This is a genomic window from Parabacteroides faecis (assembly GCF_014647375.1).
GTDB classification, from domain to species: domain Bacteria; phylum Bacteroidota; class Bacteroidia; order Bacteroidales; family Tannerellaceae; genus Parabacteroides; species Parabacteroides faecis.
Window position 1 is genome coordinate 1 of sequence record NZ_BMPB01000014.1, and the last position, 230,686, is coordinate 230,686.

The following is a 230,686-nucleotide window of genomic DNA, read 5'->3' on the forward strand; positions in this document are numbered from 1 at the left end:
GACTTGCATGTGTTAAGCCTGTCGCTAGCGTTCATCCTGAGCCAGGATCAAACTCTTCGTTGTTTAAATTGTTTTATGCTCTTGCTCAGAATCCGTTTTTTATTTCAAGTTTTTGACGGTATTAATTTTTAATACTTGTACTACTTGTTGATATGTAAATCTTTCAAAGAACTATTGCCCATCTTTCGATTGCGGCTGCAAAGGTAAGGACTTTATTTTAACTGCCAAATTTTTCAGAAGAAAAATTCAAAGTTTTTTTTGAGCCACTGCGACGGTTGGAATTTTGCTTAGAATCTCTAACCTCATCCCCTTTCCACAGGTTACCTCTTTCATCATTTCTGGTGTGCCGTTCTCTCTTGAATGCGGGTGCAAAAGTAGTGCTTTACAACATACGCTCCAAATATTTCATCCTTTATTTTTCATTTATTTTTCCACCGGAGAAACTGTTATATAATGTACGAACGAAAAAGCCTGAAAAAATATTCCTCGCTAACCGATACAATCCACATCTTTCGATTCTGACATACGTTTACTTTGGTCGTTTGTCAACTTATTTCAGGACAGGACAACCCATTCACTCATTCGTTCAATATATATCGAATGAATGAAACTCAATCATCAAACGAATGAAGCATATATGTGTTCTTTGCGTTTGATATATATCAAACGAATACTTTATACTGTAGCAAAGCTGAGTTCGATACAAGTCTTAATGATTTTGAATCAGAAGTTTTGACCTTTACTGAAAGTAGTTTACAGATAAACATATTGACATCAGCCATCTTTTACAGAAATATCAAAATAAAAACTCCAAATCCCTGTATTCAAGAATTTGGAGTTTCATCATTAAAAATTCATTTGTTCCATTTACATTACAGGAGCATCCGGAGCCTTACCCGGCTTTGGAGCTTCCCCTTCTTTATAGAAAGGTAACGGCCCCATCTTATATTCTTCCGGCCCATAATAAAGTGTCGATGCCATAATCTCATCCCAGGAAATCGGTTTTCCGGTGTAAGCAGCCTCACGTCCGAGAATTGCGATCTGCGTTGAATAAGCCAACGCTTCCGCCTGATTTATCTTTTTATCCAAACGGATCGATTCAACCAGGTGAACATGTTCCTGGTCATACGGATTTTTCACAGGCTTATTTTTATAATCATATTCCCAAAGCGTATTTCCATTATAATCGACAAGCTTGATCTCTCCTCTGTCGTTCAACAGAGCAACACCCTTGGTGCCATATACCTGCTCGGAAACATTTCCGTCGCAACCGTCGATCTGACGAGCAGTTGCTAACATGCGTTTGTTATTATTATAATAGTAGTCCACACTAAAGAAATCATAAATATCCCCTGTCAAACGTTGCGCACGGCCGCCGAAACCTACCGCACGAACAGGACGATCTTCCATGAACCAGGTAACAACATCTATGTTATGGATAGCCTGATCCAGCAGATGGTCACCACTTAACCATTTAATGTTAAACCAGTTACGAATACAATATTCCATGTCGCTCCATTCCGGACGTTTCCGTTTATTCCACCAGGCACCCTGATCCCAATGTGCTGAAGATGATACGACATCGCCTATCAATCCATTTTTCACTTGAACATAAGCCTCCCAATAGTCCTTACGATGCCGGCGCTGATTACCCGTAACAACAGTCAAACCTTTGGAAGTAGCCACCTTTGCTGCAGCAATCACCGTACGTATACCTGTAGGATCGACAGCACAAGGTTTTTCCATAAAAATATGCTTGCCTGCTTCAACGGCGGCTTTAAACTGTTCCGGACGAAAATGCGTAGGAGTACACAGCAGAACGACATCTATATCATTCATTGCCAAGACTTTTTTATACGCATCAAATCCTAAGAAACAGTTGGCATCAGGAACCTCATTTTTAAACTGTTCTGATAGTACTTTCCGGCAGGTAGCCATTCTATCCGGGAACAGATCGGCCAGCGCTATAATAGATACATTCGGTCCGGATTTAAGAAACTGAGTAGCCGCTCCGGTACCACGGTCGCCACAACCAACCAACGCAGCTTTTAAAGGTTTTCCATCAGGAGCCACTTCTACGAAAGAGAACATTCCCAATTCTTCCGGAGAATAATTCTTCGCAGCCGCACCTGCACCTTGTTTTTCTTGCGTACATGAAGTCATTACAGCCGACGACATACCTAATGGTATTCCGGCACCCAGCAATGCTGTGTTTGTTAAGAAATCTCTTCTTTTCATGGTATTTATTATAAAAATATAGTTATTAGACGCCCAAATATATGAATTCATTATCAACAAAGCAAACTTAAAACACATTTTATACATCACATTATTAAGTAGATAGATATATTTTACATGTATTTAATACAATAAGGTAAATAATATTGTACTAAATACGCCAAGTATCCTATCATACAGCTTTTGTCCTGTTATACAATAACTAAAAATATCAAAACAGACAGAAAAAACACCTGCGAAGCATATTTTTCGTACCTTTGAAGCATAAACAATAACATAAACGAACGATGAAAAGCACAAATTATCTTTTCCTCCTCGGACTAGGGCTTACAACTTTGATCTCCTGCAAAGAGGTAAACGCTCCCGATCCGGTTTATCCTATTCCCACGCCGGAACAGGTAGAATGGCACAAAATGGAAACTTATGCCTTTGTCCATTTTGGTTTGAACACATTTAACGATCTAGAATGGGGATATGGAAATACCCCTGCTTCGACCTTCAATCCTACTGATCTGGATTGCGAACAATGGGTCCGCACGATCCAGGCTGCGGGCTTAAAAGGAGTGATTCTCACAGCCAAACACCATGATGGTTTTTGTCTATGGCAGACTGCTACAACAGAATACAGTGTGAAAAACTCTCCCTGGGAAGGCGGAAAAGGAGATATGGTAAAGGAACTGTCCGATGCTTGTCATAAACACGGACTGAAATTCGGTATCTATCTTTCCCCCTGGGATCGTAACAGCGAAAACTATGGGCAACCGGGGTATGTAGATAAGTTCCATTCCCAATTACATGAACTGGTATGTAACTATGGCCCGTTATTCGAATACTGGTTTGACGGCGCAAACGGTGGCAACGGCTGGTATGGCGGTGCAAATGAAACCCGTTCTATCGACCCGAATACTTATTATAAATACGAACAGGCTGTCGACACAATCAAAAAATATAATCCATCGGTCATGATCTTCGGAGGAACCGAACCGACCATTCGCTGGATCGGAAACGAAGAAGGCTGGGCCGGTGATACACAATGGAGTATGTTTACGAAGAAAGACGGTATACATTACCGTCAGAGCCAATGGGGACTGGAAGATGGCGACCAATGGCTAGGTGGCGAATGCGACGTATCTATCCGCCCGGGTTGGTTCTACCATGCACGCGAAGATCACCAGGTAAAATCATTGTCACATCTGGTCGATCTGTATTACCGCAGTGTCGGACATAATGCGAACTTCCTGTTGAATTTCCCTGTCGCACTGAATGGAAAGATCAGTCCGACAGATTCCATCCGCGCTGTCGAATGGTATCAGACTATACAAAACGATCTTAAAAACAACTTACTGGAGAATGCTTCCGTAAAAGCCAGCAATTCCCGGGGTGGCCAGTTCACAGCGAATAAAGTCAATGACGGGAATTGGGATTCTTACTGGGCTACAGAAGATGGCGTCACAAATGCAACACTAACCTTTACATTCGATAAACCAACGGATGTAAACCGTCTGATGATCCAGGAATATATACCTCTGGGACAGCGCGTAAAAGCATTTACCATCGAAACGGAAAAAGACGGACAATGGACACCGGTCGAAGCTGCCGACTCAACGACTACCGTCGGCTACAAACGTATTGTCCGCTTCCAGACTGTCAATACCGATAAAATACGCATCAACTTCCTGGATGCACGTGGCCCGCTATGTATTAATAATGTAGAAGCTTTTCTTGCTCCGGCTCTGCTGACAGAACCAGCAATCAGTCGTGACCTGAAAAATATCGTTACCATCCGGGTGGAAGATAAAAATTCAGAAATCCACTATACAACCGACGGTTCGGAACCGACAAAGGACTCTCCCCGTTATACCGAACCGTTCGCCTTTGCTCAAAAAGGTACGATCAAGGCTATTTCATACGACCGTACATTCGACAAGGCCAGTCCGGTATCTGTAAAAGAGCTGGATATTCCGGCTTCCGACTACACAGTTGTCTACCCGAAGGATGAAAAAACAATTGTCATGTTCGACGGTAACGGATATACCACTTTCTATCTGCCGAAAGGAAAGCAGGAAGTGGAAATACAACTGGCTAACGAAATGCCGATATCCGGATTCCGGTATGTTCCCAATCAGGGACGCGATGCAGGAGGACATATTTCTAATTATCAACTATTTGTTAATAATAAGAAAGTGGCTGAAGGCGAATTCTCTAATATCAAACATAATCCGATAGAGCAGGAAATCCGTTTCCCGGCCGTAAAAGGAGATAAGATACGGTTCGTAGCAACACGGATTGTCGATAACCAGCCGCAAGCTGGGATTGGAGAGTTTTCAGTAATTACTGAATAAAACCGGTATTACAAAATCAATACGATTCAAATAAAAAAGAGTGTCGGACATATACGTTTCGACACTCTTTTCTTATATATACCACAATGACATTTTATTCAGGACAGCTTTTCTTTGATAAACACAATCTTACTTAGTTCTTGGAGAACTATGTCCATTTGGACTATCTTTATAGTTATAACAGAAACTGTTTTATAAAAATATCTTAGACTTAGGACGATAAACTTATTGGTGCTTGTTGTCGTTTTTTTTTGAGTTATTAGAAAACGTCGGCAAGTTATATAAAAATATTACAACTACAACCTTTTTTTACATAAAAAATCCAACAACACTAAATATTAAGCAGTGAGAGCCACCGAAAACGAACCAATGAAAGCTACTTCTTCACACCTTTTAAATGATAATTAACATCAAGCCCGCATGTTATAACAAATTTCCCCTTTGCCCCACCTGCAAAGAGCATGATACTCAACAAACTAAATTTCAAAGCAAGGGCACAATTCCTGCTATTTAGAACAAGATCATTAAACCTTCCTTATGACCAACAGACATAGTTCTCCAAGGACTCAGATATACCTTATTTAACCTTAGTGAAAATTGTAGTTATATTATATAATTTAATGTGTGTGAAATGAAAAAGTTAACTTTTACTTTACTGTGCCTTGTGATCTGCATGTGTACAGTAGTGGCTCAAAATGTGAAGGTGACAGGTACTGTTACCGCCGCAGATGACGGTCTACCGATTATTGGAGCATCAGTTCTTGTTAAAGGGACAATGATTGGTACAGTAACGGATGCCGAAGGTCGTTTCTCTTTGGATGTACCACCCGAGGGAAAAATTTTACAAATTTCGTATGTCGGTATGAACACGCAGGAAGTAGCTGTAAAGCCAGTTATTAAAGTGCTCCTGCAGTCAGACACCCAGAATTTGGAGGAAGTTGTCGTTACGGCAATGGGTATTACCCGCTCCGAAAAGACCCTGGGATATTCAGCAACGACCGTTAAGGCTGATGAAATTATCAGCTCACGTACGACCAATGTAGCCGATGCCCTTTCCGGTAAGGTAGCCGGATTATCGGTAAGCTCCACCTCTTCCGACCCAGGTTCGGTTAGTAACATTGTAATCCGTGGTTTCAGTTCTATCAACGGAAGTAATCAACCACTTTATGTAGTTGACGGTGTACCTTTACAGAATAATATGGTTTCCGGTGATGGCAAGAACGTAGCAACCGGAGGTATTTCAAGTGTGGCTTCTGAAGATATCGCTTCGATGACTGTATTAAAAGGTGCTGCTGCAACCGCCCTGTATGGTAGCCGTGCCGCTAACGGTGTGATCGTGATTACCACGAAATCAGGAAAGAAAGGCGACGGACGGAATTTCTCGATCAGCTACAGCGGCAATGTACAGGCTCGTATGGTCTCTTTCCTGCCGGAAATGCAGAACTCGTTCGGACAGGGATGGAACGGTGCACAGACATATATTGAGAATGGTTCCTGGGGTCCTCGCTTGGACGGATCAATGCAGGTGTATGGGCCTATCTGGAATAATCAGCAATTGATTCATGAATACAGTGCAAAAGAAAATAATGTAAAGGATTTCTTTGATCCGGGTTGGTCGCAGAACCATACAATTTCCTTGAGCGGTGTTTCTTCCGACACCAAGATGGATTATTATCTGTCTTATTCTTTTACGAAAGATGATGGTATCATGCCGAAAGATTATGATACATACGAACGTAATACGGTAGCTTTCCGTGGCGGCTATGAAGCGACAGACTGGTTGAAAGTGTCTTCTTCCCTTAATTTTGCACGCAGCCAGACAGATGCAGTCGGCAGTTTCCAAGGTACATCCGTAATCGACGGCGTGTTTGAGTTACCTCGCGACATCTCTATCGTGGACATGAAAGATACCAGTTCACCGTTCAATACGCCGGAAGCTTACTTTACTCCTTACGGCATCACCAACCCCTACTGGTCATTGGAAAACAATTACAACCATACGGCTTCGAAGCAAATTTACGGTAAAGTGCAGGTGGATGTCACTCCGATCAAAGAGTTGAAACTGTCCTATCGTATGGGCTTCGACTATACGGACTATGACCGTAAGGTAGGTGCTCCGCAAATTAAGCTGGACGACGCGCTGATCGACGAAGACTATGGATATGCTCCTTCCAACATGAACCAAAGTGGACATGTATATACCCGCTATGGCCGTCATTACGAATTGAATCACGATTTCCTGGCTAATTATTCTAAACGCTTCCTGGATAACAAGCTGGATGTGAGCGTAAATGCCGGTGTAAACATGAACGAACGCGGATATACGCGCACGACCGGCCAGACCGATGACTTGTCGTTCTATTCCGGATTCTGGGATCTGAGTAACGGTTCTACGAAAACAACATTGTCGGAAAGTCAGAATAAACGCCGTTTGGTTGGTCTCTTCGGAGATGTAACCCTTGGTTGGGACGATATGATTTACCTGAACCTGACCGCACGTAACGACTGGTCGTCTACATTGCCTATCGACAACAACAGTTTCTTCTATCCGGGTGCCACATTGAGTTGGATCTTTACCCGCCTAATCCCGGAAAATGAAATTCTTACTTTCGGAAAGGCTCGTTTGGCATATGGTAAGACCGGTAACGATGCAGATCCTTACCAGACAGGTCTGACTTATATACAAGGTACGGCAAATGGCTATTATGGCAGCGACATATCCAAGTTCCCGATGAACGGAGTGAATGCCTTTATAGCTTCCAATACAAAAGGCAGCAACACATTGCGTCCGGAAATGACATCAGAATTTGAAGTCGGCATGAACTTACAATTCTTCAACGGACGTTTCGGGATCGATGCAGCCTATTACAACCGTAAAACGAAAGACCAGATCTTTACTCTTCCGACCGATCCGTCAACAGGTTTCAGCTATATGGTAACCAACTTCGGTGAAGTCAGCAACAAAGGTATCGAATTAGTTATCAACACCACTCCGATACAGATTAAAGATTTTCGTTGGGATTTGAGTTTCAACTTCTCAAAAAACAACAACAAGGTACTTTCATTACCTGAAAGCCTGGAAGGCGGAAAAGTTTCCATCTATAACTTCTCTGCCGGTAACGATGCGATTTATATGTATGCCGAAGAAGGTAAGCCGATGGGGCAGTTCTATACTTACTTACCGAAGAAAACGGCAGATGGAAAGCCGATCGTAGACGCAAACGGTTATCCTGTTTTAGGCACATCTGTCGAAGATACCGGCAAAAACATGAATCACGACTGGACAGGCGGAATCAATACAGCTTTTACCTATAAAGATTTCACATTGAGCGCATCTTTGGATATTCGTAGCGGTGGTTATATGTTCTCACGTACGAAGAACCTGATGCAATTTACAGGTAACGGTGTAGTTACAACTTACAACGACCGTCGTCCGTTCATTATCCCCAATTCAGTCGTTGATAATGGCGATGGCAATTATACCGAAAACACCACCCCGATTTATCTGGGCAACGGCAGCTATCAAACCTATTTCAATGATTACGGATATGGAGATGGCGGAGAAGCTTATCTGCTCGATCGTTCATTCGTTAAATTGCGTAACATCAGCCTGACCTGGAATGTTCCGAGACAGTGGGTACGCAAGATGTCATTGAGCAATTTGGCCATTACGGCATTTTGTAATAATGTATTTACCTGGACCGCATCAGATAACCGCTACGTAGATCCGGAATCAACAACCGTATCACAGTCTTCTTATGGTGACCTGGCAACACAATTCGGTGAACTGTATACCAACCCGTCTTGCCGTATATTCGGATGCAACCTGAGTGTTAAATTCTAAAACGAGGAGAAAATAAAATATGAAAAAGATATTATTGGCATCTGCACTGCTTTTGGGTGTAAGCTTCACTTCTTGCAACAGCTATTTGGATATCAACACAGATCCCAATTCGCCAGCCGAGGAGAACATTGAGACTTCCATGTTAATGCCTGCCATCGAAATGAACACGGCTTCAAGCTATGGTAATTTTTTGCGCATCGCCGGAGGTTTCCATGCCCAGCAGTACGCGCACTTATTCGGAACAAGCAACTATTTGGACTATTCAAAGTTCAATATGTCGGCTACCCGCAGTAGCGGAACCTATACGCAATTCAATCAAAAAGCATTACAGAACCTGAAGACATTACTAACCAAGTCCGCAGAGCAGGAAGACTGGGGAACCTATCTGGCAGGAACGGTTTTGCGCGCGTTTGTTTACGAGGCTTTGGTTGATTGTTATGGCGAAGTGCCTTATACAGAAGCTCTGGATTTAGAAAACTTTCCGACTCCTAAATATGATGAAGGACAGGTGGTTTATGAAGGAGTGATTGCAGAAATCAATGAGGCGCTGGAAAAGGTTTCGGCATCGAATATTGTATGCACCAACTTCCTTTTCCCGTCTTCAACGGCCGACAAATGGATCAAGTTCGCCAATGCATTGAAGTTGAGGATGCTGATGCGTATATCCGGTGTGAAAGACGTACAATCAGAAGTGGCTGCTTTATTGGCAGAAAACAACTTCCCAACCACCGACGTTTCTTATAAAGGATGTTGGAAGAACGAACCAGGGCAGATGAACCCGTTCTATTCGGAAGAATTTGCTACGACCTGGGGATCTACGCAAACCAATATCGCTGCCAACCTGGCGATCATCGGTACGATGCAAGTAAAGAACAGCGAAGGCGCTATCGAATATGAAGATCCTCGTTTGGCTGCTTTCTTTCAAAAAAACAAAAGCAATGAATATATCGGCGGTATTTCAGGAACCAACTATCCGAAGTCTACCAGTAAATTGCAGGATTGGTGCCGTCCGGTGGCCACATTCGATATGCCGGTTTACCTGATCACCGTATCAGAAGTTGAATTCTTCAAGGCTGAATATTATGCACGTTATGGATCTGCAGCCGATGCCGCCACTCATTATGCGGCCGCCATCGAGGCTTCTTTTGCTTCTGCTAACGTAAGTGGAGCTGCCGACTATGTAGCCCGTTATCCGTTCGATGCTTCCAATTATAAAAAGAGTATCGGTATCGCAAAATGGGTCGCTCTTTCCGGTGTCAACCCGTTCGAAGCCTGGTGTGAGATGCGTCGTTTGGATTACCCCACATTCGGTACAGCCAAAGGTAGCGACTTTTATACCGAAGGCGATCAGGAATCATACAATACATCCAAATATGTTCCCGGTACGTTGTACACGCCGATTCAGGTATTTGGCGAAGTGGGTGCAAATAAATTGCTGGAACGTTATCCGTATGCAGAAAGTTCTTCTTCCCGTAATGAGAACACACCGGCATTCCCGGGATATACGTCACCGGTGTTCTGGGGTAAATAATTTAATTTAAAAGAGAGAATTATGAAAAAAGTAATTTATAGTTTATTGCTTTTTTGCGGTCTTTTCGGTTTATGGGGCTGCGAGAAAACGACAGAAGGTCTGACTAAAGTGACCTATTATGTGAACTTCGAACTGAATGGTGATGATCCCATGCTGGTACCGGTGGGCAGTACATTCTCTGATCCCGGTGTTGTTGCCATGGAGGGAGAAGAAGACGTGACCGCTTCGGTAACTGTCAATAGTGATGTGAAAGCTGATCAAATCGGTCTATATTCCGTATCTTATTCAGCGACGAATGCGGATGGATTCTCCAGTTCGGTTAAACGCACGGTGGTTGTTTATGATCCGGAGGTCACAACAGATGCTTCCGGTGATTATACGGTAGACTCAAGCGTCAGTTATCGAAATATGAATGGTCAACAAGCTCCATTCAAAGGAGATTTCAGTGTATCTGTTACTTTGGTAGCACCAGGCATATTTGCCGTATCCGATTTTCTGGGAGGTTGGTATGACCAAGGAGCCGCTTACGGTGCAGCTTATGCCATGAAAGGCTATTTCAAACTGAATGCAGACAATACGATCGAACCGCTCAGTAGTTTGCTTGCTGGTTGGGGCGACTCCATGGACAGCATGAAAGAGGGGAAATATGACCCGGAAACAGGACAGATTTCCTGGTATATCGACTATGCAGGGACGATGACATTCTATGTAATAATGAACAAATAAACGGATAGAAATTATGAATAAACATATTATTTGGCTATTTACCCTGCTGGTATTCGTATTGGCAGGTTGCGAAAAAGACGAAATAGGCAACACAGCAACCGAAGCACTTGCCGGTGAATGGAAAGTGACGGTAGATGCGGTAGATGAAGGAGGTAATGTCATTGCCGAAGATTTCAACGGAATTGGGCATATCCTGATGAATACCTATAACACGGCAGCAAATACACCCACCGAAATGTATGTAGACGATATAGGCCACTTTTGGGAATATAAAGTACGGGTTAAATCGGATGTCAATGCGTTGACATTTGCGACTAATGGTGCTGCTCCCAATGAAGCCTACGAATGTGATGTGACGATTGACGGCGGTAAGATCTTATTAGGAGCTGCTACGACACCTCACGGAACACCGGCGGACAGTATTGTCTATTATATCTCATTCAGCGACGATGAACCCGGTATGAGGTATAAAGTTTCCGGATATCGCTATTCAGGACTTGCCGTTGACGATTAATATATAAGAACTATTTATAAAACATAACACGTTAACCAAAAATCTTGCTAGACACACTCGACCGGAGTTAGTAGTGATACCAGCTCCGGTCTTTATTATACATAATATCAAATTAGTCTAATGTAATTATTTATACTTCGATACCAATTCAAAGGTGATTTTATTCAGACTTGATCACTTCCGACGGGTTCAACCGTGAAATCAACCAAATACGATATGCGACAGTTATAAATACAATTGCTGCAGTAAGAAATAGAATGCCCAGCCACATAAAAGGATAATTCAACCACTGTGGAGAGATGATCATCTCCGATTTTATCAGAGAATGCAAAAACAAATAGACGATCGCCAGCGAGGGAATAGCCGCAACCAGCAGTAAGCGAATATACAATTTTCCGAATAAAAGAGCGATCACCCGCGGACCGGCACCATTGATCTTCCGTATGGCTACTTCTTTTTGACGGCTACGCGTATCGAGTGTAATAGCTGAGTAGATTCCCAAAACAGTTATGATCAAGCTAATCACAGACAACAATGTAAACAGATCACTCATCAACTCCGCTCCCCCATTATACCGGAAACGCTCTTCCTGTTTAGTAGTCAGCTCGAAAGGAATAGACTCCGGCAACCAATTACGAACGATATGGAGTACTTCTTTTCGAATATTTTGTTCCTGACCGGGCGTACATTTTATATAAACGACCCTGTAATCCGTTTTTTCCGGTATTGACAGGAGTGTAAAACGATGATATTGATGTGCCTTTGCTATTTGTTCCCTGTTGTACAACGGTTCAAAAGGTAATTGTTCATACACGCCGGTGATCTGAAACACCCGGTCGCCCAACAATACAGACGAAGGATTCTCCTCCCCTTCTTTCTCCAATTCCCAGATAAGCGAACGCGATACAACTATTTCAGTAGGAGCCTGCGGCATTCTTCCTTCTATCCTCAGGTTCATAAATTCCGGATAGTTGTCACTGACAAAATACTGTATTCCGTGTATATTCTCCTCTTTCTTTGTTTTGTAATCGGGATACCGGCCAATATTATCCAACAAAATATCCTCTACACCGGCAAGTGTACGGATACGGGAAACAATTTCCTCTCCATGTCCCTGCAATTGAGGTTCCCAAAGCTCCATTTTCCAAATACGGGAACATTCCTCTTCGGTCAGCGTATTATTTCTCTTTTCATTTACAAGCCGATATACATGTCCTAATCCAATTGCACCAGCCATAAAGAGAAAACAGATGAACAGTTGCACCCCTAACATAAAATTACGTACACCGTGCTTTTGGGATTTCCCTCCTTTCACCCCTTCAGACAGGGAAAGACGTTTGATACGGAAAATAGCCCAGGCCGCTATCAGCAAACAGATAACAAATAAGATACACAAGTATTCTAATTCTTGCCGGATAAGAACAGAAAGATCAATAATCTCACTTTCGTTTAAAACCGCTTTATTAGCAATATATTGGTAATAAACAGGAATAAGCCATTCAACCATGACAAAACTAACAAATGCCGACGCAATAAAAAGAATGGCAATCTCACTGAAAAGAAGATAAAACAATCCTACCGAATCAGAACCCAGACATTTTCGTAAACTCAGCTCCCGCGTTCGGTTGTAAAACGACTGGATACAGAATTTAAGAAAATTAATCATGGCTGCTATCAATACCAAAGCTCCAATCAATGGAATGAAAAGAATTGCCCCTAAATTATCTGGTTTATATAATTCTTCCTTAAAGGTCATAACACTCAAATAGTTCTCATTTTCATTACCAAATGCTGCTATTTGCTTTTTTAATCGTTGATTCACAACGGCACTCGGTACATCTTTATTAAGCAATGCAACCACATTCAAGTATTTCCGTTCCGGGTTAATCATAGCTGTTTCAGGAAAATAAAGATCGCTCTTTTCCCGTGCACCATCCGGCAGGTCACAAATTACGGCACTTATGGTGGAATACTGTATAGCAGAAGTATCGGTATCTGCCCGACTGAAATAAAGCGTTTTGCCAATAGGATCTTCCTTTCCGAACATCTTCCGGGCAGATGATTCACTAACCCAGACTTCCCCCGGTTTCAAAACAGGAGTTAACCCTTCAAGGGTTTGCATACCGAAAATAAAAGGAAAATCTTTCGTGATATTCTGAAAACTACACTGGAAAGGCTCTTCTTGCTGAGCAGCTTTACAAATAGTAATATTAGCCCTTCCGTAACCGTATGAATAGGCTATTTTCTCCATTCCGGCTACCGGATTGCTCATCAATAGCTGTAATTCTTTCCCGGGAATATAGGGGTCGTCGTAGTTATTTTTTGCCGATTTCACATACATGTTCGCTATCCTGTCGCTATTGCTCCAACCGATAAACTGGTTATTGCTTCTCCTTATATAATAAGAAGTCATACTGAAACATAGTAGTCCGATCGCAATGCCAATGATGGAAAGCAAATATTGAACTTTGTTTTTAAGTATTTGCCGGATAGCAATCTTTAAATAGTGCTTTATCATAATACAATATCTTTTGTTTTCATACAACAAAAGTTATGCCACCGACATAACAATCTGAATAACTGAATATTACAGATATCACTCTTCTATTAAAACTGTGTGGTTCCGCACGAACAACGTTCTTATTCGCACAAAATAGGATCATGAGGAATAGGTCATAAACCAATGCGTAACTTTCTCGCTATATGTCTTCGAGATCGGGATATCCGGGACCATTTCCACACCCAATTCAAGATAAACGCCGTCTTTTTCACGACGGATCACTTTTACCTGGTCGAAATTGACCATGTAAGAACGATGACAACGCAAGACATTCGTTTCTGCCAGACTCTCTTCGATCGCCTTCAACGAATTGCGAAGCATGAACTTCGTCAACACACCTTTATTCAGATACCAGATACAGACATAATTATCTGCAGATTCTATATATAAAAGATTCGTCCGCTTCACTGATAAACGCAACTCATGTTTCTCATCATAAAAAGAGAAGACAGACAATTTGTTCGCAACTTCTGCCCTGTCCTCCTCCAACAACCTCAATTGCCGCTCTTTCTCCTGATAAGAAAAATAAAGATGCAAAGCCGAATAAGGTAATAATAGAACCAGACTTGTATTGATCGCCGATTCTTTGAATACACTTAAATATTCACGTTCCGGATTTAACACCAATGTATAGATCGTATAAAACAGAGACATAAAAAATATCTCCAGAATAATCCATAACGAATATCCTCCGACCGATATATCATGCTTCCTACCCCAATAATACATAACGATCCGGCTGATCACCACTACCAATACGCCAGTAAGGATTATCAGGCTGGAGAACACAAAAAACTTAAATTCCGAAACCGGATACCAATTGGATGAGCTGAACGGCTTATAAATATTGATAAACACCAAAGCGAAAAGTGCTGTCAGCAGAACCAGGCGAACGATGTTCGACTTCTCATAAATATAAGCGGGTATTTTATGACCGAGCATTCCCATATCTTTTGCCTCTTATTTGGTAACAAATGTAATAGTAAATCCCGAAACATTCACCCCGCATATAAAAATTTCACCCCACTATTCGGGTTTATGCCCCTCCCGCAGTTCACCGGAACCATTTATTTGCAAGGATTGTTTTAATAGTGTTTGTTTGCATCAAAAATCGATTGTTATGGATATCTCACTTCGCACACAACAGCTGAACAGCCTTTTCTCGTATGATAAAAAGGCACACCTGGAAGAGAGCCGCCTGGAAATAACTCCCTTTCGTTTTACGCAGACAATAGGTGCCAGCGAAATTAACGAATTCCAGAAAGAGCTCGGAACCGACAAAAGATTCCCCCCGTTATACCGAACCTTTTGCATTTGCTCAAAAAGGAACAATCAAGGCTACCTCGTATGACCGAACTTTCGACAAGAGCAGTCCGGTTCCCGTAAAAGAGTTGGATATTCCGGCATCCAACTACACTGTCATTTATCCAAAAGACGAAAAAACAATAGCGATGTTCGACGGCAACGGATATACGACATTCTATTTACCGAAAGGAAAACAGGAAATCCGTTTCCCGGCTGTAAAAAGAAACAAGATACGGTTTGTAGCAACTCGCATCATCGATAATCAACCTCTGGCAGGGATCGGCGAGTTTTCTGTAATTACAGAATAAATTGTACAGGCACATAATCCTTTGATCCAATTCAAAGATTATGTGCCATACAATACAAAGAGAGTCTTGTGCTGTTACGAATTATACTTATTTTCTATATCCCTTTTCCGTTTTAATGCCTCCAAGAAATAATAATCAGCATAGTTGAGTGGAACATCTATTTCACCATTATGAGGTATACTTCCCACACAATGCATTAATAGAAAATTCCCATTCTTTCCCAATTCCGCACGATATGCCGGAGAAGCCAAGCTCTCCATAATACGGTCAGCATATGCCTTATATATCTGCGGTTCAGAGACTCCCATCGTCGTTATCTCATATAAGGCAGAAGCGATACAAGCCGCAGCCGAAGCATCCCGATAGTCATTTGGTATGTTAGGAGCATCCATATCCCAGTAAAAAATAAAATCATCAGGAGTATTTTTATGAGTAAACATAAAATGGATTGATTTTAACGCCTGGTCTATATATTTTCGGTCTCCCGTTTCACGATAACAAAGCGTTAACCCATAGATACCCCAGGCTTGCCCACGGCTCCATGCCGATTCATGTGCATATCCCTGTGCAGTATGACGGAAACGAACGGAACCATTCTCCATACTGTAATCTACCACATGATAACAGCTGCCATCCGGACGATACTGTTCCTTCATGGTACGATCCACATGGGAAACAGCAATCTTATAGAATGTCGAATCGCCGGACAATTTTGTTGCAGCAAATAATAACTCCAGGTTCATCATATTATCAATAATGACAGGACATTCCCAACCGCGTTCGGAAATCCATCCCCTGTCAACATTCCAGGACTGAATGATACCCGCCACAGGCCGGAAACGGGTCGATAAAGACCGGGCTGCCTCAACAATCACATTTTTATACTCCTCATTTCCTGTTAAACGTAATCCATTGCCGAAACTGCAATAGATCATAAAACCGACGTCATGATTCCATGTAATGTTTTTGGCATCCTTAACCTCCTCTGTATACTTTCGGGCTATAGGTAACAACGTCTTATCTCCCGTCAATTCATACAAATACCATATAGAACCTGGAAAAAAACCGCTTCGCCAGTCGGTCAGATTACAGTAATAAACGGAGCCGTCTGAATTCAATGTAGTCGGATTCATAAACTTACCGCTTTCTTCAATAAGTTTTATCTCATTACCTATCTGTTTATGGGCAAACTCAACATTTTCTTCAATAAACTCCTTCTTCACTTCACTACATGAAATCAACGCAGCACAGAAAGCTATACCCATTAAATACTTCATTTTTACCATATTTATATATTTATTTTTGATGTAATTACATGTCTAATCTCCTGATAATAAAACTTTGATTACCTGTATGGTGCTATTTGAGACCGAAGCTGATAAAACCGTATAACCTTCTATAAGTTTTTCATTTTCCGTCTCTCTTTTTGCCCTTTTTGTTGTAAACGAAGCATTAACCGGCGATTCAATCTTCAAAGAGAATGATTTACCATCTTTTCGTAAAATTGCCGTATTTCCATTACACTCAACATCGGCAGAAGTAATCACAGACCATTGTACCGATTGCTCCGTATTTTTTAACCCTACGCTGTCCGTAATCATTATCCGGGTATCATCCAATAAACAGAAAGTTCGGTAAACAAAGCGGCTCTGTTCCTGATAAGCCGTACTCATATCCATTGTTACAAAAGGGCGAACAGCTTTATCGTCACAATCTTTGATCTCTCCCATCCCAGCTGAATTTTGTAATTGATTATCGATCGACAGAGTATTATGACTAAAATTGGAATTCCTGAAATAAGTCCACCTCCGGCCGTCCGGCTTATAATCCCAGAATCCGGGCAAACTGTAATTATCCGTCCCCAGATCATCAGTCCACCTTATCCCGTTTGTTTCTACAATGAAAGTTCCGATATCCAACTGTTGATGTGCCATATCCGGATCGCCGGTCTTAGCGATCAGATAAATACTGTTGGATACATTCCTGTCTCCATTAAATACAACAATATCATTTATTCCTCTGTAGACGTTTAACTTCGGCAAGGTTTCTGAAGCAGAAAAAGCTGTATCATACCAGGGAATAGACAAAAAATAAAATCTGAAATAATTCCCGCTTTGTACTGTTTCCGAAAGGACCTTCCTATAAAACGATGCAGCTTCCGGCTGATTGAATGCTTTACTGAAATAAAAATAAATAGGTTCTGCTGTCGGCGCCGTACTTCCGGAATTAGCAAAATTAAATATCTTGCCTGAAGGACTTGTGCTATGCATATAATACAAAACACTTTTATCCACACCCTGCATTTCAGAAAGCCCGAAATCCTGTCCGAGATTATCATTCAAAGCTTTTAATAAGAGCGAAAGATACATATTGGTATATCCCCAATAGGCAGGTCCTTCATAACAAACTCCATCCGGTGCCAGATGTTTTAGACAATTAGGTACATACTTTACAGCTTCACCGATAATATGTTGAGTAAGTTCAGGATAATATTCCTCAATGGCTAAAGCTCCTAATACCATCCCTGTATTACAAACCACATTCCAGTTCGTCTCACGTTTGGCCCAAGAATCACTGTTACCGTTTTTATACTCTTCGACAACAAGATCCAATGCTTTCGTTTTAATAGAACTGACAATCAATCGTTTTGTCACAGGAGACAGCACATCATATAACCAGTCATATCCAATAGCAACCGCAGTCGTCATTTCTGCAACATCTAGATAATGGGCTGGATCCCAATCCTGATAATTACAAACATGCACCAATTCCTTTTCTGCCTTCTCAGCAAACCGTTTATCTCCACTGAGCCGGTAAGCCAGGGACAGGTTAACCATTCGGTATACCTGTTCACGACTGACCGACAATATATCTTTCGTCTGTTTAACCTTCATGCGCGGATCCTCCTGTAATGGAACAACCAATAATCGTTCCGCTTCCTTCATCAAACCGGCACGTAAGCTATCCAATAAAGGTTCTCTACCCACTAAAGCCTGAACTCTTTGTTCTTCCTGTTTACTAAACAGTAACCTGGGATGCTGCTGCAACATCCTTTCCCGGAAAAGGACCGATGTTTCTTTACAATTGACTACCAAAGAAAACAAGAAGAATAAGCTCACTAAACCAATAAATCTCATAAATTGATACATTAAAATTACATTTTGAATGGATTTACCATCCCGGATTCTGCTTCAACGCTTCGTTGCGCTCTATCTCCACACCAGGTATAGGCCAAAGCATATCCCGTTCGGAAAATTTATGAGTATAGATAAACTCACCATAAATATTGATTGCATCTACCTCACTCATAGCCTTGCTTGCTATTTCCCATCCCCAACGGCGCAAATCACTGAAACGTAATCCTTCTCCCGCAAACTCAACAGCACGTTCTTTTCGTATACGTTCAGCCATCTGCTCTTTGGATGTAACAAGCATCCAGGCAGGACCAGAGTTTAATCCGGGCATATCCACTCTGGCTCTTACCTTATTGAATTCGGTAACCGCTTTATCCAATTGGTTATTTTCATTATAGGCTTCCGCCAACATCAGCAATACATCCGCATAACGAATCAGAGGAAACTCAAAAGGAGTGTGTAAACGGTCACTAATAGCTCCCCCAAGATCATATTCAGCTACAAATTTGCGATACAAATAAGATATCCAACCTTTATTATTTCGTATGGTTCCCTGATTTTCATTTCCTTGCACATTATGGTCCATCGCAAACAACATATCCCGTGGAGTCGTCTTTCCGATACAACCTTTATAAATAGAATAAGGGACAATCAAAGTAGCCATCATACGAGGATCCCTGCTTTTATATACATTCAATATTTGCGCTGTATCTACATCTCTCAATCCAATAACAGCCCCTGACGCATCCATATCTACACTAAACAATTCTTTACGCTGATCCGGAGTAGCTTCATTGTATCCGGGAAAAACATCATTCCAACTGAAAGGACGGCCATCTTTGAGTTCATACATATCTGCCAATTGGGTGGAAGGAACAGTATTGTTCCAACAACTACCAAACGCACTGCGTGTCCCCATCAATGCTTGCATAGCCATACCATACTCTGTTCCGACACCACTTTTATTCTGTACAGAAAAGATCATCTCAGAACTCTTATCTCCATTATAAAGTTTAAATATATGAGCATAATCAGTGTCTAGGTCATATCCATAATTGTTAGACTTGTTATTGACAATCTCTTCAAAATCCGCAATAGCATTCTGCCATTCTTTATTATAAAGATAAACTTTTCCACGCAAAGCATAGGCTGCCCCTTTCGTCGCACGACCATAATCAGAATCATTATGCCTGACCGGAAGATAAGCGACAGCCTCATTCAAGTCACTGATGATATGTACACGGATCTCTTCCGCGGAGCTTCTGGGTTTCTTCAAGCCAACGTATTCCACATTCAGATTCGTCGTTTCATCATAGTAAGGAACACCGCCGTATAAGTCCAACAGAGTAAAATAAAACATTCCCCGCAGGAATCTGGCTTCAGCCATATACTCCTTTTTTTGTTCCTCGGTAAGAACATCCATAGTCGGTATGACCCGAAGGTAGCTGTTAGCTCTCTGAATCCCATCATACATCGTTTGCCATTTGGATTGAATTTCTGCTGAACGATCAGAATAAGTACCCAGATACATCATATAATAGTCATATCCATAAGCAATATCAGCCAGGTGATCGAATAAAAACTGGTAACCGTAGGCGTGATTATCCCGCAACATGCCATAAATTCCCATCAATCCTTGTTTCGCATGTTCTTCCGTTTGGTAGAAAAGGTTCTCACTTACTTTATCACCGGGATAAGTATTAAGATCATAACATCCGTTGAATGTGGCAGATGTCAATAAAATAGAAATATATATCAGTATTTTTTTCATGGTTCAAAATATTTAAAAGGTAAGATTCAGTCCAAATGTTGTTAATCTCATTGTTGGATACTTAGTACCTGATATTTCCGGGTCAAGCCCTTTATATCCCGTAAATGTCAATGCGTTATCTATACTGACATAGAAACGAAGGTTATCCAGCAACAATTTCTGGGAAAGCTGCTTCGGGATAGTATATCCTAATTGTATATTCTTTACCCTTACATAGGATCTGTCCTGGACCCAAAAGTCGCTGGCTACACTGTTACGTCCATCACTGTAATCCAACAAACGCGGATAAGTAGCATCTGTTCGCCCCGAATACCAGCGTCCGTCAGCAATTGTCTTATTAATCTGATTACCCCGGCGAACTAAAGGCCAAAAGCTAGCTCCATCCTGACCGCTCCAGTACTCTTTCAGTCCAGTTGCCCCCTGAAGAATACATGAGAAGTCCAATCCTTTCCAACTTGCTCCGAAATTGAAGCCAAAAGTGACAGTTGGATTGGTTCCATTACCAACCATGATACGGTCTTTATCCGTAATACACCCGTCACCATCAATATCTTTATAAAGGAAATCACCCATTTCCGGTTTTTTATACTGGGAAAAAGCATCCGGATTTTTCTCTTCCATGGTCCGGACCAATGCCAGATCCTCTTCTGTCTGAATAATACGATCTACGGAAAGGACATACTGAATATTGATTGGTTGTCCTTCCAATATCATATTAGTCCCACTAATAGATGGTTCATCACCTTTAAATTTAGTTACTTCGTTTTTTACGTATGATACATTCCCTCCCACGAAGTAATCTACTTGCCCGATACGGTCAGTCCACGTCAGATTTAATTCAAGACCTCTGTTACGAACCTGAGCCGCATTTGATTTAGGGACAGTTGCATTCCCATGCACTAACGGAGCAGGTAAATCAATCAGGATTCCCTTAGTATTTTTTACAAAGAAATCAACATTTCCACTCAATTTTGAAACACCAAAATCAATTCCCACATTTGTTAAATAGGTCGTCTCCCATGTCAAACCGGCATTAGACAAGGCCCTTTGCGCCATCCCAATCTGTACGGAATTATTCAATGTATAATTTGAGGCAGAATAAAACATCTGATAATCATAATCACCTACCGAATTGTTTCCCAATGAGCCATAAGAAGCACGTATTTTAAACTGGTTGACTAGATCTATATCTTTCATAAATCCTTCTTCACTCATACGCCAACCGGCAGAAAATGAAGGGAAGAAACCTCTTCTGTTTTTTCCTGCAGCAAACCGGGAAGAATTATCCATACGAAGATTGGCTTCAAACAAATATTTCTCATCCCAGTTCAGGTTTACTCTTCCAAAGAAAGAATGCATAGCCCAGTTAGAATAGTTTCCTGTCGCTGTAGCATTGGCCGTTGCGGCATTCAATTCCGTCATTTCCGGAGCGATTAAATCTTCCTTACTGGCCTGGAACCAATTATAACGATACGCTTCCTGGCTACCTCCGACTGTCGCCTGAATATTTAATCGGTCTATATCTGTTTCATAACGAATAATTCCATCCATATGATTCCGTACCCATTTTTCGTCGTGATTGGTCACTTTTGTCTTTCCTGTTCCGGCAGTCTGGACAGTATTACTATACAAATTCCATATATCATGAAACACGGGCTGTTCATAACGGTATCTATTTTGAAAATCATATGTATAAGATCCTTCTATGGTCAATCCTTTAAAAGGTCTGATCTGTGCATAAAAACGCGATACCATTTTATTTGTTGTCCGATTTCCCTTTGTACTGTTTAACTTACGCAATATATTATTGGTACCAGACTGGGCATCATCTTCCGGATTATTGACACCACCATACCGCCCGTCTGGTGCCTGGAAACACATCCCAGGAGTCGTTGCCTGCAAATGTGTATAAAATAAACTGCCTGTACCTTCTGTCTGGATCAATCCCAGATCTTCTTTTCCACGATAACCATAGGCATTAACTCCAATCGTAAACCATTCTTTGACTTCCGCATCCAGGTTCACACGGGCACTATAACGGTCATAACCGGAATTTTCCATAATTCCCGGATTCTTCAGATAATTTCCGGATATGAAATAATGAATTTTATCAGAACCTCCGGTAATGGATATGGTATGATTTTGCAACCATCCTGTTTTGAATGCAGCATCTTGCCAATCCGAATTCGGATATTTTACAAGATCACTATTCCCGGCAGCACGCCACTCGTCTATTTTTTCCTGACTAAACGGTGCCGGCAGATTACTGTTTCTTTCTCCTTCATTAAACAGTTCCATATAATCTGCATAGTTGGTGACAAGGTCCATACGATGAGCAACCTGTTGCATAGTTACATAACCGTTATAAGAAATTCTGGAACCGCCTGTTTTACCTTTACGGGTTGTGATCAGGATAACACCATTAGCAGCACGTGAACCATAAATTGCAGACGAAGCAGCATCTTTCAGCACAGAAATACTTTCCACATCCTGCGGATTAATATCGTTCATACTCCCCGGAACCCCATCAATAACAACTAATGGATCAGAATTATTCAAAGTACCTTGTCCGCGTACCCGTATAGTTGCTCCATCATTGCCAGGCCGCCCTCCACTACCTTGTGTCACAGATACACCGGCAGCCATACCCGAAAGTCCTGCTGACAATGAAGTAATAGGACGGCTATCTACCATCTTACTCATATCAACAGATGATACAGCTCCTGTCAAATTCACTTTTTTCTGTGTTCCATATCCCACAACCACAACTTCATCCAAGGCTTGTGAATCTTCTTTTAATTGGATCATAAAAGAGTTTTTTCCATTTACCGGTATACTTTGTTCAATATAACCGATATAAGAAACCGTCAATACAGCACTAGGAGACACCTGTAAAGAAAAACGTCCTTCCATATCAGTGACCGTTCCGTTAGTAGTTCCTTTTTCTACTACATTCGCTCCGATTACCGGTCCCTGTGCATCTTTTACTGTTCCCGTAACAGTCACTTTCGCTTGTTGGGATAATAGCAACTTTTCCGTTATACCTTCCCCGGCACTAACCGGATTGGCTTGGACTATTCCCACGGACAAGAATAGTGTGGCCATTCCTGCAAACATTGTTTTCCTAAAAAAAGGAATGTTCAAATCATTCGTCATAAATAGGTAGATTTAGATTAATAAATTCAGATAAACTCTGAGGCAAAAATAGCCGGGTACACAAAAAAAGACCTATACATAGCGTCCGTTTTTTATATACACACAGTCCAAATAGAAGATTTAACTATTTGATTATAAATGATTAGCTATTTCACTTCTCTTTTTTCCGAAATTGAGCCGGCGAAACCCCGAATTTTGTCTTAAAACAACGACTGAAATATATGGTAGAAACAAATCCCAGTTGATCCGATATTTCACTCACCAACATATCCGGCCGTTCCTGTAGCAGAACCGATGCACGTTTGATACGCTGATTTTGTATAAATTCACTCGGCGTCATACCTGTAAGATTTTTCATTTTTGCAAAAAAAGAACTACGTCCCATATTCAATTCACGGGCAAGTATATTCACATCGAAATCCTGGTCACCCATATGTTCATCTATAATTTCTACAATACGATTCAGTAATTTCTGGTCCAAGGAAGTAGAGGCCAGCAACTGTACATCAAAATCACCTTGCTGAGTCAATCTGGATTTCAGCAATAAACGATTACGAATTAAATTATTACAACGCATCAGTAAAACTCTTGCATGGAAAGGCTTACTCACATAATCATCAGCTCCCTGCTGGAATCCTTCAATATTATACTCAACAGAATCAAGGGCTGTCAACAAAACGACAGGAATATGGCAAAGATCAATATTATTCTTAATTTTCATACACATTTCCATGCCACTCATCAGAGGCATCATAACATCACTGACCACCAAATCCGGTTTTTCCTCAATAGTCTTTCGTAATCCTTCTTCTCCATTTCCAGCTAATATCACCTGATAAAAAGGACTAAACAAGGTATTTAATATTTGTATCAACTCCTCATTATCTTCCACTATCAGTATCTTATAAGAACCGACCTTCAGATCCGGAAAAGTAGTGTTCATCTCTTTGTATTCTTCCGGTAAAACGGAATCCGGCAACGATCCCCGTTTGATCATAGGCTCTTCCGGAACTTCCAGAAGAATGGTATTTCCATCATTCTCAAAATGGGCTTTACCTTTTAATAAGGTAATCGTAAAAATTGTACCATATCCTAACTGGCTTTGTACCGTAATCTCTCCATGATGAAGGTTGACAATGTTCTTACTCAATGCCAGCCCTAATCCAGTTCCCGGATTGGCCTTAGACAGTTGTTTCCCGTTTTCCGCCTGATAAAAACGGTCAAAAATACGTGACACATCACCAGACGATAGTCCGATACCCGTATCGATCACTTTTATATGAACATTATTCTCATCCGGAGAAATATACAAATCTACCACACCTCCCGGTTTAGTATATTTGAAAGCATTGGACAAAAGATTATAAAAGACCTTTTGCAGTTGATTGGAATCAAACCACAGCAGAACATCATTTTCTTCATGAAGAAGATTAAAGGAAATCGTTCGTTGAGCAGCCAATTCACAATACGAAAGATAAATATCCTTCAAAAAAGGAACCAGATTTTGTTCACAGACACGCAACGAAACATAATTCTGCTCGAGTTTCCTGAATTCCAACAATTCGGAAATCATATTCCTCATGCGAGTAGCATTTTTACTAATCTTAACAATCCTATTATATAAAGTTGGAGGAAGTGATGAACTCTGGAGCAACATATCCACCTGACTGAAAATAAGCGTCAGCGGAGTCCGGAACTCATGGCTGATGTTAGTAAAAAAACGTAGTTTGGCCTGATTAAGTTCTTCATTCCGCTCTTTCTCTTCTCTTTCTTTCTCAAGAGAAAGGGCCAATCTTCTTCTGGCATTTATCGTGCGAATTGTCAGATAAACAATTATAATGGTAGTCAGGGTATACAGAATCCATGCCCAGACCGTATTATACCAAGGTTGTGCAATCAGGATGTTCAGAGAAATTTCACGTCGGTTCATCAAGTGCTGCGGTAAAATCTTTTCACGAACCAACAGTTTATATTCCCCGGGATCCAGATTCGTATAATAAATACTGGAGGAAAAAGAGGATACCCAATCTTCATCAAAACCGACCAGTTTATATTGATATTCATTATTCTTCTGAATATCAATATAATTAGTAGTTGCAAAATTTATGATCAGATTGTTTTGTTTATTATTCAGGTGAATCGACTTATTAAAAGGAAAAGACTCTTTCAAGATCCCGCCCGAAACAACCCCCGGATATATTCTTTTATTATGGATATACAGCTCCGAGAAATATAAAGAATAATTCTTTTCCTTTTGATCCAGATCTTCCCGGAAGAAAGAGGCAAGCCCGTCATTTCCTCCGACAAACAGTTCATTATTTCTGCAAACCAAAATACCACATCCATCCGCAATTGAAGTGATAGGCAAATTTGTTCCCAATGTCACAAACCGGGTATTTTCATTGGAAGGATTCAAAAAAGTAATACCCTTATCGCTGGTAACCAGTAATTCTCCCGAATTTGTTTCCGCAACATTATAACAGTAATTACTTAACAAATGCCCGCTTCCCTGTGAGTAATGGATAAAGGAATCGGATTGTTTATCATACCGGTATAAACCTCCTCCCAAAACAACAAAATAAATATCGCCACTATTGGTCGTAATAATCCGTTTAGGTTCAAATTGAATACCGTATTGAGGCAGAAAATATTTTTTCTGATTTTCCGGATCAGCCAGTCTAATCCTGATAAGGGAAGTTCCGATCATAATCCATATATTCTCTTCCTTATCAATCGTAAAATTCTGTGCATTTCTACATAACCATTTAAACTCACCCGTACCAAGATCCATAACAAAAGTCCCGTTCATTGCACTCACATATAACTTATCATTATGAATCATCGTGTGAAAAATAATACCATCCGGTTTCACATCTTCTTTCTCATAATCATCCAAATAATTATGAAAAATACCGGTTTTTATATCAAACCGAGTCAGTCCTCCATAGTGCGTACCAATATATAACTGATCCCGTTTTTCGTCATACGCAATACATTTCAGATTATTCTGTAAGACAGAATTAGAAGGTCCCGCAGTAAAATATTTGAATGTACGCGTTTTACGGTCCATAAAATTCAACCCGCCTCCTTCGGTACATATCCAGATATTACCATTCTTATCCTCAGCCAAATGGCCGACAAAAGAATAATTCAAACACTCTTTCCGAAAAGGATTATCCGTATAATGAGCAAAAATTTCCTTCTCCGGATTAAAATAGTTCACACCTCCATAATAGGTTCCTACCCATATTGTTGCCTGCATATCTATATAAACAGAAAATACGGAAGAATGAGACAGACTACCCGGTAGATGGTCCTGTCGGTACACAGTAAATTTATCTGTATACGGATTATATTTATGTAATCCTAAAAAGGTTCCGAACCAGATATTCCCAAATCTATCTTCTGCAAAACTCCGTATCTGATTGCTTTCTATATGGTAAGGTTCCGCATTAGAATCCGAATACCAGACGACCTTCTCATCCGGCATTATCCTATACAGTCCTCCGGTACGGCAACCAGCCCATATTTCACCTGAAGTACTTTCAAATAAACGGTAAAATTCCGGTCCGTCAACCAGACAACGTGCTTTTTCTCCTTTTTCAATCACATATAATCCTTCATACGTTCCAACCCAAATTTTATTTCCAGAGACCAGCAAACTGGAAATATCCGGTATATCTTCCTCTGTATAAAGCAATAAACTATCCCCTTTTTCATCATAACGGCAAATCATGCCATCATACCCCGTCCATATATCACCATTTGAGGATATGACCGTTTTTGCCTTATATTTCCCAATCACATGGAACTTTTCTTCCCGGATATCATACCTCACCAAAGAATCACATGTTCTGAAAAAAATATCTCCCTGCCGGTTACCGACCAGATGGTCACATTCATGCCCTAACAAAACATTTATAGAACTCTCCTGGTCCGGATTCTCCCATCCCTTGTATACCCGCATTCGTTCTCCGTCATACACACTAAGCCCTTCACGCGTACCGAACCACATCCGTCCCAGCTGGTCCTGATAAATAGACATAACAGAGACCTGCGATAATCCGTCACTCATACCAAGATGCTTAAAATAAACCGGATAAATAACTTGGTGAATGAACAAAAAACACAACAATATCAGTAGTTTTTTCATCTTATTTACGAAACTAAATAAAAGAGTCTTCTTGTATCCCCGCTTATTCACAATTACATTATGAATTATACAAAGATAGAGATATTTTATTCACTGCAATATCAATTGTTCAGTCTTTCGATAGTTTGTTTGCCGCCTCTGCCCGATCCTCTGCCAGCAATCTCAACAGCCGTTCTTTCTTCTGATAGGAAAAATAGAAACGTAAAACCGAATAAGGTAACAGCAGAACCAGGCGAACGATGTTCGACTTCCCATAAATATAAGCGGGTATTTTATGACCGAGCATTCCCATATCTTTTGCCTCTTATTTGGTAACAAATGTAATAGTAAATCCCGAAACATTCACCCCGCATATAAAAATTTCACCCCACTATTCGGGTTTATGCCCCTGCCGCAGTTCGCCGGAACCATTTATTTGCAAGGATTGTTTTAATAGTGTTTGTTTGCATCAAAAATCGATTGTTATGGATATCTCACTTCGCACACAACAGCTGAACAGCCTTTTCTCGTATGATAAAAAGGCACGCCTGGAAGAGAGCCGCCTGGAAATAACTCCCTTTCGTTTTACGCAGACAATAGGTGCCAGCGAAATTAACGAATTCCAGAAAGAGCTCGCCACGACAGAATTCTGTTCCGTCACCGACGACCATATCCAGGAAAATAAAATATTCAATTATACCGTATTCGCTCCTTCCGGAAAAGAGAAGCGCGACAAAGCCATTATCCTCCTACACGGACTGAACGAACGAACCTGGGAAAAATACCTGACCTGGGCCGAATATCTGACCGAGTCGACCGGAAAGCCGGTCATACTTTTCCCGATCGCTTTCCACATGAACCGGACACCGGGCAGCTGGTGCAATCCGCGAACCGTGTTACCCTGGGTCGGTAAACGGAAACAGGAAATAGACAACCTGGTCAATTCCACTTTCGCCAATATTACGTTGAGTAGCAGACTGTCGATAAATCCGCTGCGTTTCTATGCTTCAGGGCGCGAATCGGTGTATAACCTCTGGCAACTGGTCTATGAGATCAAGAGCGGAAGACATCCTCTATTCAAAGAAGACACCTCCATCAATCTGTTTGCCTATTCCATCGGCGCATTGCTGTCGCAGGTATTATTACTGAGTAATCCGGAGAAAATGTTCAACGATACCCGCCTGTTCATGTTCTGCGGAGGTTCCATTTTCAGCGAGATGGATGGTAACGCACGCGATATTATGGACAAGGATGCATTCGACAGCCTGCAACGCTTTTATCGTCACGACTTTCTGGAAAACCGTTCTTTACCGACTTCGTTCAGGAATGATTTTCTCGAACAGGCATTCAAGGCTATGATACGTCCGGATGTTCTGCAGGAATACCGCGAATCCTTTTTCCAGAAAGCGTGTAACCGGATCAAAGCGATCTCATTGAAGAAAGATGTCGTCATGCCTACAAACGGAGTGATCAAGGCATTGGGTAAAGCATCCGACAAAATACTGGAAGAACTGGATTTTCCTTTCTCTTATTCGCATCAGATACCGTTCCCTTTCCGGGCAAAGATCGACCAGACACTCGTAAACCGGGAGTTCAACAATATATTCAGTAAGGCGGCAGCATTCTTATAAGCTAAAAACAAAAAGCGAACGCAGACTTGTATCATCTACGTTCGCTATTATTTTTAATACTTATTTTATCTTTAATTACTCCAACGTAATCACCTTATATTTCGGAACCAACGCCTTCATAGCCACCCATCCGATCAGATAAGCAACAGAACATACGCAGAAGATAATAAAATATCCGGCCGGTTTTCCTTCAAATCCCATAAACGTCATGTGAGTTTCATCAGCATAGACAAACAGGTTACCTGCCACTTTCTGCAGGATCATCGAACCTACACCGCCTGCCATACCACCGATACCGGTAATACTGGCAATAGCAGATTTCGGGAACATATCGCCTACCGTAGAGAAAATATTGGCAGACCAGGACTGGTGAGCCGCACCGCCGATACCGATCAAAATTACCGGAAACCAGGGAGAAATAGTACCTAACGGCTGCGCCAATAATACGACCAACGGGAAGAAAGCGAAGATCAGCATCGCTTTCATACGGGCAGCATACGGATTCATACCTGTACGGTTGATAAATATAGTCGGAAGTTTACCCCCGTAAATAGAGAGCATCGTAATCGCATATAACGTAAAGATCAATGCCATTCCCAACGGATCGGAAGTCTTGATCCCGAACTGTGTATTCAGATAAGAAGGAGTCCAGAACAGGAAGAACCACCATACACCATCCGTCATGAATTTACCGACAATGAACGACCAGGTCTGCTTATAACTGAAACATTGCCAGAAACCGATCTTTTTCTCCTCTTCTTCTGTTTTTGCAATTCCGCCGTCTTCATCCTTATCCTGTTCGATATAAGCCAATTCGGCTGCATTCACATGTTTACTCTTTTCGGGAGTGGTGTACATGAACACCCACATTCCCATCCAGATAAAACCAAGCGCACCGATCACGATAAAAGCCATTTCCCATCCCAGCCATTTAGCCAACGGCGGAATACTGAGCGGAGCGATCAAGGCACCGATAGAAGCACCGGCGTTGAATATAGAGGTCGCGTAAGCACGGTCTTTCTTCGGGAAATATTCGGCTGTTACCTTAATTGCTGCCGGGAAGTTTCCGGCTTCACCCAAGGCCAGCACACAGCGGGCAACCAGGAAGCAATACATACTGACAGTCGCCAGTACAACAACTACATCACCCGTTGCGCCGATCAGCTCGGCCGCACTGTTCATTCCTACATAATGTTCCGTTACAACACCACATAACGCGTGCATGCAGGCACCCACCGACCAAACACCGATCGACCAGAGGTATCCTTTTTTTGTACCCATCCAGTCTATAAAGCGACCGGCAAAGAGCATACAAATAGCGTATACAATAGAAAATACAGATGTGATCGTACCGTAGTGAGATTCGTTCCAATGAAATTCGGGTTTGATAAATTCATCCCAGGTTAGTGATAAGACCTGACGGTCGAGATAATTTACTGTTGTCGCAAAGAACAACATCGCACAGATCGTCCATCTGTACCGGGTCATTTTCTGACCAACATTGCCTAATGTGCTCATTTCTTACTGGTTTTTCATGATTTGCGGCAAATATATATCATTTTTTTTAATTACAAAGCATATTGTGTGTGCGAATACACGATTATTTACATTTAATTGGAAACATACAGTAATACGAGAATATAATCAGGAAATGATTTCATAGAGAGTTGGGTGCTATGTTTTTTTTCATCATCTTTGTATGAAGAAAACACACAACACATTACAGGCTGTCTTTATGAGAAAATCTATTCTATACCTTCTGCTAATGATTTTCTGTCTGTCCGGGCTATATGCCGCAAACAGAAAGCCATTCAATTATTACTTTTCACATATTTCAAGTGAAGACGGTTTATCAGAAAGTCAGGTAAAAGTAATATTGCAAGACAGTTACGGCTTTATGTGGTTCGGAACGAAGAACGGACTGAACCGCTATGACGGAACCTCTATACGTACGATCAATTGCGACGATTATATTGCAGGGACAAGCAATCACAATATATCCGCCCTTTTCGAAGATGAAAATAAGAAGTTATGGGTGGGCACCGACCGGGGTGTATATATCTATGATCCGGTCCATGACATATTCTCTTTCATTGACATGGAAGCAGAGAATGGAGAGAAAATGTTCAACTGGGTAGCTAAAATCACTTCCGACCACGAAGGGAATATCTGGATACTGATCCCTGACCAGGGTGCATTCCGTTATAAAGACGAGAAATTATATTATTATGCCATCACCAATAAAGACAATATCAAACGGGAAAGCCCCGGAGCCATTTGTGTAAGAGAAAACGGAGAAGTGTGGATCGGGACAACAGGAGTCGGCATCTTCCGTTACGACCCGAAAACGGATTCATTCACCCAATACCATACCGACAAAGAGGGTAATACCCTGATGGGAGAACATATCTTCGCCATGTGCGAATATGGTGACTGGATCGCCCTGGCAGTCCATGACGGCGAACTGAAAAAGTACAATCCGGCTACCAACGTCCTGCAAACAGTGAAAGCACCGGGCGTGCATCATACGATATTACGTGATGTAGTTTGTTTTGATAAGAAAAGACTTTGGGTCTGCTCACACGCCGGCCTGTTCATTGTCGATGAAGAGAACAAAGAGGTGATTCATCTGAAAGAAGACCTGATGCATTCCTACAGCCTCTCTGATAATATCATTTTCTGCATTCATAAAGACAGGGAAGGCGGGATTTGGCTCGGTACTAAGTTCGGGGGTGTCAACTACCTGCCGAATCATAAACTGTTGTTTGAGAAATATGTACCTTCCAGTTCGGAAAAATCGCTCAATACGCGGCGTATCCGTGAGATTGCGGAAGCTCCCGACGGTAATATATGGATCGGAACGGAAGATAACGGCATCAATATTCTGAATCCGGCAACCGGCGAAGTAACGCAGATCGACTATCCGGCTTCCGACAGGAAGAACCATCTCATGACTCAATCCCTGAGCATCCACGACGGGAAAGTATACTGCGGCTTATTCAAATACGGGCTGGACATTATTAACATATCCGACCATTCGATCAAACACTACACCCACCAGCAATTAAATCTCGATGAAGAAAGCGTCTATTCCCAGCTGATCGACAGCAAGGGGCGCCTTTGGGTCGGGAATGCATGGGGACTATCCAGAGCAGAGGCCGGTTCTTCGGTTTTTACCCGGATACCGGAAATAGGGCTCGACTGGATCGTATGTATGAAGGAAGATAAGAAAGGACGGATATGGCTTGCTTCCATGGGAAGCGGCGTATGGAAATACACACCGGAAGACAACTCGTTCAAGAAATACTTTAACGACTCGAAAGATGCAAACAGCCTGAGTTCAAATTCCGTCAGTTCCGTTATGGAGGACAGCAAAGGGCAGATATGGTTCTCTACCGACCGGGGTGGCATCTGCCGGTATAATGAAGCCGACGATAATTTCACCACCTTCTCCAAAGAACAGGGATTACCCGATGATGTAGCTTATAAGATACTGGAAGATAAAAATCACAATTTCTGGTTCGGTACCAACCAAGGGCTTGTGAAATTTAAACCGGAGACCGGTGATATCCGTGTATTTACCGTACAGGACGGACTGATCGGCAACCAGTTCAACTACAATTCGGGGGTGAAGGCTAGCAACGGGAAATTCTACTTCGGGACGATCGACGGGCTGATCGCCTTCAATCCGGACGATGACCAGCAGAGCGATTTCATATCGCCGGTTTATATTACTAAATTCAGCATATATAATAAGGAAGTAACAGTGCATACCCCTCGCTCGCCGTTGAGTAAAAGTATCCTGCATACGAACCGGATCGTATTGCCCTACGACCAGTCGAACATCAGTTTCGACGTGGCTATACCATCCTATTCGTCGGCACGCAGCGAGGAATGCTTCTATAAGATGGAACCGCTGGACCATAATTGGGTAAAGTCGAACAGCAATCAGAATATATCCTATGCCAAACTTCCTCCGGGCAATTATATCTTCCATGTCAAGGCGACGCAGGATGAAGGGGCTGACAGTCAATCGGCCACATCGCTCCGCATCACCATCCTACCCCCCTGGTGGTTATCTACCTGGGCCTATTTTGTCTATACGATACTGGTACTATACCTGGTATACGGATGGTTCCGTTGGTACAAACGGCGTAAGGAACGGCAGATGGAAGAAAAGCAGAAACTTTTCGAAATAGCCAAAGAAAAGGAACTCTACGAAGCCAAAGTGGAGTTTTTTACCGAGATCGCCCATGAGGTACGTACCCCTTTGACACTGATCAACGGTCCGCTGGAGACAATCCTCGATATGAATATCCAGGACAGCAAGATCACACGTAACCTAACCGTAATTGCCCAGAACACCAAACGCCTGCTCGAACTGACCGGGCAGTTGCTGGACTTCCGGAAAGTCGGCGCCAATAAGTTCAAAATGGATTTTGCCTGGGTGAACGTCACGACGTTGCTGAAAGATACGATCTTACGCTTCGAACCGACCATCCTACAACAGGATAAGGAATTATCCGTCGATATTCCCGAAGAAGAAATCACGGCAGCCATCGACCAGGAAGCCGTCACCAAGATATTGAGTAACCTGCTGAACAATGCCCTGAAATATTCAGCCCATACGATCCGGATCGAACTGCGGCAGGAAGAAACGACCTTCAGTATCCGTGTCACCAGCGACGGGAACCGGATACCGGCCGAACTCAGCCAGCAGATATTCGAACCTTTCTATCAGATCAATAAGAAAGAGGGAGCATCGACCGGTGCCGGTATCGGTCTGCCGTTAGCCCGCTCGCTCGCAATGCTCCACTCCGGAAAGCTCTGGCTCGACACCGAAGTTAACGGTAATTCATTTGTACTGACACTACCTCTTGTCCAGGAAAAAGTCCGGCAACAGGAAAGCGCCGTTATTCAGGAAGAATTTATTTTCCCTGAAGAAGGTACCACTGTCAACGCCGAAGGCCGGAACTATACGCTCCTGCTCGTAGAAGACAACGAAACCATGCGTTCGTTCCTTTCCGAAAAGTTACAGGAACTGTTCATCACGGAAACTGCTCCAGACGGAAAGGCGGCACTTGAAATCTTGCGCGAACATCATATAGATATTGTCGTCAGCGACATTATGATGCCCGTCATGAACGGTCTCGAACTGTGCAAAGAGATGAAAGCGGACATTGAACTCAGCCATATCCCGGTCATATTCCTGACAGCCAAGAATGACCTCGACAGCAAGATCACCGGCCTGCGCCTGGGTGCGGAAGCCTATGTAGAGAAACCATTCTCATTCAATTACCTGGCGACACAGATATTCTCCCTCCTGAACAACCGTCAAAAAGAACGCGAGGCTTTCTCCAAACGTCCGTTCTTCCCGGTCAATAATATGCAGATGAACAAGGCCGATAAAGAATTTATGGATCGGATCATCGCTATTATTCACAAAAATATCACGGATGAGAACTTCGGCGTAGAGAAACTGGCAGAAATATTATTCCTGAGCCGTTCCAGCCTGTTGCGTAAGATAAAGGTTCTGTCCGGACTGTCACCCAACGACTTTATCCGCCTCATCCGCCTGAAGAAAGCGGCAGAACTGATACTCGACGGCAAGCACCGGATCGGGGAAATTTGTTATCTGGTCGGCATCAACTCTCCTTCCTATTTCAGTAAGATATTCCTGAAGCAGTTCGGGATGACACCGAAAGACTTTGAGAAGCAGAACCAAGGTGCTTCAAACGAGGGATGAGGGAATACCGACTGTGTTCATATTCTTCCGGGAAGTTTCCCGTACTGATAAATGGGTAGGAACGACAATCTGCCGGGGCTTCTCCCGTTTTTTGATCTGTTTGAGAAGCAGGTTACAGCATTCCTCCCCCATCTTATAGGTCTGATGGGTAACGGCTGTCAGGGCCGGTTCCACATAGTTGGAGTGAAGCTCGTCGGTGTATCCGATCAGGGCAATATCGGCAGGGATACAGAGCTGGTGTTTTTTGATCTCTTTCATGGCAGCAAAAGCCAGTGTGTCATTCATTGCCAGAATAGCATCCGGCGGTTGCGGTAACGAGAGTAACCGGTTACATCCTTCCCGTCCTTCCTCATAAGTCATCTTTTTACAAACAATCAGGTCATCCTCCACCGGTAAGCCATATTCTTTCAAAGCTTCTACATACCCGTCACGGCGTTGTTGGACGATCGCCAAATGATCGGAACCACCCAGGAAAGCCACCCGTTTCGAACCCGACTCCAACAGGTGACAGGTAGCCACCCGCGCCGACTCCTTATTATCGGCAACAACCGAAGGGATCGTATTCGTCAGGCAGACACGGTCGAAAAAGACCAGCGGGATATCCATATCCTCCAAAGAAAGGAAATGAGCGTAATCGGTCGTTTCCTGAGATAGACAGGCCAATATCCCCTCCACCCGCATATTCACCAGGTCCTCCACACAATGCACTTCCTGTTCGTATTGTTCATAGGAGGAAGTAATAATGACGGAATACTCGTTCTTACGCGCCACGTCATTGATGCCGCTGATGATCGATGAATAGAAATGAGTGACAATATCAGGCACGATAATGCCGATAATACGCGGTGTATTTTTCAGCAGGCTAAGGGCAAACGGGTTCGGACGATAATTCCATTCTTCGGCAAGCGCCTTCACACGTTCCCTCATCTCAGGACCGATCTCGTAACTGTCGTTCAACGCACGGGATACGGTAGAAACGGAAACACCCAGTTCTTTCGCCAGGTCTTTCAATGATATGTGTCTTTTCTTAGGCATCACAAATCCGATTAGGTCCGACAAATATATATTTTTTCCGGCAGATACAAGCGATTACCTCCGAGATAGATGCTATCGTATACCGACATCGAGCCGTTTATACCCGATTCTTTATTCGTATCACAGCTGTGATACAAAAGAAATCCATCTGTGAAACAAACGGAATCCAATAGTGAAACAAAAGAAACGCAACTGTGATATGCAATACTCATAGCGGGATAATAACGATCCGACAGGACCTGCCACGCAAACCTTTGCGTAGATTTTTATGTACAAAACGGTTATAATCAATACATAAAAGCTATACTTTTGGACTATTGCAAACTCAATCTATTTAAACCATGAAGTACTCATATTGCGGAAAAACCGGGATGAAAGTTCCCGTACTAAGTTTTGGAGCATCCTCCCTTGGAAGCGTATTTCACGAAACCCGTGAAGCGGAAAGTATCAAAGCTGTATTCACTGCCATTGAAAACGGGATGAACTTTATCGACGTTTCTCCTTATTATGGGCATTACAAGGCGGAGACAGTATTAGGAAAAGCGTTGAAAGATATTCCGCACGACCATTTCCTGCTGTCGACTAAAGTAGGGCGTTACGGTAAAGACGGTGTGAACACCTGGGATTATTCTGCCCGGCGGGCCACCGAAAGCATTTACGAAAGTATGGAACGCCTGCACTTGGACTACATAGACCTGATTAACGTTCACGACATCGAATTTGCCGACCTCAACCAGGTGGTAAACGAAACATTACCCGCATTGGTGGAGCTACGTGAAAAAGGGATAGTGAAACACGTCGGTATCACCGACCTGCAACTGGAAAACCTGCAATGGGTAGTCGACCGTGTGCCGGAAGGAACGGTAGAGACTATACTCAATTTCTGCCACTATTGCCTGAACGACGATAAGTTGGCCGACTATTTCGATTATTTCGAATCGAAACAGATCGGCATCATCAATGCCTCCCCCCTTTCCATGGGATTATTGTCACAACGGGGTGTTCCCGACTGGCATCCGGCACCGGCGGCATTGGTTAAAGCCTGCCAAAAAGCGGTGCAGCACTGCGCTTCAAAAGGTTATCCGATTGAAAAGCTGGCCATGCAATACTCCGTAAGCAATCCGAGAATCGCAACAACCCTGTTCAGTTCGGCAAACCCGGATAACGTCCGGAAAAACATCCAATATATAGAAGAACCGATCGACTGGGAGCTGGTTCACGAAGTACAGGAGATTATCGGCGACCAGAAACGTATAAGCTGGAGTAACTCATGAACAGAAAGATTATAGATGCCCATTCGCATCTTTGGCTTCAACAGGACACTGTAGTCGATGGAATGCCGGTACGGACACTTGCCAACGGACGTTCACTCTTCATGGGCGAAATACGGCAGATGATCCCTCCCTTTATCATCGACGGCAGGAATACGGCGGAAATATTTCTGTCGAACATGGACTATGCACAGGTTTCGGCTGCCGTTATTACACAAGAGTTTATCGACGGCATGCAAAATGATTATTTACTGGAGGTTGCCAATCGGTATCCCGACCGGTTCTTTGTTTGCGGCCTCTGCGAATTTCGTCGCCCCGGCTATGCTGCACAGGCACGTGAACTGGCAGCACGCGGGTTCAGGGCAATCAAGATTCCGGCACAGCGCCTCCTGCTTAAAGAAGGACGAATCTACCTGAATAGTGACGAAATGATGGAAATGTTTCGTTTTATGGAAAACAACGATATGATCCTCTCCATCGACCTGGCTGATGGTGACAGCCAGACCGGTGAACTGGAAGAGGTGATACAGGAATGCCCCGGATTAAAAATTGCGATCGGACATTTCGGTATGGTTACCCGGCCGAACTGGTTGGCGCAGATCAGCCTGGCCCGCTACCCGAACGTCCGTATCGAATCCGGCGGTATTACCTGGTTGTTCAACGACGAATTTTATCCTTTCCCCGGCGCCGTTAAAGCGATACGCGAAGCTGCTGATCGGATAGGTATGGATAAACTGATGTGGGGATCCGACTATCCCCGCACGATCACGGCTATTACTTACAGGATGTCGTACGATTTTATCCTGAAAACCAATGAACTGTCTGAATCGGAGAAAGACCGCTTCCTGGGAGAAAATGCCGCCTCTTTCTACGGATTCAGAGAACTTATCGAATTACCTTATATCAAAAATATGTCCGAATGAACACACCCTAATACGATATATTATGAAACAAAGAAATTACGCATTGCCTCTGGCTCTGATATTCAGCCTTTTCTTCTTGTGGGCGATCAGCAGCAACCTGCTGCCGACCATGATCCGGCAGCTGATGAAAACCTGCGAACTGAACCCGTTCGAGGCGTCATTTACCGAAACGGCTTACTGGCTGGCTTACTTCATCTTCCCGATCCCGATCGCCATGTTCATGAAACGTTACAGCTACAAGGCAGGAATCGTTTTCGGACTGCTTCTGGCTGCTTTCGGAGGATTACTGTTCTTCCCGGCCGCCATATTAAAGGAATACTGGGCCTATCTAAGTATCTTCTTCATCATCGCAACAGGTATGTGTTTTCTGGAAACGGCAGCCAACCCATATGTAACGGTACTGGGAAATCCGGAAACGGCCCCCAGACGGTTAAACCTGGCACAGTCGTTCAATGGATTAGGAGCCTTTATCTCTGCCATGTTCCTCAGCAAACTGGTTTTAAGCGGAAATCATTACACCCGCGAAACCCTCCCTATCGATTATCCCGGCGGTTGGAATGCTTACATTCAATTTGAGACGGACTCGATGAAACAGCCTTACCTTATATTAGCACTTTTATTACTGATCATTGCAGTTGTTTTCATTGTCTCGAAACTCCCCCGTATACAGGATGAGGAGCATCAAGGGGAGAAAGAGGGAAAACTAATCGACTTCGGCGTACTGAAACGCTCGCATCTGCGCTGGGGAGTAATCGCACAATTCTTTTATAACGGAGGACAGACAGCGATCAACAGTCTTTTTCTGGTTTACTGCTGTAGTTATGCGGGATTATCGGAGTCGGTTGCTACTACTTTTTTCGGCCTGTATATGCTGGCTTTCCTGCTGGGACGGTGGATCGGCACCCTGTTGATGGTCCGCTTCCGGCCACAGGATATGTTACTGGTTTATGCACTACTCAATGTCATACTTTGCGGAGTGATCGCTTTATGTGGCGGCATGGTCGGATTATACGCGATGCTGGCCGTATCGTTTTTTATGTCGATCATGTATCCGACACAGTTCTCACTGGCTTTGAAAGGGCTGGGCGATAATACCAAGAGCGGTTCGGCTTTCCTGGTGATGGCAATTGTCGGAAATGCCTGTCTGCCGCAGTTGACAGCTTATGTGATGCATCATTTCGAAGCAGTCTATTATATCGCTTATCTGATTCCGCTGGTTTGCTTTCTTTTCTGTGCCTACTACGGATGGAAAGGCTATAAAGTTGTCGATTAATTTATAATATATATATATAATGTATATGAAAGCAATACAAATTCCCGCTCCCGCAGCATTACAGGTAGTCGACATACCGAAGCCGGAGGCAAAGAGCGGTGAAGTCCTCCTGAAAATTAAATTTGTTGGTTTTTGCGGCTCCGACCTGAACACCTTCCTGGGACGTAACCCGATGGTAAAGCTTCCGGTCATTCCCGGTCACGAGGTCGGAGCAGTGATCGAAAGTGTAGGTCCCGGGGTTCCTGGCGGATTCGAACCGGGCATGAGCGTGACAGTCAATCCTTACACGAATTGCGGAAAATGTGCTGCCTGCCGCAACGGACGGGTAAATGCCTGCGAGCACAACGAGACTTTCGGCGTACAACGTAATGGGGCCATGGGAGAATATCTTGCACTACCCTGGCAGAAGGTCATTCCGGCTCCCGGTATTTCACCCCGCGACTGTGCCCTGATCGAACCGATGAGCGTAGGATTTCATGCAGTCTCACGCGGACAGGTCACCGACATCGATACCGTGCTGGTCATCGGCTGTGGCATGATCGGTTGCGGGGCAATCGTGCGTGCTGCTTTAAGGGGAGCGACAGTGATTGCCATGGACCTGGACGATGAGAAGCTGGAACTAGCCAAACGTATCGGTGCCCGTTACACCATCAATTCACAGACAGAAAATATACATGAACGTTTGCTGGAAATAACAGAGGGGCTGGGACCAGATGTAGTCATCGAAGCTGTAGGCAGTCCTGCTACTTATATAATGGCTGTAAATGAAGTCGCTTTTACCGGACGAGTAGTATGTATCGGCTATGCTAAAAGCGAAGTAACCTTTCAGACTAAATATTTTGTACAGAAAGAATTGGATATCCGGGGTTCACGCAACGCACTACCGGAAGATTTCAGGGCTGTAGTCCGCTATCTTCAGCAAGACAGTTGTCCACGGGAGGATTTGATATCTCAAATAGTAACACCGGAAGAGGCCTTTGCCGCCATGCAGAAATGGAGTGCCGACCCGGGTAAAATATTTCGTATTCTTGTAAAGTTCTGACATATTAAAAAAATAATTACCTTCGCGGAATTACAATTTGATATGAAAAAAACTTTGTTGTAAAAGTTATGTAAAGGCTTTTACCATATTTGACAGATATAAATCAAGAATCGAGATAAGTTACAATGAAAAAGCTAATCAATCTAATCGTATTATTTCTGATCGTCAGCCTGAACGGCTGGGCGCAGGAAGCCGCTGAAGTAATTCGGGTGGCATGTGTAGGAAACAGTATTACATTCGGAGCCGGGATAGCCAACCGCGACCGCGACAGTTATCCGTCAGTACTCGGACAAATGCTCGGGAAAGACTATGAGGTACGCAACTTCGGTTTCAGTGCCCGTACCATGCTAATGAAAGGAGATTATCCTTACATGAAGGAACAAATGTTCAAAGACGCCCTCAGTTATAATCCCGACATCGTTGTGATCAAACTGGGAACAAACGACTCCAAATCATTCAACTGGAAATACAAGGCCGGACTTCCCGGAGATATCCAGACAATGATCAATGCGTTTAAGGCAATCCCTTCAAAACCGAAAATCTATCTCTGTTACCCTCCCAAAGCCTATGTCAGCAATGCGAGTATCAATGACAGTATCATTGCTGCCGGTGTTATTCCTGTGATCGAACAGGTGGCGAAAAGAAATAAACTACCGATCATTGATTTGCATACGGCATTAAATGGCATGCAGGAACATTTTCCGGATAATGTCCATCCCGATCCAACCGGTGCACATAAAATTGCCGCAACCGTTTACAAAGCGATCACGGGTAAAGATACATCTCATCAGATGCAGGCTTTCCCCGGGCTCAAGAGCGAATGGAACGGATGCGACCGCTATGATTTCCGGTTTAAAGGACGTGATGCGATCGTAGTAGTGCCTAAACAGGCTGCCAAAGGTAACCCGTGGATATGGCGTCCGGCTTTCTTCAACGCATTTCCCAGTGTAGACAAAGCTTTGCTGGAAAAAGGATTTCATGTGGCCTATTATGATGTGACACATTGTTACGGAAACCCGCGTGCAGTGGCACTCGGTACAGAGTTTTATCAATATATGAAAGAATATTACGGACTTTCTCCGAAGGTAACTCTGGAAGGATTCAGCCGTGGCGGTTTATATGCATTGAACTGGGCAAGTAAAAATACGGATAAAATCGCCTGCATTTATATAGATGCTCCGGTTTGTAACGTTTTCAGTTGGCCGGGAAGGAAAAATGCAGAGTTATGGAATGACCTGCTGAAAGAATGGAACCTGACAGACGAAGAAATGAATTCGTTCAAAGGCAACCCGGTCGATAACCTGGAACCGTTGGCAAAAGCCGGTATTCCAATCATCAGCGTTTGTGGAGATGCCGACAAAGTCGTTCCGTTCAAAGAGAATATGGACATAGTACGTTCTCGTTACCTGGCACTGGGCGGTCCGGTAGAAGTGATCATCAAACCGGGAGTAGACCATCACCCACATAGCCTGGAAAATCCGGAACCGGTCGTGGACTTCATTCTCCGCCATCAGCCGGAATATGAGAAATATCTGCATTACAACGTGCGCGGCAGCCTGCAGAACTCGTTTGTCAAGTTTGAGAAAGAACGTAAAGCACGTGTTGCATTCCTGGGCGGTTCCATCACAGAGATGAACGGCTGGAAGAATATGATCGAAAAACAACTGCAACAACGTTTCCCTTATACGACCTTCGAGTTTGTGGAGGCCGGAATCGGTTCTACCGGAACCACACCGGGATCTTTCCGCCTGCAAAACGATATTCTGTCAAAAGGAAAGATCGATCTGCTGTTCGTTGAAGCGGCCGTGAATGACCATACAAACCATTTCACCCCGTTAGAACAGGTACGCGGAATGGAAGGCGAAGTGCGCCATGCTTTACTAAGCAATCCGGAAATGGATATCGTTATGTTGCATTTCATCTATGACCCGTTTATCCCGATGGTTGCAAAAAAACAGCAACCGGACGTAATATTGAATCACGAACGGGTGGCAAACCACTATCTGATCCCGTCTGTCAACCTTGTTCAGGAAATAGGCGAACGGATGCAGGACGGCGAATTTACCTGGGAACAGTTCGGCGGAACCCACCCGCTGCCGTTCGGACATAAATTCTATGCAGCGGCAATCAACCACCTGTTCGATACGATGTGGAAAGGGATCACTCCTGACATGCCGGTCGTAGCCCATGAAATACCGGAACAACCGCTCGACGCATACAGTTATTACGGTGGCGACTTCATCGACCTGAAAGAGGCCAAACTGAATAAAGGCTGGAAATACGTTCCTTCCTGGCGTGCGGATAATACGTATGAAAAGAGAAGAGGTTTCGTAGATATCCCCATGCTGGAGGCAACCCGTCCGGGTGATAAGCTGACGCTCGACTTCACCGGAAAAGCGATCGGTATCTTCTGTACCCCCGGTCCGACAGCAGGTATCCTTGAATACAGCATCGACGGTGCCCCATTCAAAAAACTCGATACATTTACCGAATGGAGTAAATATCTTTATATCCCCTGGGTATATATGCTGGAAACAGAATTAGACGATACAGCTCATAAACTGGTACTTCGTATCTCTAAAGAAAAGAATCCCGATTCTTTAGGAACGGAATGCCAGATACGGAATTTCGTCGTAAACAGATAAAAACAAAATGAAAGAATTAAACAGGCAGAACGTTCCGGTCACTACCCGGCCGGAACGTATCATACAGTTTGGAGAGGGTAATTTTCTCCGGGCATTCGTTGACTGGATCATCCGGAACATGAATACCCAAACGGATTTCAACAGTAGCGTTGTTGTTGTCCAGCCCATTGAAAAGGGAATGGTCGACATGCTGAACAAACAGGATAACCTGTATCATGTCAACCTGCAGGGATTGGACAAAGGAGAAACGATCAATAGCCTTGAACTGATCGACGTGATCAGTCGTTCACTGAACCCTTACACCGATTTCGAAACATTCATTCAACTGGCTGAACAACCGGAGATGCGTTTCGTGATCTCCAACACAACGGAAGCAGGTATCGCTTTCGACCCATCCTGCAAACCGGATGATGCTCCTGCCTCTTCTTATCCCGGTAAACTGACACAATTGCTTTACCACCGTTTTAAAACATTCAACGGAGATAAGAACAAAGGGTTGATCATCTTTCCCTGCGAACTGATCTTCCTGAACGGACACAAATTAAAAGAGACAATCTACCAATACATCGACCTCTGGCAATTGGGTGAAGACTTCAGAAATTGGTTTGAAGAAGCCTGTGGCGTTTATGCCACTTTAGTCGACCGTATCGTCCCCGGTTTCCCGCGAAAAGAGATCGATGCTATCAAAGAGAAATTACAGTATAACGACAATCTGGTAGTACAAGCCGAAATATTCCACCTTTGGGTGATTGAAGCCCCACAGGAAATAGCCCAGGAATTTCCTGCAGACAAGGCCGGATTGAATGTGCTGTTCGTGCCTTCCGAAGCCCCTTATCACGAAAGAAAAGTGACCTTGCTGAACGGACCGCACACCGTTCTCTCGCCTGTCGCTTTCCTTTCCGGAATTGACATCGTACGGGATGCTTGTCAGGATGATGTGATCGGAAAATATATACGGAAAGTGATGTTTGAGGAACTGATGGAAACACTGAACCTGTCTAAAACAGAATTGGAACAGTTTGCGAACGATGTACTGGACCGCTTCAATAACCCGTTTGTCAACCACCAGGTCACTTCCATCATGCTGAACTCTTTTCCGAAATACCAGACACGCGACCTGCCCGGACTGAAAGAATATCTGAAACGCAAAGGTGTTTTGCCCGAAGGGCTTGTACTGGGACTGGCGGCGATCCTCACCTATTACAAAGGCGGTAAACGTACAGATGGAACTGAGATTGTCCCCAACGATGATCCGAAAACGATAAGTCTGATAAAGGAACTTTGGGCAACTAACTCTACACGGACTGTGGCTGAAAACATTTTGGCAACAAAAGAAATCTGGGGCGAAGACCTCAACCGGATTCCCGGACTGACAGAACGGGTTATTCATTACCTGAATGCGATTCAGGCAAAAGGTATGAGAGAAGTAGTAAAAGATATTCTCTGATGAAAAAGTATATCCAAATAAATCCGGCCGATAATGTCGTCGTAGCCATAGAACCACTATCGACCGGAGATCAGATAGCAGTGGGCGATCGCCCAGTCATTATCCGGGAAGATATCCCGGCAGGACACAAAGTGGCTTTGAAAGATTTTGTAACCGGCGATCATATTATTAAATATGGTTTCCCTATCGGACACGCCCGATCTGATATCCCTACCGGAACCTGGATAAACGAGAAGAATATAAAAACAAATCTGGACGGGTTACAGGATTATACCTGGCAACCGCAGGATACAACATTGCATATTCCCGACAAAGGCTTAACTTTTAACGGCTACCTGCGTAAAAACGGCGAAGCTGGCATACGCAATGAGATATGGATCATCCCGACAGTCGGTTGCGTAAACGGCATTGTTAACCAGCTGGCAGAAGCTCTCCGACGAGAAACGGAAGGAAAAAACGTAGACGCGATCGTAGCTTTCCCGCATAATTACGGATGTTCCCAGCTAGGCGATGACCATGAGAATACCCGCAAAATCCTCCGGAACATGGTAAAACATCCGAACGCCGGTGCTGTATTGGTCATCGGTCTGGGCTGTGAAAACAACCAACCGGATGCTTTTCGTGAGTTTCTGGGAGAATATGATACCGAACGCATTCGTTTCATGGTTTGCCAGAAGGTAAAGGATGAACACGAAGAAGGAATGAATATCCTGCGGGAATTATACACAATCGCCTCAGCCGATAAACGGACAGCCATTCCCATGAGCGAACTGCGCGTCGGACTAAAATGCGGTGGTTCGGACGGCTTCTCCGGCATTACGGCCAATCCGTTGCTGGGCGTATTCTCCGACTTCCTGGTTGCACAGGGAGGAACAACCGTTTTAACGGAAGTCCCGGAGATGTTCGGTGCGGAAACATTGTTGATGAACCGTTGCGCTACAGAAGAGTTATTCAATAAGACCGTCCGTCTGATTAACGATTTCAAAGCCTATTTTCTGGAGAACAAGCAGCCGGTCTACGAGAATCCCTCACCGGGAAATAAAGCCGGAGGGATCTCCACACTGGAAGAAAAGTCATTAGGATGCACGCAAAAGTCCGGCAAATCCGGAGTAAAAGATGTCCTCATGTACGGAGACCGGCTAACCACCCGCGGACTGAACCTGTTAAGCGCCCCGGGCAACGACCTGGTAGCCAGCACTGCATTGGCAGCTTCCGGTTGCCACATGGTGCTCTTCACCACCGGACGGGGAACGCCTTTCGGAACCTTTATCCCTACTGTCAAGATATCGACAAACACCACTCTATCGGAAAACAAACCCGGCTGGATTGACTTTAATGCCGGAACGTTAGTGGAAGGCGAATCAATGGAAACCCTCAGCGGACAGTTTATCCGATTCATACTGGAAGTTGCCGGAGGACGTTCCATAAACAACGAAAGGAAAGGATACCGGGAAATTGCCATCTTCAAATCCGGAGTCACTCTCTAAGCGGCTAGTTACAAAGAAGTGTTTCTCCCTAATGAAACAGTTGTTTCTTACTGCAGAAACAGTTGTTTCATTAAGGTGAAACACTTTTGATATAGCAGGATCGAGTTTTAGAGAATCACAATCACGATTTAAACTTTCAAGATTGGTTGATTCATAAAAAATGGTCTGAAGGATTTAGACTACTATTTAGTGTTGCAAAAGATATGTAGAGATAAATCTATACGGTATCTCCTCCCTTTTACGTATCTTTGTTTAGGAAAAGGAGGTTATACGGAACGTAAAATCATACATATAGATATGGATGCATTCTATGCATCGGTTGAACAACGGGACAATCCGGAACTGCGTGGAAAAGCGTTGGCTGTCGGCTATTCGGAAGAACGAGGTGTGGTCGCCGCTGCCAGTTACGAAGCGCGTAAATACGGTGTCCGTTCCGCCATGTCTTCACAAAAAGCCAAACGGTTATGTCCGAACCTTATCTTTGTTCCGGGCAGAATGAGTGTGTACAAAGAAGTGTCGCATCAAATCCATGAGATCTTCCATGAATATACGGATATCATCGAACCCCTCTCGCTGGATGAAGCATTTCTCGATGTCACTGAAAACAAAAAGCAAATACCTTTGGCCGTCGATATAGCCAAAGAGATCAAACAACGGATACGACAGGAATTGAACCTGGTTGCTTCAGCAGGCGTATCTTACAATAAATTCCTGGCAAAAATAGCATCCGACTACCGGAAGCCGGACGGCCTTTGTACGATCCATCCGGCACAGGCCCTCGACTTTATCGCCCGGCTACCGATCGAATCATTCTGGGGAGTCGGTCCGGTCACTGCCAAAAAGATGCATACGCTAGGTATTCATAACGGAGAAAAACTTCGGGAATGTTCACAGGAAATGCTTACCCGTCAGTTTGGGAAAGCAGGTATCCTGTATTATGAATGTTCCCGTGGAATAGACCTGCGCCCGGTAGAAGCCATACGTATCCGTAAATCCGTAGGATGCGAACATACGCTGGAAAAAGATATTTCCCGCCAGTCGTCCGTCATTATCGAACTTTACCATGTAGCGACCGAACTGATCGGCCGCCTGCAACGAACAGGTTTCAAAGGGAACACACTGACATTAAAGATTAAATTCCACGATTTCACCTTAAAAACAAAAAGTATTACCCAATCTCGCGAACTGACTACTTTAAACGAGATCCTCCCTCTTGCCAAGCAACTGCTGAAAGAAGTCGATTACGAAACAAACCCGATCCGGCTACTCGGCCTTTCGGTTTCAAACCCGCAGGAAGAACGGGAAGAAACCGTTAAAAAAGAACAGTGGGAACAATTAAGTTTAGAGTTTAGTGATTGGAAAGTTTCGTATTAAAGTTATATTTGCATAAAATCTAAAAGAGATACTATTATATGCACAAGCGGTTCCTCTCCATATCCGGGCAAACCGATGACGAGTTACTTATTCTTTTGCAAAAAGGAAATGAGAGGGCCTTTACTACGATCTATGAACGGTATCATAAATTGCTTTATGTCGTTGCTTTCAAATATTTAAAGGATAACGATACCGCCAAAGATGCCGTCCAGCAAATATTCCTGAAACTCTGGGAGTCGCGTACACTCCTCAACATTCAGATCAACCTAAGAAATTACCTGTACACCATGTTGAAAAACTATCTGTTGAACGAGATCAGGAATAACTATAGTGCGTTAGAAAAAAATTATGAACTGGCACAAGAGACAATCGAGTATGAAAACGAAATACTGGAGAGACTGGAAGAAAAAGAAATGAACGAACAGTTATACCGGGCTATCGGCGACCTGCCGGAACAGAAGAGAGCCGTCTGTCTGTACAAACTGAAAAAAGGATTATCCAATCAGGAGATTGCTGAAAAAATGCAGATATCGATACCGACAGTCAAAACCCATTATTCTCAGGCCATCAAACTGCTCAGGGAACATTTCGAGAAGTTGTTAATCCTATTACTCTCCTCCTTTTTCTCCTGAAAAAGAAAAAAGAATAATAGAGACTCATACCAACAGTCCAGTTATGTGTCAATTAAGAAAACAGGAATAAGAAAATGAAAACACCAGATAAACATATCATCGACAGAACACTCGACAATACCGCCACTCCGGAAGAAGCACGCCAGGTTATCCGCTGGTTCTCCACTCCCGAAGGCTCCCGATATTTGTCGTCACTAATGGATGAAGATATGGAAAAGATACAGCCCGGCAACGAAGAACTGTATGCAGAACGGTCCATTCCTACAGACGAAATGTACCGGTTCATCATGAAGAAAATCCACCTGCAACAAAGAAAACGGATCATTTTCCGTGCAGCCGCCATTCTCATTCCATTACTGTTGTTCCTCGGGCAATTCTGGTACATAGATAAACGTATCGATCTTTTCACCGATTCTGGTTACGAAGAAATATATGTACCTAAAGGTGAACGCATGCAACTGATCTTCCAGGATGGTTCGCGAGCCACCCTCAATGCCGAAACACGTATTAAATATCCCCGGAAATTCGGCTTTTCCGAACGTAAAGTGGAGTTGGAAGGGGAAGCATTCTTCGAGGTCTCCCCGAACAAGGACCGCCCGTTCATTGTCGATATGAAAGATGTCAATGTTAAAGTACTGGGTACCACATTCGATGTAAAGGCATACGCGACTGATCCGGATATCTTTGTTACTCTGGAAACAGGGAAAGTGGTACTGGCTAACAATTCCAGTTCATTAGCTCATATGAAACCGGGAGAGAAAGCAACGTACAACCGGAAAAGCGGCGTTTGTAAAATATCCCGCCCGGAAAACATAGAGCACACTTCTGCCTGGAAGAATAATCAGATTATATTCAATAATACTCCCTTATCTGAAGTAATAGCAACCTTGTCACGCTGGTATAATGTGGAATTCACAATTGCCGACTCATCGGTGCTCTATTACAACTATACATTAACCTCGACAGACCAGGATATCAAACAAATCCTTAAAGATCTCGAGAAAATAACTCCGGTACAATTCATTGAAGAAGAAGGTATTATAAGAATAGAACGAAAAAAATAAAACTTTTTACATTTTTCACTCATACTTTTTCTGCCACCGTGTGTCTACTATATAAAGAGAGATCATCAACTTGTTTAACCTTTAAAAATAGAGAGCATACATGAACGACACAACATAACAAACTTAAAAAATAACCGGAAATGTCCCCACATTCCCGGTTATCCGCGTACCGAAATTCAAATTAATTTCTAATACATAAATTCATTTCAAAAGTATGAAAAAAAATTGTTCGTGCCTCATCCCCAGGCACCTTTTAATATTAATTGAGAAAATCCCGAATGCAATGAAACTGACATTCTTATTTCTGGTCATCTCCTTGTTAACTTTTACAGCAGAAGCTTCTGCTCAGCGGGTTTCTATGTCACTCAACAACGTCAAGGTTGAGAAAGTGTTATCTGTCATCACCAAACAGACAGGCTTGAGCATAGCATACAGTAAGCAGATCGTCAATCTGGACAGAAAGGTAAGTATTCAGGTTGAAGATGCAGATGTAGCCCAGGTCTTGGAAAAGTTGATAGCCGATACTAATCTGAGTTACGAGATCAAGAACAATAAGATCTATTTATTTGAGAAACAATCTACTATCGTGATACCGGTTATTACACAGCAAAAGAAACAGATATCCGGAACAGTCATCGATCAAAATGGCGAACCGATAATTGGTGCTAATGTAGTAGAGAAGGGAACTACTAACGGAACGGTTACAGATCTAGACGGCCACTTTTCTCTACAAACTTCATCCAATGCAATCCTATCAGTTACTTATATCGGATACACCGAGAAAAATATCGCAGTTAAAGGAGAAAATAAGCTGAAAATCACTTTAAAGGAAGATATAGAAACACTCGACGAAATAGTCGTTGTAGGTTATGGTTCAGTAAAAAAAGGGAATCTGACAACTGCCGTCAGCTCCGTGAAAGCCGAAATGTTGGAAAACAGACCTCTTCAGACAGTAACTGATGCATTGCAAGGAACAGTTGCCGGCTTGAATATAGTCCAGTCCAGTAAACCTGGAACAGCTTCTACTATTCAATTGCGTGGAGCCACTTCATTAAACGATGCAGGTTCTCCTCTGTTATTGGTCGATGGTGTTCCCGGAGAATTCAACTATCTGAACGTCGACGATATTGAAAGTGTAACCGTGTTAAAAGATGCAGCTTCTGCCGCTATATATGGTTCACGTGCTGCACATGGGGTTATACTCATAACGACCAAACGCGGAAAAAGTGCCAAACCAACATTCAAATACAATGGATATATCGGTGTAAACACGCCTACCAATATGCCTAAAAGCGTTAGTTCGGCCGAATATGCACGCATAAGAAACGAATCGCAACGAAATCTGGGTAAAGCAGATATTTTTACCGAAGAAGATATCCGGAAATTCTCAAGCGGCGAAGATCTGAACCGTTATCCAAATACAGACTGGCTCGACCTAATGTTTAAAAACAGCATTACTACACGCCATTCCATCGCAGCAACCGGAGGAAATGAAAGTGTAAAATACTACTTAAGCGGAGGCTTCGACCATCAGACCGGAGTTATACCGGAGGTAAACCAAAATGTATTCAATGTTCGTTCTAATGTGGATGTCGCAATCAATAAACGTTTCAATCTCTCTTTCGATATGCGTTACATCCTACGTGAAAAAGGCGAAACCATGGGGACCTCCGACGGGACAGGTCTCGATGGAATCATAATCGATACCTATAAGATGAACCCGACCTATCTTGCCTATTATACCGATGGAAGCTATGCCTATAATTCCAATGGTATCGTAAATCCGTTAGCCTATTTATATGAATCCGGTAACTGGCAGAATGATACACACGATGCATCCGGTATTTTCAAAATAAGCTATGAGTTCCTGGATGGTTTAAAATTAACGGGACTGGCCAATGTCAATTATATCTTTAACAACGATTCAAAAATGAAACGACAGTTCCATATCACTGACTATAACTCTAAAGACGATGTCCTCCTGGAACAAAATTCACTCGATGAAAGCCGCAACTATAAAGCCTATTATAACCTTCAGGCATTATTAACCTATCAAAAACAAATAGGCAAACATTCTTTGGATATTTTAGCCGGTTATCAGCAAGAGAGTGAAAAATCAAACTGGATCAGTGCTTATAGAGATGGTTTTCCTACCGATCTGGTACATGTTTTAACCGGAGGCTCCATGGATAACTGGAGTAATGACGGCAATGCAGACCATTGGGCTATAGCTTCTTTTCTCGGACGTATCAATTATGATTATGCAGGAAAATATCTGTTGACATTCAATATTCGTTCAGATGCCTCATCCAGATTCGCAAAAGGACACAGATGGGCTACATTCCCGTCAGTCGCAGCTGCCTGGCGTATAACCGGTGAAGAATTTATGAATAACATTTCTTTCATGGATGATTGGAAAATACGTGCGACATGGGGTAAAACTGGCTCCTCATCCGGATTAGGCCTCTATCCCAGTTATACGACAATCGGTATCGGTAATACAGTTTTAAATAACACATGGATCCAAACAGGTTATTTACAGAATTTGGGAAATACGGAATTAGGATGGGAAACTACGACCATGCTGGATTTCGGTACAGATATCCAATTATTGAAAAACAGATTAGGACTTACCTTCGATTATTATATAAAAAATACCAGTAATATTCTAATCGGATTGCCTGTTCCTATGGAATATGGTTTCGACAAACCGAATGTAAATATAGGTAAAGTTCAGAATCGCGGTTGGGAACTGGAGTTACATTGGAATGACAAGATCGGAAATGTAAATTACGGCATTCAGGCTAATTTGTCTAATAACAAAAATGAAGTAAAAGATTTAGCGGGAACCGGCCCCTGGAAAGAGGGTTACACAGACGTAGGATTACCGATGAATTCCATTTATGGTTATGAAGCATTAGGTTTTTTCCAGTCGGAAGAGGAAATTGCTGAATCTCCGTTTCAAAATATAAAAAATAAACCCGGAGATATAAAATACAAAGATCAAAACGGAGATAAGAAGATCGATGGCGACGACAGAGTCATTTTAGGAGACCGCGCACCACATTATTTATTTGGTTTACGGTTAAATGCAGAATGGAAAGGTTTTGACATCAGTGTCTTTTTCCAGGGCATTGGTAAAAAAGACTATATCATGGGAGGCCCAGGTGTACAACCATTAAGCGACTCAGGGAAAGGGCCGGTCTTTGAGCATCAACTGGATTATTGGACAGAAAATAATCGCAATGCCGCATATCCGCGAATACTGGACAATGTCCAAGGATCTTTCAATTATGCCACTTCTGATTTCTGGAAGATCAATGCTGGATATCTACGCATGAAAAACTTACAATTCGGATATAATTTTTCAAATAATCTGATAAAGAGCACAGGTTTTTCTAATTTACGTGTATTCTTCTCGGCATCCAACCTATTCACAATAGACAATTTCGTTCCCGGATATGATCCGGAGTCCGGAAGTGCTTACAGTTATCCGTTATCCAGGACATATTCTTTTGGTTTGAACGTTCAATTTTAATGAAAGGAAAATACGATGAAAAAGATAAATTTATTTATATGTTTATTCGTAGCCATGCTATTCAACAGCTGCGACAGTTTTCTAACAACACCACCACTCGACCAGATACCAGAGTCTGAATGGTGGAAAAATGCAGAACAATCACGCCTGATGGTGAACGAATGTTATGTAAAAATTTACAATAGTGGAATGGACCAGATCGTAGCATTCCGTGATGGGTTTACAGATAATGCTATGTGGCGGGACAACTTTGCGATGGCTGATGGTTCATGGACCGCATATACAGGAAAAGTAAAAGAGGAGTGGCGATATAAAGAGATAGCCAATTTAAATTATGTTCTCGAAGGACTGGAAAAATCCAAAGAGTATCTGACAGAAGATGAATATGCACATCTAACGGCAGAGGTCCGTTTCATCCGGGCTTTTATCTATTACGACATGCTTTTCTACTTCGGAGATATTCCTCTGATAAAGAAAGTGCTGACCATTGAAGAATCAAGAGAGACCAGCAGACAGCCACGGGAAGAAGTTCTGAATTTCATCTTATCGGAACTAAACGAAGTGCTGGTCGATATTAAAAAAGAGCCTTCCGAAGAGAGTGGACGAGTCAATGAGGATGTTGTCAATGCATATCTGGCACGTATTTACTTACACGAAAAACAATATGACAAAGTTTTAGAGCATACTGCCGCTGTAATGAACACCGGTAAATACGAACTCTATCGTGCCTATGAAAATGACCCAGTCAAAAACAGTTACGAGGAATTATTCCGTCCGGCTGCCGATGGGAACAACAATGAAGTTATTTTTGAGAAACAATATTCTTACCCATTGAAAACAACGACACTGAATCGTGATCTATCTCCACAATCGAGTGTCTACAGAGGATGGTTGCGTTTATTACCTGTACAAAGCCTGGTAGACGAATACGAATGTGCCGGAGGACATCCTTATCAACAATGTGAAAAGTTAGACTGCGAATATTGTAAATTACGCAATAATATCTCTGATAATGGCGGATACGGAGAATATGAATACCGTGACCCCCGTTTGAAATCGACCATTATCACACCAGGATGGGAATGGAAAGTAAATGGAGTTATAAAATCCGTTTATGGTATAGAGGATCCCAACAGTCGTGACTATTTGGCCAAAGAGCCTCATAGTACGGGATTCCTAGTAACCAAATGGGTTGATCTCGAAGGAGAAGAAGTTGATGCAACACGTAGTCATAAGAATATGACTATTATCCGTTATGCAGATATTCTGCTTATGCGGGCAGAAGCTTTGATTGAGAAAAACGAAAATACGGATGAAGCAGTCCGACTGATCAATGAAATTCGTAGCAGAGCAGGCATGCCTGGTATCGAAATAGCTTCACAAAGTGTACTAAGAGAAAAACTCCGTCATGAACGACGCGTCGAATTTGCTTTCGAAGGATTACGTTATTATGACATCATCCGTTGGAGGATCTGTGATAAAGTGAGAAATGGAAATGTGTATGGATTTGCCAAAATGACTGATTCCGGTAAAAGGGAGAATATCTTCCTTGAAAAAAGAGTCTGGAAAGATCATATGTATTTATGGCCTATTCCCCAGGATGCAATAGATTTAAACAATAATCTGGAACAAAATCCCCAATGGTAAATAGTTGCAATAAATGAATTAACGAGGCTGTTCATAAGAAATAAAACTTATAAAAGAACAGCCTCTGTTTTTTAATTACAAGAATAAATATGGGAAGAATAAAATATATTTTAGCCTGCGCTGTCACATCTCTGTTTGTCAATAGCTGTACATCGAATAACGAAATAGACACCTCTGTTTATATGGATCCGTCACGCTCAACCGACGAACGTGTCGAGGCATTATTAAAACAAATGACACTAGCTGAAAAAATAGGTCAGATGGATATGGTTTCCGAATGGGACATGGAGGCTGTCATCAAAAATAAATACTATGATTTCGGCGCATGGATCGCCGGGAAGGAACCGGAGGTAGTCAATAAGCTCCAAGCTCTATCCGAAAAAACAAGATTAAAAATACCTTACCTGGTAGGTATGGATGCAGCTCATGGATATGGAACATTATCGGGGAGAACTATATTTCCGACATCGATCAGTATGGCTGCTACATTCAACCGCGACCTGGTTAGAAAAGCAGCCCAAGCAGCTGCCGGAGAAATTCGTTCGGCAGGCACGCACTGGACTTTTGCCCCTTGCGTTGATATTGTTTACGATGCTCGCTGGGGCAGAACTGGAGAAACGTACGGAGAAGATCCTTACCTTTCCGGAGAACTGGTAAAGCAAGCCATATGGGGATTACAAAAAAATGAAGATCCTCAAAAGCGAGTGGCTGCATCAATGAAGCATCTGGTAGCCGGAGGAGCCTCTGTCGGAGGTATCAACCATGCTCCTGCAGATATTTCAGAACGATCGTTACGTTCTTACTTTTTACCACCGTTCAAAGCTGGAATTGAAGCCGGCTGTATGACGATTATGCCTGGACATAATGACATAGGAGGCATACCTTCACATGCATCCAAATGGTTATTGACAGATGTCGTGAAAAATGAATTTGGATTCGACGGATTTTATATCAGTGACATGATGGATATGGATAATTTGAAGACGCTACATAAAGTAGCTGAAAATCAAAAAGATGCTTTATCTCAATCTATCAATGCAGGAATGGATATGCATATGTATTCACCTGATACGATGCAGTTTGTGGTACCATTGACACAACTGATCAAAGAAGGGAAAGTACCCACAGAAAGAGTTGATGATGCAGTAAGAAGAATTTTAAAAGTCAAATTTGAACTTGGATTATTCGAAAACAGATATGTCGATCCGGATAAAGATATTTATGCCACAACAGAAAACCGGTCTTTATCTTTAGAAGCAGCACGTGAATGCATTATCTTATTAAAAAACGAAAAGAATCTACTACCTATAGACAAACAAAAATACAAAAGGATCCTAGTCACCGGTCCTAATGCAGACAACCAATCTATTTTAGGAGACTGGACCTTTTTCCAACCTGACAGCAATATAACTACCATATTGAAAGGTATTCGTGATATTGCACCGGAAGTCGACGTCGTTTACAGTAACAGCGGTAGGATCAAAGCCAAAGTTTCCAGGGAAAAAACAAATACTACAGATCCGGCATTACAAAAACAACTGCTAATAGAAGGTGGAGGTATATCCGATTATTCTATATCCGATGCTGTAACAAAAGCGAGATATTGCGACCTCATCGTGGTTGTGATCGGCGGTTATGGTATTCGATCAGACTGGGGATTACGCACTTACGGAGAATCAGCCGATCGCCCGTCAATCGATTTTTACGGCCGACAACTAGAGTTGGTCCGTGCTCTCCAAAAAACCCAAAAACCAGTGATCGCCGTAATTGTTAACGGAAAACCGTTGAACAATGAATGGGTCACTGAAAATATCCCGGCTATCGTCGATATATGGGAACCTGGCATGTATGGCGGAAAGGCATTCGCCGAAATTTTATTCGGAGAAGTCAATCCCTCTGGCAAATTACCCATCACAATACCTAAAAATGTTGGACAAATCCCTATGTACTATTACCAGTCGCCTTCACGTTACTGGACAGGCTACGGATTAGGCAGTTCTCGCTCGGATGATTATCCGGCATTCTGTTTCGGACATGGATTAAGTTATACGACCTTCGAATACAACAATTTGAAACTCGATACTATTTTTTCAAAGAACGAGGATATTCAACTATCCTTCAACGTAAAAAATACAGGAAAGCTAGCAGGTAAAGAAATACCTCTTCTATTTATACACGATTGTGTTTCAAGCGTAGTAACACCTGTAGCCTTACTAAAAGAATTCACCAAAATAGAATTAAAAGCCGGAGAAGAAAAAACAATTAGTTTTACTATCCCTTATTCTAACCTCGGCTTATGGAATAAAGAGATGAAATATGTCGTAGAACCCGGGAAATTCACATTAAAAATAGGACGGTCATTTAACGATATACGACTTCAGCAAGATATATACATCCAATAACTTTCTTATGTTCTTATAATTCTCAATAATACTATAATTCTATTAATACCTTTCTCTTTTAGACATATGTCCAAAGGAGAAAGGTATTGATTATCGTGCCCTGAAGCAAGTTGATAAATTATCAAAATAAACTTATGCCCAAAAGGGGAACTGTTTTTCAAAGTTATCGTGTATATTTGCGACAACGCATCTTTCAGAAACAGGGAGAACGAAGATCTATATGGAAAAAGAGAAAGAACTACATTTGATTCATTCCCTGAAATCAGGAGATAATCAAGCATATAAATACATATATGACCACCATTATGTATTGTTATGCAAGATTGCCTATGAGTTCCTGAAAGATGATTTTCTGGCTGAAAGTATTGTCGATGATATTATTTTTCATCTTTGGGAGAAAAGAGATACCATCGAGATTACCACTTCCCTGCGCAGCTATCTGGTCCAGGCTGTCCGCAATCGCTGTATAAACTATCTGAATTTGGAAAGAGAAAAAAGAGAAGTCCGTTTCTCTGTTATCGATCAACAGGGTGAGTGGATAAACTCCGTCTTTCCATCCGACGATTACCCGCTGGCACGATTGCTGGAAAACGAACTCGAACAAGAGATCAGGAATGCTATCGACAGACTTCCTGAAGAATGTAAAGTCGTATTCAAGAAAAGCAGGTTCGAAGAAAAACGGTATGAACAAATAGCCGAAGAACTGGGCATCTCTGTTAATACGGTAAAATACCATATCAAAAACGCAATATCCCGCTTAAATGCAGATTTAAGTAAGTATTTGCTTCTCCTCATATGCTGTTTTTGGAATTAAATTAAAAAATTTGTCCGAACACACTACCCTCTCTCCTTTTCTAACTGTCATATATACAAGAAGACGATAAATGAGACCTACAAACATACATACCAGGATAGAAGAACTGATCACAAATTACCTTTCAGGAAGTTTGGGAACAGAAGAATTAGCCGAGCTTGAGAATTGGCTCAAAGCCTCTCCGGAAAATCAAAAATATTTCCGACAGATGCAGGAAGTCTGGTTCTCGGCGATCGGAGCCGGCGAAGAGATACAATACGATAAAGAAAAGGCTTTTCGACGATTCCTTGCTAAAACCCAGGTGGCATCGGAGAAAAAAGTTGCCAAAAGGTATTCTCTTCATAGATATATGTATGGAGCAGCGGCAATTGCTCTTTTATGTATCATTTCCTTTGCCTCTTATTGGAGTGGCTCCGAACAAGTAAAGAAACAATTTGCCGAAATGGTAGTAGAAGCTCCTTTAGGCTCAAAAACTAAATTATACCTCCCGGACGGAACATTGGTGTGGCTGAATGCAGGTTCGAAAATCTCTTATTCACAAGGTTTCGGAGTTGCAGAAAGAAAGCTGCAACTAACAGGTGAAGGTTATTTTGAAGTCACTAAAAATGAACAATTACCTTTTGAAATCAGAACAAAAGAATTAGAACTGCGGGTGATGGGTACTAAATTCAATTTCAGAAACTACCCTGAAGATGAAGAAGTTTCAGTCAGTTTGCTGGAAGGAAAAGTCCGCCTGATAAATTACCTGAAAAACAATGACCTGTGTTATCTGGAACCCGATCAGAAGGCGATACTGAATAAAAAAGACGGCCAATTAAAGATCTCTCCGGCAGAAGCCCGGTATACCGCAGAATGGACAAACGGTTATCTTTTCTTCGATGAAGAATTATTGCCAGATATCATCAAGGAACTGGAAAGAAGCTATAACGTAAAGATCTATATAAAAGACGAGTCTTTAAAAACATTCCGTTTTTACGGAAACTTTATACGAAAAGAACAAACGATTCAGGAAATATTGGATATGTTGGCTTCGACCGGCAAACTCGAATATAAAATAAACGGAAAAGAAGTACAGCTGTACGCAAAATAAAAGCTTTTATCAATAACTGTATTATTAACTTTAAAATTGAATTTACATGAAAAGAAAAGACCCTGATTAATGGAGGAACAGAGTCTGAAATAAAAAAGAACCGGAAGATCTGCACAATCTCCCGATTCAAATTTCCGGACTTCATCTCTGCGAATTTCCGAAAGTATTGACAAATATAGTAAAACTTTACTTCCGGTATTAAGATTTCTTGTTTAAAACAATTAATTCTAATTACTTATGAAAATCAAAAAGAAGGCCATATATATGGTCCTGGCAGTGTTTTGCCTTAATTTAACAGCGTTTGCACAAAACATCAACCTCAAATTAAATAACGTGACAGTGAAAAAAGCCATGGAAACATTGAAGGAAGAAAATGGGTATTCCTTTGTTTTTGCTTCCGGCGATGTAGATACGAAAAAGGTCATTCAGGTAGATGTACATGATGGGACAATAGATCAGGTAGTAAAACAAATACTGCATGACCAAAAAGTTTCATACGAGATCAAGAATAAGAACATCATCGTTCAGAAAGACGTACTTTCAAATCAACCGAAAGCCGATAAAAAGAAAATCACAGGAACCGTCACCGATCCCGACGGTTTACCTATCATCGGTGCCAACATCGTAGAAAAAGGGACGACCAACGGCATCATTACCGATATGGATGGTCGTTTTCAACTGGAAACAGCCGGTAACGCAATTCTACAGGTCTCTTATATAGGATATGTAGCTCAAAACATACCTGTAGGAAAACAGTCCGATCTGACAGTTATACTCAAAGAAGATTATCAAAATATAGAAGAGGTAGTCGTCGTCGGTTACGGTTCTGTTAAAAAATCAGACTTAACCGGTTCTATCTCGTCTATTTCTGCAAAAGACTTCAATAAAGGAATCTCACGCAGTCCGGATCAGTTGCTGGCTGGAAAAGTTCCTGGATTAATGGTAAACCGCAGCAGCGGCGACCCGAACAGTAGTGTGACAATGCAATTACGCGGTCCCTCGTCCTTAACGGCATCCACAACTCCTTTTTATGTAATCGATGGAATACCCGGAGCGTCTATTAACTTAATATCTCCGGATGATATCGAGTCGATGAACGTTTTGAAAGATGCTTCCGCTACTGCCATTTACGGCTCCCGCGCGGCGAATGGAGTAATCATGGTTACCACGAGGAAAGGACGTACAGGAAAACCTCTGGTAACCTACAGCGGATATGCAGCATTGGAAAGTGTATCCGGCCGGGTGAACGTACTGAATGCCGATGAGCACCGTACATTCTTAGCAGAACATGGCATGTCGCTTGCCGCCAGCGATGAAGGGAATGGCGCCGGTACCGATTGGCAAAAAGAATTATTACGGAATGTCGGTTTCTCACACAATCATAATCTGAGCCTGGTCGGAGGTAGCGAGAATACCAAATACAACGCATCCGTCAACTATCTGTCTAACCAGGGTATTGTGAAACATAGTGATTACGACCGTCTGGTTGCCCGTATCGGTGTAGATCAGGAAGCGTTGAACAACCGCCTTCATATAGGCCTGTCCGTATCCGGCAGTTTCGTCGGATCAGACCATGTGGACTATAGTATATTCAATTACGCAGCCCGCTGGTTACCCGAATCACCGGTCATGTCCGACGATCCTGCCAACCAACAATACGGAGGATACTTTCAGGTACCGGGACGTATGACCTATTATAACCCCGTCGCCATCCTGGAACAACGGAGCGACCATCGTTCCCGTAACATCCTGCAAGGAATAGGTAAGATCGGATTAGATATCATCGATGGTTTAAGGTTCGACATGTTGGCATCCATACAGAATGAAACATACGATCAGGCCTATTATCAAAAAACAACGGATATCTCCGTACTGGGTAAAGGAAATGCCATCCGTGAATTCCTGAAAAACACAGATAAGCTGATAGAGACAACCCTCAATTATTCCAAAACATTTGCCCAAAAACATGACATGAAATTAATGGCAGGTTATTCATACCAGAAAATCATCAACAACGATGGTATACGGGGAACCAATAACTACTTTACTTCGGATGCTACCGGAGCTGATAACCTATCGGTAGGTAACGGAGATAAAGCCATTCATTTCCAGAACTACCCGAATAAAACTCAATCGGTACTGGTGTCATTCTTCGGTAGAGTAAATTATGGATTTGATAACCGGTATTTATTAACGGCAACTTTACGTCGCGACGGTTCTTCCAAGTTCGGAGCCAATAACAAGTGGGCAATGTTCCCCTCTGTTTCCGTAGCATGGAAGATCACGGGAGAAAAGTTTATGGAAAACCAATCCTTCTTCCAGGATTTAAAACTGAGAATCGGCTATGGTAAATCGGGTAATCAGAATATCGATCCTTACACATCACTTACACTTTACGGCCCGCAATCCAGCCAGTTCATCTACAATGACGAATGGATCAATAGTTATGGGGTAACCCAGAATCCGAATCCGGACCTGAAATGGGAAAGTACCTCCATGACAAACGTGGGGATCGATTATTCTATTTTCGGCGGCAGAGTTTCCGGTAGTCTGGAAGTATATAATAAAGAGACCAAGGACATGTTGTATAAATATAACGTTCCGTCTCCTCCTTACCAATACAACCAGTTGCTTGCCAACGGCGCAAGCATGACCAATAAAGGTATTGAATTCATGGCAAATGTAGTTGCCGTAGATACCCGGGATTTCAGTTGGATCAGTAACTTCAATATTTCTTCAAACAAAAATAAGATCGGATCGCTGGATAGCAATATCGAAAACTTATCCATCGCCGAACGATATGAAGGAACCATGACACTGGAAGGATGGACAGCCCAAACAGTCTCCCTGGTCAAACCGGGATTGCCTATCGGTACATTCTATACATTTAAATATGTCGGTTATGACGAAGAACAGCAGAAAACTTTGTACGAAAATGCCGCAGGCGAAATCGTGACAGTCGATAAACTGAAATCGCCGGATGATTATAAAGAAGTAGGAAAAGCTCTGCCTAAAGTTATTTTCGGTTGGAACAATACTTTTCGTTATAAACGTTGGGACCTGAATTTCTTCTTGCGGGGAATGGCCGGCAATAAAATCTTTAACGCCAGTCGTGCCGACCTTTCCAGACTGAACCAGGCAGCGACTTGTAACATCTCGCACGAAGCCGTAAAAGACGGTATCATGGAAGCTCCGCAACCCTCCAGTCGCTGGTTGGAAAACGGTTCTTTCCTGAAACTGGACAACCTGACACTAGGCTATCAGTTCAATATGGAGAACATAAAAGAGATCGGTCAGCTACGTCTTTACGTAACGGGGCAGAACCTGTTTACCATTACCAAGTACACAGGTGTAGATCCGGAAGTGAGTCTGAGTGGTTTGGCTCCGGGTATCGATAATCGTAACTACTATCCGAAGACACGTTCTTTCCTGTTAGGTGTAAATATTAGTTTTTAAAATTGTCTAATCACATGAAATCATTCGTTATGAAACTAAATTGCATATACATTGCCGGAGCACTGGCATTTACATTGAATTTTACAGGATGTACCAATCTGGACGAAAAGGTCTATTCATCTTATACAGATGAGAATTTCCCTTCTTCACCCGAACAGTATGCATCTATGACCGGCCCTATTTATGTGGCTGCACAGAAACTTTTCGATAACAATCTATACGAATTGCAGGAGATGGGGACAGATGAGATCATCGTTCCCACCCGAGGTGGCGACTGGTATGACGGAGGACGTTATGTCGATATGCACTATCACATCTGGACTCCTTCACATATCCTGATAAAAAATGCCTGGGACTCTGGTTTTAGCGGGATAGGAACCTGCAACCAGGTATTGAGCCAGTTTGAAGCGTTACCTGACAATGACGGGAAAATACAGACGATCTCAGAGATCAAAGTCATGAGAGCCTGGTTCTACTTTTATATGATGGATACTTTCGGTGGAGTCCCCATTGTGACAAAGTTCGATCAAAGCGTTGCCGCACCGTCTGCCAATACGCGTCAGGAAGTATTCGATTTTATCGCTAAAGACCTGGAAGAAAATGCCGAATACCTGAGTAGTGAAGCGAACAACCAGACTTACGGCCGTCCCACACAAGGTATGGCCTACACCCTGGCAGCCAAACTATACCTGAATGCAGAGACATATACCGGTAAGCCGCAATGGGAGAAAGCTGAATATTATTGTGACAAAGTCATTGCTTTAAATCAATATCAGCTCGGAGACTATTTCGATATGTTTAAACCGGATAATGGTGCAAAAGATAAAGAGCCCATCTTCTCCGTTCCTTTTGATGCGAACAAAGCCAAAGGAAACCGTTGGTTCCTTCGCACATTGCATTTCAGTCATCAGAAAACATTTTCTTTGTCCCAGGCTCCTTACAACGGTTGGTGCGTAGCTCCGGATTTCTTTGACTTCTATAGGGATGACGATATCCGGAAAAAGATATTCCTGTATGGTCAGCAATATGACGCTTCGGGAAATCCGATGATCTATAACGGAGTAAACGTTGTATTGGATCCTTATGGGTTCAATGCATTCGATGTTGGAGGAGCTGACGACAAAGGTCGTCTGGTCGGAGCACGTTGTATCAAATACTATCCGGATAAAGATGCCATCGGCGGTTGGGCAAACAATGACTTTGTTGTTTTCAGATACGCCGATGTATTGATGATGAAAGCGGAGGCTTTACTCCGTCAGGGAAAAGAGCTTTCTACCGCGGTTGAACTAATGAACCAGATCAGAAGCCGGGCCTTCCCGAACAATCCGGAAATGTTGTTCACTACAGCAACATTAAACCTGGAATCCCTGTATGAAGAACGTGGGCGTGAATTGATCTGGGAAATGCACCGCCGTGTCGATATGATCCGTTTTGGAAAATTTGAAGACCCTATGCTCTTTAAGCCATCCACAAAAGGAGAAGAATACAGACGGATATTCCCTATCCCAACTTCCGTATTGGCATCCAATCCGAATCTGGACCAGAATACCGGATACTAAATACTGCTAGTAAATAAGATCGTATGGGAGGATAGTTTTTTCTTATTCTCCCATACATAAACAAGATAATCATGAATAAAGCTCTATTCTTAGCAATCTGTTTCTTGCATATTACTATTTCTCACAGCGAGAATATCGACAAGGGATTCAGTGTAACGGATGATTCATTGCAGATATCCGTTTCATCTCTTCGGGACAAAATTATCCATGTACAAGTTGTACCTTTAGGTTCGCAACCAGGTAAATCGTTGATCATACCAGAAACATCAGATCCCGTTCCTGACTGTCAGATACAAAAGGGAGATAATTATATTTCACTGAGAACGGCGTCCGTTACAGCCACTTATTCCTATACGGATAAAAATATACGCTTTACTGATTCGAAAAGTGGGAAACAGCTGCTTCAGGAACAGGCACGCTCTTTCGAACAAAAAAAAGTGGCAGGCGAAACAGTATGGCAGATAAAACAGATATTCAAATTACATCCGGACGAAGCATTATACGGACTGGGACAGTATCAGGAAGGTATTATGAATTACCGGGGACAAAAGGCTAAACTCGTACAGGCCAATATGGAAATTGTCAATCCATTCCTGTTATCCACACAACCATATGGTATTTTATGGGATAATTACTCCAAGACGTTGTTCGAAGATAATGAAAAAGGAGCCTCCTTCTGGTCGGAAGTAGCCGATGCCATCGATTACTATTTCGTTTACGGCACCGATATGAAGGATGTTGTAGCCGGTTATCACCGACTGACAGGAAAAGTGCCCATGTTCCCCAAATCCGCATTCGGATATTGGCAATCCAAAGAACGCTACAAATCATTTGATGAACTTATTGATGTCGTAAAAGAATATCGCAAACGGCATATTCCACTCGATAACATCGTACAGGACTGGGAATACTGGGGAGACCGCGATCATTGGAACAGCCTTCGATTCGATACTGTCAATTTCAATCATCCCACAGATGTTATCCGTCAATTGCACGATCGATACAATGTGAGCCTGATGCTTTCCGTATGGCCTGGATTCGGAAAGAAAACAGACGTATACAAAGATATGGAGAAGATCGGAGCACTGTTCGACGAACCGACCTGGGCAGATTATAAAGTCATGGATATATACAATCCGCAAGCTCAAAAGATTTTCTGGGAACATCTTTATAAAGGACTATACCGCACAGGAGTGGACGCCTGGTGGATGGACGCCACAGAACCATCCTTCAGGGAAGGTTTTACCCAGGATAAACAAGAGGAAAAAACAAAGTCGGCCGGGCAAACTTATATAGGTTCATTCGACCGTTACCTCAATGTTTATTCCTTATTCTTATCCAAAGCCATGTACGAAAACATACGCAAGCAGGACAATAAACGAGTAACAATTTTAACCCGTTCCGCATTTGCCGGTCAACAGCAATATGGAACTGCCGTATGGTCGGGAGATATTACTGCCTCATGGGATGTATTCAGAAAACAACTACCTGCCGGATTAAACCTCTGTATGAGTGGAATACCCTACTGGACAACAGATATCGGAGGTTTTTTTGTAACGACAAGGGGCAGCCAATATACCAAAGGTCTTGCCGATCCTTCTTATAAGGAACTTTATTTAAGATGGTTCCAGCAGGGAGTATTCTCCCCTATTTTCCGTGCTCACGGCAGTAATGTCCCGCGGGAAGTATGGCAATTCGGCGAACCGGGCGATCCTTTTTATGACGGGTTATTAAAGATGATCGACCTGCGGTACAGTTTGCTCTCCTATATATACTCATCAGCCTGGCAGGTAACATCAAATTCCCGATTAATGATGCGCGGGTTGGTCATGGATTTTCCGGATGACCGGAATGTACATAACAGAGCTGATGCTTATATGTTCGGTCCCTCATTACTGGTCAAACCGATAACAAAGCCGATGTATTATACAACAGAGGGAGCTATCGGTACACCTGACACAAAAGAGTCTGTTTATCTACCAGAACACACAGGTAAATATTGGTTCGATTTTAATTCCCGGCAGATCTATACGGGAGGTAAAACTATTTCATATCCAACTCCACTCGATGTTATACCGGTATTTGTAAAAGCCGGTTCTATTATTCCCATAAATAAAGTAGTCCAATATGTCGGAGAACAAAAAGAAGAAGAGTTGGAACTAAGGATTTATGCCGGGGCAGATGCCGATTTTGAACTTTATGAAGACGACAATAAAACTTATGCTTATGAAAATGGCGTTTATTCACTTGTCCGGTTTCATTGGGATGATCAAAACAAGCAACTGAGTATATACGATAAAGAGGGGACATTTGTCAATTATCCGCAAAGAAGTTTCCGGATAAAACTTTATATAGCGGAAGAAAGCAGCTCAAACTATTCTGTACGGGAAAAGCTTATCCGATATGAAAATAAGCATATTACGGTCGATATGATCAAATGAATTAAAATCTCGTTTAAAACGAGATAAAATTCGCTTTAAACAAAGTTACAGTCCGTCTTAAACGAAAAAACTCCTTTTAAACGAACCTCAATATCGTTTAAAAGGAGTTTTTCACTTTATTTCTTCACAAATTTGAATGTCTTCCTGTTACCATTTGCACAGACTACCTGTGTAATATAGACACCCTTGCTTATTGAGCGAATATCAATGGTCACAATATTGGTCATCGGTGATTCTTTTCTAATAAAACGTCCCGAAACATCTAAGATATCTATATTACGAACAAGATCGGTTGCCTCAATGATCAGGTATCCGTTGGAAATTTTATAACTGATAGCATCATCACTGATATTCTCATTTCCTGTCGGTTGATCTTTAGAGAAATAGAGATTATCCAGGTAGAAGGTTCCTTTTGCATCACTTTCAAACCGAATATATTTAACAATATTCAAATCAGGTAAGAAAAATTGGAAGATCTGCCATTTTTCTTTTGCAACCGGTAATGTGGCAAACTCTATTTCATCTATTCCGTCCGACAGATAAATCTTCAAAGTTTCTTCATAAGGACTCCATACGTCCAGGTGTAGATATTCCATAGAAGAAACATCCAATAACCCTACGTTGACCGCCAACAGATTCGTGTTAGTCAGTTTCCATACGGGAACGCCTTTGATCGTAATAATTTCCACTTCCGTTTCTTGTCCATCCACCCTTTCAAAGATAGAATTAATATTCTCATAAGGATTGCTATGTACAGAGACCACATTTTCCTGATGGAGAGTAGGTGCAGAAGCAGGCCAGACTGGTGCAGGTTCCTCTGGATCGGGGTCAGGGTCGGGATCAGGATCAGGATCGGGGTCTGGATCAGGGTCTGGATCAGGTGTTACCGACTCTTGGTATAGGTAGACATGATCCATATATATCCTGCGCTCTTCACCGGCCCCACCTGAAAAGTTGATACTTTTAAGTTTTCCTCCCGTCCGGGATAGAAAGTCGGCTAAGTCTATATCAATGCTATTCCATGCATGTGGTTTCAATGTATAACTTTTTTTAGATGAAGTTATTCCATTTCCAGTAGCAGTAATAGTTATATCAAACCAGCTTCCCGGATATATTTCCAGATGAAGTTTCGTTTTATTTTCCGGAAATATTTCATTGAAAGAAAGTGCTTCCGATGCAAAATTCGAGAATAAGATTATTTTTTGGTTCTTCGTATCCAATGCGGAATCATCATCCGGCAAATCATACAAATTCACTTTATATTGTGAGCTGAAAATACTTGACACATTTTCAACACTTTTGGATGGAACAGGAGCCTTGGGAATTATTTCAGAACCCTTTTTTATAGTTATATCTTTTAAAGTTACCTTCGCTTCCCCTCCATTACCCAACTCAAATGCTATACGAGCGGAATTATCCGTTTCGTGATGCATGGTAAAGGTATAGGAGAACGTTTGCTCATTCAATCTCGGGGTAAAATAAAAACTTCCATATTTAGTATAAGGCTCATCATTAAATCCGATGTAACTCGAATAAATATCGCCGTTATTACTCGTTGTCTTAGCAATAAAGGAAATCTCATAAGTTGCATTTTTTTCTATGGTGAAGCCTGACAACAATGTCATAACCGAATAAGTTACATTGCCTCCATCGGTTATTTCTATTGTTAAAGATCCTTCGCCTTTATTCAATTTAGCATTTCCTCCCTGATTTTGAAGCAATGCCCAGACTTTGCCTTTCGGATCATTGATATCATAAACAACTTCTTTAGAAAGGAACTGTATTTCTGCTGCTTTAGCTGGGATGCCATAAGTCAGCAATGCATCGGGTAAATAAGGATATTCCCCTACCGATTCGTTGTATATACTCGACGTCAGATGCCAGTAAGCAGAACTAAAGCCGTATTTCTCAATTGTCCGAGCTATATGATTTGTCCACAGGAGGCGTGAATCGATATCCGCTTTATAATGAACACCGAACTCTCCGATATGGATAGGAACATCGTTGCTGTCACTAAAAGCTTTTATCTTGTCAAAATCAGCGGTAACAGCATCTCGCTCGCTCTGAGTATCGCTCCACCTTAACCCGACGGGGTACATAGGATTTACCCATTCAGCTCCCTGATGGGTAAAAGGTAATGGATTGTAATAATGGATTGTTACGATCAGATGATCATCATTTTCCGGCAGTACTAAAGCATTCGCACCTTCCAGGCCATAAATCGTACCCCAATTGGTCGTACCGACCATGATGGCGCGATTTTTATTATTATCGTTCCTGAAATCGTATGTTTGCCTTATCGTTTTGATAGCCTCCGGAAAAACATGATTCCATTCACTATCCATCTTATCCCTGGGCTCATTCAATATTTCAAATACCAGTCTTTCATCATAGTTCTGAAAATAGTCAGCCAACTGCTCCCAAAGAGTCATGAAGCGCTTGATCTCACCAGTCTGGGCTTCACCCGACAAGTCCATCAACGGGTCATAATGGTGCATATTGAGAATAACTTTCAGATCGGCAGCCAAAAGTTTATCAACGACTTTCTGTATTTCAGTCAAGAATTCCGCTTTTATATTATAAGGAGCCTTATCCATACTCCTAGGATCTCCCTCCGGATAATCATCCCAACGGACAGGGAGACGTACATGTTTAAAGCCTTTTTCTTTTATCTTTTCAATATATGTATCACTCCACGGATAGTCGGCCTGTTGTTCAAAAGTGGCACCGATGTTAACACCACGACCTAACTGATTGTTAAATACGGCAACAGGAGTTGGGGTAAAAGATGCTTGTTTGTTATAAAAATATATATTGTCGATAAAGAAGGTTTTAGTGCCTTGATGACTATTAATTGACAGATATATGCCATACAAAGGACCTGATAATCCATTCGTTACATCTATCCGTGTCCATTCATTGGCAGTAAGTTTCTGAGCCGGAATTTCATAACTATCATCTCCTATCAAAGTAATAGTTAATTGTGTCTCTACCTCTGAATATACATCTATATGGAAAAATTCCATAGCACTAATGTCGGTTCCCGGAACATTTATTGGAATATGATTCATCTTGGCTAATGCCTTTACTTCACGATCTCCAATAGATGTAGGCAGTGGTACTGTTGTCTGATGTTTATTATCTGTAACAAAAGTAAGCTCACCCTCAATTCTGGAATCAAGGTATGAATCACCAAATAAAGAAACCACATCTTCGGTATTACGCACAGGAGGAAGATAAGCGGTGAAATCGGGCGTACCTTCAACAATTATTTGTTTGCTGTCATAAAAATAGATATGATCTAGGTATACAGTTGAACCTCCGGACGAAGGCTGAATAACACTTACATATTGATTATCCTCTGTTTCTACGTAATATTCAGAAAGATCTACCTCAATAGAATTCCATTTACCGCCAGTAAGATTCTCAAATGTGAATTCCTTTGAAACCTCATCCGAAATACCCTCCACTCTGTCTTTATAAAGAATGAGCTTTACAGCAAATGAGATATTGGTTTCAGGATATACTTCCAAATGCAATCTATCTTTTCCACTAATATTCAATCGATTATTATCCGGATTATATTGTATACCCATCCAACCCAAATTCGAGAATTTGAGAATGTTTTTTTCATTTTCATCCTTTACTACGGATTTTACAGTCTGAGAACCCCATTGTTGATATTCCAAACTAATCCCTGTTCCATATTTTGTGCTGTAAAAGTTTTTGACATTAGAACTTTGACGTATTGGAACAGGTGCAGCTTTGATAGATGTCGGAGAAGGATTCTTTTCTTTATAGAAAAAAATATTATCTAAATAGACTGTTACTTGCCCCTTAGCAGAACTATCCGACTTATCCACAACCGTTAATTCTATAGAATTTATTTGCTCCAATTGATTCGTACCTGTCACATATTCAAATTCACTTAAAGGAATCCTCAGTGTATGCCAACTATCTGGAAGCAATTCACTGCCCACATTATCCATTGAAACAGTATATCCATAGACTGGTTTTGAACTGGGAGCATGCAATTTTATATTAAGCTCATCTATTTTCTCACTTAAATAAATATCGATATTGATACAGTTAATAGATGATGTTTCTATCTTAATATTAGGTCCACTCGTCTCCTCACTATAAAAGGCTATAAACTGGTTATCAAATGTAGAAAACTTAATTATATCTTGATCATTCCCGTTTTTCTCAATGGACTGTACTGTCGTATGATTTGGCTCCCAAGATACAAATTGTAAATCAGTACGCTTTCCATAGTAATTACTATAAATAAATTTTATACCATCATCTATTCTATCAAATCCGGGATCATTTGCAGCCGGAATAGTTTCCGCCCATACATTCTGTATCCCTGTAATCCCCGTTAATAAATACCAGATAATAAATAACTTTGAAAAAAAACTTGTTCTCATACTTGTGCACATACGACTCCTCATACACTGAATATCTTCGCCTGTAGGAAAAGCGAAAGAAACCCAGTAAAAAATTGGTTTTTAACTCATTATACTCAAATACAAATATCGCTATATTTATTAATATAACAGATATACATTAAGTTTATTTGTAATTTAATAAAGAATAGACTTCCTCATTTAGACAAAAGAGATTCCTGAAAAACCATTATCCATATTTTTATTTATCTTTACCCTATCAATCATTCGATATGGAGAATATTTCAGAGATAAAGGAATTTAACAAACTGTTTTCAAACTATCAGGGAATTTTCATCCGTTTTGCTCATACCTATATTCAGGATAAAGAGACGGCAGAAGATATAGTAGTTGACAGTTTAGTATATTATTGGGAAAACCGACATTCTCTGCCTGAAAAAATATAATACCCTCCCCTAATTAAATAAAAACTTTTGGAGGGCAATATTATTTTTCATAATACACGATAACATTTTAAGAACCTGGATAAAACTATTAGCAATGTTGAAATGAAAATAATATGTCCAATCTCTCTCTCCTTATTATCATTTTGTCACTACTCTACCAGGAAAACAAGATTTATATACCAGGTAAATGGAAATACCCTAGCGGGTAATATTTTTTAACATATCAGATTAACATCTAAAGAAGAACTACTCAATCTTCCCTTAAACTCTTTTATCTTGCTGACTTGAAATATTTTATAAATCAACAAAGGGCGTATATTTGCTTTTTTTGCATTGACAAAATGACAATTTATGTAAAGAAAGGATTTATCTCCAATGAAAAAGTATCTTTGAAGCGTGAAAAGTACAGTGTGGACATCGTGGATCCTGCGCCAGGCATATCGTAATGAGGATATCATATCACAAAAAGAACATCAATATATGAATATGCAAATCAATCATTCATTTAGAATGGCTTCTATGAGAACGTTCTCTATCCCTTCCCATGCCAACGCAGGCAAACCTATGCTAAATTATCATTTTGACAAATGTTTTTCAATTCGATTAAAGAAATCTGATAAAGATATCTGAAAATAATCACATAATACTTTTAAGGTACTGACAGTTATATTATTCTTTCCCTGTTCCAAACGACCACAATGTATATCTGTATCAAGATAAACATCTTCCTGCGACAAATTCCGGGAAAGCCGAAGCTCTTTAATCTGCCGTGCTATTTCTTTTATTAACAAATCATTCTTAATGTTCTGCATGATTCAAATTACAGCAGCTTTTTCCACTTTCTCAATGACATATATGTCATATATCACAAAAAGCATTACCTTTGCCAAGAGATATTGATTATGGGAAGAAATATTGTAATCTTCAATTTTTATATATCTTTACCCTATCAATCATTCGATATGGAGAACATTTCAGAGATAAAGGAATTTAACAAACTGTTTTCAAACTATCAGGGAATTTTCATCCGTTTTGCTAATACTTATATTCAGGATGAAGAAACTGCCGAAGATATAGTAGTCGACAGTCTGGTATATTATTGGGAAAATCGGCATTCTCTCACCTCCAATTCGAATATCCCGGCTTATGTCATGGAAGTCGTCAAACATAAAAGCCTTAACTACCTGCGTAATCAGCGAATCCGGGAAGACATCGAACAGAACCTCTGGGCCCACATGGACAGAGTCAGGAGACTAAAAATCACAACATTGGAAGCCTGCGATCCGGAAGAGTTGTTCAGTTCGGAAGCACAACGCCTGATAGACGAGACATTAGAAAGTCTACCCGAAAAGACACGTACCATCTTTATTATGAGCCGGTACGAAAACAAAACCCACAAAGAGATTGCCGAGTACTTTGGCTTATCCACTAAAAGCATTGAATTTCACATCTCTAAAAGCCTAAGTTCATTAAGGGAAAGGCTGAAGGATTATCTCCCTTTATTTCTTATCTTCCTGAATTAATTTGCGGCTATCATATCTTTTTCCTAAAAAAGTAAATTTTTCCATTAGGGATACATTTTACTTATGTGCTTATTATATATGGAAAGAAAAATACTATATCGTTTTTTCGAAGGAAAAGCTTCCTATGAAGAAGAGGAAGAGGTTTGCAATTGGGCTGAAGCTTCTGAAAAAAATATGCAGGAATATATAAAGGAACGCAAATATTTCGATCTTCTGCTTATTCAGAACAAGAAAAACAGCACACCGTATTCTTCCTCGGGAAAAATGTTCCAACTGAACAATCTAATCAAATATGCAGCGGCTATCGCCCTGTTTGTCATGTGCGGCTTACAAGTCTACCGGATAACAAAACCGGAAGCGGAGCAGGAAATAAACATGATCACAGTTCCGACGGGACAAAGAGTTAATCTTTTATTATCGGACGGGACAAGTGTATGGCTCAATTCCGGTTCTAAAATGAAATATCCGGCCTCCTTTACAAAAGGGAAAAGCAAACGGAAAGTAACACTAGACGGAGAAGGTTATTTTGAAGTAGCCAAAGACATAAAAAGACCATTCATTGTACAAACCGATAAATATGACATACAAGTTTTAGGCACAAAGTTTAATGTCGAAGCCTACAATGACACTCCGTCATTTTCTGCAGCATTAATGGAAGGTTCCATACAGATTTCGGATAAGAGCGAACCTTCTAATATAATCCTGTTACAGCCTCAACAAAAAGCAAATCGTATAAACGGACAACTAGTTGTCGAAAAGATACAGAATTATGATATTTATCGCTGGAAGGATGGGTTACTCTGTTTTGAACACATCACGTTTAACAACCTGATGAAAGCATTCGAAAAGACATATGATATACAAATCATTAACAAAAACAAGAATCTGGACAACTATATTTGCAGTGGAAAATTCAGAATTTCAGATGGTATAGACTTTATATTACAGGTCTTACAACGAGACGTTAAGTTCCGTTTCTACCGAAATGAAAATAATACGATTATCTATATAAATTAATATGTTAAACCTTTAAATCATATTGCCTATGAAATAGCTCATAAAGAAAAAAAGCGATAAATGCGGGAACATCTATCGCTTTATGACTAAAACAATTATCAACAACTGTATTAATCTTTAATAATTACAAAGTTATGAATAAAGTATCTTTGTCGGGACCCTATTATCTAAAAAAATCACGACATAAACATTTTTTCAGAATCATGAGAATAACCTCATTCTTTGCATTTGTATTGATCTTTTCATTACATGCTGTCAATTCAAACTCGCAAAATGCGCGAGTTACTGTCCAGGCCACCAATACTTCCCTAAAAGAAGTGCTGAATACGATAGAAAAACAAACTGATTATTTATTTGTATATAATATAAATGTTAATACAAATCAAAACGTTGGACTCAATGCAGTAAACCTGCCGGTAAATCAGGTCTTAGATAATTTATTTAAAGGAATAGGATTGAGTTATGTAAAAGAGGGTTCTTATATTGTAGTCTCTACTGTTACCGAAAAAGCTTCTGTGAATCAACAAAAGAAACGGGTGGAAGGAACAGTAACAGATGCGAATGGCGAACCTATTATCGGAGCAAACGTAGTTGAAAAAGGAACAACAAACGGAACTATCACTGACCTGGATGGCAAATTCTCTTTGGAAATAACTCCCGGAGCCTTATTACAAGTATCTTATATCGGATATAATACCAAGGATATCACAGTTAACAGCAATCAGTCCATTCTGGCTATTAACTTATCAGAAGACACCCAGGCAATCGATGAAGTCATTGTCGTAGCTTTTGGTACACAGAAAAAATCCAACCTTACAGCAGCCGTAGCAACTGTCGATTCAAAAGCATTGGCAAACCGACCGGTAGCTAATGTCTCACAAGCATTACAAGGTATTTCTCCCGGGTTAAATATTATTGCTTCCGATAAAGGGGGAGCACTGAATGAAACTCCTTCTATCAATATCCGTGGAACCGGTAGTATCGGAGAAGGTTCCAAATCGTCTCCCCTTATATTGATCGATGGTATTGAAGGTGATATGAATTTAATCAACACACAGGATATCGAAAGTATCTCCGTATTGAAAGATGCCGGTGCCTCAGCTATCTATGGTTCAAGAGCGGCATTCGGCGTTATCCTGATCACCACAAAGAAAGGGGAAGAAGGAAAGACTACAGTTAATTACAATAATAATCTGCGTTGGTCTACCCCTACCAAACTTCCCTCTTTCTTGAACGGTTATGAATTCAATACTTATTTCAACGAAGCGGCCGCCAACGCTGGCCTCGGAGCACAATACACTTCGGACGTGATGGAAAAAACAAGGCAATTCATTTCCGGAGAAATTGATTATGCGACAGAGTACGACTCCAACGGCATCTGGAAAAAGAATCTGGACTCCTGGGGAAATACAGAATGGTTTGGAGTTTATTATAAAGATTGGAGTTTCTCCCAGGAACATAACATAAGTATCAGCGGGGGTGGTAATAAAGTGAACTATTATATTTCCGGTAATTTTCAGAATCTGGGCAGTGACCAGAATTATGGGAATGAAGACTATAAAAGATATGCATTCAATGCAAAGATAAATGCTAAACCTTTTGAGTGGTTGGATATCAATGCTAATGTTAAATTCTCGCGCAAAGATTATCAGGCTCCTTCTTACCAGATGAACCAGGTATATTATCACAGTATGCCACGGCGGCGCCCCTCCAATCCGGTATATACTCCAGATGGTATCTTCAATAAAGAATCGCAATTAAATGAGATAGATCACGGAGGTATGTATTTCGAAGATCTGGACGTGTTGTATCAACAGCTACAGTTAGTTGTCAAACCGTTAAAGGATTGGCAGATAATAGCAGAAGCCAATTATCGTATTGACAGAACGGAAAAGCATACAGATGTTCAACTCATCATGGAAAAGAAAGAGGACGGTTCCTATTTTGCTATGGCCCGCGACGACGGTTACGGAGGACGGTCTTTTGTGAAAGAAGAAGCATTACGGACAAACTATTTTAATCCGAACATATATACTCAATACAGTAAAGATCTGGAAAGCGGGCATTCTTTTACCGTGATGGCCGGATTCCAGGCAGAATTAAACCAGTACAAACGAATTTATGCCCAAAGAGACGGCATTATTTCTCCTGAAATTCCGTCATTAGGAAACACAACTTCCAGTACTGCATACGAAATGGGAAGCGACCTGAATGAATGGGCTACCGTAGGTTTCTTCGGACGTCTGAACTACAGTTACAAAGGCAGATATTTAGCAGAAGTCAATTACCGATATGATGGAAGTTCACGTTTCAACCGGGAACAACGCTGGAATAGCTTCCCTTCTGTTTCCGTTGCCTGGAATCTGGCACATGAATCATTTATGACAGAAAATCAGGATTGGGTCAATACACTTAAAATAAGAGGTTCGTACGGTAACCTGGGAAACCAAGCTACAGAAGAAATTTATCCATTCTATTCGTCAATGATACTGGGAATGGGAACTGGTGGCTGGTTATTGAATAATCAAAAACCCAATAAAGCAGAACCTGCCAAGCCCATATCACCGTTACTTACGTGGGAAACAGTTACATCTTATGACCTTGGTCTGGATTTAGGAATGCTCAATAACCGATTGACCGGGACATTCGATTATTTCTGGCGAACAACCAATGATATGGTTGCCCCAGGTGAAGAGTTGCCAAACACTGCCGGAGTTACCCCGCCTTATACTAATAATGCTAAAATGAGAACAACAGGTTGGGAACTCAGTTTAAATTGGCGGGATGTTTTGAATTCTGGTTTTAGTTATGGTGCCACATTGGTTCTGTCCGATAATCGCTCAAAGATTCTCAAATATCCCAATACGACTAAAACAATTTTTGACAGCGATAACAAAGTCCGTTACTATGAAGGAGCTATGCTCGGAGATATCTGGGGATACGAAACAATTGATCTGGCACGTACTGAGGAACAAATGAAAAACCATTTAGCCAGTCTACCTAACGGAGGGCAGGATGCACTCGGCTCTAACTGGGCAGCCGGTGATGTTATGTATACCGATCTCAATGGAGATGGAAAAATCGATGGAGGAAAAGGTATCGTAGGCGATTCCGGAGATAAAAAAATTATCGGAAATACTACTCCACGCTACAATTTCGGTCTAACCTTGAATGCCGCCTATAAAGGATTTGACATAAGTTTGTTCTTTCAGGGAACGATGAAAAGAGATGTATGGTTGACCGGACTTTATTTTTGGGGAGCAGACAATGGGTACTGGCAATCAACAGCATTAAAAGAAACGCAAAATTATTTCCGTGCTGCAGATACGGATAGCTATTTTGGTTCCAATGTCAACGGCTATCTTCCACGCCCACTTTTAAGCGGAGATAAAAAAAATAAAGAAATCAGCACCCAGTATTTACAAAACGCAGCCTATATCCGTTTGAAAAATATGCAAATCGGATACACACTTCCACTTCAGGTTATTAATAAAATTAAAGTAAGTAATCTGAGAATTTTCCTATCCGCAGATAATATATTTACAATCAGCGGATTAAAAGCTGACGCCTACGATCCGGAAGTATTGGACGGATATGCTGCCGGTTCGGGAAAAGCATCCCCACTAAAAACTACGATCTCATGTGGATTAAGTGTTACACTATAATTACAGATATAAAAAATAGAATCAATATGAAAAAAGTCTATTATATATTAGCAACGGTTCTTTCTCTCATTTCCTGTAACGATTTTCTCGATCGTGAGCCTCTTGATAAGATCACCCCTGAAGTGTATTTCTCAACTTCAGAACAATTAGGGACTTATGCAATTACCTGTTATGCTTATAAGTTAAATGACAACTATACTTTTAACTCAAATAATAAGGATGGTTATGGACTGGGGGTCTTCAAGTTAGATAACAATACCGATGTGCAAGTTGCCACGGAAGGCGATCAGGATAGATGGGTTCCAGGCATTCTTAAAGTAAGCGATGGTGACGGCGAATGGGAATTCGCAGAAATATATAACATAAACTATTTCTTTGACCATGCAATGCCCAAATACCAGGCAGGTCAAATTTCCGGAAGCAGAACGGATATAGAGCACTATATCGGAGAAATGTATATGTTAAGGGCTAGGGCATATTTTGAAAAACTTAAAAAATTTGGCGATTTTCCTATCATTAAAACCAACATTAACATAGCAGACAAAGAAGCATTGGTGAAAGCTAACGAACGCCGTCCGATGAATGAGGTCGGACGCTTTATCCTGAATGATCTGGATTCCGCTATCATACTAATGTCATCTCCCGCTTCCGACGATATAAAACGTAACCGATTGACCAAAGATGCAGCGTTACTCTTCAAATCGCGTACCGCTTTGTACATAGGGTCATGGCTGAAAAACTTCAAAGGGACAGCTTTTGTTCCAGGAGGAAACGGCTGGCCGGGAGTATCAAAAGACTATAATTCAAATTTTAGTATCGATATAGATAACGAAATTAATTTCTTCCTCACTGAATGTATGGAAGCATCCAAAGAGATAGCCGACCGTATTCCATTAACCGAAAATACACAAACAGATTATTCGTTTAGTAATAATCCATATGTACAGATGTACACAGATAAAGATCTATCTGTGTATCCGGAAGTTCTGTTTTGGAGTGAGACTAACTTAATCGGTGGAGGACTGGGATACGGATTCGCTCATAGCAAAGGCGGATCAGGAAGTGGATATACCAAAGGTTATATCAATAGCTTCCTGATGAAGGATGGAATGCCTGCCTATGCTTCTTCGTTATATGCCGGAGATGAAAATCTGAAGAATGTCAAACAAAATAGAGATAACCGGTTAGTTCAATTCCTTAAAATCAAGGATGAAGCACTTTCCATAAAATCAGATGGAAGCAAAGCTTTATTACCAGCTCCAATGATCCTGACAACCGCAGAATATAAATCAGTAACAGGATATGACATAAAGAAAGGTCTGACAATGTCTGTCGATGATAAGACAGGCCCGGTACAGGAGTCTGGCGTTATTGAATACAGGGCGGCAGAAGCATATCTGAATTATATCGAGGCTTCTTACATAAAAAACGGTAACGTAGACGGAACAGCAGAAAAATACTGGAAAGCACTCCGGGAGCGTGCAGGCATTGATACTGACTTCCACAAAACAATTCAGGCAACAGATATGGGAAAAGAATCTCATCTGCTCTCTGCATATACAGCCGGTCAGCTAATAGATGCTACCATGTATAATATCCGCAGAGAAAGGGCATGTGAACTGATGTCAGAAGGTTTCAGATGGGATGATCTGAGAAGATGGAGGTCTATGGATCAGCTAATCAACCAGAAATATATTGTCGAAGGATTTAAATTATGGGGAGAAATGCAAAACTGGTATATGGACGAATCCGGACAGTCTCTATTAAAATATACCGGCGGCGACGGTAGTTCAAAAGATGCCAATGTATCGAACCCGGCTAACAGTAATTATTTAAGACCCTATCAGATTGTAAAAGACAATAACAATTTGTATAATGGTTACGGCTGGATGGCTGCCTATTATCTGTCTCCTATCGGAATGAGCCAGTTCAACATAACATCTTCGGGGAATAGTGGAAATATAGATTATACCATCTCACCATTATACCAGAACCCCGGATGGCCAACAGAAGCCGGTGCATCTGCTGAAGTGGTAAATGGTTTCTAAAATATTTTTACCAAACGCAGAATTCTAGATTAAATCTTTTTTATGGGAAACAATTTAGAATTCTGCATTTTCAACAAAATTCAAAATATGTAAATTAATCTACGCTAGCCCCAAAATCAGGCTTTTCAAAGTATATTATTAAACAATTACTAAGCCACAAATATCACAAGGCATAAAAAAAGCAATTGCAAATTATGCAATTGCTTCATTTTTGTGGTCCCACTTGGGCTTGAACCAAGGACTCCCTGATTATGAGTAACACAAACAGCGTTTCTCCTTGTTTTAATTGGTTTTTGTACGTATCAAAATAATACATATAATATTAATTATCAATCACTTGCTATTTCGAATTGTTTTATGTAGTTTTACTGTGTATTAGAAAAATGTTTTCACAATGTTTACATTTTTGAATACACAAACATCTTAATAATTAAATCTTATGCACATGAGTTCAATAATAGGAAAATACGTAAAAGAAGCATTATTCACCAAGCAAGTTGAAGGAGCAAAAATTGTACTCATACTTGATCCTAGAAGTACGCTTGAACAAACTCATGTTACAGTAAGAGTGACTTATAACAGAAAAAGCTTTTATTACCGTACAGGCTTACAATGCGACCTGGAAATGTGGGATAAACTCCATGTAGCTAAAGGCACTAGCAAAGCCAATATAATCAGAAAAAGCCAAGAAGACATTTTTGATAAAGTAGTGAGCAAGGTCACCGAACTGTTTTCACTTGAACAATTCTCATTTGATCGACTCAAACAAGTGCTGAAAGAGCGTAATCAAGGAACGTTTTCTTCTCTTTGGGAGTCAATTATCGACTCTCTACGCAAGGAGGGAAGAGCTGGAACAGCAGACAGCTATCAGAATGCTTACAATAGTTTTTCTAAAAACATAGGTACCAATATTCCTTATACAAAAATAGGAGTTGAGACGATAGAAAAATGGACTGAAAGAATGATAGACGCTGGACGATCACAAACAACAATCGGAATATACCATCGCGGCATAAGAGTTGCGATCAACAAAGCCATCGCGGAAGGCCACATAAAACCAAGCCAATATCCATTTGGTAAAGCAACGAATAAAATTTCTATTAGAAAAGGCAGAAGTAAAACAGAGGCCTATCTTCCCGTTTCAGATATCCTCAAATAAAAGGGTTACGACACGCCTGAAAAACGAGAGAAATATCAAACAAAATGGATTTGTGAGGCCGTAAACATGTTCCTCTTCTCATATTTAGCCAATGGTATGAATCTAATGGATATTTGTTTGCTCACATATAACGACCACTATTTTAACAGTGAGGGCAAAGAGTTGATGTTTGTTCGTAAAAAGACAGAAGCTACATCTGAATCAGAAATTCAGATTATCATACCTATTATCCCCGAACTGGAAGAAATACTCAATCACTACGCCTCAGCTCCATCAAAAGACAGCTATGTTTTTCCGGATTTACTAAAAGGAGAAACTAATCCGACCAACATAAAAGCAATTGTAAAGGACTTAAATGCGGATTTTGGCTTCCGTCTCAAAAAAGCAGCAAAAGAAGTAGGAATATCAAAACCCATTTCAATGACCTACGCTAGGCATAGCTTTGCCACCAATTTGACACATGCAGGCGTTTCAGAACGGTATATCTCCCAAGCAATGGGGCATAGTAACAAAAATGTAACAGGTGGCTATATAGCTCCTTTTTCGCCTCAAAAAAGAGTTTTGTTTAATTCAATGTTATTAACCGTATAATAAAAGATTATTAATGAAAAGACGATTAAAAAAAAGAACAATCAAAAGGATAATAGACAAGAGGTTCATTACCCGAAAAATAACTCGTTTACTTAGATACGAAAAAACCATTCTATTTAAATATATTGATATTAAAGACACAGCTCTATATAACTCTTTTTGGATAAGTGGATTTATAAGCAGAGAGAAACAACTTCTTTCTAAATTTAATCCTTATGTGTGGGGAGACGCTTACGAAGAAATTAACCGGTTCTATGACTTTTTAGAAAATGTAGGAAGCAGAAGAATTGAGAAATCAGATGATAATAAAGAAATTATAAAAATTAGATTTTATCTATATCTGCTATACGATTTGTACAAAGATGAAGTTTATCTTTATAGATTAATACTAAAAGGAGATGCTAATCCCGGAAAGCTTCAAACTGAGCGAAAAGCGTGCCTTTCAGCAACCCCAAAAGCAGAGAAAATAAAAGTTACAATCCAAAGAGGAGCGATCCAAAAAGTTGAATCATATAAGTCTACTAAATATTTCCCTATGCCTCTAATTATCATGAAAAGAGCTTTCATCCCTGCAATTAAGAAAAGCCTAATTGCAAAAAGATTTGATACGATAGACAACGAAATGTCTGAGCTCATATTCTATAATGGAATAGTCTTCGAGACACTAAAAGAGATTATAATCGAATCTCTTGATAAGTATACGAGATTTGCTGATAAGAAGCAAGGGGGAAGCGATAGAAGTAGTTTCATCAACGACATAATGAAAAGATTTACAGCTCTCCACTATTTTATAAAGGATTGTGATCTATATATCCAAGGAGAGAAATGTCCAACAACAGAAAGAGACTTTATCTGTAAGTTTCTGAACATAGATATCCCTGAAAGCAAATTTCAGAATTTTCGAGGCTGGAATAAAAATCATAAAACGGAATTTCCTAATCCAAAACTACCAAAAGATACAAAATTAGACCCCATTTTTATTTATTATCCAGGTATGTAATTATGCTTACGTAAATCCGCAAGCATAACTACGTATTTTTCAGAAAATCAACACATTACATATCATAACCAATTTATACCTTTGTACCAATCAAACCGATAGCTGATCAGTATCGGGGCGAATCATTTTTTTTAATAATAAGGTATGGATATGAAATTATATCTAGAACAACAGATTGAAAGTGCAGTAAAAAAGGCACTAGAATCGTCCCTAATTTCTCAACCAATTGTTGAGGAGACAAAGGGCAAAATTAAATTGTTTGGAATCCGGAATGGTGCCGCTTATGTTGGATGCGCACCTTCCACTTTCCAAAAGTTAAAAAACTCAGGGAAAGTCCCATTCTATGAAGTAGGTAAACGAGTATTTTTCTTTTCAGATGAAATAGATGAGGCTTTAAAGTGCAAGAAAGGAGGTAAATTATGATTAAGCAGGAATTTGGCGAAGCGTTCAAACAGCCAGTTGAGGCATTAGGCGATAATCTATTGATCAATTATGCAGATAGAATAGAAAATTCTGTTGCCCTACTAGCAGTAAAGGATATTCTTATAGCCTCTGTCGGAAACATCTCTGTTATTGGAGGTAAGCAAAAAAGCCGAAAATCCTTTTTCACAAATATGCTTCTGACAGCATACTTAGAAGGAGAATATGGAGTAATAACGGGGAATAGCAATGAGAAAAGACCCGCTTTACTGTTCGACACCGAGATGGGGAAAAATCATGTTCAAAAATCACTTCGACGCATCTGCCGAATGTGCGGTCTAAATGAACAACATGATCGACTAAAAGTGTTTTTTCTACGTGAATGCAGCATTCAGGAGAGGATTGAAATAGTCAAGACCCAAGTAGAGAAGTATAAACCTGGATTTGTTGTTATAGATGGCGCTGTCGATTTATGTGCCAATTTCAACGACATAGACGCTTCTACTAATGTTGTACAGTGCTTGATGGAATTAAGTAGCAAATACAATTGTCATATCACCACTATCCTACATGAGAACAAAGGATTAGCTGACAGCAATTTAAGAGGTCATTTAGGAACAATATTATCTCAGAAATGTGAATCAGTTATCCAGCTTCAGAAAGACGGAGAGAACACCCGTGCATCGGCTGTTGCCACTCGTAACATACCCTTTGACGATTTCCTATTTAAGATCAACGATGAAGGTCTACCTACCATATTAGAATTGGTTAGCGTACCTCCAAAGCCCACTGCAGAGGATAAGATGATAAAGGTAATGCGCTTAGTATTGGACGAAAAAGCTCTTAATTACGGGATATTACAGAAAGAATATGAAGAAGCGGCAGGGGTGAAAGAAAGAACTGCTCAGAGCCACATCGCAAAATGTCTTCAATTAAAAATTATCTATAAGTCAGATACTGATGATAAGTACCGATGCACAAAATACCGTTAGAAAAAAACTTTTGGTTCCCGTTAACCGTACCCGCATATCTATATATGCGGATGCGGTACGTACGGTACAGCAAAAATTGCGATTAGAATGGTTATACGATGACTACAGAAGAGAATGCCCTAGCAACAACAACAATATGATGTTTTGCAAACTCTACCCCTTTCGCTTAGGAAAAAGCGTTTGTACTACTATGTTTATAAATTTAAAAGCCCGTGTGAAGGAGCACGATACAGAAAAAATGAAAAAGTTTTTGTACACAATTAAGCTTTATATCATTAGCTATAAAGATTATTTACAACGGATTTATCCTGACATCATTGACCGTATATATTTTAGGTTGAGGGATTATGACAATTCAAATTATGATAAGAGAGCTTTATCGTTTCTCATCGACGAAGAAATCGACAGGTATTATCGGCAATACAAAAACCTAATTGGTTTTAATCTAGACTGCCTTTACCGCGATGTCCTAAACCACGTTTGTGGAAAATATGAATATGCAAACTCAGACGAAATTCTAGCAAGGCTTTGTTTCAAAATTTTGAAGAGCAAAAAGGATATCGATCAAAATGGCAAGGAACGCGTTTCCCTATTTTTAAAAGAACTGAATAAACGCCGAGCATTTCTGTTCTCCGACGAGTTTCCCAGTAGTGAGGGGAGAGTTCGACTATGATTAAACAGCGTCCTCAACCTGATCATAAATATAATAGTATCCGGCATTCATGCCGGAACTGTTATAAATGGAAGCATTGTAAATTTGGAGAAAATAGACCGACATCATTAACTGCTGACTATGGCCTTTATGGTTGTATTGAGCACCAATTAAACTCAAGTAAGAAACATGAGAAGAAAAAAATTAAATAAGTATAGCACATGGCGCCATACCCACAGTGGATGGACACTCCTTAAAAATGAACTTGATATCCAAACAAGAACAGCAATGGTTCTTCGGGTATTAGGCGGTTATCCCATGGCAGAAGCATATAGAATGGCGTTCAATTTTAAAGGAAAACCTTCTTCACTTGCACCAATAGCCTCCCGATGGTGGAATGATCCTGAAATAAAAGATTATTTTTTCATCTTTTGTTTCAATTGTTAAGTTTTAAGGTATAAAACAGTCAAAGTTATGAAGGATATAAGTTAAGTCTGTGTAACAGCTTTTACAAACAATTACTAGCTTATCTTTCCAGATGACTAAATAGTAAATATTTACCATTTATCCTTTGCCTTTGTTCATCCCTTTTGTATATTTGCACAATATTCTGATAGAAAACGGAATATTTTTACATAAGAGCCTAATCGTCATCGAACTCCTACATCGACCAACAACAGGCTTTCAGACTTACTCATTGGGTTAGTGTATCTATGCCACAGGCGTAGAGCTGCACCATTGAGTAAGTAGGCTGTAGGAGGCCTAGATGACGTATGGCGGTGGCTCTACGTTTTTTTATGCATGTAAGTAGAGTAGTAGCTAGCTTGGTAGAAACCACTTTTGATTTTATTAATAATAAATTACATGTCATGAAAAAAAACTTATCACAATGTATGATGCTAATCACAGCATTTGTTTTCATGTTGCCATCTTGCTCAGAAGATGAAAAAGAGAGTATCGGACTAACTCCTAAAAATGTAGTTCTAAAAGCTGGAGACACCATAAAATTAGAGTATGGTGCAACATGTACTTGGACATCTGATAATGATTTTATAGCCAGCGTATCCAACAACGGAATGGTTACCGCAAACCATGTAGGTAATACCTTTATTAAAGCGAATGATGATCTTTGCGAAGTAAAGGTTTCTCCGGTCTACGACTTATATAAGGAACCTTGTATTGATTGGAATAAGACAAAGAGTGAAATAATAAATATGTATGGCACTCCAGATCTTGAAGATTATAATTCTATAAGCTATAATACTACTAACACCAAAGCCCCAGCAGTAGTATATTTCTTCAATAATAATAAACTATCTTCTTCCACTGTAATGGTAGACAGTTCATATTTAAGTGATCTAACTGCTTTTTTAAGCGAAAGATACGAATATGCAGGATATTCAGGAGGGACTTATACTTTTTATAGAAATAACAACAACGGCATTTTAGATATGGGGATTGGCTTTAAAAAGCTATCCGGATATAGACTGTATACTGTCATGTATATACCTTCAACCGATGTTAAAAGCATTAGTACTACAGATTATACAGAAATCGTTAAAATGATAGTAACAGGTAGATAAGACAAGGACTACACTCTAATCTATAGATTGTTTTTGATTTAGTATTAACTAATTAATTTACACATCATGAAAAAGAACTTTATTTTATTATTTATCTGCAGTTTCTTGTCCCTTGGAGCACAAGGGCAAAGCTACAAATATCAGGGAGAAGTCTTAGGCGGATACTCTGCCGGTATTGGGACATTTTCTTTGGACAGAGTCAATCTCCACACAGTTCACGGCGTTAGATTTAACCAATATCTATTTGCCGGTGTAGGTTTGGGCGTCGACTATTTTTACAATTTCGATGCATACCTCAGCGACATAGACACTAAAGGTGAGCTAACAATGCCTATATTCTTTGATATAAAAGGATATCTACCAGTCTCTCCCAAAGTGAGTATTTTTGCATCATTTGATATAGGCGCGGGCATTGGATTAACTGAGGGCGTATCAGGTTCAAAAGGCCTAATGTTCACACCTGCTATCGGAACAAGTCTGAAAGTATCTTCTAAAAACGCAGTGACGCTCAGTGCCGGATATAACTATCAGGCTTGGTCTGAGAGTGGACTCAAAGTTAATACAGACGCTATATCTCTAAAACTCGGATTTCAGTTTTAAACAATAGCATAGTCTAAATAGAAAGGAATGGTTTACAGCCATTCCTTTTTTATCTCATTCAATCTATTCTCCTCTTCGCATGAGCGAGCTTGTACGATGTAAAATAAAAAAATCTCAGGATCAGAAGCGCGTATATTATCAGCAGGCCAGGTACCCCTCCCACCCTTCACTGAAAAGTTCCTTAATCAAACAGCCATTGTAAAATCCCGACATATTCGCTCTTGGAAACGGAGCTAAAAACAATTTGTTTTCACAATGTTTACATATAGAAACAAAAAAAGCAGTCACTTATTTAGCAACTGCTTGATTTTCAACGTGGTCCCACTTGGGCTTGAACCAAGGACTCCCTGATTATGAGTCAGGTGCTCTAACCAACTGAGCTATAGGACCGGTATTTCAGAGGGTTGCTCTGAAATCGGGTGCAATATTACGACTTTTAATCGGATTTTGCAAGTATTCTATTAAAAACTTTACTTTTCAGAAGCTTCCTCACCACCAAACTCCATCAGATAAGCTTTAATGAACTCATCGATCTTACCATCCATGACGCCATTCACATCGGATGTCTGGTAATTTGTACGATGGTCTTTTACGCGGCGGTCATCGAAAACATAACTACGGATCTGTGATCCCCATTCGATCTTCTTCTTACCGGCCTCGATCTTTGCCTGCTCTGCTAAACGATGCTTCAATTCCTTATCGTACAAGATTGAACGCAACTGGCGCATCGCATTTTCACGGTTCTTCGGCTGGTCACGCGTTTCGGTATTTTCAATCAGAATCTCTTCCTCCTCACCTGTATAAGGATCTTTAAACTGATAACGTAAGCGTACCCCTGATTCTACCTTATTTACGTTCTGTCCACCTGCACCGCCTGACCGGAAAGTATCCCATGAAATAGCAGCCGTTTCAACCTTTACTTCGATCGTATCATCCACTAGCGGAGTAACGAACACAGAAGCAAAAGAAGTCATTCGTTTACCCTGTGCATTATATGGGGAAACACGGACCAAACGATGTACACCATTCTCACTTTTCAGATAACCGAAAGCATAGTCACCTTCAATATTAATAGTAACAGTCTTGATACCTGCTTCATCACCTTCCTGCAGGTTGGCAATAGATACTTTATAATTATGTGATTCTGCATAACGCAGATACATACGCATCAGCATAGAAGCCCAATCCTGACTTTCAGTTCCCCCTGCTCCGGAATTTATCTTGAGCACGCAACTCATCTGGTCGGCCTCATCACGAAGCATATTCCGGAATTCCAGGTTCTCTACCAACTCCAAAGCCTTGGCATAAGCAGAATCGACTTCTTCTTCAGTAATAACTTCTTCCTTTACATATTCATAAGACAACTGCAATTCCTCTGCTGCAGCATTCACCTCATTATAAAGTTCAATCCACTTTTTCAGCTCTCTTACTTTTTTCATCTGAGTTTCCGCCCGTTTGGCATCTTCCCAGAAACCGGGATCCTGCGTACGCAATTCTTCTTCTTCTAACTGGATGGTCTTACCATCTATGTCAAAGATACCCCCTCAGCGCTTGCTCGCGCTCCAACACGTTCTGTAGTTGGTCTGATGTTATCATACTCTTGTTCTTGTTTTAAATTTTGTGCAAAGATAAGAAATTAATCGCCAGTTCACTCAGCATACATCGCTTCAATCTCATCTGCATATTTTTGCAGAACGACCGGACGACGTAATTTCAATGTATCTGTTAGTTCACGTCCCTCCATCGTAAACGGCTGGGGCAATAAAGTGAACCGCTTGATCTTTTCATACGAAGCCAGATTTTTCTGATGTTCTTCGATATGCGACTCTATGAGGCGAATTATTTCATGATTGGTCATAAGCTCCTCACGGCTATTATAAGCAATCCCTTTTTTCGCAGCATACTCTTCCAGAAGAGGATAAGACGGCACGATCAGAGCACTGACAAACTTACGCTGGTCACCGATAACGGCGATCTGCTCGATATATTTATCGCTACTCATTTCCATCTCGATAGCCTGCGGAGCTATATATTTCCCATTTGAAGTCTTATAAAGATCTTTAATACGTTCTGTAAAAAATAATACATTTCCTTCCAGGCGTCCAGCATCTCCCGTACGGAAAAAACCGTCTTCGGTAAAGGAACGGGCATTTTCTTCCGGTTTGTTGTAGTAACCGGTAGTAACAGTCTTCCCTTTTACAAGGATTTCTCCGTTACTTTCATCGATCTTCACTTCCACCCCAGGCATTGTTTCGCCGATAGAACCGAACTGGAAACCTATTTCCGGATAGAAACAAACAGTAGCCGTCGTTTCACTCAAACCATAACCATATACTATAGGAATATTGACAGACTGCAAAAATTCATTGACAGTATCAGACAATGGAGCGCCTGCAACCGGGAATAAACGACCTCTCTCGATACCCAGAACCTTTTTCAGGAGTGTAAATACCGTTTTATCATAAAACTCAAATTTAGCTTTCAGACATAATGGCGCCTTGATACCTTTATTCTTGTATTCCAGATTATATAAACGTCCGGTTTCGATTGCGTTCAGGAATATTTTCTTCAGGAAAGGTGACGAAGAGTTTATTTTCTCATGAACGCCGACATATACTTTTTCCCAGAAACGCGGCACATTACACATTAAAGTAGGATGAACCTCCGGTAATGTCTTTTGTATCATCTTCGGATCCTGGTTGATAGCGATCTTCACCCCTTTATGAAGACAATAGTAAGTCCATGCCTTCTCAAAAATATGAGTCAACGGAAGAAAACACATCGATAAATCTTTATCGTTTACCATCGGCAGACGAATATCATGGATACGCATCGCCTCCAGGTAATTAAAGTGGTGAAGAACCACTCCTTTCGATTCACCGGTCGTGCCTGACGTATACATTATAGTAGCAACATCATCAGGATTTGCTTCGTTGGTACGGATCTTTACCGTCGTTTCTGCATGCGCATTATCACCCAAACGCAGGAAATCATCAAAATAAATGGAAGTCTTATCATCCGGGTTCAGTTTAACGGCCGGATCAAAAACAATCAGACGCTTTAGCACAGTCGATTCTTTCTGTACTTTAAAAGCATTGTTATACTGAAGTTGTTCGCCGACAAACAAAGTATGTATCTCCGCATCATTAATGATATACTCAATCTGCGCCGGAGAATTTGTAGCATACATCGGAATCGAGATCACCCGGTTCCCATAAGCCCCGAAATCAGTAAACAAACACTGAGGCATGTTCTGGGAATAGATACCGATCTTCTCCTGCACCTCTATTCCAAACTCAGCCATTGCTTTGGCTGTAAGCATTACTTTCTCAGAAAATTCTCTCCACGAGATCTTCAACCATTTTCCGCTCGCATTATCGCGGTATTTTAAAGCTGAACGCGAACCATACTTTTCAGCCTGTCGGTGAATTAGCTCTGCATAGTGGTAATATACCATAATTCTTCGTTTTGAATTGATACAACAAAAGTACGGCTTTCCTACTGAATAGCAACACATTCCTTTCTTTTTTTACACACTATTGCACTTTTTGTGCAAAAAAACAGATTCGATAATGTAGTCTTTTACACAGAACAACAGATTTACAAGGCCAGATATCGGAACAGACTTTAATGGCTAACTAAATATATCTGTAAAGGGAAGGAAACGGCCTCATTCCGGTCGGTTCCTTCCCTCATCCATTTATTAATCAGGTTATTTATTTTCCTAATTATAATTTTTACTTATTAAAATGACCATCACAAACTTATTTGATCAATCCTTTTATAACATCCGATTCTATTTCATAAGCAGGATCAAATTCTTCCGAGGACATATATTTTTCTATACTGTACCGAAATTGACGGGCAGAGATCCGCTTATCCAAATTATGCATAATGTCGGCTCCACATACCATCATCTTCCCTTTTCCCATCTTAGTTTCGAAAAGTAAACCCAATTTCCGGTTGGTAAACCAATCATCTATATGATGTACTAATGGTCTATAGTCCGCAGGAAAGTCATCCATCACAATCGCTGCACTTCCTGTTACTATATCCCACCATTGGTAGTCGCTATATCCGTCATTTGGAAAAGCATTAAAAACAGGATGTGTTGGATCACAATAGATACCAAGTGTATGCGGTGCTTGCTTTCCGGACCATGCCGTGTTCCAGAAAATAGGAGAAAAACCGACCTTAATAGCCCCTCCTTTATCCTCCTTCAAAGCCATCTTCGATAAACAATACAATACGTTTCCCCCTGCTTTCGCATGTGTAATCGCATCATTGAAATCAGAAGTTACATAAGGTTTTTCCGACGGTAGATCCAATAGGGAAGGATATACCCAAAAGTTCCATCGATTACATACCTTTGTTCCTGCAACCCTTACAGTAAGGGTTAGTTTTGAAGGTTCTTTGATTTCAGACAACTGGAATTCCACCGATGAAACAGGAATACAATTATCCTGTTGAAGATCCTTAATGGCTTTTCCGGAAACCAGTACTTTTTTAGAAGCATCTGTGATATCCCATTCAATAGAGGCATTTTTTAACGGCTGCTTATCAAAATAGGACATTTCAAGAGAAGCCCTGAACACTTCATTATTACTCCAGGTCATTTGACTCATCCGCGCCAATGGAACGATACGGTTACAGAACATGCTGTATTCTTTGCCATCGACATATCCCTTTGGATCCCAAAATGCATCGAGAACTCCTACCAGAGCCGATCCCTGTCCCGGAAAATCATGGAGATCGAGTAATTGGAATCCACCGAAACCGGGTGTCCGCAGAGCAGCCTCTATCTCTTCCTTGTAACAAAGAGTCTGTAACCGCCCGGAAGCAAACAGGAACTTCTCTGCTAAATCACCCAGATGATGATCTCCCAAAGTTTCCTGGAAAATTTCAAAATTCCGGGCTTTCAACAGACCTGTATATTTAGGTATTTCTTTAAAATTCGGATAGACACACCATTGTCCGATCTCGTGACTTACGCTTGGCATAGGTGCGACACGAGCAGTAGCCTCCCTGTAATCAAAATCCGACCTTGGCGCTTCCCTATTGATAATACTGTTCAATTCGCCACCGAAAATCCCAAAATTGAGACGTGGATCATAGGCACTCCAAAAATCCGAATTTGGCGTGTATGGCCATCCGGCTCCTGCTATATAAATCCGGCGTTTATCTTTGGATTTCCAATGATCTACAAAACTTGACAGATATTCGACCTGCTTCCCTCCAGCCGGTTCATTTCCATATGTCAGTACACAGAAAGATGGATGATTTCCAAACTCTTTAACGATTCGTTCACTTTCCTCCATAAACCACTTGTCTGCAGAACCTCCGTCACCGACTAATCCCCAACCACCAGCTTCTACTTGCAGATAAATACCTTCACGGTCTGCCACTTCAAAAGCGACTCGTGGTGGACACCAGGAATGGAAACGCACATGGTTCAACCCAAATTCCTTACAGCGTCTATATATCTTTTCCCAATAGGCAGTATCCATTGATGCGTATCCTGTTAACGGAAAGATTGCGCACTCAAGGGTTCCCCTAAGAAACACTGGAGTTCCATTGATACTAAAACGCGTTCCGTCTACTTTGAACTCCCGCATACCGAAAGTAGTATTTTTCACCTCTTTCCCTTCCTCTGTATTTATCTCTACCGAAAGTTGATACAGGTTAGGCTCAAATTCAGACCAGGTAAGCATATCATCTCCCATATCCAGCGTACAACTGAATTGCGAATTTTTACAATCAACCGAAGCATTAACAGGAGTCAACTCTTTTACGACTTCACTGTTGAAACTTTTTCCTTTGACTTGGATTTGTGCAGATTTTCCTGCAGACGTTCCTGCAAATGAAACAACGACTTTAGCTTTTTGACCTTTTACATCGGGATAAACCTGTATGTTATCAATATGAAATGTCGGACGTGCCGTAAGGGTAATATTTCCCACGACACCGTTCCAGTTACTTTGGGTATGGTCCGAAACACTGTGGGCATTGATCCCTATTGGGATATTCAACCTATTGTCGACACGGATGCTTAACAGCAGTTTTCCTGTTTTATTTATCATATAGCGATGCGGTGTCTGCAATGCGTTATTATCGCCCACCTTCTCACCGTTCACAAATAAGGTAGTTTCCCAATGCGTACGTTCCAATTCTAATTCGACGTACTTTTTCTCCCATGAAGAAGGGACTTGAACTTCACACTGGTACCAAGCTACTCCTACATAATGTTTGTCCGGTTGTAACCAGAAAGGTATTTTGATATTACCCGGTTGGCGATACTTTTCGTATGTGTCGCTCGTATACCACGATCGGTCAGCGATTTGTCCTGTCCACGGCGTGTTAATGTCAACGTCATTTCCGAACCCCTGTTCCTGTAACGAGCCGGGTAGTTTAATCTTTTCTGCCAATGGATGCTCATACCACTTTTCAGTAATGCCAACATCATTGGAATCTAAAGCGAAAAACCATTCGCCCGACAGATCGATCTGCTGCGTTGATTTATTGCTGCATGAGCAAAATATCACACAGATGATGAATAATAAAAATTTGTTGTTCATGCGATTCTTTTTATCATGTGTACGAATCAGTAGTCGAGATCATTTCTTGTCAAGTAAATAGGGATAATATTTTTTTATCAAAGAAGTTGCTTCAGGAGAAAGTTCTTTGATTGGCCTGGGGTTATCCTGCGGTCGGCTCTGTTTCTGGTTAATTTCACCAAGCAAGCTCCATTTACGGGTCATATCCTTCGGTTCTGAAGCTTTCAGGGTGTAGTTAGTGAAATCGATCACATTTTCCCTTCCATTTCTTTGCCAATCTCTTGTTATAGCCAGTCGGAAATCTTTATTCATAAACCAGCTTATCTTTAAATTATAGTCGGAACCACCGATACCCGAACCTTTCTGTTCGAAGCGATAATTGAAAGAATTATCTTTGTAATGTTCCCGCCATAACAGACCGAATTCTCCCTGGGTGATGAACTTTACATCAGGCCAATTTCTTTTTATTTCATTAAGCCAGTCCTTTAGTCCGGATACATCTATAGGCAATGACAATTCCCAACAGTTAGTAACCCACGCAAAACCATTCAACTCGAACCCTCTATCATAATGCATGGCTGTCGTATGCATCATCTGGGTAAGTCCAACGAGTTTCCCGTAAGTGTACAACGTCTCTATCGGACCGACTCCCATACGGCTGTTAAATCCATCGGCAAAACCATCTCTGCGAGCTGCAAGAAAATCCATTGTCCAACCATCCAGATTTACACAATCAATAAAGTCATCTTTACCCTGTGCCGGTTTACAGAAATGCTCTTTTGATGGATAAAAAGGGTAAGAGACAGCTCCGTCACCGTCCTGATTATCAATAGAGAACTGACTCCATATATTACCCTGACAAACATGTATACCTTCCTTCTCTGCCAAATATTGCTGATTTTCGGCAGCCATAAATCCTGCAAGAACACTTTTAGGGCGAAATCCATTACCAACTATTTCGCTCACCTTAGCCAAACCTTCATGCAAATCTTTATTCACCTGTTCTCTGGTGTTATACGCATTCGCAAAATAGGCTCCTGGAATGAATGTTACATCATCCCCGTATTTATAATGATATTCGGCTACCAATTTCCTGATCTTTTTATAATTATCCGACATATCGTGCAATGCGAGCCAACTGAAAGCCCAAGTAATTCTGGCTTCCGGAAATTCTGACGAAATGGCTTCGCGAAAAGCAATAACTCTTTCCGGAGTATGCATGGAACGCTCATCTAAACCTTCATTTCTATCACGGGATACTTCTATCTGGTTGACACGAATGATAGTATTGAACGTTAGAAAACGATTACCCATTAATTTATCTGGGGATGACAACGGTGATTGTCCTTGTACCGGGACGGAGATACTTGTACAAATCAAAAGAATAATTACGAAAATCTGTTTCATTTTTTTTATTTAAGTGATTCATATTGTTTATATATAACCGTGGGCCTATAACCCACGGTTATTAATCCTTAGTGGATATCATTTAATACCAACCGGGATTATTGGGTTTCAGATTAGGATTGATAATAAGCTGGGATAATGGTAATGGATAATAGTAATGTTTAGGGTCTTCAAATCTTCTGTTAGCCTGTTGTTCCACAATCAAAAAACCGTCTTCATCCACCAAACCCGGATTACCTTGATTCAATGCCTCCAACTCTTCATACTCAGTTCCCCGGTAATTAATACCTTTAATCGGCTGTTCCAATTCCTCTTTAGCTGTTTTCCAACGGCGGATATCATCGCGACGAAAACCTTCGAACGCCAATTCTATGGTTCTTTCACGACGAATTTCCGTTTGCATGTCCAGGCCGTTAGCCATTACAAACGCATTTGTGAGCCGAGGCATTTCCACGCCTTTACGACCACGTACCACGTTGATGGTTTGATTTAACAGATCATCGCTGATTCTACCGTCTTTTTCAAAAGTTGCTTCAGCCAGTACAAGCAGCACTTCTGCATAACGGAAAATATGATAATCATATTCTGCTTTATCCGATCCAGCGATTATTTCACCCATAAATTTCCATAATTTATAGCCTGTACGTGTTTCCGGGCGTATAGTAAAGCCAGGTGAACAGGTAAGGCCATGCTGCTCATTATTGTCATAAGTACGTCCGGGTATAATAAATGTTTGTGCCATACGCGGGTCACGATCTGCAAATTCGTCTTCGATCTTTTTATAACCTTTAAAACCTGAGTTCGGATTGTTTATAGGCAACCCGGTACTTTTACACAAATACATTTCTGCTAATTTCTTGGTTGGTGTCCCCCACCATCCCCAGGCAATTTGACTGGCAGTCCCATGTGTACGGATGTCTTTATAATAACGGTTTGACAATATATCCTCCTGCGAATTATCTCCGGCATCGATGAACAAGTATCGGTAGCTATTATCGCCCGAGCCTTCATACAAGGCATATTGTCCGCTTGTTCTTATTTGTTCCGCAGCAGTGATTGCCTGATCGAGCAACTGCTGGTAATCCTGACGGTGCTGATGGTATTTTGCCCAGGTACCGGCGAACAATGCTACGCGTGCTTTCAACGCTAATGCAGCTCCCTGCGTTATCCTTCCGTTTTCCTCAGCTTTCAGTTCCTTCTGAAGCGGTAGTTGCTTATAAATGTCTTCCAGTTCCGACAAGATAAAATCTTCGACTTCCGTCTGTGAATTCCTTTTAGCCGTTAGTTCTTCCGAGTCTACGGTAAGTACCCTTTTAATAATAGGAACCGAATTAAACTTTCTCATAAGAAGCCAGTGGTGATAAGCTCTGAAAAAACGAGCTTCGGCAACATAACGTTCTATTTCCTTTGGATCTCCGGAATAGGATTCCGCTTTCTCAATAATCATATTGCTTTGACGAAGATATGCATACAAATTATTCCAATCGTTATCATTTTCAGATGCGATCCACGAACCGTTACTTACATCGTTATATCCCAATCCGAAAGCAATATCACTATCACAATCCGTTTTTCCCGACGAGAAAGTTTCCATTGAAGAGTCATAGAGATTATTCAACTCTAACACAAAATCATTAGGTGTTTTCCAGAACAAAGGGTCTGACAGATCGTCCTTTGGTGTCAGATCCATATCCTGACAACTCGAAAAACTCAGAAGAATACAAGATATTATAATTAAATATTTCATGACTTTTTGTTTTAAAAGATAACATTGATACCAAATGATAAATTACGAGTGAAAGGATAGGAATTCGCTCCTCCATCACTCTCCGGATCCCATCCGCCCGGAACATTATGAATTTCAAACAAGTCTTCGCCGCTGAAATAGAATCTTACTTTTTCGATTTTTATCTTTTCAGTAATTTTTCCAGGGATAGTATAACCCACCTGTAGATTTTTCAGCCTCATATATGCTGCATTATGCTTAGTATTCGAAGAATATTGATAATTATAATACCGTTTATCCTGAAGAGTAATAGCAGGATACCTGGCATCAGTACGTTCTGGTGTCCACGTTTTACCATACCAATATTCGAGAGGATCCCAGAACCACTCCTGAAATGGCAATCGAGCTGAACCTTCCAGGAAAGTAGTACGCTTGGCAACTCCTTGCAGGAAGAAACCCAAATCAAAACCTTTGTATGAAGCATTAAAATTGAATCCGAAACTGTAACGGGGATTTCTATCTCCTAAATAGACAGCATCGCCCGATCCCGGAGTACCATCTCCCGAAATCGACAATATACCGTCCCCATCCAGATCCTTATACATGGCATCACCTACTTGGATATTACCAGGAATACCTCCTTTGGAAAAACGGGCTTTATATTCAGCCAACTGCGCTTCGTTCTGAATAATACCATCAAACATATAACCCAGATACGAGTCCAGCGGATAACCATTGAGATACCCATTATCTTTATAGTTCAATCCTAAAGCGGGATTATCCTTTCCTCCCTTTTCCACGATTTTATTTCTCGCATCACTTAAACTGGCTCTTATTGAATAATCAAACTCTCCGATCTTATCTCTCCAACCCAATACGACTTCCCAACCTTTTATTTCGAGGCGTCCGTTATTAGTGGCCGGCGCATCCGTTCCCAATACGGTTGGATAGGTGATGGGGATCAACATATTCTTATTCGTTTTCCAGAAATAGTCGAACGATCCATACAAGCGGTTCTGCAATATACCGAAGTCCATACCGATGTCGGTAGATACGATAGTTTCCCATGTACGTGTGGTCGATACCATATTACCGGGTTTGGCCAATTGTCCTTTCGTTCCGTCTCCGAACGGATAGTTTTTAGCACCTTCGATTTTGACAAGTTGGATGTAATCATAATAACCGATACCCGACTGGTTCCCCATCTCACCATACGAAGCACGCAATTTCAAATCATCGAATATGTTCGCTTCCTTTATGAATTTTTCTTCACTCAAACGCCACGCAGCTGATACTCCGGGGAAATACCCCCAACGATAACCTTTCGCAAAACGAGAACTGGCATCAGCACGTAGTACACCATCGATGATATATTTGTCGGCAAAAGTGTAACTCAATCTAGAAAATACGGAATTAATCGTCCATGCATACCCTTCGCTTAATGCTTGTTGGTTTTCAGTACTTCCCAAAGGCAGTGACATTATTTCCTGTTGTGTGTAATTGATACGCTGGGCTGAAAATTTATCAAAATCAGTCGATTCGTTAGCAGCCCCCACCATTATCCCGATATCATGTAATTCACGAAACCTTTTTTTATACTCAGCATATAAAGTAAAATTCTTATACAATGTCTTTTGATACCGACGCTGATTCCAGTTAGGAAAATATGTGCCACGCATTATTTCGTTGTCCCAGTCCCGTACATATACTATCTTATTTTCCTCATTTTCATCACCATCGTTTTTACTTACTATGGCCCGGCCAATAAGATTCAAGCCGTCGATCACTTCCCATTTCAGACTGTTATTAAAAGTAAAGTTACCAGTTGTTTTAGTTGTATTCCCATGTTCTTCTGCAGCCTGTGCAGGATTAGTGTAACCCTGGAAAGTATAATAACCACCTGCCGGATTGTACATAGGTTGCCAGCAACGAGCTTTATACATCAGTTCCCATAAATTATCAGTGCCCTGGTTAATACCACTTGAAACCAGCCTGTCGCTTGCTCCGTAAGAAAGGTTTAATTCGTAATCAAGCCCTTTTACAATCTGAATATTCGATTTGGCCCGTATAAAATAGCGGTCTTCTTTGTCTACACCGAATTTGGGCAACCCCTGTTCATTCTGGTAAGCCAACGAAATCATATAAGAATATTTATCACCACCTCCTGTGAGATTTAAGTTATAATTCTGGAGATGGCCGTTACCGACAGTCAGGTCGCGCCAGTTCTGGGACTTATACCATTTTGGATAAGCTCCCCATATACCATTGAGAACAACCTGGTCACTAGCTGCAGCAATCAAAGGAAGGTCTTCAGCGGAATACTCCGGCGTCCAGGAACCGTCGGTAATCTCCAGCCCCATAGAGGCATATTGATACAGATTGACTGTCTTTTTCATCAAAGCCGGTGTTTTCACAGAATAAAATGCGTCTAACGTCACTTTCAACGGTTGATTTTTCTTTCCGCTTTTAGTAGTAATAAGTATTACGCCATCCGCGGCACGTGCTCCATAGATGGCAGCTGTACCATCCTTCAGTACCGATACGGATTCAATATCGGCAGGATTGATCAAATCCAAATCACCTTCTGCACCGTCAATCAGCATTAACGGTTTCCCGTCATTAAGCGAAGATATATCACGAATACGTATTTTAGCCGTGCTACCCGGAGCCCCACTACTTCGGGTAATAGTTAAACCGGGAACCTGACCTTGCAAAGCTGTCGTCGCATTTTGTACGGGACGGGATTGGAAGGTAGTTGCGTCGGCTGTAGAAACTCCTCCTGTCAGATTCGTCCTTTTGGTCGTACCATAACCAACTACTACAACTTCATTCAATTGCAGCATGTCTTCCTGTAGAGTTACATTTATTGTACTTTTATTACCTACATTGATCTCTTGGGGAACAAATCCCAGAAAAGCAAATTGTAGGATTGCTTTATTATCAGGAACGCTTAATGAATAATTACCATCCAAATCTGTAACCGAACCTTGCTTAGTTCCCTTAACCGAGATGGTGACTCCTAATAAAGGTTCTCCTCTGTTATCAACAACTTTACCCTTTATTATCTTTTCATTTTGCTCTACACCACTTGTATTCACCTGAGATGTTTTATTGGCAGATAAAACGATATAGGAACCTTCCACTTCATATCTTAAGTCTGTCCCATCTAAAAGCTTATGTAAAGTCTCTGATATGGATTTTTCTTTCACATCAATTGAAACCTTTTTATTCACGTTGATATTCTTGTTGTAGACAAACAGAAAATCAGATTGTTTTTCTATTTCACTAAAGATCTGTTCCAACTGAACATTGTTCTTTTTAATTGTGAAGAGCACATTTTGAGAATGAATTTTTTCTGCAAACAGACAGAAAACGGGTACGAATAATAACAAAGTAGTAATTCGCATAATATTAAAAAAGTGTTTACTGCGTGGCCATTTTTGCAAATGAGCCTCCGACAAAGAATTTTTATTCATATCTTTGTAATTCTTGAGATTAATACAGTTAATAATAATTGTGTTAGTCGATGCCGATAAGTGTTGGCCCACTTGTCGGCATTTTCTTAAGGTCAATAAAGCAGTTCTTATATCATAGGCATCTTGTTTTTAAGTTTCTACTATTTTATATAAATCACTGAATCGTCTGTATTCTTTCTGAAAGTATACGGAGCTTCTTTCTGTAATATCTTAAGTGCATTATCTATTCCGTCCGAGACCCTGAACTTACCGGTAAAGCCATATTCCAGCCATCTGTCATTTTCAATAACGATCTTCACCCCGTAGCATTTTTCAAAACGATGCATCAATTGTTCAAACCCAACATCTTTAAAGCAAACCAACCCGTCCCGCCATCGGTAATAGTCATAATCTGTTATATCTTTAGCTATGAGTTTTCCGTTCTTGAAAACAACCAGTTGATCGGGAGATAATATGAGCGAATTTTTATCTTGCTTGTTGTCCGATACTTTCACAGATCCCTCCATCAAAGCTGTAGAGAAGTCTTTAGAATCGGCATAGTCTTCAACATTGAACTTGGTACCTAATACTTCTATGGAACATTTATTTGTATGGACAATAAAAGGTTGCTGGGCGTTATGGCTCACTTCAAAATAAGCTTCACCATTTAATCTGATTTCTCTTTTTGATTTTGAAAACACACCGGGATATTGTATTTCAGTTCTTGCGTTCATCCACACTTTCGTTCCGTCCGGTAAAGTCAGGTTAGCTCGTTGTCCCGAAGGGACAGTAATGGTATGCAGTGCATCTCCTCCTTCACTTCTCTGTAAGAAAAACAATCCAGTGGTAACGGTTATGGCAATGACAGCGGCAATCTTACCTAGTTCGCGAAGTATGGTTTTATATCGGAATGTCGTTTTACCTTGCTTTCTGCTATCTTTAACAAGATCTTCTTTTTCCCGAAGTTTTCCCGACAAGATCATAGCAGCAAAAAATTCGCGTTCGGCAACAAGCTTCTCTCTATTTTCCTGAGATTCTTCCAACCATTGTTCGATTTCTTTTTTTTCAGCCGTTGTAGCACGCCTGTCAAAAAATTTATATAGAATTTCTTTATCCATTGCTTTTCATGTGTATATAATAAAAACAGATAAAGTCGGGGTATCCCTAACGAAAAAATAAACTTTTTAAAAAAGTTTCAACAGAAGAAGAAATCCCGGAAAATAATCTTTCAAGGCTATCCGGAGAACCTTCAATGCTTTTGTTATATGAAACTCAATACTTTTAGTGGATAATCCCATTTGTTCAGCTATTTCCTTATGACTCAGATTGTCATAACGGCTTTTCATAAAGATAATGCGTGTCTGCTCGGGGAGAGTGATTAAAGTTTCATCAACGATCTTTTGGATTTCATCGGAAAATATCTTTCCCGGATTTATGGCCTCCAATGTTGATATATGCAAATTCAACTCCCAGGTATCACTCGCCTGAATATAAGATTCAGCTTCTTCCCGTGTTCGTTGGTGTTGCAGGTAATTTAAACATTTATTCTTTATTACAGTGAGAATGTATGCACGAATATTAGAATCCGGAGCCAGCTTACTTCTGTTTTCCCAGTAATTCATCAGACTTTCCAACACAATATCTTCAGCAGCCATTTGATCCCCAATAAAGGAATAGGCAAAATAGATAAACCCTTTCTTGTAATTGGAAAGCAGGTCGGCAAACTCTTGTATTTCTGATTTATCGCTCATGGTTTTCTCCTAAGAAACTGTTCAATTTCATGTTATCCGATTATAACACATTAAATAACTATCCAACGCACCTAATAGATTAACAACAGATTGCAATATTAAATATAATTGGCGACAATCGCAAACGAAATCCATGCTATTCCCTATCTCATCTTATAGTGGCACGAGAGATGTTAAAATAGAATAAATATAGTAGTATGTATTGCATGGTACATAGGCAATACATATATTTGCAACATAAAATAATAAAAGATGAATGCAGAGAACGTAAAATCACAGATGAGGAAAGGGACACTGGAATATTGTATCCTCTTACTTCTCAAAAAAGAACCGGCTTACACCTCTGACATTATTCAGAAGTTACAGGAAGCAAAACTGATTGTAGTAGAAGGTACACTATATCCTCTCTTAACCCGGTTAAAGAACAGTGAGTTGTTAAGTTATCAGTGGATAGAATCGACTCAGGGGCCGCCCCGCAAGTATTATCAACTCACTCCAAAGGGAGAAGAATTTCTTGGAGAACTGGAAAACTCGTGGCAGGAACTAAATGATACAATAAACCACATTAGGAACAATTAAAATTTGAAGACAATGAAGAAGACGCTTACAGTTAATTTGGGAGGAACAGTTTTCCACATTGACGAAGATGCATACCAGCTGTTGGATAAATATCTTTCTAATTTACGTATACATTTCCGTAAAGAGGAAGGATCCGAAGAGATCATGAATGATTTCGAAATGCGCATTTCCGAATTGTTCGGCGAACGTGTACGTTTAGGACATGAAGTGATCACGATCGAACATGTGGAAGAAGTGATCAATCGCATGGGGAAACCGGAAGAGATTTTTGAAGAGGAAGAAACTGAAGAAGAAAAAGAGAACGCTAAAAAACGCGTTTTCCAGGAACAGGTTATCACCGGCAAGAAGAAACTGATGCGTGATCCGGACAACCGTGTAATCGGTGGTGTTGCCGCAGGTATCGCCGCCTATATGGGCTGGGACACTACTGCTGTCAGATTAGCCATGATCTTGTTGTTGTTCATCCCGTTCGTGCACTGGATGGCTCTGCTGTACATTATACTCTGGATGGTTATGCCAGTAGCAAGAACAGCAGCCGACCGTCTGATCATGCGAGGAAAGAGTGTCACACTCGAAACGATTGGACAAACAGTCACAGACGGTTTCGAAAAAGTATCCAGTAATGTAAATGATTATATCAGTTCTGACAAACCTCGAAATTTTTTTCAGAAACTAGCTGATCTGTTTGTTACAGTATTCGGCTTCCTACTAAAATTCGGAGCTGTCTTAGCCGGAATTATCCTGCTACCTCCTCTTTTGCTCATCGTTTTTATATTGTTCATTGTGACTGTAGCCTTAGTCGGAGGCGGAGCAAGCGTTTTATATCAGCTTTCACCTTTCGGATGGGATCTGTATAGCGGAGTACCTGTTTACATGGCTGTAATCGGCTGTATCGGCGTAATTTTATTAATAGGTATTCCTGCAATCGCATTACTTTATGCAGTATGCGGACAACTATTCAATTTAAAACCATTACCCACCTCAGCCAAATGGACATTGTTAGTTTTATGGTTAATCGCAGTTGCAGGATGTATCATTTATTTTGTAAACGTAGGATTACCTGCACTCAGCCCATACCTCTGGCATAACACCTACTCAATACATATATAAAAGATTAGATAAAAAACTTGTTTATAATTTGTGTGTTTAAAAAAAGAAGGCCGCTCTGTCTCAGAGGGGCCTTTCTTCTAAGGTTAACAAATTTATGAGTAAAAACCACTAATGAATCATTTAAAAAACCACTATCACTGCCGTTTTGAGACTTGCAGTAATAGTGGTTACAAATATAGGTATAATTTTCAATAAAAAAAGACTTTATCGAATTATTTGTAAGCTTTTCTTATCAAGGCAGCAACCTCCGCCAACTCATCCTGAGTTATTGTCATTTTTTCTCCACCAAAATACATATCCGATTCCTTGGTTATAGGGATTAGATGAATATGTGCATGAGGCACTTCCAACCCCATCACAGCTACCCCTACACGCTTACAGGGGATAACTGCTTCCTGAGCACGCGCCACACGTTTGGCAAAGGCCATCATTCGCCCTAGCAATGGGTCTTCCAAGTCAAAAATATAGTCTGTTTCCTGCTTTGGAATAACCAATGTATGACCTTTTGCGACTGGATTTATATCCAGGAAGGCAAAGAATTCTTCGTCTTCCGCAACCTTATGGCAAGGTATTTCACCTGCCACTATTCTACTGAATATTGTTGCCATATCTTATTGTATTAAATTGAAATTTCCATAACTTCAAAGGTCATCAATCCGGATGGGACTTTGATTTCCACCACGTCACCGACCTTCTTTCCCATCAGCCCTTTGGCGATCGGAGTACTGACAGCGATCTTACCTTCTTTCAGGTTCGCTTCAGAGTCAGAAACCAATGTATATGTCATTACAGCATTATTTTTCGTATTTTTGATCTTTACCTTGTTCAGAATCTGAATTTCATTTGTCTGAACACGTGATTCATCAATCAGACGTGCATTAGAAATCAGACCTTTCAACTGGGCCAGCTTCGCTTCCATGATACCCTGAGCCTCCTTTGCTGCATCATATTCTGCATTTTCAGACAAGTCACCCTTATCTCTGGCTTCAGCAATCTGGGCAGAAATTTCGGGACGCTTCACGGTTTCCAAATAGTTGATTTCAGCTAAAATCTTGTTGTAGCCGTCTTCTGTCATATAACTAACAGCCATATTAATTCCTCCTAATTATTGATTTTTAAATTAATGTTTATTACTACATAATAAAAAAAGAATCCCGACCAGAACATGGCCGGAACTCCTCTTTCTCTTTATTTAAGACAATGCAAAGATAAGACATCTTTTCAAGATGCACAAACCAGCGCAAGTGCTTTACAACATATAAATCTGATTGTTAGCGTACTACACTAAAGTACTGCTTTTACATCCGCTTCCAGGTTTTTCACATCATCCACCCGTTTCACCAGATTACCTTTACGGTCAAGGATAAAGATAGCAGGTAATTGCTTTACATTATACAGCCCTGCGATCTGGGAATAAACCGACTGCGGATCCCGCACAGCCACCCAGGGAAGATTGGATGCGGCATTCTTCCAGAAATGGACATCAGAGTCAAGCGATACCTGATAGACATCCAATCCCTGACCATGATATTTCGTATATAATTCACCTAAGGCCATATTCAGTGCCGGAGACCACTCAGCCTGGTAAGCCGTAAAATTAATGATCACAGGTTTCCCTTCCGCTACAGAAGATAGTTTTACTACTTCCCCTTTCAGATTCGGCAATTCGATATCCAAGAAACTCACCTCGGTCGTTTTCACGTCATCCAAATTTACCGGACGTTGTGCACGAAGAACCTTCATAGACTGTAATGTCAGGTTATAAAGATGTTTCGAACGCGGACTTCCGGGATAAAAATGATCGTAGCTGGTAGCTACCGCTCCATAAGCCTTCACATCGTCTCTGTCGTACAGATCAAAGAACAGCAATCCGTCAATCTGCTGGAACAACGCATAATAAGCTGCTGTCGACATCGGAGCCGAATAGATGTACTTACGGGCCACATCCTTGTAAGCTTCAGCCGTTTCTATTAATCTTGCACGGTAAGTCGTATCTGCGATATGTTTATCTTCATATTCTTTGCGCAAACGTCCGATCGCCTGGTTAGCATCAAGCTGAGCCAGTGTAATCGCTTTGATCGCCTTGCAGTTCTCCGATCCTTCCACCGAATAAGAAGTGGCGAATGTTCCCGCATCGGCAGCAAAAGTGATCGTCTCGACCGAATCGATCGCAAAATTGATCTTCTGATTATTCAGTCGCAAACGATAGAAATCCGGAAAGTCCGGACGTTTATGAGTGAATTTGAACTTACCTGCAGCTGTGAGCTTGACAGAATCCAACAATTCAACATTCGATATACCGACATTTTCCAAATACATGGTCTGGCCGTCAGCGCCGGATACAACCCCTTTCACAGTAAAATCAGAAGTGTTGTTGCATGCCGTAAACAACAGCATACTTATTCCGAAAAGAACCAGTAGTCGTGCAGATATTTGTTTCATCCTAATTTCCTTTACAATGTTCGTAATTCCGATGCAAATATACATTATTTTACAATTGTGGCACTATTATTCGTAAAATCTTCCCTTTATTTTTATAAAAAAGGGCTTTTCTGATGTTTTTTATTTTCATTTTCATGTGTTTACAGGTAAACTTTCATTACATTTGCACCAATTTTTACAGATAGAAAAATAAGAAAGAAGATTATGCTTAATCCAATTAACAAGACGATCGAGTTGGCTGATGGAAGAACCATCACCATCGAGACCGGGAAATTGGCTAAACAGGCGGACGGTGCGGTTACCGTTCGTATGGGCAACACTGTGTTGCTGGCTACTGTTTGTGCCGCTAAAGATGCAAATCCCGGTGTTGACTTCATGCCGCTGCAAGTTGAATACAAAGAAAAGTACTCCGCATTTGGCCGTTTTCCCGGAGGTTTTACAAAAAGAGAAGGAAAGGCTTCAGATTATGAAATCCTGACATCGCGCCTCGTTGACCGCGCGTTGCGTCCGTTATTTCCGGACAATTACCACGCAGAAGTATATGTAAACGTTATATTATTCTCTGCTGACGGCGAAGATATGCCGGATGCTTTGGCTGGTTTAGCAGCATCAGCTGCTTTAGCTGTTTCCGATATACCTTTCAACGGACCGATCTCTGAAGTTCGCGTAGCACGTGTCGACGGTAAATTTATTATTAACCCGACATTCTCTGAATTGGAAAAAGCAGATATCGACATGATGGTTGCTGCGACGATCGACAATATCATGATGGTTGAAGGCGAAATGTCTGAAGTACAGGAAGCAGACATGCTGGAAGCAATCAAAGTCGCTCACGAAGCGATTAAAGCACAGTGCCAGGCTCAGCTCGAGCTGTCGGAAGCTTGCGGCAAACTCGTTAAACGTGAATATTGCCACGAAGAAAACGACGAAGAACTGCGCAAAGACGTACACGATAAATGTTTCGCAAAAGCATACGCTGTTGCCACATCAGGCACAGACAAACACCAGCGCTTCGATGCTTTCCAGGCAATCGTCGACGAATATAAAGCTAACTTCTCTGAAGAAGAGTTGGAAGCCAAAGCTGAAATGATCGGCCGTTACTACCACGATGTAGAAAAAGAAGCCATGCGCCGTGCTATCCTTGACGAAGGAAAGCGTCTGGACGGTCGTAAGACTACTGAAATCCGTCCGATCTGGATCGAAACGGATTATCTTCCGGGACCTCACGGATCTGCAGTCTTCACACGCGGCGAAACTCAGTCACTGACAACTGTTACACTCGGAACCAAAGCCGACGAAAAGATGGTTGACGACGTACTGAACCACAGCAAAGAACGTTTCCTATTACATTATAATTTTCCTCCGTTCTCTACAGGTGAAGCTAAAGCATCACGTGGCGTAGGACGTCGCGAAGTAGGTCATGGTAACCTGGCTCACCGCGCTTTGAAGCGCATGATCCCGGATAATTATCCTTATGTTATACGCGTGATCTCTGATATTCTGGAATCAAACGGTTCTTCTTCTATGGCTACTGTTTGTGCCGGTACACTGGCATTGAGAGATGCCGGCGTTCCGATGAAAAAACCGGTATCAGGTATCGCAATGGGTCTTATCTCTGAGAACAAAGGTCAGAACTATGCTATCCTGTCGGATATCTTAGGAGACGAAGACCACCTGGGAGATATGGACTTCAAGGTAACAGGTACAGCAGACGGTATCACTGCCACTCAGATGGATATCAAGGTAGACGGTTTATCATACGAAATCCTTGAAAACGCACTGGCTCAGGCAAGAGAAGGCCGTATGCATATCTTAGGAAAGATCATGGAAGCTCAGCCGGAAACACGTGCTGAACTGAAACCGCATGCTCCGCGTATCGAATCGATGACGATCGGTAAAGAGTTCATCGGTGCAGTGATCGGCCCGGGTGGAAAGATCATCCAGGGTATTCAGGAAAAGACTGGTGCTGTTATCACGATCGAAGAAGTTGACGGTGTAGGTAAGATCGAAATCTCCGGAACAAACAAAGATACGATTGATGCTGCTATCAGAGCGATCAAGGGTATCGTTGCCGTTCCTGAAATCGGCGAAGTATACGAAGGAAAGATATCTTCTATCATGCCTTACGGTGCATTCGTTGAATTTATGCCGGGCAAAGACGGTCTGTTGCACATCTCTGAAATCGACTGGGCTCGTCTGGAAACAGTAGAACAGGCAGGTTTGAAAGAAGGCGACACTATTCAGGTGAAACTGGTAGACATCGATGCAAAGACCGGTAAGTTCAAACTTTCTCGCAAAGTGTTACTACCGAAGCCGGAAGGTTACGAAGAACGTCCGCCGAGACCCGAAAGAGGTCCGAGACCGGAACGTGGTGATCGCGGAGACCGTGGTCCTCGTCAGGATCGTGGTGACCGTGGAGATCGCGGAGACCGTCGTAACGATCGTTATTAATAAACGACTTTCTTATACATTATATATAAAAAGGGTGTGCCAAATATGGCACACCCTTTTCAATTTTTATCAGACGACAGGTTGTTCCTAAAACACTTTATATTTCATCCGGCCATGGGCAGGGTTTGCCAGTATTTTTAAAAATCGGACGTTGTGCATCTGTGCTACGCAGGTAAGCACCTAGCTCTTTAGACAACCTTTTAACGATGTCAGGATATTGAACAGCAACATCGTTCTTCTCACCAATATCAGCCGGAACATTAAACAGTTCTTTTTCACCCGTTTCATAGTAATACACTAATTTCCAATCATCTTTGCGGATAGAACAGTCTAAGTTGATACCAGGACCGTCGTTGCCCCAGATATTAGGAAAATTCCAAACTAAAGCACGGTTTCGTGAGGGATCGCCTGTACCGGTGAGCAACGGCACAAAACTTATACCATCCAGCGGCTGTGTCGTCTTGTATTCCTTTACCTCCGCTATTTCAAGTAACGTGGGGTAAAAGTCTTCAATCATCAAGTATTTGTCACATTTACTTCCTTGCTTGACCACACCTGGCCAACTGATAATCATGGGTTCACGAATCCCTCCCTCATAAAGAGAACCCTTACCACTATTCAGTGGAAAGTTTTGTGTATGTAGTTCTCCATCGCGCCAGGCAGGTTCAGAGGCTAAACCTCCATTATCGCTCATAAAAATAACCACAGTGTTGTCTGCCTCGCCATTCTGCTCCAGCCAATCCATCAAGTCACCTAAACTTTTATCCATACCTTCGATCAATGAAGCATAAGCCGCTTCCTTGTCAGTCAGCCCTTTACGAACATATTTACCAAAAAAGCGGTCATCTTTGTCGACAGGAATATGGATGGCATAGTGAGACATATAGAGATAGAAAGGCTGATTATACTTTTTAGCTTTATCGAGAGCCTTGATGGCTTCGAGAGTAAGCGCTTCAGTGGCGAATATACCCGTTCCCCAATAATTCTCCAATCCGGGAATAGCCATTAGCGAGAAAGGCTTTCCGTCACGTGTGTGTCCATAATTCCGTTCGCTCAGATAGGTGGCAAGGCCACCGGCTGCATGTCCGGCAATGTTTACTTCAAATCCCCAATGCATCGGGTTTTCGCCCGGTGTATCGATGGCACCGAAGTGTGCTTTACCACAGTGGATGGTGTGGTAACCGTTTTGCCTCAACAATTCTACAAAAGAAGTGCCGACGAAAGTATTGTTAATGCCTTCCACCTGGCTTACTCCATTATAGTTCCAGTCCGGTAGTTCGAGGGTAGAGCTGGTGCGGTCGGTGGTTTTGTCGCGTTCGAGTGTCCAGTTGGTAACGCGGTGACGAGCGTTGTTCACACCAGTAATAAGGCTACAACGAGTTGCAGAACTGATATTGCAGGCATAAGCCTGGGTAAACATCATCCCCTTACGCGCCAGACGTTCCATGTTAGGAGTTTCATAAGCCTCATTGTAGCGGGTCTTCCGTGTCCAGAAAGGCAACGAAGTGTCTTGCCACCCCATATCGTCCACCATGAACAAAATGATATTCGGACGCTTTTCGGGTTGCCCGGCAGGAGTTTTCTTCTGCGCATATGTAGAAGTCCCGGTAATAGAAACCAGAACAAACGATAAGAATATGTTTTTGTACATAAATATCTATTTTAGAATTTCATAAACAGAACAAAATGTCATTGTTATACCAGTTTGGCCAGACTATTCAGCACCTTCATATCCTGGATTCTGCCCTAACTGATTATTAGATTCACGTTGTCGTAAGGGAATAGGGTAAAGAACATGATAAGGCTGTGCATTCTTTCCACGTGCCTGAGCATTGGTTATAAACTTACCGTGGCGAATGAGATCTTCCCTTCTCAATCCTTCAGAAAAGAATTCGCGACCACGTTCAGCCAGGATAAAATCGCGCAGAAGCTCCCTGGTTGGGTAATCCTTCAGCACTATCTCTTCCGTCTTTGCACGTTTTCTAATCTGGTTGACAAGGTCTACACTTTCCTGACTGGGACCTTGTTGTTCATTGAGCGCTTCAGCTTTACACAATAGTATATCTGCATAGCGGATGTAGACGATGTCATTACCGTTGTTTTCACCTATAGCGTTGGGGTCGGGCCAATATTTGAAACTTCGCACATTGTCAAGAGCCTGGCCATTCTCGTCTCGGCACAACTCTACTTCATTACCGCTCTCGTTGATATAATGTGCGACAAAAGATTCGAGACGAACGTCATTTCCCGCAAAGGTTTCATAAAAAGCGGTATAGGTACGAAACTGTGCACCGAAGTTTATCCAGTTGGACTGGATAGGATAATTAGGCGGGAAAGCATGTGCCATATAATTGTTCTGGAAACCGGACTGGGCGATACAAGGTGCGCGATAAATATATTCTTTATTGCCTTCCCCCTCTATGGAAAACATCTTTTTGTAGTCGCTGTATAACGAATAATAGTTCAGATCGATAATTTTCTGAGCAGTACTTGCGGCATTCACCCAGTCTTTTTCGTGCATGTAGAGCTTAGTCAAAACAGCCAAGGCACTCCCTTTGGAAGCTTTGCCGATAGGATTTTCTTCGATGGGCAGGTTCTCAATCGCAAAGGTAAGGTCTGCCACAAGATAGTTTACAAACTGTTCCCGGGAAGCACGCGGTGTAGATTTACCTATCTCTTCTATCTCGTCGGGCGACGCATTTTTAGGAAGTTCGATAATCGGCGTTGTTCCAAAAAGGTTGTATAAAAAGTAGTAGGAGACAGCTCGGATGAAACGCGCTTCGCCTTGAGTGCGTTTCAGATTTTCTTCGGGAACCCCCGTAAGCCCGTCAACAACATTGAGAACAGAGTTAGCACTGGCAATAGCTTCGTACATCTTTCCCCAAAAACTGTTGAGTATAGAATTATCCACCGCCCAGGTGAAATTAATAAAGGGAATGGCATCGCGTTCCAAACCACCGCCTGTTTCAAAAGCAATATCTGTAGGGAACTCATTCATCAGGAAAGTATAATTCCTGCTTGCGTATTCAATTATACGAGACCTTGCATAAGCACCTGCCAACAAGGCATCTACTCCGTCCTGGTCTTTCAGAAGTTCGGAGGGATCATATTCTGTATAGACTTTTTCTTCAAGAAAACCATTACAACTTGTTACGCCGGTTAGTATCAGTGCAAAGATTGCGGCATAGATATATCTGTTCATTTTCATAATGCAATATTTTTTTAAAATGTAATATTAACTCCAAATCTAACGGTACGAGCCAGCGGGTAGCTGTTGTAGTTCACCTTGGAAACCTTATCGGCTCCTGAGGCACTTGCATCGGGGTCAAAACCTTCGTAGCCGGTAAAAGTATAGAGGTTATCTACCGCTGCATAAACCGAGGCAGCCCGAATATACTTATTCCCTCTCAGCGGAACATCGTAACTCAGATTGATATTCTTAATACGGAGGAACGAAGCGTCTTTTACTGTAAGTGAATTGGTCATATACTGACCACCGTAATTAGACGAGTTCACGCCACTAGGATATTTATTGGTAGGATTATTTTCCGTCCATCTGTTCTGATAATATTTGGCTATGCGGTTACGGTATTCGTTGGTAGGATAAAATGTTTCGAGCACGTTTGCATCCAATGTCTGTATGCCGAATACTCCCTGCAGGAAGATACTAAGGTTGAAGTTCTTATACCGGATATTATTAGTAAAACCCAAAGTTACGTCAGGAAAGGGTTTACCTAAGACAACACGGTCGTCAGAAGTGATAGCATTGTCATCGTTCTGGTTTTTGAACTTTAAGTCACCGGGTTTGGCATTCGGCTGGGCCGAATTAGCAATGTCGTCACCTTTCTGGAAAATACCCTCCACTTCATAACCGTAATAAGAATAAATAGGGTCACCCACACGAGTTATTTCATAGTTTGAGATAAAGCTGGCCATCGATCCTGTAATCAGTTCCGGAATAAAATCAGGCAGCTCTTTGACACGGTTTTTCAGTAGGGAAAGATTGAGTGAAGTTTCCCATCCGAAGTCTCTTTTGTCGAAGTTGATACTATTTATCATAAAGTCTATACCGGAATTCCGTACCTTACCGGCATTCACCTTCACGTTAGCAAAACCGATAGACGAGGGCAGCGGTTTGTCAAACAATTGGTCTTTCGTATCGCGAATGTAGAAGTCCACACTACCTGTCAGGCGGTTGTTAAAGAAACCGAAGTCGATACCGAGGTTAGTCTCCGCCGTAGTTTCCCAACGTAAATTAGGATTTGGAAGCCGTGCCTGTACCAGTCCTTGCATCAACGAATTGCCAAAGACTGCAGATCCTGCCGCTTTCAGGGTCTGAAGTGTCTGGTAGTTACTAATACCCTGGTTGCCTAGTTGACCGTATCCAATACGGAGCTTTAGATCGCTCAGATTATCAAACGTCTTGAGGAACGGTTCTTCCGACATTCTCCAGGCAAATGCCACGGAAGGGAAGAAAGCATACTTATGATCAGAAGAAAAACGGGAAGTACCATCGTAACGGAATGATGCCGTAAGCAGGTAACGGTTCAGCAAGTCGTAATTGATTCTGCCCAAAAAACCGTTCAAACGATTGCGTTCTTTGCCGGAAAACACATCATCCCCATTCAGTTTGTCGCCACTCTGCAAGGAGTTAAAGCCCGTCACGTCAGAAAGAAAACCTTTCGCCTTGCCTTCCACATATTGTGAGGAGAATTGTTCAAAAGTCGTACCGCCAAGAATAGTAAATTTGTGAACATCGTTGAAATTCTTCTTGTAAGACAGCAGAAATTCTGCTAGCCACTGAGTCTTTTCTTCACTCTTCTTGGATGCTTCGCCCTTACTAGCCAAGCCGTTTAATGTTTCCCGGCTTCTATAGCTCGACTGAGTGTAAGTATCTATCGTAGCACCTAAACGGACAGTGGCAACGAGATCCTTAAGCGGTTCGATTTCCGTAGTAAAGGTTCCATAAACATTATTATCTTGCTTTTCAGGCGATACGCCATGTAAAAGTGCTTCGGGATTATCGAGGGCGATAAAACTGTTCTTACGGTAACGTCCTGTCTCGGGGTCAATACCGGGAGCCAGTGTCGGGTCGAACTGAAGCGCAGAATTGATGGGACCAGCCCCTTCATTGGCTCCGTCCATATTTTCGTACATCGACCGTCCGTCTCCACGGGTATAATTCAGATTAAACTTGAAGCGCAGAAACTCTTTGGGAGCCGCGTTCATGTTCACCCGGACATTATATTTCTTCAAGTTTGACAATTTCACTATACCTTGCTGGTCGAAGTAACTCATGCCTAGATAAAAATCATGCTTTTCGCCCCCCCCGGCAAGCGACAGTTCATAACGTTGTACCGGAGCACCATTACGAAATATCTCATCCTGCCAATTCGTTCCTTCACCCACAGCCGCAATCTGTTCTGCCGTGTAGATGACTCCATCCGGATTGTTTGACTCCAGACGCAAAGCATTCAGGGTCTCCATATATTCCCTGCCGTTAAGAACATCCACTTGTTTGGCAACCGACTGGAAGCCCACTTCCGCACCGAACTTCACGATTATATCTCCCTTTTTACCGCTTTTGGTCGTAATAAGCACTACACCGTTTGCTGCACGGGTTCCATATATCGCTGCTGACGAAGCATCTTTCAAGACTTCGATAGACTGGATGTCAGCCGGATTGATAGACGAAGGGTCCACACCCGGTAGTCCGTCCACAACAACCAGCGCCGAGTTACTGCTGTTAATAGAGCCGGCACCGCGTATCTGAATCTTGGACGCCGCTCCCGGGGCAGAACTGGTTTGGCTTATAGTTACACCGGCAGCCTTACCGTTAATCATCTGAAAAGCATTGGTATTTATACCTTCCGTAAACTTACCTTCACCCACGGAGACTACAGATCCGGTGATGTCCTGTTTCTTTTGAGTACCATACCCGATTACTACCACTTCTTCCAGTAATTCTGTATTTTCTTCCATTTCTATGGATAAGGTACCCTGATTCCCATTCAGCAAAATGTCTAGAGTAAGGTATCCGACATAAGAAACAACCAAAGTGTTTCCTTTTTTTGCATCCTTCAGGATAAATTTTCCATCAATATCAGTGATTGTTCCGTTAGCTGTTCCTTTAATAAGGACACTGGCACCGATAATAGGTTCATTAGACTTTTTGTCTACAATAGTACCTTTGACATCAAATTGTTGTGCATGAGTAACCATAACCGACAACAACAGCATAAATAGAATAATGATTTTTTTCATTGCATATAATTTAAGTTCTACAAAAGATCAACGTCACAAATGTATTATAGGAATAATTCTTTTAAGGTGCACGTTTCTCTCAGTTTATATGCATGTTTAATTCATAAAGCTTTTTATTTCTTTATTTTTTGGTTTATAAAGAAAATATGCTTCTTTTGTCGGAACAATCTAAATATTATGAAGCATTTTCTAATTAGCTCTCTTTTATTTTTATCCATCAGTTTTATATATTGTATAGATAGCCATGCTTTCCTAAACCGCGATGTTCATTTGTTAACCATGCAGGATGGATTAGGAGACAATAAGGTAAATTGCATTTATAAAGACAAGAATGGTTTTATGTGGTTCGGTACCGATAACGGATTGAGCTGCTACGACGGTTCGTCCGTCAAAAATTTTACCATGCAACTAACTTCCTATATGAATGTCTCTGCTATCGGCGAGCTTTCGGAGCATTGTCTCGGAGTGGTAGTCGACCAGACCCTCTATGCCTTCGACCGCTCTACCGAACGATTCATCTCTATAGAAGGAGGTCTGGAAAAAGGAAAATTGCTGCAGTTTATACCCGCCTATCCGAACCAATGCCGGATTATCAGTTCAACGCATCTCTATTTGTATAACGTAAAAGAGAGAACGGATAAGGCACGACATGTGACTGCGCTTGAGCTGACTATGGAAGAGAAAGTGGGAGGGCTGGTGAAGGACAGAGACGGCATTACCCGTTGCACCCTGTCGGAAGACAGTACGAAAGTTTACCTGACCAACAGCCGTTTAGAGCTTATTGTCTATGACTTGAAAAGTAAGACCGTAACTCAGCAGATTTCATTAGGCAGTCCCAAGGTTCTTTCTATCAGTTCTATCTTAGAAGCAGGCAACAGAATATGGATTACTACCATTGACCACGGTATTATCTGTTATCATAAACACTCGGGGCACGTAGAACATATTTCCTATGAAGCAAAAGACGAGAAAAACCTATTGTCGCATCCAGATGTCTATGAAATCGTTCAGTTAAACAATAACAGGCTTCTAGCGGTTACCTGGAACGGATATACATTGCTGGATCCAGGCAAAGGTATCTCGGAAGAACTCACTACACATATATATAATAATGTATCCTTAGTGAATCAGAACCTCGAAACCCGTATGATTTGTGCTTTTTACGATTCGCAAGGAGTTTTATGGATAGGAACAAACGGAGGCGGAGTTATATATTCCGACTTAAGGTTGCAATACTTCAACCAGTATCACCAAGACAGGCATAATGAAATTTGTAGTATACAGGTCGACGATGATGGATATGTGTGGCTGGCAACTTTTCACAAAGGTATTATGAAGAGTACCCACCCTTTCCATTCGAGCTCCTCTTTCAAATTCGTAACTGCCGGTAGTGAGGAAGTCAGAAAGAAAGAGACTGTCTTATGTACGATGAAAGACGCAGAGGGGAATATCTGGTTCGGCAATAAAGACGGGACACTGACTGTCTATGATAAACATGGAACCTTTAAAGTGCACCCTTTAGACATGGAGGTTACCATCAATCGTTCATCCATCTGGGCACTTCATATAGACCGGCAAAACAATTTTTGGATAGGCACAGACAAAGGATTGTTGTTGTTTAACTCGTCGTCCGGAAAATGCCAACACATAGAAGTACGCAAACAATCCCAACCCGGTACTTTGACAGAATTGGAAATTCCTGTCCATGCCATTACAGAAACGAAAGATGGAACCGTGTGGGTTGGTACCGAGCAGCATGGCGTAGGTAAAATAGTTGACCATGTCGCAGGAAAGAAAACTATGGAAATGGAATATGGAACCTCATTCAAGTTGCATAATGCTTCCGTCAAGTCACTCCTGGCTTCTTCCGATGGACAGCTATATGTCGGCTATGAAACCGGATTCGCCATCATAAACCCCGAAAACGGCACGATCCATAACTTCTACACAACGAAAAACGGATTATGCAATAATCATACCGGGTGTATCACAGAAGATGCCAAAGGAGATATATGGATAGGCTCTAATTCGGGAATTTCCCGGTATAGCCGCCACCAACAGTTATTCTATCATTATTATATATCAGGGAGTAACCGTTCAGCGTTTCTGTATGGGAAGTACTTGTTTTGGGGAAACAATAAGAGCCTGACTTATTTCGATCCAGACAATATAAACGTATTTTCCTTTTCCGAAACAGCCGCTATTACGACTTTAGAAGTAAGCAACAAAACCGTGGCTATGGGAGAAAAGATAAACGGACAAGTCATCTTGAACAACAGCCTGTTTTATGCCAAAGAGATTGAACTGAACCACGACAACCGTGATTTCTCACTCACTTTCAGCAGCCTCTCTTTTTCAAAAGAACGGCAAAAATTACGTTACCGTCTCTATCCGTATCAAAAAGAATGGATGATAGCTAACGGAGGAGGGAAAGTTTCATACGCCAACTTACGGAAAGGAGACTATACTTTCGAGATACAAAGTCTCTATCCCAATGAGCATATCGGAAAGATGACCTCTCTCAAGGTGACTATCCTTCCTCACTGGAGCGAGACATTCTTATTCAAGTTGATTCTCCTGGTTCTTATAAGTTTGGCCATACTAAGGATCATTTACCGTATCAGGGTACGCCAGAAAAGACTGGAATATGAACTACAGTTACAACACGAAGTATTTACGGCTACTGTAGCACGCGACAAAGAGAAACAGATACGCATGGAGCGAGAGAATTTCTTCACCAACGCTGCCCACGAACTGCGTACTCCTTTAACCCTCATTCTATCCCCTTTACAAGAGTTGTTACAGAACCTCAAATCTTCGGATGCCATGTTTGAAAAACTGCAGATCATGTATCGTAACGGCTCCTCACTACACACACTGGTTGATCATTTGCTTTACGTGCAAAAAATCGAGGCAGGCATGGTAAAACTGAGTTTATCAAAAGCTAATATAGTTGAATTAGCCTCCCGGGAGGCTAATAGCTTCTGCCAGCTGGCAGAAGCCGAAGAGTCTAATTACACAATAGATTTACCATCCGAACCAGTGTGCCTGTGGATAGATATAGAGAAAATAACTTCGGCAATACGCAATTTACTATCCAATGCATTCAAGTATACTCCTCCAAAGGGCAACATTACATTACGTATAGACCAGACAAAAGTAGACGGTAAACTGTATTGCAGGGTAATAGTTTCAGATAGTGGCAAAGGTATTCCTTATGAGTTGCAAGAACGTATATTCGACTCTTTTATTACCGGTGAAAATACCCCCCTACTTTCCTCCAAAGTAGGCATCGGACTACGTATCGTCAAAAACACAATGGATTTGCATCATGGAACAGTGACATTGACAAGTACCCCAGGCAAAGGGAGTAAGTTTACGTTGCTTATTCCCGAAGGGAACACCCACTTCGCAGAAGACAAATATCAACTTGTTAATCCTCCCACTGTAGAAGAACCGCTAATTTCTTTACCGGTAGCACCTCTTGTCGTTCAGGAAGAAAAGAATATAAAAAAGAGAAACTTACTTGTAGTGGAAGATAATAAGGAAATCCGCACTTACATCTGCAGTCTTTTCCGCAAAGACTATGCTGTATATGAGGCCGCTGACGGCGAGGAAGGTATACAGGTTGCTACCCGCCTCCTCCCCGACCTTATCATAACCGACATCATGATGCCTGTGAAAGATGGCTTTACCTGCTGTCGGGAAATACGTGAGCAGCCTTGTACTGCCCATATTCCTCTACTAATGCTGACTGCCAAAGCTGAAGATGCGGATATCCTGCAAGGTACAAAGATGGGTGCAGACGATTACATGATGAAACCGTTCAACCCGGAAATATTGAAATCAAAGGTCGAAAACCTTATCTTACAACGGGAGCGACTGAAACGTATCTACACTAAGACTCTTATGTTAAAGCAAAAGCAAGCTGAGGAAGCAGGAGAAGAAGAGAAACCCGATGATTTTATGCAACAGGTTATCAATGTGATAGAAGTAAATCTTTCGAATGAAGATTTTAACGTGAAGATACTGGCAGACCGGCTAAATATGAGTCAGCCTACTTTATACAGAAAGATAAAACAGCATAGCGAACTGGCAGCTATCGAGATAATCCGCAGGGTGCGTATGAGTAAGGCGGCGGAGCTTATCATGGAGAAGAAATACTCTATTCAGGAGATAGCAGAAATGGTCGGTTATAGTGATACACGTACACTCCGGAAACATTTTGCCGGACAGTTTGGAGTGTCACCCTCTAAATACTTAGAGTCCGAAGACTAAATACAAAATAAAGTATCTGTGGAGAAGACAGACTCATACAAGAACAATACGTCTTCAGTTGATTTAAGAAATCGAATGGCAACAGCAATTCATCTGCATGGAAAAAGCTGCCCCACAGAATGGAGCAGCTTTCACCTCTTATAATGAATTAGTCTTATTTACTGCAAGAACAACGCGGCTTCAGTTGTTTGAAGAAATCGTTGCCTTTATCGTCAACCAGGATAAATGCAGGGAAGTCTTCCACTTCGATCTTCCAGATTGCCTCCATTCCCAACTCCGGATATTCCAGACATTCTACTTTCTTGATGCTTTCCTGTGCAAGGATAGCTGCCGGACCACCGATACTTCCCAGATAGAAACCACCATGCTTCTTACAAGCGTCTGTTACTTGCTGGCTACGATTACCCTTGGCAATCATGATCATGCTACCGCCATTATCCTGGAACAAGTCCACGTACGAGTCCATACGACCGGCAGTTGTCGGGCCGAAAGAACCGGAAGCCATTCCGGCAGGAGTCTTGGCAGGACCTGCATAATAAATAGGATGATCTTTGATGTATTGAGGCAGACCTTCACCCTTGTCGATACGCTCTTTCAATTTGGCATGAGCAATGTCACGACCTACAACGATCGTTCCGCTCAGAGAAAGACGAGTTGAAACCGGATATTTAGTCAGTTCTTTCAGGATATCGGCCATCGGCTGGTTCAGATTGATCTTTACAGCATTACCTTCACCTGCTTTACGTAATTCTTCAGGGATCAGGCGACCCGGATTTGAATCCATCTTTTCGATCCAGATACCGTCTTTATTAATCTTACATTTGATGTTACGGTCGGCAGAGCAGGAAACACCCATACCTACCGGGCAAGAAGCACCATGACGGGGCAAACGAACAATACGAACGTCGTGAGCATAATACTTACCACCGAACTGGGCTCCCAGACCGATGTTATGAGCAGCTTCTAATACTTCTTTTTCCAATTCGATATCACGGAAAGCCTGTCCGCCTTCGTTACCGCTTGTAGGCAGGTTATCGTAATAATGAGTAGAAGCCAGCTTCACTGTTAGCAGATTCTTTTCAGCAGAAGTACCGCCGATAACGAACGCAATATGATAAGGAGGGCAAGCAGCCGTACCTAATGTCTTCATTTTTTCTACCAGGAACGGAACCAGGGTCGTCGGATTCAGGATCGCTTTCGTTTCCTGGAACAGATAAGTCTTGTTGGCAGAACCACCGCCCTTAGCGACACAAAGGAATTTATATTCCATACCTTCGGTAGCTTCGATGTCGATCTGTGCAGGTAAGTTACATTTCGTATTTACCTCGTCGTACATATTTAAAGGAGCATTCTGTGAATAACGCAGGTTTTCCTCCGTATACGTTTTGTAAACACCTAGAGAAAGCGCTTCTTCATCGCAATATCCTGTCCATACATGTTGGCCTTTTTCACCGTGGATAATAGCCGTACCGGTATCCTGACAGAAAGGGAGCTGACCTTTTGCAGATACTTCCGCATTACGCAGAAAAGTCAGTGCCACGAACTTGTCGTTGTCGCTGGCTTCCGGATCGCTCAGGATCTTAGCCACCTGTTCGTTGTGCTCAGGACGAAGCATGAAAGCCACGTCACGGAAAGCAGCGTTAGCCATCGCTGTAAGTCCCTCTTTTGCAATTTTCAGCATCGGTTGTCCTTCAAACTCGGATACCGATACATACTCTTTTGTAAGCAGATAATACTCTGTCGTATCCGGTCCGAGTGGGAACGGTGCCTGATACTTAAAAGGAGGTGTTGCCATATCTTTATTATTTAATTATGTAATATTGGTTTTACAATTTCAGAATCATTCTTTTTCGCTTGGCAAACTTAGATAAAAATCACGAAATACGGGAGTGCTTTCACAAATTTGTTCACCGGAAACAATTAATTAGTTAAAAGAAAAACATATATTTGCACGTATATGAAAAAGCTAGTCACACTTTTCATCCTGTGTATATTGTCATCTAACCAATTGGCAGGGCAGGTCAGCCACGGAGGCAAACCTCTTCCGTTTGCGACACTCAGTACCCGTTCGGGAAGCCAGTTCAAAGAGATGCCTCCTTTCGACGTTGCTGAACAATTACGAATCGACTCACTGAATGAAAGCGACCTGCGTAGCGGATTCCATTTCGCTTACAAATTCATGACAGATTTTACCCCGGAGAATTCAGGAAACTGGTTCACGCAAGCTGACGGCACGCGGGTATGGCGGTTAGGCATACGGTCGGCAGGAGCCTACTCGATCAATGTCCTATTCTCCGAATACGAAATTCCGGAAGGCGCCCAGCTTTTCTTGTATAACCCGGACCAGACACATATATTAGGCGCTTTCAACCATCTGAACAACTCCGAGTTAGGCAGACTCCCCGTCTCACCGGTCCAGGGCGACGAACTGATCATCGAATATCAGGAACCTGCCAATGTTCCGTTTCACGGCAGATTGAAAGTAGGTGAGATAAATCATGATTACCGCAACCTCAGAGGACATGAACCTATCGGGCACAGCCCTATTTATCATTGGTGCATAAAACCATTGGCATGCTTCCAAAACAATACGGACAAATACAACGAAATAGGCCGTAGCTCCGTACTGATCATCGTCAATGGACAAAATGCCTGTTCGGGTACTTTAATTAATAACACATCGAATGACGGAAAACCCTATCTGTTAACGGCATCACATTGCCTGAACGATCAGTTCTCGATCAAAAATCCTGATTATGAAATGATAGCGGGTAATATCGTTACATTCTTTAATTACGAAAGTCCACTTTGCGATCCTGTTATGAGAGGCACAGAAGAAATGTCGATGGCTTCGACTCATTTCAGGGCGACCAACGAAAACACCGACATGGCCTTACTGGAACTGACGGAAATTCCGCCGGTTTATTATCAACCTTATTATGCCGGTTGGAATGCAAAAGATCAAGGTTCTGCCCCCTATGTCGGAATCCATCACCCGGATGGTTCTGTAAAACGGCTCAACACGACCGATCAAGTCGAGTTAACGACCTATCCATATACAGATAATTTTATAAAGAACGGGCACTGGCACATAAAAGAATGGACCGACGGCTGCACACGCCCGGGTTCCTCCGGCTCCGGCTTGTTTGATAACAACAACCAAATTATCGGGGGACTTTCAGGAGGTATATCCAGTTGTCCGTCACCTTATGACGATTTCTATTTCGCTTTAAGCCAAAGCTGGGACGTCTCGCCGGACGCAGATAAACAACTGAAAGCATGGCTCGACCAGGCAGGAACAAACACTGCACGAACCTGTAAAGGACTCGACCCTTACAGTGTCACCCCTTGCATCCGTCTGAGCAATGTCAAAGAAAGCGGAAAAGCGGAAAATGTAGAAGCGACGCCCCTCCCCTCTCCCGGAACGGGTCCGGCCTTCGGAAACAATTCGCTGAACATGAACGAGTTCGCTGAAGCTTACAAAATAACCGGAGAGGCGAAAATATACGGTACATATATCGTGAATCCGGCTATAAGCAAAGACAAAGAGATAGATGTAGAAATTACTGTTTACGGTGGCTCCGGCAAACCGGAAACATTGCTACATACCGAATCATTCAAACCGTCGTTCGTAACCACCAATAACAACATCGATTTTATCGATTCCATTAAGCCATTGAACCGTGATCAGGAGACGTTCATCACGTTTTCCGAACCGGTAGATGTATCCGGCGATTTCTTTATCGGATATAAGATCAAGACAGCAACTGCCGCCACCTCTTTCTCGGCATATAATCTCCCGAAAGGAGAAACAAGCAAAAACACTACGTGGATCAACTACAAAGGGCAATGGATAGAGGCATCCGCCCATCCGGCCTCTCCCATGAGCACTTCCCTGTTCATCGATCCCGTCATCCAATACAATACGGCTTCAGCCAACACACCTATCGACAACAACAACCCAATTCGCATATTCACGGAAACGGCATCCGAAACAGTCCATATCCTGCTACCTGCCACAATCCGTGAAGCCCGATATTCCATCATATCCATGAACGGAAATACATTACAAAGCGGGATTGTCCGCAGCGGACAAAATACGATCCCGGTAGCAGGTGCCACATCAGGTATTTATCTGATACAAATCACCTACGGCGAGACGGGTTTTACGCAAAAGATATTATTTTAATCAAAAATACACAATAAGTGAACGACAGACGAAGCATGTCAAGATAGACAAAGAGAAATGAAACTTGAAATTTTAACTAAAATACAGTCGGACAAGCATCATTAGAACGTCCGTAAATCCTGCATTTTATATCCTTTTTAAGGAAAAAAGAGGCACGGATTCATTAATAAGTATTAATTAGAAAGATTTTATCGTATCTTTGCTATTCATAACAAAAAAATGCTTTAGTTTTGCACTTTGATGGCTAAGGGACAATTGAAAGTGAATATATAAACATAGTAACATTTTAAACTTACATCAAATTATGAACAAAAAGTTTTTATTGTCATTCTTTGTAATGGCAGCAATTTTAACCCTTTCTTCTTGTTCAAACAAGTTGAAACCGCTAGCTGAAGAGTACATCAAAGCTGAGCCGCAGCCGCTAGAGGCTATCGGAGGCAAAGTACCCGTGACTATCAACGCTACTTTCCCTGCAAAATGGTTCAACAAGAAAGCAACTGTAACAGTAACTCCGGTTCTTCGCTATGCCGGTGGTGAAGCATGGGGAACTTCTTACACTTATCAAGGTGAGAAAGTAAAAGGTAACAATCAGGTTATCCCGCAGAAAGAAGGTGCTAACGTAACCATGAAATCTGCTTTCACTTACAAACCTGAAATGAAGAAATCAGAATTGTATCTGACTTTCGATGCAAAGATCAAAAACAAAACAGTTAAATTGCCGGACGTAAAGATCGGTGAAGGTGTAATCGCAACTTCTGAACTGGCTGACGCTGCTACTGCAACTGCTGCTATCGCTGCTGACAAATTCCAGCGTATTATCAAAGAAGCTCACGATGCTAACATCATGTTCTTGATCCAGCAGGCTGAACTTCGTTCAAAAGAACTGAACTCTACTGCTATCGCAGACTGGAAAGACTTGGTTAAAAATGCAGACGAAGCTCCTAACCAGAACGTAGCAATCGAAATTTCTGCTTATGCATCTCCTGATGGTGGTGTTAAACTGAATACAGGTTTGGCTGAAAGACGTGAAGGTAATACTTCTAAATATCTGGCTAAAGAATTGAAGAAAATGAAAGTGGATGCTCCGGTTGACGCACGTTACACTGCTCAGGACTGGGAAGGCTTCAAAGAATTGGTATCTGCTTCCAACCTGCAGGATAAAGACCTCGTATTAAGAGTTATCTCTATGTACCAGGATCCTGAAACAAGAGAAAAAGAAATCAAAAACATCTCTGCTGTATATTCTGATCTGGCAGAAACTATCTTACCTCAGTTACGTCGTTCTCGTTTGACTGCTAACATCGAAATCATCGGTAAGTCTGACGACGAAATCAGCGCATTGGCTAAGAGCAATCCTTCTGAACTGAACATCGAAGAAATTCTGTATGCTGCTACTCTGACTAACAACGATGCTGAAAAGATGACAATCTATACTAAAGCTTCTGAACTGTATCCTAACTGCTACCGCACTTGGAACAACATCGGTATGATGGCATTCAAGGCTGGTGACCTGGCTAAGGCTGAACAGATGTTCAACAAATCTAACTCTGTTAAGGCTAACAACGAAGCTAACATGAACTTAGGTCTTATCGCTCTGACTAAGGGTGACCAGGCTAAAGCTCAGCAATTGTTCGGTAACGCAGCAGGCGTAGCTGAATTAGGCGAAGCTCTGGGTGTTCTTTACCTGGAACAAGGCGAATGGGCTAAGGCTGTTAACTCTTTCGGTTCTGTTAAGACTAACAACGCTGCATTGGCTCAGATCTTGGTAAAAGATTACAGCAAAGCATCTCAGACTCTGAACGCTGTTGCTAATCCTGACGCAATCACTTCTTATCTGAAAGCTGTTGTAGCTGCTCGTACAAACGACGCTAACGGCGTTGTAAGCAACCTGAAGGCTGCTATCGCTGCTGACAGAGCTTTGGCTAAAGAAGCTGCTATCGACCTGGAATTTGCAAAATATGCAACTAACAGCGAATTCGCTAGCTTGGTTAAGTAATTAAGTTTACAACCTACATATAAAAAGGCTGCTTCCGTATTGGGAGCAGCCTTTATTTTTTAAGACATAACAACCGTTTTGCAGAAACAAATGATACACAAATATGGTTCTTATTATATAATTTAAGACAAAATGTTTTGTCATCTTGTCAACCTTTTACACCTTTGCGTGCCAATTTAAATAAACAGACGTTTTATCAGATGAAAGGATTATTATCTATACTTGTTTTTTTCAGCTTGATACTGATGGGTACTCAAGATGCGACAAGCATAGAAACATGTATCCGCCACGGAAACGTACAATTAAGTTCTGCCGAGAAAACGATTAAAGACAGAGCCTTACAACAGCAACATGAGCTAATATTCGACCTGGCAGAGAACTGTAACTATATACACATTCTATCCAAGCTGTCACGCGAAAGAAGCAACTCCAATAATTCACTCCGGCTGGAAAACAAATCGTATTCGGATCGGTTTCTGAAAGAGTTCAATCTACGCCAGCGTACCAGTGAGTTAATATCGACATTACAGATTATCGACGCATCGTCCCTTCATTACCGCTTCGCACATTTTATCTACGAACTGCGAAGGATTATCATTTAAATCTATTCTTACTGATATCTTATAAGCTATTCCTGTAGACAGGAAAGGCACAAATTGCTATTGCCGGAAGTGACATCTTCATCCGGCAAAGGTTATCTACCTTTTAATTAATTCATAACAGATATGGGAGCTATATCAATTTTACTAATGCTGTTCGCCGGCATTGGCTTTGCCGGTCTGGCGATAGGTATGGGCAAACTGGTGTCAACGAAACGCAGAAACCCGGTCAAAGGAGAGGCATACGAGTGCGGACTTCCCACGGAAGGAACATCCTGGGGGCAGTTTAACGTAGGTTATTACCTCTTTTCATTATCCTTCCTCATCTTCGATGTGGAAATGGTATTCCTTTATCCCTGGGCCGTCACACTGAAAGAAGTAGGTGTCCCGGCACTGGTCGAGATTATCTTTTTTATGCTGTTCCTCTTCATGGGATTGCTTTACGCATTTAAAAAGAAGGCATTGCAATGGAAATGAAAAAAGAGTTTTTACCCGAGATACCGGAAGAGTTCCGCGAAAACCTGGGACGGAATGTCCTGGTTACGACCATAGACAAAATTGCCGGATGGGCCCGTAGTAATTCACTCTGGCCGTTGACTTTTGGAACCAGCTGTTGCGCTATTGAAATGATGAGTGCAGCATCCGCCAAATACGACTGGTCGCGTTTCGGTTTTGAAGTGGCGCGTGCCACCCCACGACAGGCCGACCTGATCATTGTAGCCGGTACAATCACGAGCAAGATGGCTCCGGTACTACGCCGTTTGTACGACCAGATACCGGAACCCAAATACGTGATCGCTATGGGAGCCTGTACGATTACCGGCGGCCCATTTGCCAAAGATAGCTACACAGTCGTACGGGGCGTAGACAAGATTGTCCCGGTAGATGTCTATATTCCGGGCTGCCCGCCCCGGCCGGAAGCCTTGTTACAGGGAATGATGGCGTTGCAGCAAAAAATCAAATTGCAGAAAGCGTATGTAATAGAGAAACCTAAAGACGAACCAGAGTTATGAATAAAGAAAAACTGACAACATTACTCTCCAACCGTTTCCAGGGGAAAGATATAGGAGAAAGTTTCGGGCTTCCAGCTCTGATAATCGCTAAAGAGGAGCTTATGGATACCGCCCATCTGCTGAAAGAGGACCAGACATTTGGTTTTAATCAGCTGGTTTGCGAAACAGTAACAGACCGTAGCGAATATTTTGAACTGGTCTGTCACCTGCGTGCAGTAGGTAAAGGACATGAAATGATCCTGAAAACACACGTGGAGCGGGAAGAGACTCCTCTCCTTCCCTCACTCTATGAGTTATGGCAGGCTGCAGAATTATTCGAAGACGAGATATACGACCTGTTCGGTATCCGTTTCGATAATCATCCGCATCTACGCAGGTTATTCCTGGATGAAGAGTTCGAGGGATATCCATTACGTAAAGATTTTGTGAACACGCTCGATTTGTAAGCTACACGACTTAATAGGTATTAATCATGGAAAAATATATGGAAATAACACCTGACGAATCGGAAGGTTTCATCATAAACATTGGCCCGCAACACCCGTCCACACACGGAGTACTTCGCTTGCGTACCCAACTGGATGGTGAAACGATCCTGAATATGGACCCGTATCCGGGTTATATTCACAGGGGCATCGAAAAGATGTGCGAGTCGTTGGGATACAAGCAATTTATCTATCTGACGAGTCGGATGGACTATCTCTCAGCCCACATGAACAATCAGGCATGCGCTCTCTGTATCGAGAAAGGAGCCGGCCTTGAAGTTCCCGAGCGTGCGCAGGTGATCAGGGTTATCATGGCGGAATTACAACGTCTCGCCTCGCATTTGCTCTGGTGGGGCTGCATGGGATTGGATATGGGAGCCGTTTCTCCCTTTTTCTATGCATTCCGAGAACGGGAAATGATACTCGAAATCTTTGAGGAGACAGGGGGCAACCGGTTGACGATGAATTATATTACTCCGGGCGGTGTTATGCAGGATTTACATCCGGATTTCGTACACAAGGTAAAAGAGGTACTTGCCTCCCTGAAAAAACATGAACATGAATACGGCGAATTGCTTACGGGCAATATCATCTTCCGTAAACGCCTGGAAGGTGTCGGTATACTGACTCCGGAACTTGCCGTTTCACTGGGTTGCACAGGCCCGGTTGCAAGAGGCTCCGGTATTTCATGCGATGTCCGCAAACAGGCACCTTATGATGTTTACGATCAGGTAGAGTTCAAAGAGATCCTTTTCTCCGGGGGAGATTGCATGAACCGGTACATGGTCCGGATGGAAGAGATGAAAGAGTCTATCTCCATTATCGAACAGCTGATCGACCATATCCCCGAAGGTTCTTTCCGCAATAAACCCAAAGGAATGCTGAAACTTCCCGAAGGAGAATACTACCACCGGGTAGAGACTGCACGCGGTGAATTGGGTGTATATATTGTTGCCGACGGCTCAGCCAAACCCTGGCGTGTGAAATTCCGGACACCGAACTTCAGCAATCTGACGGCACTCAAACCTTTGTCGATCGGTTCGAAAGTGGGAGATCTTGTGGCGATCATGTCGACACTCGACCTGATAATACCTGATATTGACAGATAAAAACAAAAAGAAATGACAAGTTTACAAATAGATTTTACAGGTTTTACCCAATGGATCGGGCAAACATTGTCCGACTATCTGTCGCCGGGCTGGGCCTTGACTGTCGAGTTAATCCTTGCAGCCGTCGCCCTTATCGTAATGATCGTTGTCCTGGTTATTCTGATGATCTACGCCGAACGAAAAATTGCCGGTTTCATGCAGCTGCGCCTCGGACCGATGCGTGTGGGTTGGTGCGGTTCCGTACAGGCAATCGCCGACGTGTTGAAGTTGCTTCTGAAAGAATGCGTCACCCCGTTCAAGGCTGATAAATTCCTCTTTGCCCTGGCGCCCTTCATCGTACTGACCACCAGCTTTCTGGCACTGGTTCCCTTTTCCTATTCGCCAGGATTACAACTGTGGGATATCAATATCGGGGTACTTTATGTCACCGCCGTTTCATCGATCAGTGTGATCGGAGTGATGATGGCAGGATGGGCCAGCAACAATAAATATTCGCTGTTAGGAGCTATGCGTAGCGGTGCACAGATCGTGAGTTACGAACTCTCTGTCGGTATGTCACTGATTGCCGTTATTGCCATGAGCGGTTCACTGTCCATCCTCGAGATCATCAATTCGCAAGCTGACGGATGGTGGATTTACAAAGGACATATTCCAGCAATCATCTCTTTCATGATATTTATTATCGCCTCAACAGCCGAGCTGAACCGTGCCCCCTTTGACCTGGCAGAAGCCGAACAGGAACTGACAGCCGGATTTCATACCGAATATTCGGGTATGCAGTTTGCCATGTTCTTTCTTTCGGAATATACCAATATGCTGATCGCCTCTATGATGGCTGCAACGGTATTCTTCGGAGGCTGGCAACCGCTCTACCTTCCCGGACTCGACGGCTTCAATGCAATAATGGATTATATTCCGGGATTTATCTGGTTCTTCGGCAAAGTATTCTTTGTGGTGTTCCTGATCATGTGGTTCCGTTGGACCTTTCCACGTATCCGTATCGACCAGTTGCTTCGCCTGGAATGGAAATACCTGCTGCCCATCAGCATTGTCAATGTACTTATTGCTGCTACCGTTGCAGTATTTGAATGGTATTTATAATGGAAAAAGGAGTATTGAAAATGAATAAATGCATTAATTATATCTATTCCATCGGTGCGGCTATGGGGTCGCTCGGTAAAGGAATGTTCCGTACATTCAGCAGTATGGTGCATCCTGCCCGGATACTGACACAGCAGTATCCCGAAAACCGGGAAACGACGCTCTATATCCCGGAACGTTTCGAAGCGGAGCTTCATCTGATAGAGGATGAGAACGGCGAACTGAAATGTACTGCCTGTACCCTTTGCCAAACCGCCTGTCCCAACGATACGATCCAAATCAAAGTGGAGAAAGTGACTACACCGGAAGGGAAAAGCAAACGCGTTCTCAGTGAATATATCTACGACCTGGGGCGTTGCACTTTCTGCGGCCAGTGCGTAGACTCCTGTAACTTCGGTGCACTCGAGATGACCAATCATTTTGAAAACAGTGAATATGACAAGCGGAAACTGGTGAAGCTCCTCAACGAACGTCATCTGCCCGCCAATAGAAAGGAGGAACAAATATGAATGCCGAAGCAATTCTATTTTACGTACTTTCAGCAGGGATACTCACACTGGGTGCCCTCTGTGTATTCAGCCGGAGCATTTTCCGGTCGGCAGTCTTCCTGCTTCTCTGTCTGATAGGAATTGCGGGATTGTACATAATGATGGAGATGAATTTTGTGGCAGCCCTTCAGATCATGATCTATGTGGGAGGAATTGTGGTGCTTATCATCTTCTCCATCTTCCTTACCCACAATACAGGAGCGAAATTACCGCTACCCATTCCCCGGCGGCTGTTCTGGGCACTGTTTCTACCTTTCAGTGGTTTTATGCTGGTGTTATGGGTGTTGCTGCATCATCCGTTCCGGTCGGAGACGATCTCTTCGAAGGTGCTGGATATCCATGAGATCGGACATCAGTTGTTCAACCTGAATGAATACGGGTACATCTATCCGTTCGAGATAATCAGCGTCTTATTGCTGGCTGCCCTGATCGGTAGTATTGTAATTGCACAAAGTAATAAAAAGAAATAAGATTATGGAACAAATACCTCTTTCACATATACTGATACTGAGTTCGGCACTCTTTTTCCTGGGAGCTTACGGTTTCTTTGCCCGCCGGAACCTGATCACCGTACTGATGTCGACTGAATTGATCCTGAACAGTGTGAACATAAACTTCGTGGCATTCAACAAATATCTTTATCCCGAACAACTGGAAGGCGTATTCTTCACGCTTTTCATTATTATAGTTGCCGCCGCAGAGGTATCGCTTTCAATAGCGATCATTATCAATCTCTACCGGAAGTTCAAGACCATAGACATCGATGATACAACGACAATGAAATACTGACCGATATGAATAATTATGAACTATATACAGGATTAATCCTTTTACTGCCTCTGGCCGGGTTTATCACCTTGTCGCTGACCGGTAAACGGTTCACTCCACGTGGGGCCGGCATACTGGCTACCCTGTTACTGGTACTGACCGCGTTATTGTCGTGGGTAGTGGCTTATGGCTATTTCTTCGAATTCGGCAAACAGGCAGGTATTTACCAACCTTGCCGCCTGATAGATTTCGAATGGCTGCCTTTCACCGATACGCTTTCGATCAATATGGGCATAACCCTGACACCAATCATTGCAATGATGCTGATTGTTATCTCGACCGTGTCGCTGCTTGTCCACCTTTACAGTACCGGCTACATGAAGGGAGAAGAAAGATTAGGGAGTTATTTTGCTTACCTGCAACTGTTCACCTTCTCCATGCTGGGATTGGTGATGGCATTCAACATCTTCCAGATTTACTTTTTCTGGGAATTGGTCGGTGTTTCTTCCTTTCTGTTGATCGGATTTTATTTCAAACTGCCTGCCGCTATTGCAGCTGCGAAAAAGGCTTTTATCGTCACCCGTTTTGCCGACCTTGGATTTCTGATCGGCATCCTGATGCTGGGTACGGGAGCCGGTTCGTTCGATATTGAACAGATTATCAGTCGGCTCACCGATCCGGGATCATCTTACCTGGCAGCTTTTACAGACAGTTCCTTTCTCGGCTTTTCTACATTGACATGGGCACTGCTGCTTGTCTTCGCCGGAGGTGCGGGTAAATCGGCAATCTTCCCATTGCATGTATGGCTACCGGATGCCATGGAGGGTCCTACCCCTGTCAGTGCCCTGATCCATGCAGCTACGATGGTCGTTGCCGGTGTCTTCCTGGTGGCACGGTTGTTCCCGGTTTATGCTATTTCGGCTCCGGCAGCACTGGAAGTGATAGCCATACTCAGTGCTTTTACAGCTTTGTTTGCCGCAATAATAGCCTGTACACAGACCGAATTAAAGAAAGTGCTGGCCTATTCTACGATCTCACAGATTGCCTACATGTTACTGGCGCTGGGGGTTGCCGGATGGAGCAAAGAGGCAGCCGAAGGATATACGGCTTCGATGTTCCATTTATTTACGCATGCATTCTTCAAAGCTGCTCTTTTCCTCTGCGCCGGAGTTATTATCCACATCGTACATTCGGGAAAACTGGAAGATATGGGAGGATTGCGAAGGAGCCTGCCCATTACACATATCGCTTTTCTACTGGCGGCTTTGTCTATCTCCGGATGTCCGTTCCTGTCCGGTTTCTTCAGTAAAGAAGCTATTCTGGCAGCGACATGGACAAGTCATCCGGTATTATATGTTGTCGCTCTGCTCACCAGCGGACTGACTGCTTTCTATATGTTTCGCATCTATTTTCTTGTCTTCTTCAATAAGAAAGCAACGGATGAAAAAGCACATGAACCCTGGCAAATGGCTTTACCGCTGATCGTACTGACCATCGGCACTGTATTTGCAGGATATATTCCTTTCGGAGAATTGGTTAGTGCCGACGGAATGCCATATAAATTACATGTAAGCGTTCTATCGAGTCTTTTACCCGTATCTGCTGCGCTGATCGGGATTCTGACAGCAGCCTCATTCTATGCCGTACGCAATGACAGACCGACAATGTTTGCAAAGAGTCTGGGAGGCTTTTATCAATGGGCTTACCATAAGTTTTATATAGATACCGTGTACTTGTTCTTCGCCAAACAAGTGATGGATAAAGGATTCGGAGGCCTGTTCTCTTTTATAGACACTCATATCATACAGGGAACTCTTAACGGATTGGCGGAAGGAAGCTACTCTTTCAGTGTGCTGATTAAACGGATGCAATCCGGCCGTATTCAGACATACGCCTTCTTCTTTCTTGGAGGGGTTCTCTTAATGGCCATATTACTAATCATTCAATATATTTGATAAGATGGACTTACTAACGATACTTTTACTTATACCCGGTATTACGCTCGTCCTGTTATTCCTCGCCAGAGGGCAACAGACAGTCCGAAAGATAGCTATGGCCGGTGGAGCCATACAGTTACTCTATACAATCTTTCTGGCCTATTGCTTCATACAGGAGAAAATGACGGCAGGCAATATAAGCGGGTTACTCTTTACCGACTCGTTCAACTGGTTCGAACCGCTGAACATCAACTTCAGCTACGGGATCGACGGGATCTCGTTGTTGATGATATTACTTACTGCATTGGTAGTGTTCAGCGGCATTCTGGTCTCCGGAAACATCCGGGAACAATCCAAAGAGTTTTATGTCTTACTTACGCTGCTGGGGTTCGGAGCTTATGGCTTCTTTATAGCAACAGACTTGTTCATGCTTTTCTTCTTCCTGGAGATCGCTGTTATCCCGAAATACCTGCTCATCGGTATCTGGGGATCAGGTGCACACGAAAAGAATGCCATGAAACTGGCACTGATGCTGATGGGAGGTTCGGCACTGGTCTTTATCGGCATTGTCATGCTCTACTTCTTCAACGGGGATGTCTCCGGCCATTTCACCTGGAATTTACAAGAGCTGGCTCAGACGCATCTTCCTGTATATTACCAACGGCCGTTGTACCTATTGACCTTTATTGGCTTCGGTGTATTCACAGCTCTCTTTCCTTTCCATTCCTGGGCTCCGGACGGTCACTCGTCGGCACCAACTGCCGCCTCTATGTTTCTGGCCGGTGTTTCTATGAAGTTGGGAGGATACGGATGTCTGCGGGTAGCCACCTTCCTGTTTCCCGAAGCAGCCGACGAATTATCATGGATATTTATCATCCTCGCTTCAACCGCTATCCTATACGGGGCTATCGTTACCTTAAAACAAAAAGACCTGAAGTATATGAATGCTTTCTCGTCTGTCAGCCACTGCGGATTTGTCATCTTAGGTATTGCAATGCTTACCCGCACAGCTATCACGGGAGCAGTGATGCAAATGGTTTCACATGGAGTAATGACAGCCCTCTTCTTCGGTGTGATCGGTATGATCTACCAACGTACACATACCCGGCAGATCAGCGAATTGGGAGGAGTGCTTTATCAAGCTCCGTTCATCGGTTCCGCCTTCCTGATCGCCGGACTCTGCTCACTGGGGTTGCCGGGGATGAGCGGTTTCGTTTCCGAGATGACGATCTTTGTCGGTTCCTGGGAACGGGCTGGGATTTTCTACCGGATTGCAACTTTAATAGCCTGCTCATCTATCGTGATTACGGCCGTATATATTCTGCGGGCAGTAGGCTCGGTTATCTGGGGAGAAGTACGCAATAAGGCAGTCAAAAGCATGACAGATGCAACCCCCTCAGAGAGACTCGCATCAGTCTTGTTGATAGCTGCTATCTTCCTGATCGGAACATGTCCTTTTTGGGTGATTCGTTTGATCGACAGTGACAGTCTTGTTATTGCTCAGCGGTTACTGACACAGGCTTTTCAATATTAACTTATAAAACAAAAGATTATGAGTACCGAACTCTTCACCATATTACGATTTGAACTGATAGTATGTGTCCTGATCTTTCTTCTGTTGGTCATGAAACTGATGGATGCGGATAAATCGTGCAAACAACTGCTTTGGACGGTCAATATTCTCCTGTTCATTAATTTTGCAGCAAGCTTCCTGCATATCCCGACAGCGACATTGTTTAATGGGTTCTTCCGGACCAACGACCTGATCGAATTAGAAAAAACGATCCTTAACCTGGGTGTTCTACTGATCCCTTTGCTGGCCTCACGCTGGCTTTACAAACATGCAGAGATCAGTATCGAATTTTATATCTTGATGCTTAGCAGCTTGTTAGGAGGCTTTATTACATTGTCGAGCGGCCACGTACTGATGCTGTATCTGGGAATAGAGATTTCAACCATTCCTATCGCTGCCCTGGCAAATTTCAATAAGCATGAACGGCGTTCGTCGGAGGCAGGTATTAAGTTCATTCTTTCTTCCGCCTTCTCTACAGGAATGCTTTTGTTCGGTATATCCTTGCTGTATGGAGCTTACGGAAACCTTAGTTTCGACTATTTACAGGCGAACCTGACCCCCGATCTGCTGACACTGCTGGCTTTTGCCTTTATGATGGGCGGCTTCTTTTTTAAGATGTCGGCAGTCCCTTTCCATTTATGGGCAGCCGATGTGTACGAAGGTGCGCCGATGGCTGTCACCAGTTATCTGTCAGTCGTATCCAAGTGTTCTATCGTTTTTGTTTTCGTATCCATCCTGATGACGGTATTTCAGCATTTGTCCGGCGAATGGCTTGAGATCATATCGGTCGTAGCCATCCTGAGTATGACAGTCGGTAACTTGTTCGCCATGCGCCAGCAAAACCTGAAGCGTTTGCTGGGGTTCTCCTCCATCTCACAGATCGGATTCGTATTGGTGGGTATTACGGGTAACAGTATCCTGGGGCTCGATTCCACCCTCTACTTCATGCTGATCTATGTACTGAGTAACATCTGTTTCTTCGGTGTACTCGGAGCCGTTGCCGATGCGACAGGCAAAGAAGATTTGAATTCATTCAAAGGCTTCTACCGCACAAATCCGTTCCTGGCTTTGATGATGGGTGTCAGTCTGCTTTCGCTGGCAGGTGTACCTCCCACTTCCGGGTTCTTCGGGAAACTGTTCCTGCTGGCCTCCGCCATGGGTGACCGGATGTATATCCTGATTATTTTTGCAGGAATCAACCTGGTACTTTCGCTTTACAACTATCTGCGTATTATCAAATACATCTTTATCGATACACCTGAAGAACAGTTATGTGTCGGCAGGACAAAGGTAATGACAGCCACACTGATGTTTTGCTGTATTGCCATTCTTTGTATCGGATTCATCTCTTCCGTTTACCAGTATATCGACTGGGCCGGAAGGCAGACATTCTAATGAACTAAAAAAAGAAAAGACTGATAAGGATATGAACAAACTCCTTATCAGCCTCTTTTATGCCTAAAAATATACCACTTTTCATACGAGTAAATCATAAATAGTTTATATTTACAGCAGGAAACAAATGTATCAGCAACCACCTAATAGACTATTTATGAAACGGATTCTACTATTTTGCCTGATCTGTATCATGCCATCCGGCATTGTCGCTCAGATCGATAGCACACAATTCCTGTTGCAGCATTTCGAAAACGGGCATGTGTACTACAAAGACGGGCGGGTATTCAATGTTCCGCTAAATTACAGTCTCTTGATCAAGAAATTTTTATTCCGGGATAAATACGACAAAAATAACATCAAAGAGTTCTCTGAGCCGGACATGGTTGCAACGATTAAAATCGGGGAAAGAATATTCCTCCCGACTAAAGACGGGGCAACTGAGGTGTTACAGAAAGATCCGCCTATTTTCGTACAGTACAGAGGTTCATTAAAATGGGAAGGGAAACAAGTTGGCTACGGCGGCCGTTCGGAAACATCGGCTGTCGACAGTTATTCGTCGTTCCAGTCAGGCAGCACCATGCATAAACTGGAAACGGAAAAATTGATCCTGACCCGCATCGACAAGATCTTCCGGATAGAACGTAAGGGAAAACAATACCGCTTCATCAACGAAAAGCAATTCCTCAAAGCCTTTCCGAACTATAAAAATGAACTAAAGAAATATGCCGATGACAATAAGATCGATTTTAACGACATCGATAACGTCTTACAAATCTACAACTACGCATCTGCACTAAAATAAAGTAGATACCAAATAAAAAGCCGGATACACGATGTGCACCCGGCTTTTCTATATTATAGATGTAAATTATCTACCCTGACGTTTACGTTCTGTTTCATCCAGGATGATCTTACGCATACGCATATTGTTCGGAGTGATTTCTACATATTCGTCTCCCTTGATATACTCCAGGGCATCTTCCAGACTGAATACAATAGGAGGAGCCAGAGATACTTTATCGTCTGAACCGGAAGCACGCATATTCGTCAGTTTCTTCGACTTTGTTACGTTAACTACCAGATCACCTTCCTTCGTATGCTCTCCCACTACCTGTCCGGCGTAAACTTCTTCCTGCGGAGCAATAAAGAAACGGCCACGTGACTGAAGATTGTTCAAAGCATAGGCAAACGCTGTTCCGGTCTCCATCGCAATGATAGAGCCATTGTTACGACGTTCGATATCTCCCTTCCACGGCTGATATTCCAGGAAGCGGTGAGCCATGATCGCTTCACCGGCAGAAGCAGTCAGAACAGCATTGTTCAAACCGATAATACCACGTGAAGGTATATTGAACTCAAGATGCATACGGTCGTTCTTGCTTTCCATCATCGTCATCTCACCTTTACGTTTTGTCACCATATCGATAATACGGCTGGATGATTCTTCCGGAAGATTGATTGTCAGCTGTTCTACCGGTTCGCATTTTACACCGTCTATTTCTTTGATGATAACCTGCGGCTGACCTACCTGCAATTCGTATCCTTCACGACGCATCGTTTCGATCAATACAGACAAGTGAAGCACACCACGACCATATACCAACCACGAATCGGCTGAATCGGTCGGAACCACACGCAATGCAAGGTTCTTATCCAACTCTTTCTGCAAACGTTCAAATATATGACGTGAAGTCACAAATTTACCGTCTTTACCGAAGAACGGAGAGTTATTGATCGTAAAGAGCATAGACATGGTCGGTTCGTCGATAGCGATTGTCGGCAATGCTTCCGGTTCATTCACATCGGCAATCGTTTCACCGATCTCAAAACCTTCGATCCCGATCACAGCACAAATATCACCTGATTGAACAGAAGATACTTTTGTACGGCCTAAACCTTCAAATACATCGACTTCCTTGATCTTTGATTTCACCATCGAACCGTCACGTTTACACAACATAACTTCCTGGCCTTCTTTCAGCTCTCCGCGATGAACACGTCCAACCGCGATACGTCCGACATATTTTGAAAAATCCAGCGAAGTGATCAGCATCTGAGGAGTTCCCTCCAGCACTTTCGGTTCCGGTATATATTCAATAATAGCATCCAACAATGCCAGAATATCTTCTTTCGGTTCTTTCCAGTCGGTCGACATCCATCCCTGTTTTGCAGAACCATAGATTGTCGGGAAATCCAACTGCTCTTCCGTTGCGTCTAGGCTGAACATCAATTCGAAAACCATTTCCTGAACTTCCGACGGACGACAGTTCGGTTTGTCTACCTTATTAATAACCACAATCGGTTTCAATCCCAACTGGATTGCTTTTTGTAATACAAAACGAGTCTGAGGCATCGGCCCTTCAAACGCGTCGACCAACAACAAACAACCATCGGCCATGTTTAATACACGCTCTACCTCTCCTCCGAAATCGGCGTGACCCGGAGTATCAATAATATTGATTTTGTAATCTTTATAATTAATAGAGACATTCTTGGCCAAAATCGTAATTCCTCGTTCACGTTCCAAATCATTGTTGTCCATGAACTGATCCGGTTCTGCCTGTCCTTCACGGAAAAGCTTACCGGCTAATAACATCTTATCCACAAGCGTCGTTTTGCCGTGGTCTACGTGCGCGATAATCGCGATGTTTCTGAGTTTTTGCATCGAAGACTAATTTATTGGCTGCAAAAATACGACATTTTTACGATATATATATGTCATTCATGTCTCAAAATACAAAAAATAAGATGAAAAGTCTTGTATATCTCAAAGGAATGCCTACCTTTGCATCCGCTTAGATAATATAGTATCAATTTATTAAAGTACAAAGAATCATGTTTTTAGATTCAGAAAAGAAAAAAGAATTATTCGAAAAGTATGGCAAATCTGCAACTGACACAGGTTCAGCAGAAAGCCAGATCGCTTTGTTCACAGTTCGTATTGCACACTTGACAGAGCACCTGAAAAGTAATCACAAAGATTACAGCACTGAAAGAGCGCTGAAAATGTTGGTTGGTAAACGTCGTCGTTTATTGGACTATCTGATTAAAGTTGATATCAACAGATATCGTGCTATCATTAAAGAGCTTGGTATCAGAAAATAAGAAACTACTTCTCCGGAAGTTACAAAAGGGCAACTCATACAAGGGTTGCCCTTTTTTTCTTTCAGCAAATTACATGGTAAAATAAAATATTAATGTAAATTTGCGGCGTTTAGTTACAAATTAAAAGAAAATCTAAAATAAACATACTTATGGGAAACAACAAAATCATCGGAGCCAAAATTAAAAGTATCCGTGAATCAAAACAACTTTCCGTTGAAGAAGTAGCCGAACGCTCCGGCCTGAGTATCGAACAGATCGAACGCATAGAAGGTAATGTAGACTTTCCTTCACTGGCGCCACTTATCAAAATAGCACGGGTACTCGGTGTCCGTCTGGGAACATTCCTCGACGACCAGTCAGAACTGGGTCCGGTTATCTGCCGCAAAAAAGACAGCAACGATTCCAATAGCATCGGTTTCACCAACAATTCGATGGAAAACCGCAAACACATGGAATATCACTCCCTGTCACAGGATAAGTCCGGGCGGCATATGGAACCGTTCCTGATCGATGTTTCCCCATCAGAAGAAGGTGTTGATTTCGTTCTTTCCACACACGAAGGCGAAGAATTTATTTATGTACTGGCCGGCGTAGTTGAAATAAACTATGGGAAAAATACGTATTTACTGGAAGAAGGTGACAGTATTTACTACGATTCTATCGTTGCCCATCATGTTCACGCTGCAGCCGACAGCACAGCTAAAATACTTGGAGTTGTTTATACCCCGTACTAATTGACCGAAGGATATGGAAATACAATTACAGGACAAGACTTTAGGTCAATGGCTCGAGCACTGGGCCACTTTGACGCCGGACAAGGAATACGTGGTTTATTCCGATCGTGACCTGCGTTTCACATGGAAAAAGTTTAACGAACGTGTCGACCGGATGGCGAAAGGTATGCTGTCTATCGGTGTCGAACACGGCACGCATGTTGGTATCTGGGCAACCAATGTACCCGACTGGCTAACATTCCTTTATGCAGCTGCCAAGATCGGGGCCGTTGCCGTTACGGTAAATACGAACTATAAGCAGAACGAACTGGAATTTCTGGTTGAAAATGCCGATATACATACCATGTGTATCACCGATGGTGTATTCGACGGAAGTTATATCGATATGATGTATTCCATGCTCCCCGAGTTAAAGGAATCACAACGCGGTTACCTGAAAAGCAAGCGTTTTCCACGACTGAAGAACGTGGTTTACATCGGTCAGGAAAAATACCGCGGCATGTACAATACACCGGAGTTGTTACTGCTGGGTGAAAACATCAGCGACGACAAACTGGAAGAAGCCAAAAAGCTCGTCAATTGCCACGATGTTGTCAATATGCAATATACCTCCGGTACGACAGGTTTCCCGAAAGGGGTTATGCTGACGCACTATAACATTGCCAACAACGGTTTGCTGACCGGCGAGCACATGAAATTTACTGCCGACGACAAACTGTGTTGCTGCGTTCCCCTCTTCCACTGTTTCGGCGTGGTATTGGCATCCATGAACGTACTGACACACGGATGTACACAGGTGATGGTTGAAAAATTCGACCCGCTAGTCGTGCTGGCATCTATCCATAAAGAACGTTGTACGGCTCTTTACGGCGTACCGACCATGTTCATCGCCGAACTGAACCACCCGATGTTCCCGATGTTCGACCTTACCTCACTCCGCACCGGTATTATGGCCGGTTCACTCTGCCCGGTCGAACTGATGCGCCAGGTGGAAGAGAAAATGTACATGAAAGTAACCAGTGTATACGGCTTGACGGAGACATCTCCGGGTATGACACACTCACGCATCGACGATCCGATGGAAGCACGTCATAACACGGTAGGACGCGACTTTGAATTTACGGAAGTGCGCGTTATCGACCCGGAAACCGGCGAAGAATGCCCGGTCGGCGTACAAGGAGAGATGTGTAACCGCGGTTACAATAACATGAAAGGTTATTACAACAACCCTGCCGCTACAGCCGAAGTAATCGATAAAGACGGTTTCCTTCATAGTGGCGACCTCGGTATAAAAGATGAAAACGGATATTATCGCATCACCGGCCGCATCAAGGATATGATTATCCGTGGTGGAGAAAATGTATATCCGCGTGAGATAGAAGAATTCCTGTATCACCTGGAAGGTGTGAAAGACGTGCAGGTGGCAGCCGTTCCGTCCAAGAAATACGGAGAGGAAGTAGGCGCTTTCATCATCCTGCATGAAGGTGTAACGATGACAGACGATGTGGTAAAAGATTTCTGCCGCGGCAAGATCGCCCGCCACAAGATACCGAAATACATCTTCTTCGTCGATACCTTCCCGATGACCGGCAGCGGAAAGATACAGAAGTTCAAACTGAAAGACCTCAGCCTCAAGTTGCTTGCCGAACAAGGCATTACTCCAGTATAAGTCCAAAATTTTATTACCGGCACGCAGATGACGCTGATTAAGCAGATAACCGCAGATTTATCGTTTTAAATATAAATGAAATCTGTGTGAATCTGCTTAATCAGCGTTATTTGTATACTCTTTTATCGCCTTTTGCAAAGTATCACTCATAATGCTATTACACAACCGATTACAGTTTCTTCGTAATTCCAACCTCAGGAAACTCCGGTTTCCTGCCTGGGGAACTGTAATTTCCTGCCGAGGGAACTAGCGTTTCCTGCCTTGGAAACCGGAGTTTCCCAAGCGGGAAATTTTGAAGACACCAGGGGATGATTATGTTTGTCCCCAGGAATTATCTGAACAACCTAATAATTTCTTATCTTTGCCACACATTCAAAATAAGTATTATTTATGTCACAATTATTTCCAACTAATCTGCCTTATAAAGTGGCAGATATGAGTTTGGCAGACTTCGGTCGTAAAGAGATCGAGATCGCCGAACACGAAATGCCGGGACTGATGGCTCTGCGCCAGAAATATGCCGATCAGAAACCTCTGAAAGGTGCCCGTATCACCGGCTCACTGCACATGACTATCCAGACTGCAGTGTTAATCGAAACATTAGTTGCGTTGGGAGCAGATGTACGCTGGGCAAGCTGTAACATCTTCTCTACACAGGACCATGCCGCTGCGGCTATCGCTGCCGATGGCGTTCCCGTTTTTGCCTGGAAAGGTGAAACGCTGGAAGAATATTGGTGGTGTACCGACATGGCACTTCGTTTCCCCGACGGGAAAGGCCCTCACATGATTGTTGACGATGGCGGAGATGCCTCTTTATTGGTTCACATGGGATACCGTGCCGAAGATAACGCAGAAACGATCAACCGTAAAGGCGGAAACCATGAGGAACAGGTAATTCTGGATACTTTACATCGCATCCTGGAAGAAGATAACGGACGCTGGCACCGTACAATTGCAGAAATGAAAGGTGTTTCGGAAGAGACAACCACCGGTGTACACCGCCTGTATCAGATGATGGAAAAAGGCGAACTGCTGGTTCCGGCTATCAATGTAAACGACTCCGTAACGAAGTCCAAATTCGATAACCTGTATGGTTGCCGCGAATCGTTGGCCGACGGTATCAAACGCGCTACCGACGTGATGATCGCCGGTAAAGTCGTTGTCGTTGCCGGATATGGCGATGTCGGTAAAGGTTGCGCCCATTCCATGCGTTCCTACGGGGCTCGTGTACTGGTTACGGAAATCGACCCGATCTGTGCTTTGCAGGCCGCTATGGAAGGCTTCGAAGTAACAACGATGGAAGATGCTGTGAAAGAAGGTAACATCTTCGTTACGACGACCGGTAACTGCGATATCATTACAATCGGTCATATGTCTCAGATGAAAGACCAGGCTATCGTATGTAATATCGGTCACTTTGACAATGAAATCCAGGTAGACAACCTGATCAACTATCCGAATATCCAGCATACCAATATCAAACCGCAGGTAGACAAATATACTTTCCCGACAGGAAATTCTATCTTCCTGCTGGCAGAAGGCCGTCTGGTTAACTTAGGTTGTGCAACCGGTCACCCGTCATTCGTGATGAGTAACTCGTTCACCAACCAAGTGCTCGCACAGATGGATTTGTGGCAGATGGCTTATGAAGTAGGTGTTTACCGCCTGCCGAAACGTCTGGACGAAGAAGTAGCCCGCCTACATCTCGAACGGATCGGAGTGAAACTGTCTAAATTGAGTCCTAAGCAAGCTGAGTATATCGGAGTTCCGGTAGAAGGCCCATATAAGGCGGATCATTACAGATATTGAAACAAAGAGGACCTGACCAGAGTATTTCCAATACATCTGTCAGGTCCTCTTCTTTATTATACGTCTCTTCAAGCTTTCTTCTTGTAATGTTTTTTTAGTTCTGCTTCCACATCTACTTGCTGTTTAAGAATCACTTTGCGGATAAATGCACCGATAAAGCCTATACCATATCCTCCCAACTGAATAAAACTGGTCACAATAGAAAGCAATGCGATCGGCAAACTCTTATTAACCCAAAGGGATTCCAGAAAAAGAGCCAGTATATAAATTCCCAAAGGGAGTAAAGCCCAGGGACAAACCAAGGACGACAACAGTAAAAAGACCACTCCCAGAACAAAACAAGCAGGTAGCAGATGTACTAATTTCAAAGAGTCCGGATGCATCTGATATAAATCGACACGAGCCATCCCAAACACATAAACCTGCCTGTAAAATGATTTAAGACTCACCCTACGCTTGTGATAAACATAAGCATCCGGGAACAGTTCCACTGTAAATCCAGCCTTACGGATACGTGTACTCAAGTCGATGTCTTCTCCGAACATATCCTTGAACCCACCCACTTTTTGATAAACCTCACGGGAGAATCCCATATTGAACGTACGGGGCACGAACTTTTCCAATCCTTTCTTACTTCCCCGGATACCACCGGTAGTCAGAAAAGAGGTCATCGAATAACTGATCGCTTTCTGCATCAGGGAAAAAGAGGAATGTGCCCTATCCGGACCACCAAAACAATCAGCCTTCGTTTCCTTCAGATAGTTTGTTACTTTCTCAAAATAATCTTCCGGAATAATACAGTCGGAATCAAAAAACAGTTGGTACTTCCCTTCGGCCCGTTCCATTCCATAATTCCGGGTCAGGCTACGACCGGAATTGGGTTTAAAGAAATAACGGATATTCAATCTATCCTCATATTCCTTAACGACCTCATCACAAGGGACGGCAGAGCCGTCTTCCACAATCAGGACTTCAAAATCCTTACAGGTCTGATTGACCAGACTCTCCAACAATTCACGCACCTCAGCCGGGCGGTTATATACGGGTATTATGATTGAATAAGAAATCATCGTTATTTTATTTCTGTAGTAGCAGAACGTTGCTGACGCCAGTATTTCCAGCCGGACCAGCCCACTGCCACAATCAATAATAGCAGGATCAGGAAAGAGCTATATGCCGAGACATTAGCCGCCAGAACATAAGTATCCGGATGAAAATCAAAAACAATCGTATGTTCTCCTGCCGGAATCAACATAGCACGCAATATCCAGTCGGCACGGAAATGGGTTGCGTCTTTTCCATCTATCGTTACTTTCCAGCCCGGATAGTAGATTTCAGAAAATACAGCTAATTGTTCCGAAGAAGCCTTCGTTTTATATGTCAACCGATTAGGACGGTATTTCTCCAATACAATCGTTGCTGTAGAATCTTTATGAGGGGTGAAGCCTTCCAGGTCTTTTGCAAAACTCTTATCCACAACAGCCGTTTCCAGAGGATTGATCGTATTTAAGGCCTCAATCTCCGCATCTGCATTCTCCACAATATCGATCTTATCTACAAACCAGGCATTCCCATAAGCAAACGGATTACGGATCGGAGCCTGATCCGGATTATAAATAATATAACGGGTATTCAGCATATTCAGGGAAGGAGAAGCTGCCAGGACAGGCATTATATCCTGTATTGTTTGTGCCTTCTGCAAAGCTCCGATTATATTACGATATTCGCCATCGAGGCGGTGATCGATCAATTCCTGATAGCGGCGCAATTTAACGGCATGATATCCTCCGATAGAATGGTGGAAGTAAGATACGTTGGTGTCCTGCCAGGGATTAGTCAGGCCAAACACACGGTAAGATTCATCCGTATCCTTAAATATCTCTTTATCGGCAACGCTTTCCTTATAACTTTCTTCAGCTTTCTCTTTTACATAATTACCATCATTGAGGTAACGACGGTCGACAGACCACAAATCAACCAGTATCAACACTGCCATACCGGCACTCACGATCAGGGAAGCCGTCTTTTTATTTTTAGCTTTCCAGTACCAAAGCAATAAAGCTGCTCCCAATAATATAAAGATCAGAGAGCGTAGCGCATCGGCCGAAGCCAAAGAAGCACGGTCCATCAACAAGGCTGTATAATACCATTCCGGTACCTGATTCTGGAACTGTGCATCATATACAGAATGGAAATTCAACAATAACGAAGGTATCAAGAAGATAATCAGACAAATACCTCCCGTTATACCCACAGACCACAAAAAGCCATTCTTCATTGTTTTATCATCGACATTTCCTCTGAATATCTCCCGTAATCCCCAAATACCAACAATAGGGAATACAAATCCGGGAATAACCAGAGCCATCTCCACCGTTCTGAACTTATTATACAAAGGCAGATAATGGAACATAATATCATTAAACGCATCGAAATTACGTCCCAATGCCAGGAATGTCAGGAAAATAGAACCTGCGAACAACCACCATTTCATCGGATTACGCACCACAAACATTCCAAATACAAACAAGAAACACACCAATGCCCCAAAGTAAACAGGACCCGACGTAAACGGTTTATCTCCCCAATAGGTATAAGTCTGTACCTCTTTCCCTACTTGTGCCCCATTTTTCTTCAATTCTTTATATAATTCGGAAGAGCTATCCAGCGTACCTCCTGAACTACCACCATATACATCCGGGATCATAACAGTCAGCAGTTCCTTCCAACCGTAACTCCACTGAAATGCATAATCTTTATCCAACCCGGAAGATGCTTTTTCCACCTTTCCCGTTTCATCCGGTTTCGGAGTCAGTTCCGACGCCCCACGAATCGAGTGTTGGCCAAGGTCCCAGTTAGCATACATATCCTTCGCATTAGGTAATACTGCCAGAGCAACGCAAGCAAGCATTATCAAAGAAGTTTTCAGCCACTCTCTTGTTTCTTTTTCCTTTAGCTTTTTTATTGTATACCCAATATATATAAACAAACATAGCAAAACCAGATAATAAGTAATCTGTATATGTCCGTTCATCAAAGAGAAAGCAACTCCCAGAAGAAATAAAACAGCCCCCCAAAGCCATTTCCTTTTAAACAGCAAAAACATTCCCGCTAACGTTACAGGCATATATCCAATCACATAAGCCTTTACGATATGTCCGGCTTCAATAATAATAATATTATATGAGGCAAAAGCAAAGGCTATTGCTCCCGCAATTGCCAGCCACCAATTCACCCCCATCACACACATCAACAGATAAAAACAAACCAAACCAACAAAAACCATTGCTGCATGCGTATATCCCGGAGCCTTCAACCATCCATCAATGATGCTATAAGAAGGTAATTCGGGTGCAGGATTTCCATATCCAGGTCCATAAGGCATTCCTGAGAACATAGCGTCCGACCAGACACTAAACTCCCCAGGTTCAGCCGTCTTGGCATATTTATCTACCTGACTACCGCCCATACCTGCCGCTTTCACATTATCACCTTGTCTAATGACTTTTCCGTCAAATACAGCCGGAGAGAAATAAGCCATTACCAACCCTAAAAATAAAATCAGGGCAGCAACATGCTTACCCACATTTTTCATAATACTATGCATAATATGTATCTTCTATATATTGTTTCGTTTATACTCTTCCTTTCACCCACTTTGCAAAATAAAAGCGAATGGCAAACCACACATGAAGCAGGGATGTTGATACAGTCCCGTAATACCGGCACATTATATCATATCTTTCTTTCAATGAGGCTTTACGCTGAGTCGTACTGACTCCGCCATCCAGAAAATTAGACAGGGTCATCCGTGTATTATATATTCTCTTCGCCTGTTTCATACACCGGATACACCAATCAAAATCAGCAGAATAACGATATGTTAAATCATATAACGGAGCAATTGTCCGTTTTGTTATAAATGACTGATGACAAACCAACATTCCCATCCGAAATTTCTTCCATGTTAGTTTATCCGGAGCTTTCAACCTCCGTTTCCCCAGCGATTTTCCTTCTTCATCGATAAGAATAGTTTCCCCGTAAATAATATCAGGCAGCACTTTCTTTTTTTGAATTAAGGAAGCAACACCTTGTACGGTGTCAGAAGTATATAAAGAATCACCGGCATTAACAAACCACACATAATCCCCTGTAGCCTTTTGAAGCCCTTTATTCATTGCATCGTATATACCTTTATCCGGTTCACTGACCCAATAAGAAACTCCGGAAGCGTATTGTTTGATAATATCTACAGTCCCATCGGTCGACCCTCCGTCAATAATAATATATTCGATATTCGGATACGACTGGCTCAACACATTCAAAATGGTCGACTCCACCCAGCGGGAAGCGTTATATGTTATTGTAATGATCGAGAAAACAGGTTGTTGCATTTATGTAGCTATTCTATAATTATATTTAGAATCATCATTTATTTCAATTTTGCCTTCACAAAATTAACTATCATTTGTGGATTATGAATTGCTTTTTTTATTCCTTTCAACCTGGCCCCCAATATCTCTTTTGACAAGGACCATTTTAAATTATACCAAAAACCGGAATGATGAACTTTATGCTCATCCACTATATACTTATACATTGAATACTTCGAACGTCCCTGAAAATGCAAACAATAAAATCGAACCAGGGATTGATCATTCATTAATTTTCCATACGGAAGATTATCTATCCAATAAACCTTCTTTTTACCGTCTTCCATTTCGAAACCCTGCCCCCATGTAATACATCCGTCAAAACATGTACCGTTCGTCGGAATAGCAATGTCTATCACATTGCATTTTGTATTATCCTGAAACCAGACAAATGCAACCATATCACATACACCGCCCAATTGTTTATTATCAATAATCTCTTGATACATAGATTCCATCTTGTTTAAAAGAATATCTTCTGTATACATAGACATCAGATATTCACAAAAATCAGATATAGAAGATATATTGAATAAAGCGCAGCCAGGCCCTTGTTTATTGCATGTAGTAAAGTCATAAGATATATATTGTTGCATGACTTCATCAATATTACAATACAGCAATACATCAGAATCCATACAAAGAAAATTCTCTATTTTCTGAGTTTTTACAAAATCCCGAATGCAAAACCATCTCTGAAAACATATCAATTCATAATCATAGGGATTAGATGACATATGTATATAAGCCATCTTAAAAGCATCAGCTCCTTTCGAATAATCATCAATATTGTAATGCTCTACAAAACAATATTTATCAGTAGAAGCATCACTGATCAAACAAATTCTAGTATGAGGATTAAATAAACGGATTTGTTCTAAAACAAGCTTCAGATAAAATGTATCTCCCCTATGTACTATGATTATCGGTATATTCATTGTTATTAAAACTTATTTAAGACTTCTATTACTTTAGAAACATCATCTAAAGTATGCCCATATGATATAGGAAGACTCAATGTTGTCTTATGTATTTCTTCTGATAATGGATATTCACCCTCAAAAAGACCTTCCATCGCTTTTTGTTTATGAGGGGGAATCGGATAATGAATATCTGTTTTAATTCCATTTTTAAGAAGATATTCCTTCAAATCATCTCTTTTAGGATGACGTATATTAAAAATATGATATACGTCAAAATAATCAGGAGAAACTACCGGTTTTATAAAATCCTCTTTTAGTTCCTTCAAATAAATATCAGCCAATTCTCTTTTATGTGAATTAATCCGATCCAAATATTTAAGTTTTACATTCAACAATGATGCTTGAATTTCATCCAAACGCGAATTATAACCTATATAATCATTCTGATATTTAATCTTTGAACCATAATTTCTCAAAGCTTTAAATAGTTCTTTTTTATCAGAATCATTTGTCGTAATTGCACCAGCATCACCTAAAGCTCCTAAATTTTTAGTTGGATAAAAAGAGAAAGCTCCTATACCAAATGTTCCTACCTTCCGTCCTTTAAACATTGCACCATGAGCCTGTGCACAATCTTCGATGACAGGTAAAGCATATTTATCAGCAATCCCCATGATACTCCTCATATCACAAGCTTTTCCATATAAATGGACAACCATGATAGCACATGTATTTTTCGTTATTTTCTCCTCTATGTTTAAAGGATCAATATTATAAGTATGAATATCAGGTTCTACTAAAACAGGTTTAAGATCACATTGAAGAATAGACAAAATTGTTGCTATATAAGTATTTGACGGGACAAGTACTTCACTACCTTTCGGGAAACCATAACTACGCAAGGCCAACATTAGAGCATCCAGCCCAGAAGCGACTCCTATACAATGTTTTACCCCACAGTATTGTGCAAAAGCATCTTCAAAAGAAACAACTTGTTTACCAAGAATATACCAACCACTATTCAGTAATTCCCTAAAACACTGCATGTATTCATCTTCGAAAGATTTATTCAATCTTCCTAAACTCTCATATTCAATCATAAGGCTCATAAATATAATCGTTCGAATCAAAAAATTCAGAGGCTAATACCATTAAAATAGCATCTTTGCTAAAATGGTGCATAATATGCCAATCCGTAGGTTCCAGGATCAGGCATTTGTGCGGAGAATCCAATACAAATTCTTGTTTTTCCGCTCCTGTATTATTGGATATCGTACAATGTCCTTGCAAACAAATAGCTGCCTGTACTGTTTTATGATGGCGATGTCCTCCTCTTACAGAATCATCAACGCCATATATATAAAATATTCGTTTTATATCAAACGGTAATACCTTTTCTACCACAGTCAGATTTCCACGCTTATCTGTAAATGTTTTTAAATCTATTATATGAGCCATATTTTAATTTTCATGTAACAACTTAATATAATGTTTTTCTCTTAATCCGCGACGAACCAAAAGTTCAAGCAGATATTTATAATATTTCAACCCATGCAAATATAACTCAGAGGTTTGTATTACAGGATATTTACTTCTTATTTGTTTTATTTCTTTCACATATGGTTTAAAGAGCAATAAAATTGATGAATCATTTCTTTCATAATAAGGGCGTGGAGAGAAAAAGTCTGGAGATACAAAGACAAAAGAGTGAAAATGGAAAAAGATAACTGAAAATTTTTTATTTGTATTCAATTCAGTACCTATTACCTTATCATCTTCCTGTTCAAACTTATATTGTTGCATATTCCAGGGAGCAACCCCACCTCCTAAATTTTGAGAGACAAAGACTCCTTCAAAACGATTAGGCCAATCATCCAGATATTTCTGATCTCCAAAACGTCCGTCTTCAAACCGAGCATAACACCATTCAAGACAGGCATTACGCCACCATTCTAAAACAGTTCGTCCTTGCCTATTATTTTTAAAGGTAACGAACTGTACACAATATATCCCTGTCTTCACACTTTGGTCATATTGCCGGGTATATCGATGAGGAGTTATCAGCACTGAGTTTTCTCCCATTTCGTCCAGCAAGACTTGAGGTGATGAAAAAAAGTACAAATCTGAATCCAGATACGTACAATGATCTACATTATAATGATCTAATACATATAATATGGTTGAAGAAGAACAGGTCCAGCAGTATTCAGCTCTTGTACGAGTCGGTTTTACCCTTAACAATTCTTCATCTTCAAACTCAGACAAAGAAATTACTGTGACATTCTTCAACTGCAATGCCTGTAAAATCGAATAGCACTTATCATTAAAAGCAAATATATATAAATGGAAATCCTTACAATGTTGACTTAACGAATTATACATCGCTAAACCTCTTGAAAGATAAACAGAGTCAAAAAGGGTACAAAAATTAAGCATATCAACTAATTTTGAAAATACGTTTCAGTCTGGCCTTTACTTTATAGTAAAACATTATATATCTAAAATAATAAATAAAAGCATCTCTTCCCTGCTTCGATTCTTGAATATCTATATTAGAAAGTACTATAGGTGAATTAGTCAAAGGTACATCAAACATCTCATTAGTACTACAATGAGTACCACTCCCATCCATTCCTATTTGATTTACCAAAGATCGGCCTGGATATAATGTTAACTTATGATGTAAAAATGCCGATGCATACCAACGAACTGCCCACGAATTATTCTTCCCTTCAATTTGATGTTTTAGCATTCGAAAATAAGGATAAGAGTAATTGAAATCAAATTGTTTTTTCAGACCTCGTTTTTCTATTTCTTTTAATAATGCTTCCCCGTTCGAGCTAAATAAATCCCAACCGCGCTTCCAAGTAGCCCATCCCCAACAATCGGCTCCTTTTATAAAGAACGTCTCAGGTAGTACTCGTTTTACGGGATATACATATCCATGAATACAAATTACCTGATCCTTTTTTTCATAAAAGTTCAGTGCCTCATTCATATACTTAAGAAAGTAAGGAGAGACAACCAGATCATCTTCTAAAACGATTACCCTCCCGTATTGATTTACTACAGATGTCACACCGTCAATAATATTCTTTGCTAATCCCCAATTATTCGTGCGTTCCTTAATAGAAACAGTTTTAAACCCTGTAACAGATTTCAAGTAATGACGAACTAATCCGACTTCATATATAGTTTTTTCATCTTTACCACCATCCGAATAAACTATCAATTCACTCTCTGATACATATTCATTCTGTAATAAAGCATTTATAACCTCCTGTACATGAAATAGACGATTATATGTAAACAATAGGATTGGTGATAGTTCCATTTAATAATTTAATAACGATACAATATACTCTACCTGCTTATCTGATAATTCATAATATAAAGGTAGTCGAACTAAACAATCACTATATTTATCAGCATTAGGTAGTTCTCTCCCATCGTGTTTATCCTTGTAATATGAACTTTTATGAAGACTCAAATAATGAAATACAGCAAGAACCTCATTATCCTTAAACTTTTGCAATAATTTTGTACGAAAACTTAAATCTGGACAAATCAAATAAAACATATGGGCATTATTTGTCGCAAAATAAGGTATAGTTGGTAATTGATAGTTTTCTATAGTATTTGATATCAAACATTTATAATAGTTCCAAATTTCTTTTCTCTTTTTCTGAATTTCATCCAAATTTTCTAATTGGGCATACAAAAAGGCAGCAACAATCTCCGATGGCAGAAAAGAAGAACCAGTATCAACCCAACCATATTTATTAACTTCTCCTCTAAAAAATTCGGCACGATTTGTTCCTTTTTCCCATATTATTTCAGCTCGATTAATAAATTGTTCATCATTTATAACCAACATTCCACCTTCACCAGAAATCACATTTTTTGTTTCATGGAATGAAAAAGCGGCAAAATGGCCAATACTGCCAAGAGGACGTTCCTTATAGTAAGAATCTATTGCTTGTGCTGCATCTTCCACAACAAACAAACCATATTTACCAGCGATCTCCATTATTTTATCCATATTACAAGCAACACCTGCATAGTGAACCGGAACTATAACTTTGGTTTTAGATGTTATCAACTGCTCAATTTTATCAGCATCAATATTTGGATTATCAAAATAACTATCTGCAAATACAATTTTAGCCCCTTGTCTGATAAATGCTAAAGCAGAAGAAACAAATGTATAAGATGGAACTATAACTTCATCCCCTGGTTGAATATTACAAAGTATTGCCGCCATTTCCAATGCATCTGTACATGAAGTTGTAAGCAAACACTTCTTAAAGCCATAGCGTTTTTCAAAAAAAGCCTGACATTTTTTTGTGAATCCTCCATTGCCTGAGATCTTTCCAGATTCGACAGCCTGACAAATATAAGCAGTTTCCTTACCTGTAAGATAAGGTTTGTTAAATGGTATTATAGCCATACATGATATATATTAGTAATCTGTTTAATAGAGTATTTATTTTTTTCATAAAAGGCACAAGCTTTCTTATTTTGCAATTGAGTTGCGACATTTATATCAAAAACTGAATGCTGAGACAACTTATATTCTAAAAACATCATTAATTCAGTTCCTATATTTTTCCCTTGCACCAGTGGATCGACAGCTATCAAACCTATAGTAGCAACATTACTTATCACTTTATAAGTCAACATACCACATAATAGATCATCCTTATCAAAAACTAAAACCTCATCTGCTATTTCCTTTGATACAGACCGGATAATCCATTCTGAATATAATTTTTGAAAGGTACTCCTAGGGAAATTATCATCAATATAAAAACGAGAAAAACGCCCACTCTCTAAAGACAATTTCAACAATTGCTCAGAAACGCATTTCTCTTGATATTCAAACACAAAAGGAGAAATATTCACAATATCTTTTTGAGTGTTCAGCTTTTTACTAAAAATCACTTTCTGATCAACCAAACGCATATCTTCTTTACAAATATCTTTTAAGAAATCTTTCTTCTCTGGAACAAAAATATAAAGCAACTCATAATTTTCCAATCGACCTTGTATCAACAAATCATTGTATTCATCGTAAGATATTGCTTGTTCAAAAGAAACTTTACCTATTTTCTTTTGAAAATTTTCAGTATCCCATTTTAAAAATTGTATTGTAGGATATTCTATCATTCTCGCTTTTCTTTAACTATATGTGGCATATCTAATTAACTCAAAGCCTTTTTCAGCATTACTTCCACTTTAGCTAATACAGCTTCATTAGAAAAATTATCTGAAACAATTCTTCTGTTATCCATAATCTCATCCTTAGACAAAAAGGTATTTATTTCTCTCTCATTCAAGTCTCTTTGAATAGAAAACACTACTAATCCTATTGATTTCAAATATTTATAAACTAGAGAATCTTGAGATAAAAACACTTTTGCACCATTCCATAATGCCATTATGACATTACCCACCGCCTGTTGTCTTTCATGCCCGAATATAGCGACTGAACAACCTTGTATCAATGATTGATACTCTGCTAAAGGCATAAAATCAACTAGAGGTTCAAATTGCTTTGCAAAGAATTCATGTCCTTTTGATATGACATATTCACGGTAATTACTACTACCATAACTCAATGGTACGATAATTTTTTTATCAGAAGAAACAAACTTTCTGATTTTTGCAAATATATCTATATGGTTATTTGTTTCTGTTGCGGAATTTCCTATTAAAATATTACCAACTATATTATATGAGAAACTCCCTACATTATTTTTGGAATACAAATTAAAAATTAAAGGATAAGAATAATCTACATTTTCTGCCCTAAAATAATCATTCCTCTGAATAAGTTCATATTCACCAGGATATCCCCCAAAATAATCTATTCTCTGTAATACATCATTCATAAGAGAAGTAGTAGCAGGCCATAACATTTGAGAGATCAGCTCTCTCATCCTACTCTTTATTAGAAAAGAGGATTTAAATTGATTCTCTTGACTCTCCACATATTTATTAGTATAAACACCATATAATGAAGGTATTTTAATCAATGGCTCCATTCCATATTTTCCATGGTATAAATCATATCCCCAAGCCAACCATACAACCTTTACACTTGGATGAATAAATTTAAAAAGGTCCAAAGGCAAACTAAATAAAGAATGTAATATTATAATATCAGTGTAATCACTTCTACTAATTTTTTTCTTTACACTCCAACGAGACATTTCTCTAACTCTTTCCTTCTCCTTTAAATATACTCTATGCTGAAATGGTAGATTTTTTATGAGAATATATTCATTATCATACTCTTTCAATGAATCATAAATATTCATTTCAGGTATGATAAACTTATCATCAAGTATAAAATGTACAATTTTTTTTCTATTCATCAAATCTATTATCTGTATTTACTGCACTTTCTTAGCTACAATAATATAGCTAAGAGGGGAAGATTCCGAAGTTCCTTTTCTAATTCTTTTACCCAAAGATGTTTTACCAAATACATAAATCAAATACTGGACTATTTTTGCACAATTCCCCCCTATTAGAGGAATTCTTGCAAATATTTTTGCTGTTAAATCTCCCCAAACATCAAGAACACCTCCTGTTGCATTCATTTCAATTAAGCTGTACCCACTATCTTCTAACATGGATTTAAGACCATATTTTGTATATCGAAAATAATCAAACGGAGTCTCATGAAGCCAATAATAAAAAGGTACTCCCAATATTAAAACCCCATCAAGGCGTGTAATTCGATACAATTCTCGTAATAGATGTTCCGGTTTTCTTATATGTTCCAATACATCAGACAATATAATTGTATCAAATTTATCGTTCTCTATATTCAAAGGCTGATTCAAATCACATTCCATATCCAAATATTCGTTTTTATGCAATGTATTTGCCCAATCTATACAAGTTTGGGTTTCAGTTTGTTCTTTATAGATTTCATACATTGGAACATAACCACAGCCTACATCTGCCAAATCACCAAACGCATACTTTTTAATTGCAGAATAATAATGTTCAGCAGCAAGATCTGACACTAAACGAGATGCTACATATAAATAGGTAGTATCTCTATTCCCTCTATAACCTCCTTTCTTCGGAACTAGAGTTGTAGGACACCATTTTTCCTTATTTTTCATTCTTTACTACATTTTCACAAATACACTAAACAGATAATATATAAAATTGTGTTCCTGAAATATCAGCAGCTAAAGTTGAAATTATTGTACAAAATCGATTGGCTAAACCAGTAATGGGAATCAAAGTTAATGTCTTCATATACTAATTCTGAAGTTTTTTAATAAATCTATTAACCAAAATGTTTACCTCTTCTGAAATGTTCAACATATAAATCAAAGAGCAGAGACAAAGACTCACAATAACAGTTCGGTATATCCCATCAATTATAACCACATGATATTTAGGAAGTAACATATTAACTCCGAACACTAAAATAAACAATCCTATTAATTTAACCAGTTTCAAAGAAATAGGATTGGTCTTAATTTTCACCTGAACCAACCATTGTTGTGCACTAAAGCTAATCAGGCAAGTCAACGTTGTCGCTACCCCAGCACCTGTTACACCCAATATTGGTATCAACCAATTATTAAGAGAAATAGCAATACCCGTAATAAAAAAAGTAAAATACAATCCCCAATAATAATAACGAGAATAACTAATAAGATTATTTCCAAAATTCAAAGTTACTTCTATCAATTTCCCTAAAGCCAAAAAAAATACAACCCACTTCCCCTGACTATATACTTCCCCATTCGGTATCAGGGCAAAAATGTTATCAATATTGATCCATATTAACAAAAAAACAAATCCTCCAACCATCAATTGATGTAGTGACACTTTACGATATAATTGAGTCACAGCATGTATATCTCCATCTTTTAAAGCAGAAGATGCTATTGGTGAAGAAATTGTAGCAATTGAACGAGACGGAATCTCTATGACTGCTACCATATAAAAGGCTATTGAATAAATACCGGCATAATCAAGCCCTAACTGTGAACCCACCATAAACAAATCTAAGCGGCTAACAATATTAGAGCCCAAAGCACCTATCATCCAAACCATTGTGTAACTACATATTTGTTTACGAAGGTCTGTACTTATAAAAGAATAATTATGTTTTAAAGAAATTGATCCTATCTTCGAAACATACAGAAATGCAAGCATCATCGAAATAGCATATACTGATATATAACACGCTACAAATCCATTCATATCAAGTACATCAAATGCATATAACAAATAAGCGACAACTAATAATAATCTCAAAATAATTTCCCTTATCAACTTTGGTACAGCTATACGCATCAATAAGATCGAATAAACCTCAAAAACAGCCCAATACAGTAAAAATATCATGAACGGAGGCACCCAGTCAAAATAATATACAAACAATTCTGAATTCTTTATAAACAGGTCTGTGATAGGATCTCTCAGAAAATAGTATAAAGATATAAACACTATACTTCCTATAAATGGCAATAATAACAGATAAAAAAAGAAGCCATTATTTTTTCCATCCTCACTTTTAAAATAAGGGAAAAATCGAATTGCAGAAGAGGAGACACCCAATAAAGCAAAGCTACTCAATAACGAAGCCGCTTCAAATAATACTCGAGTCAAACCAATTTCCTCAGGTGTGAGGAATTTCGTTAAGATAAAAAAAGTTGTCAGAAAGCCGATAAAGGCACCTATATAAGTAACGATAGTACCTTTGATGCTTTGCCTTATAATTATTCCCATCTATTTCTGTTCTCTAAATAAAATCTAAGCCAGAACTAATTTATCCTATATACCATATAATATCAAATTCTGAAAGCTAAACATTACTTCATTTGTTATCTTCAAATAAAGTTCTAAAAACGATTACCATACTATCATTCAACACGCAAACCACATTGAATTTCAATCAATACAGAGCATGACAGTTTCAATAATAGTGACTAATCCATCTATCATACTATCATAAAAACAGTTATCTTTTCACCCTTAGTATATTGTTTATTTTCAGATATATAACTATAAAAATTCATTGAGACCCGGATCTCAACTACCTCCACACCCGGGTCTCAGTATCGATCAGATGGGGGTGTAAAAGAGGTGAAAATGGGTATCTCTGCTAAGTTTCCCTCCTACTTTCTCTTAAAAAGAGAACTACTTCTGCGAATAAAATACGATGTATATGCAAAAGTGAGACTCTTTTTAAAGCCTTTGAGAGACCTGTTTTTCGACAAAACAGCTAAGAATGATAGTTGAATGAGGGTTTATGATAGATAAATGATAGATAAAACGAACGACTATCATACCCGAAGAGCTTGTAGATTAAACCTTCAGGCATAAAAATGATAGTATGATAGTTGTTTTTCGATTATCTTCCTATGCAATGATAAACAAACCCATTCTCCTCCATTTCCTTGATATCGTAAATATTACGGCCGTCAAGAACGAGCGGAGTAGCCATTAGTTTCTTCACTGCAGACCATGATGGCATACGGAATTCTTTCCATTCCGTTACAAGCATCAGGGCATCGGCATCTACAACTGCATCATAAATATCTTTTGCATAATGGATCGCATCGCCAATACGACGTTTTGCTTCTTCTACTGCAACCGGATCATAAGCATACACTTCACAACCCGCAGCCAGTAACTTTTCAATCAGGACTAAAGATGGGGCCTCACGCATATCGTCTGTTTCGGGTTTAAAAGCTAATCCCCAAATAGCAACACGTTTCCCTTTCAGGTCACCATTGAAATGCTTTTCAAGCTTACGGAATAAAAGAGACTTCTGTTCATCATTTACTTCCTCTACAGCTTGGAGGATACGCATCGGGTATTTATTCTGTTTAGCCGTATTGATCAATGCTTTCACATCTTTAGGAAAGCAGGAACCACCATATCCAATGCCGGCATACAGGAAACGATTACCGATACGGTTATCCGAACCAATGCCTTTGCGAACCATGTTTACATCCGCACCGATGATCTCACATAAATTGGCTATATCGTTCATAAAGCTGATACGGGTAGCCAGCATCGCATTCGCTGCGTATTTGGTCATCTCTGCCGATGGAACATCCATAAAAATTACACGGAAATTGTTTAAAAGGAAAGGACGGTACAGACGAGTCATCAACTCTTCCGCACGCTCAGATTCGACACCTACAACCACACGATCCGGACTCATAAAGTCCTTGATTGCCGCACCTTCTTTCAGGAATTCAGGATTTGATGCGACATCAAATTCAACCTGCACACCCCGTTTATCCAGCTCTTCCTGAATAGCCTGGCGCACTTTTTTAGCAGTTCCCACAGGAACCGTACTTTTCGTTACGACCAGAATATGTTTCTTGATATGACGACCGACAGTACGGGCTACTTCCAGTACATACTTCAGGTCAGCACTACCATCTTCGTCAGGAGGTGTACCAACGGCACTGAACAAAACCTCTACGTCGTCCAGGCATTCGGTAAGATCGGTTGTAAATTGTAATCGCCCGGCTTGCTGGTTACGATGAACCATTTCTTCCAGACCAGGCTCATAGATAGGAATTATACCTTGTTTAAGGTTCTCTATTTTTTCAGTATTTACATCTACACAAAAAACTTCGGTTCCCATTTCTGCAAAACAGGTCCCCGTAACCAGGCCTACATAGCCCGTTCCTACTATCGCTATTTTCATAATTTATAATCAAAATGCAAAATTAAAGGCTCTTGAAATATTTAATAGTCTCTATCAGACCTTCTTCCAAACGAACTTTCGGTTCCCAGCCATTCAGCTTCTCTTTGGCTAAAGTAATATTCGGTTTGCGCTGTTTCGGATCATCGGAAGGAAGAGGTGTAAATATAATTTTCGACTTCGAGTTCGTCATCTTCAATATGATCTCTGCCAGTTCGATCATGGTGAATTCACCCGGATTTCCCAAATTGACAGGGCCTGTGAAATTTTCAGATGCCATCATACGCACCATTCCTTCAATCAGGTCGTCCACATATTGAAAGCTACGTGTCTGCATACCATCCCCGTAAATAGTGATATCTTCCCCTTTCAATGCCTGCATGATAAAGTTCGATACAACCCGGCCATCATCCGGACGCATCCGCGGACCATATGTATTAAAAATACGGATAATCTTAATGTCTACCTTATTCTGACGATGATAGTCCATAAACAATGTTTCCGCACAACGCTTTCCTTCATCGTAACAACTACGCAAGCCGATAGGATTCACATTCCCCCAATAGCTTTCTTCCTGGGGATGAACAACCGGATCTCCATAAACTTCACTGGTAGACGCTTGAAGAATACGTGCTTTCGTACGTTTTGCCAATCCAAGCATATTGATTGCACCGATAACAGATGTTTTAGTAGTACTCACCGGATCGAACTGATAATGTATCGGGGATGCCGGACATGCCAGGTTATAAATCTCATCCACCTCCACATAATACGGAAACGTCACGTCGTGGCGCACCATCTCAAAATAAGGGTTGTCCAACAAATGAACAACATTTTGCTTACGACCTGTAAAATAATTATCCATACAAATCACATTGTTTCCGTCTTTCAACAGGCGTTCACAAAGATGAGAACCAATAAATCCGGCTCCTCCGGTAACTAAAATCTGTTTCATGCTATTTGTTCAATTGGTGTTTTCCTATATATCTCAGTTATTTTCATAAACAGAGAGCACAACAATGTTGGTCAGTCCCAGACCGGAAATGACAAAACTTGCACAAAGATAGGAATTTGAAAGGATTCTTTCCCTTCAAAAGTCGTTATTTATACGAAAGGGAATTTAGCAATCTCCATTTCTTATTCATATCGGATATTCAATATAAATATTCCTCCCTATTACTTGCTTGTTCACAAACGTTTATTCGTTTGATATATATCAAACGAATAAAACACATATATGTTCTTTTCTTTTGATAATTGTAGACCTTTCATTCAATATATATCAAACGGATATTTGTATTGCTACTTTTGAGCATAGATGCGTTGTATAATGTCCACAACTTTCATACCTTCCAATACGTTCGTTGTGATACATTCCGAACCGGAACCGGAAAGGACACGGACCACATTACGGATCACGAAGTTATGATTCTGAGCCGATCCTTTGTAAGGGCCGTAATCATTACCCGGATTGGTTGGAGCCAGCTCGGGCATCTCGTAATCCTTCACATGGCAATATTCCACTTCGTTCATATATTGCCCGCCAATCCTGACGCTACCGTTCTCGGCAACGATCAACATACTGCTTTCCATATTTTTGTCCCAAACGGAAGTCGAATAGCTCAGGCTGCCCATTCCTCCGTTTACAAAATTGAAGTTCACAAAACCTGAATCCTCAAAATCGGTCAGCTTCTCATGATTGAAATCAGCAAAACGAGCCTGGATATTACAGATATCGCCAAACAACCAGTACATGATATCAATAAAATGAGAGAACTGGGTAAAAAGTGTTCCGCCATCCAGTGCAGCATCACCATGCCAGCCACCGGGTTTATAATAACGCTCGTCACGGTTCCAGTAACAATTAAGTTGGACCATATATATTTTTCCCAGTTTACCGGAATCGATCATATCCTTGATCCATACCGAAGGAGGAGAATAACGGTTTTGCATCACACAGAAAACCTGCTTACGATATTTCAGGGAAGCATACACAACCTTTTCTGCATCAGACAATGTCAATGCCATCGGTTTCTCGACGACCACATTGCAACCTGCCTCTATTGCCTGCACGGCCATAGAAGCGTGCAAACCGTTCGGTGTACAGATGTTAACGACATCTATATGAATGCCACTCTGTAACAGTTCCGTCAAATCTGCAAAGAAAGGCACAGCATAAGTATCTATTCCTAGTTCTTCACGAGGACGGATATCACATAAGGCTACCAATTCAGCTCCCGGATCACGGGTTACCATCTCCGCATGGCGTTTCCCGATATGACCACAGCCGACTACCGCAAACTTTATTTTATTCTCTTTCATATTTTTATCCGCTTTGAATGTCTCAATAATTATCAGAATTGAGCTATCCTTTTATCAAAGTGACTTCGCTATTACCGGTTCATTTACCGTCGGTTTTAACCGACGGTTTACAAGTTGTTTTTCTTTTTGGGCTTTAGCCACATTTCCCTCAAATAGAGAGACTGTTTCAAAATGGGACTAAAGTCCAAAAGATAGATCATTTACTAATCCGTCAGTTAAAACTGACGGCAAATGAACCTGTAACCAAGCATACCTTATTGATGACAGATAGCCGATAGACGGATAGACTCCTTTTTTCTATTTTTCTATATTCGATAGTGAAGCCTAACTGTCAACTGTCAACTGAAAAATGTTTCACATTTTTCGATCTTGTAATTCCTTTAATAATGTATCTATTATATATTCCAACTCTTCGCCTGTCATCTCCGTATGGATAGGCAAAGATAAAACACATTGACTTAAACGGGCGGCTTCATCCATATTTCCCGGCGTACGCGCCATCCATTTATAAGCTTCCTGTGCTTGTAATGGTAATGGGTAATAGACCATGGTCGGAATACCTTTTTCCTTTAACGATGCCTGTAAAGACTCCCGGTATTTTGCCGTATCCGTAACATCGCCAGACGGTTTCAACCGGACAGTATACTGATGGTACACATGGGTGGAAAAAGTACTTTTTCGCGGAAGAATCAACTGTCCGCATGAAGCTAGAGCTTCATCATATTTTGCAGCAACAGCCTGCCGGGCAGCGGTAAACTCATCTATGTGTTTCAACTTAACATCGAGAACGGCCGCATGCAATGTGTCCAGCCTTGAATTACACCCGATCAGTTTATGATGGTATTTACGTTCCTGCCCATGATTAGCAATCATACGGATACGCTTTGCCAGCTCTTCATCCGAAGTCATCAATGCTCCTCCATCGCCATAACAAGCTAACGGCTTGGACGGGAAAAACGAAGTCGTACCAATGATCCCCATCGTTCCTGTTTTTTTCACACGTCCATCCGGGAAAGTGTACTCCGCACCAATCGACTGGGCATTATCCTCCACCACATAAAGATGATACATTCCCGCGATCTTCAGGATCGGTTCCATATCACAGGACTGACCGAATAGATGAACGGCAATGATCGCCTTGGTGTTACGGGAGATGGATTCTTCTATTTTACGGGGATCGATATTATAAGTATGCGGATCGACATCTACCAGAACAGGAGTCAGGCCCAGCAATGCGATCACCTCAGCAGCGGCCACATAAGTGAACGCAGGGACGATCACCTCATCTCCCGGCTGCAACTTTAAAGCCATCAGGGCAATCTGAAGTGCATCCGTCCCGTTCCCGCAAGGAACTACATAAGGAATATCCAGATATTTGGCCAGGTGGTCGCTAAACGCTTTCACCTGAGGTCCGTTGATGAAAACACTACTTTCAATAACTGTCTGCATAGCAGCATCTATTTCCTCTTTCAGGCGATGGTACTGTCCGTGCAAATCGACCATTTGTATCTGTTTCTCAATCATCTTTTCTGTTATATTCCGCTTTTATCTTTTGAAGATTAAAACGTTCCGGTCATTCTTTTATTGTACGAAAGGTTGTTAACATTTTTCCTATGAGAGATAAGAGCTTAGGGACTCTCATCTATGAAAAAGCCGGGACTCTTACAGGTAAGAATACCGGCTTTCTTATCGTTCATATTCCCGGTACTCTGATACATCATAATACCGGGAAAATCATATTACTTTACTTCGCTACCCGGTTTCACCTCTTTCTCCGGGGTGATAACAGCCAGTTTACCGTCGAAGTCTTCAGCAGACAGGATCATACCTTCCGATACGATACCTTTCAGTTTACGTGGAGCCAGGTTTGCAATAAAACAAACTTGTTTACCTATCAGGTCTTCCGGAGCATAATGCTGGGCAATACCTGAAACGATCGTACGTTTTTCCAGACCGTCGTCGATGCGGAACTGCAACAACTTATCAGCCTTCGGCACTTTCGTACATTCCAGGATAGTACCTACACGGATATCCAGTTTTGTAAAATCATCAAACTCTATATTCTCACGGACCGGTTTCGCCTTATAATTCGCCTCTTCGTTCGCCTTCTTCGTATCCAACAATTTCTGAACCTGGGCTTCGATCACACTGTCTTCAATCTTCTCAAACAACAATTCCGATTTACCTAGCTGATGACCGGCTTCGAGCAAGTCGGTCGCTCCCAGACGGTTCCAACCCAACGGTTCCACATTCAGCATCTTATTCAGTTTTTCCATACTGAACGGCAGGAACGGTTCGAAAGCGATAGCCAGGTTAGCAGTGATCTGTAAAGCAATGTTCATGATCGTAGCCACACGCGGCATATCCGTCTTTGCCAGCTTCCAGGGTTCTGTATCCGCCAGGTATTTATTACCGATACGGGCCAGATTCATGGCTTCTTTCTGGGCATCACGGAAATGATAGATATCCAGCAGACGTTCCACATTTGCTTTCACGTCCTCGAAATCCTTCAATGTCTGACGGTCATAATCTGTCAGTTCGCCTACAGCCGGTACTTTTCCGTCGAAATATTTCTCCGTAAGAACCAATGCACGGTTCACAAAGTTACCCAGAATAGCGACCAGTTCGTTATTATTGCGTGCCTGGAAATCTTTCCAGGTAAAGTCATTGTCTTTTGTTTCCGGAGCATTGGCTGTCAATACATAACGCAATACATCCTGTTTGCCCGGCATATCCACCAGGTACTCATTCAACCACACCGCCCAGTTACGGGAAGTAGAGATCTTATCGCCTTCCAGGTTCAGGAACTCATTGGCAGGAACATTCTCCGGCAGGTTGAAAGAACCTTCAGCCTTCAACATCGACGGGAATACGATACAATGGAATACGATGTTATCCTTTCCGATGAAATGTACCATCTTTGTTTCAGGATCTTTCCACCAGGTTTCCCAGCTATCCGGCAACAGCTCTTTCGTATTGGAGATATAACCGATCGGTGCATCGAACCACACATAAAGCACCTTGCCTTCTGCCCCTTCCACCGGGACAGGAATACCCCAGTCCAGGTCACGGCTTACGGCACGTGGCTGCAATCCCATATCCAACCAGCTCTTACACTGTCCGTATACATTCGGCTTCCATTCCTTATGATCCTCCAGTATCCACTTACGTAGGAACGGTTCATGTTTATCCAGCGGCAAATACCAGTGTTTGGTTTCCTTCATAACCGGCTCACTGCCACTGATGGCAGATTTCGGGTTGATCAGGTCTGTCGGGCTCAACGAAGTACCGCAGGCTTCACATTGGTCGCCATAAGCTTTTTCGTTACCGCAATGCGGGCATGTTCCGGTAATATAGCGGTCGGCAAGGAACTGTTTGGCTTCCTCGTCATAATATTGTTCGCTGGTCTTCTCGATGAATTCGCCTTTTTCATACAGTGTCCGGAAGAAATCCGACGCTACCTGACGATGTGTAGGCGAAGTAGTACGGGAATAGATATCGAACGTGATACCGAATTCCTCAAAAGACTTTTTGATGATACCATGAAAACGGTCCACCACATCCTGCGGCGTTACTCCTTCTTTCTTAGCCCGGAGCGTAATAGGCACACCGTGCTCATCCGATCCTCCGATCATCAATACATCTTCTCCTTTCAGACGAAGGTAGCGGGCATATATATCGGCAGGTACATACACACCTGCCAGATGACCAATATGTACCGGACCATTCGCATACGGCAACGCCGTAGTTATCAGCGTTCTCTTAAAATGTTTTTCCATACCTTGTGTTCTCTTTTTGAGGGGCAAAGGTACGGAATTATTTGGTTTATTCGTATATTAATTCAAAATCATCTATCCAGAGGGTACTGCCTTCACCTCCGGTAAAATAATCTCCGTATTTACTGGAAGTAGCCACCAGGACCATATATTTCGGAGTACGATTGGTGTAGCGATAAGTAATGGGAAGCTCCACTTCCTGATAAGAAGAAGATTCCGTACCGTTTATCAGTTCTGTATATGCTATCACGTTTTTGTCATTCTTATCGAACAACTGACGGTTAGCCGGACGAGTCCGTATCTCCAGCGGAGCATCCCAATCCGTTAATGCCAAATAGATAAAACAGGAATCCGGACGTCCCAGCAAATGGGCGTAATCTCCATAGGATGCACTTGTCTTATCGATCGGTTTCGGTTTGTATTTATAATGTATTTTCAGCTTTGTCGGAAAAGAGCTAAACGGACGGCCGAAGCTAAGCACACCATCAGTGACATCGGTTCTGAGATAACTTCCGCTGAAAATGTTGCCGGCAGCAAACTTCACCAATACATATTTGGATTCGAGCTTGGCTGCACGTCCTTTTCCGTTACTGGTTTCTTCGGTAGGCATTGAGTTACTGTCGCCTCCTACCAGGGTAGCTCCTTTATTTCCGGTATCCCAGAAAGAAGTACCGCCATCGGCCCACGGATACCATAATTTCGGCTTTGCCGCATCCTGGCTCCATTCATCGAAGCTGCCGTTGGTTATCATTTCAGCCGATGCCGTTGTAAAATCAAGCGTAGCTCCGGCAGTCCCATTGATATTGGCACGGCATTGGTAAGCTGTTGCAGGAATCAGGCCAGTTATATCGGCTGTAAAATTAGTACCGTCAACGTTGACGTTTGCAGTAGCAAGTTCAGTCCATTGCGCCGCATTTTTTTCTTTATACTCCACAGCAACGGAAGCACCACTCTGGATACCTCCGCTTACAATAGCCTGTTTCGTCCGCGGAAAGACAGAGATATCCGAAGATGTGTTATCCGTGTAAAGTACATTGACTGTCCATTTTTCTGTCCGACCAAACGCTTTCACTTCAAATATGACCGGACGGGAAAAGTCTTTCACTTCCGTAGGTTCAGGGGTAGTAACAGCAATCGAACTCCCTAGCTGCATTGACTCCACTGTAATATTTTTCAACGACTGATCTTCGGTCACATACACAACAGCCTGCTTGTTTTTCACATCGAAAACGGCATCTCCTACCTGCTTAGACAGTTTTATACAACGGTTGAACACCTGTGTTACCGAAACAGTCCAAAGATAATCCTGGTAAGTTTTCAACATAATGTGTACGGGAGCAGAAAAGTCTATCCGGGTATCTGCAGACGACGGCACGCTATCCAAAGAAGGAAACCCTTTTTCCGGAAAAGCTTCCACATTGAGACATTTCAAGGTATCGGGAAAGACCGAAGCATCGTTCGTTACCTGCAAACGGGTAATGCGAAGTGCCTGTATATCTACCTGGTCGTTCACTTCGATGCTGACTGTCCGGTTGTTGTTCTGTATCTGCGGGTTCCCGCTCATTCCATCCACGGTAATGCCGGTGATCTGTCCCACCAGATAAGGATAGGGCACATCATTCTCTATACAACTGTTTAACAGGCAACAAGCCGCCATCAACAAAGACAAACGGCAACAACCGGTCATTTTTAAAAGTATATTTCTTTTCATGGCGATTAAAAATAATAGGTCATACCCAGGTTAATAGAAAAGAGATCGATCTTAAACTTAGCAGAAGTTTCCCGCCGTGACCCCTCGATTACTTTATTATGATCCTGTTCGATCCATTTGGAGTCGAAACCCATCACGCCAACCGAAACTTCCACTGCCGCATTATTGGTAATGAAAGCGGTCATACCGGGAGCGATACCGACTTGCAAGTGTTTGATCTTTTCATAGACGCCATCGAGTGTCTCACCTTCGCCGGAATAGGTCTTTCCCTGTCCGGCACCGAAAGTTACGCGGGCTTCATTGAACAGACCGAAACGTTTGCTGTTTCCCAGATTAATATATGTACGCACGAAACCTGTTCCGTAAATCATATGTTGTAAAAGGGAGGCGTTATTGATCTTAAACGAGAGGTCCTCATTCAGATCGATATCCAGGTTCCCTATATCGATATAATCGCGGGTATAGGAAAAGCGGCCACCCACAGCAACATTATCCCGAATGAAATATCCGAAACTAGGACTAACACTGAATGAATAGTTCTTTCCTTCGACATTCCTCAGGATCAAGAACTTGTAATCGTCAGAACTGCTTTCTGTATAGGAGAAACTACCTCCCACCATCCACTGCCCTTTCGGGATAAAGGTAGATGATTGAATGCCCCGGTCTACTTGCTCACGTTTCTTCCTGGCTTGCAGGAAGAGAGGGAAGGCCAGACAGAATATCAATAAAAATATTATTTGCTTTTTCATATTTGAGTTGAGAAGCCAGGCACATGGCCTAGCTTACGTTTCTAATTAATTTGTATAAGGAGGTTTAGAGTAGTCGTAAACGAGTTCAAAGTCATCAATGTACATTAAACTGCCTTCACCACCAGTAAAGTAATCTCCATATTTACTAGCTGATGCACAAATCACAATATATTGAGGGATATTTGTATTTCCCTTATAATCAAGATCAAACTCAAAAGGAATATATTCATTACCACCCGTACTCCCTGTATATTTATCTGGTAATTCACCATAGGCAATTACGGAAGGATCTGTTGGATTTATATATTTTTTATCCCTAGTATCTACTTCGAATGGAGCATTTGATAAAATCATATAAATTGAACATTTATCGGGTTGTCCTTTAGGTAATTCCTGCACTGTTGAATAATTAACGGTTGCAGAAGTATAATGATACCACCCTTTAAGACCAGTAGGCCGTGCTGAAAAAGATTTTCCAAATTGAATATGAGCACCTAATTTAGAGGCTTGTAAACCGACATAAGTCGTACCAAATTTTCCCGTATAGATGTTTCCCGCAGCAAATTTACCAATGGAGCCTAGACCCACAAACTGAGATTCTAATTTAACTGCATTACCTGAACGTACAAAATTATTCTCTGAATTTGTAGGATAAGCTCCATTAACAGAAGTACCTTTATTCCCAGAATCCCAATAAGAATTTCCTGCTGTAATTTGATCTTGTAAATCAGCATATGGAACTTTTTTGCTTGGATCATCCTGAACAGCCGTCAGTCCTTTTAGTTTAAGACCTGTACCTATCCCCCAATCATCAAAATCTGCATTCTTCAACGTTGTAAACAACTTCTCTTCGCCATCAACGCAATAAGTTCCATTTTGCACCAATCCAGTTAATTTATTCACGAATTGCCCATTCGTAATATCTCCACTTACTACATCACATTCCTTCCCTATATATGACCAAGAACTTCCATTATATTCTTTCAAATCCAAAAGTATAGCATCTCCTGCTTTTATTCCCGGAATATCACATATTATTGTCGCATAATCAGCACCAGTAGTAACTTTCAACACTTGCATTGATTGCAATGTTGTAAAACTCTTAGATTCTTCCGTAATCTCCATGAACTTATACTCATAAGCAGCATTAGCATCCAAACCTTCCAAAAGTGCTTTATACTGATAAGTACCCCCAGCCACAGGAGTTGCATTTACAGGTTGAGACCAATCTCCACTAGAACCTTTACGATATTTAAAGAATGGTGTTGATATTAAATTTCTGTTAGCCTCAGCCAGTTCACCATAAACAACAGCTGTTGTTACACCCCGATAATTTTTATCCAAAGTAATATCAGGAGTTTTCGTAATAAATTCTTCGACATTTCCTTTCTCCATAAACTTATATTCATAAACGGTAGATGGAGTCAGGCCAATAAGAAAAACCTGATATTCAAAGCTCGTATTTTTCACGGTCTGTGCCTGAGCTGTTGTCCATGAAGACTCAGACTTTTTCTTATAGAAAAATTTCAACTTTTCAAGAGATGGAGCTGTGGCTGAAGGAGATGTATAGTTACCTTTTAATATAGCTGTTTCACATTTAACATCGTCATTGTCAATCTTAACAGTTGTAATCGTCACTTTCGGCAACACAATCCCAATCTCTATATTCTGCGGATTCTCCTCACCAACCTGAATCGTAACATTCGCTGCACCTTCAGAAGACTCTCCTTCTCCACCCTCCGTTGGCTTCATAGATATTTTGATCTTATAATATTCACACGCCTTCGCTTCTGCTATTTTCTTTAAAGAGATAGTCTGCCAGCTTCCCGCATTGTTTTTGAACATAAAATCAACAGAAAGGTCACCGGGAGTAATATATCCGGCACGCCCTTCTTCATCACTTGAAAAAGTGACACCTCCTACGACTGTTTTATATTCAGTTTGATAAGTATCCTTCAGATTCTGATCATATTCAACCGACACCTTGACAGTCGTCAGTTTACATTCTAGCTGAGCTGATCTTGTTTCACCGGCTATAACCTCTACAGTAGTTTCTCCCCTATAAACAGGATTAAAACCATTTGACGTTTCGCTTCCGTTACTTGCTATAGCGACCAACTTATATTTTCCTGGTGCCAGTTCAATATCTCCAATAGATTCATTCGGAGCAAAATTATACTCTTTTGACCAATCTTTGTCAGATGAATTCTCCGTTATATTGGAGATAATCAAACGAATGTTCTTGATCTCCACATCCTCTTCAGCTTTTGTTATAACGGAAGTATTGGTAACAACATCAATCCGTATGAAACCATTACTGTTCACTTTTTCATCCGAATTGCAAGAGAACAAAGTGGTTAACAATGCTACTATTAAAAATAAACTATTTTTTTTCATTGCTTATTACATTATAATGAAAACTGTATAGATAGCGTCTTAGACACTTCCCGACCTTTTTTATCTACCACTTTCAAATGGAATTTATGAGGTCCGGGATCACCTAATTCAGAAAGAACACCCATAAACAGACTCACATCAAACAACTGGGATGTTTTTCCTGCAACAGGTTCATTCCCTAATAAACCTAAACTTTTTAAGCCTTCCTCATTCTTGCCCGGATTAGCCAAATCGAACGTTTTTTCCAATCCTACTGCACCTAGAAGCTCATCCGAAAGGATTGGTGAGTCAATCGTTACGATCAAATTTGCAATACCAGCTTCTGCCGTAATATCAACTTGCACGGTTGTAGGATCGGTCAATGTACTTCCTAAATTAAATCCTCTTCCAACGATAGTAGGAGCCGCATAAGACGGTCCCGGGTCAGGAGTCGGATCGGGATCAGGATTTGGTGTTGGATCGGGATCGGGGGTCGGTTGATCGGGTGAAGGGATTGTTATGTCGACATCCTTACCATTCAGGGTCACATCGATCGTTATATCGAAATGACTATCTCCTCCAACATCGGGAGTATCCGGATTATCAGGGTTATTCGGATCGTCAGGATTGTCCGGATTATCGGGGGTATTCGGATTATCCGGAGTTCCGGGATTAGCAGGAATTGTATCTTTAATACCCAGATTGATCTCGAATTTATCTTCCGGTTTCAACGAACTTCCATCCTTACTCGCCATGCTCTGAGCTTTGTAAACTTCAGTTCCATTCTTTGTGGTGGCACGGACAGCAATCAACATCGATGGAGCCGTACGAAAGTAAGCCACTCCATTCACATCCTTGTTCATTGTCAATACACCCGTACCATTCGTGAAGGTAACGGCATAATTATCCTCTACCTCACTCAGGAAACTCTCATCATAGTTGACATTCACAACAACACTATTCAGCTTGCAGGTATCTTTCAAGTTTGTTACCTCTCCGGCATTCACCGAAAACTCTTTTTCACTGAAATAATACGGTTTATTTATAGAAGCCTCTTCCTCATCCCCGGCATAAGAAGCGGAACGTACCTTATAAGTACCCACCGGCAATTCAATAACACTACCTGCTTCCTGAAGCTGAGTATAAGAATCGTATTCGCGAACAACTTCTCCATTTGTATTCACGATTTGAACAGTATATTGGTCGACCACATTTTCAGCACGGGTCGCTGTCTCTTTCGACAACAGATCCAAAGAAAAACCGCCAACAGCTTCTACGTCCGTCTTACCTGGCATGCGGTTCCGTAATTCATCCCGCATTTCGCAAGAAACTGTTCCCAGAAGACAAATACCCAAAAACAGCCTACTTATAAACATTCTATTTTTTCTCATTGAACAGTCATTTTAATAGTGAACGCCCTATCTGCAGAACGGGTAGAAAGAGCTTTTGTGCCATCCGTTGCTAATCCGATAGTAACAGTTACATAATCGTTTGCAACCGGAAATCTCTCATCCTTGTATTTTAATAGTTCATTGTAACTGATAGGTTCCTGATATTCCTTCTCTATTGCAGTAAAAGACAACCGGAGAGCGTCTGTTGGTTTTATATAAATCTCATCACTTTCTCCAGTTGGCGATAAGGTAAAATTATGACTTCCTCCGGCATTTCCATTTGTAAGACAAACACCCACTCCGGTTAAAGCATCCATCAACTCCTTTTCCAGCTTCACCTTTACACGAACCTGTTGCATCAGACAAGTCACCTCACATTTTGAAAAGAAATTTGCCTGAATCGTCAGATCTTTGTCTCCGGCATAGAAAGGAGTCGTTGCGACTTCCGGCATTTGAGTCTTTTCCGAAGATACAGCAACTGTATAATTTCCTTTTTCCAATCGCAACGTTCCACCCTCTTTCAGCTCCTGAAAAGTAGCAAATTCCTTTTTATAGCCATTATCCTTTCCTGTTATGACTACGGAAAACTGATTCACGTCGACTCCCATAGCCTTTGTTATAACCGACAGGTTAGGTTGAGCCACTTCCAGATCCAGTGAGAAATAACCGTACTCACTTTCCGGCTGAACAGTCTCCTCTGCCTTCGAACAAGCAGTAAACAGATTCGCTATTCCCGCTAAAGCCAATATAATATATAATGTATATCTCATGATTTATTCCGTTATTTGAATTTTCAATTGAGTTTCCGAAGAATAAGACATACCGATCTCATCGTCTCCTGTTACTTTTATTTTATACTCATGGTAACCGACTGCGAGTTTCTTCACAAAATTCTCCAGATAGATCGTTGCCAAAGACCTACCAGCCAGGTCATCGTCCCAAATCAAACCGTCAAACTCCGATGTCTCTTTACGTTTCGTTTGAACAAGATCAATCTTATTCTCTTCAAATCCCGTCACTTCTGCCCATTCGCATTTCTGTATCTTCGCACCGTTCAGTCCCAATATATTCAGATAAAAATCATCAGGAGCCGTCCCTTTCTTTATACCGGGGAAACTACCATTCTCCGTAGAGAAAGACAGGGTAAACCTTTTATCCGTCGAGAATTTATTCTCAATCTCATATATTATCGGTTTTTCAACCAAATCGTGATTGATCGTTATCTCAATCTTCAAAGGCGGAACATCCAAAGGTTTCGCTTCCTGCGTGACCGTTATCTTCACCATTATATTGCGGACATCCTGGCTCGCTGTTAAGAGAAGGTCTGCACTACGCACTTCATTCTTATCATTCGGGGCAACTGTCAGTAACATACTTCCTTCTCGTTTCTCAGCCTTCAGCCAGTCGGCAGACGAAGAAATAGTCCAGTCTTTCTGGTTTGTTTCCACTTTATAAGCCTTAGCTGTAACACCGGCTGCAGGTAACTTCAGATCCGAGAAGTCGACATGGATATAAGGATCCTCCTCTTTGGCCTTTTGCTCAATACGAATGGTTACAGTCGTTATTTTATCTCCCTCACCGGCAGTAATAGCAACCTCTGCTTTACGGGCCAGAGAGGTTGCGTTTGCTTCGGCCGACAAAGTCAATGTTGTTGCATCTCCATCAGTACGAGTCACTTTCAACCACTCCTCAGCATTGTTTGTATAACTCCAGTCTTTCGTGCTTCTTACAGTGATTGTCTGCTCGAATGCATCGTTTGAAACGATCAGGTCGACAAGATCTACGGCAAGATCCGGCATATTGTCGATAACTTTCCCCTGTTGTGATACCTCTATATCAGCTGATAACGACTTGTTCCCACTGGTAGCCACCACCGTTACAGTTGTCTTACGAACCTCTTCTGTATTATTTTCTTTGGCTGTAAAAACAGCTTTTCCGTTCTGCTTTTCCACAGTAAGCCAATCGGCTGTCTTTGCGATGGTCCACTCTGAATTGGAAGTGACAGTAACACTTTGCGTCAGGTTATCGCTCGCTTCGAATAACAAACCTGCGACATCGACTGTAAGTGTAGGGTCTGGCGTAGAGGGTGGCGCAGGAACATCGGGAGTATCCGGGACATCCGGTGTATCCGGTATATCTGGCGTGTTTCCTCCTCCTTCATTACTTCCCAGTTTAAAATGCAGACGAACCAGGTCGCGAGGTAAAATATCGACCGAATTAGTAAAGGTATACTCCTTACTGGAAGTAGAAAACAGCATTTTCAGATTCAGTTTCTCCCCTTCTTTGTCCACCTGGAAATATCCGGCACGAGTTTCATCCTTTTTATATACCAGAGGAGATTCACCGGTGTGGCTGGTACTCATCGATACGGTATAATCGCTATATGCTTTCTTCAAATCGTCTGCATAATCGACTGTTACTTTGGCATTAGCCGGACGACAATCCAGTTTAACCTGAGTAGTCTCACCATTTTCAATTGAAAAGTTTGTTATTCCTTCCACATACAAAGAATCGAAAGCGGCCGGGACCAGCGTCCCCCATGTTGCCTGAGCCACATAATCACCTGCATCCAATGCCAATTTTTCTGGTTTCTCTCCAAAAAGGAAAGAGGTAACAATTTCTGAATCCTGAAGAATGTTTACAATATAGTCATTGACATTCTCCGGATCGGATGCAGTTTTCGTTTTACTGTAAGTAGCATCGGCATTTAAGTCTAACAAAACACATCCACTCCCTTCTTTCTTGCCCAAAGTACCCATATCATCTGCTGTACATGCAGATAATATGGAAATACCAAACAATAACGCCATAGTTCTCACAGAACTAAGCCTTCTCTTCATTTCTATTTCCCTCATCTACCTAATTTTATGGTTGTTTTTACAACCTTATATAATACTAGTGTTATATGCATTTTTTATCGGGTGCAAAGTAACCTTGAATTACAAAACTCTACAAGGTCTATTTATGCGATTTACTGTTCTTTTTTTTAGATATGTCTTAAAACATATTAACTAACACGCTTTATTATATACATTATTGGAGAAAAAGATATTATTCTAATGTTCTATTTTTAAGAAAACGAATCAGCCTTTGAAAAATAATGAATACATTTGTATCGATATAAACAACAGGCAAATGGATACAAATATACCCAAGGAGCTACCGAAGCTCGATATTCCTGAAGACTGGATTGTCGGGAAAGATATCAGTCGTGAAATACTGAATATGTATACCAATTTTCCTTGCCGGCTAAAAGCCGGAATTTTTGTCCTTTGCATGGGGGGAGAAATTGAGGCTTTGATCGATACGACAAACTATCGGGTGAAAGCTAACGATTTTGTAACGATTTTACCGGGAAGCATCCTTCAGATCCTCAAAGTGACAGGTGAGTTAAATATCTATTTCTTAGGTTATTCCTCCCAGTTCATTATAGAGACAAACGTCATTAAAGCAACAGTCGATATATTTTATACAATAAAGACCTCGCCTGTTATCCCACTAAAAGACGAAGTCGCTCAAATCATTCGGGAACACCTGGATTTACTTGCCAAAACATATCTTACCTTTTACGGAAAGATCAGCAAAGAGGTCACCAAACATATGTTACTTACATTAGTTTATGGTCTGGGAGATTTATATAAAGATATCCGAACAAAAAAAACAGTGCTGTGTAAAAGCGAACAGATAACACACGATTTCACCCAACTGGTCATGCGACATTACAGCCAGGAACGAAACGTAGCCTTTTATGCTGAAAAACTAGGCATTACACAGGCACATCTAAGTACCACCATCCGACAAGTCACAGGAAAAACCTGCCTCGAAATTATCGCATCGATGGTGATTATGGATGCCAAAGCGCAATTGAAATCAACCGAAGCCTCCGTACAGAGCATTGCCTATTCGCTGAATTTTACTAATATGTCTTTTTTCGGTAAATATTTTAAACGACATGTCGGTATCAGTCCGCAGGAATATCGAAATAACTAAAGTTCTGTGAGAACTCGCGACGAAAGAACATTCTTGCCGGAAATACATTCGTTGTAGCATTTAGCAAGGAAATTTTCAGCCCACCCGGTAATAAAAAAGTACATAGGTAACATCCAGGTAGAAATAAATAGCAAGTTCACCCGATTATCCCTCCATTAGTTCCTGCTAATAAAACCAACGACATCCCTATAATCCCCAACTCTCCCTATCCAGATTCCGGTAGTTGATAGCTTCGGCGAGATGGCGGGTCTCTATGTTTTCGGAAGCATCGAGGTCGGCAATGGTACGGGAGACCTTCAGAATCCGATCGTAAGCACGGGCAGAAAGACTCAGGCGTTGCATAGCCGCTTTAAGAAGAGAGAGACAGGAAGCATCAGGTACCGCATATTTATGCAGAAGTGGTGTGGTCATCTGAGCATTACAATAAACACCTTCGTATTCTGCAAAACGCTTTTCCTGAATAGCACGGGCATTAACGACCCGCTCACGAACGGCAATGCTAGGTTCGGAAGGATGTTGTTCGGATATCTTTTCAAAAGGAACAGGAATGATCTCCACCTGTATGTCGATACGGTCGAGTAACGGCCCGGAAACACGATTCATATACTTCTGCACTGCTCCCGGCGGACAAAGACAAGGCCGATCCGGATGATTATAGTAGCCGCACGGACAAGGATTCATCGAAGCAACCAGCATAAAGCTGGCAGGATAATCGACAGAAAAACGAGCACGCGAAACCGTGATCTTCCGATCCTCCAATGGTTGCCGCATTACTTCCAGTACACTCCGGTTAAATTCCGGCAATTCGTCGAGGAACAATACCCCGTTATGCGCCAGACTTACTTCTCCCGGCTGCGGATAAGCTCCCCCTCCCACCATCGCCACATTCGAAATAGTATGATGCGGAGAGCGAAACGGCCGTTGTATCATCAGGGAAGTTTCTACCCCTATCTTTCCGGCTACAGAATGGATCTTGGTCGTTTCCAGTGATTCGTGCAGAGTGAATGGAGGAAGGATCGTCGATAACCGTTTCGCCAGCATTGACTTACCACTTCCCGGAGGGCCGATCATGATCAGGTTATGACCGCCGGCAGCTGCCACCTCCAAAGCTCGTTTCACATTTTCCTGCCCACGCACATCTGAAAAATCAAACTCAAATTGTTCCTGACGAGCATAAAATTCCTCCCTCGTATTGACAATAGTCGGCTGCAGTTCACGTTTTCCACTCATGAACTCGATTACTTCTTTGATAGTTGAAGCTCCATATACTTCCAGGTTATTGACCACCGCTGCCTCACGCGCATTTTGTTTAGGAAGAATAAATCCTCTGAATCCCTCTTCCCGCGCCTTGATAGCAATAGGTAACACACCTTTCACCGGCTGCAGGCTCCCATCGAGCGAAAGTTCTCCCATCAAAATAAATTTATCCAACCGGGAAGCATCCAACTCTTCAGCAGCGGCCAATATACCGACTGCCAGCGGCAAGTCATAGGCAGAACCTTCCTTCCGGATATCGGCAGGTGCCATGTTGATCACAATACGATTACGAGGGAATTTGTATCCACTTACCTGAAGCGCAGAAATTATACGTTCGTGACTTTCACGGACGGCTATGTCAGGAAGACCTACCAGAAAAAACTGGATCCCCTTCGTATAATTTACTTCAATGGTGACAATAGTTGCAGAGATGCCCTGCACCGCGGCTGCATAAGATTTTACTAACATAATTAATGATTTTGGTTGGATGTTTATAATTTGTTATCTCATTTCTCTATCAGTTTTTCCAGTGTTTGTTGAATCTCCACACCATTGTCCGTTTTCATGATGATCTTTCCGTCTTCATCGATCAGGAAACAGCGGGGAAGTGTATTTACATTATATAAATCGACCAGCATCGTAGCCTGTCCGGCAGAGTCGGTCACCAGGTTCCAGTCGATACTATCTTTTGACAGCAGTTTACGAACTTCCTGCGGGTCGTCATCCAAACTGATCAGCAACATATCCACTTTTTCCTTCGGATATTTCATAGCAACTTTATCCAGGAACAGATCTTCCGTCTGGCACATATCACACCAGGGAGCTGTGAAAGCAAGTAACAGATACCGCTGAGGGAATGAATCCAGGCTCACAGTGTGTCCGTATACATTCTTTACATTAAATCCGGGAGCTTCGGCACCCAGTGAAGTACGCTGTGCCTTGGCACTATACTCCTGCAGTTTACGTATCAGATAGAAATCTTTCAGTTTCGGACTCAACACGGCCAGCAATTCATCCATTTTACGGGTATCATCCGGATTCATGAAATAATATTGCAGCAAAACAACTGAAGCTTCCTCATCCGGATGCTCCTGAATATACTCCATCGCCCGCTCACTCAAGGTATGATTTACATTTGTCAGGCGTGACGGTATATCTGTCTCTTCTGTCGTATTTGTATAACTTCCCTTATTGGTCAGTATCTTGATCAAATCAGCCTGTTCCTTCAGTAAGGGACTGACACTCTTCCTGTAAGAGTTCAACTGATCGTTGATCCGTCCGCCTTTGACCTGTAACAGGGCCGGATAAAGAGCATCACCGGTTATTGTCACTTTCTCTCCTTTTATCAGGTAAGCGGTAGTCCAGCTTTTTTTATGATCAAAGAAGATCGTAACTGTATTGAAGTCGCCTTCGTTCCGTTTCAGAGAAAATTGTCCGGGTTTTTCACACGTGATGGTATCGACGACTTTGTTATTGTCATTTTCAAAAACGGCATACAACGTCTCATCTTCCAAATTAGACAATTTGCCTTCTATTCGGTAAGAAACGTCCTTGCCGCACGACGACAAAAACAATGCGACTCCGAAAATCAATAATAAATGCTTTATCATTATACCTTTAAACCCCACAATAACGGATAATTTGGGGTAAAGATAATAATAGATTTTAAAACAAACTAACATTTATGATAAAATTAATATAGATATATAAAAAAAGCACAGAACAAAATGTTCTGCGCTTTTTGATTTTTTATACTTAACCTTCGGTAGGAAATACCTCGGGCAAATAAATTACAATTTCGGACCAGCAGCAACCAAAGCCTTACCAGCTTCGTTACCAGTGAACTTAGCGAAGTTCTTCTGGAAACGTGCAGCCAAATCTTTCGCTTTTTCATCCCACTGTGCAGGATCAGCGTAAGTGTCACGAGGATCAAGGATCTTCGGATCAACACCCGGCAATTCTGTAGGAACAGTAAAATCGAAATAAGGAATAGTCTTTGTCGGAGCTTTGTCGATAGAACCATCCAGGATAGCATCGATAATACCTCTTGTATCTTTGATAGAGATACGTTTTCCGCTACCGTTCCAACCTGTGTTAACCAAATAAGCCTTAGCACCAGTCATTTCCATTTTCTTAACCAGTTCCTGACCGTATTTAGTCGGGTGCAATGACAAGAATGCTGCACCGAAACAAGCTGAGAATGTAGGAGTCGGTTCAGTGATACCACGTTCTGTACCAGCCAATTTAGCTGTGAAACCAGAAAGGAAGTAGTACTGAGTCTGTTCCGGAGTCAGGATAGATACCGGAGGCAATACACCGAATGCATCAGCAGACAGGAAGATAACCTGTTTTGCGTGCGGGCCTTTAGAAACCGGCTTAACGATGTTTTCGATATGATAGATAGGATAAGAAACACGTGTGTTTTCTGTAACAGACTTGTCAGAGAAGTCGATAGCGCCGTTAGCGTCTACTGTACAGTTTTCCAACAGGGCGTCACGTTTGATAGCGTTCCAGATATCCGGTTCGTTTTCCTGGCTCAAGTTGATAGTCTTAGCATAGCAACCACCTTCGAAGTTGAATACACCGTCGTTATCCCATCCGTGTTCGTCATCACCGATCAACAGACGTTTCGGGTCAGTTGACAATGTAGTTTTACCTGTACCTGACAAACCGAAGAAGATAGCCGAGCTCTTGCCTTCTTTGTCTGTGTTAGCAGAACAGTGCATAGAAGCCATACCCTGCAGAGGCAACAGATAGTTCATGTAAGAGAACATACCTTTCTTCATTTCACCACCGTACCAAGTATTCAGGATAACCTGGATCTTTTCAGTCAGGTTGAATACAACAGCAGTTTCAGAGTTCAAGCCAAGTTCTTTATAGTTTTCAACTTTAGCTTTAGAAGCATTCATGATAACGAAATCAGGTTCACCGAAGTTAGCCAATTCTTCAGCAGAAGGACGGATGAACATATTTGTTACGAAATGAGCCTGCCATGCTACTTCCATGATGAAACGCAGTTTCAGACGGCTGTTTTCGTTAGCACCGCAGAATGCGTCAACAACGAACAATCTCTTGTTAGAAAGTTCTTTTGTTGCTAATTCTTTACAAGCCTTCCAGCATTTTTCGTCTACTGGTTTGTTATCATTTTTATATTCTTCAGATGTCCACCATACAGTGTTTTCGCTGGTAGCATCCTTAACAAAGAATTTATCTTTAGGAGAACGTCCTGTATAAACGCCAGTCATAACGTTTACAGCACCCATATCAGTTACCTGACCTTTTTCGAAACCTTCCAGACCTGGTTTTGTTTCTTCTGCGAACAGAACTTCATAAGACGGATTGTGTACAATTTCTGTCACACCTGTGATTCCGTACTTGCTTAAATCTAAATTAGCCATTCTTGATAATAATTTAAATGATTGACTTTATATAACTTTTCTCTCTCTCGAAATTAAAAAATAATAGAACTAATACCTGTTTGTAACCTGCTGTTACCCCGCCTTGTTAAGACCGGTACAAAAGTAATATTTTTTTTTATAGCTGATACTCTATTAAGGAAATTTTTCAGTAATAATTGCTCTTTTCCATGCAATTAACAATCAGGGTAGTCTATTTGTCAACTACACTTTACAATCTGCGACAGAAGTGTCAACCAAAGTAGTCACTTGGAAAAAAGTGAATATATTTACAGAAAAAGATGAGTAGTTTTTCCCAATCTTTGTGTTCTGATTCTGAACAAGGTCTAACCACGTAGCATTCTTATGAGAAAAAACACTGAGTCAACCCCCGTGACTGCAAAAGAGAGATACTCAGATCAGATAATCTGGGAGAATTTTCTTTGTGGAGATGATGAAGCTTATACATATATTTATAGAGAGTACTCGCAGGCATTATATGCTTATGGCATGCATTTTACCTCTGATAAAGGGCTGGTAGAAGATTGTATACAGGATGTGTTCGTAAAGATATTTCAGAACCGCAAACATCTCCAGTCTACGGACAATATCAAACTATATCTTTTCATATCCTTGAAAAACAAGCTATTTAACATATTCAGAAAAGATATAAAATACAGTCAGATCGATTCGCTGGAACCTGTTTTTGCAGCAGAATATACGATTGAGGATGAGATTATCGAAAATGAAAAAGAACAATTCCTGAATGAGAAAATGATCCGGATGCTCGAGGTTTTATCGCCACGCCAGAAGGAAATCATCTATTATCGTTTTGTAGAAGGATTATCTTATGAAGAGATTTGCCAGATCATGGATATGAATTACCAATCTACCCAGAATCTGATACAAAGGTCTTTAAAAAAGCTGCGTACCACTTTCTCACGGGCAGAAATGCAATTTGTCCTGTTCCTTCTTATCAGTATATAACTTACAATTGCCTATAAAACAATTCATCAGTAATCTGTCGTTTGTTTTATAAGCAATTGCGTGGTTCTCAATCGAGAACTTTTATACGGATATATCTGAACCTGACTACCGAGTCGTGTCCCAGGAAAGCGATGTGACCACATGAATTACGCAATCCGGACTGTACTTTATCATACGGAATATCCTTAATCACTTTCTTGATATTCGTATCGAGAATGACCGTCCCATTCAATATGATCTTAATATTGGCTCCCCGGGCTATCACTTCCTGTTGATTCCATTCGCCCACCGGTTTTAAATACCCGCGCTTGGCCGGAGCATAATTATATAAACCTCCGTGATACTGGTAGGGCTTCAGGTCCTTATATTGAGGATCGTCATTATCCAGTATCTGAAGTTCCATACCCAAATAACCTTCCGGAACTATGATATGCCGAAGACCCAATCCGTTATTTGCTCCGGGTGTCAGTTGAAATTCAAATTTCAATACGAAATTACAGTAACTATCCTCCGAATAAAGATTACCGAATCCCGAGGCTTTTTTAGCAATACAACCGTTTTCCAATATATACTCATCAGAGTTGTTAATCCATCCATCCAGAGTAGTTCCGTCAAACAACAACCGGTAACCATCCTTCTTCTCCTGCTCCGATAACCGGTATGGAACAACTGTTTCCGCTGTCGATGGAAGAACCGGATTCGATGCGAACAAAGGACAGCTTATTAGCAACAACAAGACTGCATATCCTATAATTTTCATAGACAAATCTCCTTTTAAAGTTTATTTTTTCTTTCTTTCAGATTCTCAGCATCCCAATAAACAGCCTCTCCCCGTTCATAACTTTCATAACTCAACAAGGCCGGAGCAGCGGATCTTACAGAAAACATGACATCACAAACAAGCGGGGTTTTATTACGGATACCCGTAAAAAAGTTTTCAAAATGATCATAATGCCCACCCTTATAGTCCGATGAAGCAATGAATTCTATCTCCTTTTCCGATTTGATAACCGGCGTATCAATCCCCTGTCCTATCGGCTCCAATGCTTGCAAGAAGGCCGTATCAGCCTTATGCAACGTTTTTAAAGTGACCTTATCCCATGCCACATCGAGAGTTCCTTCCGAACCGACAATACGAAAGTCCATACTTCCCCATTTACGGGAAACACCGTCGACATAGTTTGCACCCAACTGTACGGTGAATGCTCCCAGATCCTCTCTGTCCGGATAATCCAGATAAGCAAGCATCACATCAGGAGTATCCCGGTATCCGTCTGTATAATGCCGGATACCACCTGTCGTATAAACTTTTTCCGGACCAATAGCATCAGTTATATAGTGAAGGCTTGCCAGCACATGCACGAACAGATCTCCGGCAATGCCGGTTCCGTAATCTTTCCAGTTCCTCCAATAAAAGAAACGTTGGGGATCGAATTTATGCTTAGGTGCATTTCCTAAGAACCGTTTCCACCAGATTGTTTTTTCAGAAGCATTATCAGCTACCGGATAATATCCCAATGTTCCCGGAGCACCCGTAAACTGCCCGTCTATAAAATTGACTTTGCCGATAGCCCCGGATCGCAACAGTTGCCGGGCTTTTCTATTCCCTAAAGAAGCCATACCCTGACTCCCGGCCTGAAAATACATACCGCTTACCCGTTGCGCATCGATCAGTTTTTCTGCCTCACTGATTTTATGGATAACCGGTTTTTCACAATATACATGCTTACCAGCTTTCATGGCAGCAATGGCAATGGGTTGATGCCAATGGTCGGGAGTTCCGATCAGTACGGCATCGACATCGCTACGTTTCAGAATATCATTATAATCTTTTGTTGTGAAAATATGATCTCCCCACTGTTTTTTAGCATCCTCCAAACGCGTTTCATAAACATCACATACGGCCGTGATCTTTACCCCTGGTACCCGTAAAGCACAATTCGCATCAGCAGTCCCCATTCCGCCTTTACCGATTAAAGCAATGCGTATCTCGCGGGAACCGACAGATTCCCCATTTCCAACCACTCCGGAAGAGTTTCCCTCCGCCAGGAGTTGGGGAGCTGAAGGTAATAATATACCTCCAGCCATCATTTGTTTAATAAAAGTTCTTCTATTTGACATAACATCTGTTATTAAATACCCCAACCATTAATCTCTGCTACCTGGCAAACCGCACCACTTGCTTTGCCCAATGCCGGATCTGCATATTCAAATGCATCCGTAATAACGAAACGGATATAATTGGCTTGTTGCATTGAGAAATCCAGTTCCATTGAACGATCCTCCAGATTGCTTTTGCGGCTCCAATCTACAATTTTTGTCCAATTCTCACCATCTGTGCTAACTTCAAAATAGCCTGATTTGATATTTCCCAGTGATTCATCTTCCGGCAACTGGAATCCCAAACGATATAAACTACAACTCTCCTGCAAATTTATAGTGACAAAATAAGGAAATTCAATCGGCTTGATAGCCCTTGTACACCAATAAGTGTTATTATTATTATCCAGTAGATTATCCGGTATATCCATCGACGAAGCGTTCTCGACTTCATCCGTAATAATAGAATTACACTCTTCTATCGTCCAGTCGGTTTTCTCCATAACCGGGGGCTGGATAGAGATCGGATAGATTGTAACATCCGCCTCCGGATCGATTCCGTACTTTGAGACAGAAGCTATTTTGAGAGGAAGGGCATAGTACCCGAAAGCATAATTATTTTCATCTACTTTAAATGCTTTCTCCTCCAATGTGATTTTTAGATATTCATAATCCCGGTTCTTTTTCAGGATACAAGTCGAACGATCTATCGTATAGGCACCTTCCGGCAGTAATTTATATTTTCGGGCACCTGCACTCAGGGAACCGTTATATTCATCCAGTGCAGCTGAATTCACCTCGACATCATAAGAAATATCCCAGTCATTATAATAATTGACCTGTACCTTAGGATAAATGACCAGAACATCATCATCATCCGTTTTTATACTGAACTCAGATCCCGTCCTGTATATACCCGGAGTTTCGAAACCGATATAAGGCTGATAAACAGAAGGCTTGATCAGAATCTGCGCCTTATCCTCCTCTGCGATCCGAATATCCGCTTTATCGGTCACCAACAAACAGGGCAGTACATATTGCAAACCATCGTTGCCCAGATCAGTCAGGGAGGCGGGATCAAAATCAATCAGAAAGAACTTTCTGTAATCATCTTCCGTAAAAGATAAACTCCCCTCTTTCAGCGAATAACAATTATCCGGCATCAGTTTATAATCGGTACCGTTCGTTTCGTTATAAGCAGCCAAAACGGATTCATCCACCGACAGGCGGACGGTTGCGGAATGATTTCCTTTACCACTCTTTATCACAGGCAGTTCATAGGTAAAAGTACCCCAATTAAAGACCTTAGCTTCCAGCAACCCTGATTTTTGCAGATAAAGCTGATCATCCAATTCATCCGCATCCCTGTATTCGTCACATGAAACAAACCACAACGAGAATACCGATAAGGCCATCAGAAATATATTATATTTGAATTTCATATTCTTCATTTTTTATTACCAACCATAATTTTGTGTCAAATTCTGCATTTCATTCAATTGCTCCTGAGGAATAGGGAACAGATAATTTTTGTCCGTGAATACCCTGTCTCCTGAAGCCCAGATAGACGTTGTCCTGTGCCATGAGTCTTCATAATTTTTCGCAGCGACATTCCTTGTCCATACTTTTCCGTTCAGAACATCTTTAGCGGTCATCCACCGGCGAAGGTCCGGTAGCCGGAGTGTCTCGAATGCCAATTCGACCATACGTTCTTTCTGTATAAGCTCACGAAGTAAGTTTTTATTTCCTTTGACTTCCGGATAAGCATCCTCCAGTTTATTCAAACCGGAACGTTCACGGACCAGGTTGATATACTTCAAAGCTTCGGCCTCATCCCGGTTCGGTTTTTCGTTACAGGCTTCCGCATAGTTCAGATAAATTTCCCCTAAACGAAAGATCGGAGCGACCAATTGCCCCCAGTTACCCTGGTCCGTATTCAAAGTCGGGTCGGTCATTCTGCGCCAGGAATATCCAACCTTTACGCAATCGCCACTACCTGAATAGGAAGAAGTACCTCCATCAAAGAATGTAACGGCCTCTTTTCTCATCGCCGGATTCAGCCACGGGAATCCATTCGCTAAAACAGAAGCATAAAAACGAGCGTCACGCCCGACACAACTGTTATGTGCTTTTACAAGCAGGAAAGTATCCAACGGATGTTTATAACTATCCTTAAAACCATCTTCCACATAACCGGATTTCGAGTCTATAACCGGAGAACCATCCGCATTATATCCCGTGACAGGGAAGCGCCCTGAAGCAGCCATAGGATAAGTATCGACCAAACGGATAGAAGGGCAATATCCACCATAACCGGTCTTACAGAACTGGGGAGGATTACAACGAACAACAATGAACATTCCATCAGTTTGCCATTGTCCCCAAATAAGTTCTTTATTCCATTTTTCCAATGTTATCGCCATATACGAACGGATTGCCCGTTTGAACGGATCTGTTTCTGTCGTGTTCCGTACCAGATCATAAATTCCCAGATCGATGACAGCCTTAGCTGCATCAGCCGCCTTTTGCCACTTTTCTAGGTCCGGTGACTGCGGGAATAATAATTCTCCGTCTTTATTCTGCATTCCCTTATACAGAGAACAGCCATTGAACAGCGGACTTGCCATATACAACAGGAAACGGGCCTTAGCAGCCAACACAACTCCTTTCGTTACACGCCCGTACCAACTGAGATCCGTAATCTGTAAAGGTAAAATCTCTGCGGCCTTATCATATTCTTCCAGCACAAACTGCACATTTGCTTCCAGCGGATGGCGATCAACATCTTCCGCATGAATACTGGAATCAGAATCCTGGTCTCCCCAAACATAAATCGGTCCGTACCGATCTATTAAGAGTGTATAGAAATAAGCTCTCAAAAAACGAGCCTCCGCCTTCATTATATCTTTTTCTTTCTGGGTCAATTCCACACACTCATCTACGTGGTTCATAAATACGGTAGCCTGATTAATGGCCTGATACATATTTTTCCAGATCGCATAGGAGGTAGTCGTGACACTCCATGTCCCATTCAAAAAACTATGGTACCCCAATCCGGACATCCAGGAAAACAGAGCTTCATCACTCATGGGGATATTAGCACCGACAGCATTTTCATGCCAATTATATGTCTGGGGAACAAAGCCATACACTTGTGCCAGATATTGTTCGGTTGTGGAACGTTTATTGAATACTTCCTCCAGTTTAATCTGATTATCCAACTCTACATCCAGAAAACCATCACAACCGGTAAACAACATGCCGATCATGCATAACAGACTGATTACTGTATATCTATGCTTATATTTTTTCATATGCTTAATAATTAAAAGTTAACATTCATTCCTATGGCAGCCGTACGCATTTGGGGATATAGTCCTCCGGTTCCGGTATTCAGTTCCGGATCCCATAATTTGAAGCCGCTAAACGTCAGCAGATTGACACCCTGTATATAAAAACGTATCGTCGAAAGACCTATCTTTTGTATCAGTTCTTTAGGTAATGAATATCCTATCTCCGCATTTTTCAAACGGATATAGCTCATATCGCGCCACCAAAAGGAAGACTGTTGCTTATTATTGTCAAAGGCCGACATCCACATACGGGGATATTTCGCATTCGGATCCGGATTCCATTCAGTCCAACGGTTCTCTGCTACCTCTTCATAGAAGTTTCCAAGAGACAGAATACTGCCGTCACTACCGTACACCTGGCTTCCTCCGATCATACGCCCTACATGGGTAGCTCCCTGAAAGAATACGGATAAATCAAAACGTCTCCATCGCAGGCTCACACCGAAACCATAGTTGATCTCAGGGATTGTCGTATATCCCATCGGAACCCGGTCGTTTGAGTCGATAATCCCGTTCCCGTCTATATCCCGGTATTTGATATCTCCCGGACGTACCGGACCGAAGGTTTGTGTCGGACTGTTCGCAATATCTTTCTCCGACTCAAACAAACCAATAGCAACCAGCCCCCTATGTTGATCCATCGGAAAACCTACATCATTCAAATAAGGCCATTGCTGATTCGGTTTATCATCATACAATACTTTATTACGGTTAAAGGTAAAGTTTCCACGTCCGGATATATATAACTCATCATTTACCTGCTGTTCATATTCCAGCGTCATATCTATCCCCTGATTCTGCATCTTACCTAAATTCACATACTGCGTCACGTTAATACCGACTACCGAAGGAATACTTTGTTGCTGAATATAAATACCTTCGCGTTTTTCTTTAAAATAATCGGCACTCAGTTTAATACGATGGAACAGTCCTAATTCAAAACCGACATCCGTCTTCTTGGCAGTTTCCCAGGATACATTTGGGTTACCGGGATGTCCGGTTGCGATACCTCCGATCCACTTTGCCTGATCACGTCCGAAATTCCAACCTCCCGTATACTGCATCTCGGTATTATACGCAAAACGACGATCACCGCCGATCTTATCATTTCCTATCTCTCCATAAGAACCCTTAATCTTCAATAAGGAGATCACAGATGACAGGGGTTTCCAGAAATCTTCATTACTGATCATATAGCCCAAAGCACCGGAAGGGAAAAAACCGAAACGTTTTCCCGGAGCGAAGTTTTCAGAGCCATTATAACCAAAATTGAATTCTGCAAAATATTTATCCCTGAAAGAATAAGCTGTACGGCCTGCAATACCGATATTTCTATTGGCAAAAGCTGCAATATAATCAGTCGGGAAGTTGTTGGTATATTCCCGGATATTGAATAAAAACAGGCCATTCACCCGATGGTCATCGTTAAATAACTGATCGTATGTAAGCGATGTTTCAAAGTTCCAGGTCTGTGCCCCTCTGTTAGAGCGAGCCAGAGAAAGGAAATCATTACCGTCGCGGTTCTGATGTAAAATCAGATTTCCTTCCTTATCTCTTCCCAAGGCATCGTATGTAACCGGCGACTTACGCTTATCCAGAGTCGATTCATTACGGGCATCCCATGAGAATTTTGCATTCCCTTTTAAACCGGGAGTAATAAATGAAAAATCCTGTGTCAGGCTGATCAAAGATTGAGCATTGTTCCAGAAATCAGCAGAATAACCTGTATAGTTCAGATCCAGATAAGGATTAGTCCCTACAATAGGGCGGGACAAGCTACCATCTGAAAATACGGGAACAACAGCAACGGAAGGAACGGCCAATGTATTCTCATAAACACTTTCCATTGCAACCCCTAAACGGTTCTTAATTTCATATTGGTTCGACAACGAAAGACTCAGTTCCGTCAACCGGGTCACATTAATATCGACATTGGCCCGGAAATTGATTTTTTTGTATCCGACCTGGGGATCATACTGAGGGTTCTTCACCGGTTTAAAAATACCATTCTCACTATAAAACGAACCGGCAACATAATAGCGGACACTTTTACCTCCTCCCGAAACATTGACATTCGCACGGATATTATTCGATATATTGCGGAACGTCGTATCCCACCAGTCCACATTCGGATACAAATCCGGATCCGTATGATTGACATATTTATCATATTTCATCGGTTGATAAGCCAATTGACCATTTCCCTGTAATGTGATGTCATTATAATAGTCCATCCATTGGGAGGCATTCGCCATTTTAGGTGTTACGGTCGGATTGGAAATCCCATATTCCACCCGGGCATTGATAGCCGGTTTTGCCTCTCTTCCCCGTTTTGTTGTGATCAGGACAATCCCGTTTGCACCACGCACTCCATACAATGCCGTAGCTGTCGCATCCTTCAGGATAGAAAAAGTCGCAATATCTTCCGGATCGACCAAATCCATCGATCGTTCTATCCCATCCACCAGGATAAGCGGTGTATTGTTTGCCCCGAAAGAGCTGATACCCCGTATCCAGAAGTCGGCTCCGGCACCGGGTTCCCCCGTACGTTGTATGGCTACAATACCAGCCATCTGCCCGGCCAGACTTGTACTCAGCTTCGCCACAGGTACCTGAAGCTGTTCAGAAGTAATGGTAGATATAGCACCTATCACACTAGCCTTCTTTTGCTTACCGTAAGCAACAACGGTAACCTCTTCCAATTCATCTACTTTAGGTTTCATTCTGATCACAACATCATTTTGGTTACCGATAACTACTTCCTGATCTTCCATTCCCAGATAAGAAATGACTAACTTATCCGATTTGTTCACTTCCAGTTCGAAAGAGCCGTCCAGGTCAGTCGTCACACCACGGGTACTTCCTGCAACCAGGATAGCAGCTCCCGGCAACGGTTCACCAAAGTCATCCAACACCTTACCCCGAAAAGTACTTTTGTTCTGGGCTTTCAGTGGCAACGGACCAATTAAACCTGTATCCTTTTTCTTAGAGATAAATATCTGACGGTCTTTTATAACATAGGTATTATCCGTTCCCTCGAACAACTGTTTCAATATAACTTCCACAGTCTGATCAGTGATATCCAATTTCACCTTCCGGTTAATATCCAATACACCATCATAATAGAAAAATACATATTCACTTTGCTTTTCTATTTCAGAGAAGATTTCCTGTACAGTCTTATTGTTCGCTTTCAAAGACAATGTCGTCGATTGCGAATAAGTATCATTAGCCAAACTTGCATTTATTCCCAAGATCAGGAATATAGCGGCGATTTTCATAATGCGATATTTAACACTCCAGTAATTGGAGAATCGTTTATTTACCATATCTTTGTATTGATTTTTAAATGGTTATTTTCAACTAGTTAATTTAAAGATCCAACCGGATAACATGGCAGTGTTATCCGGTTTTGTAAGCATTTACAGATCTATTATTATTCCATTCGAACTTTTTCCATAGGCTTTCAAATTTAAGTTGTTAACATATATGCTTCAAAAAACAATAACCTAATACACAATCATTTATTTACCTACTTTGACTAATATATACTCCTCACCTACTTTCTTGTAGAGGATCGGAGCTGTTTGACTCAACCCATCCAGAACAACCTCCAGGTCCTCCTGCATATCAAGCTTTCCTGAACATCTTAAATCTGCCACATCAGACTTGTAACTGATCTTTTTCCCATAATAACGGGATAAACGATCCAGGATTACCGACAAATGTTCACTTCTGTATGTATATAACCCATCTTTCCATAAGATATAATCATTTACATTGACATCCTTTATATCACATTCTCCCTTATGATAAGAGAACATCCTGTTAGGCTCCAGGCGAAAATCTTCATCATCCCTGGTATCTACCTGCACACTCCCCGTCACCAGGACTACCGATGCCGATTCGTCCGTTTCGTATGCCATTACATTAAAAGAAGTACCCAGAACCTGTACATCCATCTCCTTCGTTTTTACGACAAAAGGTCTGTTCTTATCCGGTGCTACCTCCAGGAAAACCTCGCCGTTTACATAGATTTCTCTTTTTTTATCTGCGAATGCCACCGGGTACACGATCCGGCTACCGGCATTCACCCAGACTTTGGTTCCGTCCTCTAAAATCAAGGTAGAACGTTTCCCGTTCGGAACGATCAATTGATTAAACTCCAATGATCGCTTGGAGGAGTTAGCAGAGCTTTGAAACGCATCTGCGATTTTTTCCGAATTAACGACCACCGTCCCTTTTGCATCATATTCGATCTGAGATTCCTGTCCGCTGATCGGAATCTGCTTATCGGGTAAAACCAATTGTATATCATCCGCTTCCGGAGTAACAGCCATTTCCCGGGCAATGGCTTCTACATCCGGAGTTTTGTTTACATTGGTATATATATATGAAATAGAGAATATAATCAAAACAGTGACACAGGCGGCAACCATCCATATAAAAGAACGAAAGCGACGATTACGTTGCATTTGCAGGATCTTGTTCGAATCCTTGATCCTTGTCCATAATAAATCCTGTCGTTCATTACTCATTTGCTCTTTCTTTACACGGATGGAACGTAAAAAGAATACTGCTAACTGGTATTCCTGCTCATCCAGTCCGCCGGCGATCTGTCCTTTCCAGAAATTGATCGTATCCAGCGTCGGAGAAGTGTTTGATTCGATAAAGAAATCATCTTCCAACAGCTTTTCCGTGGTATATTTCGTATAATCTTTATTCATTGTTCCAATAACGTTTTTCTTTCAAAACACAGGTTTCGATCATTTATACTCACTTTTTTCCGATAAAAATCAACTTTTTCATTTTCCTATGGACGAAGATGGATAAAACAAAAAAGGGATGATCGTACGATCATCCCTCCTGTTTCAGTATAACAGTAAATTCTTATTTTACTTCCCAAACTTCCCCTTTCATCAGGAAGTCTTTCAGTGTACGGGTAGGATTCTTTGCCTGCACTTCTTCAATCTGCTGATGAACGGCCTCATCGTACACCGGAGCATCCACATCGCGGATAACCCCCAGGGCGATTGGCATATCATCCGACATCATAGCCAACATCAGATGAAGCGTACTATCCTTTTCATGGGCATCATGAACCAGAATATCATCCATCGTATAACCATCTTCACCGATCGTGACAGCTTTCAGTTTCAGTCCGTCCAGGACAAGACCTTTATTACCTTCCTTACCAAAGATCATCTTTTCGCCGTGGCGCAGGAAGATCGTACGGTCGGCACGGTATTCCTTATCGACAATACTTTTGTGTATACCGTCGTTAAAAATTACACAGTTCACCAATACTTCCGTAACAGAAGCACCTTTATGGCGGGCAGAGGCAGCCAGCACTTCAGTCGTATTCTTCAGGTCTACATCGATCACACGGGCAAAGAAGTTTCCGCGCGCACCCAAAGCCAGCTCAGCAGGAACAAAAGGATCTTCCACCGTTCCGTAAGGAGAACTCTTGGAGACGAAACCACGGTCGGACGTCGGTGAATACTGTCCTTTAGTCAGACCATAGATCTTATTATTGAACAGGACTATGTTCAGGTCGACATTACGGCGTACGGCATGGATGAAATGGTTACCGCCGATAGCCAGACAGTCGCCGTCACCGGTGATCAACCAGACACTCAGGTCGGGACGAGCAGTTTTCACACCAGTTGCGATCGCAGCACCACGTCCGTGAATGGTATGGAAACCGTATGTATTCATATAATAAGGTAAACGGGAAGAACACCCGATACCCGAGATAACGGCCATATTATGAGGAGCCACTCCTACTTCCGCCATCGCTTTGTGTAAGCAGTTCAATACGGCATGGTCTCCGCAGCCCGGACACCAACGAACATACTGGTCGCTTTTATAATCTTTCGGTTCGAATTTTATATCTGTCATTTTTTAAGCCTCCAATATTTTAGTGAATTCCTCAACTAATCTCGCAACAACGAAAGGCTGACCTTTCACGCGATTGAATCTGTACGGATTAAATCCGGGAACCTTACCACGCAGATAGTTGGCAAACTGTCCGTTATTCTGTTCGGCAACAACCACCTTCTTATATCTGGAAAGTATTTCTGCCGTATTCTTCGGGAGCGGACTGATGAATTTGAAGTGAGCTAATGCCACCTTCTTTCCTTGTTCCTGCATCGTTTCCATCGCTTCATACAAGTGACCGTATGTGCCACCCCATCCTACCAGCAACAGATCTGCATCGGCATCTCCGATCACTTCCTGCTCAGGGATAAAGTCGGCAATCTTATCGATCTTAGCCTGACGGGTGGTAACCATCTTCTGGTGGTTGATCGGATCGGTCGAGATAGCACTCGTTTCGTAGTCTTTTTCCAGACCACCCAAACGGTGTGCGAAACCTTCCATTCCCGGAACAGCCCAATAACGAACCAGGCTTTCTTTATCACGACGATAAGCTTTCCACGGTTTTTCTTCGTGGTAGTTAGAAACGTAATTCGGTTTGATCTCCGGATAATTTTCCAGATCAGGTAATTTCCATGCAGACGAACCGTTTGCAATAAAGGCATCTGTCATTAGGATTACCGGAGTCATATGTTCAACAGCCAGTTTACCTGCCCAGTAAGCGGCATCGAAACAGTCTGTCGGAGTAGATGCGGCGACAACCACCAGCGGGCTTTCACCGTTACGTCCGTAAAGAGCCTGCATCAGGTCGGTCTGTTCACTCTTGGTCGGCATACCTGTTGAAGGACCGCCGCGCTGTACGTCGATGATAACCAACGGCAACTCAGCTATTACAGCCAGACCGATCGCTTCACTCTTCAGCGCCAAACCGGGACCGGAAGTAGATGTAGCAGCCAGACAACCGGCGAAGCTTCCGCCGATAGCCGTACAGATACCGGCAATCTCGTCTTCCGCCTGTACCGTGATCACACCCAGATCTTTCCGTTTGGACAATTCATGTAAAATATCAGTAGCCGGAGTAATAGGATAACTACCCAGGAAAAGTTGCAAACCTGCTTTTTCTGCGGCAGCGATCAACCCGTAGGATGTAGCTTTGTTTCCGTTTACGTCTGTATAGAATCCCGGTTCGGCCTTCTTACTTTCAATGCGGTAAGTAGAAACCGACGCATGGATATTATGACCATAATTATAACCGTCTGTCAACGCTTTGATGTTGGCTTGTGCAATCACCGGCTTTTTGGCGAATTTATTCTGGAGCATGTGCATGGCTTCTTCCAGAGGACGGTCGAACAACCAGCAAACAAGTCCCAGAGCAAACATATTCTTTGAGCGGAGAGCCGATTTATTATCCAGACCAAATTCTGCCAATCCGTCTTTCACCATCGTGGAGATCGGAGCAGCAACAACCTGTACACTGTTCAGTCCTAATTCCTTGAACGGATCGTCAGTTGTAAACAAAGCCTTGTCCAGATCACTCTTTTTGAATGAATCGGTATCGATAATGACAATTGCATTTGGTTTGATGTGCTTCACGTTCACTTTCAAAGCGGCGGGGTTCATGGCAACCAAGACGTCCGCCTTATCACCAGGTGTAAAGATCTTCCGTGATCCCAGATGCACCTGGAATCCTGATACACCACTCAGTGTTCCCTGAGGAGCACGTACTTCCGCCGGATAGTCGGGAAATGTAGAGATCTCATTTCCGAAAATAGCCGACAGATTAGAAAAGATCGTTCCGGTTAACTGCATACCATCCCCGGAATCCCCCGAAAAACGGATTACAACCTTTTCCAACGTTGTTACTTTTGTTTGTTCTGCCATAATTACTTATATTAGCTTAATCGCTTGTTTGTAGTTAGATTTCCGCAAAGTAAAGAATAAACTTGGCTAGTTCAAAACTTTTGAGACTTAAAAAGCAGAAAGATATAGATCCAGGTTATTTGATGATAAATTAAAATGATTAGACACGTAATTGTTTACAGGTTTTCCACAATACATGTAAACCCCTGAACGAAAGCCATCATCTGCCTTTATCATATTCTGGACTGTTCCGGCATCTCCCAAAGCGAGGAAGACGGGTATAAATATATTACTGAAAGCCATCGAAGTGGTACGTGCCACCCGGTTGCTGATATTAGGCATACAATAATGCAATACACCGTATTGCTCGAACACGGTCGGATCGGATTTTGCAAGGCAGCAGGTCGTTTCAAAACAACCTCCCTGGCTGATACGCAGATCGATCACCAGCGATCCCCGTTTCATGGTCCGGACTAGTTCTTCCGCGATCACATAACGGTAACGTGTATTGATATAACGCATTGCTCCGATCACAACATCGGCAGTGCGGAAAGCATTATGTAATACGTTCGGATGGAAATTGGAAGTAAACAATCCCTGCCCCAACACCTGTTGTATAGTACGCAACTTGTTGATATCGTCATCGAACACCTTGACGGATGCCCCAAGTGCCAATGCCGCCCGGGCAGCAACAGTTCCGGCATTTCCGGCCCCGACGATCACGATTTCAGTAGGTGATACACCGGGAATACCTCCCAATAGAATCCCTTTTCCTCCCTGGGTATTACTGAGTAATTCAGAAGCAATGGTGATGGAAGCGGTCCCTTCTATCTCTGAAATCACATTCAGAACAGGGCACCTTTTCTGATCGTCCGACATCAGCTCATAAGCTATAGCCGTGATCCGCTTAGCCATCATCAATTCAAAGGCCTCCGGAGCAAAGAGGTTCAACTGAACCATAGAAAAGACAGTTGAACGGGGTTTCATCAACAGGATCTCCTGCGGCAACGGAGGAAGTATCTTCAGAATTATATCCGCCTGGAAAACCTCCGCCGGAGTAGCGACGATCTCGGCACCAGCTTCGGAGTAATGATTGTCGGAGTAATTGATTCCCAGACCGGCACCCGACTCTACCAATACGCGATGTCCGCGATCGGTCAGCATGTCAACAGCCTCGGGAGTAAGCGCCAGGCGTTTTTCTCCTTCTTTCCGTTCACAAGGGATACCAATCAGTAACCGATTACCTATCTTATTTAATTCTTTCAACAACTCCTGGGTAATATACGCACCCTGGGGCTGCTTGCCTCCTGTTGCTTCCATAATACGATTTTACGGTCGGCAAGTCCGACAACTGACTTACGTTATTAGGTTATAATATTTTTTCCAATGCTTCCGAAATTTCATGTACATCCGTCTCCGTCAACATCACTTCGGCGTCAAATACGACTGAAGCTTTCATATAATAAGGAGTTCTTTTCTCCAGGCTTTCGGCTATAAATGCAATCAATTCATCGCCGGAACGTCCTTTCAGCACGGGCCGGGTCGATTTACAGACTTCAAGCCGCTTTGCCAGTTCTTCCACCGAGACCTTCAGATAAACAGTGGTCCCTGTCTCGTTCATAAACTCCATATTATCAAAAAAACAGGGAGCGCCGCCGCCTGTAGAGATCAATACATCTTCAAACATGGCCACTTCATGGAGCATCCGCCGTTCGATATCACGGAAAGCCTCCTCCCCTTTTTCAGCAAATATCTGCCCGACTATTTTATGGTAACGGGCTTCGATATAACAGTCCAGGTCTATAAAAGAGAGTCCCATTCGTTTGGCGAGGTCTTTACCGACCGTCGTCTTTCCGGCTCCCATATAACCTATCAAAAAAATACGCTTCATTTCGTATATGATTGTTTACCGCAAATGTAAAGTTTTTTTTCTTCATTACTTTTCTTTCAATAGAAAAGTAACAAAATATTACCTTTGCAATTCATATCCGAAGAAAACAGAGATGGCGAAAAATAAATATTACGTAGTTTGGAAAGGACTAAACCCGGGTGTTTACGACAACTGGGTGGAGTGCAAAATGCAGGTAGAAGGGCAGGAAGGCGCAAAATACAAATCGTTCGAGACTCGCGAAGAAGCCGTCGAAGCTTTCGAGAAGGGATATACTCATTACCTGAAAGCCGCTTCGTCAGCCAAAGCTGCCGCCAATCTGGCACCGAAAGCTCCTGTCGGGAAACCGATCAATGAGAGTCTCGCCGTCGATGCTGCCTGCAGCGGTAACCCGGGGGATATGGAATACCGGGGTGTCTATACAGCAACCGGGCAGGAAATCTTTCATATCGGTCCTCTCAAGAAAGGAACAAACAATGTGGGTGAATTCCTTGCGCTCGTACATGGTCTGGCCCTGTTAAAGCAGAAAGGAAGTAACCTTCCTATTTATTCTGACAGTCGTAATGCAATCAGTTGGGTAAAAAAGAAAAAATGCAAAACATTGCTGGAACGCGAACCAGTCAATGAACAGATCTTCGACCTGATCGAACGAGCTGAGAAATGGCTGAATACAAACACATATACAACTACCATATTAAAATGGGAAACAGCCGAATGGGGTGAAATTCCGGCCGACTTCGGGAGGAAATAATATAGGGGTTATTCTTGCCCCTACATATATAAAACTTCATCTTTCTACGACTTTGTTACGGCTGTAACAGTTACAGTCGTAACAAAGTTAAATAAAAAATCTTCCTATGAGATAAAATATTAACTATTAGTTATTTATTTTTATTATTTTATCAAAAACAGCGAATATAGGCCAACGAAAAACTGTCGTACAGACAATCTTGTATGCCATGTTTGTAACCGAAAGAGATTATATTTTTCTTGATCTCATAATTCAACTTTGTACGAAGAATCATCGGCTTATCCCCGTCACCTCTATAACCCTTTATACCTGTATAGTCGCAATTCAGAGTAAAACCACGAAAAGTAGCCTGTGCCCCGATCGCATATGTGAAAGCATCATTTTGACGATGCACCAGGTCATTCGTCATCCAACAGTAAAAACCTGCCATCCCCTGCACACGGATCGAAGCTGCTGTTTCCGGATCCTGCCATAACGTACGTCCGATATTACAGTCGAACCAGTAAGCTGCTGCATCAGTGTAACGGGCATCGCACAGACGGCCACCACTGGCTGTTCTCAATGTTGCATTTGCTACAATATCCACCCATTTCTCGCTGCTCAGTACCTGATAATGGCAGGTTAGTATAAAATCGCCATGACAGGGAATCGGAGATTTCACATCCACCGCATTACGCTCATCCCGAACCTCCGGCGATGTTTCATACCATTCCTGTATCACTCCGTAAAGCGATACACCTGCACGTCCTTTCGCTATTGGAATATACAAACGGGCAAAAACATCTTTCGTTTTATCACCCGTCATTTTATGATATTCACCTCTCAATTCCACCTCCCATCGTGAAGGAAGTTTCCCCCCCATCAACTCAGGAAATGGGAATGCATTCGGTCCAAAATATCGGGGAGCATATTTCAACAAAGGTGTTTTATCCCGCCAATCATCGGCATGACCAGGTATACATACACATAAACTAAAAAAAAGGAACCAGAAAAATACGTTTGTTCTCATCTATATATTTTCCTCAAATTATCATATCTTTTTATCAAATGAACAAAAGTACAATATATTTTCAAATATGATTCAAGATAAATGTCCTATCTTTGTGAACAGAAATGAAGGAAATAACTTATGTACATGAATCTATGGCTCCAAACGATCAACTCTTTTCAATCCTTATTCCAACCTGGAACAATCTTGCCTATCTGAAACTATGCTTGAAAAGTATTGAAAAGAACTCAACTTACAGGCATCAAATACTGATTTATGTCAACGAAGGGTCCGACGGCACTACCGATTGGTTAGAGACACAAAATTACGAATATATACATAATAAAGAAAATGTCGGAGTTTGTTGGGCATTAAACTCATTACGAGCCAAAGTCAAAACCGACTACATTCTTTATATGAATGATGATATGTACGTGTGTCCCGATTGGGACAAGTTTCTATGGGAAGAAATACAGCAACTTCCAGATAACAAATTCTTTCTTTCGGCTACTTTGATCCAACCTCGTCCTTTCTTTTGTAAAAGCGTGATAGCTCCTGCCAATTTCGGAGAAAACGTAGAGACATTTAAGGAACAGGAATTGCTGGATAAATATCAACTTTTACCACACTCTGATTGGTTTGGCTCTACCTGGCCACCCAATGTTGTACACAAAGATATCTGGGACCTGGTCGGCGGTTACAGTATTGAATTTTCACCGGGTATGTACAGTGACCCTGATTTTTCAGCTAAATTATGGATGGCTGGTATCCGGTTATTCAAAGGATTGTCCGCAAGTCGTGTCTATCATTTCGAATCGGTTTCAACCGGTCGGGTAAAGAAAAACAATGGAAGTCAGCAATTCCTTTCTAAATGGGGTATTACTTCCGCATCTTTCATACGGAATATTTTACGCCGAGGTGAACCTTTTGAACCAAAATTGGTAGGGAAGCCCCATATAATATCACTTCAAAAAGATATTTTCCGTAGTCGCCTGAAAAAAGCACTTTCCGCTTTTAAAGACAACGGGCATGCTAAAAAACTGTGGAAATAAAATATAATTAACTATACAAACATGAATCTAGGAGTTATTTTACCCCATACAAAATTATACGGAGGTGTAAAACGTTTTCTGGAATTAGGAAATATTTTCATTGAACTCGGACACAGCTTTACTGTTTATACCATCGAAGGAAAGTCACCCGACTGGTATGATTTCAAAGGAGAGACGAAAACTTTTGCCGATTTACAAAAAGATGAAATCGATGCCTTGTTCACTACTGAAACGAAGTTTCTAAATGAGCTGATCAATGCGAACACAAAACGCAGAATATTCTACCATGTCCGGATCACTGAAAATCTCCGTCCAATCTTAAAACAGAAGAACATTGAGATATTTGCTTGCTCTACTAATATTTATCTACACGATAAAAAGAAATACAGTATTGAAGCATTCAAGGCTTTGGGAGGGGTAAACACTGCTAATTATAGTTCGAAAACAAGCTACACAGTAAAAGGCCGTCCTTTCTGTATTGTCGCATATGGACGTTTGGTTGAACGAGTGAAAGGTACCAAATATATTATCAAAGCATGCGAGAAACTCTACAAGAAAGGATATAACATTCGTTTGCTGCTATTTGATACGGCAGTCAACGAAAAAGCCCAACAGTTGATAGATAACTTTTCAACTACTGTCCCTTTTGAATTCATACAAAATCATCCTTTTGAAAAGAACAGTGAATTATTCAACCGGGGGGATTTGTTCGTAGCAGCAGAACGTCATGCCGGCTGGTCAAACACAGTCTGCGAAGCTATGGCTTGTGGGCTACCGGTAATTGCAACCCAAGCTGGCACAAAGGATTTACTGATCGATAATGAAACCGGTCTACTTACCAAACGATATGTATTCCTGTTCCGTCGAAAAATAAAAAAACTGATTGAAGATGAAGCATTACGTACTCGCCTCGGACAAAATGCTTATAAACATGTACAGAAATTTGACTGGCATCAGCTGGCTTTACGGATACAGGAGTACCTTATGAAAACAAACGACGTTTGATCATCCGACGTGTATTCCGAATAAAACTTTTCCTCTTTACATGCTCGTTATGAGCTTTTGTAAGGAGGATCAATCTTTTCACCATTTCCTCCTTATCCTCATGGTTGAGCAATGCATATTCTTCACCGATAGTCTGCAATAAAAACTCCGGTAGTTCCAGCATTGAGAGATTTTTTAATCCTTTCCAGGAAGAAACAACTTCAAACTGCGTACGATTGAGGTCAACCAACCAGAAATGGTATACTCCATCATCATCTTTTTTAACTAATGTATTACCTAAAGAATGATCAATAAAATAGACCCCTTTCTGTTGAAAATCATAAGTAAAGCGAGTAAAAGCCCGGAAAGCCTCTATCTGCTCTTCTTTCGGTAGCAAAAATAGTCCGCGCAGAGTAGATACATCATCCAATTGCAGAGAGATGTAATAACTATATGTCAATCCCACCTTGTCCCGGAAAAGAATATAAGCGACCGGTTCAGGCGTCCCAATGCCCAGTTCAACAAACCGATTAGCATACAGATAGGAACGTTCAGCCTTCGACTTCCGGAAATAGGTGTAAGCCACTTTATTGATGATATGGGGATATTTAAAGGATTTAATACACATACGTATCCCTCCTATATTTAATACCTTAAGTATATTTCGTCCCTTATAGATCAATTCTCCTTCCTTGTCAAAGCGTATAGGGACAGACAATATCTCTTTTTCCAAATAGGCATACTTCGGATTAATCTGATACTCCATATTTTTCCCCTTATAAACGATCGTCTACCAATTTCGGGTCGATGCAACCTTTTACATCATAAACCACACCATTCTCCTGTATCAAAGAATGAATATCCAGATTCATAAACTCTTTATGTGCCACAGCCAGGACAACCGCACCGAATTTTTTACCGGGTAAAGTATTCATTACTTCCAAACCATACTCCCGTCGTACATCTTCCGGTTTTGCCCAGGGATCGTATACAGTAACCCGGATATCGTAATCCTGAAGCGCTTTCACAACATCAAACACTTTAGTATTGCGTACATCGGGGCAGTTTTCTTTAAAGGTAATCCCCAATACCAGCACTTCGGCATTACGTACCGGTATATCCTTCCGGATCATAGCCTTGACTACCTGATTGGCAATATATTCTCCCATACTGTCATTCATACGACGGCCAGCCAGTATGATCTCCGGATGATATCCGTAATCCTGGGCTTTCTGCGCCAAATAATAAGGATCGACACCAATGCAATGACCACCGACAAGACCTGGTTTAAAAGGTAGAAAATTCCATTTTGTCGCAGCAGCAGCCAGGACTTCACTGGTATCGATACCAATCAGATTGAATATTTTCGATAGTTCATTCACAAAAGCAATATTGATATCACGTTGTGAATTTTCTATCACCTTAGCTGCCTCTGCCACCTTTATACTGGAGGCACAAAAAGTTCCTGCCGTAATAACGGAACGATAAACATCATCGATCACGACTGCTATATCCGGAGTAGAACCGGAAGTTACCTTTTTTATTTTCTCGACAGTATGTTCTTTGTCACCCGGATTGATACGTTCGGGAGAATAACCGGCAAAGAAATCTTCGTTGAACCTCAGACCGGATATTTTCTCTATAACCGGTACGCATTCGTCTTCCGTCACACCTGGATAAACAGTCGATTCAAACACGACTATATCACCTTTACCGATCACCTTTCCTACAGTCTCACTGGCTCTATACAAAGGTGTCAGGTCAGGACTATGATGACGGTCGACCGGGGTCGGCACACATACGATATAAAAATTACAGGACGCAATATCTTCCAGTTTACTGGAACAATACAGCCCGTTCCCGGTCATACTTTGCAAATCATTTACAAGCACCGATTGCAGTATAGTGTCATCCACTTCCAACGTCGAATCATGACCGGACATTAGCTCAACGACTCTGCTCTCTTTCGCATCAAAACCGATCACCGGATATTTGGTAGCAAACAAACGTGCCAGCGGTAAACCGACATAACCCAATCCGATAACTGCTATTTTTATATTTCCCATAATTTCTTCCTTTCTGCTGATTACTTCAGATTTTGCCAATACCAACGAACAGCTTCCTTCAAGCCGTCTCTCATATTGAAAGAAGGCTGATATCCCAACAATCTTTTAGCTTTATCGATAGAGGCCAGCGAATGTGGAATATCTCCCAAACGATTCGGGCCATGTTTAATTTCTACTTTCGCTATTTCCGGATCAAACTCACTCAAATATTCCTGCAGATAACCAACCAACTGATTCAAGGTGGTCCGCTCACCGAAAGCCGTATTATATACCGTATTTACAGCCTCTTTGTTCTGAGTGGTCAATGCCAGCTTATTCATCAGGATTACATTTTCAATATAGGTAAAATCCCTGGAATATTCACCGTCTCCATTGATCACAGGCGATTGATGATCGATCAGTTGTTTCACAAAAAGAGGAATAACGGCAGCATAAGCTCCATTCGGGTCCTGTCTTCGTCCGAACACATTAAAATATCGCAATCCGATGCATTCGATTCCATAGGTTTTGGAAAATACATCCGCATATAATTCATTTACATATTTAGTCACGGCATAGGGTGACAGCGGTTTTCCTATAACCTCTTCCACCTTTGGCAATGATGCAGAATCACCATACGTAGAAGAACTTGCAGCGTAAACAAAACGTTTAACCCCTGCATCACGGGCTGCTACCAGCATATTCAAGAAACCACTGATATTTACAGCATTTGTAGTAACCGGATCTTTAATGGACCGAGGAACCGATCCCAGAGCCGCTTCATGCAACACATAGTCGACACCTTCCACTGCTTTCCGGCAATCCTCCGGGTTCCGTATATCGCCTACTACCAATCGAAAAGAGGGATTTGTAAAATGTTGCTGAATATTTTCCGGTTTCCCTGTAGAGAAATTATCCAGGCAAACAACCTGATAACCTTCATCCAGTAAAAACTCACATAAGTTCGAACCGATAAAGCCGGCTCCACCTGTTACCAAAACAATTGATTTCTTTTCCATACCTATAAAAACTGCCAGTTATAGAGAAGCAGTCTAGAGGGAACAAAGATAATATATTCCATTGTTTTTAGGGAATATCATTTCAATTAATTGGAATGTTTCAAAACTTTATCTAGTTTTGTAAAACACTGTTACTATAAACTCAGACTTTCCAATCAAGGATAAGAGGTAATTTAAGAAAAAATGATACCAATACAACAGACAAAAATTGAATTAAGCTATATAATGCCAGTTTTTTTTAATCAAAAAGATACAAAAGTCTTAACAGACTTACTGGAGGCTTATTCAAAAATACATCCTGATATACTACGACGTATCCAATTTGTTATTGTGGATGATTGTTCACCTATTGAAGTAAAAATCCCCAATCACATCCACGTCAATTACCAACTCTATCGAATAAAAAGCGACATACGTTGGAACCAAGGAGGGGCAAGGAACCTGGGAGTAACATGTGCTATCAGTCCGAAAATAATCCTTTCAGATTGCGATCATTTCTTCCCTGAAAAATTACTAGCTCAGATACTCGATAGTAAAATACCTCAAAAGAGCTTATACAAATTTAAACGGGTAGACACTACCGGACATTCGCTGCAATCTCCATGCAATATATTCTATACCTCAAAAGCCATCTTTTTCTCTACTTTAGGATATGATGAAGAATTTTGTGGCAACTATGGATATGAAGATGTCATGTTTCGCCATTTTCAAGAAATTATCGGCAATAAACTCAAATACTTTACCCGCTTCAAAAAAATCATTTCAAATACAATCGACAGGGAAAACTCATACCATAGCCTGATTCGAGATACCTCTACCAATTTAGACCTGATGGAAAAGAAAATGAAGCTATTGAAGGGCAAAAATCCATTTTATGCCCACAGTCGGTTATTTCTAAATTTCGAATACGAAAAAAAAGAAGAAAATTGGATAGAATGAAAAATAGGAAACTAAAACATAATCTAATTCGATTCGGGATAGATAAACTGCTCCGTACAATAAATCGAACTCCCCGTGTTATCTTTTACCACGGCGTAGATCATGTAAACCAATTTCCTTCGCTTCACATTGCCCCAGATATATTTGAGCAAGAACTTAAATTCATATCCCAACAATATGAGGTCATCTGCATAGATGAGTATTACCAACGATTCCAAGAAAAGAAATTCTCAAATAAAGAAGTAGTGATAACTTTCGATGACGGATATAAAAATAACCTGACAGTAGCCGCCCCAATCCTACAATCATTTAACCTTCCGTTTACTGTTTTTGTATCTGCCGGTCATATAGAGAGTGGAAACAGATTCCCGACATTCATTGCACGAGCTATTATTACAGCGCCAATGCTAAACAATATTGACATCGAATGTATAAAATTCAAATCGCCCTTATTAAACGAACAACAAAGAACTAAGGTGTTTGGGTTCATCAGTCATACATTAAAGCATTCAAATATAGAACTAATTAATGAAATTTGTCAGCAACTAATTAACAATGTATCTCCTGAGACTTACCAGGAACTTTGTCATTTACATTCAGCTGATGCGCCACTTAACTGGGAAGAAGTAAGAATATTACAAACAAAATATTCCTGTACAATCGGAGCCCATTGCATGGATCACTTTATTTGTAATAACTATCAAACATACGAACAAACTCGTTGGCAATTAATAGAAAGCAAGCGACTGATTGAAGAGAGAACGAATAAGGCCTGTCATTATATGGCCTACCCTAATGGCATCGTACACGAAGGAGATGTTTCCGACCACGCTCTTAAAGCTGTAGCTGAAGCCAAATACAGACTGGCTTTTACCACTGAAAACGATCGGTTGTTGAACAACAACAACCCATACCTCATGCCACGTTATGCAGCTCGCTTTGAAATAGAGGACTTCATAATAAAGTTAGCACTTAAACCAAAACTAAAATTTTAAATCAAGTCTCGATAGAGTTGTATGATATCAAAACCGATCACCAGATACCGGGTCGCGAACATAAACCAATACTGCTAAGATCTGTCAAGATGCGTACAAATTAGTTTAAATACAAATACAAAGAATTAATTGTCATATCTTTGTACCTGATATTTACAAGCAAGGCTGTTTACCTATATGTTGACAAAGAAGATGATGAATGACAGAACTGAGATAGATATTATTCTACCATGTTACAATCCACCGCCAAGATGGGAACAAAAGGTTATAGGGAAATTCAAAGAGATACAATCCTTATTTAGTCCCATAGATTTCCACTTGTTTATTGTAAGTGACGGGTCAAAACGCGGATATGAACCGGAAACCGTTGCCGCGCTGGAACAGGCAATCCCCGGAATTCAGATAATCGATTATCGCCCTAACAGAGGAAAAGGATACGCATTACGCAAAGCGGTACAACAGACCCTGTCTGAATATATCATATATACAGACTACGACTTTCCTTATACCGACGACTCTTTTAGAGAAGTAATCAATAGCCTACTCAAAGGAGCCGATATAGTTGTCGCAACAAGAGACAGGAGCTATCAGAAAAACCTGCCACCCTTCCGCCGGTTCCTTTCTGAATCATCCCATCTATGCAATGCTATTTTTCTCCGCTTAAAAATACGCGATACACAGGGAGGATTGAAAGGATTCAACCAGACTGGAAAAACGGTTTTTTTATCAACAAAAGTTAACAGTTTCCTGTTCGATACCGAATTTATATATAAAGGACAACAGAAAAAAATAAACATACAAGCCGTACAATCACGTATCAGAGACGGATTAACCGTATCTGATATGGGTTTCAATGTATTAAAGCGTGAAATGGCAAACTTTCTTTCAATTTTATTCACAAATGATCTTACTCAGTTTTGATATTGAAGAATTTGATGTTCCTCAAGAACATGGAATAGATTTGCCATTCGAACAACAGATGGCGGTTTCTATCGAAGGCACCAGAAAAATATTAGCCTGTCTGGACAAATATCAGGTACATGCGACCTTCTTCTGCACAGCTAATTTTGCAACCCATGCTCCTGAAATTATTCAGAATATACTGCAGGGTGGACATGAGATCGCTTCACACGGATATTATCATTCTTCATTTGAGAAAACCGACCTGCAACGTTCCCGCGAATTTCTTGAACAACTGACCGGACAACCAGTAGAGGGTTTCCGCATGGCACGCATGATGCCGGTCGATGAGAAGGATATTAAAAACGCCGGTTATACATACAATTCATCTTTGAATCCGACTTTCATTCCTGGAAGATACAACCATCTGGATAAACCACGCACATATTTTTATAAAGAAAAAGTATTGCAGCTCCCGGCGTCCGTTACTCCGGCTTTCCGCCTCTCGTTGTTTTGGTTGACTTATCATAATCTACCTGCTAAAGTTTACCGCTGGCTGTTTTATCGAACATTAAAACATGATGGATACGCCATCACCTATTTCCATCCTTGGGAATTTACCAATCTGAAGGCCCACAAAGAAGAATGGAAATTACCGTTTATTATGACCAACCATTCAGGAGAAGGAATGGTCAGGCGACTTGACGACTTGATTTCCTTTTTACTAAAGAAAAAATGCTCTTTTGCCACTTGCAAAGAATTTAAACAGCATATTCAAGCCAAAGAACAAAAGTCTGAATAAAAAGTAATCACCAGCATTCCAATTTCTATGAAAACCCGGATAAAGAGGATACTTTTTAAAAGAAGGAATGTCAACTATTGACTGGACTTCGGTCGCAAAAAAAACATATTTCCTGTATAATTAGATCCTTATTATAATTACATAGAAAATATTTATTATTAAAAAGATTATTAGTATCTTTGATGATCACTTATTAATTGTTACTGGTAACATAATAACATACACATGGAAGAGATTGTGGACTTCACTATTATCACTGTGACATACAATAGTGATAAGACATTGGAAAAAACTATTCTTAGTGGTATCAATCAAATATACAAAGGCTTTGAAAAACACAGATTCCTACTCAAACATATTTTGTCATTACCCGTATCCGAATATATAACATTTTCAAAAGTAGCAAAGCATGAAACTCGCATTTGATGCAAAACGAATCACCCACAATGCAACCGGGTTAGGGAATTACAGCCGTTTCATTGTTAATTCATTGATTAACAGTTACCCCGAAAACAGTTACCATCTATATTCTCCGGATAAAGGGAAAAAACATCTGCGGGCACTTATTCCGGAGCAAGAAAATGTGATATTCCACTATCTGGAAAATGAGATATTAGGTTCCTTAGGTAAAGCCTGGTGGCGATCCTGTGGTATTATCGGCGACCTGAAGAAAGAAAAGCCGGCCTTGTTTCACGGCTTAAGTAACGAACTCCCATTCGGATTATCGAAAGCCGGCATCCCTTCAGTTGTAACGATACACGATCTGATTTTTATCCGCTATCCACAGTTTTATAAAACTATAGACAGAAACATTTATAATTTCAAATTCAGGAAAGCCTGTCTACTTGCCGACAAGATTGTTGCTGTCAGTGAAATGACCAAACAAGATATCATCCGGATATACAAAGTTCCGGAAGAGAAGATCGATGTAGTTTACCAAGGATGCGATGTTTCATTCCTACAACAGGCAGAGTCCAACAAACTATCTGAAGTAAAAAACAAATATAACCTGCCCGAACATTTCATTCTGAATGTAGGAAGCATCGAACAACGGAAAAACTTGTTGCTTATCGTAAAAGCACTCAAACAATCAGGGAAAGATATCCGTCTAATCGCAATAGGCAGAAGAACTCCCTATACAGAAACAGTGGAACAATACATCCGAGAAAATAATATGCAGGAACAAGTCACTATATTGAACAATGTATCATTCGATGACCTTCCGGCATTTTATCAACTGGCCTCGCTTTTCATATACCCTTCATTTTTTGAAGGATTCGGAATTCCGATTTTAGAGGCCTTAAACTCCGGCACACCCGTTATTGCCGCTACAGGTTCATGCCTTGAAGAAGCAGGAGGGCCTGATTCTCTGTATATAAACCCAGAAGACGTAAATGGTCTAAACGAAAAAATAAACTGGATTCTCACCACCCCTTCGCAGGCAGAGCACATGCGAACAGCCGGAAAAGAGTACGCCAAACGTTTTCTGGACCAAGCTATAGCTCAGGACATAATGAACGTTTATCAGAAAATAATCTGAATTCAGATCGATTTTAATATTTTATGGAAAGTCTCCAAAACAGTGATAGCAAATCTTTCCAAAAAGATTTTTGCCTAATTTAGCGGTTTTCTGGAAAAATTCAAAAATATCATTTCATAACAAACAGTCAACCAAACGACAATCACAGGCCATGCCTTCAACGCATACGGTCTGATAAAGCCTGCCCGAACCACACGAGGTACTAATTCGGTTGTCGACAACCCCACGACGACCAACGTGATCACCAGCAACCAGTAATTATATTTTTTATGTTCCGAAGGACTACAGATATACCATAGGGCAACTCCGATCATAGCAATGATATACCCGCTCGCTTCAGTACCCGTACTGAACAATACAACAAACAGCAAGACATTAGCCAGTAACATCATGCGAAAGGATAGATATTTATATTGAGATATCCGCAGATAAGGGATAAAGAAAAGTACCAGTCCCGGAACGATCAGCCACAGGTCGCTATAAACCTCCGATCCTGATAATTTACGGACAACTCCCAGCAAAGAGATATTTTGTGCTTCAGCAAACAAATTCAAGCCATTCTTCAACTGTAATTGTGCAACCCACTCATAATACTGCGAAATCACATAATCGAATCCCGGAGTATATAAAGCCGGAAAAACCAAGAATAATGCACCCCAGAAAATCCCTGAGATAATAAGTTTTCCTTTTTGTTTGGAAAAAAAGAAAAAAGCCAATCCGACAATCGGATAGATTTTAGTTAAAGTGCCGAGCATAATCACACAAGCAGCCCAAAAATCTTTTTTCTTCTCTATAAAAACAAAAGCGAGAATAATAAAGGCTGCTACAGAAATATTGAATTGTTGTACTCCCTGTGCAGTCATCAATTCTATATATGAGAACCAATATATGAAAATTTTCTGCGAAGTGGAAAGAGGTAGTTGTTTAATCGCATAAAAGAGAAACGCCGTGTTAGCAGTAATCCATAACACTAATCCCAGCCAGTCCGGCAATACCGAGAATGGAGCAATCAGGGCGCTGAACAAAATTCCATACTGATTGGAATCATAATATTCTGCCGGATATTCCCCATAAATAGTCAACCCTTCTATGCTGTGCGGAAAAACATATTTAAATATCTTATAATTGTTATATTTACCTATGAAAAATTTAATCAGAGCATAAACAACACCGGTCAATATCCACACCCACCAAAGTGACTTTTCTTCTTTCCATAAAGGTGCATTTACGAACGATTTACATTTTTCTACTAGTTTCATATATTTCTAATATTACGACAAAAACTTATTTGAGCAGGCCATCTACCTTCGCAATTACCATTTCCGGTGTTATCTGTGTCATGCATGCCCAATCCCCCCGAAAACAGGGCTTCTGTCCGAATACGGAACAGGGACGGCAGGGAAGATCCAACTGGACCGCATTTTTAGGGTTCTGATGATAACCATAGAAACCCGCATACGGGTGAGTCGCTCCCCAAACGGATATTACCTTCGTTCCGACAAGGGAAGCGAAATGCATATTCGCGGAATCCATGCAAAGCAATACATCCAGCTGACTGATCAGGGCCAGTTCGTTATCCAGCGAATAACGTCCGACAAGACTTTTCACACGCGGATACTGGAACGCCCATTGTTCAAGGACAGCCTCCTCGTAACCGCGTCCTCCCAGCAGAAAGATCGTATAATCTTCATTTTCAGAGAGACGGGCGACCACTTGTTCCATATCGTCCACCGGATAAATCTTTCCACGATGTTTGGCGAAGGGGGCAATCCCGATCCATTTGCCTTTTTTCGTACCTGCCACCGCTTCCATAGCCGAAAGGTCGGCGGGATGCGATTCATAAAGGGAAGTAAATGATTCCGTATAATTCAGTCCGGCAGCCCGGAATACATCGGCATAACGCTCGATCACCGGACGCAAAGGCTTTAAATCCTTATGGTTGCGGTCAGTAAGGCGTTTACGCTCCTTTCTGGCCTTGTCTACAACATAAACCTTTTTCCCTTTCATCCGGAACAGGCTGCGGATTATGATCGTACGGATCACATTATGCAGATCCAGTACCATATCATACTCAAACTTAACCAAGGCAGAAGCAAACCGGAGCAGTCCGCGCAATGTCTTTTCCGCAGCCTTCGTATTGATGCCTATCACGTCCACATTCGCCGGTCGGTTCATGAAGACCGGTATCAGGAATGCCTGCGTAAGAACAGTAAACGTATCCTGCGGATTCGCTTTGGCGGCAGAGTAAATCACCGGAACCGTCATAGCGACATCGCCTATAGCTGAAAGTCGTATAACAAGTATTTTTGCCATCTATTAATTGAATGTTCCGCTATAATAACAGCGGGTTAAATAATAGGAAGGCTCATAATAAGCACTCCCGTTATAATTGTCTATCGTACGACATATCTTATCGTTATAGATGCGTAAGATCGCATCAGCATAATCTTCCCACGAATAAAGAGTGGACAGGATCAGACGCATATACACTTTTCCCATGTCCTGTTCACCCGGGATATGGCTGACTAAATCAGGATTAACATTCGTCACATCAAAACTGCCAGCCTGCATTCGATATTCCTGAATCAACCGTTCAACGACAGCCTGCTGATTTTCACTATGCATAACATTTGCCAAGGATAGTTTTTCAGCAATACCCCGTTTTCCCATACAATTTACGACATACCGATTCGGCTGCTTCAAATGCCGTGCTATACGTTCGATCAGGCTACAAACATAAAACACATCATCCTGCGTTATTTCTTCATCCGGAAAGAATACATTCTTCATAACTCGTAACTCTTTTCATAGGTTAACGACTCTATCGCCCTATCAGAACAAAATACAATCTGATGAGTCGGATATTTAAATTTAGCCAATGCCCAGAATGCTTCACGACTGATCGATCCGGAAAGAAAATCTTCTACATAATTCCAAACCGAATCATCTGCCATCGGTCCCTCCACCAAGTCATAGGTATGTGGGACTCCTTTACGACAAGAGGCTATGAAATCGAGCCATTCATCCGTCAACTCTTTAAAACGGAGAATTTGTAACCCGGCAATTTCCTTATATTCGTATACATTAACAATATGAGCCGGAGTTTTATTAGCTGCCCACCGTTGGGCTTGCTTTTCCAACACCGTACAGTAAAATCCGAAACCGAAATCTTTAAAGAAACCGGTAGTTTGTACCTTCGGATATTCTATTACCATATTGCTACCATGATATACTTTCATTGCCATTTTATTTTTTACCGTATAATACAGGATTCAAAGCCGGATCATTATACATTTTCATCTGTTTGTACACCTTCATGTACTTGCGGCCTTCTTTGATATCGGTCAGCAACTGATCCAATGCCGTTGAAAGGTCTGTCTTCTGTTCCAGCAGCACCTTCAGTTTTTCTTCACATTTGACTTTGTGTTCGGGAGTCGCATCAGGGCGGTTCACCTCTTCATTCATATGGTAGATCTTGAGTGTCAGGATAGACAAACGGTCTACCGCCCATGCCGGACTCTCCGTATTGATCGTTGCATCCGGCAAGACCTTTACATCCTTGTATTTATCCAGAAAGAAACTATCGATCAGTTCCACCAGATCGGTACGGTCCTGATTAGATTTATCTATACGGCGCTTGATCGCTATTGCCTCGACCGGGTCGATCGCCGGATTACGGATGATATCTTCCAGATGCCATTGCACCGCATCAATCCAGTTTTTCAAATAAAGATAAAACTCGATACTTTTTACCTCATAAGGATTATGCATGGTTGCATCCACATCATCAGAAACATGATACGCTTTCGTAGCCTGTTCAAATATCCGGTAACACTGTTCGCTGAAATTCATAAATAATCGTTTTGCTTTCTGTAAATACTGTTGACAAAGGTAGAAAATCTTTTCTGATAATCTATCAATGAATTTCCTGAAGAGTGGTATTCGGACCTTCCACATACAAGTTGCCCTTTTCGTCCACTCCCATCTTATCGATAAAAACGACACGCTCTTCACCTGTATTCTGCGTACGTCCGTGATACACACAATACATCTGCTTTCCGTCTTTCGAATAAGTCACACTGTTATGGCCCGTACCCGTTACAATCCCGCCTTTTTCAACATTCTTCTCCAGTACCGGGTTGTTTGCCGATTTAACAAAAGGACCGAGGGGATTTTTAGAAGTCGCATAGCCGACAGCATAATTCTTTCCTCCGAAATAATTCGCAGAATACATCATATAATAGATATCGCCTTTCTTAAATATATATGAACCCTCCGTCCATCGGCGGTTCACTTCGCCAGTCGTTACAGAACGGCTCTCCCATTCGGCCTGCGGGTCTTCATTGGTAACAGGCGGGCGTAGGATCAACACGGGTTCGCCGATGATGCCGCTTAAATCAGGTTGCAGCTCGACACCGTAAATCCAGCTTTCCTCTATTTCGTTGAACATACCTTTCTCACGTGCCCATGAAGCCACTTCACTCTCTACCGGATGCTTGTAACAGCAACGGGAATAATATAAGTAAAGACGTCCGTCGGAATCTTGCAGCAGATTACCGTCGATAACAGGATAGCCGGGGTCAAAAAGAGGGCGGTCGCTCATCTCCCTGAACGGACCGGTCGGTTTATCCGAAACAGCAATGCCGATTCTGAAATTCTCCAACTCATTAGTCGGGTTCTCCTTCCAATCGGCACTGAAAAACATATAAAACTTCCCTTTCCGTTCATACACTTCCGGCGCCCAGAAGTTGGCTGTAGCCCACGAACCGGCCATATTACCCCGGTAAACCTGTCCTTCCGGTTTCCAGTCTATCAGATTATCCGAAGAATAAGCACAGAAACCATCCACGGCCCCTGCGCCCGTGCCATACATATAATAACGCCCGTCGGAAGCCAACAATACATAAGGGTCACCGAACTTTACAGGCAGCGGATTCGTATACTTCCCCTGGCCGTATACAGGAATGCAAACAATGGCCAGCAAGCATAATACACACAACAACAGATGCTTCATTTTCCAGTTTTTTATACACATTAGTCTTTCATGATATTTAAAGCGTGCAAATTACGTTTTTATCTCCACTTCCGCAAATAATCTCTATCTTTGCCAGTAGTAAAAGGCAAGAAAATGAAAATAGTAGCTGATAACACGGTCCCGTACCTGAAAGGGGTTGCCGAACCGATCGCAGATGTAAAATACCTCAACTCAAACGAGTTCACTCCTTCAACCATTCATGATGCCGACGCCCTGATCGTACGAAGCATCGACAAATGTACCCGTGAACTGTTGGAAGGAAGCCGCGTCAGGCTGATCACGACAGCAACCATCGGTTTCGACCATATCGACATAAAGTATTGTGATGAAGCAGGTATTACCTGGAAAAACGCCCCGGGATGCAATGCCGTTTCGGTCGCCCAATATGTTTTATCTTCGCTGATCACCATCGGTCTCCGCAGAAACGAACCATTAGAGGGGAAAACGATCGGAATAGTCGGCGTAGGCCATGTAGGTAAAGAACTGGAAAAACTCTGCGCATCATATGGCATGCACGTTTTACGTAATGACCCGCCACGGGCAGAAAAGGAAGGAGAGGCAGGATTCGTTTCGTTGGATACGATTGCAGAAGAAGCGGATATTATCTCTTTCCATACGCCACTGACAAAAGAAGGGCGTTTTGCCACCCGCCATCTGGCAAGCGAAGCCTTTTTCAACCAAACACGGAAAAAGCCTTGGTTCGTAAACGCTTCGAGAGGAGCGGTACACGATACTCCGGCGCTAATGAATGCCCTGAAATCAGGAAAAATAAGCGAAGCAGTGATCGATTGCTGGGAAAACGAACCGGCAATCGACCGTGAATTAATAAGTCTGGCAACCATAGCCACTCCCCATATTGCCGGATTCTCTGCCGACGGTAAAGCCAACGGGACCCGCACCTGCCTGGAAAATATCGAACGCTTCTTCGGACTGAAGATAGAAAAAATGAAGGAGGTCGTCCCTCCCGTTCCTGCCGATCCGGTGATCGACCTGGACAATGTTACGGAGCATCGTATCGAACATGCGATCTTCAGAAGTTTCGATCCGCTTGCCGTAGACAAGGCATTACGGGAAACACCTGATAAATTCGAATGGTTCCGGTCTAATTACAATCACCCGCGGGAGTTTACCGCCTACACGATAAAAAATGCAACCGCGGAAGAGCGGTCGCTATTCGATAAGTTAGGTTTCAAATAAGCCTTCGTAAAGAAAATGGGAAAAGGATGCGACCTGTTTTGAAAAAGCATGCCGACTAAATTGAATTAGTACGGCGGGTAATCAACGGTTGATAACCGTCAACCGATCGGCTCATAGTTATCGGCCGATTGGCTCATAATCATCAACCGAACGGCTGACAATTATCGGCCGCTGAACAGTACCGCATCCAATATACAAAACATAATGATAAAAGGTACTGGAGATCAGCATCTTATTTATATAAAAAACAATAATAAATCCAACGACTCACAGCAATGGCGAAAGACAAATTATTATCACCCGGCTTTTGTTATATATTGATGGCAAATTTCCTGCTGTTTTTTGCCTTCTACCTGATACTGCCGATCCTGCCATTCTACTTGCAGGAACGGTTTATGACGGACAAGTCGATGATCGGGTTCATCCTGTCCTGCTACACGATAGCCTGTCTTTGTATCCGCCCCTTCTCTGGATATCTGTTGGATACGTTTGCGCGCCGCCCGTTGTATCTGGTAGCTTATGCCGTATTCATGGTCATTTTTGCCGGATATATGGTTGCAAGCCTGCTGAGTATATTCATCGTGCTGCGCATCCTGCATGGGTTCGCTTTCGGGATGGTAACAGTTTCGGGTAATACGATCGTGATCGATATCCTTCCTTCTTCCCGACGCGGCGAAGGGATCGGTTATTATGGGATGGCGAATAACCTGGCCATGAGTTTCGGACCGATGATCGGGTTGTTCATGCATGCCAGTTTCAGCTATGAAGTGATCTTCGGCTGTTCACTGGCTTCCTGTTTCCTGGGGTTTATCATGGCTTATCTGGTGAAGACTCCTTACAAGCAACCGGTAAAGAAAGAACCGATCTCGCTCGACCGCTTCTTTCTGGTAAAAGGGGGCTGGGCAGGCATCTCTTTGTTAATGTTATCTATTCCCTACGGGATGACGACTACATATGTTGCCATGTATGCGGATGAAATAGGGATTTCCGTCAATTCAGGGCTTTACTTTACCTTTATGGCGATAGGCCTGGCCATATCGCGGCTGTTCTCCGGACGGCAGGTAGATAAAGGACGTATCACGCTGGTCATTACATTGGGGATGTATCTGGCTTGTGCCAGTTTCTTCGCCCTGGCTTCCCTGGAGACATTGATGAAATGGAATCCGGTATTTACTTCCTATTTATATATAGGTATAGCATTATCACAAGGAGTAGCCTTCGGTACGATGTTCCCGGCATTCAATACCCTGTTCGTGAATCTGGCCCCCAACAGTCAGCGCGGGACAGCGACCTCCACCTATCTGACCAGCTGGGACGTAGGTATCGGTATCGGATTGATGATAGGCGGAAGCATTGCACAGGAGTTCGGCGGTTTTAATTATGCCTATCTGTTCGGGGCCTGCCTGACGGTATTGTCTACCTTCTTTTTCATTATCAAAGCAGGACCACATTTCAACAGGAATAAATTACGGTAATAACCGCTCGATATAGTCACACAAGTTTCCGATGCCGTTCTCGCTTTTGATCTGCCCGCTTACCGTGGCGGCATTCTTTTTATAATCCGGATTACCGACCAGGTCCGCTATTTTACGTTCCAGTTCATTCTCGGAAACTTTAGCGATCTTCACCCGTTCCGGACCTAATCCCAGCACCTGGACCCGATACGCCCAATAAGGCTGGTCGAGCAATAAAGGAGTAATCAGCTGGGGAACACCCGCACGCGCTACGCTATGTGTCGTACCGCTTCCCCCGTGGTGGATAACGGCATCGCAATGCGGAAAAATCAGATGATGGGGAATCGGTTTCTTCATCAGGAACAATTGTTCGCTTCCCTGTAAAGTTTCCCCTGTCTTCGCCCAGCCTGAACCGACAACCAGCCGGTATTTTTTCCGGTCACTGATACGTGCCAGCATGCCGCAGAAACGCTCCCGGTCGTTCGAAGTACAACTGCCCAGCGTAAAGAAGATGACCGGTGTCCGGTCTCTTTGGATAAACGCCATCAGTTCCTGATACGCCTCTTCATCATATTCAAACGTATCATTGAAACAATATCCACCGATATTCCAGCGAAAACGTTCGTCCCACACGGGATCGGTATGTCCCAGATAACGGCTGTACAACAGAAAATTATCACTATTCTTCGCTGCATCCAGGCCGAAATTAGCGATCGGAGCCAGACCATACTTCGCCCGGTTCTTATTGATCGTATCTTTCACCATATAGTTGGATACCTTGTTCATCATCAGCCAAAGCAGTTTCGGCGTAATGACCGGATTAGGCTTCGGGTACGGAAAAGCAGGAGGCGGCATCTTCGTGCCGGGCAGGAAAGGAGCAAAAGCCGTACGGACAAAAGGCTTTTTACAATATTCTGCAATGCCGGTCGCGGCAAACTCCGTATTGGCTGCTACCAGGACATCGTTCTGTTCAAGAAGCGGGATCACCTGCACAAACTGTTTGTCGATCGCATCGCGCGTCCATTCCACGATCCTCTTAAAGCTCTGTTTATTCTCGGCAGCATCGGCCATCATTCCGCCGATATTGTCGAAATCCTGCAAAACGACTTTTACAGGATATTTTCTGACCATTTCCTCAAAAACCAGGGGAACATTCATTGTTACCTCATGGCCTCGTCCGACCAACTCGCGTGCCACTGCCAGATAGGGCAACACGTCACCTTGTGATCCTCTTGTTACAAGCAGTATTCTCATTTACTCTATATTTTTACATGCAGTTTTTTCCGGGCACTGTTCTTTTACTTCACAGGCCTCACTCACCTTTTTACCTGCGGCCTTCCGCTTAAAAAGCATCCGGACCAGAAAGGCTAAAAATCCTAATAATAGACTCATTAACATAATGAGAACAAAGAACGCATATATAAACATATCCGTCAATGTCTATTTTTCACATTCGATATTCTATTATTAATAATCTTTCTTTGGCACATATTCATATACAGACAGTTATTATACCCTATAAAAGTCAATTCTTAATAATGGAATATTGATTCTGAAATATAGCTATTGTTTGGTACAAAGTTATATCAGTACTTTGTAACATCAAATAAACAATAAAAAGAAAAGTAAATGAACAAGTATTTATTGCGCAATTTTCTTTATGCCATCTGCGTGGCCACCTTGTTGTTTGCCTGCGATGACAATGATGATTCCGATGGTTCCGGAATGAGCGGAATCTATTCCAACAAGTTGAGCGCACCTGAAGGCGGCAACACATTGACCCTGACTTACAGTGGACGTGAGTTCATCGGTAAGGACGTCTCCTTTAAAATGACCAATGACAACACGGCTAACATCACTTTACATGGTATTCTCCCCGGAGAAACCACGACTCTGCTTGAAAACGTGGCTATTTCGGCCGGAAGCAACGGTTATTCTTTTTCCGGAAACGGGACAGGAACAAACGGGACCTCTTTTTCCTATACCGGTTCTGTCGAAAAAAGTAAAATGACTTTGGCTCTGACCGATGTGAAAGTTGCTACCAACCAACTGACTTCAAACGGCAACTGGTATCCGGTGCTGGGAGAATATACCTTGATGCGCTGTGCATTTCATCTGGTGACCGATAATGCCCTCTTAGCACAGTTTGCTCCCATGCTGGAACCTATTGTCGGGAATCTGATCTGTTGGTTTATCAATGAAGTCACTTTCAATCCGGACGGTAATATCACGGCCCGTTATGCCACCATGCCGGAAGGCAAGGCGATCGGCGACCTCATCCAACTTCCCCCAAACAGACAGGACAGCGAATGGATCTCCTCTCCGATCAATCTGGCATCTTATTATGTAAAAGACGATTCGGGGCTTTATATCGTCCCCAATATCGATATGATCCTCTACCAGATCGAGCAAAACAAGACCAAAGCCGACGGAGGCTTGGATGCTGCCGTTATCGCTGCCGTCTACCAGCAACTGAACAAATGGAGTACGACAGGTATCCGGATGAATATCCGTAAAAACTCAGAAACTCCATCCAATAATATGGGCAACCTGATTGCTTACAAAGGCGACATATTCCTGTTCATCGATAAGGAAGAGATAGAAGCCTTCCTCCCTTTATTACCACTGGTAAAAGATCTGCTGCCGGAAGATATGCTCGGCGGTTCACTGGGATCGATGATAGGACCTTTGCTCGACATACTGGCGAACAGCCTGCAACAGACGAAAACACTGGAAATGGGCATGATGTTGAGCAAACAAAAGGATATACAATAATAAACAAAGAGTACAGACATGAAAAAATATACTATATTATTTTTACTGGCCCTTCTGAGCATCCCCTCTTTCGGGCAGATCATGAAAGGATTTGTGTATGACAAAGAGACCAATGAGCCGCTGGCGGGTGTCAACATTACTTTCAAAAGAATCAGCGGAGAAACAAACGGAACGATCTCGGAAGCAGACGGTTCATACCAGATCAACTTGCCGGAAGGCGGTGTCGACCTGCTGTTCAGTTATATCGGTTACGAAAATGAGCAGGTTCCGGTCGTGATCAACCGCAATGAAACAAAGACGCAGAATATATTCATGCGTATCAAAGCCAACCTGCTGGGCGACGTCGTGGTCAGTGCCGGACGTTTCGAGCAGAAGCTGAGTAACGTAACGGTCTCCATGGATCTGCTGAAAGCCGAGGATATTACCAAACAGGCTCCTACCGACCTGAGTGCGACACTGAACACGATGCCCGGTGTGGATATCAATGACAAACAACCTTCTATCCGCGGAGGGAACGGCTGGACATACGGTGTCGGTTCACGCAGTATGGTACTGATCGACGGAATGAGTGCACTTACTTCCGGGACCGGTATCATCAACTGGAACATTGTTCCGCTGGAAAATATCGAACAGGTGGAAGTGATGAAGGGAGCTTCGTCGGTACTTTACGGATCATCCGCCCTGAACGGAGTGATCAATATCCGTACAAAACGCCCGGGTCTTACACCAGTCACGACTTTACGCACTTATTTAGGTATCTACGGAGATCCGGAGAACGAAGAATACCGGTGGAGCGACAAATCATTCTGGAAAGAAGGCAAATACGAAGTGGAACCATTCCTGCGTAAGAACGTATTTTCAGGTATCCGCAATCCGATATATGAAGGAGTCGATTTCTCACATGCCCGCCGCGTCGGCAATTTCGACCTTTCTGCCGGATTGAACATGTTCACGGATGAAGGATATAAAAAACAGGGATACAACAAACGTTTCCGTGCCGGAGGCAACCTGACTTACCACCAGCCGATGAACGACGGCAATTTGCTCAACTATGGATTCAACGTCAACTATATGAGCGATAAATATGCCGATTTCTTCCTGTGGCGTTCTCCGAAAGATGTTTATGAGCCGTCTCCTATCGCCAATATGGGACGCGAAGCAAATACATTTTATATCGACCCGTTCTTTAATTTTACCAATCCGAACAACAATACATCACATAAGGTAAAGGCCCGTTTCTATTATCGCGGGGACAATATTGCTGACGGATCAAACAACGATGCATCCATTACAGATATTCTCGGGAATATGGGGACGGATGTCGGTGCCATCACAGGGATCGTGCAAAATGTACAGAACGGTGATTACAGCATGTTCTATCCGATCATCCAACCGGCTTTGCAGGGTGACCTGAACGGGCTGGTAAACGGAACGACCAATATCCTGGGACAGATATTCCCTACAGCTACTACAGCCGATTACTGCGACTTGCTTTCATGGGTTATGAAACGCGGTATTCCGAGCAGTACGTCCGATCTGGTCCCCTGGTTGTCGAATGCGATCAACCCGAAATCCGATCCGGTCAGTATCGACAAGAACTATACGTATTATCTGGATTACCAGTTCAATAAGAAATGGGATAACGGCACACAGATCACAGCCGGCGCCACTTACGAACATATGCGTAGTACCTCGGTGACAACCGGCAACCATGACAGCGATAATGCCGCCATGTTCTTTCAGTACGACCAGCGCTTTTTCGATCGTCTGAGCGTATCAGCCGGTATGCGTGCGGAATATTACCGTGTCGATGATTTCCTGCGCGAAGCAGATACAAAGATATTCGGAACTAAGATACCGGTAAAGCCGATCTTCCGTGCGGGACTGAACTATCAGTTGGCCGACTACAGCTTTATCCGTGCCAGCTTCGGACAAGGTTACCGTTATCCTTCCCTGACAGAAAAATATGCCCGTAAGGATATCGGTGGTGTCGGCGTATTCCCGAACAATGAAGTAAGGGCAGAAAAAGGGGTGAACGCCGAACTGGGTATCAAGCAGGGATATAAATTCGGTAACCTGATGGGATTCTTCGATGTAGCCGGTTTCTACACACAATATACGGATATGATCGAATTCCGTTTCGGCTTCTTCGATCCCAATTCGTATGCATATGCAAATAGTACGAAGGAAATTCTGGGTATCATCGCACAGGGACAGATGCCGGGTATCGGAGCACAGTTCTACAACGTATCCAAAGCACGTATCTACGGGGCAGAGATAAGTACGAACGGTTTCTATAACTTCAATGCCGACACCAAACTATCCTATAACCTGGGATATGTTTTCATCGAACCGGAAGATGCCGATTACAAGGAGAAGAACGAAATCGAAGCACAGTACAACGATCCTCTCCGTGCAAAAGAAAAATCCAATGATTCCAAGTATCTGAAATACCGTCAGAAACATACGGTGAAAGGTGTTGTCGACCTGCAATGGAAACGCCTGAACCTTGGAATGAACGTTACCTGGAAAAGCAAAATGCTGGCCGTCGACTACCTGATGGTGGACGAACGGGAAAAAGAACAGCCGGATGCCATGGAATATATCCGACAACTCCTGTACGGAAATATCGGTGGGGAAACGCTCAATACGTACTGGAAAGAAAAGAATACGGATTACTGTGTAGTCGACCTGCGTGCAGGTGTGAAAATAACGAAGGACGTGTCGTTCCAGTTCATGATCAATAATCTGTTCAATAAAGAATATTGCACACGTCCGATGCTTGTTTCGGCACCACGGACCTATGTGATGCAACTGAATATGTCATTCTGATAAACCACTAATAATTAGAAAGCCCTGCCGACACGATAATCCGGCAGGGCTTAATTTTTTATATCACTTTTCAGTTATTTCAACAAATCTTCGATCACATGCGGATAATGGGCATATTCCAGCGCATGCACCTTGGTAGCGACCTCGTCCGGCGTATCGGTAGGCAACACTTCACATTCAGCCTGAAAAATGACATCACCTTCGTCGTAATTTTCATTGATATAATGTATCGTAATACCCGATTCCTTCTCTCCGGCAGCCACTACGGCCTCATGCACATGCATGCCATACATGCCCTTTCCGCCATGTTTCGGCAATAAAGCCGGATGAATATTAATGATCTTACCCGGATAAGCACCCAGTAACGCATCCGATATCTTATTCATAAAACCGGCCAGGACGATCAGATCGACCTGATATTCCGCCAGTTTCGCCAGGACAGGCGTTCCCTCCACAAATTCATCACGGGAAAACACAAAGGAAGGAATTCCCAGTTTATTGACACGGGCATGCACGCCCACATTCTTATTATTGGACAAAACAACTGCTACTTTAACAGTTTCACTTTTAGAGAAATACCGGGCTATATTTTCGGCATTCGTACCCGAACCGGATGCAAAAATTGCTACGTTTTTCATATTTTCCTATGTTTTAGTGCACACGAAAAGAAAAAATGTGCAGTTTTCCGTATTTTTAGTGCATTAAATTTGTTTTGTAACATAAAAAATTCTTTTCTTTGCACTGCAAATTTAAAAAGTATATTCGTATTTATTAATCTAAATTGAAAAAGTTATGTCTGAAGTTGCATCTAGAGTAAAAGCTATCATCGTTGATAAGTTAAGTGTTGAAGAAACAGAAGTTACAAACGAAGCAAGCTTTACTAATGATTTAGGAGCAGACTCTCTTGACACTGTAGAGTTGATTATGGAATTCGAAAAGGAATTCGGTATTTCAATTCCTGATGATCAGGCAGAAAAGATTACAACAGTAGGCGACGCAGTTGCTTATATCGAAGCTAACGCGAAGTAATCAATCCTTTTAATTAAAGGTATGGAATTAAAAAGAGTTGTAGTAACAGGTCTTGGTGCCATTACTCCTCTTGGTAATACCCTCGCAGAAACATGGGAGGGTATTATCAATGGGAAGAGTGGAGCCGGTCCTATTACGCAGTTTGATGCATCCAAATTCAAGACACAATTTGCATGCGAAGTTAAAGGTTTCGATCCGTTATCAGTAATGGATCGTAAGGAAGTCCGCAAGTGTGACCGTTATAGTTTATATGCAATAAATGCTGCAAAACAAGCAATCGAAGATGCAGCTATGGACCTGGATAAAGAAGATAAGGACCGTATCGGCGTTATTTTTGCTTCCGGTATCGGCGGTATCAAGACATTTGAAGAAGAAGTTTTAGGATATGCGAAAACAAAAGATACGATCGGACCGAAATTCAACCCGTTCTTCATCCCAAAGATGATTGCGGACATCGCAGCCGGACATATCTCCATGCTTTATGGGTTTCATGGTCCTAACTTTGCTACAGTGTCAGCTTGTGCCTCTTCTACCAATGCAATCGCTGATGCATGCAACTATATCCGTTTGGGTAAAGCCAATGTGATTGTAACAGGTGGTGCGGAAGCTGCTATTGCAGATTCAGGTGTCGGCGGGTTCAACTCGATGAATGCGCTTTCGACTCGTAACGACTCACCCGAAACAGCCTCTCGTCCGTTCAGCGCAAGTCGCGACGGTTTCGTTATGGGAGAAGGTGGAGCCTGTTTGATTTTGGAAGAGATGGAACACGCTTTGGCTCGTGGAGCTAAAATATATGCCGAGATCGCAGGAACAGGATTATCTGCTGATGCATACCATCTGACAGCCTCTCATCCTGAGGGATTAGGAGCGAAGTTAGTGATGCGTAATGCACTGGAAGATGCAGAAATGGCTCCGGAAGATATCGATTATATCAATGTTCACGGAACATCTACTCCGGTAGGAGATGTTTCAGAAGTAAAAGCGATCAAAGAAGTTTTTGGGGATCACGCTTACAAGCTGAATATCAGTTCAACAAAGTCTATGACTGGTCATTTATTAGGTGCGGCCGGAGCCATCGAAGCTATGTTCTGCATCATGGCAATTAAAGATGGAATCATTCCTCCGACTATCAATCATGCAGATGGCGACGATGATCCTGAAATAGATTATAAACTGAATTTCACATTCAATAAAGCTCAAAAACGAGAAATACGGGCGGCATTATCCAATACATTCGGATTTGGCGGCCATAATGCTTGTGCTATTGTTAAAAAATTTGTGAAGTAACGTGTTTACACAACTATACAAAAAGATAAGGCTTCTTAAACACAAGAATAAGGAGCCTTATTCTTCTTTATATAAGATACTGGGATTTTACCCCGATAACATCCACGTTTATGAACAGGCTTTCCTGCATAAATCTTCCTCGGTGGAAGCCAGCGACGGGAAATGGCTGAATAACGAACGACTGGAGTTCTTGGGTGATGCCATATTGGATGCCGTTGTGGCAGACATTGTGTATAAACATTTTCAAAACAAACGGGAAGGTTTCCTGACCAATACCCGTTCCAAAATCGTTCAACGCGAAACACTCAACCGCGTGGCTGTCGAACTGGGTCTCGACAAGATGGTCGTTTACTCCGCCAAGCTGAGTTCGCACAACAATCACATGTACGGAAATGCACTGGAAGCATTGATCGGGGCAATCTACCTGGATCAAGGCTACAGTACCTGCTACAATTTCGTTGAGAATGTGATTATCAGAAAATACATCGACCTGGATAATATTGCCCGCAAAGAGGTTAACTTCAAGTCCAGCCTGATCGAATGGAGTCAGAAGAACAAGCTGGAGATCACATTCGACCTGATAGAATCATTCACCGACAACGACGGGAATCCAGTCTTCCAGACAGGTGTCACCCTGGCCGATATGCAAATCGGCGTCGGCATCGGTTACTCCAAAAAAGAATCGCAGCAGAATGCCGCCAAAATGGCGGTCAAGAAACTGCGTACCGACAAAGCTTTCCAACAATTCATCTCTGAACTGAAGAAAAAGCAGACCGGCGAAAGTACTGCCGATCATGAGTTTGAGGATCTTCCGGAGGAGGATGCGACGACGGAGCATGAGCCGATACCCGCAGAACAAACGAAGAGTAGCCATATACCCGAATGTATCGACGCTACGATCAATGAAGAAGTCCGGTAATTACTTACCGAACGAAATTCCCATTCTTTCTCCCTGAATAATCAGGTCATTTTCCGGAGTGACCAGTTTCAACTTGCCTGCTACTTCCGACAAGGCTATCGATTCCACCTTATCCCCCTTCATACAGACCATACGTCCGAACTGGCGGTTGGCGATCAGTTCCGTAGCATGCCCGCCTAGCCGGGTGGCCAAATTACGGTCGAAAGGCGAAGGATTACCGCCACGCTGGATATACCCCAGTACGGTATCGCGGGATTCTATGCCTGTAGCTGCCTCTATTGTACGGGTAATGTAGTCGGAAGGACGTTTCTTTTCGGGTGTTGCCACTCCCTCGGCAACGACAACGATCGAATAGGGTTTGCCACGATGGGCACGGTCGAGGATTGTCTGGTTCACCTTATCCATATCATATCCCAGCTCCGGCAGTAAGATCACATCTGCACCACCCGCCATTCCGGCATACAAGGCGATCCATCCGGCATGATGCCCCATTACTTCCACCACCATCACCCGTTTATGGGAACTGGCAGTCGAATGCAGGCGGTCGATTGCATCCGTTGCAATATTGACAGCCGTATCGAAACCAAAAGTTATATCCGTTCCCCAGACGTCATTATCGATCGTCTTGGGCACACCGATAATATTCAGGCCGAGAGCCGAAAGCATACCGGCAGTCTTCTGCGTGCCGTTTCCACCGATACAGACCAGGCAATCTAATCCTAATTCTTCATAATTCTGTATAATGACCTGCGGCTTTTCGCTTTCCCCGGAAGCGAGTAACTTACGAAACGGTTTTTCGCGGGAAGTTCCGAGAATCGTTCCGCCCAGGTTCAGGATACCGGACAGGCTGCGTTCATCGAACGATTGAATATCTTTGTTCAGCAGTCCAACAAAACCACTATGAATTCCGATCACTTCCATGCCATAATGCATTATGGCTGTTTTACCGACACCACGAATCGTTGCGTTTATACCGGGACAATCACCCCCCGAAGAAAGGATACCTATTTTCATTGTTTTGTTAATTATGTATGCAACAAAGATATAAATAAAAAGAGAATGCCTACATTTGCAACCAATACAAATAAAAAGAGCATGGATATTTTAACAAATACAATATCACTACTCTTCCGCCCCCGGCAAAAGGAGATAGAAAAATACGGGCAGGAGACAGACCGCTTACAGCGCAAGCAGTTGCGGTCGCTGTTATCGACTGCACGCAACACGGAATGGGGGTTGAAATATGATTACAAAAATATCAAACGATACGAAGATTTCTGCCAGCGGGTTCCGCTACAGCTATATGACGATATCAAACCTTATGTGACCCGGATGATCAACGGAGAGAGGAACATACTCTGGCCTTCGGTCGTCAAGTGGTACGCTAAAAGCAGCGGTACCACAAACGATAAAAGCAAATTTCTTCCCGTCACCCCCGAAGTTCTTCATAGTTGTCACTACCAGGGAGGCTTCGATACGGTAGCTCTTTATCTCCGTAATAATCCGGAAAGCCACTTTTTCTCTAAAAAAGGATTAATCCTCGGCGGCAGCCACAGTCCTTCCCCAATCAATCAAAAATCCCATTGCGGAGACCTTTCAGCCGTATTATTGCAAAACCTGAGTCCGCTAGTCAACCTGATGCGTGTTCCGGCAAAGCGGATCATCCTGATGGACGAATGGGAAAGTAAAATAAAAGCGATCGTCGACAGCACGTGGAATGAGGATGTCAACAGTCTTTCCGGCGTTCCATCCTGGATGCTGGTTCTGATCAAATCGGTACTGAAGAAGACCGGACGGGAATACCTGACCGACGTTTGGCCGAATATGGAAGTATTTTTCCACGGGGGGATCAGTTTCGAACCTTATCGGGAACAATATAAAGCCCTCATTCCTTCGGATAAGATGCATTATATGGAAACATACAATGCATCGGAAGGATTCTTCGGGATACAGGATGATCCGGCAGACCACAGTCTGTTGCTGATGCAGGATTACGGTGTATTCTACGAGTTCATACCGATGTCGGAAGTAGGAACTCCCAATCCGACCGTCTTGCCTTTGGAAGCTGTGGAAACAGGAAAGAATTATGCGATGGTCATAACGACCTCCGGAGGATTATGGCGTTACCAAATCGGCGACACAGTACGTTTTACCTCACTGTTCCCGCATAAATTCGTTATTTCGGGAAGGACCAAACATTATATCAATGCCTTCGGAGAAGAACTGATGGTCGATAATGCGGATAAGGCGATCAGCAAAATAAGCCGCCAGACAGGAGCCGTCGTAAAGGAATATACAGCTGCCCCTCTTTTCATGCTCGACAAGGCAAAAGGACTCCATCAATGGTTTATCGAATTTGAAAAGAAGCCGCCTTCCGTAGATGAGTTCGCATCCTTGCTGGATAAAGCATTACAGGAGCTGAATTCGGATTATGAGGCCAAGCGTTATAAAGAAATATCACTCCAACCTTTAGAAATCGTTGTAGCCCACGAAGGAGCTTTCTACGAATGGCTTAAACAGAAGGGCAAACTGGGTGGCCAGCATAAAATACCGCGTCTAGGCAATGACCGGACACATATCGAAGAACTGCTGGCAATCAACAGCAGGCTAACCCCTTCTCAAAACGCATAGGAGAAATAGACTCCCCCGCCCTGTTCATTAAATGTCGGGGCGATCACCATATTCCTGGCTGCTTTGCTGTTTACTTTACGGGCAATGGTATTGCGGAGGGGAAAATAAGCCCAGTAGGCCAATTCGACGGAAAGGATACCGAAACCGGCACCCGCTATTACATCTGCTACCCAATGCCGGTTATTGTACAAACGGGAACCGGCTACAAACAAAGCTATCGCATATCCTGAATAAGCCAGTACGGGGCTACTATCCTTAAACTCTTTATAGGCCATGTGTGCTCCCAGAAACGCATTGGCCGTATGCCCCGAAGGAAAAGAATACGGACCGCCATCCGGACGTGTCTCCTTTACCGTATATTTTAAAGTACGTGTCATAACAGCATTCATCCCTTCCGCCAAAGTCACAAGCATCAGTTGATCCACCCAGTTATGTTTCTCCTTCCCCATCAGGTCGCAGACAAATACCCATCCGAGCATCCCCCATTCCAGATAGTCGTCCGCCCGTATCTTTTTCACATCGCTTTTCCGGGAGAAAAAATGAAAGTCATTCATCCCGTCAATAGCCGTTCCTACCGCCCCGACTGTAATCAGGGAAGCCGGAAGTATCAGATGCTTCGCATTGAATTTATATTCGATAACAGGCATTTTCTGTTTCAGGCTGTCAGACTGTACGGCTCCATCCTGTGCCTTGACAGGCAATAAACAGACTATCATTAAAAACATAGAAATATAAAAGGAGGTTCTCATTCCTACAGGCTTTATCTTTTATTCAGGTCACAAAGAAACAAAAAATAACTTATCTTTGTTTCTATATAGAACGATATCCGTTTATAAACAAATTAAAATCATTCATTCCGATGAAAAAAACTTACAACGGGCTTATCCTATCAGCTCTGATCATTTGTGCAGGACTTCTTTCTTCCTGCGGACAACAAAAAGCAAAACAAGTATCCGGTACAGAACAAGACTCCACCGAAATGGTTGGAAATGACAAAGACGAACATGGCTGCATCGCCTCTGCTGGTTATACATGGTCGGAAGTACAACAGAACTGCATCCGCCTATTCGAGTCCGGCATACGCCTCGAGGCTGTCGACGGCAAATCATCCGCTTATCTGGTATTCAGTCCCGATTCACTAAAAGCAGAATTATTCTTTTCGAACGATGCTCCCAATGAAATACTCGACCGGCGCTCACTTCCGGCTGGCGATTATGCCTGGAATATAGAAGATGACGATACAAAAAATGTACGCCGGGTCGACGGTGTATGGACGATCAGCCAGCGGGGTAAAGAAATCTATCGTCAGAACAAGAAAGATGCCGACAATTCATTAGGTAACATTCAGACACAAACTTATGAAGGCGTTTTGCCTTGTGCCGACTGTCCGGGCATCCGTTACGACCTGACCATCCGCAGCCGCGAGAAAAGCGGAGAAGGAACTTTCTCTCTCTCTCACAGACATACCTGGAAGCAGAAGACGGTAAAGATGCAACATTCGTCACAAACGGAAAATGCATCACCCTACAGGATATACCGGGAGAAAAGAATGTAACCGTATGGCAACTGGTTTCCGACAACGGGGATGAAGTGATGAATTTCCTTTGTGAAAACGATTCGACAATCACACTGATCGGCGATGATTTCAAGAAAGCGGAAACAGAACTGAACTACAGTTTGAAAAAAGTACAGAAGTAACAGAGACAAGTTCTCTGGCCAAACATTACTTTTTAAGGCAATCACAAAAAACAGTACCGCCATGCCAAACGGATTCCATCCTTGGCCTATAAAAAAAGACTGGTCTTTTGAAATGTTAAGACCTGAGTTTTGATTTCAAAATAAGGGACTTTCATTTTTAAAAGACCAGTCTTTTTTCCAGATTCTACCCTTTCATCCTTTCTTCTGCTATGCAGATTGTTTTTCAAACGATTGAAATAGATGACTGCTGAAACATCATTCAATTATTCGTTTTTTACATTTAAGATTCAAGAATATATTTATCTTTGCGGATTAAGGACCTTCTGAAAATTATGGGTTATGGCGTACGATGAAAACACATTGGCAGGAATGAAACAGTTTTTGAAACTTCTTCCTGATACAATTTTAATAGTTAACAAAGAGGGGATAATTGAAGATCTGCTCAATTATCAGCCCGAAATATCTCTGTCTCTCACGCCACAGCAACAGAAAGGGCAAACCATCCAGGATTTATTCCACTATAAGAATTTAAAGGGAGACTCCGGCAATAAACTGCTGAACGCCTTTCTGGATACGATGCAAACACGTAAACCGAACACCATTCATTACGAAGTGGAGAATGACGGTCACACAGGTTATGCGGAAGGGTATATAATTCCTTTTGAAGACCATACTTTCGGTATCTTCCGGAATATGACCCGACGGATGGAGACTCAACTTGAGATCATCAATGAGAAGAACAAACTGTCGATGGCTTTAAAAGCCGGAAATCTGTCTGTATGGTCTTATCTCCCCGATAGCGATTCTTTTGACCTGGCCGATGAGAATACAGTGCCGCAACCAGGAATGAAATTATGGGATGTTACCAAGCAACTCATTCCGGAAGACAGGGAACGCCATGTCAGGCTGGTCACCGATATCGTTAATGAAAAGCATAAACAAAGTACCGAACAATTCCGCCTGCTGACTCCCGAAGGACAAATCAGGTGGTACGAGATCTACTCGATGGGTATTCACGGAGAAGATGGGAAAATTGACCGCCTGATCGGAACCCAGAAAGATATTACCGACCAGAAAAACAAAGTACAGGAACTTATCGAAAATCGCCAGCAACGTGATCTGCTCCTGCAGATTACCAATATGATCATTTGGGAATACGATCGTAAAACAGATATCTGCACTTCTATCAGAGAATCCTTATTTTTCGATCATAATACGACGCTAAAAGATATTTATGAGACAGTGGCTCCCGAACATCAGAAGATGTATTTAAAGGCATATGATGATATTCTGAACAAACGATCAGAATTAATGAATATTCAGTTCCGGGTAAAAGAGCTGAACGGTCCGTACCGATGGGTCAGGCTGATCGCTAAAGTATCCAAATATGATAAGGATGGAAATGTTCATAAACTGATCGGGACACGTGAAGATATAACGGAAGAGATAGAGCGGGAACAAAGGTTGCGCAACTATATACAACGTAGCGAACTGGCAATCCAGGCCGCCAATATTATACAATGGGACCTGGATATCAAGACACAGGAATATACCCGGCTGTATCCTGATCCGGTCGCTCCCGGAAACTTCATCCGGGGATCGTTCAATTTCACGGTTCATCCGGACGACCGTCTTATTTTACAACAGGAACAGGATAAACGTATCCGCGAATGTAAAGGATACAGCAACCTGCATTTACGGATCATGCTGGATGGAGACACGGATTACCGCTGGACAAATACCTTCTCCGTTCCGCTGGAATATTATCCCGACGGAAGTATTAAAAGCGTAACAGGTCTTCTGATCGATATCACACATATCGAAAAAGTAGAGGAAGGTAACCGGATGAAAATGGCTTTCCTCGCCAATATGAGCCACGAAATACGAACGCCCCTGAATGCTATCGTCGGTTTTTCGCAGCTTTTAGCCCAGACCGATGAGCATGAAGACAAAGAAGAATTCGTCCGGATCATTGAAGAGAACAACGACCTGCTGTTACAAATCATCAATGATATACTCGACATTTCCAAAATTGATGCGGGGAAGATGACTTTCAACTACAGCGATTTTGATATTACGGAAATAATAACAGACCTGAAGCAGGTTTATAATTCCCATTTATCACCGAAAGTAAAATTTATCTGTAATCTGCCTTATAAAAAATACATGATCCGTTCCGAAAAGAACAGACTGATACAGGTAATAACCAACTTGCTGAACAATGCGGTCAAGTTCACCTCGGAAGGATCGATTACAATCGGTTATGAAATAATTCCGAAGGGATTGTCTTTCTATGTTTCCGACACGGGAAAAGGGATCGACAAAGAAAATCTAAAACATGTTTTTGAACGTTTCGCTAAATTCGACAAATTTGTACCCGGCACCGGACTCGGACTCTCCATTTGCCAGATGATCGTGAATAAACTGGGAGGTGAAATATCTGTTGAATCTGAATTCGGAAAAGGTAGCACGTTCCGGTTTACGATAG

163 protein-coding genes and 1 tRNA gene (1 of these 164 cut by a window edge) are annotated in these 230,686 nt (G+C 41.9%); 83 read left to right on the plus strand and 81 right to left on the minus strand.

Annotation, left to right across the window (positions count from 1 at the left end; all coding sequences use genetic code 11):
- Positions 1-867: 867 nt before the first annotated feature.
- Positions 868-2,238 (minus strand): Gfo/Idh/MocA family protein, encoded by a 1,371-nt coding sequence (locus IEY67_RS19325; RefSeq protein ID WP_229801135.1) that lies wholly within the window; start codon positions 2,236-2,238, stop codon positions 868-870.
- A 287-nt stretch (positions 2,239-2,525) separates the two neighbouring features.
- Between IEY67_RS19325 and IEY67_RS19330 the strand changes: the two genes are divergently transcribed.
- From IEY67_RS19330 to IEY67_RS19350, 5 genes are all read left to right on the plus strand, one after another.
- Positions 2,526-4,580 (plus strand): alpha-L-fucosidase, encoded by a 2,055-nt coding sequence (locus IEY67_RS19330; protein ID WP_183671900.1) that lies wholly within the window; start codon positions 2,526-2,528, stop codon positions 4,578-4,580.
- A 631-nt stretch (positions 4,581-5,211) separates the two neighbouring features.
- Positions 5,212-8,424: a SusC/RagA family TonB-linked outer membrane protein gene (locus IEY67_RS19335; RefSeq protein ID WP_183671901.1), complete on the plus strand. Its 3,213-nt coding sequence runs from the start codon at positions 5,212-5,214 to the stop codon at positions 8,422-8,424.
- A 19-nt stretch (positions 8,425-8,443) separates the two neighbouring features.
- Positions 8,444-9,955: a SusD/RagB family nutrient-binding outer membrane lipoprotein gene (locus IEY67_RS19340; protein ID WP_122375621.1), complete on the plus strand. Its 1,512-nt coding sequence runs from the start codon at positions 8,444-8,446 to the stop codon at positions 9,953-9,955.
- A 21-nt stretch (positions 9,956-9,976) separates the two neighbouring features.
- Complete coding sequence (locus IEY67_RS19345; protein ID WP_009860786.1) at positions 9,977-10,681, plus strand: BT_2262 family domain-containing protein; 705 nt, start codon at positions 9,977-9,979, stop codon at positions 10,679-10,681.
- Between the two features lie 13 nt (positions 10,682-10,694).
- Positions 10,695-11,195 (plus strand): lipid-binding protein, encoded by a 501-nt coding sequence (locus IEY67_RS19350; RefSeq protein WP_122375620.1) that lies wholly within the window; start codon positions 10,695-10,697, stop codon positions 11,193-11,195.
- Positions 11,196-11,355: 160 nt separating this feature from the next.
- Here the strand turns inward: IEY67_RS19350 and IEY67_RS19355 are convergent, their stop codons facing one another.
- Positions 11,356-13,713, minus strand: coding sequence for an ABC transporter permease (locus tag IEY67_RS19355; RefSeq protein ID WP_183671902.1), 2,358 nt, complete (start codon positions 13,711-13,713; stop codon positions 11,356-11,358).
- A gap of 141 nt (positions 13,714-13,854) precedes the next feature.
- Entirely contained in the window at positions 13,855-14,697 is an 843-nt protein-coding gene (locus tag IEY67_RS19360) for a LytR/AlgR family response regulator transcription factor (RefSeq protein ID WP_183672045.1), read from the minus strand.
- A 293-nt stretch (positions 14,698-14,990) separates the two neighbouring features.
- On the opposite strand from IEY67_RS19360, the gene IEY67_RS19365 reads away from it, so the two are divergent.
- Positions 14,991-15,368: an FN3 associated domain-containing protein gene (locus tag IEY67_RS19365; RefSeq protein WP_229801137.1), complete on the plus strand. Its 378-nt coding sequence runs from the start codon at positions 14,991-14,993 to the stop codon at positions 15,366-15,368.
- Positions 15,369-15,442: 74 nt separating this feature from the next.
- Here IEY67_RS19365 and IEY67_RS19370 read toward each other — a convergent pair whose 3' ends face one another.
- From IEY67_RS19370 to IEY67_RS19395, 6 genes are all read right to left on the minus strand, one after another.
- The gene (locus IEY67_RS19370; RefSeq protein ID WP_122357349.1) at positions 15,443-16,654 is read right to left on the minus strand and encodes a glycoside hydrolase family 88 protein; all 1,212 of its coding nucleotides are present in this window, start codon (positions 16,652-16,654) and stop codon (positions 15,443-15,445) included.
- A gap of 33 nt (positions 16,655-16,687) precedes the next feature.
- Positions 16,688-18,505, minus strand: coding sequence for a DUF4962 domain-containing protein (locus tag IEY67_RS19375; protein ID WP_229801138.1), 1,818 nt, complete (start codon positions 18,503-18,505; stop codon positions 16,688-16,690).
- Between the two features lie 34 nt (positions 18,506-18,539).
- On the minus strand, positions 18,540-20,273 hold the full coding sequence (locus IEY67_RS19380) for a RagB/SusD family nutrient uptake outer membrane protein (protein ID WP_122357347.1): 1,734 nt from the start codon (positions 20,271-20,273) through the stop codon (positions 18,540-18,542).
- A gap of 12 nt (positions 20,274-20,285) precedes the next feature.
- Positions 20,286-23,429, minus strand: a complete 3,144-nt coding sequence (locus IEY67_RS19385; protein ID WP_122357346.1) for a SusC/RagA family TonB-linked outer membrane protein — start codon at positions 23,427-23,429, stop codon at positions 20,286-20,288.
- A 151-nt stretch (positions 23,430-23,580) separates the two neighbouring features.
- Entirely contained in the window at positions 23,581-27,504 is a 3,924-nt protein-coding gene (locus IEY67_RS19390) for a hybrid sensor histidine kinase/response regulator transcription factor (RefSeq protein ID WP_229801140.1), read from the minus strand.
- A gap of 187 nt (positions 27,505-27,691) precedes the next feature.
- Complete coding sequence (locus IEY67_RS19395) at positions 27,692-27,874, minus strand: hypothetical protein (protein WP_183672056.1); 183 nt, start codon at positions 27,872-27,874, stop codon at positions 27,692-27,694.
- Between the two features lie 172 nt (positions 27,875-28,046).
- On the opposite strand from IEY67_RS19395, the gene IEY67_RS19400 reads away from it, so the two are divergent.
- The gene (locus IEY67_RS19400) at positions 28,047-29,192 is read left to right on the plus strand and encodes a DUF6051 family protein (RefSeq protein WP_122375618.1); all 1,146 of its coding nucleotides are present in this window, start codon (positions 28,047-28,049) and stop codon (positions 29,190-29,192) included.
- 75 nt (positions 29,193-29,267) lie between these two features.
- Here IEY67_RS19400 and IEY67_RS19405 read toward each other — a convergent pair whose 3' ends face one another.
- The gene (locus IEY67_RS19405) at positions 29,268-30,680 is read right to left on the minus strand and encodes an MFS transporter (protein ID WP_183672046.1); all 1,413 of its coding nucleotides are present in this window, start codon (positions 30,678-30,680) and stop codon (positions 29,268-29,270) included.
- 247 nt (positions 30,681-30,927) lie between these two features.
- On the opposite strand from IEY67_RS19405, the gene IEY67_RS19410 reads away from it, so the two are divergent.
- The gene (locus IEY67_RS19410) at positions 30,928-34,938 is read left to right on the plus strand and encodes a hybrid sensor histidine kinase/response regulator transcription factor (RefSeq protein WP_183671904.1); all 4,011 of its coding nucleotides are present in this window, start codon (positions 30,928-30,930) and stop codon (positions 34,936-34,938) included.
- Here IEY67_RS19410 and IEY67_RS19415 read toward each other — a convergent pair.
- Positions 34,924-35,973, minus strand: a complete 1,050-nt coding sequence (locus IEY67_RS19415) for a LacI family DNA-binding transcriptional regulator (RefSeq protein ID WP_183671905.1) — start codon at positions 35,971-35,973, stop codon at positions 34,924-34,926. The two genes, IEY67_RS19410 and IEY67_RS19415, sit on opposite strands and share 15 nt — an antisense overlap.
- Before the next feature lie 341 nt (positions 35,974-36,314).
- On the opposite strand from IEY67_RS19415, the gene IEY67_RS19420 reads away from it, so the two are divergent.
- The 18 genes from IEY67_RS19420 to IEY67_RS19505 all read left to right on the plus strand — a co-directional run bounded on the left by IEY67_RS19420 (position 36,315) and on the right by IEY67_RS19505 (position 66,078).
- A complete protein-coding gene (locus tag IEY67_RS19420) occupies positions 36,315-37,247 on the plus strand; it encodes an aldo/keto reductase (RefSeq protein WP_183671906.1) in 933 nt (310 codons plus the stop codon).
- The gene (locus IEY67_RS19425) at positions 37,244-38,167 is read left to right on the plus strand and encodes an amidohydrolase family protein (protein ID WP_183671907.1); all 924 of its coding nucleotides are present in this window, start codon (positions 37,244-37,246) and stop codon (positions 38,165-38,167) included. The genes IEY67_RS19420 and IEY67_RS19425 overlap by 4 nt, the downstream gene beginning before the upstream one ends.
- 22 nt (positions 38,168-38,189) lie before the next feature.
- On the plus strand, positions 38,190-39,440 hold the full coding sequence (fucP, locus tag IEY67_RS19430; RefSeq protein WP_183671908.1) for an L-fucose:H+ symporter permease: 1,251 nt from the start codon (positions 38,190-38,192) through the stop codon (positions 39,438-39,440).
- 25 nt (positions 39,441-39,465) lie between these two features.
- Complete coding sequence (locus IEY67_RS19435; RefSeq protein WP_183671909.1) at positions 39,466-40,482, plus strand: zinc-binding alcohol dehydrogenase family protein; 1,017 nt, start codon at positions 39,466-39,468, stop codon at positions 40,480-40,482.
- A 125-nt stretch (positions 40,483-40,607) separates the two neighbouring features.
- Complete coding sequence (locus IEY67_RS19440) at positions 40,608-43,127, plus strand: GDSL-type esterase/lipase family protein (protein WP_183671910.1); 2,520 nt, start codon at positions 40,608-40,610, stop codon at positions 43,125-43,127.
- A gap of 7 nt (positions 43,128-43,134) precedes the next feature.
- On the plus strand, positions 43,135-44,574 hold the full coding sequence (locus IEY67_RS19445; protein WP_183671911.1) for a tagaturonate reductase: 1,440 nt from the start codon (positions 43,135-43,137) through the stop codon (positions 44,572-44,574).
- On the plus strand, positions 44,574-46,061 hold the full coding sequence (locus IEY67_RS19450; protein WP_373292269.1) for a UxaA family hydrolase: 1,488 nt from the start codon (positions 44,574-44,576) through the stop codon (positions 46,059-46,061). The genes IEY67_RS19445 and IEY67_RS19450 overlap by 1 nt, the downstream gene beginning before the upstream one ends.
- A 219-nt stretch (positions 46,062-46,280) precedes the next feature.
- Entirely contained in the window at positions 46,281-47,435 is a 1,155-nt protein-coding gene (dinB, locus tag IEY67_RS19455) for a DNA polymerase IV (RefSeq protein WP_262893036.1), read from the plus strand.
- 38 nt (positions 47,436-47,473) lie between these two features.
- Positions 47,474-48,067, plus strand: coding sequence for an RNA polymerase sigma factor (locus tag IEY67_RS19460; RefSeq protein ID WP_122356097.1), 594 nt, complete (start codon positions 47,474-47,476; stop codon positions 48,065-48,067).
- A gap of 74 nt (positions 48,068-48,141) precedes the next feature.
- Entirely contained in the window at positions 48,142-49,131 is a 990-nt protein-coding gene (locus IEY67_RS19465; protein WP_183671912.1) for a FecR family protein, read from the plus strand.
- Between the two features lie 283 nt (positions 49,132-49,414).
- On the plus strand, positions 49,415-52,669 hold the full coding sequence (locus tag IEY67_RS19470) for a TonB-dependent receptor (RefSeq protein ID WP_183671913.1): 3,255 nt from the start codon (positions 49,415-49,417) through the stop codon (positions 52,667-52,669).
- 15 nt (positions 52,670-52,684) lie between these two features.
- Complete coding sequence (locus IEY67_RS19475; RefSeq protein WP_183671914.1) at positions 52,685-54,316, plus strand: RagB/SusD family nutrient uptake outer membrane protein; 1,632 nt, start codon at positions 52,685-52,687, stop codon at positions 54,314-54,316.
- An 89-nt stretch (positions 54,317-54,405) separates the two neighbouring features.
- Positions 54,406-56,718, plus strand: coding sequence for a glycoside hydrolase family 3 N-terminal domain-containing protein (locus IEY67_RS19480; protein ID WP_183671915.1), 2,313 nt, complete (start codon positions 54,406-54,408; stop codon positions 56,716-56,718).
- Positions 56,719-56,938: 220 nt separating this feature from the next.
- Positions 56,939-57,532, plus strand: a complete 594-nt coding sequence (locus tag IEY67_RS19485) for an RNA polymerase sigma-70 factor (RefSeq protein ID WP_122356087.1) — start codon at positions 56,939-56,941, stop codon at positions 57,530-57,532.
- 70 nt (positions 57,533-57,602) lie between these two features.
- On the plus strand, positions 57,603-58,622 hold the full coding sequence (locus tag IEY67_RS19490; RefSeq protein ID WP_183671916.1) for a FecR family protein: 1,020 nt from the start codon (positions 57,603-57,605) through the stop codon (positions 58,620-58,622).
- A 351-nt stretch (positions 58,623-58,973) separates the two neighbouring features.
- Positions 58,974-62,078 carry a TonB-dependent receptor gene (locus IEY67_RS19495; RefSeq protein ID WP_183671917.1) on the plus strand — a complete coding sequence of 1,035 codons (3,105 nt, stop codon included), beginning with the start codon at positions 58,974-58,976 and terminating at the stop codon, positions 62,076-62,078.
- Positions 62,079-62,107: 29 nt separating this feature from the next.
- On the plus strand, positions 62,108-63,637 hold the full coding sequence (locus IEY67_RS19500) for a RagB/SusD family nutrient uptake outer membrane protein (RefSeq protein WP_183671918.1): 1,530 nt from the start codon (positions 62,108-62,110) through the stop codon (positions 63,635-63,637).
- A 71-nt stretch (positions 63,638-63,708) separates the two neighbouring features.
- Complete coding sequence (locus IEY67_RS19505; RefSeq protein ID WP_183671919.1) at positions 63,709-66,078, plus strand: glycoside hydrolase family 31 protein; 2,370 nt, start codon at positions 63,709-63,711, stop codon at positions 66,076-66,078.
- 116 nt (positions 66,079-66,194) lie between these two features.
- On the opposite strand, the gene IEY67_RS19510 is transcribed toward IEY67_RS19505, so the two are convergent.
- Positions 66,195-70,508, minus strand: a complete 4,314-nt coding sequence (locus IEY67_RS19510) for a cellulase family glycosylhydrolase (RefSeq protein WP_183671920.1) — start codon at positions 70,506-70,508, stop codon at positions 66,195-66,197.
- A 251-nt stretch (positions 70,509-70,759) separates the two neighbouring features.
- Here IEY67_RS19510 and IEY67_RS19515 point away from each other — a divergent pair, with 251 nt between their 5' ends.
- Positions 70,760-70,933 carry a sigma-70 family RNA polymerase sigma factor gene (locus IEY67_RS19515; protein ID WP_183671921.1) on the plus strand — a complete coding sequence of 58 codons (174 nt, stop codon included), beginning with the start codon at positions 70,760-70,762 and terminating at the stop codon, positions 70,931-70,933.
- 575 nt (positions 70,934-71,508) lie between these two features.
- Here IEY67_RS19515 and IEY67_RS19520 read toward each other — a convergent pair.
- Complete coding sequence (locus IEY67_RS19520; RefSeq protein ID WP_183671922.1) at positions 71,509-71,745, minus strand: helix-turn-helix domain-containing protein; 237 nt, start codon at positions 71,743-71,745, stop codon at positions 71,509-71,511.
- Between the two features lie 150 nt (positions 71,746-71,895).
- On the opposite strand from IEY67_RS19520, the gene IEY67_RS19525 reads away from it, so the two are divergent.
- The 13 genes from IEY67_RS19525 (at position 71,896) to IEY67_RS19585 (ending at position 86,183) form a co-directional block, all read left to right on the plus strand.
- Positions 71,896-72,456, plus strand: coding sequence for an RNA polymerase sigma-70 factor (locus IEY67_RS19525; RefSeq protein WP_122356126.1), 561 nt, complete (start codon positions 71,896-71,898; stop codon positions 72,454-72,456).
- 78 nt (positions 72,457-72,534) lie between these two features.
- Positions 72,535-73,473 (plus strand): FecR family protein, encoded by a 939-nt coding sequence (locus IEY67_RS19530; protein WP_122356124.1) that lies wholly within the window; start codon positions 72,535-72,537, stop codon positions 73,471-73,473.
- 203 nt (positions 73,474-73,676) lie between these two features.
- Positions 73,677-77,138 carry a TonB-dependent receptor gene (locus tag IEY67_RS19535; protein WP_183671923.1) on the plus strand — a complete coding sequence of 1,154 codons (3,462 nt, stop codon included), beginning with the start codon at positions 73,677-73,679 and terminating at the stop codon, positions 77,136-77,138.
- 26 nt (positions 77,139-77,164) lie between these two features.
- The gene (locus IEY67_RS19540; RefSeq protein WP_183671924.1) at positions 77,165-79,186 is read left to right on the plus strand and encodes a RagB/SusD family nutrient uptake outer membrane protein; all 2,022 of its coding nucleotides are present in this window, start codon (positions 77,165-77,167) and stop codon (positions 79,184-79,186) included.
- Positions 79,187-79,631: 445 nt separating this feature from the next.
- A complete protein-coding gene (locus IEY67_RS19545; protein WP_183671925.1) occupies positions 79,632-80,345 on the plus strand; it encodes a phage integrase SAM-like domain-containing protein in 714 nt (237 codons plus the stop codon).
- Between the two features lie 96 nt (positions 80,346-80,441).
- Positions 80,442-80,936 carry a tyrosine-type recombinase/integrase gene (locus tag IEY67_RS19550; protein ID WP_183671926.1) on the plus strand — a complete coding sequence of 165 codons (495 nt, stop codon included), beginning with the start codon at positions 80,442-80,444 and terminating at the stop codon, positions 80,934-80,936.
- A 13-nt stretch (positions 80,937-80,949) separates the two neighbouring features.
- The gene (locus IEY67_RS19555; protein ID WP_122356069.1) at positions 80,950-81,936 is read left to right on the plus strand and encodes a hypothetical protein; all 987 of its coding nucleotides are present in this window, start codon (positions 80,950-80,952) and stop codon (positions 81,934-81,936) included.
- Positions 81,937-82,080: 144 nt separating this feature from the next.
- Positions 82,081-82,359 carry a MerR family transcriptional regulator gene (locus tag IEY67_RS19560; RefSeq protein WP_122356067.1) on the plus strand — a complete coding sequence of 93 codons (279 nt, stop codon included), beginning with the start codon at positions 82,081-82,083 and terminating at the stop codon, positions 82,357-82,359.
- Positions 82,356-83,348 carry an AAA family ATPase gene (locus IEY67_RS19565; RefSeq protein ID WP_122356065.1) on the plus strand — a complete coding sequence of 331 codons (993 nt, stop codon included), beginning with the start codon at positions 82,356-82,358 and terminating at the stop codon, positions 83,346-83,348. The genes IEY67_RS19560 and IEY67_RS19565 overlap by 4 nt, the downstream gene beginning before the upstream one ends.
- Positions 83,317-84,021, plus strand: a complete 705-nt coding sequence (locus IEY67_RS19570; protein WP_122356063.1) for a hypothetical protein — start codon at positions 83,317-83,319, stop codon at positions 84,019-84,021. The genes IEY67_RS19565 and IEY67_RS19570 overlap by 32 nt, the downstream gene beginning before the upstream one ends.
- Before the next feature lie 168 nt (positions 84,022-84,189).
- A complete protein-coding gene (locus IEY67_RS19575) occupies positions 84,190-84,447 on the plus strand; it encodes a hypothetical protein (protein ID WP_122356061.1) in 258 nt (85 codons plus the stop codon).
- Between the two features lie 422 nt (positions 84,448-84,869).
- Positions 84,870-85,583 carry an Ig-like domain-containing protein gene (locus IEY67_RS19580; protein ID WP_158583221.1) on the plus strand — a complete coding sequence of 238 codons (714 nt, stop codon included), beginning with the start codon at positions 84,870-84,872 and terminating at the stop codon, positions 85,581-85,583.
- Between the two features lie 66 nt (positions 85,584-85,649).
- The gene (locus IEY67_RS19585; protein WP_122356057.1) at positions 85,650-86,183 is read left to right on the plus strand and encodes a hypothetical protein; all 534 of its coding nucleotides are present in this window, start codon (positions 85,650-85,652) and stop codon (positions 86,181-86,183) included.
- Between the two features lie 316 nt (positions 86,184-86,499).
- On the opposite strand, the gene IEY67_RS19590 is transcribed toward IEY67_RS19585, so the two are convergent.
- From IEY67_RS19590 to IEY67_RS19630, 9 genes are all read right to left on the minus strand, one after another.
- A tRNA-Ile gene (locus IEY67_RS19590) sits at positions 86,500-86,573 on the minus strand.
- 80 nt (positions 86,574-86,653) lie between these two features.
- A protein-coding gene (gene prfB / locus IEY67_RS19595; protein ID WP_183671927.1) for a peptide chain release factor 2 occupies positions 86,654-87,779 on the minus strand; the annotation gives its coding sequence in 2 pieces (ribosomal slippage) (positions 86,654-87,715 and positions 87,717-87,779; 1,125 coding nt in all).
- A 52-nt stretch (positions 87,780-87,831) separates the two neighbouring features.
- Positions 87,832-89,640 (minus strand): AMP-dependent synthetase/ligase, encoded by a 1,809-nt coding sequence (locus tag IEY67_RS19600; protein WP_122356053.1) that lies wholly within the window; start codon positions 89,638-89,640, stop codon positions 87,832-87,834.
- 307 nt (positions 89,641-89,947) lie between these two features.
- The gene (locus tag IEY67_RS19605; RefSeq protein WP_183671928.1) at positions 89,948-92,758 is read right to left on the minus strand and encodes a DUF8487 domain-containing protein; all 2,811 of its coding nucleotides are present in this window, start codon (positions 92,756-92,758) and stop codon (positions 89,948-89,950) included.
- Between the two features lie 39 nt (positions 92,759-92,797).
- Positions 92,798-94,144, minus strand: a complete 1,347-nt coding sequence (locus IEY67_RS19610; protein WP_183671929.1) for a DUF3863 domain-containing protein — start codon at positions 94,142-94,144, stop codon at positions 92,798-92,800.
- An 82-nt stretch (positions 94,145-94,226) separates the two neighbouring features.
- The gene (locus tag IEY67_RS19615) at positions 94,227-95,891 is read right to left on the minus strand and encodes a RagB/SusD family nutrient uptake outer membrane protein (protein ID WP_183671930.1); all 1,665 of its coding nucleotides are present in this window, start codon (positions 95,889-95,891) and stop codon (positions 94,227-94,229) included.
- A gap of 11 nt (positions 95,892-95,902) precedes the next feature.
- Positions 95,903-99,172 carry a TonB-dependent receptor gene (locus IEY67_RS19620; RefSeq protein WP_229801141.1) on the minus strand — a complete coding sequence of 1,090 codons (3,270 nt, stop codon included), beginning with the start codon at positions 99,170-99,172 and terminating at the stop codon, positions 95,903-95,905.
- A gap of 314 nt (positions 99,173-99,486) precedes the next feature.
- The gene (locus tag IEY67_RS19625) at positions 99,487-100,443 is read right to left on the minus strand and encodes a FecR family protein (RefSeq protein ID WP_122375585.1); all 957 of its coding nucleotides are present in this window, start codon (positions 100,441-100,443) and stop codon (positions 99,487-99,489) included.
- Positions 100,444-100,509: 66 nt separating this feature from the next.
- The gene (locus IEY67_RS19630; protein WP_122375584.1) at positions 100,510-101,076 is read right to left on the minus strand and encodes an RNA polymerase sigma-70 factor; all 567 of its coding nucleotides are present in this window, start codon (positions 101,074-101,076) and stop codon (positions 100,510-100,512) included.
- Positions 101,077-101,328: 252 nt separating this feature from the next.
- On the opposite strand from IEY67_RS19630, the gene IEY67_RS19635 reads away from it, so the two are divergent.
- Together IEY67_RS19635 and IEY67_RS19640 are read left to right on the plus strand one after the other, a co-directional pair.
- Positions 101,329-101,655 carry a PadR family transcriptional regulator gene (locus tag IEY67_RS19635; protein WP_122356051.1) on the plus strand — a complete coding sequence of 109 codons (327 nt, stop codon included), beginning with the start codon at positions 101,329-101,331 and terminating at the stop codon, positions 101,653-101,655.
- A gap of 12 nt (positions 101,656-101,667) precedes the next feature.
- The gene (locus IEY67_RS19640) at positions 101,668-102,765 is read left to right on the plus strand and encodes a PspC domain-containing protein (RefSeq protein WP_122356049.1); all 1,098 of its coding nucleotides are present in this window, start codon (positions 101,668-101,670) and stop codon (positions 102,763-102,765) included.
- Positions 102,766-102,977: 212 nt separating this feature from the next.
- On the opposite strand, the gene IEY67_RS19645 is transcribed toward IEY67_RS19640, so the two are convergent.
- The 3 genes from IEY67_RS19645 to IEY67_RS19655 form a co-directional block, all read right to left on the minus strand.
- A complete protein-coding gene (locus tag IEY67_RS19645) occupies positions 102,978-103,373 on the minus strand; it encodes an HIT family protein (RefSeq protein WP_183671931.1) in 396 nt (131 codons plus the stop codon).
- Between the two features lie 11 nt (positions 103,374-103,384).
- Positions 103,385-103,855 carry a transcription elongation factor GreA gene (greA, locus tag IEY67_RS19650; RefSeq protein ID WP_122356045.1) on the minus strand — a complete coding sequence of 157 codons (471 nt, stop codon included), beginning with the start codon at positions 103,853-103,855 and terminating at the stop codon, positions 103,385-103,387.
- Between the two features lie 194 nt (positions 103,856-104,049).
- The gene (locus IEY67_RS19655; protein WP_122356122.1) at positions 104,050-105,207 is read right to left on the minus strand and encodes a TlpA disulfide reductase family protein; all 1,158 of its coding nucleotides are present in this window, start codon (positions 105,205-105,207) and stop codon (positions 104,050-104,052) included.
- Positions 105,208-105,411: 204 nt separating this feature from the next.
- On the opposite strand from IEY67_RS19655, the gene pnp reads away from it, so the two are divergent.
- Positions 105,412-107,658 (plus strand): polyribonucleotide nucleotidyltransferase, encoded by a 2,247-nt coding sequence (pnp, locus tag IEY67_RS19660; protein ID WP_122375582.1) that lies wholly within the window; start codon positions 105,412-105,414, stop codon positions 107,656-107,658.
- 97 nt (positions 107,659-107,755) lie between these two features.
- Here pnp and IEY67_RS19665 read toward each other — a convergent pair whose 3' ends face one another.
- From IEY67_RS19665 to IEY67_RS19675, 3 genes are all read right to left on the minus strand, one after another.
- Entirely contained in the window at positions 107,756-109,309 is a 1,554-nt protein-coding gene (locus IEY67_RS19665; RefSeq protein ID WP_122375581.1) for a sulfatase, read from the minus strand.
- Between the two features lie 63 nt (positions 109,310-109,372).
- Positions 109,373-110,866, minus strand: a complete 1,494-nt coding sequence (locus IEY67_RS19670) for a RagB/SusD family nutrient uptake outer membrane protein (RefSeq protein ID WP_122375580.1) — start codon at positions 110,864-110,866, stop codon at positions 109,373-109,375.
- 14 nt (positions 110,867-110,880) lie between these two features.
- The gene (locus tag IEY67_RS19675; RefSeq protein ID WP_122375579.1) at positions 110,881-113,922 is read right to left on the minus strand and encodes a SusC/RagA family TonB-linked outer membrane protein; all 3,042 of its coding nucleotides are present in this window, start codon (positions 113,920-113,922) and stop codon (positions 110,881-110,883) included.
- Positions 113,923-114,099: 177 nt separating this feature from the next.
- Between IEY67_RS19675 and IEY67_RS19680 the strand changes: the two genes are divergently transcribed.
- Positions 114,100-118,200: a two-component regulator propeller domain-containing protein gene (locus tag IEY67_RS19680; RefSeq protein ID WP_183671932.1), complete on the plus strand. Its 4,101-nt coding sequence runs from the start codon at positions 114,100-114,102 to the stop codon at positions 118,198-118,200.
- Between the two features lie 154 nt (positions 118,201-118,354).
- Here the strand turns inward: IEY67_RS19680 and IEY67_RS19685 are convergent, their stop codons facing one another.
- Positions 118,355-119,995 (minus strand): fumarate hydratase, encoded by a 1,641-nt coding sequence (locus tag IEY67_RS19685; protein WP_122375577.1) that lies wholly within the window; start codon positions 119,993-119,995, stop codon positions 118,355-118,357.
- Positions 119,996-120,157: 162 nt separating this feature from the next.
- On the opposite strand from IEY67_RS19685, the gene IEY67_RS19690 reads away from it, so the two are divergent.
- The 15 genes from IEY67_RS19690 to IEY67_RS19760 all read left to right on the plus strand — a co-directional run bounded on the left by IEY67_RS19690 (position 120,158) and on the right by IEY67_RS19760 (position 135,718).
- Positions 120,158-122,389, plus strand: coding sequence for a trypsin-like peptidase domain-containing protein (locus IEY67_RS19690; RefSeq protein WP_183671933.1), 2,232 nt, complete (start codon positions 120,158-120,160; stop codon positions 122,387-122,389).
- A 304-nt stretch (positions 122,390-122,693) separates the two neighbouring features.
- Positions 122,694-124,385, plus strand: a complete 1,692-nt coding sequence (locus IEY67_RS19695) for a tetratricopeptide repeat protein (protein WP_122356037.1) — start codon at positions 122,694-122,696, stop codon at positions 124,383-124,385.
- A 200-nt stretch (positions 124,386-124,585) separates the two neighbouring features.
- Positions 124,586-124,987, plus strand: a complete 402-nt coding sequence (locus IEY67_RS19700) for a hypothetical protein (RefSeq protein ID WP_147382553.1) — start codon at positions 124,586-124,588, stop codon at positions 124,985-124,987.
- Between the two features lie 123 nt (positions 124,988-125,110).
- Positions 125,111-125,461 carry an NADH-quinone oxidoreductase subunit A gene (locus IEY67_RS19705; RefSeq protein ID WP_122375574.1) on the plus strand — a complete coding sequence of 117 codons (351 nt, stop codon included), beginning with the start codon at positions 125,111-125,113 and terminating at the stop codon, positions 125,459-125,461.
- Entirely contained in the window at positions 125,452-125,997 is a 546-nt protein-coding gene (locus IEY67_RS19710) for an NADH-quinone oxidoreductase subunit B (RefSeq protein ID WP_122375573.1), read from the plus strand. The genes IEY67_RS19705 and IEY67_RS19710 overlap by 10 nt, the downstream gene beginning before the upstream one ends.
- The gene (locus tag IEY67_RS19715; RefSeq protein ID WP_122375572.1) at positions 125,994-126,443 is read left to right on the plus strand and encodes an NADH-quinone oxidoreductase subunit C; all 450 of its coding nucleotides are present in this window, start codon (positions 125,994-125,996) and stop codon (positions 126,441-126,443) included. Before IEY67_RS19710 ends, IEY67_RS19715 begins: the two co-directional genes overlap by 4 nt.
- 26 nt (positions 126,444-126,469) lie before the next feature.
- Positions 126,470-127,591, plus strand: coding sequence for an NADH-quinone oxidoreductase subunit D (locus IEY67_RS19720; protein WP_183671934.1), 1,122 nt, complete (start codon positions 126,470-126,472; stop codon positions 127,589-127,591).
- A gap of 12 nt (positions 127,592-127,603) precedes the next feature.
- Positions 127,604-128,692 carry an NADH-quinone oxidoreductase subunit NuoH gene (gene nuoH, locus IEY67_RS19725; RefSeq protein WP_183671935.1) on the plus strand — a complete coding sequence of 363 codons (1,089 nt, stop codon included), beginning with the start codon at positions 127,604-127,606 and terminating at the stop codon, positions 128,690-128,692.
- Between the two features lie 20 nt (positions 128,693-128,712).
- On the plus strand, positions 128,713-129,201 hold the full coding sequence (locus IEY67_RS19730) for a 4Fe-4S dicluster domain-containing protein (RefSeq protein WP_075560243.1): 489 nt from the start codon (positions 128,713-128,715) through the stop codon (positions 129,199-129,201).
- Complete coding sequence (locus tag IEY67_RS19735; protein ID WP_075559877.1) at positions 129,198-129,710, plus strand: NADH-quinone oxidoreductase subunit J family protein; 513 nt, start codon at positions 129,198-129,200, stop codon at positions 129,708-129,710. The genes IEY67_RS19730 and IEY67_RS19735 overlap by 4 nt, the downstream gene beginning before the upstream one ends.
- 4 nt (positions 129,711-129,714) lie before the next feature.
- The gene (gene nuoK / locus IEY67_RS19740) at positions 129,715-130,029 is read left to right on the plus strand and encodes an NADH-quinone oxidoreductase subunit NuoK (protein WP_046150801.1); all 315 of its coding nucleotides are present in this window, start codon (positions 129,715-129,717) and stop codon (positions 130,027-130,029) included.
- A gap of 5 nt (positions 130,030-130,034) precedes the next feature.
- Positions 130,035-131,963: an NADH-quinone oxidoreductase subunit L gene (gene nuoL, locus IEY67_RS19745; RefSeq protein ID WP_183671936.1), complete on the plus strand. Its 1,929-nt coding sequence runs from the start codon at positions 130,035-130,037 to the stop codon at positions 131,961-131,963.
- A gap of 4 nt (positions 131,964-131,967) precedes the next feature.
- Positions 131,968-133,479, plus strand: a complete 1,512-nt coding sequence (locus IEY67_RS19750; protein WP_183671937.1) for a complex I subunit 4 family protein — start codon at positions 131,968-131,970, stop codon at positions 133,477-133,479.
- 18 nt (positions 133,480-133,497) lie between these two features.
- A complete protein-coding gene (locus tag IEY67_RS19755) occupies positions 133,498-134,913 on the plus strand; it encodes an NADH-quinone oxidoreductase subunit N (protein ID WP_122375566.1) in 1,416 nt (471 codons plus the stop codon).
- Positions 134,914-135,070: 157 nt separating this feature from the next.
- On the plus strand, positions 135,071-135,718 hold the full coding sequence (locus tag IEY67_RS19760) for a hypothetical protein (protein ID WP_183671939.1): 648 nt from the start codon (positions 135,071-135,073) through the stop codon (positions 135,716-135,718).
- 66 nt (positions 135,719-135,784) lie between these two features.
- On the opposite strand, the gene typA is transcribed toward IEY67_RS19760, so the two are convergent.
- A complete protein-coding gene (gene typA, locus IEY67_RS19765) occupies positions 135,785-137,581 on the minus strand; it encodes a translational GTPase TypA (RefSeq protein WP_122356033.1) in 1,797 nt (598 codons plus the stop codon).
- A 170-nt stretch (positions 137,582-137,751) separates the two neighbouring features.
- Here typA and rpsO point away from each other — a divergent pair, with 170 nt between their 5' ends.
- The 4 genes from rpsO to ahcY all read left to right on the plus strand — a co-directional run bounded on the left by rpsO (position 137,752) and on the right by ahcY (position 142,233).
- Positions 137,752-138,021, plus strand: a complete 270-nt coding sequence (gene rpsO, locus IEY67_RS19770; RefSeq protein ID WP_122356031.1) for a 30S ribosomal protein S15 — start codon at positions 137,752-137,754, stop codon at positions 138,019-138,021.
- 149 nt (positions 138,022-138,170) lie between these two features.
- Positions 138,171-138,755, plus strand: coding sequence for a helix-turn-helix domain-containing protein (locus IEY67_RS19775; RefSeq protein WP_122356029.1), 585 nt, complete (start codon positions 138,171-138,173; stop codon positions 138,753-138,755).
- A gap of 13 nt (positions 138,756-138,768) precedes the next feature.
- Complete coding sequence (locus tag IEY67_RS19780; protein ID WP_122356027.1) at positions 138,769-140,424, plus strand: AMP-binding protein; 1,656 nt, start codon at positions 138,769-138,771, stop codon at positions 140,422-140,424.
- 390 nt (positions 140,425-140,814) lie between these two features.
- The gene (gene ahcY / locus IEY67_RS19785; RefSeq protein WP_122356024.1) at positions 140,815-142,233 is read left to right on the plus strand and encodes an adenosylhomocysteinase; all 1,419 of its coding nucleotides are present in this window, start codon (positions 140,815-140,817) and stop codon (positions 142,231-142,233) included.
- Between the two features lie 68 nt (positions 142,234-142,301).
- On the opposite strand, the gene IEY67_RS19790 is transcribed toward ahcY, so the two are convergent.
- The 24 genes from IEY67_RS19790 to IEY67_RS19905 all read right to left on the minus strand — a co-directional run bounded on the left by IEY67_RS19790 (position 142,302) and on the right by IEY67_RS19905 (position 173,459).
- Entirely contained in the window at positions 142,302-143,303 is a 1,002-nt protein-coding gene (locus tag IEY67_RS19790) for a glycosyltransferase (protein WP_122375564.1), read from the minus strand.
- Positions 143,304-143,305: 2 nt separating this feature from the next.
- Complete coding sequence (locus IEY67_RS19795; protein ID WP_183671941.1) at positions 143,306-145,840, minus strand: YfhO family protein; 2,535 nt, start codon at positions 145,838-145,840, stop codon at positions 143,306-143,308.
- 28 nt (positions 145,841-145,868) lie between these two features.
- The gene (locus IEY67_RS19800; protein WP_122375561.1) at positions 145,869-146,627 is read right to left on the minus strand and encodes a glycosyltransferase family 2 protein; all 759 of its coding nucleotides are present in this window, start codon (positions 146,625-146,627) and stop codon (positions 145,869-145,871) included.
- A gap of 38 nt (positions 146,628-146,665) precedes the next feature.
- Positions 146,666-147,604 (minus strand): hypothetical protein, encoded by a 939-nt coding sequence (locus IEY67_RS19805; protein ID WP_183671942.1) that lies wholly within the window; start codon positions 147,602-147,604, stop codon positions 146,666-146,668.
- A gap of 5 nt (positions 147,605-147,609) precedes the next feature.
- On the minus strand, positions 147,610-148,698 hold the full coding sequence (locus IEY67_RS19810) for a DegT/DnrJ/EryC1/StrS family aminotransferase (protein WP_229801142.1): 1,089 nt from the start codon (positions 148,696-148,698) through the stop codon (positions 147,610-147,612).
- The gene (locus tag IEY67_RS19815) at positions 148,682-149,047 is read right to left on the minus strand and encodes a sugar 3,4-ketoisomerase (RefSeq protein WP_122356010.1); all 366 of its coding nucleotides are present in this window, start codon (positions 149,045-149,047) and stop codon (positions 148,682-148,684) included. The genes IEY67_RS19810 and IEY67_RS19815 overlap by 17 nt, the downstream gene beginning before the upstream one ends.
- Positions 149,048-149,050: 3 nt before the next feature.
- Complete coding sequence (locus IEY67_RS19820) at positions 149,051-150,025, minus strand: glycosyl transferase (protein WP_183671944.1); 975 nt, start codon at positions 150,023-150,025, stop codon at positions 149,051-149,053.
- 1 nt (position 150,026) lies between these two features.
- Positions 150,027-150,923 (minus strand): glycosyltransferase, encoded by an 897-nt coding sequence (locus tag IEY67_RS19825; protein ID WP_183671946.1) that lies wholly within the window; start codon positions 150,921-150,923, stop codon positions 150,027-150,029.
- On the minus strand, positions 150,924-152,033 hold the full coding sequence (gene rffA / locus IEY67_RS19830; RefSeq protein WP_183672050.1) for a dTDP-4-amino-4,6-dideoxygalactose transaminase: 1,110 nt from the start codon (positions 152,031-152,033) through the stop codon (positions 150,924-150,926). It abuts the gene before it with no gap.
- Entirely contained in the window at positions 152,030-152,758 is a 729-nt protein-coding gene (locus IEY67_RS19835; RefSeq protein ID WP_183671948.1) for a GNAT family N-acetyltransferase, read from the minus strand. Before IEY67_RS19835 ends, rffA begins: the two co-directional genes overlap by 4 nt.
- A gap of 35 nt (positions 152,759-152,793) precedes the next feature.
- Positions 152,794-153,969: a TDP-N-acetylfucosamine:lipid II N-acetylfucosaminyltransferase family protein gene (locus IEY67_RS19840; RefSeq protein WP_183671950.1), complete on the minus strand. Its 1,176-nt coding sequence runs from the start codon at positions 153,967-153,969 to the stop codon at positions 152,794-152,796.
- An 18-nt stretch (positions 153,970-153,987) separates the two neighbouring features.
- Positions 153,988-154,731, minus strand: a complete 744-nt coding sequence (locus IEY67_RS19845) for a class I SAM-dependent methyltransferase (RefSeq protein ID WP_183671951.1) — start codon at positions 154,729-154,731, stop codon at positions 153,988-153,990.
- Between the two features lie 142 nt (positions 154,732-154,873).
- Positions 154,874-156,358, minus strand: a complete 1,485-nt coding sequence (locus IEY67_RS19850) for a lipopolysaccharide biosynthesis protein (RefSeq protein ID WP_183671953.1) — start codon at positions 156,356-156,358, stop codon at positions 154,874-154,876.
- Positions 156,359-156,983: 625 nt separating this feature from the next.
- Entirely contained in the window at positions 156,984-158,297 is a 1,314-nt protein-coding gene (locus tag IEY67_RS19855) for a UDP-glucose dehydrogenase family protein (RefSeq protein WP_122375552.1), read from the minus strand.
- 22 nt (positions 158,298-158,319) lie between these two features.
- Positions 158,320-159,249 carry a UDP-glucuronic acid decarboxylase family protein gene (locus tag IEY67_RS19860; protein WP_122355992.1) on the minus strand — a complete coding sequence of 310 codons (930 nt, stop codon included), beginning with the start codon at positions 159,247-159,249 and terminating at the stop codon, positions 158,320-158,322.
- A gap of 347 nt (positions 159,250-159,596) precedes the next feature.
- Positions 159,597-160,616 carry a Gfo/Idh/MocA family protein gene (locus IEY67_RS19865; RefSeq protein ID WP_183671954.1) on the minus strand — a complete coding sequence of 340 codons (1,020 nt, stop codon included), beginning with the start codon at positions 160,614-160,616 and terminating at the stop codon, positions 159,597-159,599.
- 354 nt (positions 160,617-160,970) lie between these two features.
- The gene (locus tag IEY67_RS19870; RefSeq protein WP_183671956.1) at positions 160,971-162,140 is read right to left on the minus strand and encodes a DegT/DnrJ/EryC1/StrS family aminotransferase; all 1,170 of its coding nucleotides are present in this window, start codon (positions 162,138-162,140) and stop codon (positions 160,971-160,973) included.
- 215 nt (positions 162,141-162,355) lie between these two features.
- Positions 162,356-164,395: a methionine--tRNA ligase gene (metG, locus tag IEY67_RS19875; protein WP_122376395.1), complete on the minus strand. Its 2,040-nt coding sequence runs from the start codon at positions 164,393-164,395 to the stop codon at positions 162,356-162,358.
- A gap of 46 nt (positions 164,396-164,441) precedes the next feature.
- Positions 164,442-166,103 carry a PCMD domain-containing protein gene (locus tag IEY67_RS19880; RefSeq protein WP_229801143.1) on the minus strand — a complete coding sequence of 554 codons (1,662 nt, stop codon included), beginning with the start codon at positions 166,101-166,103 and terminating at the stop codon, positions 164,442-164,444.
- Between the two features lie 5 nt (positions 166,104-166,108).
- Positions 166,109-166,852 (minus strand): putative outer membrane beta-barrel protein, encoded by a 744-nt coding sequence (locus IEY67_RS19885; protein ID WP_183671957.1) that lies wholly within the window; start codon positions 166,850-166,852, stop codon positions 166,109-166,111.
- Between the two features lie 45 nt (positions 166,853-166,897).
- The gene (locus IEY67_RS19890) at positions 166,898-169,249 is read right to left on the minus strand and encodes a PCMD domain-containing protein (protein WP_183671959.1); all 2,352 of its coding nucleotides are present in this window, start codon (positions 169,247-169,249) and stop codon (positions 166,898-166,900) included.
- A gap of 11 nt (positions 169,250-169,260) precedes the next feature.
- On the minus strand, positions 169,261-170,604 hold the full coding sequence (locus tag IEY67_RS19895; protein WP_183671961.1) for a DUF4493 domain-containing protein: 1,344 nt from the start codon (positions 170,602-170,604) through the stop codon (positions 169,261-169,263).
- A gap of 11 nt (positions 170,605-170,615) precedes the next feature.
- Positions 170,616-171,389, minus strand: a complete 774-nt coding sequence (locus IEY67_RS19900; protein ID WP_183671962.1) for a DUF4493 domain-containing protein — start codon at positions 171,387-171,389, stop codon at positions 170,616-170,618.
- Between the two features lie 3 nt (positions 171,390-171,392).
- Positions 171,393-173,459, minus strand: coding sequence for a DUF4493 domain-containing protein (locus IEY67_RS19905; protein ID WP_183671964.1), 2,067 nt, complete (start codon positions 173,457-173,459; stop codon positions 171,393-171,395).
- 307 nt (positions 173,460-173,766) lie between these two features.
- Between IEY67_RS19905 and IEY67_RS19910 the strand changes: the two genes are divergently transcribed.
- Positions 173,767-174,609, plus strand: coding sequence for a helix-turn-helix domain-containing protein (locus IEY67_RS19910; RefSeq protein WP_183672052.1), 843 nt, complete (start codon positions 173,767-173,769; stop codon positions 174,607-174,609).
- A gap of 186 nt (positions 174,610-174,795) precedes the next feature.
- Here IEY67_RS19910 and IEY67_RS19915 read toward each other — a convergent pair whose 3' ends face one another.
- From IEY67_RS19915 to pckA, 3 genes are all read right to left on the minus strand, one after another.
- Positions 174,796-176,334: a YifB family Mg chelatase-like AAA ATPase gene (locus tag IEY67_RS19915; protein ID WP_183671965.1), complete on the minus strand. Its 1,539-nt coding sequence runs from the start codon at positions 176,332-176,334 to the stop codon at positions 174,796-174,798.
- Positions 176,335-176,372: 38 nt separating this feature from the next.
- Positions 176,373-177,476 (minus strand): TlpA disulfide reductase family protein, encoded by a 1,104-nt coding sequence (locus IEY67_RS19920; RefSeq protein ID WP_183671966.1) that lies wholly within the window; start codon positions 177,474-177,476, stop codon positions 176,373-176,375.
- Between the two features lie 180 nt (positions 177,477-177,656).
- On the minus strand, positions 177,657-179,264 hold the full coding sequence (pckA, locus tag IEY67_RS19925) for a phosphoenolpyruvate carboxykinase (ATP) (protein ID WP_122353446.1): 1,608 nt from the start codon (positions 179,262-179,264) through the stop codon (positions 177,657-177,659).
- A gap of 363 nt (positions 179,265-179,627) precedes the next feature.
- Here pckA and IEY67_RS19930 point away from each other — a divergent pair, with 363 nt between their 5' ends.
- Positions 179,628-180,248, plus strand: coding sequence for an RNA polymerase sigma factor (locus IEY67_RS19930; RefSeq protein WP_122376388.1), 621 nt, complete (start codon positions 179,628-179,630; stop codon positions 180,246-180,248).
- Between the two features lie 67 nt (positions 180,249-180,315).
- Here the strand turns inward: IEY67_RS19930 and IEY67_RS19935 are convergent, their stop codons facing one another.
- The 10 genes from IEY67_RS19935 to IEY67_RS19980 all read right to left on the minus strand — a co-directional run bounded on the left by IEY67_RS19935 (position 180,316) and on the right by IEY67_RS19980 (position 195,329).
- The gene (locus tag IEY67_RS19935; RefSeq protein WP_122353448.1) at positions 180,316-181,008 is read right to left on the minus strand and encodes a 3-keto-disaccharide hydrolase; all 693 of its coding nucleotides are present in this window, start codon (positions 181,006-181,008) and stop codon (positions 180,316-180,318) included.
- A 14-nt stretch (positions 181,009-181,022) separates the two neighbouring features.
- A complete protein-coding gene (locus IEY67_RS19940) occupies positions 181,023-182,369 on the minus strand; it encodes a Gfo/Idh/MocA family protein (protein WP_183671967.1) in 1,347 nt (448 codons plus the stop codon).
- 11 nt (positions 182,370-182,380) lie between these two features.
- The gene (locus IEY67_RS19945) at positions 182,381-183,790 is read right to left on the minus strand and encodes a BT_3987 domain-containing protein (RefSeq protein ID WP_183671968.1); all 1,410 of its coding nucleotides are present in this window, start codon (positions 183,788-183,790) and stop codon (positions 182,381-182,383) included.
- 15 nt (positions 183,791-183,805) lie between these two features.
- Positions 183,806-185,662: a RagB/SusD family nutrient uptake outer membrane protein gene (locus IEY67_RS19950; RefSeq protein WP_183671971.1), complete on the minus strand. Its 1,857-nt coding sequence runs from the start codon at positions 185,660-185,662 to the stop codon at positions 183,806-183,808.
- Between the two features lie 11 nt (positions 185,663-185,673).
- Positions 185,674-189,030, minus strand: coding sequence for a TonB-dependent receptor (locus tag IEY67_RS19955; RefSeq protein ID WP_183671972.1), 3,357 nt, complete (start codon positions 189,028-189,030; stop codon positions 185,674-185,676).
- Between the two features lie 195 nt (positions 189,031-189,225).
- Positions 189,226-190,428, minus strand: coding sequence for a FecR family protein (locus IEY67_RS19960; RefSeq protein ID WP_183671974.1), 1,203 nt, complete (start codon positions 190,426-190,428; stop codon positions 189,226-189,228).
- 163 nt (positions 190,429-190,591) lie between these two features.
- Complete coding sequence (locus tag IEY67_RS19965) at positions 190,592-191,602, minus strand: 2-oxoacid:ferredoxin oxidoreductase subunit beta (protein ID WP_183671975.1); 1,011 nt, start codon at positions 191,600-191,602, stop codon at positions 190,592-190,594.
- A gap of 3 nt (positions 191,603-191,605) precedes the next feature.
- Positions 191,606-193,459: a 2-oxoacid:acceptor oxidoreductase subunit alpha gene (locus tag IEY67_RS19970; RefSeq protein ID WP_183671976.1), complete on the minus strand. Its 1,854-nt coding sequence runs from the start codon at positions 193,457-193,459 to the stop codon at positions 191,606-191,608.
- Between the two features lie 87 nt (positions 193,460-193,546).
- Positions 193,547-194,758, minus strand: coding sequence for an alanine dehydrogenase (locus tag IEY67_RS19975; protein WP_183671978.1), 1,212 nt, complete (start codon positions 194,756-194,758; stop codon positions 193,547-193,549).
- Positions 194,759-194,807: 49 nt separating this feature from the next.
- Positions 194,808-195,329: a shikimate kinase gene (locus tag IEY67_RS19980; RefSeq protein ID WP_122376382.1), complete on the minus strand. Its 522-nt coding sequence runs from the start codon at positions 195,327-195,329 to the stop codon at positions 194,808-194,810.
- 112 nt (positions 195,330-195,441) lie between these two features.
- On the opposite strand from IEY67_RS19980, the gene IEY67_RS19985 reads away from it, so the two are divergent.
- Positions 195,442-196,077 carry a ribonuclease H1 domain-containing protein gene (locus IEY67_RS19985; protein ID WP_183671979.1) on the plus strand — a complete coding sequence of 212 codons (636 nt, stop codon included), beginning with the start codon at positions 195,442-195,444 and terminating at the stop codon, positions 196,075-196,077.
- 151 nt (positions 196,078-196,228) lie between these two features.
- Here the strand turns inward: IEY67_RS19985 and IEY67_RS19990 are convergent, their stop codons facing one another.
- Positions 196,229-197,086: a hypothetical protein gene (locus IEY67_RS19990; RefSeq protein WP_183671981.1), complete on the minus strand. Its 858-nt coding sequence runs from the start codon at positions 197,084-197,086 to the stop codon at positions 196,229-196,231.
- A gap of 104 nt (positions 197,087-197,190) precedes the next feature.
- Between IEY67_RS19990 and IEY67_RS19995 the strand changes: the two genes are divergently transcribed.
- On the plus strand, positions 197,191-198,117 hold the full coding sequence (locus tag IEY67_RS19995; RefSeq protein ID WP_183671982.1) for a glycosyltransferase family 2 protein: 927 nt from the start codon (positions 197,191-197,193) through the stop codon (positions 198,115-198,117).
- A 21-nt stretch (positions 198,118-198,138) separates the two neighbouring features.
- Complete coding sequence (locus tag IEY67_RS20000) at positions 198,139-199,122, plus strand: glycosyltransferase family 4 protein (RefSeq protein ID WP_122353462.1); 984 nt, start codon at positions 198,139-198,141, stop codon at positions 199,120-199,122.
- On the opposite strand, the gene IEY67_RS20005 is transcribed toward IEY67_RS20000, so the two are convergent.
- The 3 genes from IEY67_RS20005 to IEY67_RS20015 are packed head-to-tail and all read right to left on the minus strand — an operon-like array spanning position 199,100 to position 202,165.
- Positions 199,100-199,867, minus strand: a complete 768-nt coding sequence (locus IEY67_RS20005; protein WP_183671984.1) for a lipopolysaccharide kinase InaA family protein — start codon at positions 199,865-199,867, stop codon at positions 199,100-199,102. The genes IEY67_RS20000 and IEY67_RS20005 overlap by 23 nt on opposite strands.
- Positions 199,868-199,877: 10 nt before the next feature.
- Positions 199,878-201,167 (minus strand): nucleotide sugar dehydrogenase, encoded by a 1,290-nt coding sequence (locus tag IEY67_RS20010; protein WP_183671989.1) that lies wholly within the window; start codon positions 201,165-201,167, stop codon positions 199,878-199,880.
- 20 nt (positions 201,168-201,187) lie between these two features.
- Complete coding sequence (locus IEY67_RS20015; protein WP_183671991.1) at positions 201,188-202,165, minus strand: SDR family oxidoreductase; 978 nt, start codon at positions 202,163-202,165, stop codon at positions 201,188-201,190.
- 183 nt (positions 202,166-202,348) lie between these two features.
- Between IEY67_RS20015 and IEY67_RS20020 the strand changes: the two genes are divergently transcribed.
- The 5 genes from IEY67_RS20020 (at position 202,349) to IEY67_RS20040 (ending at position 207,341) form a co-directional block, all read left to right on the plus strand.
- A complete protein-coding gene (locus IEY67_RS20020; protein WP_122376375.1) occupies positions 202,349-203,104 on the plus strand; it encodes a glycosyltransferase in 756 nt (251 codons plus the stop codon).
- Positions 203,101-204,099, plus strand: coding sequence for a polysaccharide deacetylase family protein (locus tag IEY67_RS20025; RefSeq protein WP_122376374.1), 999 nt, complete (start codon positions 203,101-203,103; stop codon positions 204,097-204,099). Before IEY67_RS20020 ends, IEY67_RS20025 begins: the two co-directional genes overlap by 4 nt.
- Positions 204,100-204,291: 192 nt before the next feature.
- A complete protein-coding gene (locus IEY67_RS20030) occupies positions 204,292-205,020 on the plus strand; it encodes a glycosyltransferase (protein ID WP_229801144.1) in 729 nt (242 codons plus the stop codon).
- Positions 205,001-205,801 (plus strand): polysaccharide deacetylase family protein, encoded by an 801-nt coding sequence (locus tag IEY67_RS20035; RefSeq protein WP_183671993.1) that lies wholly within the window; start codon positions 205,001-205,003, stop codon positions 205,799-205,801. The genes IEY67_RS20030 and IEY67_RS20035 overlap by 20 nt, the downstream gene beginning before the upstream one ends.
- 409 nt (positions 205,802-206,210) lie before the next feature.
- Entirely contained in the window at positions 206,211-207,341 is a 1,131-nt protein-coding gene (locus IEY67_RS20040) for a glycosyltransferase family 4 protein (RefSeq protein WP_183671996.1), read from the plus strand.
- 74 nt (positions 207,342-207,415) lie between these two features.
- On the opposite strand, the gene IEY67_RS20045 is transcribed toward IEY67_RS20040, so the two are convergent.
- The 6 genes from IEY67_RS20045 to IEY67_RS20070 form a co-directional block, all read right to left on the minus strand.
- Positions 207,416-208,600 (minus strand): glycosyltransferase family 87 protein, encoded by a 1,185-nt coding sequence (locus IEY67_RS20045; RefSeq protein ID WP_183671997.1) that lies wholly within the window; start codon positions 208,598-208,600, stop codon positions 207,416-207,418.
- 25 nt (positions 208,601-208,625) lie between these two features.
- On the minus strand, positions 208,626-209,654 hold the full coding sequence (locus IEY67_RS20050; protein ID WP_183671998.1) for a glycosyltransferase family 9 protein: 1,029 nt from the start codon (positions 209,652-209,654) through the stop codon (positions 208,626-208,628).
- 3 nt (positions 209,655-209,657) lie between these two features.
- Complete coding sequence (locus IEY67_RS20055; RefSeq protein ID WP_122353471.1) at positions 209,658-210,131, minus strand: hypothetical protein; 474 nt, start codon at positions 210,129-210,131, stop codon at positions 209,658-209,660.
- A complete protein-coding gene (locus IEY67_RS20060) occupies positions 210,128-210,580 on the minus strand; it encodes a DUF3990 domain-containing protein (protein WP_229801145.1) in 453 nt (150 codons plus the stop codon). The genes IEY67_RS20055 and IEY67_RS20060 overlap by 4 nt, the downstream gene beginning before the upstream one ends.
- Before the next feature lie 7 nt (positions 210,581-210,587).
- On the minus strand, positions 210,588-211,193 hold the full coding sequence (locus IEY67_RS20065) for a DUF4254 domain-containing protein (protein WP_183672000.1): 606 nt from the start codon (positions 211,191-211,193) through the stop codon (positions 210,588-210,590).
- A 64-nt stretch (positions 211,194-211,257) separates the two neighbouring features.
- A complete protein-coding gene (locus tag IEY67_RS20070) occupies positions 211,258-212,355 on the minus strand; it encodes a glycoside hydrolase family 43 protein (RefSeq protein WP_183672001.1) in 1,098 nt (365 codons plus the stop codon).
- Positions 212,356-212,469: 114 nt separating this feature from the next.
- Between IEY67_RS20070 and pdxB the strand changes: the two genes are divergently transcribed.
- Positions 212,470-213,573, plus strand: a complete 1,104-nt coding sequence (gene pdxB / locus IEY67_RS20075; RefSeq protein ID WP_183672002.1) for a 4-phosphoerythronate dehydrogenase PdxB — start codon at positions 212,470-212,472, stop codon at positions 213,571-213,573.
- Positions 213,574-213,848: 275 nt separating this feature from the next.
- Positions 213,849-215,048 (plus strand): MFS transporter, encoded by a 1,200-nt coding sequence (locus tag IEY67_RS20080; RefSeq protein ID WP_183672003.1) that lies wholly within the window; start codon positions 213,849-213,851, stop codon positions 215,046-215,048.
- On the opposite strand, the gene IEY67_RS20085 is transcribed toward IEY67_RS20080, so the two are convergent.
- A complete protein-coding gene (locus IEY67_RS20085; RefSeq protein ID WP_183672004.1) occupies positions 215,040-216,281 on the minus strand; it encodes a glycosyltransferase in 1,242 nt (413 codons plus the stop codon). The genes IEY67_RS20080 and IEY67_RS20085 overlap by 9 nt on opposite strands.
- A gap of 375 nt (positions 216,282-216,656) precedes the next feature.
- On the opposite strand from IEY67_RS20085, the gene IEY67_RS20090 reads away from it, so the two are divergent.
- The gene (locus tag IEY67_RS20090; protein ID WP_183672005.1) at positions 216,657-217,802 is read left to right on the plus strand and encodes a DUF4925 domain-containing protein; all 1,146 of its coding nucleotides are present in this window, start codon (positions 216,657-216,659) and stop codon (positions 217,800-217,802) included.
- A gap of 18 nt (positions 217,803-217,820) precedes the next feature.
- Positions 217,821-220,634 carry a TonB-dependent receptor gene (locus tag IEY67_RS20095; RefSeq protein ID WP_183672006.1) on the plus strand — a complete coding sequence of 938 codons (2,814 nt, stop codon included), beginning with the start codon at positions 217,821-217,823 and terminating at the stop codon, positions 220,632-220,634.
- A gap of 74 nt (positions 220,635-220,708) precedes the next feature.
- On the opposite strand, the gene purN is transcribed toward IEY67_RS20095, so the two are convergent.
- Complete coding sequence (gene purN, locus IEY67_RS20100; protein ID WP_183672007.1) at positions 220,709-221,272, minus strand: phosphoribosylglycinamide formyltransferase; 564 nt, start codon at positions 221,270-221,272, stop codon at positions 220,709-220,711.
- 154 nt (positions 221,273-221,426) lie between these two features.
- Between purN and IEY67_RS20105 the strand changes: the two genes are divergently transcribed.
- The 3 genes from IEY67_RS20105 to rnc are packed head-to-tail and all read left to right on the plus strand — an operon-like array spanning position 221,427 to position 223,869.
- Positions 221,427-221,663 (plus strand): acyl carrier protein, encoded by a 237-nt coding sequence (locus tag IEY67_RS20105; protein ID WP_009860668.1) that lies wholly within the window; start codon positions 221,427-221,429, stop codon positions 221,661-221,663.
- A 21-nt stretch (positions 221,664-221,684) separates the two neighbouring features.
- On the plus strand, positions 221,685-222,950 hold the full coding sequence (fabF, locus tag IEY67_RS20110; RefSeq protein WP_183672008.1) for a beta-ketoacyl-ACP synthase II: 1,266 nt from the start codon (positions 221,685-221,687) through the stop codon (positions 222,948-222,950).
- A 1-nt stretch (position 222,951) separates the two neighbouring features.
- On the plus strand, positions 222,952-223,869 hold the full coding sequence (rnc, locus tag IEY67_RS20115; RefSeq protein WP_183672009.1) for a ribonuclease III: 918 nt from the start codon (positions 222,952-222,954) through the stop codon (positions 223,867-223,869).
- Here rnc and IEY67_RS20120 read toward each other — a convergent pair whose 3' ends face one another.
- Positions 223,870-224,883 (minus strand): ATP-dependent 6-phosphofructokinase, encoded by a 1,014-nt coding sequence (locus IEY67_RS20120; protein WP_122353483.1) that lies wholly within the window; start codon positions 224,881-224,883, stop codon positions 223,870-223,872.
- Between the two features lie 81 nt (positions 224,884-224,964).
- On the opposite strand from IEY67_RS20120, the gene IEY67_RS20125 reads away from it, so the two are divergent.
- Positions 224,965-226,500: a GH3 auxin-responsive promoter family protein gene (locus IEY67_RS20125; RefSeq protein ID WP_183672010.1), complete on the plus strand. Its 1,536-nt coding sequence runs from the start codon at positions 224,965-224,967 to the stop codon at positions 226,498-226,500.
- Here the strand turns inward: IEY67_RS20125 and IEY67_RS20130 are convergent.
- Positions 226,488-227,216 carry a phosphatase PAP2 family protein gene (locus IEY67_RS20130; RefSeq protein WP_229801147.1) on the minus strand — a complete coding sequence of 243 codons (729 nt, stop codon included), beginning with the start codon at positions 227,214-227,216 and terminating at the stop codon, positions 226,488-226,490. The two genes, IEY67_RS20125 and IEY67_RS20130, sit on opposite strands and share 13 nt — an antisense overlap.
- A gap of 143 nt (positions 227,217-227,359) precedes the next feature.
- On the opposite strand from IEY67_RS20130, the gene IEY67_RS20135 reads away from it, so the two are divergent.
- A complete protein-coding gene (locus IEY67_RS20135; RefSeq protein ID WP_229801146.1) occupies positions 227,360-228,055 on the plus strand; it encodes a copper resistance protein NlpE N-terminal domain-containing protein in 696 nt (231 codons plus the stop codon).
- Positions 228,056-228,537: 482 nt separating this feature from the next.
- Positions 228,538-230,686, plus strand: partial view of a PAS domain-containing sensor histidine kinase gene (locus tag IEY67_RS20140; protein ID WP_122353488.1) — the 5' portion only. 29 nt of this gene lie beyond the right edge of the window; only the first 2,149 of its 2,178 coding nucleotides appear in the window; the start codon lies at positions 228,538-228,540; its stop codon lies beyond the right edge, outside the window.

Excerpts from the sequence above, each read along its gene's own strand:
- IEY67_RS19325 (WP_229801135.1), bottom strand. The coding sequence starts at position 2,238 with ATGAAAAGAAGAGATTTCTTAACAAACACAGCATTGCTGGGTGCCGGA.
- IEY67_RS19330 (WP_183671900.1), top strand. The coding sequence starts at position 2,526 with ATGAAAAGCACAAATTATCTTTTCCTCCTCGGACTAGGGCTTACAACT.
- IEY67_RS19335 (WP_183671901.1), top strand. The coding sequence starts at position 5,212 with ATGAAAAAGTTAACTTTTACTTTACTGTGCCTTGTGATCTGCATGTGT.
- IEY67_RS19340 (WP_122375621.1), top strand. The coding sequence starts at position 8,444 with ATGAAAAAGATATTATTGGCATCTGCACTGCTTTTGGGTGTAAGCTTC.
- IEY67_RS19345 (WP_009860786.1), top strand. The coding sequence starts at position 9,977 with ATGAAAAAAGTAATTTATAGTTTATTGCTTTTTTGCGGTCTTTTCGGT.
- IEY67_RS19350 (WP_122375620.1), top strand. The coding sequence starts at position 10,695 with ATGAATAAACATATTATTTGGCTATTTACCCTGCTGGTATTCGTATTG.
- IEY67_RS19355 (WP_183671902.1), bottom strand. The coding sequence starts at position 13,713 with ATGATAAAGCACTATTTAAAGATTGCTATCCGGCAAATACTTAAAAAC.
- IEY67_RS19360 (WP_183672045.1), bottom strand. The coding sequence starts at position 14,697 with ATGCTCGGTCATAAAATACCCGCTTATATTTATGAGAAGTCGAACATC.
- IEY67_RS19370 (WP_122357349.1), bottom strand. The coding sequence starts at position 16,654 with ATGGTAAAAATGAAGTATTTAATGGGTATAGCTTTCTGTGCTGCGTTG.
- IEY67_RS19375 (WP_229801138.1), bottom strand. The coding sequence starts at position 18,505 with ATGAGATTTATTGGTTTAGTGAGCTTATTCTTCTTGTTTTCTTTGGTA.
- IEY67_RS19380 (WP_122357347.1), bottom strand. The coding sequence starts at position 20,273 with ATGAAAAAAATACTGATATATATTTCTATTTTATTGACATCTGCCACA.
- IEY67_RS19385 (WP_122357346.1), bottom strand. The coding sequence starts at position 23,429 with ATGACGAATGATTTGAACATTCCTTTTTTTAGGAAAACAATGTTTGCA.
- IEY67_RS19390 (WP_229801140.1), bottom strand. The coding sequence starts at position 27,504 with ATGAGTGACGGATTATCGCAGGTCTCTGTTATGTCTATTTATCAGGAC.
- IEY67_RS19395 (WP_183672056.1), bottom strand. The coding sequence starts at position 27,874 with ATGGGAATGCTCGGTCATAAAATACCCGCTTATATTTATGGGAAGTCG.
- IEY67_RS19400 (WP_122375618.1), top strand. The coding sequence starts at position 28,047 with ATGGATATCTCACTTCGCACACAACAGCTGAACAGCCTTTTCTCGTAT.
- IEY67_RS19405 (WP_183672046.1), bottom strand. The coding sequence starts at position 30,680 with ATGACCCGGTACAGATGGACGATCTGTGCGATGTTGTTCTTTGCGACA.
- IEY67_RS19410 (WP_183671904.1), top strand. The coding sequence starts at position 30,928 with ATGAGAAAATCTATTCTATACCTTCTGCTAATGATTTTCTGTCTGTCC.
- IEY67_RS19415 (WP_183671905.1), bottom strand. The coding sequence starts at position 35,973 with ATGCCTAAGAAAAGACACATATCATTGAAAGACCTGGCGAAAGAACTG.
- IEY67_RS19420 (WP_183671906.1), top strand. The coding sequence starts at position 36,315 with ATGAAGTACTCATATTGCGGAAAAACCGGGATGAAAGTTCCCGTACTA.
- IEY67_RS19425 (WP_183671907.1), top strand. The coding sequence starts at position 37,244 with ATGAACAGAAAGATTATAGATGCCCATTCGCATCTTTGGCTTCAACAG.
- fucP (WP_183671908.1), top strand. The coding sequence starts at position 38,190 with ATGAAACAAAGAAATTACGCATTGCCTCTGGCTCTGATATTCAGCCTT.
- IEY67_RS19435 (WP_183671909.1), top strand. The coding sequence starts at position 39,466 with ATGAAAGCAATACAAATTCCCGCTCCCGCAGCATTACAGGTAGTCGAC.
- IEY67_RS19440 (WP_183671910.1), top strand. The coding sequence starts at position 40,608 with ATGAAAAAGCTAATCAATCTAATCGTATTATTTCTGATCGTCAGCCTG.
- IEY67_RS19445 (WP_183671911.1), top strand. The coding sequence starts at position 43,135 with ATGAAAGAATTAAACAGGCAGAACGTTCCGGTCACTACCCGGCCGGAA.
- IEY67_RS19450 (WP_373292269.1), top strand. The coding sequence starts at position 44,574 with ATGAAAAAGTATATCCAAATAAATCCGGCCGATAATGTCGTCGTAGCC.
- IEY67_RS19460 (WP_122356097.1), top strand. The coding sequence starts at position 47,474 with ATGCACAAGCGGTTCCTCTCCATATCCGGGCAAACCGATGACGAGTTA.
- IEY67_RS19465 (WP_183671912.1), top strand. The coding sequence starts at position 48,142 with ATGAAAACACCAGATAAACATATCATCGACAGAACACTCGACAATACC.
- IEY67_RS19470 (WP_183671913.1), top strand. The coding sequence starts at position 49,415 with ATGAAACTGACATTCTTATTTCTGGTCATCTCCTTGTTAACTTTTACA.
- IEY67_RS19475 (WP_183671914.1), top strand. The coding sequence starts at position 52,685 with ATGAAAAAGATAAATTTATTTATATGTTTATTCGTAGCCATGCTATTC.
- IEY67_RS19480 (WP_183671915.1), top strand. The coding sequence starts at position 54,406 with ATGGGAAGAATAAAATATATTTTAGCCTGCGCTGTCACATCTCTGTTT.
- IEY67_RS19485 (WP_122356087.1), top strand. The coding sequence starts at position 56,939 with ATGGAAAAAGAGAAAGAACTACATTTGATTCATTCCCTGAAATCAGGA.
- IEY67_RS19490 (WP_183671916.1), top strand. The coding sequence starts at position 57,603 with ATGAGACCTACAAACATACATACCAGGATAGAAGAACTGATCACAAAT.
- IEY67_RS19495 (WP_183671917.1), top strand. The coding sequence starts at position 58,974 with ATGGAAACATTGAAGGAAGAAAATGGGTATTCCTTTGTTTTTGCTTCC.
- IEY67_RS19500 (WP_183671918.1), top strand. The coding sequence starts at position 62,108 with ATGAAACTAAATTGCATATACATTGCCGGAGCACTGGCATTTACATTG.
- IEY67_RS19505 (WP_183671919.1), top strand. The coding sequence starts at position 63,709 with ATGAATAAAGCTCTATTCTTAGCAATCTGTTTCTTGCATATTACTATT.
- IEY67_RS19510 (WP_183671920.1), bottom strand. The coding sequence starts at position 70,508 with ATGAGAACAAGTTTTTTTTCAAAGTTATTTATTATCTGGTATTTATTA.
- IEY67_RS19515 (WP_183671921.1), top strand. The coding sequence starts at position 70,760 with ATGGAGAATATTTCAGAGATAAAGGAATTTAACAAACTGTTTTCAAAC.
- IEY67_RS19520 (WP_183671922.1), bottom strand. The coding sequence starts at position 71,745 with ATGCAGAACATTAAGAATGATTTGTTAATAAAAGAAATAGCACGGCAG.
- IEY67_RS19525 (WP_122356126.1), top strand. The coding sequence starts at position 71,896 with ATGGAGAACATTTCAGAGATAAAGGAATTTAACAAACTGTTTTCAAAC.
- IEY67_RS19530 (WP_122356124.1), top strand. The coding sequence starts at position 72,535 with ATGGAAAGAAAAATACTATATCGTTTTTTCGAAGGAAAAGCTTCCTAT.
- IEY67_RS19535 (WP_183671923.1), top strand. The coding sequence starts at position 73,677 with ATGAGAATAACCTCATTCTTTGCATTTGTATTGATCTTTTCATTACAT.
- IEY67_RS19540 (WP_183671924.1), top strand. The coding sequence starts at position 77,165 with ATGAAAAAAGTCTATTATATATTAGCAACGGTTCTTTCTCTCATTTCC.
- IEY67_RS19545 (WP_183671925.1), top strand. The coding sequence starts at position 79,632 with ATGAGTTCAATAATAGGAAAATACGTAAAAGAAGCATTATTCACCAAG.
- IEY67_RS19550 (WP_183671926.1), top strand. The coding sequence starts at position 80,442 with ATGAATCTAATGGATATTTGTTTGCTCACATATAACGACCACTATTTT.
- IEY67_RS19555 (WP_122356069.1), top strand. The coding sequence starts at position 80,950 with ATGAAAAGACGATTAAAAAAAAGAACAATCAAAAGGATAATAGACAAG.
- IEY67_RS19560 (WP_122356067.1), top strand. The coding sequence starts at position 82,081 with ATGGATATGAAATTATATCTAGAACAACAGATTGAAAGTGCAGTAAAA.
- IEY67_RS19565 (WP_122356065.1), top strand. The coding sequence starts at position 82,356 with ATGATTAAGCAGGAATTTGGCGAAGCGTTCAAACAGCCAGTTGAGGCA.
- IEY67_RS19570 (WP_122356063.1), top strand. The coding sequence starts at position 83,317 with ATGATAAGTACCGATGCACAAAATACCGTTAGAAAAAAACTTTTGGTT.
- IEY67_RS19575 (WP_122356061.1), top strand. The coding sequence starts at position 84,190 with ATGAGAAGAAAAAAATTAAATAAGTATAGCACATGGCGCCATACCCAC.
- IEY67_RS19580 (WP_158583221.1), top strand. The coding sequence starts at position 84,870 with ATGAAAAAAAACTTATCACAATGTATGATGCTAATCACAGCATTTGTT.
- IEY67_RS19585 (WP_122356057.1), top strand. The coding sequence starts at position 85,650 with ATGAAAAAGAACTTTATTTTATTATTTATCTGCAGTTTCTTGTCCCTT.
- IEY67_RS19600 (WP_122356053.1), bottom strand. The coding sequence starts at position 89,640 with ATGGTATATTACCACTATGCAGAGCTAATTCACCGACAGGCTGAAAAG.
- IEY67_RS19605 (WP_183671928.1), bottom strand. The coding sequence starts at position 92,758 with ATGAACAACAAATTTTTATTATTCATCATCTGTGTGATATTTTGCTCA.
- IEY67_RS19610 (WP_183671929.1), bottom strand. The coding sequence starts at position 94,144 with ATGAAACAGATTTTCGTAATTATTCTTTTGATTTGTACAAGTATCTCC.
- IEY67_RS19615 (WP_183671930.1), bottom strand. The coding sequence starts at position 95,891 with ATGAAATATTTAATTATAATATCTTGTATTCTTCTGAGTTTTTCGAGT.
- IEY67_RS19625 (WP_122375585.1), bottom strand. The coding sequence starts at position 100,443 with ATGGATAAAGAAATTCTATATAAATTTTTTGACAGGCGTGCTACAACG.
- IEY67_RS19630 (WP_122375584.1), bottom strand. The coding sequence starts at position 101,076 with ATGAGCGATAAATCAGAAATACAAGAGTTTGCCGACCTGCTTTCCAAT.
- IEY67_RS19635 (WP_122356051.1), top strand. The coding sequence starts at position 101,329 with ATGAATGCAGAGAACGTAAAATCACAGATGAGGAAAGGGACACTGGAA.
- IEY67_RS19640 (WP_122356049.1), top strand. The coding sequence starts at position 101,668 with ATGAAGAAGACGCTTACAGTTAATTTGGGAGGAACAGTTTTCCACATT.
- IEY67_RS19645 (WP_183671931.1), bottom strand. The coding sequence starts at position 103,373 with ATGGCAACAATATTCAGTAGAATAGTGGCAGGTGAAATACCTTGCCAT.
- greA (WP_122356045.1), bottom strand. The coding sequence starts at position 103,855 with ATGGCTGTTAGTTATATGACAGAAGACGGCTACAACAAGATTTTAGCT.
- IEY67_RS19655 (WP_122356122.1), bottom strand. The coding sequence starts at position 105,207 with ATGAAACAAATATCTGCACGACTACTGGTTCTTTTCGGAATAAGTATG.
- pnp (WP_122375582.1), top strand. The coding sequence starts at position 105,412 with ATGCTTAATCCAATTAACAAGACGATCGAGTTGGCTGATGGAAGAACC.
- IEY67_RS19665 (WP_122375581.1), bottom strand. The coding sequence starts at position 109,309 with ATGTACAAAAACATATTCTTATCGTTTGTTCTGGTTTCTATTACCGGG.
- IEY67_RS19670 (WP_122375580.1), bottom strand. The coding sequence starts at position 110,866 with ATGAAAATGAACAGATATATCTATGCCGCAATCTTTGCACTGATACTA.
- IEY67_RS19675 (WP_122375579.1), bottom strand. The coding sequence starts at position 113,922 with ATGAAAAAAATCATTATTCTATTTATGCTGTTGTTGTCGGTTATGGTT.
- IEY67_RS19680 (WP_183671932.1), top strand. The coding sequence starts at position 114,100 with ATGAAGCATTTTCTAATTAGCTCTCTTTTATTTTTATCCATCAGTTTT.
- IEY67_RS19685 (WP_122375577.1), bottom strand. The coding sequence starts at position 119,995 with ATGGCAACACCTCCTTTTAAGTATCAGGCACCGTTCCCACTCGGACCG.
- IEY67_RS19690 (WP_183671933.1), top strand. The coding sequence starts at position 120,158 with ATGAAAAAGCTAGTCACACTTTTCATCCTGTGTATATTGTCATCTAAC.
- IEY67_RS19695 (WP_122356037.1), top strand. The coding sequence starts at position 122,694 with ATGAACAAAAAGTTTTTATTGTCATTCTTTGTAATGGCAGCAATTTTA.
- IEY67_RS19700 (WP_147382553.1), top strand. The coding sequence starts at position 124,586 with ATGAAAGGATTATTATCTATACTTGTTTTTTTCAGCTTGATACTGATG.
- IEY67_RS19705 (WP_122375574.1), top strand. The coding sequence starts at position 125,111 with ATGGGAGCTATATCAATTTTACTAATGCTGTTCGCCGGCATTGGCTTT.
- IEY67_RS19710 (WP_122375573.1), top strand. The coding sequence starts at position 125,452 with ATGGAAATGAAAAAAGAGTTTTTACCCGAGATACCGGAAGAGTTCCGC.
- IEY67_RS19715 (WP_122375572.1), top strand. The coding sequence starts at position 125,994 with ATGAATAAAGAAAAACTGACAACATTACTCTCCAACCGTTTCCAGGGG.
- IEY67_RS19720 (WP_183671934.1), top strand. The coding sequence starts at position 126,470 with ATGGAAAAATATATGGAAATAACACCTGACGAATCGGAAGGTTTCATC.
- nuoH (WP_183671935.1), top strand. The coding sequence starts at position 127,604 with ATGACAAGTTTACAAATAGATTTTACAGGTTTTACCCAATGGATCGGG.
- IEY67_RS19730 (WP_075560243.1), top strand. The coding sequence starts at position 128,713 with ATGAATAAATGCATTAATTATATCTATTCCATCGGTGCGGCTATGGGG.
- IEY67_RS19735 (WP_075559877.1), top strand. The coding sequence starts at position 129,198 with ATGAATGCCGAAGCAATTCTATTTTACGTACTTTCAGCAGGGATACTC.
- nuoK (WP_046150801.1), top strand. The coding sequence starts at position 129,715 with ATGGAACAAATACCTCTTTCACATATACTGATACTGAGTTCGGCACTC.
- nuoL (WP_183671936.1), top strand. The coding sequence starts at position 130,035 with ATGAATAATTATGAACTATATACAGGATTAATCCTTTTACTGCCTCTG.
- IEY67_RS19750 (WP_183671937.1), top strand. The coding sequence starts at position 131,968 with ATGGACTTACTAACGATACTTTTACTTATACCCGGTATTACGCTCGTC.
- IEY67_RS19755 (WP_122375566.1), top strand. The coding sequence starts at position 133,498 with ATGAGTACCGAACTCTTCACCATATTACGATTTGAACTGATAGTATGT.
- IEY67_RS19760 (WP_183671939.1), top strand. The coding sequence starts at position 135,071 with ATGAAACGGATTCTACTATTTTGCCTGATCTGTATCATGCCATCCGGC.
- typA (WP_122356033.1), bottom strand. The coding sequence starts at position 137,581 with ATGCAAAAACTCAGAAACATCGCGATTATCGCGCACGTAGACCACGGC.
- rpsO (WP_122356031.1), top strand. The coding sequence starts at position 137,752 with ATGTTTTTAGATTCAGAAAAGAAAAAAGAATTATTCGAAAAGTATGGC.
- IEY67_RS19775 (WP_122356029.1), top strand. The coding sequence starts at position 138,171 with ATGGGAAACAACAAAATCATCGGAGCCAAAATTAAAAGTATCCGTGAA.
- IEY67_RS19780 (WP_122356027.1), top strand. The coding sequence starts at position 138,769 with ATGGAAATACAATTACAGGACAAGACTTTAGGTCAATGGCTCGAGCAC.
- ahcY (WP_122356024.1), top strand. The coding sequence starts at position 140,815 with ATGTCACAATTATTTCCAACTAATCTGCCTTATAAAGTGGCAGATATG.
- IEY67_RS19790 (WP_122375564.1), bottom strand. The coding sequence starts at position 143,303 with ATGATTTCTTATTCAATCATAATACCCGTATATAACCGCCCGGCTGAG.
- IEY67_RS19795 (WP_183671941.1), bottom strand. The coding sequence starts at position 145,840 with ATGCATAGTATTATGAAAAATGTGGGTAAGCATGTTGCTGCCCTGATT.
- IEY67_RS19800 (WP_122375561.1), bottom strand. The coding sequence starts at position 146,627 with ATGCAACAACCTGTTTTCTCGATCATTACAATAACATATAACGCTTCC.
- IEY67_RS19805 (WP_183671942.1), bottom strand. The coding sequence starts at position 147,604 with ATGAATATACCGATAATCATAGTACATAGGGGAGATACATTTTATCTG.
- IEY67_RS19810 (WP_229801142.1), bottom strand. The coding sequence starts at position 148,698 with ATGAGCCTTATGATTGAATATGAGAGTTTAGGAAGATTGAATAAATCT.
- IEY67_RS19815 (WP_122356010.1), bottom strand. The coding sequence starts at position 149,047 with ATGGCTCATATAATAGATTTAAAAACATTTACAGATAAGCGTGGAAAT.
- IEY67_RS19820 (WP_183671944.1), bottom strand. The coding sequence starts at position 150,025 with ATGCTTAATTTTTGTACCCTTTTTGACTCTGTTTATCTTTCAAGAGGT.
- IEY67_RS19825 (WP_183671946.1), bottom strand. The coding sequence starts at position 150,923 with ATGGAACTATCACCAATCCTATTGTTTACATATAATCGTCTATTTCAT.
- IEY67_RS19835 (WP_183671948.1), bottom strand. The coding sequence starts at position 152,758 with ATGATAGAATATCCTACAATACAATTTTTAAAATGGGATACTGAAAAT.
- IEY67_RS19840 (WP_183671950.1), bottom strand. The coding sequence starts at position 153,969 with ATGAATAGAAAAAAAATTGTACATTTTATACTTGATGATAAGTTTATC.
- IEY67_RS19845 (WP_183671951.1), bottom strand. The coding sequence starts at position 154,731 with ATGAAAAATAAGGAAAAATGGTGTCCTACAACTCTAGTTCCGAAGAAA.
- IEY67_RS19850 (WP_183671953.1), bottom strand. The coding sequence starts at position 156,358 with ATGGGAATAATTATAAGGCAAAGCATCAAAGGTACTATCGTTACTTAT.
- IEY67_RS19855 (WP_122375552.1), bottom strand. The coding sequence starts at position 158,297 with ATGAAAATAGCGATAGTAGGAACGGGCTATGTAGGCCTGGTTACGGGG.
- IEY67_RS19860 (WP_122355992.1), bottom strand. The coding sequence starts at position 159,249 with ATGAAACAGATTTTAGTTACCGGAGGAGCCGGATTTATTGGTTCTCAT.
- IEY67_RS19865 (WP_183671954.1), bottom strand. The coding sequence starts at position 160,616 with ATGAAAGAGAATAAAATAAAGTTTGCGGTAGTCGGCTGTGGTCATATC.
- IEY67_RS19870 (WP_183671956.1), bottom strand. The coding sequence starts at position 162,140 with ATGATTGAGAAACAGATACAAATGGTCGATTTGCACGGACAGTACCAT.
- metG (WP_122376395.1), bottom strand. The coding sequence starts at position 164,395 with ATGGAAAAACATTTTAAGAGAACGCTGATAACTACGGCGTTGCCGTAT.
- IEY67_RS19880 (WP_229801143.1), bottom strand. The coding sequence starts at position 166,103 with ATGAAAAGAAATATACTTTTAAAAATGACCGGTTGTTGCCGTTTGTCT.
- IEY67_RS19885 (WP_183671957.1), bottom strand. The coding sequence starts at position 166,852 with ATGAAAAAGCAAATAATATTTTTATTGATATTCTGTCTGGCCTTCCCT.
- IEY67_RS19890 (WP_183671959.1), bottom strand. The coding sequence starts at position 169,249 with ATGAAAAAAAATAGTTTATTTTTAATAGTAGCATTGTTAACCACTTTG.
- IEY67_RS19895 (WP_183671961.1), bottom strand. The coding sequence starts at position 170,604 with ATGTTTATAAGTAGGCTGTTTTTGGGTATTTGTCTTCTGGGAACAGTT.
- IEY67_RS19900 (WP_183671962.1), bottom strand. The coding sequence starts at position 171,389 with ATGAGATATACATTATATATTATATTGGCTTTAGCGGGAATAGCGAAT.
- IEY67_RS19905 (WP_183671964.1), bottom strand. The coding sequence starts at position 173,459 with ATGAAGAGAAGGCTTAGTTCTGTGAGAACTATGGCGTTATTGTTTGGT.
- IEY67_RS19915 (WP_183671965.1), bottom strand. The coding sequence starts at position 176,334 with ATGTTAGTAAAATCTTATGCAGCCGCGGTGCAGGGCATCTCTGCAACT.
- IEY67_RS19920 (WP_183671966.1), bottom strand. The coding sequence starts at position 177,476 with ATGATAAAGCATTTATTATTGATTTTCGGAGTCGCATTGTTTTTGTCG.
- pckA (WP_122353446.1), bottom strand. The coding sequence starts at position 179,264 with ATGGCTAATTTAGATTTAAGCAAGTACGGAATCACAGGTGTGACAGAA.
- IEY67_RS19930 (WP_122376388.1), top strand. The coding sequence starts at position 179,628 with ATGAGAAAAAACACTGAGTCAACCCCCGTGACTGCAAAAGAGAGATAC.
- IEY67_RS19935 (WP_122353448.1), bottom strand. The coding sequence starts at position 181,008 with ATGAAAATTATAGGATATGCAGTCTTGTTGTTGCTAATAAGCTGTCCT.
- IEY67_RS19940 (WP_183671967.1), bottom strand. The coding sequence starts at position 182,369 with ATGTCAAATAGAAGAACTTTTATTAAACAAATGATGGCTGGAGGTATA.
- IEY67_RS19945 (WP_183671968.1), bottom strand. The coding sequence starts at position 183,790 with ATGAAATTCAAATATAATATATTTCTGATGGCCTTATCGGTATTCTCG.
- IEY67_RS19950 (WP_183671971.1), bottom strand. The coding sequence starts at position 185,662 with ATGAAAAAATATAAGCATAGATATACAGTAATCAGTCTGTTATGCATG.
- IEY67_RS19955 (WP_183671972.1), bottom strand. The coding sequence starts at position 189,030 with ATGGTAAATAAACGATTCTCCAATTACTGGAGTGTTAAATATCGCATT.
- IEY67_RS19960 (WP_183671974.1), bottom strand. The coding sequence starts at position 190,428 with ATGAATAAAGATTATACGAAATATACCACGGAAAAGCTGTTGGAAGAT.
- IEY67_RS19965 (WP_183671975.1), bottom strand. The coding sequence starts at position 191,602 with ATGACAGATATAAAATTCGAACCGAAAGATTATAAAAGCGACCAGTAT.
- IEY67_RS19970 (WP_183671976.1), bottom strand. The coding sequence starts at position 193,459 with ATGGCAGAACAAACAAAAGTAACAACGTTGGAAAAGGTTGTAATCCGT.
- IEY67_RS19975 (WP_183671978.1), bottom strand. The coding sequence starts at position 194,758 with ATGGAAGCAACAGGAGGCAAGCAGCCCCAGGGTGCGTATATTACCCAG.
- IEY67_RS19980 (WP_122376382.1), bottom strand. The coding sequence starts at position 195,329 with ATGAAGCGTATTTTTTTGATAGGTTATATGGGAGCCGGAAAGACGACG.
- IEY67_RS19985 (WP_183671979.1), top strand. The coding sequence starts at position 195,442 with ATGGCGAAAAATAAATATTACGTAGTTTGGAAAGGACTAAACCCGGGT.
- IEY67_RS19990 (WP_183671981.1), bottom strand. The coding sequence starts at position 197,086 with ATGAGAACAAACGTATTTTTCTGGTTCCTTTTTTTTAGTTTATGTGTA.
- IEY67_RS19995 (WP_183671982.1), top strand. The coding sequence starts at position 197,191 with ATGAAGGAAATAACTTATGTACATGAATCTATGGCTCCAAACGATCAA.
- IEY67_RS20000 (WP_122353462.1), top strand. The coding sequence starts at position 198,139 with ATGAATCTAGGAGTTATTTTACCCCATACAAAATTATACGGAGGTGTA.
- IEY67_RS20005 (WP_183671984.1), bottom strand. The coding sequence starts at position 199,867 with ATGGAGTATCAGATTAATCCGAAGTATGCCTATTTGGAAAAAGAGATA.
- IEY67_RS20010 (WP_183671989.1), bottom strand. The coding sequence starts at position 201,167 with ATGGGAAATATAAAAATAGCAGTTATCGGATTGGGTTATGTCGGTTTA.
- IEY67_RS20015 (WP_183671991.1), bottom strand. The coding sequence starts at position 202,165 with ATGGAAAAGAAATCAATTGTTTTGGTAACAGGTGGAGCCGGCTTTATC.
- IEY67_RS20020 (WP_122376375.1), top strand. The coding sequence starts at position 202,349 with ATGATACCAATACAACAGACAAAAATTGAATTAAGCTATATAATGCCA.
- IEY67_RS20025 (WP_122376374.1), top strand. The coding sequence starts at position 203,101 with ATGAAAAATAGGAAACTAAAACATAATCTAATTCGATTCGGGATAGAT.
- IEY67_RS20030 (WP_229801144.1), top strand. The coding sequence starts at position 204,292 with ATGATGAATGACAGAACTGAGATAGATATTATTCTACCATGTTACAAT.
- IEY67_RS20035 (WP_183671993.1), top strand. The coding sequence starts at position 205,001 with ATGATCTTACTCAGTTTTGATATTGAAGAATTTGATGTTCCTCAAGAA.
- IEY67_RS20040 (WP_183671996.1), top strand. The coding sequence starts at position 206,211 with ATGAAACTCGCATTTGATGCAAAACGAATCACCCACAATGCAACCGGG.
- IEY67_RS20045 (WP_183671997.1), bottom strand. The coding sequence starts at position 208,600 with ATGAAACTAGTAGAAAAATGTAAATCGTTCGTAAATGCACCTTTATGG.
- IEY67_RS20050 (WP_183671998.1), bottom strand. The coding sequence starts at position 209,654 with ATGGCAAAAATACTTGTTATACGACTTTCAGCTATAGGCGATGTCGCT.
- IEY67_RS20055 (WP_122353471.1), bottom strand. The coding sequence starts at position 210,131 with ATGAAGAATGTATTCTTTCCGGATGAAGAAATAACGCAGGATGATGTG.
- IEY67_RS20060 (WP_229801145.1), bottom strand. The coding sequence starts at position 210,580 with ATGAAAGTATATCATGGTAGCAATATGGTAATAGAATATCCGAAGGTA.
- IEY67_RS20065 (WP_183672000.1), bottom strand. The coding sequence starts at position 211,193 with ATGAATTTCAGCGAACAGTGTTACCGGATATTTGAACAGGCTACGAAA.
- IEY67_RS20070 (WP_183672001.1), bottom strand. The coding sequence starts at position 212,355 with ATGAAGCATCTGTTGTTGTGTGTATTATGCTTGCTGGCCATTGTTTGC.
- pdxB (WP_183672002.1), top strand. The coding sequence starts at position 212,470 with ATGAAAATAGTAGCTGATAACACGGTCCCGTACCTGAAAGGGGTTGCC.
- IEY67_RS20080 (WP_183672003.1), top strand. The coding sequence starts at position 213,849 with ATGGCGAAAGACAAATTATTATCACCCGGCTTTTGTTATATATTGATG.
- IEY67_RS20085 (WP_183672004.1), bottom strand. The coding sequence starts at position 216,281 with ATGAGAATACTGCTTGTAACAAGAGGATCACAAGGTGACGTGTTGCCC.
- IEY67_RS20090 (WP_183672005.1), top strand. The coding sequence starts at position 216,657 with ATGAACAAGTATTTATTGCGCAATTTTCTTTATGCCATCTGCGTGGCC.
- IEY67_RS20095 (WP_183672006.1), top strand. The coding sequence starts at position 217,821 with ATGAAAAAATATACTATATTATTTTTACTGGCCCTTCTGAGCATCCCC.
- purN (WP_183672007.1), bottom strand. The coding sequence starts at position 221,272 with ATGAAAAACGTAGCAATTTTTGCATCCGGTTCGGGTACGAATGCCGAA.
- IEY67_RS20105 (WP_009860668.1), top strand. The coding sequence starts at position 221,427 with ATGTCTGAAGTTGCATCTAGAGTAAAAGCTATCATCGTTGATAAGTTA.
- fabF (WP_183672008.1), top strand. The coding sequence starts at position 221,685 with ATGGAATTAAAAAGAGTTGTAGTAACAGGTCTTGGTGCCATTACTCCT.
- IEY67_RS20120 (WP_122353483.1), bottom strand. The coding sequence starts at position 224,883 with ATGAAAATAGGTATCCTTTCTTCGGGGGGTGATTGTCCCGGTATAAAC.
- IEY67_RS20125 (WP_183672010.1), top strand. The coding sequence starts at position 224,965 with ATGGATATTTTAACAAATACAATATCACTACTCTTCCGCCCCCGGCAA.
- IEY67_RS20130 (WP_229801147.1), bottom strand. The coding sequence starts at position 227,216 with ATGATAGTCTGTTTATTGCCTGTCAAGGCACAGGATGGAGCCGTACAG.
- IEY67_RS20135 (WP_229801146.1), top strand. The coding sequence starts at position 227,360 with ATGAAAAAAACTTACAACGGGCTTATCCTATCAGCTCTGATCATTTGT.